Raw genomic sequence first — 227,451 nt, forward strand, 5'->3', positions numbered from 1 at the left:
ATCGCGATGTGGCTCATGGCGGTCACATCGGTCGCGCCGTGCCAGTGCTTGACCTCGGCCGGGATCCAGACGGTGTCTCCGGCCGCGATCTCCTGTCGCGCTTCGCCCTCTCGCTGCACCCACCCCTTGCCGGCCGTCACGATCAGCATCTGGCCCGCAGGGTGCGTATGCCAGGCGGTTCGGGCGGAAGGCGCGAACGATACGAGACCGGACGCCGATGGCGTGTCGACGGTCGATGGCAACAGCGGAGACACGACGACATGGCCGGTGAAGTTCTCCGCGCTCGCGAGCATCGAAGGACCAGATCCCGCCGGATAGACACCGATCTCCTGGGCGTCGACGGACGTAGCGCCGGCGACGGCCAGCGTGGCGGCGATGAGCGTGTTCTTCATAGGGTGCACCTTTCGGTTTCGGTCAGCTCGTGCTGGCTGTTCTGGTCCAGCTGGAAACGATTCATTCTCAGTTCGAACGGCTTTCGACGACGTCCCTGACGACCGGCCCGGCCGAGAAGGCGTTCGGCCAGCCTGCGTAGAAGGCGATCTGAGTCACGACCTCGCCGGCCTCCTCCTTCGTCAGGCCGTTGTCCATGGCCCGGTTCAGATGCCCGGGGAGCTGTGCGACCTGTCCATTGGCCATCAGCGACGTGATCGTCACCAGGCTACGATCACGGAGACCGAGGTCTGGTCGTAGCCAGACGTCCACGAAGAGCGGATCGGTCGTGAATTCGGCAAGGCCCGGCGAGGACGTGCCGAGAAGCCGCTCCACGCTATCCTGCCGGGTCGCCTCTGCCCTTTCGTCGATCGGACGGAGTGTGGGTGACGCCGCGGGCAGTTCCCCGACCTCGATGCCCCGATCGGCGAACACGGTCTTGGCGATCGCGACCGCGGACATGGCGTTCGACCAACCGGCATAGAACGCGAGGTGCGTGATGGTTTCGGACAGTTCGGCCGGGGTCACGCCGTTATCGAGAGCGACGGTCATGTAATGGCCGAGATCGATCGTCTGGCCGCGAGCGATCAGGATCGCTGCCGTCACGAGGCTGCGGTCACGTCGGGAGAGCTGCGGACGCTCCCAAAGGCCGCCGACGACAGCGTCCTGCCCGTATCGGGCCAGCGCGGGCGAGACCGCAACGATGTCGGATCGTGAGAGAACAGATGGGCTCGTCGAAGCGCCGAGGTTCTGCGTTGATTCCTGCGCCAACGCGGTTGTCCCGAGCGAAACGGTGAGGAGCGAGGTGGAGAGAAGCTTCATGGGTTCGTTCCCTCTGAAAGACGATCGGGCGGAGCAGATCCATGCAGGATCCTACGCGGCTGGCTGGGATGACGCCGCAGACAGAAGTGAACCAGAAGGTAGGCCAGGACCCTGCCACGGATTAGACAGCGTAATCCGCACGAGGTTATAGATCGTATCTATGAATACACGAGACGATCTGAGCGATTTGAGAGCTTTCCTGGCCGTCGCGCAGGAACGCAGTTTCACTCGTGCGGCGGCAAAGCTCGGCGTGTCGCAGCCGACGTTGAGCTATACCGTCCGCCAACTGGAGGCGCGGCTCGGTGTCCGCCTGCTCGCTCGCACCACTCGCAGCGTCGCGCCGACCGAAGCCGGGGAACGGCTGCTCCAGACGATCGGCCCACTGTACGATGGGATCGTCACGGGCATGAACGCCCTGAGCGAGTACCGCGACAAGCCTGCCGGAACGATCCGCATCACTGCGGACGAACACGCGGTGACGACAATCCTCGCCCCCGCTCTCGGGCGCATCCTGCTCCGCTATCCCGACATCAAGGTTGAGGTAACCGTCGACTTCGGCCTGACCGACATCGTGGCGGAGCGCTTCGACGCCGGCATCCGTATCGGGGAGCAAGTGGCGAAGGACATGATCGCCGTGCCCGTCGGGCCGGAAATGCGCATGGTCGTCGTGGGCGCGCCGATGTACTTCGCCGGGCGTCACCTACCGAAGAAGCCACAGGACCTCCTCGGTCACAACTGCATCAACCTTCGTCTGCCGACGTATGGCGGCCTGTACGCTTGGGAGTTCGAAGGCGACGGCCGCGAGCTTCGTGTGCGGGTCGATGGTCAACTCGTGTTCAACAGCACCGGGCAGATCCACAGGGCAGTGCTCGCCGGGCTGGGAGTGGCCTACCTTCCCGAGGAGCAGGTGCATGCCGACATCCGCGAAGGTCTGCTCGTTCAAGTTCTCGACGACTGGTGTCCAGCGTTTTCCGGCTACCATCTCTACTATCCGAGCCGCAGGCAGGCTTCGCCCGCGTTCAAGGTTCTAGTCGACAGCCTGCGCTACACCCGCCCTTCGGGATAGCGATCTCGTCGTAGTACCTTCGAAAGATCGAGGACGTCAGTTGGCCGCCGACGCCGACCGTGCATAGCCGCAAGTTCGATTGGTATGCGAACGACCTTCCGCTGGCAGGGACACCATGTGCGCGATTGCCCAGTGCGGAAGCGGATCATCCTGGCGGTGACCGAAGTCTTACCCAACCCAACGGATCGTCCAAGGCTCGACTCATGAGCCGCACTCATCACGGCATGCGCATCGCGGCTTCTTATTCCTCCGACTGCAGATCCTAGCTACCCGTGTGAAGACGAACCGGCCGTCCTCGTGCCGTCGACGTATTTCGCCGACGGACGTCGTCATGGCGGAAGGGTCGACCGATCTGAAACGTCTGCGCGGCCGAGCTGTGCTCGAAGCGGATCGGAGGCTCAGTTCATCCAATTCAGCACATCATCCCTATCCCAATGGAATCCCAATCATGTCCAATACCGCACGATTCATCGGCAAGGTCGTTCTCGTCACCGGAGCCGCAAGCGGTATCGGGCGGGCGACAGCCGTCGCATTCGCTAGGGAAGGCGCGCAGGTTGCAATCCTCGACCGAACTAAGGAATCCCTGAACGATGCGGCCGAAGCGGTCGCCGGCGTAGGAGCCAAGGCCTTGGTCCTGGCGTGCGACGTATCGGAACCGGCTCAGGTCGAGAAATCGATCGGTCGTGTGGTCGAGACCTTCGGTCGGCTGGATATCGCCTTCAACAACGCTGGAGTGGAAAACGAGGCGGCTCCGGTGGCAGAGATCGATCTCGAAGATTGGGACCGGATCCTCGACATCAACCTGCGCGGAACCTTCGTCTGCATGAAGCACGAGCTTGCACAGATGGTGCGCCAGGGCGGTGGCGTCGTTATCAATACGTCGTCCGGTGCCGGCGTCCGAGGCGTCGCGGGAGGCGCGGCCTACGCTGCCTCCAAGCATGCGATCATCGGTCTGACGAAATCGGCCGCCCTGGACTATGCCAAGTCGAACATCCGCGTGAACGCGATCCTTCCTGGCAACATCGAGACCCCTATGATGGACCGGTTCACGGGAGGCGACATCCAGAAGGCGATCGACCTCGAACCCGTGGGTCGGCTCGGCAAGCCGGAGGAGATCGCCGACGCCGTCCTTTGGATGAGCGCAGATCTCGGCGCGTTCGTGACGGGCGCAGCGATCGCCGTAGATGGGGGATGGTCGCTCTGATCAGGCCTCGATCGGAGATCCTAAACGACCCGCGACATGACCCTCATCTCCCTTCTTTGGTCGAGTGAGCGGGATCGGTCACGTGGCGTTCGACGGGGAACTGCTTGCGGACCGGCTCGGCTCTATAGACTGGTAATCCGAACGACGGATCATGGCTAAACAACCGCTCCGAGGCCATGAACGAAGCTTCTTCCCCATGCGACATCGGCATGGGGAAGAGAGCTAGCCGAGAGACGTAGGTTTGCTCGGTCTAGACTTCTAGTGTCGCAATCGACGACTTCAGAGGCCCTGTAGCCTGTCCCTCCCCGGCTGCCTGGCGCAGTCGGGCGTTGCGGGTCTCAGGCACGAACTGAACCGCCACGACGCCCATGATGGCCACGGCGATGACATAGAAGCCGGGTGCGATCGGCGTACCGAAATACCCGACCAGCCACGCCGCGATCAGAGGCGTCGTGCCTCCGAAGATGGCGACCGTCAGCTGATAGGAAACCGCATGCCCGGTTGCACGGAACGACGTCGGGAAGAACTCCACGGCAGCAGCGAAGGAGGCCCCACCGTAAAGCCCGATGCCGATGCCGATCAGCATTTGCCCGACGAGCGCTCCGGTGAAGGTGCCGGCCGACGCGAACTGTAGGGCCGGATAGGCCGCGCACGCGATCCACAGGGCTCCAGCGGTCAGCACCGGCTTGCGCCCGATACGGTCCGCCATGAACCCACCGACCACTAGGAACATCGACAGGACGAAGACGGCGATCGCGTTCGAAGCAAGCGCGGCATTCGCGTCCAGGCCAGCCTGTCGGACGAGGAAGGTGTACATGAACCCCAACAGGAGATACGAGCCGACGGTCTGCACAGGTTGGATCAGGAGAAGGTAGAGCATCGATCGAAGGCTGGCCCGACGATCCTCGCGCAACTGATGCGCGTCGCTCGTCCGCTTGGCCTCGACGTACTCCTTCGGCTCCTCGAGGTTACGGCGCATCCAGAACCCGACGATGCCTATGAGGCCGCCCAGGATGAATGGGAGACGCCAGACCCAGTCCGAGTAGATCTCGGGCCCGGCGGCGAACTGCAGGACGGCGAGCATGATCGCGACGAAGGCGTTCGGCAGGTGACCGAAGAACCACACGACGCCGACCCAGAAGCCGCGCTTGTCGTCCGGCGCGGACTCCAGGATGTAGCTCGTGGCACCGCTCGTCTCGCCGCCCATCGCGAAGCCCTGTAGCAGTCGACAGAAGGCGAGCAGGATAGGTGCCGCGATCCCGATCGTCGCGTAGGTCGGAAGAAAGCCGATCGCAGCGGTCGCGCCGGCCATGAGCCAGATCGTGATCGAAAGGATCCGCACGCGCCCGATCCGGTCGGCAAGATACCCGAAGAACAATCCTCCGAGCGGACGTGCGAAGAAGGCGACCGCATAGACGGTGAAGGTGCTCAGGATTGCGGCCTGAGGACTCGACGAGTGGAAAAAGTGCGTGGCGAGGATCGGGACCGAGAACCCGAACACCGCGAAGTCGAAGATCTCGCCGAATTGGCCGACCGAGGCCGCCCCGATCTTCTTGCGATTACCCGACAGGGTATCTTCAGTATGCGCCATAGTCTCCTCCCAGTGGCGTTGCGATAGGTTCGTGCGATCGCGTCCGCTTCACTCCCGCGGACGGTCGAGCACTAGCGGAAAGGTTCAGAAGACGAAGACGCCCTTCCCGCCCGCCTGGGCATCGAAGTGTCGATAGGCCTCCTCGGCCTGATCAAGCGTCCATCGATCGGTGAAGAGGCGGTCGAGGTCGAGCCCACGCGACCTGACGAAGTCTGCGCAGGCCTTCTGCCCGACGGTCGACATCGTATAGGACGTCATCACCGTGACCTGCCGGTCCAGCAAAGCCCTCGTCTCGACGGTGACCTGACCACCGACACCGACCATGCACATGCGGCCCCAGGTCGCGATCGCCTTGAGAGCGGACATCGCGGCCTGCGGAGAGCCGGAGGTCTCGACGACCAGCGAGACGCCCTTGCCGCCGGTTAGGTCGTGCAGGGCCTCGGTCACGTCGGCGTTCCGAGGGTTGATGGTCTCGTCCGCACCGAAGCTGCGGGCGAGTTCGAGTCTGTTCTCGTCGAGGTCCACGGCGATCACTCTCGCACCTCGGGTCGCGGCGAGCAGCGTCGCGGAGAGGCCGACCGGCCCCTGCCCTAGGACGACGATGGTCTCATCCCCTCGCATCTGGGCTCTGTCGAGGGCGCCCCAGGCCGTGCCGGTACCGCAGGCGATCGCTGCACCCGCTTCGAAGCTGAGGTCGTCGTGCAGGGGCACCAGGGTCGCCGCTGCGACCTTCATGTAGGGAGCGTGTGCACCATGGGCGTTCGCACTGTAGGTGGTCCGCGTCACCGGCTCACAGAGCTGCGGCCAACCCGTGCGGCAGTGATCGCAGACCGTGCAGCCATGGTAGTGGTGCACCATGACCCGATCTCCGACCTTGGCGACGTGCGGAAGCACGCCTTGGCCGACGGCAGCGACGACGCCGGCCGGCTCGTGGCCGGCGATCATCCGAGCCTGCGTGGGAACGCTCGGATCGTGCGGAGCGCGGTACCAGTGCAGATCGCTGCCGCACATACCCGAAGCCTTGATCTCGACGACGACCTCCCCGTGTCCGGGGGTCGGATCCTCGAAATCGGCGATCACGGTGCGACGATCCCCCAGGAAGACCAGGCCCTTCACGAGACGAACTCCACCGGACGAAAGGAGATCGTCCCAAAGGACCCGATTGCGTGCGTGAGAGCTGGGGTGGTCACGATCCAAGACCCTGCTGGATCGGATACGGGGACTCCCCGTCGGGCGACGTCGTCGAATGAAACCACTGATCTGTTCACGGTGCACCTGGATTGCGAATTGGCGCCGCGACGATGTCGTCGTCCAAAGCAGCGTCCTGGGCCAGATACTGACCACCGCCCCCAAGAGCATTCAAGCAACGATGCGGCTCAGAGGCCGCCGGCAATAATATCAGCTTATATCTGATCTCGTCTCGAACCACGATCCGGGTTTCGACTACCGATACCTTCTGGTCCGCGAACGCTGGTCTGCCACGCCGAACCCCGATGCTTCTCGAGCACAGCGCGGCAGACGACATCGTCGCAACCTCACCCTCGTAGGTAGGCCGGCGAGATGACTTGTCCTCATGCGAGGCGGTGCGACACGACGGTCGCCTCGACGGACGCCGAATTAACGGGCGTTCCGTCGAGGCCTGAGCACTCAGGCCAGTTCCGGTAGTTTCTCGATCAACTTGTCCAAGGTGATCGGGTAGTGGCGTACGCGGATGCCCGTAGCGTTGTGGATCGCGTTCGCGACCGCTGCACCGACGCCGCACAGTCCGAGTTCGCCGACACCCTTCGCCTTCATCGGCGAAGAACGCGGGTCGGTCTCGTCCAGAAAGATCACCTCCTGATGTGGGATGTCCGCGTGAACTGGCACCTCGTATCCGGCAAGGTCGTGGTTGACGAAGAACCCGTGGCGCCTGTCGACCGCGAGTTCCTCCATCAGTGCGCCGCCCACCCCCATCGTCATGGCACCGATGACTTGGCTTCGCGCCGTCACCGGGTTCAGGATTCGGCCCGCTGCGCAGACGGAGAGCATACGGCGCACGCGCACTTCCGCCGTGGCGACGTCGACGCCGACCTCCACGAAATGCGCACCGAACGTCGACTGCTGCTCTGCATCCGTGAAGGCCGGATCGAACTCGATCCTGTCCTCCGCCACGATCTCGCCGTCGCTCGCGGCATCCGCGAGTCGGACGGACCGATTGCCGGATCGGACCTCTCCGTCGGCGAACACCAGGTCGTCCGTCGAATTGAAGCCGAGCTTGCTCGCCACGGCCTCGCGCAACTTGACGCAGGCGGCGTAGACGCCAGCCGTCGACGAGTTGGCCCCGAACTGGCCGCCAGAACCTGCGGAGACGGGAAACGCGGAGTCACCTAGGTTCACCGCGACCCGCGAGAGCGGTACGCCCATCATCTCGGCGGCGGTCTGCGCGATGATGGTGTAGGAGCCCGTGCCGATGTCCGTCATGTCGGTCTCGACAGTCACGACGCCATCCGCGCCGAGCCTGACACGAGCGCCCGACGGAAGGGTGATGTTGTTTCGGAAGGCCGCGGCGACGCCGATGCCGACCAGCCACTGTCCATCGCGAACCCGGCCGGGCTTCGGATCACGGGCGGCCCAACCGAAGCGATCGGCCCCCTGTCGAAGGCATTCGACGAGCTGGCGCTGCGAAAAGGGCCGATCGGGCTTCATCGGGTCGACCTGCGTGTCGTTGATCACGCGGAACTCGATCGGGTCGATGCCGAGGCTCTCGGCCATCTCGTCCATGGCGATCTCGAGCGCCATCAGGCCCGGTGCCTCCCCGGGCGCTCGCATGGCGTTGCCTTCCGGGAGATCCATTTCGGCCAGGCGCATGGATGCCAGACGATTGCCACCGGCGTAGAGGAGCTTCGTCTGCGCCACCGCGGTCTCGGGATCGCCTCCGGACAGATTGCCGGAGGTGCTTTCGTGGGCGATGGCGCTGATCCTACCATCCCGGTCCGCGCCGATCCGGATCCGCTGGATGGTGGCAGGACGATGCGTCGTGTTGTTCGGGATCATGGGCCGCGTCAACGCCACCTTGACCGGGCGCCCGACTGCCTTCGCACCCAGGGCCGCCAGAACGGCATCCGTCCGGAGGAAAAGCTTGCCGCCGAATCCACCGCCGACGAAGGGCGAGACGAGCCGTACCTTTTCCTTCGGCACGTTCAGCGTCGCCGCAAGGTCGGTCAGGCCCCAGTCGATCATCTGGTTCGACGTCCAGACCGTCAATTCGTCTCCATCCCACCGCGCCGTCGAAGCATGGGGCTCCATCGCGGAATGACTCTGATCAGGCGTCGTATATTCCTGATCGAGACGAACGGGAGCTTCGGCGAAGGCCGCTTCGAAGTCGCCGAACCTGTCTTCCGGCGGGGACGCGCTGCCCTCCTCGCTGTTGCCTCCGACGATCGGTGCATCCGGCGCAAGCGCGGCCAGGTCGAAGCGCCCGTCCTGCCGCTCGTAGTCCACGCGAACGAGGTTGGCGGCTGCCCGTGCCTCCTCGAACGTACGGGCCACGACGATGGCGACGGCCTGATGGTAATGATCGATCTCGGGGCCGGCGAGCAGCTTGGCGACGTTGAACTTGCCCTTGCCGAGGGGGCCGGCGGATTCCGCAGTGACGATGGCCAGTACTCCCGGTGCGCGTCGCGCCTCATCGAGATGCATGGCGGAGATCCGCCCCTTGGCGATCGCGGAGCCGACGATGGAGCCGTAGGCGACGTCGGTTCCAACGTCGTGGCGCTCGTAGGCATAGGGCGCGGTGCCGGTGACCTTGAACCGTCCGTCAATGCGATCGAAGGGCTGGCCCACGACCTTCATGCGGTCGATCGGGTTCGTACCCGCGGGAGTATCGAACTTCATGGGCTTCAATTCCTCGCTTGCGTCATGACCGCAGCGAGCGTGCGCTCGGTCAGCGGGATCTTGAACGCGTTGTGCTCGGTGGGGCGTGCGCCGTCGAACAACTTCGCCGCGGCTGCGCCGGCCCCGCTTGTCAGGGCCGCATCGGCTTCCGAGACACGCCAAGGCTTGTGGGCGACCCCGCCGACGGCTACACGACCGGAGCCGTCGGGCTGTATCACGGCGGCCACGGAGACCAATGCGAACGCGTAGGACGCACGATCGCGCACCTTGCGATACACGTGGGTCCCTCCAAGAGGACGAGGCAGCGTCACGGCGGTGATGAGTTCACCCGGCTCGAGGACGGTCTCGACATGCGGCGTGTCGCCAGGGAGGCGGTGGAACTCCGCGATCGCAATTGTGCGCGTCGCACCATCCGGCTTGACCGTCTCGATATCGGCATCGAGTACCCGCAGCGCGACGTTCATGTCCGAAGGATTGGTGGCGATGCAGGCGTCGCTGACACCGACCACACCGAGCTGTCGCGAGTACCCTTCGAGCGCCGAGCACCCAGACCCCGGCTGCCGTTTGTTGCAGGCCATGTTGGTGTCGTAGAAGTACGGGCAACGGGTGCGCTGCAGGAGGTTGCCGGCGGTGGTCGCCTTGTTGCGCAGCTGGCCGGAGGCGCCCGCCATGACGGCCCGCGTCAGGACACCGTAGTCGCGACGCACGCGCTCGTCGGCGGCCATGTTGGTGTTGCGCACGAGCGCACCGATCCGCAGGCCGCCCTCCTCCGTCGCCTCGATCCGATCGAGGCCCAGACCGTTGACGTCCACGAGATGCTGCGGCGTTTCGATCTCGAGCTTCATGAGATCGAGAAGGTTGGTGCCCCCGGCGATGAACTTCGCGCCGGGTTTTGCGGCGGCGGCGGCAGCTGCCTCCTGCGGGCTTGCCGCCCGTTCGAACGTGAAGGACTTCATGCGGGCCTCCCGGCGACTTCGGTCATGGCGTCGGCAATGTTGGAGTAGGCGCCACAACGGCAGATGTTGCCGCTCATGCGCTCGCGCATTTCGGCGTTGGACGGCTCGGGGGTAGCGGAGAGATCGGCGGTCACATGACTTGGAATACCCGCCTTCACCTCCTCCAGAACGGCGACGGCCGAGACGATCTGGCCCGGCGTGCAGTAGCCGCACTGATAGCCGTCGTGCTTCACGAAGGCGTCCTGCATCGGGTGAAGTGCATCGGGTGTGCCGAGGCCCTCGATCGTCGTCACCTCGTCGCCCTGGTGCAGGACGGCGAGTGTCAGACAGGAGTTGATCCGGCGCCCGTTGACCATGACGGTGCAGGCACCACACTGACCATGGTCGCAACCCTTCTTGGTTCCGGTCAGCGCGAGATGCTCGCGGAGCGCGTCCAGAAGCGTCGTGCGCAGGTCGAGGTCCATCTCGCGGCGCGTTCCGTTCACGGTCAACGTCACCTGCGAGCGGACGACCGACGCGGTGTCCGTGGTTTGCTGTGCCATCGCCACTCCCGGCAGTGCCGTCGAGGCGACGCAAGCCGATGCGCTCACCATCAGCTCACGGCGATTGAGTTCGAGGTTGGTCGTCTTCATCGTGTTCTCCATCGCCGGAGCCCATGCCGCCCTTGATCCTCCCGCCGCGGCCTCGGTCGGGTTGCGGCGGACGTTTCCATGGAAGGAACGGCAGACTGCGATCTCCGATTATAATTGGTCTAAAGAAGGCTCAGGATTACCCCAGAAATTCGGGATGGTGTCATGAACCCAGCTTCTGAATCGCCCGGTTCCGAGTGATCCTCTGGCCCCCTCCTCTCGAGAACGGGAGAACCCATCTCGATCGGAGGGCGCACGGCAGGGCTCCGACAGTGGCTCAACGAAATCCTTCCAGTTTCACCGGCTGTTCCGCGGCTTTCCACGCCAGGACTGCCATGCCAGCCGAAATGCACAGGAGGCCGGCGCTTAGGACGAAGGTGCTCCGGTACCCGTTCGCGTCGAACAGGAGGCCACCCACCGTCGCGCCCAGCGTGATGGCCAGCTGGATGATGGCGACCATCAGCCCACCGCCCGCATCGGCGTCGTCCGGAACGGTGCGCGTTAGCCAGGTTCCCCACGCCACGGGGGCCGGAACGCTGACGAGGCCCCAAATGCCGAGCAGGGCGGCGGTCGGGAGAGGTGAAGCACCGAAGACGATGAGCGCGACTGCGATGGACGCCATCGCGATCGGAATGGCGATCAGGACCGTGAACAGTCGGCTCTTCAGGATCGTCCCGACGATCGAGGTGCCGACCAGCCCAGCGAGGCCGATGGCCAGAAGGATGAGCGACAGCATCGTGACGTCGACGCCCGTGACGGTCTCGAGAAACGGACGCAGATAGGTGAAGAGAGCGAACTGACCCGTGAAGAACAGGAAGATGGCCGACATCCCATAGGCGACGGTGGAGCGGCGGAGGAGCTGGAACACGTTGCCCGTCCGTCTTTCGTTGGACCGAGGCGGCATTCGGGGCATCGACATGAACTGCCACACCATGGCTGCCGCTGCGAGCGGCACGACCACGCTGAACGTGCCACGCCAGCCGACGATACTACCAAGGAAACTTCCGAGAGGCGCGGCGATGGTCGCTGCCAGCGCGTTCCCACCGTTCAGAAGTGCAAGGGCCTTGGGAACGGCGTCTCTCGGCACGAGGCGCATGACGGTCGCGGTGGACATGGACCAGAAGCCCCCAATCGCCACACCCAACAGGGCACGACCGCCCATCATGATGACGTAGTTCGGGGCGATCGCGACGATCGCGCCCGATACGATCAGGAGCGATGTGAAGAAGAGCGTCACGGTGCGTCGGTCGTGCCGAGCGACGAGGGAAGAGCTGAACAGGCTGGTGAGAACGGCGAACACGCCGGAAATCGAGATGGCCTGACCGGCCTGGCCTTCGGTGATCCGCAGCGTGTCGGCGATCGGCGTCAGAAGGCTGACGGGCATGAACTCGGATGCGATGAGGACGATGACGCCGAGCGTCATCGAGAGGACTGCGCTCCACGCGATCGAGCCGCGGGACGCGGGCGCGTCACTCGAGATGGCGATGGACATGACTTGACCTTTCGGTGTGGCCGTCGCGGCCATCGAAGGCAAGCGACGCAATGGACGCGAGCCTGCCGGATCGGTCGGCTCGGCTCGGCTGCACACGAAGTAGGCCTTCGACAGTCCATCGATTATCCGAGGATATCGGCATGTCGTCATGAACCAGTCTCATCAATCGTTGCGAGAAGGCCATTGCGGGCACCTGCCCTTCGCCTCCGACGTGCGTTCTCCCTGTCAATCGACGTGGATCGAAGGCGGCGCGTCGCTCGTCGACGCACCGCCCTCCGTGACTCGGTCAGAAGCTGTCGGAGCCCGGCACGATGGTGCCGACGCCGGCGGGTCCCGCCGTGTAGCTGGCACCCGGCGTGCCGGTGATCACGCTCATCACGGCGTCGCGCTCCGCCGCGTCGTCCACGGAGCGGGAACCGGGTACCAGGGCACCGTTCGAAGAGGTGGCGTTCGGAAAGCCGTAGATCGCCCGATCCGTGACAGTACCAACGTCGACTCGCGAAGCGGTTCCTTCGATCACGGACATGACGGCCGCGCCGTCACGGGCCCGCTCGTAGGTGTCGGAGCCGGGCACCACGGCTTGGGCGGCGGACATGGTGCCGAAGGAGGCGGCGGCGAGAAGGGCGGAGGCGATGATGCGGGTCTTGGTCATGGTCTTGTCCTCGGTCGGGCCGCATGGGGCCGTTGGTTCAGGGAAGCCCGGAAGGCCTATCGGCTCGGATATGACCGGCTGGGTCGGTCGCTTCCCTGTGTTTGACGAGGATCATGCTAGCCGCGACCTGTCGCAGGGCTGTGCCGCGGTCGTCTGAAATTGTCCCAAAAGTGTATCGGGGACGGCAGTCGATCCAAAGCAACGGCCCGTCTTGCGACAAGTTGATACAGTTTTTGGCAGGCATTCCGAGTGTGGCCACTCTATACTCACTGACATCCCGTTTCGAGGCCACCGGATGGACACCGCATCCCACATCATCGTCGTCGACGATCACCAGGACATCCGAGATCTCGTCGGGACCTATCTCGAACAGCAGGGATATCGGGTGAGCGTCGCTGAGAACGGTGCGGCCCTTCGCCGACTTCTGGAACGCAGCGTTCCGGACCTCATCGTCCTCGACATCATGATGCCGGGTGACGACGGGCTGACGATGTGCCGGGAGATCCGCACGATGGGCGAGACGCCCATCATCTTCCTGACGGCTCGGGCCGAAGAGACCGACAGGGTGATCGGCCTCGAACTCGGCGCCGACGACTACCTGACCAAACCCTTCTCATCGCGTGAACTCCTCGCCCGCATCAAGGCGGTGCTGCGTAGGGCGCGGCCTGGAGGCCCCCAACGGGTCCACCGTCGCCCCTCCATGCTGCGCTTCGACCGTTGGACACTCGACGTCAGCCGCCGCGAACTCCAGGACGAGGACGGCGTCGGCGTTCCCCTGAGCACGGCGGAGTTCCGCCTCCTCAAGGTGTTCGTCGAGCACCCCGGTGCGGTGCTGTCGCGGGACCAGCTGCTCGACCTCACGGTCGGGCGCGAGGCCGAGCCCTTCGACCGCGCCATCGACAACCAGGTCAGCCGACTGCGCAAAAAGGTCGAGAGCGACCCGAAGAACCCGACCATCATCCTGACCCATTGGGGCGGCGGCTATAGCTTCGTCCCGGAGGTGATCGCGCCATGACCATAGCATCGAACCACGCCACGGTATGGAAGCGCGCTCTCCGCTGGCCGACATTCGAAGCCAAGCGATGGAGTCCGGCCTACTGGTGGCGCAAGAGCCTGGCGATCCAGCTTCTCGCCTCCATGCTCCTCGCCCTCTTCGGCAGCCTCGCCTTCGGCCTCTACATCTGCTGGGACGAATACAAGGGCGCCATTCAGAGCGCGGCACGAACGGAGCTGCACAGCCGCTCGGCGGCGGTGGCGCGTCTGATGGAGGTGGCGACGCCCGACCTCAGGGACGAACTCGCTCGGGTCAACAGCACGCAGTACACGCGCTTCTGGGTCTCGGCCGGCGGCACGCCGAACCTAGACGGCTGGGTCGATGCCGCCTTCGTCCAGTTCCAGGTCCCGCTTCGTGACCTTCTCGGCGAAGGAGTCGAGGACACTCCGGTCGGCCACCCCGGTGCCGGCCTAGTCTTCGAAACGGATGCGACGAGCGATCTGTTCCGCCAAGGGGCCCGTTGGGACGGCCCGATCGTCCAAGGCGTCTCCGACGCTCCCCTTCGTGCGCGATACTTGGACTACGCGGAGGGCGACGGGGCCGGCGTCATCATTCCGCTGACCGACGGGCAGGCTCTCAACGTCGCGTTCTACAAGCACATCGTCCCGTCGATCTGGGCGACACCGCTTCCGTTGACCCTCGCGCTTACGGCCGGGTTGGTAGCTCTCGTCGGTGCCTTCACCGCCCGGCGCATCGCACGCCCCCTAAGACAGCTGACCACGGCCGCGGAGTCGCTCGGGCGCGGCGAGGCGGTGCAGCCGTTGTGCGAATGCGGCCCCGACGACATCCGTCGGACGTCGGAGGCCTTCAATCGCATGCAGGAGCGCCTTCACCGCTTCGTGGACGACCGGACGCGGATGCTCGCCGCGATCAGCCACGACCTGCGCACACCCCTCACCACCCTTCGCCTGCGCGCCGAACTCGTCGAGGACGCGAACCTTCAGGGACGTATGCTCTCGACGATCGACGAGATGCAGGCGATGACCGATGCCACCTTGGCCCTCATCCGCCAGGAGACGACGGCCGAGGCGACCCGTACCATCGACCTGTGCGCCCTCGTCGAGAGCACGTGCGAGGATCTCGCCGAACTCGGCCACGACGTGACGTTCGAGACCAGCGAGCGTCTTCCCTACCGTTGCCGGCCGGATGGTCTGCGACGTGTCGTGCGCAACCTCGTCGAGAACGCCGCTCGATACGCTGGCAATGCGAACGTACGCGTCGTCACCACGCGTTCGACCGTCGAGATCGTCGTGGAGGACGACGGTCCCGGCATCCCCGCCGACAAGCTGGACGAAGTGTTCGCGCCCTTCTACCGCCTCGAGGGTTCGCGTTCCCGCCAGACGGGCGGGGCCGGCCTCGGCCTGTCGATCGCCCGAGCCATCGTCCGTCAGCACGGAGGCGACATCGCGCTTCGCCGGCGCTCGCCCGGCTTGAGCGCCGTCGTGAGGCTCCCGGCCTGAGACCAGGCGTTCCCCCATCGTATCGGTGGCAAGCTGCCGCTCGGACGTCGAGATCGTCGAAACGCTGACTGAACTGCGATCGACGACCGTCGCTCCTCACCGTTGCCGCGTCTCGACGCCCCATCGAAAGCCCGGAATGTTCCACCTGAACTTCTCGATCCCGTGCCTCTACGTGCTGGCGCGGTTTCTCCTGCCGCTCCCCTGGCCGACCCGATCGAAGCTGGCCGCCGGCGCCCTTCTCCTTTTCGCCTCGCAGTTCCACCTCTGGAACCGCCTGTCGTCGGGCTCCGTCTTCTCGCCCGAGTTTCCGCAAGGGGTGGTGGTCGCCTTCAACTGGGCGTTCGGCGCGATCCTGTTCCTAGCGATCCTCCAGATCGCGCTCGACGTCGTCGGCCTCGCGACGCTTCCCTTCCGCCGGCCCGCCGCGATCGTCTCGACGAGGGTGCGATACGCGGCGGCCCTGACCGCGATGGGTCTCGCCGCGATCGCCGTCCACCAGGCGACACGGGTGCCCGAGGCGAAGGACGTGGAGGTCGCGATCCGGGACCTACCGCCCGCCTTCGACGGCTACCGACTCGTGCAGCTCACCGACCTACACCTCAGCCGCCTGTTCCAGGCAGACTGGGCACGCGCCGTCGTGGAGCGCGCCAACGCGCTGGACGCCGACCTGATCGTGGTGACGGGCGACCTCATCGACGGCTCGGTCCAGGCGCGCCGCGCCGACGTCGAGCCGCTCCGCGACCTCAGAGCGCCGGACGGCGTCTGGATGATCCCCGGCAACCACGAATACTACTTCGGCTACGACGCCTGGATGCAACGCTTCGGCGAGCTCGGCCTCCGGGGCCTCACCAACCGCCACACGGTCATCCGACGGAACGGGGCGGAGATCGTGCTGGCGGGTCTCGCAGATCTACGAGCGCCGGCGAACGGGCACGAGGGCCCCGACCTCGACGCGGCCCTGGCGGGGGCCCCCACGGGCGCGCCCGTGATCCTCCTCGAACACCAGCCCCGAAACGCCCCGGAGCGGGCCCCGCATGCCGACCTCCAACTGTCCGGCCATACCCATGGCGGCATGATCCGCGGACTGGGTTTCTTCGTCGCCCGCGCCAACAACGGATTTGCGTCGGGCGCCTACCGCATCGGCGACATGACGCTTTACCTCAGCAACGGCACCGGCCTCTGGCCGGGCTTCGCCCTGCGCCTCGGCAAGCCTCCGGAGATCACCCGCATCACGCTCCGTGTTTCAGGCTCGCGATCCGTACTGCCCTACGGCACGACTTCGGTGGCCGCCTTCCCTCTGCAGGGCAAGACCGAGGTCAATTCCACCCCAGGATCCGTTCGGCAGCTACCGTCCTTTCTAGAAAGTTCGTCGGTGAATTCGGCGGACCGCAGAGGATCCTTGCCCGCGATCTAGCTCGTGGCCGCCCGGCCGAACCGCGGTCGCCGATTGCGACGTACATTGGGACCGGTGGTCCTCCACCGACCCCGATCGTCGGGGTAGCGTACCATCAACGAAAATCTCGGGTTCTCACGCGAATCTCGTCGACGACATGACCGTAGGGATCGGCCATCGTCTTGGCGGGCGGCATGCGTGGCGGTGCCTTCGCGATCACGCCTGCAATGTCGGTCATGCCCTCGTCCGCCCGTCCCCGCCGTCCGACGCTCGCGAACTCCCGCGAAAGGTCCGTCAGCGCGTGCGCCACGAGGTGGACGACCTCGCCCTCCCGTTGGATGCGTCCCCGTACGCCCATCATCCCGGCACCGAGCACCGTCCGGCGGTTCGCCTCGAACACCTTCGTCCAGACGACGAGGTTGGCGACGCCTGTTTCGTCCTCGATCGTGATGAACATGACGCCCTTCGCCGACCCGGGCCGCTGGCGAACGAGGACGAGACCGGCCACCTCGACCCACCTTCGGTCACGTGAACTCATAGCCTCGGCACAGGTGATATGGCGCCGCCGGCCCAGCTCGGCCCGGAGGAACGAGACAGGATGCTGGCGCAGCGTCAGCCCGACGTGGCCGTAGTCCTCGACGACCTCGCCACCCTCCGGCATGGCCCGTAGCCGGACGACGGGCTCGACCTGCTCGGACACGGTTGCCGCCTCCCGGTCAGCGGCCGCGGCGAACAATGGGAGCGGCTCGTCGCGCAGCGCCTTGATCGCCCACAGTGCGTCCCGGCGGCTCATTCCCAACGCGGGACGGAAGGCGTCCGCCTCAGCGAGCTCGGTCAGGGTGGCGTGCGGGACTCGCGCCCGGCGCCACAGGTCATCGACGGACGCGAATGGTCTGTCCTCCCTCGACGCGATCAAGCGAGCCGCTTCCGCGTTGCTTAAGCCCCGCACCATCCGCAGCCCGAGCCGGACCGCGTATCGCCCGTCGTCGGCCTCGGAAAACTCTTCCGCTCCGCTTGGCTCCAGCGTGCAGTCCCAGCGGCTGGCGTTGACGCAGACCGGCCGCACCTCGACGCCATGCTCCTGGGCGTCCCGCACGATCTGCGCCGGGGCGTAGAAGCCCATCGGCTGGGCGTTCAAGAGCGCTGCGCAGAACACGTCGGGATGCCAGCACTTCAGCCAGGACGACGCGTAGGCGATCAGCGCGAAGGACGCCGCGTGGCTCTCCGGGAAACCGTAGGATCCGAAGCCCTCGAGCTGGCGGAACGTGCGCTCCGCGAACTCGCGCTCGTAGCCGTTCGCCACCATCCCCTCGACCAGCTTGTCCCGGAAGTGCGAGACGCCGCCTGTGAACTTGAACGTCGCCATGGCACGACGAAGCTGGTCGGCTTCCCCCGGCGTGAACCCTGCGCACTCGATGGCGACGCGCATGGCCTGCTCTTGGAAGAGCGGCACGCCGAGCGTCTTGCCGAGGACGCGCTCGAGCTCGGGCTTCGGGAAGACGACCTTCTCCCTGCCCTCACGGCGGCGGAGGTAGGGGTGCACCATGTCGCCCTGGATCGGCCCCGGGCGGACGATCGCGACCTCGATGACGAGGTCGTAGAAGGTCCGCGGTTTCATCCGCGGCAGCATGGCCATCTGGGCGCGGGATTCGATCTGGAAGGTGCCGAGCGTGTCCGCCCGCCGAATCATGGCGTAGGTCCGCGGATCCTCCGCCGGGATGCTGGCAAGGTCGAGGGCGATCCCCTTATGTTCACGTAGGAGGTCCAGTCCCCGACGCATCGCCGACAGCATGCCGAGCGCCAGCACGTCGACCTTCATGAACTTCAGCGCGTCGATGTCGTCCTTGTCCCACTCGATCACCTGGCGGTCGACCATAGCGGCCGGCTCGATGGGGACGAGCTCGTCGAGGCGGTCGCGCGTCAGGACGAAGCCGCCGGGGTGCTGCGACAGGTGCCGCGGGAAGCCGACGAGCTGTCCCGCGAGCTCGAGAGCCAGCCGGAGCCGGCGGTCCTCGAGGTTCAGGTTGATGCTTTGCGCGTGCTTCTCGTCGATGTCCTCCGACCAGCCCCAGACCTGGGACGAGAGCGTCTTCGTTAGATCCTCCGGCAGGCCGAGCGCTTTGCCGACGTCGCGCAGCGCGCCCTTTGCCCGGTAGCGGATGACGGTCGAGCACAGGGCGGCCCGGTCCCGTCCGTAGGTCTCGTAGACCCACTGGATGACCTCCTCGCGCCGCTCGTGCTCGAAGTCGACGTCGATGTCAGGCGGCTCGCGGCGCTCCTCGGACACGAAGCGCTCGAACAGGAGGTCGTTGCGAGAGGGGTCGATAGACGTCACGCCCAGCACGAAGCAGACGGCGGAGTTCGCCGCCGAGCCGCGGCCCTGGCAGAGGATGCCCTTCGACCGCGCGAACCGGACGATCGAGTTCACCGTCAGGAAGTACGGCGCGTAGTCGAGGCGCTCGATCAGCCGGAGCTCGTGCTCGAGGTTGCGCCGGACGCTGTTCGGCAAGCCCTCGGGGTACCGCTCAGCCGCGCCCTCCCACGTCAGCTTGGCCAGCGCCTCCTGCGGGGTCAGGTCGGGGAACTGCTTCTCCTCCGGGTACTGGTAGGCGAGTTCCGACAGGGAGAAGCGGCAACGGTCGGCGATCTCAACCGTCCGGGCGAGCGCCTCCGGGTACCGGGCGAAGAGGCGGTGCATCTCCTCCGGCGGCTTGAGGTAACGATCGGCATGCCGTTCGCGACGAAACCCAGCCGCATCGATCGTCACGCCGTGCCGGATGCAGGTCACGACGTCCTGGAGGATTCGACGGTCGGGCTCGTGGAAGAGGACGTCGTTCGTCACCACCGTCGGCACGCGCATCGCCTGCGCCATGGTCGAAAGCTCGTGCAGCCGGAACTGGTCGTTCGGCCGGCGGCGCAGGGTCAGCGCGATGTAGGCCCGGGTGCCGAACGCGTCCCGTAGGCGACGGAGCTGGCGACCGAGGTCCTCGTCGGCCTCATCAGGAACGAGGATGGCGACCATGCCCTCGCCATGCGCGACGAGGTCGTCCCAGTGCAGGACGCAGCGTCCCTTCCCGCCCCGCGACTTCCCGAGCGACAGGAGGCGGCAGAGGCGGGCGTAGGCCGGACGGTCCGTCGGGTAGACGAGGACGGGCAGCGCGTCGACGACGTCGAGGCGGCATCCGACGATGGCGCGGACGCCCGTCGTCTTCGCCGCCTCGTGGGCGCGCACGATCCCGGCCACCGAGTTCCGGTCAACGACGGCCAACGCCTCCATGCCCATCAGCGCGGCCGTAGCGAAGAGCTCCTCGCAGGACGAGGCGCCCCGCAGGAACGAAAAGTGCGACGTCACCTGAAGCTCGACGTAGCGAGGTGCGCCGCTCATCCGAAGATGCCGTGGAGATACCACTTGTGGGAGCCGGTCGCAGGATGCTCACCGTCACCGGCACGGTAGAGCCAATACCGCTCGCCGGCGTCGTCCTCGACGCGGAAGTAGTCTCTGACCTCCGCGGCCTCGACTTCCCGCTTCCACCACTCGCCGAACACCCGCTCCGGGCCGTCGGCGCGGCGGATGCGGCGGCGCTGCCCCCGCCATGAGAACCAGACGGGTGGGTTGTCCGGCAGGAGCGCCATCGTCTCGACGGGCTCGGGCCGCGGCAGCAACCGGGACGGCCGCGGCCAGTGGTCGTCCCAGGACGCGCCGTCGTCGATGGACATCGGCTCGACGCGGGCGACGGACCGCTCCGGCACGTCGCTGGCCACCGGGGCGAAGCGATAGAGGCGACGTTCGCCGATGCGGTTCGCTAGCAGGTCAACGAGACCGGAGACGTCCACCTTGGGCTCCTCGACCAGCGAGGACATGACCTGGGCGGCGCCGAGCGGCTCGTGATGCGTTGCCGCGAGCGTCATGACCTCGATTCCGAAGCCGGGATCGACCTTCTCGATCCGGTCGCACAGGAGACGCGTCAGGCGCCGCGTGTCGCGCTCCGCCTTCGCCGTTCCGATGCGGATGGCCTCCGATCGGTTATCAACCCGGCCGAACAGGAGGTCGAGGCGGCGGGCGCCGAGGCCGCGTAGTTCAAGTTCGGCGACAAGGGCGACAACGAGCTTGCCGACATACCGCTTGATCGTCTCCGGCGCGCCGATGGGCTCGCCGAAGACGCGTCGCACCTCGACGAGGTCGGGCGACCGAACGGGCTCGATCGGCTCAGGCACGGTGCCGAACGCCTGGTCGAGGCGCCGGACGAGCTGCGGACCGAAGCGCTGGACGAGCGGCGCCCGAGGCTGGGCCGCGAGATCTCCGACCGTCGCGAAGCCAAGGACTTGGAGGTCGCGGCGCATGCGCTCGGGCAAGCGGAGGGCAGCAAGGGGCAGCCGCGCAAGGGCGTGTTCCGCCCGCCCCGGCTCCACGAGGACCATGGCGGCGCCCGCATGCCGGGCGGCTGCATGCGCGGCGCCCCAAGTGTCCGCGATCGCGACACGTGCCTCCAGCCCGGACGCGGCGAAGCGGTCGACGATCGCGCGGAGCATGGCCTCCTCGCCACCATGCAGGTGATCGGCGCCGGTCGTATCGACGACCAGCCCATCCGGCGGGTCCGCCGCGACGACGGGCGAGAACCGCAGCGCCCAGACAGCAAGGCGGTCCAGCGCGTCCGCGTCCCCGACCGGGTCGGCGTCCAGGATGGCAAGGCCGGGAACCAGCGCCTGAGCTTTCGTAGCGGGCATGCCGACGTGGAGGCCGGCGCTCTCTGCCAGTTCGTCCGCCGCCAGGACGACGCGGCGGCTCCCGTCCCGCCCGACGAGCACCAGCGGGATGTCAGCCGGTGGCGCGCTTCCGGGCGACTTGCGGCGGAGCCGATCGGTCGGCCACCGTGGAAGGAAGAGCGAGACGACCCTGGGCATCACACGCCTCCACTTCGAAGTCGGCACATTCTCCCGCCCGGGACCGCAGGAGTTCGAGGAGCCACCGGGACCGGCCGACGCCGGGAACGGGCAGCGGGCGCGACGGCAGGACGGAGACGCGCCAGCGCGTCACGGACGCGGTCGGCTGGCCGAAGTCCGCGGCCTCGGCCTGTCGTCGCCATCGCCGGACGGCGAGCGCGAGCGTGCCCGACCCCTCGGCGGCGAGCTGGAGGCGGCGCGACGCCGTCATCGACAGCTTGGCGACTTCGGCGACGACGGCACCAAGTCCGCCATGCCGGAGGCCGTCCTCGAAGCAGGCCAGAAGCGTCTTCTCGTCGCCCGCCTCGACGTAGATCACCCTACCTGGAGCGAGGCCGGCCTGGGCGATGGCAGGGGCGAAGAGGTCTGGGCGTGTCATGCACCAGAGAATCTTGCCCTTCGTGCGAGCGGCGACCCCGGCGGTGAACAGGGCGGCCGCGGCTCCGTCGACCGCCCCGTTCCCCCCGCCCGCCACTTCGTGAAGGGCACCCAGCGCCAACCCGCCGCCCGGCAGGCGTCCGTCGATCTCCGGGACGCCGAACGGCAGCGCCTCGCGAACCCGCGCATCCCTACCCTCGAGGCGCTGGACGCGCTCGCGTAGATCGGCCAGGACGGAGTTGTTGGGCATGCGGGGCATCGGTTGGCGACGGACCAGATTCCTACGGACGACTCGGTCGAAGAATATGTTCCCGTTCTGTTCCGTGACTAGCCCGTGAGTCAATCGACCTCTCGGCTATCCACCGATGCGACCCAGACTGTGGACAACTCGGCTAGCGCTGTCGGCGCGGCCGGAGTCCGTCTCGACAGATGTCCTCCCGACGCCGGGATCACGCCTCCGGGAGAAAGCTGGCGGTAGCGGCCGGGCGCCCGAGGTAAGCGGAACATATCGAAAGGCCCGCTCGCATGATCCGCTGGACTCTCTCCACCGCCCTTCTCGGCACCCTCCTGCCCATGACGGCGATCGCCCAGACGAGCGTCGAGCATCCCGTCTACGGTCCGCGGCTCGAGGGTTTCGAGTACCCCCACCCCGTCGCCATGCGCATGGTCCGCTCACAGGGGCAGGCCCTGGAGATGGCCTACATGGACGTCGCCGCCACCGGCGAGGCGAACGGCAGGACCGCCGTCCTCCTCCACGGCAAGAACTTCTGTGGCGCGACCTGGGAGCGGACGATTGCAGTGCTGACGGAGGCCGGGTACCGCGTCATCGCCCCCGACCAGATCGGCTTCTGCAAGTCGTCGAAGCCTGAAGGCTACCAGTTCAGCTTCCCCGACCTCGCCACCCGGACGCACGCCCTCGTCGCCGAACTCGGCATCGAGAAGCCCGTCGTCGTCGGGCACTCCATGGGCGGCATGCTGGCCGCCCGCTACACATTGATGTTCCCGGACGACGTCGGACAGCTCGTCCTGGTGAACCCGATCGGGCTGGAGGACTGGCAGGCGAAGGGCGTGCCGTACCAGCCGCTGGACGATGCCTACGCGGGCGAGCTGAAGACGAGCTTCGACAGCATCAAGGCCTACCAGCAGCGCATCTACTACAACGGCGACTGGAAGCCGGAGTACGACCGCTGGGTCGAGATGTCGGCGGGAATGTATGCCGGAGACGGTCGAGAGATCGTCGCCCGCACCCAGGCGCAGACCTCGGACATGGTGTTCACCCAGCCCGTGGTCCACGAGTTCGGGCGCATCGCGGTTCCCACGGTCCTGATGATCGGCGGGCTCGACCGCACCGCCCCCGGTGGCAACCGGGCAGCCGAGGAAATCGCCGAGACGCTCGGCCAGTACCCGACGCTCGGACGGCAGGCAGCGGAAGCCATTCCCGAGGCCACGCTGATCGAGTTCCCCGAACTCGGGCACTCGCCTCAGGTCGAGGCGCCGGACGTCTTCCACGCCAAGCTGCTGGAGGTACTGGGGTTCCGCGAGAAGTGATGTAGGTTGGGGCCTCCGCAACCAGCCGGTGGAGACATCCATGCCCGAGAAGACGCTGTTCATCGTCCAGCAGTTCGAGCGCATGGGCAAGCGCCTGGTCTCGGGTCGGCAGATGGAGTTCAAGACGGCCGTTGAGGCGAAGGGACGCGCCGAGCGCGACGCCGCCCGGACCGCAGGCGTCGTCGCGCTCCAGCAGACGATCGACACGGATACGGGCGAGGTCGTCGAGGATCCCGTCGTCCTTGCCCGCTACGGCGAACTGCCTTCCGAGTTCGATCAAGGATGATCGGGTGATCTGGGAGGATGTACTCGGCAGCCGTTACGTCGGCTGTATCCACGTCTGATCGGCAGCGACGCACGATACCGTGACGCACGGTCGCCGTGCATCGATGCTCGCTCCAATTGGTGTTCGGGTTCGAACTGTCCTGGGAGACACGATGCGTCGAGTGATCGTCTGCGCGGCATACGCCTGGGCTCTGACGTTCAGCGTAACGCCGTCTGATGCGCAGGAACGCGAAGCTGTCGTCCTCGGTGGAGGCTACGTCATGTCGCTCGATCCGGGCGTCGGAGATCTCAGGCAAGGCGACATCCTGGTGCGGAACGGCGCGATCGCCGAGATCGCGCCGCGGATCGAAGCGCCGGGCGTGACGCGCATCGACCTAGGCGGCAAGCTCGTCCTGCCCGGTCTCGTCGACACGCATACCCACCTCTGGACCAGTTCCATGAAGGGCTGGTTCCAGAACACGCCGCAGACAGCCTACTTCGACGTCAAAGCGCATTTCGGGCGGCACTTCACGCCCGAGGACGTGCGGATCGGCACCTACTACGGCGCCGTGGAAACCCTGGCCTCGGGCGTGACGACGACGGTCGACTTCTTCCACAACAACCGGGGCACCGACTTCTTCGAGGCGAACCGGCAGGCGCTTCTGGAGAGCGGCCTGCGCGCAAGGCTTCTCTTCGGTGCCCACGACGACATGCCGGCGGACGAGACGGTTCATCTCGATCGTCTGGGAACGCTGGCCGCCGGATGGCGCGACGGCCGGGTGACCCTGGGTTTCGGCTGGCGCGGCCCGGGCACGGGTTCGCCGCAACAGCTTGCGACCGGCCGCACGGAACTTACCGCCGTGCGAGCGCTCGGCCTGCCGATCGCCGTGCATGCCTCGGGCAAGACGGTGGCTCCGCTGGCGGCGAGCGGCCTTCTCGGTCCCGACGTCCAGATCATCCATGCGACCGGCGCCTCGCCCGAGGAACTCCGCGTCTTCGAGGAGGCCGGCGCCTCTCTCGCCCTGACACCCGTCACGGAGCAGCGCGTCGGCTACGGCGTGATCGCGCTCCGCGACTTCGAGCCCATGCGCCGCATCGGGCTCGGGATCGACGGGCCGGGCCTTGCGGGCCAAGCCGATCTCTTCGCCAACATGCGTCTTCTCGCCCTCAACGAGGCGGGCCGCAGCGGGGACGAAACCGCACCGTCTCCGCGCCGAGTCCTCGAACTCGCGACACGAGACGCCGCACGATCCATCGGCATAGACGACGAGATCGGCACGCTCACTCCGGGCAAACGGGCCGACATCATCGCCCTCGACCTCCAGGACCTCGGCATGGGCCCCTTGCCGGACGGCGACCCGGCCGCGCTGGTGGTCTATTCGGCGCAGCCCGCCCATGTCGACTTCGTCATGGTCGACGGCGAAATCCGCAAGCGCGACGGGCGGCTCCGCAAGGTAGACGTGCCCCGGCTCCTCGACGACGTGGCGCGCTCGATCCGAAGCGTCGCGAGCCGCGCCGGCGGCTGGCCGCCGGCATCCGACTGACAGGCAACCTAAGTTGAGCCGGAGACTTCCCCCGTCGATTCCATGCAAGCCGGCCCTCCATCGCAAGACCGTTCCCCGATCCCCACCTGCGGTCGATCTTCCAAAAACTTCAGGACGCCTCATGCCCGACGGTGCCTTCCTTCGAGTCGCAGCGATGGCTCTGTCCATGCTCGGCGTCCTCGCAGCAGCCGGCGGCGATGCGCTCGCCCAGTCCGGGGCGACGCCGATCCGGGTCGTCGCCTTCGGCGACAGTCTCGTCGCGGGCTACGGCCTGAAACCCGGCGAGGCGTTCCCGGCCCAGTTGCAGGCTGCGTTGCGGGCGCGAGGCTACGACGTGACCGTCGCCAACGCTGGCGTCTCGGGCGACACATCGGGCAAAGGCTTGGCCCGCGTGGAACGTGCCGTCCCACCGGGCACCGACCTCACCATCGTCGAGTTCGGTGCGAACGACATCTTCCGCGGCGTGCCGCCGCGCACCACCGAGCGCAACCTCGACGCCATCCTCTCGCATGTCGGCAAGGTGTCGAAGGCAACGGTCCTTGCGGGGATGGTGGCTCCTCCCAACCTAGGCAACGATGCCGCACGGGCGTTCGCCCCGATCTATAGGCGGTTGGCGGACCGACGCTCGGCTGCCCTCTATCCATTCTTCCTAAAGGGCGTAGCCGGCCAGACGAGTTTGAACCTCGGGGACGGCATCCATCCGAACGCAGCCGGCGTGAAGCGCATCGTCGACGGCATCATGCCAACCGTGGTGTCTGAGCTTCGCAAGCTCGAAGGGCGGCGCTCGGCCGTCGATTGACGGGATCGGAAGGAGTTCCCTTCCAGCCAGAACATGATTTGGCCGATGATGCCGTGCCCGCATCTCAGATAGATTGTGGGGATGGCCCCGATCGGCGGTATTGCGCGCCCCCGGCACATCCGGCGATGGTGCCAACCATGGTTTCATACCTTACGTTCTCCGATCTCCGCCGCCGCTCGGTGCCGCAGCTCGCCAAGGGATGCTGATGGGACGGCTTCCGCCTACGACGGCTGGGCGGCAGGCCGATCTGTTCGCGGACCTCGCCGCCAACGACGACGCCGCGCCCAGGCCTCTCCCCGAGCCTTCCAATCGCCGTCCTCGCGGCGTCACCGTCCCCGCCCTCCCATCCGACGACGAGATGGCAGAGCACCTCGTGGCGACGGGACGCTACCGTGTCCTGCGACGACTCATGCCGCGGCCCATGGCGTCGATGCCATCTCCTTGGCCGATCGACCTCAAGCGCGGCGTCATCCTCGATACGGAGACGACCGGGCTCGACCACTCGACGCACGAGGTGATCGAGATCGGAATGGTCGCGTTCACCTACGACGATGCGGGAATTCGCGACGTCATCGACGTGTTCTCGGCCCTCCGCGAGCCTAGTCAACCGATCACCGCGGAGATCACCCGGATCACCGGCATCACGGACGAAATGGTCCGAGGCCAGACCATCGACCTCGACGCCGTCGAGCGCTTCATCGAGCCGGCGGATCTGGTCGTCGCGCACAACGCGCGGTTCGACCGACCGTTCTGCGAGAAGCTCGCACGCGGGTTCGACGTGAAGCCTTGGGCCTGTTCGGTGTCCGAGATCGATTGGACATCCCTGGGGTTCGAGGGGACGAAGCTCGGCTATCTCGTCGGGCAGGCTGGCTACTTCCACACCGGCCACCGGGCCGTCGACGACTGTCATGCGTTGCTCGAGGTGTTGTCAGGCTCGTCCCCCAACGTCGACGTGCCGGCCCCCTTCTTCCAGTTGGTCGCCTCTGCCGGAAGGGATCGCCTACGCATCCACGCCATCGGCTCGCCGTTCCATACGAAGGACATCCTGAAGGCACGAGGCTACCGATGGGCGGACGGTTCGGATGGCCGTCCGAAGTGCTGGTGGCGGGAGGTCGATGAAACCGCCTTCGGCGAGGAGGACGCCTTCCTGACGCACGAGATCTACGGCGGGTACCCGGAAGCAATCGTTCACCGCCTGACGGCGTGCGAGCGGTTCAAGTCGTAAGCGGCTTTCGGAGCCTAGCTTTCTGAACGAAGGCTTTGGGACGAAGTGATTAGAATGAACCCGAAGACTGCCAGGTCGCATTTCAGCTGGTGGTGATCTTGACGGCCAGCTCACGAGCAAGCGTGCGAAGGTCCAGCTCGAGACCTCGATTGCGTACGATCCAGAGATGCCGAAGCAGTTCCTCTGGAACGAACCGATCGAACTTGGCCTCACGCAAATTGCCGACCGCGTTGGCGAGTTCCGAGACGGTCAGTTTCGGGTCGTCCGCGATCCGTTGCAGGGCTGCGATCACCATCTCGGGGGTAGCGTTCGTCGCCGTGACCCCCACGTCGTGTCCCGAGCATCTCAGCCCTTGCGAGGTCAGCGCGATGGCGAACAGCGAGGCCATCGCCGTACCTCGCCAGAGGAAGATCTGCGTGTCGCCGCCTGCCGCTAGAACCTGAATACTGGCGAGATCGTGCGCCCGGTAGACCGTGCGGGCCTGCTGAAGCAGCGCCTTCGCATTCCCGTCCAGGTACCCTGGGACGTCGACATCCTCGTAGACGGAGCGCATCTCGGATAGGAGGCGGTCATGCATCGGCTCCGAGACCAGCCCCTCGAACATCGGGAGCTTGCCCGCCCTGTGTATCTCCACCCTCAGGGTCTTCGTCCGGTCATCGACGTCGACGATGCGCCAGCGCCGGCCGGCGAAGGCCAGCAGGCTTCCGACGCCGACCGAGTTCGCGACGGGGATCGTCCCCAGCGTCGACTGCTCCGAGACCAGCTTCCACTCCTGGTCGGTCTCGAAGATCGCGTAGAAATCCCTCCCGGTGGTGATCACCTCTCCCGCCTCGCCGAGCATGATCGTCCCGTCGGGCGCCTGTTCGAGGAGATTCGAGTCGGCACCCGCCATCGCCCGCAGGAGAGCGACGAACTCCCCCTTTCCGAGAGCCGCCAAAGGTCCCTTTCCGCAGATGTCCGCGTAAAGTCGTGAGGCCTTCTCTCCACCCCGCTCGCAGATGATCGAGAGGATCTGATGCAGCACGACGGTAGCGATCGAGGGGTCGGCCCCCGGCGGCTCCACGAACTTCGCGACGAGGAGGCGGATCGCCGCGACGGCCCGCACGACATCCATGTGCAACCGGTCGATGAGGTCGGATGCGGTCGTCGGATCGCGCTCACGGACGTAGATCCGCAGGACGGCCGGCACGCCCTTGCGCCGCCCACTCCGTCCGAGACGCTGCCGGAGGCCTGCCAGGGATCGCGGCGCCCCGATCTGCGCGACCGACTTCACCGAGCCGATGTCGATGCCGAGTTCGAGGGTCGTCGTCGCCACCGCGGTCGTCGGAGGCGTGCCTGCCTTCAGTCGTCCTTCCAGCTCCTCGCGCAGTTCGCGCGACAGACTACCGTGATGCGGGAAGAACTCGTTCGTCGTGCCGGCGTCGTCGCTGCGTTGGCGCAGGCGATCGACCATCGCCTCGACGCGTCGGCGAGAACCGGCGAACAGGAGGTTGTTGTCGCCACGCAGCGTCTGGAAGACGTGATCGGCGACGAGGTCGAGGGCCCGCCGCGCACCGATGTCCTCCAGTGCATCCGGATCGTCGACGTCGTGCGCCTCGAGGACGGCACGAACCTGGAGCAGGATCTCGGGGGAGCCCGCTGCCCCATCGACGCGGACGACGGTCTCCGCCTTCCCGGGCGCCATCCACTCGGCCGCCGCCTGCGGATCCCCGATCGTGGCGGAGAGTCCGACGCGCCGCATCGTCCGACCCGCGACGCCGTCCAGACGGTTCAGCAGGCTATGGAGATGGAGGCCCCGGGGGCCGGACAGGAAGGCATGGAGTTCGTCGACCACGACGAACCGGACGTTGCCGAACAGGCGTCCGAGACCGCCGGACCGCCGGACGAACATCGCCTCCAGGGACTCCGGCGTGATGAGGACCACGCCGCGTGGATTACGCAGCGTCCGCGTCTTGTCGGCCTGCGGCGCGTCGCCGTGCCACCGCACGATCGGCATCTCTAGCCTCTCGCAGAGGGGCAGGAGACGCCGGTACTGGTCGTTGATCAAGGCCTTCAGCGGCGCGACGTAGACGACGGAGAGACCAGCCTCCTCGGCGCCCGCGACCTGCGTCAGGATCGGCAGGAACGCCGCCTCCGTCTTGCCTGCCGCCGTCGAGGCCGAGATCAGCACGTGCCCGCCGCCGTCCAGGATCGGATGGATCGTCCGCTCCTGGATGTCCCGCAGTTCGCTCCACCCCTCCTCGTGGATCCAACGACGGATCTCGACGTGGAGCCGATCGTAGCCGTCCCGCCGCTCAGAGCCTGAGGGTGGCAAGCTCGTCGTCCGTCGCAGGTGCGCCACCGGTGACTGCCTCGGAAGGCCCGTCGACGATGTCTTCGTCCGGTTCGCCGGCGTCCGCGGCGACGGCGACGGACGCGACGAGATCGGTCCAACGCGTTCCGGGATTCTGCTCCAGGACCGCAAGGAACTGCACGAAGGCGCGGATGGTGTTCCGCGGCGTGCGGAAGTAGGCCTCGCCGATGCGCCCGTTGCAGTGGGCCATGAAGGCCGGCAGGGCCTCGTCCGGTACGAGGTTGCGCGACGGGTCGCCACCGGCGAAGACGTTCCTGATGTTGCCGAGGAGGACGTAGAGATCCTCGGGCGTCAGGCTCTGCAGCCGCAGCACCGGACCGGAGAGGTCGACGAGACCGTTGGCCGCGAAGGTGTTCTCGGCGAGCCGGGACTGGAGGGCTGCATAGCTGTAGAGCCCGCGTCGCGTGTCCATTAGGAACTCGGGCGTACCGCCGAGGAGGAAGCCGAGCCCCTGCGCGTTGCCCTGCAGGACGTCGTTGAGCATCCGCAGGATCTGCTCGTAGTTCTGGTTTCGGGCCTGGGCGTTCTGGAGCTTGTAGAGGTTCACCATCTCGTCGAGGACAACAAGAATCCCGGTGTAGCCCGCCAGGCGAACGAAGGCGGCGAGAAGCTTGAACGCGTCGTATACGTCCGCGTCGTCGATGATGTTGCGCACGCCCAGCGCCTGGCGCGCTTCGGTCTTCGTCGAGTACTCGGCACGGAGCCAGCGAAGCGCCGAGGCCTTCAGCCCCTCGTTCTCGGTCTCGCCACCGCGCCAGTAGGCCTTGAGAACGGTCGCATAGTCGTACCCGCCGACATGGTCCTGAAGACTGGCCAACCTAGCGTCGATGGCGGACTCGACCGACGTCCCCCTCGTCTCCGCGTCCTTGACGCATTCGGTCACGAACCGCTCGACGATACTCGCCAGCGCGTTCCCGTCGGGCTTGGTCCGGGTCGCTATGTTGCGGACCGCCTCGGTGTAGAGATTGCGCGCCTGGCCGCCGGACGCATGCAGCCGTCGGTCCGGAGCGAGATCGGCATGCAGCGTGACGCACTTCCGCTCCAGGGCGATCAGGCGAACGAGGTTGAGGAAGAAGGTCTTGCCCGCCCCGTACTCGCCGACCACGACCCGGAACGCCGAACCGCCGTCCGCGATGCGGTCGATGTCGCGCACGAGGGCCCCGACCTCCCCTGCCCGGCCGACCTGCACGTGGCGCAGGCCGACCCTCGGCACGACGCCGGCGGACAGCGCCTGCAGGATCGTATCGCGGTCGCGCGATTTGATGGGTCCCGTGTTCATGCCGTCTCCGATACGTCGCTCAACGCGGCCCTCAGGTGATCGGGGACCGTCAATCCGTCGTCGTCCTCGTCCAGGATCGATTCGTCGAACCGGTCGAAGGCCCATTCGTTGATCGTCTCGATCGCGCCATCGGGAAGCAAGCCGAAGTCCCTGGCCAGCCTGTCGAATTCGCTACGATCCACCGTTCCTCTCGCTTCCACCGAGCGTAGGAGCCGGCCATGCGCCCTGTCGAGACCGATCAGGCCCTCGGCTTCGGTAACGGACGCGGCATCCCGCCGGACGACCGGCGCGGGGTCTTCGGCATCCTCCTCGAAGATGTCGGCGAGGAGCTGCGAGACGGCGGAGGTCTCGGATCGAATGCGATCCAGACGCGCCTGATCGACACGGACCACCGGCGCCGGAGCTGCAACCGACGCATCGGCCGAGGGACCTGTGGGGATCGCGACCCCGACGGCCACCTCCTCGGGTGCGATCGAGACGGGAGCGTCGACCTCGATCGCACCGCGATGGATCGCCGAATAGAGGTCGTCCACGGGAAGGCCCATCGTCTTGTACAGCTTCTCCAGGAAACGGATCTCCGCAGGGGATGCGTGGCCATCGGCGAGCACCGCCGACATGGCGCTCCGAGCGACGCGCTTCCGGTCGAGGTCGGGCATCTTCGCGAGCCGCGACAGAACGTTCCCCTGCTTAGTGCCGGCGGACATGAGATGACGAGCGAAGGCTTGCAGACGGGCACGCTCCGCTGCGCCGAGACCTGCGCTCGCGGCGATGTCTGCCTCGATCGCAGCGAGTTCGGCGAAATCCTTGGAGTCGTCCGCAGCCGCAGCGAGGACCGCGACCTCGATCATCGTGCGCATCGCCTTGTATTCGTCGCGATCGGAATCGACGTTGCCTCCACCGGGCGCCGAGAACAGGATCACGTCGCCTTCCAATCCGGGCGTTCCCGAGCCGTACCGGCGATCGGGCTCGATGCCGAGATCCAGGCGATCGAGGATTGCTCCCAACTGTGTGGCCGTTGCCGCCGGAACCTTACCCTCGGCGGTATCGGGCATGCCGAGGGAGGACATTAGGGTCCGAACTGGAGTCGCGGCCATGCCGGATGTGGTCAGGCGCGCCCGCAGCGCATCGCCGACAGCCTTCGCGGGTGCGCCAAACTCGGTATTCGCGATCGTCTTCGGTACGAGGAATGCCGCCTCGATCGTACCTCGCGCCTCTGGCTTCCGCCCGAGCAGCCGGCTGTACGGCTGTAGCTCCTCGGAACACGCATCGAGCGCCTCCCGCATCCACTTCAAGGGTGCACTTAGTCCGACCACGTCGGGGACCGGGCGCCCTGCAAACGACGGTACGATCTCCGCCTCGAACTCACCCGACGCCGCTCCATAGCGAACGAGCATGGTGCGCTTAGGTGCGGCGACCTTCATGCCGGAGGGGAACCGCTCGGCGAACTTCGCCTCCCAGAGAAGGCGCGCCTCAGGGAAGCATCGTTCAATCGCTGTCCGCGTCCTCGTCTCGGGATGCCCGAGAAGCCAGACGAGGGCGTCGTCGGCGTCGAGCGCCGCCCCTTCGGCGATCCTTCGACCAAGGTGCAGCCGGATCGCTACCGGCAGTTCCTCTCCGGTCCAGAGGGCCGGACTCGGTGTCGGTTTCGGGACGTCGTCGAGCAGCGCGGCTGCGGCGCCAAGGAGCTTCGAGGCATAGGTCCGGAACGAGTAGTCGCGTCCGTAGATCGCCAGAAGCCGTTCGACCTCGGCGACGATCGCGGCCGCATCGCCCGTCTCCCCGTCGTGGAAGAGCCGCCGCTCAAGCCCGTACAGGAAGATGAATGGATAGCAGATCCCGTAGTCCGGATCGCTCCGGCCACCCGCGAGCCACTGTAGGTGAGCAAGACGAGCAGCGGGAGTGATCTCCGAGTACGACGGCCAGTACGGCACGGAGCTGCCCGCGACGTCGGCACCGGACGCCGCGACCCGGGCGGACGGATCGAGGAGGCTCGGATCCTTGCGACCGCTCCGGGGCGCCTGCAGTTCTCGCCCGACGAAGAAGAGGCCACCTCGGATCGTATGGCCGGCGATCTCCATGACCTCATCGCTGCTGACCCATCGATAGGGCAGCCGGGACTGGCGCACGGACTCGGCGAACTTCGAGATCCGCTCGCCGACCGAAGGCGCAGGAGGAATGGGCGCAGCCTTGGCGGTCGGCGCGGCCGTTGGGGCAGGAGCCGATGGTACCGGTGTAGGCTGCGGCTGCGGCTGAACGAGAAGGAGCGACGCATCGATGTTCAAGACATCAGACAGCGCCTCTAGCTCGTCGAGGGTCGGCGTCCGGGTGCGGGTCTCGATCTGGTAGACCGTCGCGACGGCGATCCCCGTACGATCGGAAAGTTGCTTGATCGTGAGTCCTCGAAGCTCGCGTGCACGCGCGACCGGCAGAGGTCCTGCGACGATCCGATCCTGTGACCGAGACGAGGTGTGTACGCTCGATGGAGGATTCGCCGATGATGCGCCTGGCCGAACGGTCGCATCCTCCCTTCCCTGGACCGGGGTGACAGGTCGATCGCTCGACGATATCGCTGCGAGGTTCCTGGCGGACCGCTCACCGAGGATATCCCGCCGAAACTCATCGCTCGATCCGAACGTCGATCGCGCAGGGAACCCGATCCTGTCGGTCGGTATCCCCAAGGTATTCGAGAGTGCGAACGCTTCCAGCTCCGTAGGACTGCGGGTGCCGTTCTCGATCTGATGCACGATGCTAGACTTCAGCCCGCTGGCCAGGGCGAGCGTCCCGCCGGTCAGGCCAGCCGCCTCCCGCCAGTGCCGAAGCGGCATGGGGCCCGGAATCTCGGGAACGACTGCGGTGGCTGGGCGAGCCTGATCGACGGACGAAGACTGCAACGGCTGCGCTGGCAAAGGCGGCTCCATCGGAGCCTCGACTGCGAGTTGGATCTCGCGCTCCAAACCAGCGAAGGCCGGCTCTGGATCGGTGCCGGCGATCGGTGTCTCCGCTACCGTATCCCGCGGAGCCAGGTTCATCGGCTTAGGTTTAGCGGACTTCTCTCGATGCCTGCGCGAGTAATAGCGATGCACGAGGACCGCGCCCCCTGCGAACAGGAGGATGATGAACCACTCCAAGACGCTACCCCCGATTGTTCCCGCCGCCGATTCACACCTTAACCATCGGGCGAGGATGCGGGGAAGATGCGACGTCGTCGTCCGTACATTCGATGGGCGGAATGGTAGCGAGGTCGATCCGCGAGGCCCGCCCCTACCGGAAGCGACCTGCGGACCCTCACATCTCGTCCGCCGACTGATCGGGTGCGGTTCGATAGCGCTCGAGGGTTGCTCGATCTTCGCCGCCGACGAGTTCGTCGTCGAGAAGTTCGGCTACTCGTCGGTCCATCGCATCGACGTCGAGGATTGTACCGAGCGATCGATTGTTCCGATGGAAGCTTCGTCGGGCAACGCGATCGCCCAGGGAGCCGAACATTCCCATGGCATACGACCAAGACTCCTGGACGGCGCCCCGAGCGAGAGACACCACGAAGCCTTCGGCTTCGAGGCGTCGGCTCGTCCAAGCCCGCACCTCGTCGCTGTCGGTGCGGTCGCGCCATCGGTAGAGCAGACTGACGATATTGGGGTGCGCCTCGAGACTGCCGTCGACGGTCGCTCCCCTAAGTCGATCGCGTGAGAGTTCCAACAGCCAATCCGTGGTCTCGTCGTCGACCACGTTCTCTATGCCGCGATCTCGTTCCGTTCCGCGAGCGTTCCTGACGGCACCGTAGCCACTCGACAACGTCGCGAGCCACTCCAACGCCGCCGCCGGCGCGGCATCGCGAACGAGACCGGAGCGCTGCTCGACGGGCATGCGGTCGATAAGTAGCGCTCTCGTCAACCTGTAGAGTCGGATCTCGTTCGTCTCGTGGGATAGGAATCCCCTGGCTACGTTCTGCTCGACGTTCAGATCGTCGGCGGCGGCGAAGATCTCCCGCAGGAGACCGGGAACATCCTCGTCGCGCACGTCGCTGGCTCTGTCGATCAGTTCCGCGATCAGGAGCGCGGTGCGGGTTCCCCCTCGTATGCCTCGTTGATCAAGCCCGGCTCGGAGCCGCGCCGCCGTCGCGCCGGGAGTCCCGACCCCGTCCACGAGCGCCTGGCTCTCCGCCATGGAGATCGCACCGTCGGGGATGGCGAACGTGAAGTAGGTCGAGAAATGCTCCGGCGAGCAGACCAGACGATCTCGCCTGCTCTCGTTCCACCCGTCGTGCCAGAGGTTTCCCCAGACTGCATCCAGGCGTGGAAAGAGGCGACGGAGCGCGTGCTCGACGAACGTGCGGTCGGCCCCGGGAACGATGTCCAGGAAGATGGCATCGTAACGCCGCCTAGTCTCCTCCTGGTTCCGGTCCCTTTCCGAGTGGCGGCCTACGAGCATGGGACCATTCGATCGTATGGTCCGATACACCTCCGGACGAAAGAGGCGCAGGGCTTCCAACGCAAGGAAGTCGGCGCGGTCGACGTCGCTTCCCACCGCTGGCCAGGTGACCTCGATGGCATTGCCGAGTCGCACCGCGTCGCGGGGCGTCCGTAGGACGGGTGATACGATATCGTGGAACAGGTTCACGAACCGCGTGTGCTTGTCGTCGGGCGGCCCGCCCATGACCTTCTCCACGGTGCGGACGATCTGCCGATCCAACGTCTCCGAACTTGGCAGAGGTAGGTCGAACGCGCCCTGTACCACCTTCTCCAGGTAGCTCGCTCCCTCCGAGGGGAACCGCTCGGCGACCATCTTGTCGGCCAAGGTCCTGTCGTAGGCCAGGAGGTAGACGACGTTCGGCAGCCGGCCTGCCGACTTCACGAGCTTGAAGACCTGAAGCGCCTCGTCCGTACCCAACCGATCGATGTCGTCGAGGACGACCAAGTAGCGCGTCCCGGAGTTGCGCAAGGCATCCGACAGCTTCCGATGTTCCTTCTCGACCGTCGTGTCGAGGCGCGACATCCATTCGAGGAGGTTGGCACCGCCGGCGACGGCGGCCCCCGCGGCCGGTGTCGCCGCGATCGACGCGAGTCCGCCCAGGAACGGCCCAGCGGCCGAGAGCCGACTTCCCACTTTGGCCAGTGCCTCCCTCGCCTGACGATCCAGTGATTTCCCCACGGTAACGCCGAGTTCGGCGAAGAAGGCCATCGTCAGGGACTCGGGTGTAGAGAACCACCAGGGATTGAAGGCCGCGACGGATATGCGGCCCTCACGAACGTCGTCGCCTAGATGATGCAGGACCAAGTTGACGGCACTGCTCTTTCCCGCACCCCACACGCCGTTGATCGCATAGACCAGGCCTGCCGATGCATCTGCTCTCGCGATGCTTCTCGCGATCGCCCTCGCGAAGGGATCGATGCCGACCTCGTCCTGCTTGGGATGCAGGATGGGGGAGTCGCTGTTGAAGTTCGTGGGCAGATCGCCCTCGTCGCTCGGGCTGGCGCCCTCCCCGGCGGTTCCCGAATCCTCGCTCGAACTGAAGCCATGGCTTCGAGAAGGGAGACGGGCCAGAAGGCGTCGGATCGTTTCGATCATGCGATGCTCCGCCCAGTCGAGCTTCACCGATAGCCAAGCCATGACGCCCTCCGATCGATCATGACCGCCCGGAACCGGAGGCCGACCCGCGGCAAGCTCTCGCAGTGGTCATCGACCCCAGCATATCGGGGCGACACGCGCCGATGCGACCCTGCCCTGGTGTATGCGGAGCATCCAGTATCCTGACGGGATAGGTGGACTTCAAGCCCTCGACGACGGGATATGCGCGCTCGCAGGTCCGAGATGCACGCTCGATCGCCGGCAGCGTTCAGCTCTTGGCGACGTCGTGCATGACACCTTGTACGGGGAGTAAATATACACATATGCTTTCTCGAAAACGGGTTTCGAGGAAAGCTTGGTTCCATGCCGCGAAGTTCGCCTGCCATCGCTGTGATGCCCGAGGCGGTAATGTCGTCTCTCGTACTTTTCGGCGCGCATCTCAGGACGGCGCGGCAGCGCCGCGACGAAAGTCTCAGGACCATGGCGGCGAGGATCGGTACGTCGATCCCCACCCTCCGTCGGATGGAAGCGGGAGACCCGAAGGTCGCGATCGGGGTGTACGCCACGGCGCTGTGGATCTTCGGCAAGGCGTCCACGCTCGGCGATATCCTCGAACCGGCCTCGGACGAATACGCGACCATGCTGGACGTCGATCGGGCAGATCGAAGGAGGGCTAGGCGGTGAGCGATTTCAGGGGCAGCGAACTGTCGGTCTGGTACCTCGGCGGCGAGAATCGTCGACTGGTCGGCCAGGTGCGCCTCGATGCCGGAAACCGGCGGTGCCTCCTCGACCTTTCGGACGAGTGGCTGCGGACGGGCTTCGAGCTGTCACCTGATCTGACATTGGATCACCGCACGCATGCGCCACGCGGTGACATGGTCGCGCCTGGAGCGATCGAGGACGCCATGCCCGACCGATGGGGCGAGCGGATGATCCGCGTGGTCTCCAGGCCGCCACGCATGACACCGCTCGACAAGCTCTGGTACGCGGGCGATCGCAGGTTCGGCGCCCTGGGCGTATCCATGAGCGCCGACGAGTACGTTCCCTACGAGACGCCGGCGCTGATGACCCTCGAGTCCCTTGCGGTTGCCGAGGCGTTGATCGCTCGCGTGATGGATAGGGAACCGCTGACCGAACGCGAGAGGCAGCTGGTCGCCAGCGCTGGAACCATGGGTGGCGCGCACCCGAAGCTGTTGATCGCGAACGATGACGACGAATGGATCGCCAAGTTTCCACGCGGCAGCAACGTGGATCAGCTCCTGATCGAGCACGCGTGCATGGAACTGGCTCGGCATGCCGGCATCGACGTGGCTGACTCGTTCGTTCTACCCGGAGGAGTCGACCACGTCTTGCTCGTCCGTCGCTTCGACAGAAGAGGTGGACGGCGTGTCCACGGCGTATCGGCCCGGACGATGCTGATCGCGGAAGGCGACGACAGCTACGCCGCCATGGCTGGCGTGATCAGGCGGTTCGCGCCTGCGGATCGCATGGACGGGATGCGACGAGAACTGTTCCGTCGGATGGTCTTCAACGTGCTGATCGACAACACGGACGACCACACCAAGAACCATGCGTTCCTGCGAACCGACTCCGGACATTGGGAGTTGTCGCCCGCGTATGACATCCCCACGCAGATGAACGGCTTGGGTATACAGGCGATCCAGTTCTCGCCCACCCCATCCATGTTGAACCGCTTCGACGTCGACCATGCGGTCGCGGCCTCGCGTCACTTCGGTCTCACGCCGGAGGAAGCAAGGCAGGAATGGAATCACGTAGCTGGCTGGGTGAACCAGTGGCGGCCGGTCTTCGCAGCCTGTGGCGTGCGCGACCACGATCTGAACTACCTCGCCGACTTCCTCGATTCCGGCGAGTTGCTCGATCACCGGCGAGATGCGATCTTGGCAGAGTTCGAACCAGGCATCGAGACCGGACGGACGATCGGAGACAAGGAGCCGGGTCTCGCACCAGGCTAGGGCGGCGCACCTCGGAGGGCGGCCGAGAACGGCCACCACGACCGTTCTCGAGAGGTGGTACCCGCGTTCATCCACGATCCACCCCGTGTCCTCGCTCGGAGCGATCGCGCGTGCGCTGGCTGCGCATCGTACTGTGCCACGGGCTGGCGAGGTCGACGCCTCGGCATCCTCGAGGAGGACCACTCAGCGAGCAGGAGGCACGAACCCCTTGCGATCGCCATCCGCTCCGTTCGGACCGGCGAACCATTCGTAATGCGTGGCGTCCTGCACCGCGACCGGCGGCTCCTTGTTCTCGACGACGATGATCTGGAGGTCCCGGCTCGTCTTCGGTATCGACGACCAGAACCCATCTTCCAGACCGGGGTCCAGACTATCGGATGCCTCCACGTCCCTGCCTCGCTTGTAGGAAGTCAGGGGGGAGTCGATGATCACGAACCCCGGATGCGGGCGCTTGTTCTGCGCGCAATAGCGGAGAAGCCCGACGACGAAGGCCGAGTAGAGAAGCGCTCGAACACCCTTGCCGTGCGACTGACGCGCCTGACCGTCGACGACGATGTCGTATGTCTGCTGATCGAACTCGACACGGGGCTCCTCCGAGGGCCAGCCCCACTCCTTGAGCGTAGCCTCCACCTGGCGGCAGAACGCCAGCAGGGCCGCCGACGGCAGCGGCTCCCATTCCTTGGCCCTAGGTCGTCCGTCCCTTGCGGCGTCCTCGATCTCCTGCCGAAGCTGGACGAGGTTGTCGAACTGGTCCAGGTCGTTGCGCGTCGCCTCGAGCCGCAGCCGTCTCTCGGAGAGCGCGTCGAGCCGGTCGACGTCCCCCTTTAGCCTCGGTGCGAGATCGGATCGGAGCCTGCCCTCGATCTCCTCCAACCTGGTGGCGCACTCGTCGACCGTGGCGACATGTACCGCCCGCCGGCCTTCGAGATCCGAGATCGCGGCCTGGAGGTCGGTCCGCTGTGCCAGGATCTTCGCCGCTTCGGACTTGGCCGCGTCGTAGATTCCCGAGCTCCTCTCCTCGGCGACATGGCGATGGTCGGCCGTCATCGGCTGATCGCAGAGCGGACAGGTCACCTCCTGCAGCTGGTCGAAGTACTGGGCGCCCTCCGCGACGAAATCCAGTCTCTTCAGATCCGAGTCGTACCGCTGCTGGAGGAGACCGTATCGGACCCGCAACTCGTCGATGGCGATGATCTGAGAGTTCGCGTGATCCAGGCTCTCGGCGGCCGTAGACCGTTCCGACTGCAATTCCTCGCGCTCCAGCTCCATGGTCTGGAGCCGCATTCGCGTCGTCTCCATCGCCGCTTCGAGCTTTTCCACGGAGTCCAGCGACTCGTCCCGGCGAACGCCTTCCAACCGCTTCTCCAACGGGGCCATCAGTTCCTCGATGACACCCAGCTTCGCGGCGAGGCGGGCCTTCACGATCTCGCGCTTCTCCTCCGCGACGACCCCCGAATCGTCCTTCCCGGTCAGGAGGAACGAGAACATCCGCTTGCGCATGGTGTCCCCGAACCCGGTCTCTCCGAGCACGGGCGACTGCTCGGCGATGACGGAGATCTCGTCGACGACGAAGATCGGGAACAGGTTTCGGACGGTGAGCCGTTGGACCTTCCCCTGGCTGTTCGTCCTGAGGCGGGCCTCGGGAATACCTGCGAACGGGAAGATCACCGAGGTGACGTCGTCGCTCTGCGACGTGCCACGACGTCTTGGGGCGATCGTCCGGTTCGAACCGGAAGCCCGTTCGATCGGGAGATCGTAGACCTCGAGGTTACCGCCTGAGAGATCCCGCCTCAAGGTCAACGCCTCTCCGGTGCCATTACCGAATTCGACGAAGAGGGTCGAATACGGCTCGGCCTCGGGGACGCGCTTGCGCATGATATCCGAGCCCAGGATGTAGTCGAGGCAGTGAAGTACGAAGCTCTTGCCGGTATCCGATGCGCCGGCGAGGATGTTGCCTCCGACATCGAAGCGAACCTCGGCGTCGTCCACGGAGGATCCGCGAAGCAGGATGCGGCGGACGTGCATCATCGTCAGAGAACCAACTTCTCGAGGGATCCGACACGATTGAACTCGGCGCCCCACTTCCCGATACGCTCCGACATGAAGTCGTCGAGGGCGCGATCGTCGAGCTCCCCGAACGTGGCGATCGTCCACCGTGCCCGTATGGCCAGCTGTCTCGCGTAGTCGCTCGCGAGCAGGGCTAGGAACGCGGCGGTGAGGGCGTTCGAGGCGTAGGTGATGCCGCTGTGGTCGAAGCGCTTGTCGATCAGCTCACGCGAGAACATGCGGTCGAGCCCCATGCTCAGCGCTTCGCGCTTCACAAGCAGCTCCCCCCCGCGGAACGGCACGGCGGGATGCAGGCTCTCGGGGCCATCCGCATCGCCGGAATGAACCAGGAGATAGTCGAACGAGACGAGGCGTTGAAGGTCGGCGCTCCGTCCCTCGTTGGCGTTGAGGATGAACAACATCCTCAGTCCATGCTCGAGCGGGGAGTTGAAGATGCGTCCCTCGCGCCTCGGTGAGGCGGATGCGGGCGTCATCGATCGATCCATTCGACGATACCGTCGTTGGCGAGCTGATGACACATCCCCTCACGGTCGTTGGCCATGACGTGAGGGTTGAGCATGTGCCCGGTCAGCTGCAGGCTCTGCGCCGCCTGTACCGTCGCTCCCAGACGTGCGAGGCCGTTGGCCGCCGGTCCCGTGTAGGTGAAGTAGAGACCGTCGGCGAACTCCTGCAGGAGGGTGTCGAAGAAGGCCTCGTCGAGCATGCTGTCGCGAGCGAGCTCCCGGAGATTCTCCGCGCAGTAGAACGTGAGACGCGATCGCCGGAACAGGGCGGCCTCCTTCGGGAACGGCTGCAGTGCCACCTCGTCTACGACGGGCTCGCCGACGGCCTCTCCGATGGCCTCCAACAGTCGGCCGACGTAGACGGTCTCGGTCGGGGCGACGGCCGATGGCGGAACTTTCGGAACGACGCGCTCGATCAACGGCAGGCCGAACACCGTGTGGTGGTAGTTCGTCTGGGCATGCTCCTGCAGCAGCTCGAGCGGCTGCTTCGCCCTGAAGATCGAGAAGTCGAACTTCCTGACATGCTCCTCGAGCGACGGCTCCAGGATCACCTCGTCCTTCATGATCTCGTACCGACAGCGCTTGTCCCAGTCGGCGACGATCCTCCTCGCCATGCCGGCAGGATCGTCGAGGGTATCCTGGAGGTCCGACGTCACGCCCAAGTGAGTCACGAACCAGTATTCAGACGGCGCTCGGTAATCGCCTCGATAGGTGTAGAACAGGACCTTGGCGATCTCGGCCGCCGCCGAACCCCAGCCGAGCCGAGTCTGGTAGTGCTTGCATTGATAGAGGCTCCAGCGCCGCGGGTCGGCTGCTGTCGGATCGAGCCACACGACGACGTCGCGGCCCTTGTCTCCGGACCCGCCGCGTTGCTGGACCTGATCGACGCCTGGCACCTTCCGTGCCAGGTACCCCGTGGCCCATTCCAGCGTGAAACGCTCGAAGTCGAGCGGGCTGAATTGAGCGAGGCGGTCGAGCGGTTTCACGGGCAACCCGACGCCCAGGCCCAGGAGGCGAGCATTCGCGTTCGGCCAAGGCGACGGACGATCGATATCCGTCGTAGATGCTGGATCGATATTCATGACGACGCTGCACTCGTTGCCTTCGTCGTAGCATCAAACCCGACCTGCCGGAAAGCGATAAGGGCCGTCGCCGCATGACGCCATCTCATTGGGAGAACGGCTGCGGACGCACCTTTTGATCTGCGGTCGGAGCGCCTTTGACCCAAGCACCCGGCCCGTCGTTTAGGTATGGCGTGTCGCGGGCGTCCGAGGCTCGTCGCGACCCGAAAGGTCTTCCGGATCGACCCGCTCATACTCCTGTATCGCCGCGTTCCGCGCGTCGCGCAACTCGTCGAACATGAGTTCCCTATGCTGCGCATAGATCTCAGGCGACGCCTTCTTGGCTCTCACGGCAGTCTCGCCGATGACCTCGATGCATCGTACCGTCGCATCGACAGCCATCGAATTCCGCGAAAGTTCCGCGATATCCTGATCACCGACGTATCTGATCGCACGTTCGGCATAGTGCAGCGCCTCGTGCACCGACCACTGGAACCTGGCTTGATCGGACCTCACGGTAGCGTTCCGAGATCGGATCGGATCTCCCGCTCCACCTGGGGTTTCAGTGCGGTGTCGAAGACAAGGTCGACGCGCCAGCCCAATACTTCCGCGACCTCCCGCCGGAGACGAGCAATCGTTCCGGAGCTCATCGGCGCCGATTTCGTCACGAGCAGATCGATGTCGCTGTCGACGGTATCCTCACCTCTCGACACGGAGCCGAAGAATCACGGGTTCGTTACGCCATATCGAGCGAGGACAGCGAGCAACGCTTGCTTGTTGTCCCGTAGCGCATCCGACGGGTGTATCGGCATGTCGACTATCCTCAACGATGCCTCTCTGTACCAGTGATCGCATACGTAGGCTTCGGCTTGTTCGGAATCAAACGATACGCCGTATCGCCAGCAGTTCCGAAGCCCGCTCCACCCGAGCGGGACACACGATCTGGCATCGATCTTCATGAAGATCGGATCGCGGTTTCGCTGGACACCTAAACCGAAGCCTCCGGGATCGGTGGAGCACGTCAGCCCAACGCAAGGCCCGGAGGAAGTCCTCCGAGAAGCTTTGCCCCGCCGAAGATGACGTATTGTAGAGAAGGTCCGCCTGAGCAGTCGCCGTTCGACGTACATGGGCTTGGCTTCCACGAAGCCTCAAAACCCGAAAGCTTCGTCAAACGTCGCCTTGGATCCGACCCCGAGTCGCCACCGACCCGCTAGAGCCTATGCCTCGACGTCGAGCCGCGCTACCGGGAAGCCGAGTGCACGAGAATTCGGGCGATCTGATCGCGAATGGCGACGGAACCGCTTGCGCTCAAGAGCTGGACCCGGTCGCCCCCCAATCTGCCTAGTCTCTCCCTAGCCGTCTTCGAGAACCCCTTCTTGCTCACCAGGATGATCTCGTCGGCCTTCCTGGCATCGAAGTACCTACGCAGCAGTCTGCGATCTATCGAGTCACCGTCGAGCTTCGCCTCCACGAGGTAGGTTCTGCCGTTCGCCCGCAGCACGAAGTCAGCCTGGTGTGCTCCCTCAAGCTCCTCCACCGTCGTCACCTCGTCGGAAGTCCGTTGCAGATCCCGGATCGCGGCCAGCACTTGCTTCTCGAAGTCCAGGTACTCGGACAACGCCATGCGGAGCTCGGCCTCGTCGCCGCCTCGCAGATATTCGGTCCTACCGTTCGGCAGCTTGATCCTGACTGGCCAACGCCTTCGCAGCCAGCCGTGCCGAAAGAGGTATCCGAGGAGCGGAAACGTCGCGACCGCCAAGGCGCCGGTCGCCAGCGGTACGGCCAAGACCTCCAGGAACGGGCTTCCGACGACGTCGGGGAACGAGAAGCTCATTTCCACTCCTTGGCGTAGGTCAAGGCAACGCTGATGACATATAGCGCAACGCCTATGCAGATGTGGATCGGAATTCCGTGGAACGCGACGGCAGGATTCTTGAGGGAGTAGGACACCGCCACACCCCACGCCGCCATGAAGATCACCAGCATGATGAACACGAAGTAGACTAAACCTTGATCGTCGTAGGTCGCTCCTGGCCCCCCGCCGCCGGACGGCGCGATCGTGCGGGTCCTCACCCTCAGAAGAGGAACTAGAAACGACAATCCTGCAACGCAGAACGTCGGGCCGATGAAGTCGATCAGGTTTTGTCCAAGCAGGTATCTACACACCCTCCATGAGGACAAGCAGCAGAGGGAAGACGCCGACCGTAAGCTTGTACAAGTGAAGGCTCGAACGTTGTGGGACGCAGATCGGACGATCGACGCCGGCCCCCCGGACGGGCGGTTTGGGGTCGTGTCGTGGCGGATAGCATCGATCGTCGCGCTTAAGGTTTCCCTAGCTCGGCGCACGATGTGGATACCGATACGGCACGATATGCGCCGACGAGCGATCGAAGCGCGAGTTCCGACACGATTACTCGGACTTCGCCGTGGGACCGGGGGGGTCTCGGCATGATCCGTGGACGCGGCTCCATCGTCTTCGTGAGCGAAGATCATGCGTACCGTCGGCAGGCCTTGCCGAAGCCCCCCCCCTACGTCCGTTCTCGGACGTCAATATCCTCAGAGGCCGTTCGAACACCATCGGCGAACGTCGGGTCAAATTATTTCATCAACCGAGGGTCATAAATGCAACCCAAGGTTGTCACACTAACAGCGAGCAATCCGATGAAATAAGGATCGGTAGCATTTTAATAAAACAGAAACGTACGGTTAACCATACTTTCCGCCGCAAGGTGACTTGCGGAGTTTTTCCACCGTTATATTATTCGTCCTGAGACATAAGTCTCGGACCATTCATTAGCAAAACGGCGGTCATCGCGGTGCTCGTAACATCGCGACGACCTGGCCACCATCGAGCTGTCTGGAGCATCGACTATGGTTAGCATCAATTATAGTTCCCCGCAGGGGGACCGCAACGTCGTGCGCCCGCATCGCGGGAGCATGGTTAACGTCGCGGACTTCCTGTCGGCCGGTCAGGCCGCCCTGCTCGAGCGCATCCCCGAGACCGGGGACATTCTGGACCTGGACGCGGCCGTCGCGATCCTGGCGCGCACCGAGCCGCACGCCTATGGGGCGCTGGTGACGTTGATGAACAAGGGCATCGTCTCCGCGGACTTCGTCGACACCTCCTACGTCGATCCCGAGATCGTCATCCGCAGGCTCTGAGCCCGACGGAATTGCGCCGGGACCGGTATCTCCGGCCCGTCTGACCCAAGTTCTCGCCGAGCCTCGCGTAGGCCGAAGGATCCTCATGTTTTCCCGTACCACCACCCCGCCGGATGCACTGCATCCCGGCGACCGCCCCCGCACGCCCGCTAACGCCCCGTGCGTCGTCCACCTCGATTCCGCCGTGGCCGTCGGCGCCGCGATCCGGGCGGCCCGTCGCTCCGCCGACGCGCAGACCCGCGCCGCGATCCGTACCTCGCTCGTCGGCTTCGCGACCGCCGGCTGCCCCGCCGCCGCGCTGGTTCTCGCCTGGTTCGATCGCGACGGCGCGATCTGCGACGACGCGTCCACGGGAGGCGTCGATGGCCGCTAGGCGCTCGGCTCCCACCGCCCTCACCTCCTTCGACGATCTGCGCGTCGACTTCGGCCCGGAGGAGTGCCCCCTGACCGTCGAGGAACAGCGCGAGGCGGCCATCGGCTTCCTCGCGCCCAGCCGCTTCGCGATCCACCGCGAGTTCGTCCGCAGCTTCTCCGACGCGCAGATCGACCGCATTCGCCAGGATTCGCCGCTCGTGATCGTCGTGACGACGCCGATCGACGGCGGCCTCCTCGAGCCCCCGTTGCGCTGTTCCATCGACTGGCTGCTGGCGGGCGACGAGGTGGACCGGAAGGTCGTCTTCGTTCACCTCTCCGGTGATCCCTTGATCGACGGACAGCTGAACGCGGAGGCGCTGCTTACGCACATCGCGAAGGGCCGTGTCCTGATCGTCACGACGACCGGAGACGCGGCGTTCTCGTTCCCGCCCTTAGTCGACTTGTCGATTACGCTCTCGTTGCCCGGTTCGGATGCCCTGCGCGACACGTTCACCCGCCGTTACGGCTCGGTCGACATCGGGGGCGATATTCCGTCGTGGCCTCCCACTCTCACCCATGCGACTTTCGACGTAGCCTGCGCCAAGGGCGTTTCTGCCTCGGAAGCCTGGGCGCTCGCGATGGATCTGATGTGCATCGAGAAGCCGGGGCCGGAGGAACCAGGGGCGAAGGCGGCGGCGACGGCGCTGCCCCCTCGACCGCTGGAGGAGCTTCGCGGTTACGGCTCGGCCATGTCATGGGCGACCGATCTCGTCAGAGACGTCGCCGATTTCAGGGCTGGTCGCATCGCCTGGACCGACGTTTCGCCCGGCGCGCTCATGGTCGGCCCGCCCGGTACGGGCAAGTCGACCTTCGCGGGATCGGTCGCGGCGAGCGCTTCCCTTCATCTTGTGTCGACGTCGTTCTCCGCTTGGCAGAGCTCCGGCTCCGGACATCTCGGGGACGTCACCAAGTCCATCCAGTCGGCGTTCGCCGAGGCCCGCCGTTCGGCACCCTCGCTGGTCTTCATCGACGAGTTGGGCAGCCTTCCCGCCCGAGGCACCGAGGGGCGATACGACGCCTACTGGTCGACGGTCGTCGACTGCCTACTGGCGGAGTTGGATGGCGGTGACGCTCGTGCTGGCTTCACCGTGCTCGCGGCGTGCAACGACGCGACCCGCCTCGATCCCGCCTTGCTACGATCCGGACGTCTCGAGCAGCGCCTCGTGATCGGACTCCCCGATGCATCGGATCTCGCCGCGATCCTGGCGCAGCACCTCGGCGGCGCGCTCTCGTCCGCCGAGCTGACGCCGATCGCGCAGATCCTGGCGGGGTCGGCTAGCGGCGCCGATGCGGCCGCCGTCGCTCGCGAGGCGCGTCGCTCGGCCAGACGCCAAGGGCGCGCTGTGACGCTGGCGGACGTCGAGCTGGCCGCCCTTCCCGTCGACGACCTGTCGGATGAGGTACGGCGCCGTATCGCGGTCCACGAGTCCGGACACTTGGTCGTCGCGCTGGCCTGCGGCTCCGTGCCGTCGTCGATGTCGGCCGGGGTGGCGGGAACCGGGCCGAAGGTCCTGCTCGGGCGTCCGGGAGGACCAATCCCGCTCGCATCCGACCTGGACGCGCATATCGTCGTCCTCCTAGCCGGTCGAGCCGCCGAGATGCTTGTCCTCGGCTGTTCGAGCACCGGCTCCGGTGGAGGCGACGACAGCGACCTGGCTGCCGCGACCGATGTGGCTGGACGCATGATCGGCCGCCTCGGCTTCTGCGGCACGCTCGCCTACGAGCCGTCGGTGGAGCGCGCCCGGATCGAACCAATTCTCCAGGCCGCGGCCGGTAGGGCGCACGCGTTGCTCATCCGTCACCGCGACGCGCTCGATGCCTTCGTGACGGCCCTGCTCGCCCGGCGCCACCTCGATCGCGCCGCCATCCTCGAGATCGCGTCGGGCTTCGGGCTGCCGGCCTCCTCCGCGCAGGAGGCCGGCCGATGAGCCGCGACGATTTCGAGCGCGACCTGCCGAGCCCCCGTGCGCTCGACCGCACGCAGGAGGCCGCTGCCTCTTTCGGCATCTCCGGTCCCGGCCCGCACATCGCGGGGCCGTTGATGGTCCTGGGCGGGCCCGGCACCGGAAAGAAGACCGTCCTCGTCGGTCGCATCGAGCGCCTCGTCGTGGCCCGCGCCGACCCCGCCCGCTTCCTCGTGGTCGTGCCCTCGCCGGATGCAGCGCTGCAGCTGACGACGTGGATCCGCGCTGCGGTGCCGGCGATCGCCTCCGATCAGGTCATGACCTTTCACTCGCTCGCCTTGCGGATCCTGCGCTCGCACGCGCGTCGCCTCGGTCTCTCTCCGGATTTCGCGATCCTCGATAGGACGGACGCGATCGCCGTGATGACCCCGGTGCGTGACGGCATGTCAGAGGCCACCTCGGAGCCGCCGCTTCCGCCCGCCGACCTTTGCCTCGACATCTTGTCGGAGGCCACGGCGAGATCGGTAGACCTGGGCGGGCTACTCGCGGCGTATCCGACGGGCCTGCTGCCGACGGAAACTCGCTTCGACGCCCTCTTCGATCGCTATCGTGAGGAGAAGGGGCGCCAACACTCGCTCGATGTCGACGACCTCCTCACCCGCCTCGCGAGTGCACTCACGGATCCGGACTTCGCGGAACTCGTCTCCTCGTGCTGGGATCATGTCCTCGTCTCCGGCTACGAGGACCTGTCCCCTCTTCAGGCCACCATCCTTGACGCATTCCGCCCCCACGGGCGCGGCCTGACCGTCTTCGCCGACGACGCCCAGGCGATCGACGTTCACGCCGGCGGGACGGCGCAGATCGCCGCGTTCGCGGGCCGTTACGACCCCGCCGCTACCGTTATGCGGCTGGAGACCTCCTACCGCTGCTCGCCGCCGATCCTGCGGCTCGCGGCGGCCATACTTCGTGATGGTGCGTGCATGCCGCGGCCGCTGGCCGGCTTCCATGCGTGGCCGGAGCCGCGCATCCTTTTCGTGGACGACGACGCCGCGCAGGCGCGGCTCGTGGCGGGTGAGCTCGAGGCGGCTCGGGCGGCTGGCGAGGACCTTTGCCGTCGAGCGATCCTCTACCGATCGCCGGGCGACTCCGTCCTAGTCGAGGCCGAGTTCATTCGACGCCGCATCCCGTATCTCAGGCTGGATGGATCGCCCTGGACCGCCCGAGCTCACGTCCGCGGCTTTCTGTCGATCCTGCGCTATGCGGTGAGCCCGGCGGCTCGTCTGTCGGGGCTGCGCGCCCTGCAGATGATGCCGGGTATCGACCCGACCGCGGCGAAGCGTATCCTCGAGGCCCTAGCCGGTCGCCCCCTTCACGAACTCGACCCGTCTTCGCCGATACTCGTGGGCGCCGACCTTCCCGACCTCGGCGAGTTCGCCGAGAAGCTGGCGACGATCGCCGCGTCGGCCTCGGCGGTGTGGGCCTGCTATGTGGCGGCCGAGTTGTATCGTCCTCTCGCCGAACGCCGCTACGTCGACGCGGACGATCGAATGGCCGATGTCGAGGCGCTCCTGACCGCTTCCGCGACGGTGCCCGAACTCCGTCCCTGGCTGGACGAGCTCGCGATCGACCCCATCGCTCCCGGCAATCCAGTAATGGCGGCACCGGGGCAGGTCACGCTCTCGACGATCCAAATGGCGAGGGATCGGGCGTGGGAAAGCGTCACGGTGTTGTCGTGCACGGAGGGTTCGATCCCGTCGGTTCATGCCGAAAGCGCGGTAGAGTTGGAGCAGGAGCGCCACGCGTTGTACCTGGCGGTCACGAGGGCAGCCGGAAGACTGACCATCCTCGTCCCGCGGTGGAGCAGTGGATCGGGGCGACGCAGGGCGCGACGTGCATCGCGCTTCCTCGAAGGCCACGTCGCGAAGACGACAGTACAGTCGGCGATCCTCGAGGGGACGGATCCGAAGGACGCCATTTCGTCGATCGTTCGGCAGATCCACGCCGGCCGGCATGAAAAGGATGATGGCGGAGGCGGCATCCCCGACTAGGGCGAGCGAGCGACAAGCTCGATTCCTTCAACCTCTTGTAATCGTTGACCAATCACTTCCGACGCTAACGCAGGTCAAATTTCGCTATCGAAAATCAGTACTTCGTTTACCGAAGTTAGCGGTCGATAAGAAACGTTCCACAGAAAATAAATATGGAGAACGGGATTAGCCGTTCCTTCAGCCTTTGGAGCAAAGGCCGCAGGTATCGATCGCGCCTTCTGATCAGCGATACATGCATAAGCCAAGAGGATCTAACAAATCCTTTCAAGCGGATTCAGGCATAGGAATCAATGGCAGCGGCAAAAACCATAAAATGAATCAAGACTAAGTCGAATCAATAAAATTCGAAGTCGAACATTGCGGATATCGAGTCAACATACGCCTCTTGACTTTCGGCCAAGAAGTCCAGCGGCAAAATCGCGGCAATGATTCGTCAATCACTGCTGCCGAAACTATGAGAACGAAACGAGGAAAGGAGACCTTAGGCTTCCAGGGGAACGAAGGGGGTGTGTCGCCACACCCCCTGAAATTCCCGACGGTCGATGTCGCCAAACACGATCCGTCAAACCTGCGGTAAGCGCCGCAGTAGCCGTTGACCAGTACCAACCAGTCGATCGCGGAGTTCGAGCTCCGCCTACTCACTTCGCCATCGGCCAGGTTCGCATCGCGTCCTGGGCCAATCCATCGAGACCGTGACCCGATCCATCACAGATCGCAGCTCGATCCATCGACCACCCGACACTCGCCGATCGCACGTCGATCGTCAAGCTCGGAGTGGGCGATCGGGGCCGGCTGCGCCAACGAAAGCCGACCATGATTAACGCACCCGAACCGTCGAACCTCGGCTTGGAGCCGAGTTCGAGAACCCGAGCCGCCGCTCCTCCGATGGGGCACCTCCCCGCCGCCAAGGAGGGGGAAGATGCGTAGATACATCCGCGCCCCCCGCACCCACCGCCCGCCGCCCGCCGTCTACGGGCCGCCGGCCATGCCCATGCCCATCGTCGTTCCCGACGAGGCCTCCTTCGTCCCCGTCGAGCCGACCAGAGCGGAGCGCAAGTTCTCGATGACGAGCACCGCCTCCCATCGCGGCTCGATCGTCGACGACCGCACCGGGCGGCAGCACGTCTACGAGAGTCGCTTCGAGGAACTCGTCCTCCTCCTGGCCATGGCATCCGAGGACGTCGTCGCGATCGACGAGCAGGTACGGATTGACTGGGTCGACGACGACGGCGAGATCCACGACTACTTCATCGATCTGCGACTGACGTTGAGGAACGGTCGCCGCGTCGGCGTGGCCGTGAAGCCCGCGGACCGGGTGGAGAGCTCCCGCATCGAGGACGTCCATCGCCGCGTCCTGGCACGACACGGAACGAGCGTCGCGGACGCCTTCGAGGTGCGTACCGAGAGGGACATCCATCCGGACGACGTCGCGGATGCGCGCCTCGTCATCCACGCCCGTCGAATGCCGGACCCGATGGCGGACGATAGGCTCGATCGCCTGATCCCATCGCTCGTCGGCTGGTGCCGTCTCTCGGAGCTCGCCGACGCCATCGCGTCCGACGGCATCGGCTTCTGCTCCGTGGTCCGTGCCATCGCCGCCCGCCGCCTCGAGGTGCGGGATGGCGAGCGCATCGCCTCGACCTGCTTCGTCCGCCTCCGCCACTCCTGATCCCCCTCGCAAAGGAGAACTCTCCATGCCGCCTTTCGCCCATTCGCATTCCCCCCGACCGAGCCCGACGACCTGGTCCTTTCCGCCCGGCCACGTCTTCCGGATCGACGGGCACGACTTCGCCCACGTCGCCAGCGATGCACTGATGCTGCGTATGCGATCGCTCGATACGGGGATCGTGCAGACGCTCCCGCAGACTGCGTTCGACAGGCTGGTCGGCGAGGATCGCGTGGACCCCAGGATCCCCGAGAACGATCCCTCCCGTCAGTCTCTGATCATCGACCTCCCCGATGCGCTGACCCTCTCCGACCTGCCGGAGAAGGAACGCAACACGCTCATCGCCTACACCGAGCTGTGCCGACGGGTCGTCGAGAAGCACAAGAAGAAGGAGCTGCCCTATACCCGGACGGCGTTGCGCAAGGCGCTCCCTGCGATCATGGCGGAGGTCAACGACGAACTCAGCCTCGATGCGTCGGCGCGTGCGTACGGCGGCGCGAACAGGTCCTCGAAGGTCGACAAGACGCGCCGACTGGCCGCACGCACGTCCCGGCAGATCCTGGTCGTCCCCGCGCCGTCGACGGTGCTCGGCTACATCGCGATCCTTGAGGCCACGGGCTGGGACCCGATGCAGCTGCGGGATCGTCGGAGCCGTCGTCGCTCCCCAAGGGGTCCCAACCTCGCCGATCCTCGCGCCCTCGAGATCATGACGGCTTGGCGGGACGCCTACCTGGATAGGAGCCGTCCCACGGCGAAGACGCTCTATCGCCTGATGAAGGGTGGACCCGACTTCGAGGGAGCGACCGACATCGTCGGCGGTACGCGGCCGTCTCGTTCCAGGCGTACGCGTCTTCCCCACGAGCGCGTCGCGAAGCTGCCGACGTTCTTCGCCGAGAACGAGCTCCGAGCGAAGACGGGGCTTCCTCCCCTCACCCCGCCCTCGCTGTCGACGTTCGAACGCGACATCCGCAAGTTGCCCGAGTACGACAAGGTTCTTGCCCGTTACGGACCGAGCAAGGCACGACGGGACTTCAAGGTCGCCGGTCGCCATGAACTCGCCATGCGTCCCGGGGAACTCGTCGGCTACGATTCGTGGCGAATCCAGAGCCTGAGCAAGCTTCTGCCGCGCAAGGCATTCGACGGGTTGTCCGCGGACGTTCGCACGGCCGTCGAGAAATTGCGCCTCAGCCTTACCCTCGGCATCGATGCCGCGACGCGGGTCGTGGTCGGAGTTCGCCTCTCGCTCGATCCCAACGCGGATACGACCGTGCGCGCCCTGCGCATGGCGTTCGTGGACAAGACGGAGATCGCGAGGGCGGCGGGTTGCGTATCGACCTGGGCGCACATGTGTTCGGTTAGCACGTTCGCCATGGACGGCGGGCCCGAGAACATCGCGGGCATCGTCCAGGCGGGCATCCGGGACGTAGGATCTCAGGTCGCCTACGGTAAGGCCGGTGTGCCCGACGAGCGCGGCTGGTTGGAGGCTGTGTTCCGCACGACCGACATCCAGCTCTTGCCGCTCTTTCAGGGCAGAACCTTCTCGGGCGTCAACGCCAAGGGGGAAATCAAGCCCGAGCAAGTCGCGAACTTGGTCATTCCCGTCCTGCAGCCTGCGCTGATCCGCTACCTCGTAGACGTCTACAACAACCAACCCCACTCCGGGCTCGGCGGTCGAACGCCGAACGACGCCTGGATCGAGGCATCCCGCCTGTACGGCGTTCAGCCGCCGCCCTCGCGTGCTCGTCTACGTGCCGCGTTCGGCATGACGTTCGAGCGACGCATCCAGAACACCGGGATCTCCCTGGTCGGTCTCGAATTCGCGAACGACGAAGTCGCCGAGATCCGGAGGCTCGTCGGACAGGAGAAGGTTGAGGTCCGCTTGGACGTCGACAACCTCGATGAGATCTCGGCACGCGCCAAGCGTCCCGGTTCCCCCTGGGTGACCGTTCCTTGCCGGACGGCACTCGGCAAGGTCTCGTTGGAGGATTGGTTCGACGCCGCCACGCATATTCGGCGCCAGCACGCAGACGTCTCCGCCCTGAGGGAGTCGGTCGTCCAGACCGCGCTGGCGGACATCCGGAACCTCGGCATCCGCTCCGCACTGGATGCCGGCATCGGACCGTCGACGATGACCCGTGACCAGATCGAGGAGGAAGCCGCGAAGCTCTTCCGCCAGTTCCGCATCGTCCCGGCGGAGGAGCGTGGGCGGACCCTCGATTTCCGGTCGGACGCCGACTCCGTCGATGACATGGCGTCGATCGATGCTGCCGAGGTGCAGGCGCCGACCTCGACGTCCAAGGACGAACCGATGCCCACGACCCGTCGCGGTCGCCGGACCTTCTCGATCAAGACCGGAGACGACGCGTGAGCGAGACCAACAGCGAGCGGGACCGCTTCGTCGCCCGCATCCTCGCGAACCAGAGCCCGAAGCGCCAGGCGCAGACCGCGGCGATGACGGCGATGCGTAAGGTCTATGTTCCCAACAGCAACGACGCCGAGCTGAACGAAGCGATCGACAAGCTTCTCGACTCCGTAGCCGTGGAGTTGAGCCTTCCGCACGAGCGTCTGTCCGGGGACATGACGGAACGGGGCGGACGCGCGCTCCTGGTCGAGGGTCTTGCCGGAGTGGGAAAGTCGGTGACGTCTCAGAAGGTCCTCGAGGCTAGGCCGGAGTTCGCGCCCGACGAGAATGGGCGGTCGACCCTCCTGAGGTTCGTGGCTCCCAGTCCGTTCACTGTTGCGGCTCTCGGAAACATGTTGACGGACAGGCTCGCCTACCGAAGCACCCGGTTCATCCGCGAGAGCAAGGTCTGGCCGATGGTGCATCGCCTATTACCGGAGCAAGGCGTCCGCATCCTGGCGATGGACGAGGCTCAGCACAGCGATCAGATCGAGAAGGCCGATTCCGTCAAGACGATCGAGAACACGTTTAAACGCCTTATGCAGAATTCCGAGTGGCCGGTGTGGTGGATCTTCGTCGGCCTGCCGGAGATCCGGAGGTTCTTCCGCGACGACGACTCCATGCGGCGGCGCGTGACGGTCGTCGAGTTCCAGACGCTGTCGTTCGAGCAGGATGTCCAGGTCGTGAGGGACACGGTCGCCCTGATCCTGCAGGCGGTACCGGGCATCGATGGTTCGGAGCTCTGCACGGACGAGTTCGTCCACAAGCTCATCCACGCCACCTTCGGCGCCTTCGGCATCCTCATCGAGTTCATCCAGGACGCGGTCTGCGAGTGCATCGGCTCGGGCGAGACCACGCTGACGGCGATGCACTTCGCCGATGTCTACGCGGCGAGAACGGGTGCGCCGGACGAGGATAACGTTTTCCTCGCGACCCGCTTCACGATGATCAACGTCGGCAGCGCGCTCTACGTCGACGACGTTGACGACCGTGGCATTCCCACCGGTAAGCGCAAGCCCAAGGAACGCCGCTGATGCTGCCGTTCGAACTCGACGTCGGAGAAGCCGAGACGCCGTCCGACTACCTCTCGCGTCGCTCGGTCCTCGCCTGCAGGGACGAATCCGCGGAGTTCTGCCTGGACTTCGGGCTGGACTTTCAGGGCATCGTCGATGGCGTTCCCGCGGCGATCGAGACGTTGGCGTCGATGGCGGGGATCGAGGCGGCCACCCTGCACGAGAACGCGTTCGTCCGTGTCGGATCGTCCCGGTCGTTCGTTCATCGCGGCGAGAGACTGGGGCGCCACCACTTGATGCGTGACCGGATCCGCGTGTGTCCGAGATGCATGGCCGAGGACCTGGAGCGTTTGGGGTGCCGGCCGGCGGCCCGTCCCCACCGTAGGGCGGCGTGGATCGTCGAGGCGATCCGTTGCTGCGATCTGCATGGGGTCGGTCTCGTCGCGCTTCCCTTCGATCCGGAAACCGATCGCCGCCACGACACGTCTCCTCGGTTTGCGGAAGCGATCCCCCGGCTCCCTCAGCTGCTGGCCAAGTGCCGCGAGCGACCGGTTCGGGCTCTCGAAGGCTACGTCCGTTCTCGTCTGCGCGGGGTCGCCGCTTCCGGCTGGATCGACGCCCTGCCGTTGTACGTCGTGATCGATCTCTCCTTCCTCGTGGGTATCGTCGAGACTCTCGGGCCCGGTATCGGTGGACGCGAGCTGACGGGCAACGAACGCGTTGGTTGCGAGGAGGTGGGCATGGGGATCATCGAGGGTGGCGAAGCGTCGTTCCGAGAGTTCCTCGAACGCCGCCAGCGGAAGTTCCACGATACGAGAACCGCTTGGGGTCCGAAGTCGATGTTCGGGCGCCTCTATGAACGGCTCGCGCACGAGACGGACGATGACGCCTACGAACCTGTGCGAGAGTTGATGATGGATCACATGAACGCATCGCTACCGGTGGGGCCGGCCGATAGGGCCTTTGGCCGCCCCTTCCCGGAGCGAAAGGTCCAGTCGATCTACGAGGCCGCACGCGAGAACCGCCTCCATCCTAAACGGCTCCGCACCTTCCTCGGCGAGGTTGGTCTCATCGACCGGGGTCAGAAGAAGTCGGACGATCGCACGCTGTTCTCCGCGGATCGAGCTGCGCCTCTACTCCGCGGCTTGCGCGACGCCATGGATCTGCAGGGGGTCGCGAAGTATCTTGGCATCCCTCGGCCACACGTGCGACCGCTCATCGAGATGAAGTACGTGAAGGTGATCCCCGAGTCCGAGAGCGACAAATTCCGGACGTGGTCGATCGAGCGGCGTGAGGCGGATGCGTTCATGACGCGTATGCTGGACCAGGCGGATCGGACCATCGCGCTCGATGGGCTCTATCATCTGCCGGCGGCCGCGAAGAGGACGTGCCGCTCCACCGGTGAGATCCTGCAGCTGCTGTTCGGTGGCAAGCTGACGAGAGTTGGCATCGATCCGGACGTGAGAGGATACCTATCCGTCCTCGTAGATCCCGAGGAGATCAAGACGCTGTTGGCGCCGCGAGCCGAAGGGATCGTCACGTTGAGAGCGGTCGAACAAGAGTTGAGAACCTCGACGGTAGTCGTCAAGAAACTGGTCGATCGCGGGCATCTGAGGGCGAGGACGATCGTCAACCCGGTGATGCGACGCCCTCAGACGATCGTCGATCGAGACGAACTCGACCAGTTCAAGCGGAGCTACGTTTCGCTCAATACCTTGGCCGACGATCGCGGACGACACTTCCGTCGTCTCGCAAGAGAACTAAGAGAGGCGGGAATCGCACCGATCGACGATCCAAAAGTTCTCGAGATAACGCTCTACCGACGCATCGACGTGATCTGAGACCGAGCCTGATCTAGCTTTCCAGAAAGCCCCCGTCCGTATCGGACGGGGGCTTTTTCGTGGTCGGCATCGTTTCGATCCATTCGAACCGAAGTATCCGCGTGGGTAATGATAGCCAGCTTATTCGGCCTAACCCTAAGTCTATGCAGATACTCGGTTTTCTGATGGCCGAGTCCGAGATGCAGTGACGCGCAAGGGATGCCGCCGTTTCGGTGCCTCAGCTGACTATGGCTAACAGGTGCCGGCCAAACTCTCCGACCGCCTCTCACGAGGCGGTCGGAAATCTTGAGTGGACCATTTCGTCCTACTCCGAGGAGGCCGCTTGGGCACTCGGGAGGCACGTCGGTCCGAACCGCGCGAAAATCGGCTGCCGTTACCGTTGGTGAGCGATGTCACCGAGCATCCGAGGACAGGCGCTGAAGCGGTGTGAACACTCTCAGCTTCGGACGCGTCGCGACGATCGCGCCTCCTTCAACCCTGCCATGACCTCCGCGTCAGTCAGTTGGTGAAAGCCCTCGTAGGCGGATCCAACCCCTTCGAAGTCATCCACGGGGTGTAGACAAACGATGGCATCGACCCGTCGAGCGATCAAACCGATCCTGTCACGGGGAGCTACCGGCACGGCAACGTAGATTCCGACTGCGCCGCGTTGCGAGAGCCAGGACACGGCAGCCAGCATCGTCGCCCCTGTCGCGATGCCGTCGTCCACCACGATCGCAACATGCCCCGCCGGATCGATGGGTTTGGAGCCGATGCGGTAGATGGACCGACGACGCTCGTTCTCCTGCACGGCCTCGGCGGCCGCACGTTCGATGTAGGCATCGTCTGCCCCGGATCGAAGCCGAAAATCGTGATCGACGAATATATGCGACTCGGCACCGTCGACGACGGCCCCGAGCGCCACCTCGGGGTCCCCCGGCGTCCCGATCTTGCGAACCGGGATCAGTTCCAGGGGCGCATGCAGATCACGGGCGATCTCAGCGGCGACGGGCACGCCCCCACGTGGCAATGCGTAGACGATCGGCTTCGCGATGTGCATCCGGCTCAGTCTTGCGGCGAGCTTGCGGCCCGCCTCGCCTCTATCGGCGAACATCGCATGGCCGCCAGAAACGGTCATCGTCCTCGCTCCTCCTGATCGTCGGCTCCGTCGACGCTTCCGACGTGTGTTCCTGGCGAGACCTGTCGCTAGCCGTCCTGGATGCCTTCAAGGGAAACACTCGCCTTCTGGGCTCGTCATGCGAAGGGTCTCCTCTGCTATGACCCCCTCCTCGTCCGTCGGCAGAACCCAGACGGTGACAGGACTGGCCAGCGTGCTGATCCGAGTTTCGTTCGCTCGGTTCCAGGCGTCATCGAGATCGACGCCAAGCCAGTCCAATCGCTCGCAGACGCGTTCCCGGACTTCCGGTGCGCTTTCTCCGATCCCCGCCGTGAACACGATGGCATTGAGGCCGCCGAGGGCGGCGGTCAGTCGGCCGATCTCGGTCGAGACCGAATAGACGAAGATCGCGACCGCATCCCTTGCGGCCTGCTCGGAACTGGCGAGCAGGTCCCGCATGTCGGCGCTCGAACCCGACAAGCCCTTCACGCCGCACTCGTGATACAGCACGTTCTCGAGCTCATCGAGCCGCATGGCCTGCTCCCGCAGGAGCCAGATCATCAATCCGGGATCGAGATCGCCGGGCCGGCTGCCCATGACGAGGCCCGACAGCGGGCTGAACCCCATCGTCGTGGCAACGCTTCGTCCCTGTCGGAGCGCGCAGAGGCTCGCTCCGCTGCCGAGGTGACAGACGATCGCGCGCCCTTTCGCGGCGCGCTCGTCGAGTTGGGGGAGACGCCTCGCGATCGCTTCGTAGCTCAATCCGTGGAAGCCGTAGCGACGAGCCCCAGCCTTCCGAAGGGCGGCGGGAAGCGCGTAGGTGGTGGCAACGGCCGGCATCGTTCGATGGAACGCCGTGTCGAAGCAGGCGACCTGCTGGACGGGAGGATAGGAAGCGGCGACCGCCTCGATCAACGCCAAGCTCCGCGGCTGATGCAGCGGAGCCAAGGGGACGAGGGATTTCAGACGCGTCAGGACAGCTGGCGTTACGTTCGCCGATTTGGAATGCTCGAGCCCGCCGATCGCGACCCGATGGCCGACGGCAGCAAATTCCTGGCCCGACATCTGTCCTGCCACCCATGTCAGGAGACGCTGGGCCGGGTCGCGATCGTCGGATGCGCCGACGACGGGCCAGCTTTCGTCCACCCTCCTTCCTCGCACCACGGCCGACAAGCGGGGATCGCCCGTTCCGAGATCGAGCTTCCCGGTGAGGATACGATCGAGACTACGGCCGAACAGAGCGAACCTGATGCTGGACGATCCGGCGTTCAGCGTGAGGATGTTCGATCTCTCAGGCATGGTCGCGTTCCGCGGCACCGGCCGATGGACCGACCGTCGCCCAAGCATGCGAGAGGAGACGTGCGGCCGCACACGACGCCAGTCTCGATCGCGCCTTGTCGGCACGGCTCGTGAGAACGATGGGAACGCGGGCGCCCATGACGATGCCGGCCAGCTGAGCGCCGCCGAGATACTCCAGCTGCTTGACGAGCATATTCCCGGACTCCAGGTCCGGCACCACGAGTATGTCGGCCCTCCCCGCCACGCGGGAGACGATTTCCTTCGCCTTGGCCGCGTCCTCCGACACCGCGTTGTCGAACGCCAGCGGGCCGTCGACGATCCCGCCGGTGATTTGCCGGCGATCCGCCATCTTGCAGAGCGCCGCCGCGTCCAGGGTGGAGCGGAGCCTTTCGCTGACGGTCTCGATGGCCGACAGAATCGCCACTCGCGGCTCGCGAACGCCGAGGACATGCGCAAGATCGATCGCGTTCAGGACGATGTCGCGTTTTTCCTCGAGGGTCGGCGCGATGTTGACGGCAGCGTCCGTCAGGAAGAGCGGACGGGGGTAGCGCGAGACTTCGACGACGAAGACGTGGCTCATGCGCCTTGCCGTTCGCAGCCTGGGCTCCGCGACGATCGCCTCCATGAATTCGTCCGTGTGAAGGCTTCCCTTCATCAAGGCACCGACGCGGCGGTCGCCGGCCAACCGGGCGCTCGTCGCGGCGGCGGCATGGCTGTGTTCGGTCGCGACGATTTCGAAGGGGGTGATGTCGACGCCGGCCGATTGGGCCGCCCGTCGTATCCGCGCTTCCGGCCCCACGAGAACCGGCGCGATGATCCCAGCCTTCGTCGCTTCGACAAGCGCCGTGAGCGTCTCCGGATCGACGGGGTGAACGACGGCCGTCCGCACCGCAGCCAAGCCCTCTGCCAGACGTATCAGACGTTCGCACTGGTTGTCCGGCAGACGTACCTCGATCTCCGGCACGGCAGGGACGGGTCGCGCCACCTTGTGGGCTGGCGCCTCGACGTCGACCGTTCCCTCGGCCACGCGTCGGCCGACCGGATCGGTCAGTGTGCAAGTCAGCAGGAGCTGTCGAGACTCGGCGTGCTTGCGACTGACCGTGACGTTCAGCGTGAGCTCGTCCCCGGAGACGACAGGACGGTCGAAGCGGAACGTCTTCGACCGCGGTACGGTCCCCTATCCCGGGAGCTTCGTGCCAAGAACGAAGCATACGAGTGCATCCGTCCAGAGGACGCCGGCGAGGTGGCCGCGGGGCTCCGGATTCGCCGCCCCGTCGCCGGTCGTCGTCCCCTCTCCGGACAAAGCGGCGAAAAGCTCGACGTCGCGAGGCGTCATCGTTCTCGTGAGACTCGTCGTCTCGCCGAGTTGCAGCTCTTCGAAGGTCCGGTTCCCGTTCGAGAGCGTCCCGCCGGCCGGGACCGAACGTCTGTCGGCGTCCATCGGGATCAACGCTCCAGCACATAGCGGCCGGGCGCCGGGCCGAGCGAGGCGTATCCCTTGGCGGGCGCTCCGACAGCCGGCGGCTCCACCGGCGCGCCGGACAGCTCGTCGAGCCAATCGACCCAAGCCGCCCACCACGACCCCTCACGCGGAGGTGCAGCCGCGGACCAGCTGTCGGGGTCGACATAGCGGGTGCCGGCCGGGCGACGCGTCATGCGGAACGATCTTCCCGCACGGCCGGGCTCGCTGAGGATGCCGGCATTGTGCCCGCCCGTCGTCAGCAGGAACGTGATGTCCGTATCGTTCATCAGGTTGATCTTGAAGACGGACCGCCACGGCGCGACGTGGTCGCGTTCGGCCGCGACGACGAAGAGCGGCGCGTGGATGTCGCGCAGCGCGACGGGGCGCCCATCGACCTCGTAGCGCCCCTCGAAGAGATCGTTCGAGAGGAACAACCGACGTAGATATTCCGAATGCATGCGATAGGGCATTCGGGTCGTATCGGCATTCCAGGCCATGAGGTCGGTCATCGGCGTGCGGCGCCCCAGAAGGTAATGTCGCACGATGCGGGACCAGATGAGGTCGTTGGAGCGGAGCAGCTGGAAAGCGCCCGACATCTGGCGCGTGCCGAGATAGCCCTGCTCCCACATGAGGTCTTCGAGATAGTCGACCTGGCTCTCGTCGATGAAAAGCGACAGCTCACCGGCGTCCGCGAAATCCGTCTGAACTGCCAGCAGCGTGATCGAGTGAAGCTCGTTCCGCTCCTCGCGTGCGAGATAGGCCGCGGCGATGGCCAGCAGCGTGCCGCCGAGGCAGTACCCGAGGGCGTTCACCCGGGCGTCTGGAACGATGGTCCTGACGGCCGCCAGCGCGTCGAGGATGCCGAGGTGCAGATAGTCGTTCAACGCCAGATCGCGGTCCTGACCCGTCGGGTTGTGCCAGGAGATCATGAAAACGCTGTAGCCGGCGTCGACGAGATGCCGGACCAGCGAATTCCGCGGTGACAGGTCGAGAATATAGAACTTCATGATCCATGCGGGCACGATCAGGATCGGCTCCGGGTGGACCCGCCCCGTGGTCGGAGCATACTGGATGAGTTCGATCAGGCGGTTCCGCATGACGACCTCGCCCCTGGTCACGGCGACGGTCTCACCGGGACGGAATGCCTCCGTCCCCGCCGGCGGCTTGCCGCCCGACAGACGTTCCCAGTCGACCCAGGCGTTCGCTCCGCCGTGCAGGAGATTCAGCCCTCCTTCGCGAACCGTCGTCGCGAGCACCTCCGGGTTCATCGCGATGAAATTGCTCGGGGAGAGCATGTCGAGGCCCTGCCGTACCATGAAGGATACGAGCTGCTCGTGATGTCGGGAGACGCCACCGACACCCGTCGTCCCACAGTGCCACCACTGCTGATGCAGGAGAAATCCCTGATGGATCAGATTGAAGGGGGTCTCGCGCCAGAGCGGATCGCGGAAGCGATCGTCCTGCGACAGCGGTTCGATACAACTGGGGCAAGCCGGATCGGACGCCAGCCGAACGGCGTAGTTTCCGAAGCGCACCGCCTTGCGAAAATCCTTCTCGACCAGCTGCTGACATTTTCCCGGCGATTGGCCGAGATGAATGCTCCAGTCCGCGAACGCCAGCCAAAGCGCCGCCGGAGACGGGCCTGCCGTAAGGCGCCCCATCGTGGCATGGAACAGGCGATCCAAGCCGTTGGGAACATCCGGGACGTCGAGCTGCACCGAGGGCTGCCGATCCGCCCTTGGCTCGGGCGTCGGCGCTGAGGCCTGATGCGGTCCTTCCGGAAGCCACCGGGGCATCCACGAGGCTCCCAGCCACGGCCCCCCCAGCCCGCGAGCGTCGACGGAGCCGCACGAACTTCGGTCAGTCATAGCCGCAGGCCTCCGTCGATCTCCAGCACTCGCCCGTTGACGTAGTCGTTCTTCAGGGCGAACACGGCGGCGTCCGCAACCTCATCCGGTCGTGCGAACCGACCCAGCGGGACGCCGGACAGGATGCGTTCCCGGATCTTGCTGGGAATGGCGGCGACCATGCGCGTCTCGATGAAGCCCGGAGCGAGGGCTGCCACGCGGATCCGGTGGCGGGCGAGTTCCTTCGCCCATACGACCGTCATCGCGGCAACGCCGGCCTTGGCCGCCGAGTAGCTTGTCTGCCCGACGTTCCCTGCCCGCGAGATGCTCGAAATGTTGAGGATGACGCCGGCTCGGCCCGCCTCGATCATGTGACATGCGGCGGCCCGACCGCAGAGGAAAACGCCCTGCAGGTCTACGGCGACGACGTTCTGGAAGTCTGCGAGCGACAACGTCTTTTCGATCGTACGATCTTTCGCCTTTACGAGGAGCCCGTCGCGGACGATGCCGGCATTGCTGACGAGCGCGTCGATCGCTCCGAAGTCGGCACGAATCTCGGCGAAGACCCGCTCGACCGCGCTTTCGTCCGCGATATCGGCGACGTAGCGCCGCGATGTCCCGGCGTCCCGCCCGCAGAGCCGCTGCGTCTCCGCCAACTGGATCGTATCGGTGTCGACGAGAGCGACATTCGCGTGGCGCGCCGCGAGGGCCTTCGCGATCTCCCGGCCCAACCCTTGCGCCGCTCCCGTGATCACGATCGACTTTCCTTCCAATTCCACGTTCGACTTCCCCCGCGACGCGTTCGTTCGAACGCATGTCCTCGATCGCTATGCCGGCACGGTCAGGGCATCGGGCAGGACTGCCCGTTCATCTGGCGGACGGGGTCATTCGGCGAACAGGCACGATGGCTGAAAGGGTAGAAGTGCGAGGTCGCGCATGCGCCCAGAACCGAGGGCGCAAGCACCAGTGCGATGACGATGGATCGGGGCACGACAACCTCCTTCGGTCGGAACGCGCTGTTGCGTGGAGGCCTAAAAAGCGCGGTCGATGAATCGAGACTTTGACGCCGCGCAAGGCGAAGGCATTTCTGCGCGCGTTGCCTTGAATGATCGAGATCAAGGCCATGGCCGGAGCGACGTGCAGGCTCATCGCCATGGATGCCGGCGCTTCGCCGTCCGCGGTGACGACGCGCCCCTCGGAACATTGCGATGGCGGCTTCGAAGACAATTTTGCCCGTCGATGCCGGCACGGTCGGCCCCTCATGGAGGCGATCGACACGTCGCATCGGAATGTGGCTCCTGGTGCTTCTCGCGGCAGGCGCCGCCCTGGCCTATGCCGGCCGATCCTTCATCCTCGGTCCGGTCGTATCGACCTCGATCGTCCAGAGGCAGGATATTGTCCTGACGGTGGTTGCGAGCGGTCTCGTCAGGACGCCCTATCGAATCGATGTCGGCTCGAAGATCATCGGCGTCGTGACCGATGTCCCTGTCGAGGAGGGCCAGACGGTCGCGGCCGGCGATCTGCTGATCCGCCTGGACGATACGCAGGCGCGCAAAGCGGTCGAAACCGCGAACGCGTCGGTCGCGCAGGCGCGGGCGAAACTCGACCAGCTGCAGCATGTGGCCGCTCCGGTCGCAGAGGAAATGAGACGGCAGGCGGAGGCGAACCTTGTCGATGCCCAGGCCGCCTACCGCCGGGCTTCCGACCTCGCGCGTCGTGGGTTCGAAACGGGTGCAGCCCTCGACGCCGCCTCGCGCGCGCTCAACATCGCGCTCTCCCAATCTCGTGCGGCCGAGATCCAGGCGGCCAGCAACAAGCCCGGCGGACGCGACTTCATCGTGGCGCAAACGCTCGTGACCCAGACCGAAGCGCAGCGGGACGCGGCCGAAACGGCGCTGGAGGACAGTCGGATCTTCGCAGCGCGGGACGGGACGCTGATCGCGCGCGACGTCGAGCGCGGCGACACCGTGCAGCCCGGCAAGGTGCTGATGGTTCTCGCCCCCCATGGTGTCACGGAGATCGTGGCGCCGATCGATGAACAGAACCTCGGGCTGATCCGCATCGGCGAAACGGCCGCCGTTTCCGCGGACGCCTTCCCGGATCTGACCTTCGCGGCGACCGTGAGCTACATCAATCCTGCGGTTCAGGCGCAGAGCGGATCGGTCGAGGTCAAGCTCACCGTTCCCGATCCTCCCGCTCATCTGCGGCAGGACATGACGGTATCCGTCGAGATCGAGGTCGCCCGGAAGGCCGCGGTCCTCAGCGTCGATGTGGACGACGTCCATGATCCCAGGGGACCGGACCCCTACGTCCTGATCGTGGAGAGCGGCAAGGTGCGCCGACAGCCTGTTCGCATCGGGCTGCTAGGGGACACCGCCGCCGAGATCGTCGATGGTCTTCAACCAGGAACGCGAATCGTCAGCGGGACGGCTCCGCGGATTGCCGACGGTCACCGGGTCAGGATCGAGAGCGGTGCCTAGCCATGTCCCCTTCGAGGTCATCGCAGCCTTGCGCTTTCTGCGCGAAGGCATCGTCCAGACCATCCTGATCGTCATCGGTGTCGCTGTCGGCGTCGGGGTCGTCGTTTTCATGTCGGCCCTTCTCGACGGTGTCCAGGCCAATTTCCTGACGCGCCTTCTGAGCACGCAAGGCCAGGTGGTGATCCTGCCGCAGAGGGATGCCTCGCGCCCGGTCCTGGCGCCGCAATCGGCGCGCTTCATCCGACTTGTCCAGCCTCGGTCCCAGCGACGCCTGACGGTGGACCAGTGGCGAAAGCTGTCGGATATGCTTCGTGCCTCCCCTGAGGTCGCGGTCGTCTCGCCGATGGTGTCGGGGTCGGTCTCGATCATCCGCGGCGCCGCGGCACGCACGGCGACCTTTCAGGGCATCGAGCCGGGGCCGTATTTTCGGATCGTCACAATCCCGAGCGACATCGTGGCGGGGACATCCCGCCTGACGAGCCAGGACCTCCTGATCGGCAAGGAGCTGGCCGAAGAGCTCGGGGTCTCGGTCGGCGAAAAGGTGCTGGTCAGAGCGGCCGGCGGCAGCATCAAGTCCTTCGACGTCGTTGGCATATTCGACCTCGGCAGCCGGATCTTCAACGAACGCACCGTCATCGGCACGCTGAATGCGGCGCAGGGTCTGCTCGGTCTGGTCGGCGAGGTCACCAGCATCGACCTGGCTCTGGTCGACCCCTACGAAGCCGACGCGGTCGCCGATACCCTCGCCGCTGCCGACCGCGTTCGTGCCGAGAGCTGGATCCGGACCAACAGCGAGTTCTTCACCGCCATTCGCAGTCAGAACGTCTCGAGCGGCACGATCCGCGCCTCGGTCACCCTTTCGGTCGCGTTCGGCATGGCAAGCGTCCTGGTCGTATCCGTTGTCCAGCGCTCGCGAGAGATCGGCATCCTTCGCGCCATGGGGGCGTCACGCGGGCAGATGATGCGGGTCTTTCTCGTACAGGGCGGGTTGCTGGGATTCGCCGGATCGCTGTTCGGGTCGGCTCTCGCCAGGGGGCTTCTGGGCCTCTGGATGCTGCTCGCCCGCAAGCCGGACGGGACACAGTTCTTCGATCTCGCCATCTCGCCCCGGCTCTACGTCGTCGCCGGCGTTCTCACCACCGTGTGCGGTGTCCTCGCAGCCGTTGCGCCGGCCATGAGGGCGGCGAGGCTGGACCCCGTGGATGCGATCCGTGCCTGACGACGTGCTCTCGCTGCGCGGCATCCGGAAGGCCTACAACCCCGGTACGCCGCTGGAGACCGAGGTGCTGCACGGCATCGACATGGATGTGAAGAAAGGCGAGTTCTGCGCCGTCATGGGCCCGTCGGGCTCGGGCAAGAGCACCCTGTTGAACATCATCGGGCTCCTGGACCGGCCGACCGGCGGCAGCCTGACGATCGACGGCCATGATACCGGGATGCTCGACGAGAACGGGCTGACCTCGCTGCGCGGTCGCAGCATCGGCTTCGTCTTCCAGTACCATCACCTGATCTCCGCCTTCAGCGCGGTCGAGAACGTCATGATGCCGCTACTCCTGCGTCGCGGTTTCGCCGACGCGGACATGCGCCGCACGGCCGAGCGCCTGTTGGAGCAAGTCGGCCTCCTCGATTGCGCCGATCGCAAGGCGACGCACATGTCGGGTGGTCAGCAACAGCGCGTGGCGATCGCCAGGGCGCTCGCAGGAAATCCGGCGATCGTGCTGGCGGACGAACCCACCGGCAATCTGGACACCAGAAGCGCGGAAGGCGTCTTCGATCTGATGCGCTCGATCGGCCGGACGAAGGGGACGACCTTCCTGCTCGTGACCCACAACCTCGATCTGGCCCGCCGTTGCGACCGGACGATACAGATCGTTGATGGGCATGTGGTGGCCTGATCAGCGACACTGCAGGGCATCGGCCGATGGGGCCGCCGACCGAAGACCCGTTCCGGGCTTGATCCACGTCAACATCGCTTCCGACCGTCGTTCCATAGTTCCGTCACCCGCATCCGAGAAAGGAGAAGGCAGATGAACGAACAGCGATGGCAGGACTGGCTGGTGGCTCTCATCGGAGCCTGGCTCGTCCTATCGAACTGGATCCTCACGTTCCAGGCGTCGGAACCCCTGTCGGCTTTGACCGGTCGACTGATCTTCTGGAACTCGGCGATCGTCGGCGTGGTCGCCCTCGTCCTCGCGGTGATGTCGCTCACCTCCCACAAGGCCTGGGAGGAGTGGGTGAACATCGTGCTGGGGCTCTGGTTGGCGATTTCGCCTTGGGTCCTCGGCTTCACGAACGTGCGGAACGCCGTCCTCAACGTCACCCTATGCGGCCTCGCCATCGTCGGTTCCTCGGCTTGGTCGCTCCGCGACGCCGGACAGGCCGGGCACGCCCGATGAAGGCGTATCCATCGAGTTCCGCCCTGCCCGCCCACCTTGACGAGACAAAGTCATGAACGTCGTCGACAGCGGCACGCTTCCCGATGTCAGGGTCGAACTCGTCGGCACCCGCCGATGGCGCGTATCCCCTGTCTCCGTTCGGGCGAAGGGGTGGATTGCCGATCACTTGCCGGACACGTCCCGCATTGACCGGCCCATCGTGGAGACCGACGTCGTGCGCATCAACCGCCTGGCCGCAATGGCGCGAAGCAACGGGTTGAGGATCGAATTCAACGGTCCCTTGGCCATGATGCGCCTGTAGGCTCGCGACCCGACCAGGATGAAAAAGGCTCGCGCCCGGCCATTCCTCCGGGCGCGAGGCACTCAGGTACGAGGCCTTGCGGTGTCTCAAGCCTGAGCCGCCGGCGAGCGGCGGCGCGTCGACGGATTGTGAGGCGAGGCCACGGCCTGCACGAGTTCCCCGCACCGTTCACGGCTCGCATGCCGCGAGATGTCGGCGAGGCTGAGGATTCCGACCATTCGCTTGTCCGCATCGATCACAGGCAGACGGCGGACCTTCTTTTCCTCCATGAGTTGGATCGCATCCTGCACCGACTGGTCCGTCCGGCAGTAGACGATCCCTTTGGTCATGACGTCGCGGGCCGTCAGCTTGCCTGGATCGGCGCCGTTCGTGAAAGCGCGGGTGACGACATCCCGGTCCGTGACCATGCCGATCAGCCGGTCGTTCTCGCCGACCGGCACGGAGCCGATGTCGTCCTTTTTCATGAGCGCTGCGATCGTTGCGACGGTCGTTTCGGGTGAAACCCATCTTGCACCTTTGTGCATGGCGGCTTCGATCTTCATGTTCTTTTCCCTTCGCGAAGATGACTCCGACATCGTCAAGCTAGGATCGGGCACGCAAATCGATTTGATCCCGATCAAAATCGCCGATGACGCTGCCTCGAGCGGCACACGCGAATGCGTCGTCATCGAAGGAGAAGAGCTCCGACGATCGTCGGCAACGGCGGGCGCCAAAGCCCGGTCAGACAGCCGAGAGCGCTCGCCGTTCGGTGAGAAGCCCGACACGCGCCTCGGTTGCACGACCGACCTCGTCGTGGCACGATCCAGGCGGGATCAAGACGGCATGGGGCGCGGTTTTGAGAGTTCGCATCGTCACCGCAGGAATTCTGCTGGCTGCCGGCACCATGGGCGCGTCGGCCGACGAGGCGCTTTCTCTCCTGCCGGATCTTTCCCAGCTCGATCCAGCCCTCGCAGACGATTTCAACATCGGGGACGGCAATACCGGGCTGTTCAACCGCGGCACCGGAAACACAGGTTATTTCAACGCCGGAACGGGCAACACCGGCGCCTTCAACGGCCTGGGAAACGCCGACGCCTCGAGCGGCAACGGCAACGTCGGTGTGTTCAATGGCAACCGGAACGGCGGTGCGGACAACGGCAACGGGAACCGCGGTGCCTTCAATGGCAACCTCAACGGGTTCGCCAGCCAGGGGACCAACGTCGGAAGCGGGAACGGAAACGTCGGCGCCCTGAACGGCAATCTCAACGGCGCCTTCATCGCGGGACGGGACACGGGGAACGGCAACGGCAACGCCAATCGCGGTCTCCTCAACGGCAATCGCAACGGCAGCGGCGCGCCCTCGGGCGGGTCGCCCGGGGTGTTCGAAAGCGTGGCGGCCGGCAATCTAGCCTCCGCCGGCGGCTTCGCTGCGACGGCTGTCGGCGCGATCTCGTCAGCTCAAGGCTTCGCATCCACCGCGGTCGGCCAGTTCTCGACCGCTGCCGGGTTCGCCACGACCGCGGCGGGACAGTTCGCGACGGCATCCGGCTTCGCGTCCACGGCTGTCGGTCAATTCTCCGCGGGCAGCGGCTTCGCTTCCACGACCGTCGGCCAGTTCTCGACCGCCGCGGGGTCGCTTTCGACCACCGTCGGGCAGTTCGCGACCGCCTCCGGAACAAGCGCCACCGCGATCGGCCAGGCGAGCGACGCATCGGGCAGGAAGAGCGTCGCCATCGGTCAGGGCGCCGTGGCGGGCTTCGAACGTTCCATCGCCATCGGCCAAGGGGTGCGCACGCGGCGGGACGGCGAAGTTCGGATCGGCGACGAAACGCAGATGGTAACGATACCCTCGCTCGCCGCACCGACCGGGTCGGGTCCGAGGTTCGTCACGACCGATTCGACCGGCCTCCTGACACCTACGAGCTTCACGGTGGACGATGTCCTGACGAGGATCGACGAGACGGGCGACAGGGCCGATGAAGGGACCGCACTCGCTCTTGCGGTCGGTGGGCTCGTCCTACCGCCGGACGGCCGCGACTTCGCCTTGAGCGGAAGCGTCGCCGGCTTCGGAGGGCAGTCCCCGGCCGGAATGTCGCTGGCCGGGCGCCTCCTGTCGGAGCCCGCTTACGATCTCTATCTCCAAGCGGGGGCCGGCGTCGGCCTCGACAGCGGCCGGGCCGGCGGACGGGTCGGATTGGCTCTTGCCTGGTAAGGTCCGGCCTATCGGAGCGCTGCTTGCGTTCTGCTTCGCTGCCGCATTGGGGACGGCTCCGGCGGCAGCGGGGGAACCGTGTGGACCGGGGCCGAACTGCACCGGTGAATCCGATACGGCCAGAGACAACTCCCGGCTCGCGCTGGTGCTCGTCCGAACGACGTTCGTGTCCTTCGGCCAGGCGATCGAGACCGGCAACTACTCGATGCTGCGGGATCTCGCCTCGCCGGGGTTTCGGAAACGCTATTCGGAGGCCGGGCTCGAGCAGGCTCTTGCGCCCCTGCGGGAAGCGGCCCTCCAGTTCGGCGATGCCGTCCTCGTCGTCCCGAGGATCAATGCGTTCGAACGCAAGGGCGAAGGTCTGATCGAGATCGCCGGCGTCTGGCCCAGCTCACCACGGGCCTCCCGATACCGTCTCGTTTTCCAGGCTGGTTCGGGGGCCTGGCAACTTTTCGGCTTCGAGGTGTCGGCAGCCGACGATGGCGAACACGCGAAGGCGCCTCGCTGACGAATGGGCTTGGTCAGTTCGCTAGCCATCCTTCCATGACCGCGTGCCGCACGAGTCCGGCCCTGGTGTGCACCCCAAGCTTCTGACACGCTCTCGAACGGTAGGTTTCGACCGTCTTGACGGAAAGACCGAGCTCGCGCGAGATTTCCTTGTTGCTGAGCCCTCGGGCGACGAAGCGGGCGACGCTCTCTTCGCGATCACTGAGCTCTTCGATGGAAGCCGCATCCGAGGAGGCGGCGGCCATGACCTTCGATGCCACGTGCGGATCCACGTAGAAGCCTCCACCGGCGATGGCTCGGATCGCACGCAGAAGATCCTCCGTTGCCGACCTCTTGAGCACGAACCCCTGTGCGCCAGCCTTGAGAAACGCTCTTACGTAGGATCCCTCCTCGTGCAGCGTCAGTCCGAGAATGAGCATCCGGCTCCATCTCGCCCGGATCATCGCTGCGAGCGTTATGCCGTCCATGCCGGGCAACGACCCGTCGACGACGACGAGATCGGGGCGGGTCTTCTCGATGAGATCCATGACCCCTTCCGCTTCTCTGGCAGTTCCCACCACCTCGAGATCGGGGTGCGCCTCGACCATGGCCTTGATCCCCGACAGGACGATCGGATGATCGTCGACGAGGAAGATGCGCACAGGATTTCGGTTGGGCATCTCACCCTATTCCTTCCTCAGCGGCAGGGACACGAACACCGCGGTGCCGATGCCAGGTTCGCTTTCGATATCGAGGCGACCACCGACGGAGCGGACGCGCTCCTCCATGCCGGCCAGCCCGAAGTGTCGGGAGGAGGCGTTCATCGCCGAAGCTCGATCGAATCCTACGCCGTCGTCCTCGATCGCGATACGCAGATGGGCTCCGTCCCTGTGGAGCGTCACGCTGACGTTCGAGGCCGATGCATGGCGAGCGACGTTCGTCAGGCTTTCCTGGATCACGCGATAGGCAACGATGCCGGTATCGGCGGACAGATCCGCGGGAAGCTCATCGATATGCGTATCGATCGCGATGGACATTTGCTCGCCCCACGCGAGAGCGAGATCCTCCGCTGCGATCGCAAGGCCGACCTCGTCGAGGAGCAGTGGTCGCAGGCGCCCGGTGATGTGTCGGACCGACTCGGAGATCTCGTCGACGAGTTGCCGCGACGCGGATAAGCGTCGTGCCTCCGGCTCCGCCGTTTCCCCGCGTGCTTCCAGCGTCTTGAGCCCGATCGACAATGCGGTCAGCTTCTGGCCGAGCTCGTCGTGGAGCTCCCGAGCGATCCGGAGGCGCTCGTTTTCCTGAGCCTCGAGAATGGCTGCCAGAAGCCGGTTTCTTTCCGCCTCGTCCGCCTTCGCCTGGGTGATATCGACCACCGTCACGACCGCAGCGGAAATCTGCCCCTCGTCGTTTCGGATCGGGGCCGCACCGACCGAAAGCCACAGCGTTTTCCCGCCGGACGACTCGACGCGGAATTCTTCGCCGCGCACGGTCTCGCCGGCGTTCATGGCCCGGCCGCTCGGCAGGCAACTCATGGGCAACGCTCGGCCTTCTCGATCGTAGACGCGGAGGGCGGGGATCGGGATACCGGCTCCCGTCTGGCGCGGATCCAGTCGAAGAAGTCGGCGGTATCGTTCGTTGACGAGCGAAAGCGTCGTCTCGTTCTCGACGACGGCGACGCCGATCGGCATCTCCTCGATCACGCTTTCCAAACGCCTGCGATAGGCGCGGGCTTCGGCATCGGCATGATCGACGGTTCGGGCCGCCTTGACGAGGCTGACAGCCATGTATCCGCCCAACCCGGTGACCGCGCCGAGAAGAAGGGCGTCGAACCAGACGACGTCGTCGACGGTATCGGCGAACATCCGCAGCATGATGCTGACCAGGATCGCTCCGGCACAGAGGAGCAGCGAGACCGCCCCAACCCGCAGATGGTCCTGCGCGCCCCCCTTTCCTCCTGGCCTGTCGTCTCGCCCTGCGGACGTCGACATCGAACCCGCTCCAACAACCCCTTCGCCGCGATCGGGAGCCGGCTCGCTCGTGGGAGTTTCTCCCGTACGCCGCGACAAACCCCGACGACTTGATCCGCATCAAACCTGACATCTGCGTCCAAGTCTGCCCCGTTGCCTACGATACTCCACAACCTGAATATTTCGGCGTTCCCCGAAGCTCATGAGAGCCTCGGCAACTTCAAAGCAGAAGCAACGGGAGTACAGAGCCATGAAACGAATCATCATCACCGCCGCGACCGTGCTCGCCCTCACCACGAGCTATGCCGGCGCCTGGTCCGTCGGAAGCGGCAACGGCAACGGCAACGGCAACGTCGGGATCGGGAACGGCAACGGGAACGGCAACACCGGCGCGCTGAACGGCAACTTCAACGGCAACAACAACCACGGCATCGGCAACGGCAACCAGAACGGCAACGGAAACTACGGTCTGGGCAACGGCAACTTCAACGGCAGCGGCAACTGGGGCGGTTTCAACGGCAACCAGAACGGCAACTTCAACGCCGGGGCGCTGAACGGCAACGGCAACGGCAACTCCAACGGCGGGGCCTACAACGGCAACGGCAACGGCAACATGAACCGCTGACCGCGGTCTCGTGCCGTGTCGCGGCCGACGGACGCCGCGACACGGCACATCATCCCACGCAACAAGGAGGTCGTCATGTCGAAGAGGACTATCACGCTCGCCACCATGATGGTCGCCCTACTGGGCGCCGTCCAGGCCCATGCCGTCAGCATCGGGAGTGGCAACGGCAACGGCAACGGCAACATCGGGATTGGCAACGGAAACAGCAACGGAAACGGAAACACCGGCTACGGGAACGGAAACGGCAACGGAAACGGAAACGGGGCGCCCCAGACCAACGGGAACTACGGGGCCTTCAACTCCGGGACGGGCAACTTCGGCGCCTTCAACGGCGGCACCGGAAACGTCGGCGCCTTCAACGGCAACGGCAACGCCAACCACACGAGCGGAAACGGCAACCTCGGATCGTTCAACGGGAACTTCAACGGAGGCAGCTTCAATGGCAACGGCAACGTCGGCGCGGGGAACGGCAACTTCAACGGTCTCGGAAACCGGCGGTGAGACGTCCTGGTCGCGGAACACCACCCACCGCTCGACCTATCTTCTTAGGCCGGCGTGCTGGCGCGCCATCTTCGTCGTCGCCTTCGCGCTGTCGTGCCTCGCCCCGAGCCTCGGCCACGCGGCCATGGGCCAGGGGAACGGCAACGGGAATGGAAATGTCGGGAATGGAAACGGGAACGGAAATTCCGGCAACAACAACGGGAACGGCAACGTCGGGGACAACAACGGAAACAACAACACGACCGATGGAAACGGGAACGGGAACATCGGTAGCGGTTTCGGCAACGGAAATTCCGCGTCCACCGCCGGGAGCGCCTCGAACCACTCCATGGGTCGGGACGGTGGCAGTGACGAGACGCACGGACGCGCGCCGGCAGGGGTACGGAGCCGGGATCGAAACCCGTTCTTTCTCCCCCTCGGTCCAGGGCGTCCTGAAGCTCCGTGGTTCCTACGCGGGGTTTTCCGTGACCTTCCGGTCACGCGGGAAAACTGAGCCGTCCTCGGATTGGCGCGCTTGCGACCCTGTGGAGGAAGAACCCCTCGAGGGGTCAGGCGACGGGGAGGATGCCATAGACCGCGCCTCCCAGGGTCGCCGCGACAAGGTTGATGAGGAGGACGAGGACACCGAAGCGCCAGGATCCTACGATCATCGCCAATCCGAGCCGGAGGATGCCGTTGACCGCGAGCGCGGCTAGGATCGCGTTCGCGGCGATCGCCGCGCTCGTTCCGTCGCCGACCAGCCTCAGCACGCTGATGGCCGCGACGTCCACGTCCACAGCTCCAGAAAGGGCCGTCGATGCGATCAAGCTACGGGGCCCCAAGAAGGATGCGAGCGCCGCATTTCCGGTCGACACGACTGCGAACAGGAGTGCGAACACCAGCAGCGGTGCGAGCTCGAACGGGCTTTTGGACATCTGGTCTATCCGCATCTCGGCGGCCCTTACGAAGAGGAGAGTTCCGCCAACCGCGCAGAACCCCACTGAAGCCGCGACCGCGGGTGCCGCGAGAAGCGGCAGGACGGACGGTTGCACGATCAGCACGATCAGGCACACGCGGCCGAGGGAAACGCCCGCCGCCAATGCCGCGGCGCCCGCAAGGATCCTCGAGTTTCCTCCCGACTTCGCCTGACGTGCGACGGCGAGGGTGACGGCCGTCGACGACACGACAGCTCCCGACAGCGTGCTGAGGATCAGCCCGCGTCGCGGCTCGAACAGTCGCACGGCGACATATCCGACATAGGAGATCGCCGCGGTCAGGACCGTGAAGAACCAGACCTCCCAAGGATCGAAGCCGCCCCAGGGGTCGATGGCGTGGTGCGGCAGCAGCGGCAGTACGATCGCCGTCATCGAGACGAGAAGGATCGCCGACCGCAACTCGATCCAGGAGATGCGCTTCAACAGCGTATGGAGAAGTTCGCGGCTTGCCAGGAGGCCGGTCAGGGCTGCACCGGCGCCGGCTGCCGCCTGCCTGTCGCCGATGACGGCCAGACCGCCGAGCAGAAAGACACAGAAGCCAGCGATCGTCCCGGTCGCGCTGAAATCGGAGTCGTGCCTGGCTTCCTGCAGCTTGAAGGCGGAGAAGACCGCCACGAAGGCGATCAGGGATACGGGCAACACCCATTTCGCATCCGCGGCATCCGCCAGAGCTGCGGACAGGCCGCCGAGAAGTCCCGTGATGGCGTAGGTGCGAATGCCGGCCGTTCGGCTGTGGCCCGGACGGTCGCGCTCCTGCCAACCCCGTTCGAGCCCGACCAGAAGGCCAATGGCCAAGGCGAGGCCCAGTCGGAGCATGAGCACGTCCATTCCCGCTCCCACCGTCCACGATCGTGCGGATGTCGACCGCACGAACCGCTCCGTCGCGTTCCCGCGACGTCGGTCCGCCACCGGGTTCAACGATGCGCCGAGCGACAACGGCTTCCGTTGATGCAGATCAACGCGTGGGAGGCCGCACCGGCGATACTGGACGCGTCGAGGACGGCTCCGCACCACCGGGCCGAATGGAAGCCTTGACGGGATCGGCGAGCCGGATCTCGGCCGGGAGGACTGCATGAAGCTCAGGAAGGTAATGCATCGTGGCGTCAAATGGGTCTCGCCCGATACCTCGGTGCATGAGATCTGCCGGGTGATGACGTCTTCGAATATCGGATCGGTCCCGGTTTACGACGAGGACCACATCGTCGGGATCGTCACCGATCGAGACATCGCCCTGCGCGCGCTTGGCAACGGTGCTGATATACCGGCCCTGAAGGCCCGTGACGTGATGTCCAAGAACGTCGTCTACGCCCACGACGACTTGTCCCTGAGCGCCGCCGTCAAGCTGATGAAGCGCAAGAAGGTCCGACGCCTGCCCGTCGTCGACGACAATCGCAGGATGGTCGGGATCGTCTCCGTCAGCGACATTCTGCAGCACGCCGGTCGAAAGGTATCGCGCAAGCTGGTCGAAGCCGTTGCTGCGGCACATGGATGATCCCGATCGCGTCTGCCCGTCGGCGCTCGCCGGGACGGACCGAAGCTGACCGCGGGCCGCATGCCCTGGAACGGCGCACTCCCCACGGAGCCGAACACGTTCGACGGACCCGCTCGGTCGAGCGAAACCTGTTTCTCCTCATGGCCGCGAACATTGCGCCCCTCATCGTTGCGGCGATGCTGGGGCGACGACTGTCGTCACCGCTTGACGGCGGAGCCGTTGCAAAGGATGGACGTCGCGTCCTGGGAGACTCGAAGACCTGGCGTGGTTGCGCGGCTTCCCTCTTCGGGACGATCGCCGTCGGCGGGCTTCTGAACGTCGCGCCGCCTCTCGCAGCCCGTTTCTCCCTCCTGTCGATGAGCGGCGATGTCTTTTCCAGCTTCTGGAAGCGTCGCATCGGGATCGAGGTCCACGGGCGCTCGGCGCTCCTCGATCAGTTGCCCGAAGCGGTCCTGCCGCTCCTCCTCCTACGCCGCCGGCTGGTCACGTCTCGACGCGACGTTTTCGACGCCATCTTCGTGTTCACGGTGCTGGAAGAGCCGGTTTCGCGCCTCCTCTTCCGGTTCGGTCTTCGGGACCGGCCGTTTTGACGACGTTCGACCGCGAAGCAAGGTATCGACAGGCGTTCCCGCAGTTCCGCGAGACGGGTCTTCCACGAAGATCCGTCTCGCGTCTTGGCGCGCGTTCAAGCCCGTGTTCCGCCGTATTCGCCGAGCATGACGAGAGACGATGCCAAAGCGAGGAGCGCACCCGAGAGGATGCTGTTCCACAGGATGATCGGCTGGTCCACGACGCCGAGAAACCAGGGCGAAGCGATCAGCCATACTCCCATGACCGCGGTGAGCCATTCCTGCCAGACTTGGAACGACATCATGGCCAGTACGCCGAGGGCGACCGCCAGGACGCCGCAGAGGGAGTAGTTCCAGATCGCGGCTGCCTCCCATCCGACGCCCCGCATGTCGTTGATGAGGAACAGAGCGGAGAGCAGAAGCCAGAATCCGACCAGCGTGATGATCCGATCCTGCCAGTGTTGCGCATTCATTCGAACCTCCTTGACGATGTCGCCGCTCGGGCGATCGACGGATGCTCCCTCGACGAAGCCGCCGCGTGTTGATCGCGATCAAGCGTCGGTCGAGCTGCCGTCTTCCGCAGCGCCGACGTCTCGAAGCGATGCACCATCCCGACGCGTCAGGATGAACAGGAAGGTCGACGTGCCGGGGATGCGATGGGTGCGGCGGTCTTCTGCATCGCCGGCGCCACCATCGGCGGAACGGTTTGTCGGCTCGCCGGTCCGCCGACGGGTCACGCCGTCCCGGACGGCCCGGACCAGCGGAATGTCGCGCCGATCCGCAATCATGACGATGCCCGGGACGAGGTGCCTGCGCGACAGTCGCCGCAAGGTCGAGCTGACCTCGTCCGTGAAAACCTTCGCTTGACCATCATGGTGCTCGCCGGGGGCATCCGCATGGATGATCGCCTCGGTCTCGAGGACGAGTTGAGCCAGGCTTCCGTGATTGCGCAGGACCTCGGCCTTCCGGCGATCGAGGACGAGCAACAGGGCGTCGTGCGGGAGGACGAGATCACGAAGCATCGCCCGAACCGCCATCGTGGCCGCGGGATCCCGCCCGGCCGTTCGTCTCGGCGCCGACGGCGACGTCGTCGACCGTCCGACGTGTCGGAGCTGCCCCTCTCGGCCGGGCTCTTGTCGTCGACCGGGCCGTGAAGCGCTGCCCGTCGGCAGCCTCGAGCGAGAAGCTGTCGCCTCCGCCGTCGGTCACGTCGATGGTGAGCAGCGTATCGGCAAGATAGTCGAATTGCGCCGACGCGACATAGAACGGGGTCCCGTCGATGTCGTCGAGCCAGACGTCGAGAGGACCGACGAGGAAGTCTCGGGCGCGGAAGCACATCGGCGCCGTACCCTCGCAGCACCCGCCGGAAAGGTGGAAGATCAGTGGCCCGAAACGCTCGCGGAGGGTCTTTGCCAAGGCGAGCGCCCTGGGCGTGAACTCGACATGCGTCGGCATGATGCGTCCTCCTCCCTGCGCCCGCCGCGACGTCGGTCAGAAGAGCCCGAGCGCGTTCAGGCTGTAGCTGACCAGAAGGTTCTTGGTCTGGCGGTAGTGGTGCATCGCCATGCGATGCGTCTCGCGCCCGAAGCCGGATTGCTTGTACCCGCCGAAGGCCGCGTGCGCCGGATAGGCGTGGTAGCAGTTGGTCCAGACGCGTCCGGCCCGGATGCCGCGGCCGACGTGGTAGAGATCGTTGGCGTTGCGCGCCCAGACGCCGGCGCCCCGCCCGTAGATCGTGTCGTTACCAATGCGGATCGCGTCGTCCCGGTCCTTGAACGTCGTCACGGACACGACCGGTCCGAAAATCTCCTCTTGAAAGATCCGCATGCGGTTCTCGCCGGAGAAGACGGTCGGCTCGACGAAGTAGCCGTCGTTCAGCGGCCCGCCGAGCCGCGCACGCTCTCCGCCGGTGAGACACTTCGCACCCTCTTGCCGGCCGACGTCGATGTAGCCGAGGATCTTCTCCATCTGGCCCTTCGAGCACTGTGCGCCCATTTGGGTCGTCGGATCCAGCGGATCGCCGACCTTGATCCGGGCGACCCGGTCGACCGCCCGTTCCATGAACCTGTCGAAGATCGACTCCTGAACCAACGCCCGCGACGGGCAGGTGCAGACCTCGCCCTTGTTGAAGGTGAACAAGGCAAAGCCTTCCAGCGCCTTGTCGAGGAAGGCGTCGTCCTCGTCCATGACGTCGGCGAAGAAGATGTTGGGCGACTTGCCGCCGAGCTCCATCGTCTGCGGGATGATCGTCTCGGCCGCGAACTGCATGATCTGCCGGCCGGTCGTCGTCTCGCCCGTGAAGGCGACCTTGGCGATGCGCGGACTGCGGGCGAGTGGCGCGCCGACCTCGGATCCATGGCCGAACACGACGTTCAGGACGCCCGGCGGCAGAACGTCGCCGACGAGGTCCATCAGGACGGCGAGGCTCATCGGCGTGTCGGAGGCCGGCTTGATGACGACGCAATTGCCGCAGGCAAGCGCCGGAGCGAGCTTCCACGCCGCCATGAGCAACGGGAAGTTCCAGGGAATGATCTGAGCAACCACGCCGAGCGGCTCGTTGAAGTGATAGGCGACCGTATCGGCATCGATCTCGCCGATGGTCCCCTCCTCTGCCCTGACGCATCCCGCGAGGTAGCGGAAATGGTCGGCCGCCAGCGGAACGTCGGCATGAAGGGTCTCGCGGATCGGCTTGCCGTTGTCTCGCGTCTCGACGTCCGCCAGCAGCGGGATGTTCGCCTCGATCCGATCCGCGACGAGATTGAGGAGCCGTGCGCGTTCGGCGGCTGGCGTCCGGCTCCAGTCGGGAAACGCCCGATGCGCGGCGTCCAGGGCTGTCTCGACGTCGTCGGCGTCGGATCGCGCGACTTCGCACAGAGCAGCTCCGTCGATCGGACTGCGGTCGGTGAAGTAGCGTCCCTTGGCCGGCGGGGTCCACGATCCGCCGATGAAGTTCTCGTAGCGCGTCCGTCGGATGGCGGAAGACGTCGTGGCGGGTTTGGGCTTGTCGAGCATGTTCGCAGCTCCACCGTCTCTGGCTACCCCGGCTGCCGCTCCGACGGTTCGAGGCCAGTTGCCGCCCTTCGCCTTCGAGCGGCCCGAGACCGCCCGGTATCGGGCCAGGAATCGCAGGATCGGTGGAAGCGCCTCGACGTGACTTGATCGCGATCAAGGATCGCTCCGGTTCCGGAGGACGGCTACTCCGTCAGCCTGGCGGCGATGTCCCTGATGGGGAGATGCACGAGATCGCGAGCAACCTCGGCGATCACGATCCGTCGGAGGTGCGGATCGAGGCGATCACGGATTTCGCCCAGAAGATGCGGTGTCGCGACGATCACCATGCCTTCGATACGATCCGTCTTCACGACGTCCCGCAGGACCTCGATGAGGTGGCGGGCAAAGCGCGCGCGGGCCTCACTCCGCATGTTCGCGTCCCGGTAATCGCGAACCAGGGTTCGGCTGCTCTTGTTGAAGCGGCCGAAGGTGACTTCCGACCCTTGGGAGCTTTCACTGTCCGGGAGTTCGACCGTGCGACACTTCCGAAGAGCCGGTCGCATGACCTCCCCTTCGTTGCGCAGGAGGAGCGCCTTGCGGTGGTCGGCCACCACCACGAGCGCTCCATGCGGAATGCGCAGACCCTGGCTCGGCATGCGGACGATCCTCCTCGTCGCCAGTGATGCCTGCAGCGTCGAAATCCGGCCTTGATCCAGATCACGTCATCACGACGCCCTCGATGATTGCTTCGCGTCGCGTCGCGGCCTCGACCACGACCACGACCACGGCGAAACCCTGGAGATCGGTCCATGAAGGCCATGGTTCTCGAGGCGATCGGCCAGCCCCTGCGGCTCCGGCACCTTCCCAATCGTCGTCCCGGCGACGGCGAAATACGGCTCGCCCTGGAAGCCTGTGCGGTCTGCCGCACGGATCTTCACGTGGTGGACGGCGATCTGCCCCAACCACACCTGCCGCTGATCCCAGGCCACGAGATCGTCGGCGTCGTCGACGCACTGGGACCGGGCGTCGACACTTCGCTTCTAGGCCGAAGGGTCGGGGTGCCCTGGCTGGGCGGCGTCTGCGGGCACTGCGACTCCTGCACGTCGGGCCGCGAGAATCTCTGCGATCACGCCGTCTTCACGGGCTACTCCCGAGATGGTGGCTTCGCCACGCAGGTCGTCGCGACGGCCGACTTCGCCTTTCCGCTCGACGGTTTCGAAGACCCCGTCTCGACCGCGCCCCTGCTCTGCGCCGGCCTGATCGGTTGGCGCTCCCTTCGCATGGCGGGAGCCGGACGAGCGATCGGCCTCTTCGGCTTCGGAGCCGCGGCCCACATCCTGACACAGATCTGTCGCTGGCAGGGGCGCGACGCCTTTGCGTTCGTGCGTAAGGGCGACGACGCCGCCGCCGCCCATGCCAAGGCCCTCGGATGCGTCTGGGCGGGTTCCTCCGACGAGGCTCCGCCGCACGAACTGGATGCCGCGATCGTCTTCGCGCCCGTCGGCGAACTCGTGCCCAAGGCGCTCGCCTATGTCAGGAAGGGCGGTACGGTCGTGTGCGGCGGCATTCACATCAGCGATATCCCCGCGTTTCCCTATCGGCTTCTGTGGGGTGAGCGGATCGTGCGGTCGGTCGCCAATCTCACGCGCAAGGACGCGATCGAGTTTCTCGCTGTCGCGGCAGCGGCGAAGGTTCGCACCCGGACCACGGTCTACCCGCTGGAGCACGCCAACGACGCGTTGAGCAATCTAAGGAACGGTCGCTTTCAGGGAGCCGCGGTCCTCGTCCCCTGACGCGTCCGCCCTTTGCGTTCGATCAAGGCGCGAAGCCATCCGACATGGTCCGTGTGGCCTATCGGCCGGCCCTCCGGCCCTGCCTCACGGAGACAAGAGATGTCGAAGACGATGCGTGCCGCGATCGTGGAAGCGTTCGGAGAGCCGCTGGCGATCCGTTCCGTCCCGATCCCCCATCCCGGCCCGGACGAAGTGCTCGTGCGCGTGATGGCCTGCGGCGTGTGCCACACCGATCTGCACGCGGCGGACGGCGACTGGCCGGTCAAGCCGCGGCCGCCTTTCGTCCCCGGACATGAAGTCGCCGGTGTCGTTTCCGACCTCGGGGCCGCCGTCGAGGATCTGCGCGTTGGGGATCGGGTGGGCGTCGCGTGGCTGCACGACGCTTGCCTCAGATGCGAGTATTGCGAAACCGGCTGGGAGACGCTGTGCGAGCATCAGCACAACACGGGCTACAGTTGCGATGGCGGCTTCGCCGAATACGTGATCGCCAGGAAGGATTTCGTGGCGCGGCTTCCCGAGAAGCTGGACTTCGCGCAGGCGGCTCCGATCCTTTGTGCCGGCGTCACCACCTATAAGGGTCTGAAGGAGACGGAAGCTCGACCGGGACAGTGCGTCGCCATCTCCGGAGTGGGCGGGCTCGGCCACGTCGCGATCCAGTATGCCAAGGCGATGGGCCTGAAGGTCGCGGCGATCGACGTCGCGCCCGACAAGCTCGTCCTTGCCAGGAAGGCCGGTGCGGATTTCACGGTCGACGCGCGCGATGCCGACGCCTCCGAGCGCATCATCGCCGCCACGGGCGGTGGAGCCCACGGCGTGCTCGTCACGGCGGTATCGCCACCCGCCTTCGCCGCCGCCCTGCGGATCGTTCGGCGCAAGGGAACCGTCGTGCTCGTCGGTCTGCCGCCGGGCGACTTCCCGACGCCCATCTTCGACGTGGTCCTGAAGCGCATCACCATCCGAGGCTCCATCGTCGGCACGCGCCGGGATCTGGAGGAGGCACTGGCCTTCGCAGCGGACGGGAAGGTCGAGGCGGAGATCCACAAGCGTCCACTGGACGACATCAACCAGGTGTTCTCCGATCTGCGCGCCGGTCGCGTCACGGGGCGCGTCGTCCTCGACCTCGCTTCGGCCCTGCAACCGGCGGCGATGCGCGAACACGCGTTCGCCTGACCCTCCCGAGGAGGACCGACCATGGCGGTCGACCTGTGGATCGGCACCGCCATGATCGCGGCCAGCGTCTGCATTCACACGCTCGGCCTCATCGCCCTGACGCGCGTGCTGTCCCGGCTGATCGCCTGGCTCCGGCTGCACCAGGGTTGGGGTCGCACCGTCGCGATGATGTTCGCCGTCCTCGGCCTCTTCGCCATTCTCACGGTCGAGATCTGGGGCTGGGCAGGCTGCTATGTCGTTCTGGGCGTCGTGCCCGACATCGAGACCGCCCTCTACTTCTCGACCACGACCTTCTCCACCGTCGGCTTCGGGGACATCGTGCCGGGCCAGCGATGGCGCATCCTGGCCGCGCTCGAGGGCGTGGACGGCTTTCTGCTCATCGGCTGGTCGACGGCCTATCTCGTCTCCGCCGGCACGCGCATCGGGCCGTTCCGGATCGGCGAGCATTTCTGACCGGGCCCCGCCACAGGCTTGAGGCAGATCAAGGCCGGGCGGCGGCGCCCCCTCCACCTTCGTGACAACCGGCGGATGCGATCCGTCTTCCACACGAAGGAGACCAGTCATGAGCGCCCTATCGACCACGGACGCCCCGGCAGCCGGCCATGCGTTCGGCGCCGCGACGTCGAAGGCGGCAAGCCGCCGAAGCGTCCGCGACGCACTTCTCCTGATGGACGGTTCCGACGCGGACGAACGCCTGGTGAAGGTGGCGGACTGTGTCGCGGCAACGTTCGACACGCACCTCGAGGCCGCTCTCCTGAACGAGATCCCGATCCCGAACATCTTCGCCAACGACGTGAACGTCGACAGCATCTACAGCTTCCGCGAATTCGATGCCCAGGCCATCGAACGACTGGCCAAGGAGCGGACGGAGCGGCTGGAGCGGACCGGTCAGCGCTTCGAGTTTCGTCGGATCGAGGCCCTGAGCTTCGAGATGGAGATCGTCGTCTCGCATATGGCGCGGACGGTCGATCTCGTCGTCGTCGCACGCCCGTACGACGGGACCGCGAGACGCCCGGAACTTCTGGAGGCGATCCTCTTCGAAGGCGGAACCCCGACATTGGTCGTACCGCCCATGGCGAGCGCGATGGACCCGAAGGCCCCCGTCGTCATCGGCTGGAAGAACACCCTCGAATGCGCCCGTGCGGTGACGGGCGCGCTCCCCTTCCTGCAGCGCGCCGCGAGCGTCCATCTCGTGTCAATCGAGGAACACGACGCGGAGGAATCCTCCGGGCGTGAACCCATGGCGGACATGGCGCGCCATATCGCGCGGCACGGCGTCGACGTGGAGATCCGTCATCTGCCGCGCTGGGATCATCCCGCGCAAGCTCTCCTCCATGAAGCCGGCGTCATCGGGGCCGGTCTCCTCGTGACGGGCGCTTACGGCCGCTCGCGACTGCGCGAGTGGATTCTCGGCGGCGTCACGCGCGAGTTGCTTCAGGAGACGCAGCTGCCGACGCTGCTCGCCCACTAGGAGCGCCCGATGCAGCACTGCGACCTCGTCTACTGCGTCGAGCGGCTTCCGGGATACTGGACCGTGACCTTCTGCGGCAGCGCGAACGGCCGCTTCGGAACCCGCCGGGAAGCGCTGCACTCCGCCGCCTCGGATGCGCGACGGGTGGAGCAGCTCGGCCACACGGTCTGCATCGAGGTGTCCCGTCCGCGCAACCGGTATCGTCTGTCCGAGCGACGCTTCCATCTTCGGTGACCGCCTGCGCGGCTTCGTTTCGGCCGCTCGTCATCGCCACGACGCCGGTTTCAGCATGGCCGCGCGCAACGCGTTCATGACGACCGCCACATCGATCGCCTCCTGAAGCAACGCTCCCTGCAGGGGTGGCAGGTAGCCGAACGTCGCGGCGATCATGCCCGTGGTCGAAAGGCCGATCCCGGCGACGACGCTCTGCACCGCCAGGCGTCTGGCGCCGATCGCGATCTCCATCCCGTCCGCAAGGCGTGCGAGGTCGTCGCCCACGAGCACGACGTCGGCCACCTCGGAACTGGCCGCCGCGCCCCGAGCGCCCATCGCCACCCCGACATCGGCGGCTGCAAGCGCGGGGGCGTCGTTGACGCCGTCGCCGACCATCATCACCGGTCCGTCGCCTCGTGCGGCTTTCACGGCGTCGACCTTCGCGGTGGGGGTGAGATCCGCCTTGACCGCGTCGAGTCCCAGTCTCGAGCCGACCGCTTCCGCAACGGCGCGCCGGTCGCCGGTCGCCAGGACGATGCGCCGGATGCCGAGTGCGCGAAGGCGGGTCAGCAGCGCCCCCGCCGCCGGGCGGACGAGATCCATCATCACCAGGCTGCCCGCGATGCGTCCGTCGATCGCGACGCAGACGTCGACATCCTCGACCGAAGCCGGTTCCGGATCATGGCGGAGCGCGCCGGGCCGATCGTTGAGACAGCCGGCAACGAACCGCCGACTGCCGACGCAGACGGTCCGGCCTTCGACATCGGCGCACAGCCCGTGCCCCGGAACTTCGCTGATGCCGATGGGGGCGACGAGCGGGAGGCCGCGTTCCCTCGCCGCCGCAACGATGGCCGCGGCCATGGGGTGCGTCGATCCCTGCTCGGCGGAGGCCGCCAGACGAAGCAGCTCGGCTTCGGTGACCGACCCCTCCGGTCGGACTTCGAGTAGCCCCGGCCGCCCTTCGGTCAGGGTTCCCGTCTTGTCCATGACGACGGACCGGATCCTCGCCAGCGCCTCGAGCGGTGCGGCACCTTTCACGAGGACGCCGAGGCCGGCACTGCGGGAAACGCCGGCCACCAGGGCGACCGGAACGGCGAGGATCAGGGGACACGGCGTGGCGACCACCAGGACGGCGACGCTCCGCACGACGTCCTGCGACAGCGCATAGGCCGCACCGGCGAAGGTCAGTGTCAGACCCAGGAAGCCGAGGGAATAACGATCGGCCAGTCGCGACATCGGCGCCTTTGAGGCTTCCGCCTGATCCACCAGCCGCACGATGCCGGCATAGGTGCTTTCGGCGGCAGGCAGCCGCGTCCCGAGCACGAAGGCCTCGCCGACGTTCACCGAGCCGCTCATGGCGGCGCCGTCCTTCGGTATGCGGACAGGCAGGGGCTCGCCCGTGAGGCTGGATTGGTCCAGAAGGGCTTCGCCCGCTTCCACGTTCCCGTCGACCGGCACCGCGTCGCCACGCCGGATCATCAGACGGTCTCCCGGCCTGATCGCCTCCACGAGCACCGTTTCCGCCGTCGGACCGACGAGACGCGTAGCGGTCCGCGGCACCCGTCCGAGCAGGCCACGCAGTTCACGGCGGGCCCGCGCCTGGGCGAACGCTTCCAGGAACTGGCCGCCGGCATACATCAAGGCCACGACCGCCGCCGCCAGCGTTTCTCCCACGGCGAGAGCGCTCCCCATGGAAAGTGCCGCGACGATGTCGAGGCCGATCTCCCCGCGTCGAAGCGTCTGCACGATCTGCACGAGCAGGACCGCTTCCACCGGAAGGACGGCAGCCGTCCACATCAGTTGGGCGATGCGCTCCAGCCCCAGCAGCTTCGCGCCCCCGCCGACGACGAGAAGAAGGAGGACGAGCGACAGGAGGAGCCGTGGGCGAAGGTCGAGCCGATCCCGTCGACCCTCTTGCGTCCTTCTGCCCTTCTCGGACGTCGTCTTGCCAACGGCCTCTGCTTCGCTGCTCATCCACGCCTCGCGTCGGTCCGGGAATGTCGAGGATTCCTTGCCGGCGCGGCGGGCCCTCGCCTTGCGGAAGATCAACCGTTCGCGCGAACGGCTCCTCTTTGCGTCACGACTGCACTCCTCGGTCCGTTTGATCCGGATCAAGACGCGCCGCCGCGACGACACCCATCATCGAGACAGCGAAACGGCGCCCATCGGACCCGCACGATCGAAATCGACGGGCGCGCAGGCCAGGAGACGACGATGAGCACGCAGGAAACGCGTCTTCCATTCCCCTTTCCACCGCTCGCGGACGGCGGGTTCCTCCCCATTGTCGCTCTGCCGACGCTGACGAGCGAAGCGGTTCTTCGGGTCGGCGCGGCGTCATTCGAATTCATGGGTCGCCGGCTGCGCAAGGATGCCGCCTTGTCGAGCGAACTCGTGGAAGGGCTTTCGAAGGGCGATGCGGTCGCGGTCCTTGCCGACTATCAACGCGATACGATGGTGGACTACGCGAAGGCCACATCTTCGATGCTGAAGGAGATGGAGACGGCGTTCGAGAGCACGGTCGCCCGGTTCCGCCAGAAGGCCGACGGCGTCGTCGAGGACCTTGCGTCTCAGACGATCTCCCCCTGACGCCGCCTCCAACCTTTCGTCCGATCTGAAACCCCGTCTCGCGACGGCCGACTGGGACTGTTTCCGATGAGCGCGTCGAGCATCGCCGATCCGAGTTTCGGCCTCGTGCCCCGCAATATCCTCGTCAGCGTGGACCTCGATCTCGACATGGACGGGCGCCTCAAGCTCGTCGCGGATCTCGCGGACCGGTTTTCCTGCCACGTGATCGGAGCGGCCGCCCGGGAGGTCGTCATGCCCGTCATGACCGAGGCGGACGTGATCGTTCAGACGGACCTCCTCGAGGAGGAACGGCGGATCGTGCAGCGCGATCTGGACGACGCGGAAGCCGTCTTCCGGCGCACCTTCGATCGATCCACCAGCGCGACATGGTGTTCGGCCACCGAAAGGGCCTCCTACTGGATCTGCGAGCAGGCCCGCTCCGCAGATCTCGTCGTCTGCGGCGCTCGTCTCGGGGAAGGCACCCTCGGAGGCGCGCTTCGCGTCGATCCCGGACATGTTCTCCTCGGCCTCGGCCGCCCGTTGCTGGTGGTCCCGCCGCGAACCGACATGCTGGCGGCCAGACGGATCGTGATCGGATGGAAGAACTCCCGTGAGGCCAGACGCGCCATCCTCGACGCCCTTCCCTTCCTGATGCGTTCGGAGAACGTCCTCGTGGTCTGCGCAGGCCAATATCCCGACATCGACGGCGCGAAAGCCGTCGCCGAGCATCTGCGTCGTTACGGCATCCACTGCGAGGGCGTCGCGGATACGCCGTCCTCCAACCACAGCGTAGCGGAAGATCTCCGCAATGCCGTGACCCGTTCCGGTTCGGACCTTCTGGTCTGCGGGGCCTATGGACATACCCGGCTCAGGGAATGGGTCTTCGGCGGCGTGACCACCGACCTTCTCGACGACACGCGGTCGGTCTGTCTGTTCTCGCATTGACCCGCGCCGGCGCGGCGATGCCGATCCGTTTGATTGGCGTCAAAGGGCGAACGGCGATCCCGAGCCAGTCTCGTTTCATTCCACCGGGATCGAGGTGCAACGTGACGACCGATCTTCTTCCGCCGCTCGGCGATGCGTCCGACCCCCGTTCGGCCGGGGAATTCGGTTCGAACGGACGCCGTCGTCTGGCCGGGATCGCGGACATCGTCGTCCACGTCGACGGCAGCGATGAGGACGAGCCCCGGCTTGCCTGGGCTGAATCGATCGCCGTCGCGGCAGACGCGCATGTGACGGCCTTCATGACCAACGAGGTCCCCATTTCGCCCCTTCTCCTGCACCCGGGCGGCGAGTTCGTGCTGGCGGAAATCTGGAAGCAGGCGCGCAAGACCGGAGATCAGGTCGAGGTTCAACTGACCACCCGGATGACGCTTCTCGAGCCTTTGAATTCGCTCCGCCGAAGCGACGGACGCATGGTCGATCTCTGTACCTTGGCCGCGCGCCAGGCGCGGGCGTGCGATCTCTTCGTGGCCAGCCGACCCTACGGCGCCGAACGCAACTGGCCGGCCCTCGTGGAAACCGTCCTGTTCGAGGGGACGGCCCCGATCCTCTTGGTCCCACCGGGAAACCGGGAACCTGCGAATGTTCCGCGAACGGTCCTCCTCGGTTGGCAGGACACCCGCGAATGCTCGCGGGCGATCATGGCGTCGATGCCCTTTCTGCGGGCCGCCGAGAACGTTCATCTGGTCGCGGTCGCCGAGGACGGCAGCGAGGAGGAATATCGAAGGGATCCGATGGCCGACACCGGCCGGTATCTCGCCCGGCACGGCGTCCGGCTCGAACTGCGGCGCGTGCCCCATTGGGCCCATTACGGCGAAGGCCTTCTGACCGAAGCGAAGGCTCTCGACGCGGACATGGTCGTGGCCGGAGCCTACGGCCACTCGCGCATTCGAGAGCGAATTCTCGGCGGCGCGACGCTGGATCTGCTGACGCAGGCCGAGGTCCCCGTCCTCATGTGTCACTGATGAGGGTCCATCGCGCGCCCTGACGAAGGAGCGAAAGATGAGGAAGCATGTCGCCTTGATCCAGGGGCATCCGGACGTCTCGCCCGATCGCCTGTGCCGAGCCCTCGCCGACGCCTATATCGACGGCGCCAGAACGTCGGGGCATATCGTCGAGGAGATCGACGTGGCCCGCCTCGATTTCCCGCTGCTGCGCCGACAGAAGGAGTTCGAGGATGGCGCGATGCCGGCCGCCCTCGACAAGGCTGCCGAGGCCATTCGGGAAGCCGAGCACGTCGTCTTCGTCTTCCCCCTGTGGCTCGGCACCATGCCGGCGCTTCTGAAGGCCTTTCTCGAACAGGTCATGCGTCCGGGCTTCGCGTTCGACTACGATGGCGGCGGATTTCCCAAGAAGCTTCTGAAGGGTCGATCGGCTCGGATCATCGTCACGATGGGTATGCCGTCGTCCGTTTACCGCTGGGTCTATCTCGATCACTGGCTGGCAGGACTGCGGCGCAGCATCCTCGGCTTCGTCGGTCTTTCGCCGGTGCGCGAGACCCTGTTCGGCCGGGTCAACGACGTGCCCCCGGAAGTGCGCCGCCAGTGGCTGACGACGATGGCCGGGTTGGGCCGGCAGGCGCGATGACGCAGTCTTTTCGCCACGGACCGATCCGGTCCGAGCGAAGCCTCACGGGTTCGAACCATCCTGACGAGCGCGAAGACAGGAGCCACATCACGATGGAACACGCAAAGCCCTCATCCCTTGGCGACGGTGTCGCAGCGATCCGCACGAGCGGGGCCCTGACCCTGTCGGCGCGGCCCATCCGGCCGGAGGACGAACCGCTGCTGCGACGGCTGTTCGAGAGAATTTCACCGGACGACCTGCATTTCCGCTTCTTCGGCGGCATGCGCCACATCGATCATGCCCGGCTCGCCGGAATGATCGATGTGGACTACGAAAGGTCGATCACGTTTCTAGCTTTCGACGAGACGGATCGTCCCGTTGGGACCGTCATGGTCGCCGGCGATCGCAGGGGCCGAGATGCCGAGATCGCGGTCTCCGTCGACAGCGACTTGAAAGGACTCGGCATCGGCTGGAGCCTCCTGCACCATGGCATCGACTGGGCGAGAAAGAAGGGTTTTCGCCGCGTCTTCTCGATCGAGGAGATCGAGAACGTCGGGACCATCGGGCTCGAACGGGAGGCCGGGTTCGTCCAGCGACGCAGCGCGGAGGATCCGACCCAGACGATCATGTCTCTGGATCTGACCTGAGACGTCGCCGATCCCCGCACCGACGACAGGCCGGACTAGCGGCTCGTCATTCGTCCAGCGGCAGGGTCGCGACGTCTTCTTCCTGTCCCCGCCGGACCGCGATGACGATCGCCGGGCGCGCCGCAGCCGCCGCTTCGTCGACGATCTGCGAAAGACGCGCGGTGTTCGCGACGGGCAGCTGATTGATCGACACGATGAGATCGCCCGGAACGATGCCGATGCTCTCGGCCGACCCGCCGGTCACGACGTCGGTCACCTCCACTCCGGTGGGAGAATCTTCGATCGAAAGGCCGAAGCGGGTCAATTCCAGCGCATCGCGGTTGCCTACGCCCGAGGGCGACGCCTGGTCGTCGGACTGCGCGACCGTGACGGAGAGCCGCAGACGACGGCCGGCTCGAAGAACTTCGACCGGCACCACGGTATCGGGCGCCCGAGCTGCGATGTGTCGCGCCAATTCCCTCGCATTGGCGACCGTCGAGCCATCGAGGGAGACGAGAACGTCGGAAGCCCTCAAGCCTGCCTTCGAGGCTGGCGAGTCCCGTCCGACACCGAGAACGAGCGCGCCCTCCGATCGTTCGAGGCCGAGGGCATCGCGCACCTCGTCGGAGACATCCGAGATCCGGATTCCGATGTGGCCGTAACGGGGCGGCTTGCCGCGCAGGATCGCGTCTATGACCTTTCTTGCGTCATCCGACGGGATGGCAAAGCCGACCCCCGCGCTGACGCCTGTGGGGCTGTAGATGGCGGTGTCGATTCCAACGACCCGTCCGTCCCCGTCGATGATAGGCCCACCCGAATCTCCGCTATTCAAGGCGGCATCGATCTGGATGAAGTCGTCGAGCGGTCCCATGCCGAGATCGCGATCGAGGGCCGACACCATTCCCAGGGAGGTCGCGATTCCGAGGCCGAAGGTGTTGCCGAAGACCAGGACCTCGTCGCCGATGCGCAGCGCCTCCGACTTCCCCCATTCGACATGGGGCAGTGGCGGGACCGGGTCGATGCGCAGGACCGCGACGTCGCGGACCGCGTCGGACCCCACCAGCTCCGCGGACATCGATCTGCCGTCGGCTGTCCGGATCGTGATGCGCTCCGCCTGGTGGACGACGTGCTCGCTCGTGACCACGGCGCCGTCCTTCGTCAGGATGAAGCCGGTGCCGATCGACGTTCCCGTATCGTCCTCCATGGGTTGCGTGAGGCTCGAAAGCCTGCGGCGGTCGGAGCTGCCAGCTGCGATCGAGCGAACGCCGTCGAGCGCGTCGGCCGGGGGCGTTCGTGCCGTGACGCCTTCGGCGACCACCGTCACGATGGCCGGCAGCAAGGTCGCGACGACGTCGGACCGCGAGCGAGACGTCACATCGGCATATGCCGCAACGGGCGTGCTCGCTGCCACCACGAGGGAGGCCAGCCCCGCAACCAGAAAGGGAGACACCGGGGGCCGGCGCGGACGTCGCATGGGGTTCGGTCCCTGTCGAAGTGGGCGAAGCCGACACCTGCCCTTGGGAGCCGGCGGTGCAGGATCGTGCACTGCCGGCTCACGTCTCACGCGGCCTTCACCTCGATCTTCTTCTCCGAGGCCAGAGCTTCCGGCGTCTTCGGCAGACGGACGGTCAGGACGCCTTTTGCGAAATCTGCCGAGATCCTGTCCTGGTCGATCCCCGTCGGCAGCGCGAAGCTCCGCGAGAAGCTGCCGTAGTGTCGCTCGGCGAAGTGGAAGTCCTTGCGGTGTTCCTGCCGCTCGTCCCGCTTCTCGCCGGACAGGGTCAGCATGCCGTTCGCGATCTTGACCTCGATGTCGTTCCGGTCGAGTCCCGGCAACTCCGCGCTGACCTCGTATTCGGTCGCACGTTCGACGACATCGACGGCGGGCTGGCCGAACGAGAAGAGATCGTCGAGCGGAAACGACAGATCGAGATCCGGGCCCATCCTGAGCCGGGATACCTCCGAGCGCCCGTTCGACAGTCTTTCGAACAGTCGGTCGATCTCCTGCCGGACCATCTGAATCGGATGCCAGTCGGCGCGACGTTGACTGACGGGAGGCTTGTCCGCTTTCTGAATCGGGAGACTGGATGTGTTGTCCATGAGCTTGCTCCTCGCTGAAGGATGGCGGGGGCTGGACCCCGCCCCGTCCTCCGTCCTGCGATCAGTAGGTGATGGTGATCTGGTCGACGACCTTGGTCACACCGGGTGCCGACCACGCCGCGCGTTCGATCGCCTGTCTTTCGCTCCACGCCCGGACCTTGCCGCCGAGCGTGACCGACCCGTGGTCGACATCGACGCGGATACCCGCGGCATCCACGAGGGCGTCACGCTGCAACGCGTCCTCGATGCGCTTCTTCACATCCGACACTTTCAGGCGCGGCCGGATCTCGATGAGGTTTGCGACGCCGATCACGCCGGTCAACGCCCGGACAGCTTCGGACGCCGCCTCCTTCTGATACTGCCACTCGACCTGGCCGGTCAGCGTGACCCAGCCCTTCTCGACCTTCGCCTGAACGGCGCCGTCGGGAATGCTGGTGTTCCACTGAAGGGTGTTGACCGCGCGGTGCGCGATCTGGTCGTCGGCCATGCGGTGGCTGCCATAGGGCCGGACCTCGATCTCCTCCGCGACCGCCTTGACGCCCTTGACCCGCATCGCGACGCCTTCCGCCGAGGACTTCTGGAGATATGTCGGGACGTGGCCCGACAGGGTGACGACGCCGTCGTGCACGGCGACACCGATGCCTGCGGCATCGATGCTGGGATCGAACTCGAGGGCGTCGACGACGGATTGGCGAATGGTCTTGTCGGTCATGATCTTCTCCTCTGATTCCGGGGCGTCTTCCGCCTCCGTTCAAAGCTAGGTGCGACCGAAGATCGTGGGTTTGATGCGCGTCAAACGGTACCGATCTTGGTCGGCAGTCCCGCTGCCTCGGGCTTTCCGATGTCCGCCACCTCCCCTTCGATCCGGCGAAGCGTGCGACGGATTTCCTCCGGTGCGACGGGGATACCGTCGGCGGCCAGATCCCACGCCAGCGTATGGATCAGTTCCTCGTCGTCGCCGCTCGACACACCCAGCGCGACGATGATGCGGGCATAGCGGTCGGCCTCGTCGGGTCCCAGCGAGCGAAGGGAAGCGACCCAAAGACCGAGGCGCCGATCGCGGATGGCCTTGCGCATGAAGGCCTCCTCTTCCGATCGGGCGAAGAGGCTCTCCGACGCGGTTTCCCGTTCCTTCAGGATCTGGCTCATGTTCGCACCGCTTTCGTCCCCTGGAGGGCCCTCGGCCCGAATTCGGAAGCGGCAGAATTCGACCGGCGCCGGCCATTCTCCTTGATGCAGATCAAGCAGGATGGATCGACGGCATTCCGGCGTCTTGCGCCTCGAACCGATGCCGAACTGCAGACGTCAGGGCTTCTCCACCCGCACGACGCGATAGGTGTGCATCGCTCCCGCACGCTGGAGGGACACGTATTCGCCCGTCACGAAGCGCTCGGTCGCGAAGCGGAAGCCTTTCTCGTCGTCATTTGGGCCCGGCTCGTAGTCGAAGTACCAGATCCCGCCCGGACCATGACGGAGCGTGCCGATCCGATCGGGAATGCCGTGCTGGAAATGTCTGACGCGGCACAGATCGGGGTTGCGCCTCCAAGCCACCGGATCGATGCGGCCATCGGCGTCGAGGGGAGCGAGGATATCGTATCCGTCCTCCACAGGCGCTTCACGCTGCCCCTTCTCGCGACCCGCGAGGAGCCGGATATGCCGGAAACCGGGCCCCAGGTCGCTCGCTCGAATCATCGCAGACCTCCTGTCGCTGCCCCCTCTTCGCCCGCTCGATCGCTCGCGTCCTTGATGTCCATCAAGACGAGCGGAGGCTGCTCCACGCAAAAACGGCGGGCGATCGGGATTTCGTCCGACCCGATCGTCGTGTTCGGGAGATCGACGATGTTCTTTCTCGCTCTGGCCGTCGATTTCGACGGCACGCTCGCAAGCGAAGGCCTCGTCGCTGCCGAAACATTCGCGGCTCTGCGGCGTCTGCGCGAGAGCGGGAGGCGGGTCGTGCTGGTCACCGGCCGTGAACTGCGGGATCTTTGCACCCACCTGTCCGACCTTTCGATCTTCGATCGGGTCGTCGCCGAGAACGGCGGTGTTCTTCTCGATCCTGCGAACGGACGCAGGACCATCCTCGGCGCCCCTCCGCCAGCCGAGTTCGTCGAGCGTCTGCGGCGGCGCGGCGTCGATAGGATTTCGGTCGGAGAGGTCGTCGTGGCCACTTGGGAGCCCGCCGAGCAGGTCGCTCTCGAGGTGATCCGCACGATGGGACTGGAACTGCAGGTCGTCTTCAACAAGGGCGCGGTGATGATCCTGCCGACAGGCATCGGCAAGGCGTCGGGCCTGCAGGCGGCTCTCCACTCGTTGTCGCTCTCCCCCCACAACGTCGCGGCCGTCGGCGACGCGGAAAACGATCACGCGCTTCTTCGGGCTTCCGGGTGCGGGGCTGCCGTTGCGAACGCGACGGAAAGCTTGGCTCTACAGGCCGATCTGCGCCTCCGGGGCCGCAATGGTGCCGGAGTGGTCGAATTGGTGGATCGGCTTCTCGCAGAGGACCATGCCCTCGTTCCGCCCGGCCGGCACGGCATCGCCCTGGGGAAAGACCCAAATGGGCGGGAGATCCTCATCCAGCCCTTCGGCGAGAGCCTGCTGATTTTCGGATCCTCGGGCTGCGGGAAATCGACATTCGCCACCGCGTTGGCGGAAACCTTTGCGGCACGCCGTTACGAGTTCTGCGTGATCGATCCGGAGGGCGACTACGTCGATCTCGAGGAAGCCGTGTCGATCGGCACGCTTCACACCCCCCCGCCGATGCGCGAAGCGCTGCGGCTTCTGCAGGACGACTCGGTGAATCTCGTTCTGGATACGCAGGCCCTCACGCTCGCCGAGCGAAGAGCGACGTGCGCGCCAGTGCTTCAGCACCTGGCGGATCTTCGCGCGTCGACGGGACGACCACACTGGCTGCTCGTCGACGAGGCGCACCAGTTGTTCTCCGAAACGGGCACCCCGATGCCGACCCCGCCGCCTGCGATGATCGCGCTGACGGCATACCCGGAAAGCCTGTCGCTGGACGCGCTGCACCGGTTCGACGCCGTCGTCGCCCTCGGCGTCGACGCCGTCGATCGTCTGTCCGTCATCGGACACCGCTTGGGCCGCTCTTCCATCTTCGAGAACGCGGGCGCGTCGGCGGGAGATGCGTTTTTCTGGCGGCCCCGATCGGACCTCGCGCCCGTGCCGTTCGAGCGAATCCGTCCCGTCCAGGACCACAAGAGGCACCAGGGAAAATACGCGAAGGGCGATGTGGGCTGGGAACACAGTTTCTGGTTCCGGGGACCCGTCAACGCCCTCAACACACCGGCGCGCAACCTCTATCATTTCGTCGATCTGGCCATCGAGATGGACGATGCGGTGTGGGAGCATCATCTCCGGGCCGGCGACTATTCGGCATGGTTCCGGCGGGTGATCGGCGACGAGGATCTCGCTCGCGAGGCCGAACGGATCGAACGGGACCCGGCTGTCCCGCCGCAGCAGAGCCGTCAGCGCATCCGCAAGGCGATCTGGCGTCGATATGCGGCCCCGGCCGGCGACGCCGGTTGAACGTCCTGTGGGTGTCCGCCGCAGCCGCATCGAACTTGCAGTTTCTGTCGTCGATTGATGCCGATCAACGGTTTTGCCTGTCCCTTCTCCAATATGCGCCTTTCCGCCCGCAAGGACGCGCAAGAAGGGAGACCATGCCATGAGCACCATGAAAGCCGCGATCTTCATCGAGAAGAACAGGATCGTGCTCGGAGAGAAACCGATCCCCGACGTCGGCCCCTCGGACGCCCTCGTGCGGATCACCACCACGACGATCTGCGGGACGGACGTCCACATCCTCAAGGGCGAATACCCCGTCGCCTCCGGTCTGACGATCGGGCATGAACCCGTCGGCGTGATCGAAAAGCTGGGACGCGAGGTGAAAAGCTTTCGTGAGGGCCAGCGCGTGATCGCCGGGGCCATCACGCCCGGGTTCACGAGCAACGCATGCCAATGCGGCTTCTGTTCGCAGGACGGGGCGGGCACGGCGCACGGCTGGAAGCCGTTGGGCGGATGGCGCTTCGGCAACACGATCGACGGGTGCCAGGCCGACTACGTCCTCGTCCCGGATGCGGAAGGCAACCTCGCCCTCATCCCGGACGGGCTGACGGACGAGCAGGTGCTGATGTGTCCCGACATCATGTCGACGGGGTTCGGCGGCGCCGAACGCGGCGACATCAGGATCGGGGACGTCGTCGCCGTCTTCGCGCAAGGCCCGATCGGCCTGTGCGCCGCCGTCGGCGCACGTCTCTTGGGCGCCTCCGTCGTCATCGGTGTCGACCGCCTCGAAACGCGTCTGGCCGTATCGCAGAGACTGGGGACCGACATCGTCGTCGATGCGTCCAAGGTCGATGCCGTGAGCGAGATCATGAAGCTGACCGGTGGGCGAGGTGTCGATGTCGCGATCGAAGCACTCGGCACCCAGACGACCTTCGCGCAGGCGCTGCGGGTTCTTCGCCCAGGCGGGACCTTGTCCAGTCTCGGCGTCTATTCCGAGGATCTTTCCATCCCCCACGATGCCTTCGCCGCCGGGCTTGGAGACCACCGGATCGTCACCACGCTCTGCCCCGGCGGAAAGGAACGGATGCGTCGTCTCATGCAGACGGTCCAGAGTGGCCGCGTCGATCTCGGCGCTCTCGTGACCCACCGCTTCCCGTTGGTGCGGATCGAGGATGCGTACGATCTCTTCTCGCACCAGCGGGACGGGGTCCTGAAGGTCGCGCTCAAGCCGTGATAGGCCGCGATCCGCACACGTGCCCGTCGGTCGTACGTGCGCAACCAAGGGTTAAACCCTACATGACGGTTCCGTGACCTGGGATTACTGATTTAGGTTGTTGGCGCGATCTCGCATTTCGCCCGTGTCGCTCGATCCATCGAAGGGAGGACGACGATGCAACCTGCATTGAAACTTTCACTGGATCGGTCCGGACCCATTCCGTCCCCCTGCCTCGGATGCCCTGTTCGCCGGGACGGCATCTGCCGTGTTCTCGGAAACGACGAATTGGGTCGGCTGGCCCTCGTGTCCGTGCGTCGCGTCGTGCCACGCCACGAAGCGGTCTGGCGCGCCGGCGACGGGTCCGGCTCCGTGGCGAGCCTCCTCAGCGGTGTTGTCAGTCTATCCCGCAGCCTGCCGGATGGTCGGCAGCAGATCGTGGCCCTGCAATTCCCGACCAGCGTGATCGGTTCGCTGGCCGGCGGGAGGGAGCTGGAGACCGTCGCGCAGGAGACGACGCGAATCTGCTCGGTCCCGCGTGGACACTTCGAAAACATCCTTTCGCGCAATCCCGAGCTGGAGCGAGAGGTCATACGGCAGATCGGAGCCCAGCTGGACGAGGCCAGGAACTGGCTGGTGGCCATCGGTCGCAAGTCGGCCGCCGAGCGGGTCGCGACCTACCTGCACATGCTGGTCACGAACCACCGCTCGCCCCAGCGTGACGCCGGACCGGTCGAGATCCTTCTGCCGCTGTCTCGCGGCGCCACGGCCGACTTTCTGGGCCTCACCATCGAGACGGTCTCGCGGAAGATGACGGAACTGAAGAGGTCAGGCATCGTCGACTTCGACGATGCGACCCGCATGCACGTGCTCTCGACCGACAGGTTGCGGGCGGCGACAGGCGATGAACCCGTCTTGGATCAACCCGGATCGCTTCGAAACTAGACGGGCCGGACACGTCAAAGCACCGTCTGGTAGGCCCATGTCAGGGCATCGAGATCGCGATCGGAAAGGATGGCAACGGCGAGAGGAAGAACGATTTCCGACTCGTAGGTCGCATGGCGACGCACGCTCCGAAACAACGCCCGGGTCTGATACGCGACCGCGTCGATTGTCCTTGCACTGTCCCTGGCAGACAGCGACCGCAGTTCCTCCGACAAGTCTCCGACGGCATCCTGATCCTCGCCATGTTCGTGCACCAGACGCTGCAGATCGATCCGTAACGGAGCCGCCTTCCAGAGACGGCGCTCGAGAAGGGGGAAGATTCGCTCTTCCTCGAGCTCATGGTGGACCCGGAGGCGGCTTCCAAACGATGTGACGAGGGTGCGGCAGTGCATCGGGTCTTCGGAAGGCAGCCTATCCGCCATCGACTCGAGATCGGCACACATGCCGAGCTGTTCCGCATGATAGGATACCAGCAGATCGAGCCGCAAAACCTCATCACCCCGGTGCGGTCCGCGGCGCCGATTCTTTGTCCAGGTCATGTCGTGTCGTCCTTTTGAGGCAACCTGTCCCTTCAGAAGCCCGGCGGGGAGTCTGTAGCTGGCTTGCAACCCGGCTTTGAGCTTGATCAAACCCGTCGTCGCTCGGTCTGCGACATAATGGCTGGTCGTCTGCGGCGCGGGCTTCCGAACCCTCGAAGGACCGAGGGACGGGAGAGAAGAAGCCTCAGCCCGAAGACATCGAATCGCAGTGTCGGCAAGTCGACGGGTTGCAGTCGCTTGGCCAGCGCGATGCCGAGGAGCTTCAGATCGTTCGGCGCGACAGCATTCCGTCGCGAAAGGCGCGGAAGGAATTCGGCGCGCTGAAGTCGAAACCGCTGACGCGTCTGATGAATCTAGTACGGGAGAAAAAGGAATGGCGTGCGTCATGTCCCGCCGAACCGTACACTGGTCGATCCTGAGTGCGGCGGCTGTCGTGGACGCTGGAGAGCCTTGCCTAAGGCAGTCGTCGAATCGACGCCCCCGGCCAATTTCCACGTCTGGCGGCACTGCAATGCAGCATTCTCGATCGTCGATTGCCCAACTCTATTGCACCGCCGCAATTTGCATTTTTTTTGTATGCAAATGCTTGACTGACTCGGGTGGCTGTATACGATCCCGGTCCGCAAGCTGATCGCAATCGTTTTCCCGTCCCTCACTTTGGAATGTCGATCATGAAAATCGCCGCTCTCCTCGCGGGTACCGTCATGGCCGCAAGCCTCGCGCTGCCGGCCTATGCGGACAAACTCGACGACATCATCGCGTCCGGCACGCTGCGCTGCGCCGTCGTGCTCGACTTCCCGCCGATGGGCTCGCGCGACGCTTCCAACAACCCGGAAGGCTTCGACGTCGACTACTGCAACGACCTCGCCAAGGCGCTCGGCGTCACCGCCGAGATCGTCGAGACCCCCTTCCCCGAGCGCATCCCGGCGCTGATGTCGGGCCGCGTCGACGTCGGTGTCGCCTCGACGTCCGACACGCTGGAGCGCGCCAAGACCGTCGGCTTCTCGGTCCCGTACTTCGCCTTCGAGATCGTCGTCACCGCCAACGAGAAGTCGGGCGTCACGTCCTACGACACGATGAAGGGCAAGACGGTCGGCGCCACCGCCGGCACCTACGAGGCGATCGCCCTCGAGAACCAGGTGAAGGAATGGGGCTCGGGCGAGTTCCGGCCCTACCAGACCCAGGCCGACGTCTTCCTGGCGCTGAGCCAGGGCCAGATCGACGCGACGGTGTCGACCTCGACGGTCGCGCAGGCCAACGTGAAGACCGGCAACTTCCCGGGCATCAAGGTCGTCGGCCCGACGCCGTTCGACATCGACTACGTCTCGCTGTTCACCAACCGCGAGGAGTACGGGCTGATCAACTACCTCAACCTCTTCGTGAACCATCAGGTTCGCAGCGGCCGCTACAAGGAGCTGTTCGAGAAGTGGGTCGGTGGCGAAGCGCCGAACCTGACGGCGCCGGGCGTCTACCGCTAATCTCGTCGTCTCACGACGGCGCGCGGCCCTTTTGGCGGTCGCGCGCCGCCCCCACCCCACCGACGAACGGGCTCGGATGTTCGGCTACACCTTCCGATGGAACCAGGCCTTCCAGGCCCTTCCGCGCATGCTCGACGGGGCGCTGGTCACGCTGGAGATTGCGCTCCTGTCGATGGCGATCGGCGTCGCGGTGGCCGTCGCGCTGACGCTCTTCCGCCGCTCCGAAAGCCGAATCCTGCGCGCCGTCGCGACGACATGGGTCGAGATCGCGCGCAACACGCCGGCCCTCTTCCAGATCTACATGGCCCATTTCGGTCTCGGCGCCTTCGGCATCCACCTCAGCCCCTTCACCTCGCTTCTCGCCGGCATCGCCTTCAACAATGCGGGCTATCTCGCCGAGAACTTCCGCGGCGCGCTGAAGGGCATTCCCGATACGCAGATCCGCGCCGGCCGGTCGCTCGGCATGACCTCGCTGCAGGCGTTCCGGCTGATCGTTCTGCCGCAGATGCTGCGCATCGCCTTCCTGCCGGCCACCAACCAGATGGTGTGGGCGATCCTCATGACCTCGTTGGGCGTCACGGTCGGCATGAACACCGATCTCGCCGGCGTCACGCAGGAGCTCAACGCCCGCTCCTTCCGCACCTTCGAGTTCTTCTCGATCGCGGCCATCATCTACTACGTGATCGCCAAGGTCGTGACGCTCGCCGCCCGGCTTCTGGCCTCGCGCCTGTTCCGCTACTGAGGGCGCGCTCGATGTTCGATACCGCAATGACCGGGGCCGACCTCCTCTTCCTCCTGAAGGGCGCCGGCATGACGCTCGCGGTCACGGCCATCGCCGTCGCCGCCGGCACCGTGATGGGCATCCTCTTCGGCGTCCTGCGTTTCCAGTTCGGGCCCTACTGGTCGGCACCGCTGACCTTCGTGCTCGACGTCTTCCGCTCGGTCCCGCTGCTGATCCAGCTCGTGCTCGGCAACTCGCTGCAGGCGATCCTGAAACTCGGCTGGGCACCGTTCACCACGTCCTGCGTCGTGCTCTCGCTCTACACGGCGGCCTACTGCACGGAGATCGTGCGCGGTTCGATGGAGGCCGTGCCGACGACCACCCGGCGCGCGGCGCGCTCGCTGGGAATGACCTGGGGCCAGGACATGCGCGAGATCGTGGCGCCGCTCGCGACCCGCATCGCGCTTCCGTCCTGGATCGGCCTGACGCTCGGCGTCATGAAGGATTCGGCGCTGGTCCTCTGGCTCGGCCTGATCGAGCTCCTGCGGGCCTCGCAGATCCTCGTGACGCGGCTTCAGGAGCCGCTGTTCATCCTGATCATCTGCGGCGCGATCTACTTCCTCATCAGCTTCCCCATCGCCCGGCTCGGCGGCCACCTCGAAAAACGTTGGTCCCCCCATGATTGAGATCAGACAAGTTCGAAAGTCCTTCGGCCCGCTCGAAGTCCTGAAGGGGATCGACCTCACCGTCGCCAAGGGCGAAGTCCTGACGATCATCGGCGGCTCGGGCTCGGGCAAGTCGACGCTGCTCACCTGCATCAACGGTCTGGAGCCGATCAATTCGGGCCGGATCGTCGTCGACGGCACCGAGGTCCACGCCAAAAGCACCAACCTCGACAAGCTGCGTCGCAAGATCGGCATCGTGTTCCAGCAATGGAACGCCTTCCCGCATCTGACCGTGATCGAGAACGTGATGCTGGCGCCGCGCAAGGTGCTCGGCCAGACCAAGGCCGAAGCCGAGGAGATGTCGGTGAAGCAGCTGACCCATGTCGGTCTCGGCGACAAGCTGAACGTCTATCCAAGCCGCCTGTCGGGCGGACAGCAGCAGCGCATGGCGATCGCCCGCGCGCTCGCCATGAGCCCGGAATACATGCTTTTCGACGAGGTGACCTCGGCGCTCGATCCGATGCTGGTCGGCGAGGTCCTCGATACGCTCCGCATGCTCGCCTCGGAAGGCATGACGATGATCTGCGTCACGCACGAGATGAAGTTCGCGCGCGAAGTCTCCGATCGCGTGGCCTTTTTCCATCAGGGCGTTATGGCCGAGATCGCGCCGCCCGCGCAGATCTTCGATGCTCCGCAGCAGGAGGAGACGCGCCGGTTCCTGTCGGCGACGCACTGAACCGGTCGGGGCGGCTAACCGCGAACGCCGCCAGACGCAGTGCGTCGATGTCGTCCGCGACACCCCTGCCGCCGCTAGAACCGCTCGAGCGCCGACGGCCGGTCTGACGTCCGAAGTCTCGACGGCACCATCCAAGGACGAACCGATGCGCACCTCCAAAGTCATCCATGTCGTGACGTGCCACGCCGAGGGTGAGGTCGGCGACGTGATCGTCGGCGGCGTCGCCCCGCCGCCGGGCGCGACGGTCTGGGAGCAGTCCCGCTTCATCGCGTCCGACGAGACGCTCCGGAATTTCGTCCTCAACGAGCCGCGCGGCGGCGTCTTCCGGCACGTGAACCTTCTGGTGCCGCCGAAGGACCCGCGGGCCCAGATGGGCTGGATCATCATGGAGCCGGCCGACACGCCGCCGATGTCCGGCTCCAACTCGATCTGCGTGGCGACGGTGCTTCTCGACACCGGGATCATCCCGATGGAGGAGCCGATCACCCGCATGGTGCTGGAGCCGCCCGGCGGCCTCGTCGAGGTCGAGGCGGAGTGCCGCAACGGCAAGGCCGAGCGCATCCGCGTGCGCAACGTCGCCTCCTTTGCCGACAAGCTCGACGCCACGCTGGAGGTCGAGGGGATCGGCACGCTCACCGTCGACACGGCTTATGGTGGCGACAGCTTCGTGCTCGTCGACGCTACCGCGCTCGGGCTCGAACTGACGCCCGACCAAGCGCGCGACATCGCGCGGATGGGCGTGCGGATCACCGCCGCCGCCAACGAACAGCTCGGCTTCCGGCATCCGGCGACCGACTGGAACCACATTTCCTTCTGCCAGATTACCAATCCGGTCGAGCGGCGCGACGGGGTTCTCCACGGCAAGAACGCGGTCGCGATCCGCCCCGGCAAGGTCGATCGCTCGCCGACCGGCACAGGATGCTCGGCGCGCATGGCGGTGCTCCACGCGCGCGGCCAGATGAAGGTCGGCGACCGCTTCGTCGGCCGCTCGATCCTCGACACCGAATTCCACTGCTCGATCGATTCCGAGGTCGAGATCAACGGCAAGGCGGCCATCCGCCCGATCATCTCCGGCAGAGCCTGGGTGATCGGCACGCAGCAGCTGATGGTTGATCCCGACGACCCGTTCCCGGCGGGCTACCGGCTGTCCGACACGTGGCCGATGGACCTCTAGGAGCTCGCCCCATGCGCTTGCAATTCGCGCGGTGACAGCGATGTCCGAGGATCTCCTGCATGTCTCGATCGCCGAGCTCGAAAGCCTGCTCCGGCGGATCTTCGAGGCCAACGGCGTATCGGCGAAGAACGCCGCCATCCTCGCGGCCAACTGCGCCGCGTGCGAGCGCGACGGCGCGCACAGCCACGGCATCTTCCGGATGCAAGGCTACGTCGCCTCGCTGCGCAGCGGCTGGGTCGATGGCCGTGCCGTGCCCGAGATCGAGGCGGCGGGCTCGTCGTTCCTGCGCGTCGACGCCCGAAACGGCTTCGCCCAGCCGGCGCTTGCGGCGGCGATGCCGAGCCTTCTGGCTGCGGTCGAAGCCACTGGCGTCGCGGTGCTGGCGATGCGCGGATCGCATCACTTCAGCGCCCTCTGGCCGGATCTCGAACCGCTGGCGGACCGGGGGCTCGTTTCCCTGACCACGGTCGCCGGGCAGGCCTGCGTCGTGCCGCCCGGTGGGCGCGTTCCCGTGTTCGGCACCAATCCCTTCGCCTTCGCGACGCCTGTCGCCGGATCGCCGCCGCTGGTGTTCGATTTCGCCACCAGCACGATGTCGAACGGCGATACGCGGATCGCCGCCCGCGAAGGGCGCAAGGTCCCGCACGGCACCGGGATCGACCGCGACGGGCACCCGACGAGCGACCCGAACGCGATCCTCGACGGCGGCGCCCTCCTGCCCTTCGGCGGACACAAGGGTCTGGCGATGACGCTGATGGTCGAACTGCTCGCGGCGGCACTGACGGGCGGCAGCTTCTCCTCGGACGTCGACTACTCGACGCATCCCGGCGCCGAGACGCCCCGCACCGGCCAGTTGCTGATCGCGATCGATCCCACGCGCGGCGCGACGAGGGTGTATGCCGACCGCGCACGCGACCTCATCGACGCGGTCCGACGCTCGGGCGCGTCGCGCCTGCCGGCAGATCGCCGCTATGCAGCGCGCGCACGAGCGCAGGCCGAGGGCATCCCTATCGCTCGTGCGCAGTTCGAGCAGCTTGCGGCGCTCGCCGGCTGATGCCCGCGGATCGTCGCGCCTGCCGCACGTTTCCCCCCTGTTCGATCGGACCATCACGATGACCCACCGCACGGCGCTTTCGATCCTGGCCGGACGAGCGGCAGGTCCGATCCTTCGCCTCGACGAGCCCTTGAGCTTCTGGGGCGGGGTCGATCCGGCGACGGCGAAGGTGATCGACACGAGGCATCCGCAGCACGGCGCCTGCCTATCCGGCGCAGTGGTGATGATGTCGACGACGCGGGGATCCTGCTCGGGCTCCGGCGTCGTCCTGGAAATGGCGCTGAGCGGCGTCGCGCCGGCCGCCCTCGTCTTCGCCGAGGTCGAGGACGTCGCCACCCTCGGGGCGCTCGTGGCCGCGGAGATGTTCCAAAGACCGATCCCCGTCCTCCGGCTCGATCGCGAAGCCTTCGACGCGCTGGCCATGGCACCTCATGCGACGATCGACGCGGACGCGATCCAGGCGGGCGATCTGGCGATCTCGGTATCCGCAGCCCCGGCGTCGGACCTCGCGCTCGACGAACACGATCGGGCGATGCTCGACGGATCCGAGGGAGAAGCCGCCGCGCAGGCCATGCGCATTCTCGTCGCCATGGCCCGCCAGCAGGGCGCGGCCCGGCTGATCGACGTCACGCGTGCCCATATCGACGGATGCATCTATGCCGGCCCCGCCAATCTGGTGTTCGCCGAGGCGATGGAGGCGATGGGCGGCCGGGTGCGCGTGCCGACCACGATGAACGCGATCTCGGTGGACCGCGAGGGATGGCAACGGCAGGGCGTACCGCGCGATTTCGGCGAACCGGCCGCCCGTCTGGCCGACGCCTATGTCCGCATGGGATGCCGTCCGACCTTCACCTGTGCGCCCTATCTTCTGGACGAGGCACCGCAGGAGGGCGAACCGATCGGATGGTCGGAGTCCAACGCCGTCATCTTCGCCAACAGCGTGCTCGGTGCCCGCACGGCCAAGCACCCGGACTTCCTCGACCTCTGCATCGCGATCACCGGCCGCGCGCCGCTGGCGGGTGCGTTCCTCGACGAGGAGCGGCGTGCCCGCGTGGTGATCGACGTCGATCTCCCGGCCGCGGCCGACGCTTCCATCTGGCCGCTGATCGGCTATCTCGCGGGAACTCTCGCTCCCGACCGTATCCCGCTTTTGCGCAGTCTTGCGGCAGCGGCCCCGACGCAGGACGATCTGAAGGCCCTCTGCGCGGCCTTCGGCACGACCTCGGCGGCTCCCATGCTGCATGTCGAGGGCGTCACGCCGGAAGCCCAAGACGCGGCCGCGCCAGATGCCGCCCATGCCGCAATCGGCCGCGCCGATCTCGTCGCCGGATGGCGCAAGCTCAACGACGGCCCGTCGGCAGTCGACCTCGTGGCCATCGGCAGCCCCCACGCGTCGCTGGCGGAATGCCGCGCGCTGGCGGATGCCTTGGGTGGACGTCGACGGCAGGAGCGCGTCACGGCCATCGTGACCGCCGGTCGCCAGGTGCTGGCGGAGGCCGAGCGCGACGGCACGCGGCAGGCGCTGGCCGCATCGGGCGTCGAGATGATCCCCGACCTCTGCTGGTGTTCGATCTCGCGCCCCGTCTTTCCGGTGGAGGCGAAGACCGTCATCACGACATCCGGCAAATACGCGCACTACGGACCCGGTCTGTCCGGCTGCGCCGTCCGCCTCGGCACGCTGGACGACTGCGTCGAGGCGCTTCTCACCGGCAGCGCCCCCGCGCGCCTGCCGGCCTGGTTGGTGTGACGGCTTGGAAGAAGCGCTCGTTCCGGGCAGTCGGGTCCGCGCCGGAGTTGGCGGGAGCGTCTTCGCAGACGTCTCGTGAATCGGACCGCAGCGGGCACGTCCGGGCGCCGGTCTCCCTTCGTCGCTGACCGGGAGAAGCCTTCGCTGGTCATGCCTCGTGGGATCGGACGCGACACCCGGCCCCAAAACAGGAAGCGTCGAAAAATCCTGTCGATCCGCTCATTTGGACCGATTTCCTCCACGCGTTCGGAAGGTGGCGCTCGCACGATGGCTTGCCTGATCCGAGCACTGCGGAGCGAGCGATGGCCGAAGACGTCAAGGAAGAACCGACGGCGAACCGGACGAGATGGCCCGTTCCCCTCACGTCGGCCGCCGGTCTTTCAGCCCTTGCGGGGGCGATCCTCGTGCTGGTCGGTGGTTTCACCTGGGCCGTGGTCGACAAGGGCGGGTCCGAGCCCGGGAGAGCTGTGGCAGCGCAGGACGACATACCCGTTCCGATGCCGGTGGCGGGCAAGGCGACGGTCGTGCAGGCGTCCGATTATTCCGTCGTCTCGGTGTTCGAGGGCGAAGCGTTTCTGGCGACCGCGAACGATCTCGTGCGCGTGGTCGTCGGGGTCCAGCGGCCGGGGCTCGGGACGATCACCTCCGTCACATCGCTCGATGACGGCGGCGGCCTGATCGTCGGGACAGAAGCGTCGCTGCGGACGCAGTGATCTTGTCGAGGCTCGGCTGCGACGCGACGAGAGGTTTTTCGATAGGGCGAGAGCCTGTGAGCGATCCCCGCTCGAAGTCCGCGTGAGAAGCGTCACGCTTCGCTGATGATGGGCGCGCCATTGCCCCACCGCGAGCGACGCGGATGAAGCCTCGCACCGGGGTCTTCGCATCTTGGCCCCGCGCTTGCCGTTTGGATGGCCGGGACGGTTGCCATCCCACGATGCCGCGTCCTAAGCGTGACTCGTCGCACAGCATCGAACGAAGGGCGGACGCATGGCCGACGAGACGAAGCCAGGTCTGCCGGAACGCCGCCGGGGCTCCGGCGTGCAGATGGTCTACGATGTGCTGCGCGACGAGATCCTCGACCTTGCGATGGCGCCGGGGTCGCCGATCGACGAGGTGCAACTGGCGGAACGCTTCGGCGTCTCGCGCACGCCTGTTCGCGAGGCGATCGTCCGGCTGGCCGGCGAAGGGCTGGTCACGACGCTGCCGAACCGCTCGACCTTCGTCGCGCCGATCGATTACCTGAACCTCGACACGTATTTCGACGCGCTGGTTCTCATGTACCGCGTGACGACACGCCTCGCGGCGGAAAACCATACCGTGGGGGACCTCGAGGAGATCCGCGCGCGACAGTCCGAGTTCGCGGCGGCGGTGGAAGCACAGGATGCGCTGGCGATGATCGCCACCAACGCCGCCTTTCACACGGCGGTGGCGGACGCCGGGCGGAACGCGCACTTCGCCGGCTTCTTCAACCGACTGCTCGACCAGGGGCGCCGCATCTTGCGGATCTACTACAACGCCTTCGAGGACCGTCTGCCCCAGGCGTTCGTCGACGAGCACGAGGCGATGATCGACGCCGTCGAGCGGCGGGATTCAGCCGCCGCCGACGATCTCGCCCGCATTCATGGCGAGCAGATCGCCGAGAAGGTGCATTCGCTGTTCAAGATCGGCGGCCGGCTGGACATCGCGCTCTAACGCGTTCCAGGAGCCCCGCCGCTCGAGCCGCCCGCTTCCACGTCAGGCCATCATCGCCGGTGGAGATGAGACTTCGCCCGGCAGCGACAGTCCGCTGTCCGCCACGCAGTGATAGTTTCGGTACCATTCCACGAAACGCCGCAGCCCTATGGCAATCGGCGTATTGGGCGCATAGTCGACAGTCGCGCGCAGTCGGCTGGTATCGGCATAGGTCACCGGCACGTCGCCGGGCTGCATCGGGAGAAGCTCCTTCACGGCCTTACGGCCGATCTCGGATTCGAGACATTCAACGAAGTCCGCCAGCCGCACCGGGCTGGCGTTGCCGATGTTGAAGATCCGATGCGCCGTTGTGCCATCCACCGTCTCCTGCCCACCCGGCGGGCGTCCGAGCAGCCGGACGACGGCCTCGATGGCGTCGGAGACGAACGTGAAGTCGCGCAGCATGTCGCCGCCGTTGAAGAGGCGGATCGCCCGCCCCTCCGAAATGTCCCGCGTGAAGCTGTAATAGGCCATGTCCGGCCGTCCCCAGGGACCGTACAGGGTGAAGAAACGCAGTCCCGTGCACGGCAGGCCGTGCAGCTTCGCATAGGACTCCGCCATCAGTTCGTTGGACCGCTTGGTGGCGGCATAGAACGACACCGGATGGTCGACCGGGTCCTCTTCGCGGAAGGGAGCGAATCGGTTGGCCCCATAGACCGAGCTCGACGACGCATAGACGAGATGCCCCACGCGCAGTTCGCGGCAGCATTCGAGGACTGACAGGAAGCCGTTGAGGTTCGACCTCGCATAAGGCCAGGGATCGGTGCTGCGTACGCCGGCCTGCGCTGCCAGGTGCACGACGACGTCGGGCGAATAGCCCCTGGCGAGTTCGAGGAAGCGATCGGTCTCGACGATGTCGGCCCGCACGAAGCGGAACCCCTCGCGTCCGTGCAACCGACAGAGGCGATCTTCCTTCAGGCCGACGTCGTAATAGGCGTTGAGATCGTCGACACCCAGAACCTCGACGCCCTCGTGGAGCAGCCGGTCCGACAGGTGATAACCGACGAAGCCTGCGGCGCCCGTCACCAGGACGCGGCGGAAGGGCTGCATCGTCATGACGGCGTCGACGACCTGAGACTGGACTGGAAACCCATGAGCCGGCGACCTCCTCCCCAGATCGATTGACGCGGCATCCCGCCCCGAAGGGACGGTGCGAGACTGGCGACGACCCAGCCCCATGTAGCAAGGCATTCGCGGACCGATCGGAGTCAAGTTCGACCGTCAAAGCTGTCCGAACCGTATAGTTTCGGTCAGGTTCGCCGCCGGGACGTCATGCGAGGAAGGCGTGCACCAACCTGTCATGCGCGCGGCGCGGAAGACGGCGTATCCACCGGCGCGCGGGGCGTGCACGCTTCAGGTACGAGCATCGTCCGGTCTCGTCGCCGGCATGCTTCCTCAGGAAGCGCGTCCACCCCGCCCGAGGCATGCGGCCGGTGGCGCGCCGCATTCGAAGACAGACCACGTCGACAAGCCTTGACGCGAACGAGGAGGAAGGCCGGGGACCATGAACGAACGCGCCAATCGGCTGCAGCCCTATGCGGTCCTCGCGATCTTCTTTCTCGCCGCCCTCGCCTTCCGGCCGCTCCTGCCGGTCGACGAGACGCGTTACCTCACCGTCGCGTGGGAGATGTTCCAGCGCGGGTCCTTCTTCGTCCCGACGCTGAACTTCTTCCCCTATCACCACAAGCCGCCGCTTCTGTTCTGGCTCATCGACGCCAGTTGGGCGCTCTTCGGCCCATCGCGCCCCGCGGCTCTTCTGGTGGTCTTCGCCATCTCGTCGCTGTCACTCCACCTCACCCGCAGGCTCGCCGAAACCCTTCTGCCGAACCGCCCCGACATCGCGTCGAGGGTGGAGTGGGTGATGCTCGGGAACGCGGTCTTCCTTCTCTATTCCAGCCTCATCCTCTTCGATCTCCTCCTGACCTGCTGCGTGCTGGCAGCCTTCCTGTCCCTCCACGCCTTCGCCCGCAGCGGTCGGCGCCGCGATGCCGTGGTCTTCGGCCTGCTGGTGGGTCTCGGCATCCTCGCCAAGGGGCCGGTGGTGCTGGTTCATCTCGTCTGGCCGGTGCTGCTCTACCTTTGGTGGAAGCCTTCGCCGCAGGTCCTGACGAACGGCGCTTTCTATCGCGGCGTCGGGCTGGGCCTGCTGGCCGCCCTCGTCCCGGTCGCGATCTGGCTCGGGCCTGCCCTTCTGCGCACCGACGGCGAGTTCGCTCGCGCCCTCCTCTGGAACCAGTCGGCCGGACGCATCTCGGGGCAGATGGAAGCCTCCCATCCCCGGCCCTTCTACTTCTACGTGGTCCTCCTGCCGGTGATGCTCCTGCCCTGGCTCGCCTCGCCGACGCTCTGGCGGGCGGTCCGGGCCCGCGCGATCCGGTTCGAGACGAGCGAGGGCCGCGCGATCCGCTTCCTGCTCGTCTGGTCCGGCGCGGTGCTGGCGACCTTCAGCCTGATCTCCGGCAAGCAGCCGCATTACCTCGTCCCGATCCTGCCGCTGGTCACGATCGTGCTCACCGTTCTTCTGGCGGACGCGACGCTGCGCTCGATCCGGCGCACCGCGCTGGCGCTCGCTGCCGGGCTCGTCCTGTTCCAGGCCGTCGCTTCGCTCGCGCTGTTCCCGCGATACGATCTCGACCCGATCGCCGCCTTCGTCCGCGACCATCCGGAGGCGCGGTTCGGCTTCGTCGGCGGCTACCAGGGCGAACTCAACTTCCTGGCGCGCCGCACGCAGCCGATCGAACTCGTCGCCCTCGAACACGCCGACGCCTGGTTCAATGCCTATCCCGGCGGCTATCTCATCGACTTCTACAAGGCGACGGACCCGACGCCGGGCCGACCGGTGGTCACGACGAACTATCGTGGCGGCCTCGCCGGCGTCTTCGAGAAATCCGCCGCCCCCTGACCGGACGGCGGCCGACGCAGCGCTGATCATCCAGAGCGCGCTGCCCACGGTCCGCCGACCTATACGAAAGCGTATAGGTCTCGACATGGTGCCGAGACCCTCAGGCGATACGAAGGCATACCCCGTTCGCCCCGGATTCGCCGCGTCATGCCTCGAACCCTCCGCCATGTCGCTTCCATCGTGTCCGCCGCCGGTCGCGGAAACGACGCCCCGTGTCGCCTGTTCGCTCCTCATGCCTCGATGCCCGATCGCGCCCCGCGAGGGAAGCGCGCATGAAGATCCTCATCGTCGAGGACGACACCACCACCGCCGCCTACATTCGCTCCGGCCTTGGCGAGGAGGGGCACGAGGCTGATCACACGCCCACGGGCATCGGCGGTCTGGAACTGGCCTGCACGCGGGACTACGACGTCCTCGTCATCGACCGGATGCTGCCGGGCCTCGACGGGCTGTCGCTCGTGCGCGCCCTTCGCTCGCTGGGCAGGTCGACCCCGGCCATCTTCCTCACGGCTGTCGGCGGCGTCGACGACCGGGTGGAAGGGCTGGAAGCGGGCGCCGACGACTACCTCCTGAAGCCCTTCGCTTTCTCGGAGTTGCTGGCCCGGCTCAACGCCCTGAACCGCCGCACGGCGGTGCATCGCGAGGAAGTCGTCCTCAGGGTGGGCGATCTCGAGATGGACCTGATCGGTCGCCGGGTGACGCGGGCGGGCTGCGAGATCGAGCTTCAGCCGCGCGAGTTCCGGCTTCTCGAATACCTGATGCGCAACCGCGGCCGCGTGTTGACGCGCACCATGCTCCTGGAACGGGTCTGGGAATTCCACTTCGACCCGAAGACGAACGTGGTCGAGACGCATGTCAGCCGCCTTCGCTCGAAGATCGATCGCCCCTTCGACAGCGAGATGATTCACACCGTGCGTGGATCCGGCTACGTCCTCAATGCCGCGGCCTGATCCGCTCGCCGCGCGGCCAGCGTGCGTACCTCTGGCCGACACCGCCCTTCCGACGCCCGTCGGACGCTTCGTCCCGTCCCACGGCCGCCTCATGATGACGGACCCTTCATGACCAGCATCGTCGCCGCGATCTCCGGCACCGTGATCGCCATCATCTCCGCCGGCGGTCTGCCCGGCATCATGCTCCTCATGGCGCTGGAATCGGCCTGCATCCCGATCCCGTCCGAGATCATCATGCCGTTTGCCGGATACCTCGTCTCGCAGGGTCAGTTCAGCCTCCTCGCGGTCGCCACCTTCGGCGCCATCGGCTGCAACCTCGGCTCCGCGGCGGCCTATCTCGTCGGGTCGCGCGGCGGTCGGGCACTGGTCGAGCGCTGGAGCCGCCATTCGCTGTTCGGGATCGCCGAACTGCGGCTCGCCGAGCGGTTCTTCCAGCGTTTCGGGCCGGCCGCGACCTTTCTCGGCCGTCTCCTGCCGGTCGTTCGCACCTTCATCGCCCTGCCGGCCGGCCTCGCCCGCATGAACGTCTGGAGCTTCCACGCCTTCACCTTCGCCGGATCGTGGATCTGGTGCTGGGCGCTCGCCTATCTCGGCATGACCCTCGGCGATCGCTGGCAGGATGACCCGCGCCTCAAGACCGCGTTCCATGTCGCGGACGTCGTGGTCCTCGTCGCGCTCGGCGCGTTGGTGGTCTGGTACGTCGTCCGCCGCAGGCGGGCCGAGCGCGCATGACCGTCCGTCGATGCTCGGTCGATCTGCCGGTCACGTATCGTCGCGCAAGGGGGGGCGCTGCCGGCGGTCCACAGGCGGGCGCGACGCCTCTTCCGCCAGGGCGTCGGCTGTCTGCCGGATGCAACAGGATGCGGAAAACTTCGCGAGTGCGTCTTCGGCACTGCTGGATTTCTCCAGAACTTGGTGACAGCGTCGATCGCCTCCGGACACCCGAGCGAGCGGTGGCATCGGCCGCGACGCGCCCATCGATGCTCGGCCTGAAATGCGTATCAACCCCGTCGTGCCTCCGGCCTTCTCTCCTGTGCAGCGACCAACGATGACGATCGAACTGGACATCCGAGCCGCGCTGCACGCGCCGGCGGCATCGCCGCGCGACGCGGTCGGCGCCGTCGCACGTCCTGCCACGACGATGCCGGGGGGCCTCACGACCAGCATCGTCGTTCCCGCCCGCAACGAGGCGCCGAACCTCGCCGTCCTGGTGCGCGAGATCGCCGCCGCGATGAAGGGGCGGGTCTTCGAGGTGGTCGTGGTGGACGACGGCTCGACGGACGAAACCGCCGACACGCTGGCCGCGCTGCTCGGGGACGGGATCCCCGTGCGGCACCTGCGCCATGATCGCTCGGCGGGCCAGAGCGCGGCGGTGAGGACCGGGGTCTTCGCTGCGCTCGGCCAGTTCGTCGTCACAATCGACGGCGACGGACAGAACGACCCGGCCTTCATCCCGGCCATGATCGACGCACTTGCGGCCGCCGGGCCCCGCGTCGGCATCGTCGCCGGCCAGCGGCGCGCCCGGACCGACACGCTCGTCAAGCGGCTGTCGTCGCGCTTCGCCAACGGCCTGCGCAGCGCCATCCTGAAGGACGGAACGCGCGACACCGGCTGCGGGCTAAAGGCGATCCGCACCGACCTCTTCCGCACGCTTCCCTTCTTCGACGGCTGGCACCGCTACCTGCCGGCGCTGGCGCTGATGGAAGGACACGGCGTCCTCCATATCGACGTCGTCGACCGGCCGCGGCGGTTCGGAACCTCGAACTACGGCGTGCTCGACCGGGCGCGACGCGGGGCGCTCGATCTCGTCGGCGTCTGGTGGCTGCGCCGGAGACGGCGGGTTCGACCGGGCGTGTCCGAACTGACCACGGGGGCCACACGATGACCACGGCATGGACCTGGCTGCACGACGTCTTCGTCGAGCGTTTCGACGTCTGGTTGATGGTCGGCCTCATCGCGCAGGCCTTCTTCACCGGGCGCTTCATCATCCAGTGGATCGCGTCCGAGCGGGCCCGCAAGTCGATCGTGCCGGCGACGTTCTGGACGTTCTCGCTCGGCGGCGGCTTCCTCCTTCTGGTCTACGCGATCCATCGCGAGGACCCGGTGTTCATCATCGGGCAGGCGGCCGGGCTGATCGTCTATATCCGAAACCTGATGCTGATCGGCGGCGAGCGGAAGCGGTCCGGCGCGACAGCCGCCGCACCCGCGAACGGCGCCAGCATGGCCTCACCGGCCGAGGCGGTCTAGGACGAGGTCGACGCGCTCCTCGACCGTGACCTTCGGCAGAACGACGGTCTCGTAGCCGAGTTCGCGATAGGCTTTCAGGAGCCGCTCGTATTCCGCGACCGCCGCGGCGAGGTCGTGTCGCCGCTCGCCGTCCGTCCGGTAGATCTCTGGCCAGGGCGGCACGAGGAACACCAGGTCGTGGTAGCGGTCGAAGCTGGCGAGGAGATCGCGCGCCGCGCGTCCCGTCGCGTGCTCCAGCGCCACCGCCGCATCGACCAGCCCGCGGTCGAAGAACACCCAGCCGTCCACGCCCCTCATATGGCGGCGATCCTCGGCGGCGATCTCGATCGCCCGCATCGCGAAGGCTGCCGGATCGACCCAGGGAAGCGCCCGACCGTCGCCGCGCTGCTCCTCCTCCACGATCCGGCGGCCGGGTTCCGGCACGACGTCCCACCCCCGCCGCCCCAGCGCCCGCAGAAGCGTCGATTTGCCGCCGCCCGAGCAGCCGGACAGGACGACATGTCGCGAGATCATGTATGGCTCGCGTGGCTCGGGGAAGAGACCGGGGCGGACGAATCTCGGACGTCTGGACTGTCGTGCCCGAGCGCCCCGACGACAAGCGAGGCCGCCAGCGCCAGCATCACGACGCCGACGACGGCATCGAGGACGCGCCACGCGGAAGGCCGCGTGAAGACCGGTTGGAGCAACCGCGCGCCGTAGCCGAGACCGGCGAACCACAGGAAGCTCGCGGCCGCTGCCCCGAGGAGGAACAAGGGGCGCGCGGCTTCGGGCTGCGCCGATCCGGCCGTTCCCATGAGGAGAACGGTGTCGAGATAGACATGCGGGTTGAGAAAGGTGAACGCCGCGCCGGTCGCCAGCGCCCGCATGAGCGAGAGGCCCTCGGAGGCTTCGGCCGTCAGGGCACCCGGCGAGGCCATCCGCCGGAACGCTGCGATGCCGTACCAGGCGAGGAACGCCGCGCCGCCGAGGGCCAGCACGAGCGTCAGTTGCGGCGCCGCCGCAAGGAACGCTCCCATCCCGCCGACACCGGCTGCGATCAGCACCGCGTCCGATGCGCCGAAGAAGAGCACGAGCGGACCGACATGCTCGCCACGCAGCCCCTGTCGCAGGACGAAGAGGTTCTGCGCGCCGATCGCGACGATCAGGGCGGCAGACAGGGCGAAACCGGAAAGAAAGGCGGAAAGGGCGGGTGTCATGCGTCCGTGGATGCCCTGCCCGCGCTATGAAGTAAAACTTGTTCCGCTAAGGCTCGTGAAGCATAACTTCATCCGTGCTCGACTATCCCGCTCTGTCCGCTGTGGCCGCCGTCGTCCGCGAGGGGTCGTTCGAACGCGCCGCCGGGGCGCTCGGCATCACGCCGTCCGCTGTCTCGCAGCGCGTGCGGGCGCTGGAGGAGCGGCTCGGCGCCGTTCTCGTGGTACGCGGCCAGCCATGCCGGGCGACGGATCTCGGCCGCACGCTCTGCGCCCATCTCGATCGAGTGCGCCTGCTCGAGGGCGAGGTCGCGCTCCTCCTCCCGCCTTCTGCGGGAAACGCAGACGACCGTCTTCCGCTGAAGGTCGCGGTCAATTCCGACAGTCTCGCGACATGGTTTCCCAGTGCGGCGGCTGCCTTCAGTCAGGCCGCAGACACGCCGCTCGACCTGACGCTGGACGACGAAGCGCACACGGCCGACAGGCTTCGCTCCGGCGAGGTGCTGGCGGCGGTGACGGCCGATCCGCGTCCCGTCCAGGGCTGCCGGACGCTGCGCCTCGGAGCCCTGCGTTATCTCGCCTGCGCGAGCCCCGAATTCGCCGCAAGGTTCTTCCGGGGCGGAGTGACGCGCGAGACACTCTCTTCCGCCCCCTGCCTTCGCTTCGATCGGCGCGATCGGCTGCAGGCGCGCTGGGCCCGGGAAGCCCTCGGCTTCGAGTTCGACGCGCCGGTCTATACCGTCGCCTCGACCCACGCCTTTCTCGACTTCGCGCTGGCCGGGCTGGCCTGGGGAATGCAGCCCGAAGCGCTGGCCGCGCCGCACCTCGCCCATGGTCGCCTCGTCGAGTTGGTGCCGGGCCAACCGCTCGACATCACCCTCTACTGGACCGTCGCCCGCCTGCCGGTTTCCGCGCTGCCGCGCCTGACCGATGCCGTGTGCCAGGCGGCCTCCAAAGGGCTGGTGTAAGTCCGGCTTCGGACGGGACGAACGTAGGCGACGCCCGTCCCGCACCCGGCGTCAGAAGTTCGCGGTCATCGGGTCGGGCCCCATGCGGCCGTCCGCCGCGTCGAGCGAGGCGATCTTCGCCATGTCGTCCTCGTCGAGCCGGAAGTCGAACACATCGACATTGGCCTGGATGCGGCTCGGCGTCACGGACTTCGGGATGACCACGAGACCGTTGTCGATGTGCCAGCGGATGATGACCTGCGCCGGGGTCTTGCCGTGCTTGCGCGCGACCTCGCCGATGGTCGGGTCTTCCAGCTGCTGTCCCTGGCCGAGCGGGCTCCAGGATTCCGTGGCGATCCCGCGCTCCGCGTGGGCGGCGCGCATCTGCCGCTGCTGGAAGCGGAGGTGCAGCTCGATCTGGTTGAGGACCGGCGTCACCCCGGTCTCCGCGATCAGCCGGTCAAGGTGTTCGACCGTGAAGTTGGAGACGCCGATCGACGTCGCACGACCCTCCTCGCGCAGCCGGATCAGCGCCCGCCACGTGTCGACATAGAGATCGCGGTTCGGGGCAGGCCAGTGGATGAGATAGAGGTCGACATGATCGAGGCCGAGCCGCTGCAGGCTGGCGTCGAAGGCCTTCAGCGTCGCGTCGTAGCCTTGGTTGGCGTTCCAGACCTTGGTGGTCAGGAAGATGTCTTGGCGCGCGATGCCGGACTGGCGCAGCCCCTCGCCGACGCCCGCCTCGTTCTCGTAGACGGCCGCCGTGTCGATATGGCGGTAGCCGGCCTCGATGGCCGTGGACACCGCGTCCGCGGCGCCGTCGTTGGGCGTGCGCCACACGCCGAGACCGATCTGGGGAATGGCTTTTCCGTCGTTGAAGGCGACGGTCGGATGCTGGTTCATGATGTCTTCGTTTCCATCGGCTGGAGGCGCAGCCGCGCCTCGATCGCGGCGGTACATAAGCCTGCCTGATCGAAGGAAAACCGGCGCGTCATCCTCGTGAGGAACCGACCCGTCGCGGAACGCCGCCCCCAGCCCGCCGTTTGCGCTGCTGGACGCGGCGATCCGAACGCCCTGCCCTACCGTGCCCCCAGCCCATCGGACCCTGCATGACCCAGGATATCGACTTCCTCATCATCGGAGCGGGTGCCGCCGGCATCGGCGCCGCGCGCCGGCTGCACAGCCTCGGCGCCACGCCCCTCGTTCTGGAGGCGGCGGACCATGTCGGGGGGCGGGCCGAAACGTTCCATGCGGGCGGCCTTGCGCTCGACTTCGGCTGCGGCTGGCTCCATTCGGCCGAGCGCAACGTCTGGACCCGGATCGCCGAGGACGCGGGCTTTGCCGTCGACCGGCGCACCCCGGCTTGGGGACGTCAGTACCGCGACCTCGGCTTTCCGCCCGCCGACCACGCCGCGGCCTCGGCCGCGATGGCGCGATGGGCGGAGCGGCTCGAGGACGTGTCGCCCGATAGCGACCGCGCGAGCGATGCGCTTCGACCGAGCGATCCGTGGAACGACTTTATCGCGGCGCGGACGGGATACATCAGCGGCGTCGGCCCGGAACGGATCTCGGTCGCCGATTATCTCGCCTACGACGAGGCCTCCTCGGACGAGAACTGGCGCCTCCCAGCCGGATACGGGACGCTGGTCTCCGCCAGCCTGCCGACAACCGCGGATCTGCGCACGGGCGTCGCCGTCCAGAAGATCGAACTCGACGGCGAACGGGTCGCGGTGGCGACCGGCGCCGGCACGGTGCGCGCACGCGCCGTCATCCTCACCGTCTCGGCCGCGGTCCTCGCCGGCGGCGCCATCGCGATGCCCGCCGCGCTCAATCCGTGGCGCGATGCGGCGGCCCGCCTGCCGCTCGGTCGCAATGAGAAGGTCTTCCTCGAAATCGTCGGCGACGCGTCGTTCGAGGACGAGACGCATGTGGTCGGCTCACCCCGCAGCCGCGCGACCGGCAGCTACTACATCCGCCCGCTCGGCGCGCCGGTCGTCGAGTGCTTCCTCGGCGGCGACGGGGCGGCGGTCCTCGACGATGGACCGCAGGCGGGGTTCGACTTCGCCCTGGCGGAACTCAGCGGCCTCTTCGGCGCCGACATCCGGCGCTGCCTCAGACCGCTGACGGCGACCCACTGGAGCGGTCTCCCCTTGATCGGGGGCGGATACAGCTGCGCCCTGCCCGGCAAGGCCAGCGCGCGCGAACGGCTCGCCCAACCCTTCGACGACCGGGTGTTCTTCGCGGGCGAAGCGACCAGCCGCACCGACTTCTCCACCGCGCACGGGGCGCACGACACGGGCGTGCGCGCCGCCGACGAGGCCTTTGCCGCGGTCGGGGCGCTTCGGGCACACGCCTGATCTACGGTGCGTTCGGGCGGTTATCTCCACCATCGGAGCGAACGGGGCTCGACATATCCAGTCGATCTGCCCATCACGGGACAGGCTCACAAGCGACGGTTCCCATGGTGAAGACGACAGGTTCCGGTTCGCGGCGTCGCCGCATCGGGCGCGCCCCGATGGTGCGGCGCTCGCGCGCCATGTGGATGTCGAAGCGCCTGTGGCGTCCGCGGCTGGTCTTCTGGCTCGGCGCGCTGGCGGTCGGGCTCGTCAGCGTCGCCTTTGCGGAGATGGCCGACTGGGCGCAGCGTGCCTTTGCGGCCATCAGAACCGGAGGCACCACGGGCGTTCTCGCGGCACTCCTCGTCCCCCCGCTCGGCTTTGCCCTGTCGAGCTATCTCGCGCTTCGATATTTTCCCAATTCGCAGGGCAGCGGTATTCCGCAGGCGATCGCCGCGCGGCATTTCGAGGGCGACGAGGAGCGCGGCATCCTCCTGTCGCTGCGGGTCGCCGCCGGGAAGATTCTCCTCACCCTCCTCGGGCTCCTGTCCGGCGCCTCGATCGGGCGCGAGGGCCCGACGGTGCAGGTCGGCGCCGCCATCATGCTGGCCGCCGGCCGCGTCGGCGGCATGGCCCATGCGCGCGGACTGATCCTCGCGGGCTCGGCCGCCGGCATCGCCGCGGCCTTCAACACGCCGCTCGCCGGCATCGTCTTCGCGATCGAGGAGATGGGCCGGGCCTACGAAGCGCGCACCAACGGCCTCGTCCTGTCCGCGGTGGTCCTCGCCGGCCTCGCCTCGCTCGCGCTCACCGGCAACTACACGTATTTTGGGCGTAGTGACGCCGTGGTCGTATCCGCGAGCGGCTGGGTCCTCACCGTGGCGTGCGGCGTCGTCGGCGGAGCGCTCGGCGCCCTGTTCAGTGTCGCCGCGCTGGGTGCCATGCGCCGCATCCGCGCCTGGACCCGCGGGCGTGCCCGACGGATCGTCGGCATCGCGACCCTCTGCGGCCTGGTCGTCGCGCTGATCGGCCTCGCGTCGAACGGCGCGACCTACGGGACGGGCTACGAGGAGGCTCGCTCGGCCGTCGAGGGCGCGCCGCTTCCGGCCTTCTTCTTCCTCGCCAAGTTCGCGGCCGGTCTGGTCTCGATGATCTCGGGCATTCCGGGCGGCATCTTCGCGCCGTCGCTGTCGGTCGGAGCCGGCCTCGGCTCGACGATCGGTCTCGTGCTCGGCGTCGGCACGGGCCTCGCCGCGACCCTCGGCATGGCCGGATACTTCGCGGGCGTCGTCCAGGCGCCGATGACGGCCTTTGTAATCATCCTCGAAATGACCGGCAATCAGGGCAACGTGGTTCCAATCATGCTGGCCTCGCTGATCGGTTTCGGCACGGCGCGCCTCGTCTCGGGCACGCCCCTCTACCACAGTCTCTCGCGCAACTACGTCGCCGAGGTTCTGCGGCAGTCGCGCAGCGAACGCGAGGGAACCGCGACATGACGGCGACGCGCTGGCAATGGGTCCTGCGCCGCGTCACGCGGCGCATCTGGTTCCGGGCGGGCCTGTTCTCGCTTCTTGCCGTGGCGACGGCGCTCGTCGGCGCCTGGGCCAGCCCCTTCATCTCGTTCGGGCTGTCGGCCTCGATCGGCGCGGATGCGGTCGACAACATCCTCGGCATCCTCGCCTCGTCGATGCTGACGGTCACCACCTTCTCGCTCTCGACCATGGTCTCGGCCTATTCCGCCGCGACCAGCAACGTCACGCCGCGCGCCAACGTCCTTATCATGGAGGACGCGACGACCCAGAACGTTCTGTCGACCTTCATCGGCTCGTTCCTGTTCAGCCTCGTCGGCATCATCGCCCTATCGACCGGCACCTACGGCGAACAGGGCCGCGTCGTCCTCTTCGGCGTGACCATCCTCGTCATCGGCTTCATCATCGTCACGCTGCTTCGCTGGATCGATCACCTGTCGCGGCTCGGCCGGGTGACGGAAACGACGCAGCGCGTCGAGGAGGCCGCCATCGCGGCGATCCGCGAGCGACGGCGCCGGCCGTATCTCGGCGGGCTCCCGCTGCACGACCGCGCGTCCGGCGTTCCCGCGGGTGCCGTGCGGCTGGCCCCACGCGAGATCGGCTATATCCAGCACATCGACGTTGAAGCGCTGGCCGCGCTGGCCCGCAGCGCCGGGGCGCGCGTGTTCGTGCTTCGTCTGCCCGGCGAGATGGCCGACCCGACCGAGGCGATCCTCGCCGTCGATGGCGCGCGGATCGAGGAGGCCTCGCTCCGTCGCTGCGTGACGATCGGCGATCGCCGCTCCTTCGACCAGGATCCGCGCTTCGGCGTCTGCGTGCTGACGGAGGTCGCCAGCCGCGCCCTGTCGCCGGCGACCAACGATCTCGGCACGGCGGTCGACGTCGTCGGCCGCCTCCTGCGGGTGCTGGCCGCCTGGGCCGAGCCGACCGAAGCCGAGGAGCCGGAATTTGCCGAGGTCTACGTCCCTCCGCTTCGGGTCGACGACCTGTTCGACGACGCCTTCCTCGCCGTGGCGCGCGACGGCGCCGGCATCCTCGAGGTCGGAGTGCGTCTCCAGAAAGCGCTGCGCACCCTCTCGCGCCTCGACCATCCCGGCTACGCGCAAGCCGCCCGGCATCATGCACGGCAAGCGCTCACGAGGGCCGAAATCGCCATGACGCTGGAGGCGGACAAGGCGGTTCTGCGCGAGATCGCGGCGCCGGTCTGACCCGTCGGTTGGCGTCCGGCGCGCGTGACGGGTGCCGACGATCGAACGATGGGACCGGCGGGGGCGGACAGCTTGTCGCAAGCCTCGGACGATCCCGGACAAGTCCCTAGCCGGCGAAGCGTTCCCGCCTAAGTGCCCCTTCCCGATCATCCGACGGCTGGAAGCTGCCGCGCGGTCGTCTGAAGGAGCTCGACATGGACACGATGACGCCCGGCGCAGGAACCTGCCCCTTCGGCGGGACCCGGATCAGCGGTGCGGCCGGCAGCGAGCCGCAGATCGACCACTGGTGGCCGAACCGACTGAAGGTCGAGCTTCTTCATCAGGAGCCGCCGGCGGCCAACCCGCTCGGACCCGACTTCGACTATGCCGAGGCCTTCAAGGCGCTCGACCTGCAGGCCGTCAAGTCCGACATCAAGGCGTTCCTGACGACGTCGGTTTCGTGGTGGCCGTCCGACTACGGCAACTACGGGCCGCAGATGATCCGCATGGCCTGGCATTCGGCCGGCACCTACCGCATCGCGGACGGGCGCGGCGGCGCGGGCCAGGGCATGCAGCGCTTTGCGCCGGTCAACTCGTGGTGGGACAACGGCAACACCGACAAGTCCCGCCGCCTCCTCTGGCCGATCAAGCAGAAGTACGGTGCAGCCCTTTCCTGGGCCGACCTGATGGTCCTCACCGGCAACTGCGCGCTGGAGATCATGGGCTTCAAGACCTTCGGCTTCGCCGGCGGGCGCGTCGATGCCTGGGAGCCGGATCGCTCGACCTATTGGGGTCCCGAGGGCTGGACCGGCAAGGCCGCGAAGGACGCGCCGCGCGGGCCGATGGCCGGTCACCCGGAGGAAATGGTCAATCGGGGCCTCCGCTGGCAGGGCGGCCCGAAGGACGCCACCTACGAGCTCGACAGCCCGCTCGCCGCCTCGCACCAGTCCCTGATCTACGTCGACCCGGAAGGCCCGAACGCCAACGGCGATCCGCTGGATTCGGCCCGCGACATCCGCCTCACCTTCGGCCGGATGGCGATGAACGACGAGGAGACGGTCGCGCTGATCGCTGGCGGCCACGCCTTCGGCAAGTCGCACGGCATGGTGAAGGCCGACCGCATCGGCGGCGCGCCGGAAGTCGCGCGCATGCACGAGATGGGTCTCGGCTGGCACAACCCGGAAGGCTCGGGCAATGCCGAGTTCACGATGACCAACGGCATCGAGGGCTCGTGGACGCCGAACCCGACGCAGTGGGACAACGACTACCTCGAGAACCTCTTCCGCTTCGAGTGGCGCAAGACCAAGAGCCCGGCCGGCTCCATCCAGTGGACCCCGGTCGATCCGAATGCGCCCAAGACGCCGGACGCCCACGTCGAGGGCCGGATGAACCCCTTGATGATGATGACCTCGGATATCGCCCTCAAGGAAGATCCCGCTTATCGCGCCGTCTGCGAGAAGTTCCTCGCCGACTTCGATTATTTCTCCGATGCCTTCTCCCGCGCTTGGTTCAAGCTGACCCATCGCGACATGGGCCCGAAGGTGCGCTACCTCGGCCCCGAGGTGCCCGCCGAGGACCTGATCTGGCAGGACCCGATCCCGCCGCTCGACCATGCCGTGATCGACGAGGCGGACATCGCCCGCCTGAAGTCTGACATTCTCGCCAGCGGCCTGTCGGTGACCGACCTCGTCGCGACGGCCTGGGCCGCCGCCTCGACGCACCGCGTCTCCGACAAGCGCGGCGGCGCCAACGGCGGTCGCATCCGCCTGCAGCCGCAGCGCGGCTGGACGGTCAACGAGCCCGACCGGCTGGAGCGTGTCATTCCGAAGCTGGAGGAGATCGCCGATCGCTTCAACGGCTCAGCGTCCGGCGGCAAGCGCGTGTCGTTCGCCGACATGGTGGTGCTCGCCGGCTGTGCGGGCGTCGAGAAGGCGGCGCGCGACGCGGGGTCCGACGTCGAGGTTCCGTTCGTGCCGGGTCGCCGCGACACGACGCAGGAGCTGACCGACGTCGAGCAGTTCGACTGGCTGCAGCCGGTGTCGGACGGGTTCCGCAACTACCACGACACGTCGATCGACTTCACCGTGTCGCCGGAGGAGCTGTTTCTCGACCGCGCCATGCTCCTGTCGCTGACCGCGCCGGAATGGACCGCCCTCACCGGCGGCCTGCGGGTCCTCGGCGTCAATGCCGGCGGCTCTCAGCATGGCGTCTTCACCGATCGCGTCGGCACGCTGACCAACGACATGTTCCGTCACCTCACCTCGATGGACACCGTCTGGTCGCCGCAGGACGCCTCGGAGATGACGTTCGACATCAAGGACCGCGACAGCGGCGAGCGTCGGTTCACCGCCACGCGTTGCGACCTCGTGTTCGGCTCGAACTCGCAGCTTCGCCAGATCGCCGAGGTCTACGCGGCCGACGACGGCAAGGACCGCTTCGTGCGCGAGTTCGTCGACGCCTGGCACAAGGTGATGATGCTCGATCGCTACGAGGTGAAGCCGACGCAGCGCTGATCCGGCACGGTGCGCAACACTCCGGGGTGGTCGGTCGGACCGCTCCGGCACGAAATGCCCTTGCCGATCGATGACGGTTTCGGCGACATGATCATCCGTGTCGCCGAAGTCGGAGCCTGAAATGGACGCGCCCGAACCGCAGCCCGCAACCGCCCCGTCGGGCGCGCCGACCATCCGGACCATCGCCATGCCCGCCGACACCAACCCGGCCGGCGACATCTTCGGCGGCTGGCTGCTCGCGCAGATGGACTTTGCGGCCGGCACCGCGGCCGCACGCGTGGCGCGGGGCCGCTGCGCCACCATCGCGATCGAAGCGATGCGCTTTCTCAAACCCGTCTATGTCGGCGACGAGGTCAGCCTCTACGCGGACATCCTGCATGTCGGCCGCACATCGATGCGCATCAACGTGGAAGCCTGGCGCCGCAGCCGCGAGGGCGAGGAGGTCGAGCAGGTGACGCAGGGCGTCTTCACCTTCGTCGCGATCGACGCCAACCGGAAGCCGCGGCCGATCCCGGTTCAGGGCTGATCGCAGCCGCGACACAACGGGTCATCCGCTTGCAGCGCAGATAGGCTAGTCTGCATGGGGCAAAGCGGGAGAATGCGGATGGACGGCACCTTCAGTGTTCTGGCGACCTCGGCGCTGTTCGTCGGCTCGCACTTCCTTCTGTCCCACCCGTTCCGGGCACCCCTCGTCGCCCAGCTCGGAGAGAAGGGCTTCCAGGGCGTCTACACGCTCGTCGCCTTCGCGACGCTCGGCGCCACGGTCTGGGCCTATCGCGCGGCGCCCGTCACCGAGCCGCTTTGGGAAGTGGGCGACGGCCTGTGGGCGATCGCCACGGTCCTGATGCTCGTCGCCTCGATCCTCTTCATGGGCTCGCTGATCCGCAACCCCACGCTGTCCGGCTCGAAGACCGACCCTGCCCATGCCGAGGCCCGCGGGGTCTTCGCCGTGACCCGGCATCCGATGATGTGGTCCTTCGCGATCTGGGGCCTGTCGCATATCCTCGTCTATCCGATCCCGAAGAACGTCGTCCTCTGTGCGGCGATCATCATCCTGGCGCTGGTCGGGTCGGCGCTGCAGGAGCGCAAGCGCGCGGCGCTCGATCCGGCCGGTTGGCGCTCGTGGAGCGCGCGGACCAGCTTCTGGCCGCTCGCCGCCGTGGCGGCAGGCCGGGCGCGTCTCGGCGGCTTTGGCATGCACGCCCTGGCGGGTGGGACGGTGGTCTGGCTCGTCGCGACATGGGCCCATATTCCGCTCGCCGGCTGGGCGGCCGGTATCTGGCGGTGGATCGTCTGACGGCGCGGCCCCCGCCGCTGTGGATGGCGGCTTATCAGCGCGCGAACCAGCTTGCCAACGCGTTCCCGATCTGTTCTGTCGGCAGATGACGACGGCCGCAGAGAAAGGCGATGGTGGCGCGCGAGACAGAGGTCGAGGCCGACGACGTGGACAATCGCGCGAGCGCCGCGAGACCGGCCTGCCAGCGCAAGATCATCCATGTCGACATGGATGCGTTCTACGCTTCGGTCGAGCAGCGGGACGATCCGTCGCTGCGCGGCAAGCCGCTTGCCGTCGGCGGTTCGGCGCAGCGCGGCGTCGTGGCGGCGGCGAGCTACGAGGCCCGCGCCTTCGGCGTGCGCTCGGCCATGCCGTCGGTCACCGCCAAGCGCCGCTGCCCCGACCTCCTGTTCGTGAAGCCGCGCTTCGACGTCTACAAGGCCGTCTCGCTCCAGATCCGCGAGATCTTCGCCGAACACACTGACATCATCGAACCGCTGTCGCTCGACGAGGCCTATCTCGACGTGACCGAGAACAAGCAGGGGATCGCGTCTGCCACCGCGATCGCCGAGGCGATCCGCCGGCGCATCCGCGAGGTCACCGGCCTCACCGCCTCGGCCGGCGTGTCCTACAACAAGTTCCTCGCCAAGCTCGCCTCCGACCATCGCAAGCCGGACGGGCTCTTCGTGGTGACGCCCGCGATGGGCGCGACCTTCGTCGAGACACTGCCAGTCGGCCGCTTCCACGGCGTCGGCCCGGCGACCGTCGCCAAGATGGAGCGGCTCGGTATCCACACGGGCGCCGACCTCAAGGCGCAGTCCCTCGCCTTCCTGCAGGAGCGCTTCGGCAAGATCGGCCCCTACTACTACGGCATCTCGCGCGGCATCGACGAGCGCCCGGTGCGCGCCAACCGCATCCGCAAGTCGGTCGGGGCCGAGAACACGTTCTCCGCCGATCTCCATACGCTGGACGCGATGCGCGAGGCGCTGGGTCCTATCATCGACAAGGTCTGGCGGCATTGCGAGGGTGCGGGAACGCGGGGGCGAACCGTGACGCTGAAGGTCAAATACGCCGACTTCCGACAGATCACCCGCGCCCTGTCGTCGACCGCCCCGGTCGGCTCGCGGGCCGAGATCGAGCGGGCGGCCTTCCGCCTGATCGACGACCTGCCGCCCGATCCGCGCGGCGTCCGCCTTCTCGGCGTGACGCTCTCGGCGCTGACGAACGAGACCGGCGCGGCACCGCCGCCCGCTCAGTTCGCGCTGCCGCTGTGACCGGCGGCTGACGGTCGCATGTCCTGATCTATCTCTCAGGCGGCAACCAGGGAGCGCGGGCATGGATACGTTCGACACGATCGGCTTTCTCGGCTTCGACGTCTTCGGCACCGTGGTCGACTGGCGCACGAGCGTCGCGCGCAGCGCCGAACCGTTTCTCCGGCGCCATGGGCTCGACATCGATCCCTCGCGCTTCGCCGACGAGTGGCGCGCCGAGTATCAGCCCTCAATGGAACGGGTGCGGTCGGGCGAGCGCCCGTTCGTGCGGCTCGGCACGCTGAACCGCGAAAACCTGGAGCGCATCCTCCTGCGCCATGGGGTCGAACCCGCGTCCCTCCCCGACGCCGAACTCAGCGAGCTCAACCGCGCGTGGGAGCGGCTCGATCCGTGGCCCGACAGCGTCGAGGGGCTGACGCGCCTCAAGCGTCGCTTCGCGATCGGCCCGATCTCGAACGGCCACATCGCGGGCATGATGAACCTCGCGCGCTTCGGCGGCCTGCCGTGGGACGTCATCGTCGGCGCCGAGATCGCGCAGAGCTACAAGCCGAAGCCGGAAACCTACCTGCGGTCGATCGAGGCCGTCGGCCTGCCGCCGGAGCGCGCCGCCATGGTGGCCGCCCACAACGACGACCTCGTGGCCGCCAGCGCCCTTGGCCTTTGCACCGTCTTCATCCGTCGGCCGCGGGAGCACGGGACCCATCAGACCACCGATCTCGAGCCCGCCCGAGACTGGGACGTGGTGGCGGAGGATCTCGTGGATGCCGCCAGGCAACTGGGATGCTAGACCGCCCGCCGCGCCTCCTTCTTCCGACCCGGAACCCACGATGAGCGTCACGATCTACCACAACCCTGCCTGCGGCACGTCCCGCAACGTCCTGGAGATGATCCGCGAGTCGGGTGAGGATCCGACGGTGATCGAGTACCTGAAGACGCCGCCGAGCCGCGAGCGTCTCGTCGAACTGATCGGCGCGATGGGTCTTCGCCCGCGCGAACTCCTGCGCGAGAAGGGCACGCCCTATGCCGAACTCGGCCTCGGCGATCCCGCACTCTCCGACGACGCGATCCTCGACGCCATGATGGCGCATCCGATCCTGATCAACCGTCCGATCGTCGTGACAGCCAAGAGCACGGCCCTCTGCCGCCCGTCCGAACGCGTGCTGGACCTTCTGGACCGTCCCGTCGCCAGCTTCCGCAAGGAGGACGGCGAAATAGTCGGCCCCGCCGCCTGAACCTTTCGGCTTCAGGGAACGATGTTGGAGCCGCGGATCGCTTCGCACACGGCGTCCGTCACCTCCTGCGTCGTGGCGGTGCCGCCGACGTCCGGCGTCGTCACGCCCCTGCCCGTCACGGTTTCGACCGCATGCATGAGGCGCCGGGCCGCCTGCGGCTGCCCGAGATGCTCCAGCATCTGCGCCGCCGTCCAGAAGGTCGCGACGGGATTGGCGATGCCCTTGCCGGCGATGTCGAAGGCCGAGCCGTGAATCGGCTCGAACATGGAGGGAAAGCGCCGCTCGGGATCGATGTTCGCCGTCGGCGCGACCCCGAGACTGCCGGCCAGCGCACCGGCGAGGTCCGAAAGAATATCGGCATGAAGATTGGTCGCGACGATCGTGTCGAGGCTCTGCGGCTTCAGCGTCATGCGCACCGTCATCGCATCGACCAGCATCTTGTCCCAGGTCACGTCGGGGAACTCGGCGGACACCTCCGCCGCGATCTCGTCCCACATCACCATGCCGAAGCGCTGGGCGTTGGACTTCGTCACGACGGTCAGGAGCTTGCGCGGGCGCGACTGCGCGAGGCGGAAGGCATAGCGCATGATCCGGGTGACGCCGACGCGCGTGAAGATCGCGACTTCGGTCGCCACCTCCTCCGGCAGGCCGCGATGGGCTCGGCCGCCGTGGCCGGAATATTCGCCTTCCGAGTTCTCCCGCACGATCACCCAGTCGAGATCGCCCGGCTTCACCCCGGCGAGCGGCGAGACGATGCCGGGCAGGATCTTGGTCGGGCGCACGTTGGCGTACTGGTCGAAGCCCTGGCAGATCGGCAAGCGTAGCCCCCACAGGGTGACGTGATCGGGCACATCGGGCGCGCCGACGGCGCCGAAGAAGATCGCGTCGAAGCCCTTCAGCTGCTCAGTGCCATCCGCCGGCATCATGACGCCATGCTTCCGGTAGTAGTCCGACCCCCAGTCGAACTGCGTGACGTCGAGCCGGAACGTCCCCTCGCGTCGCTCCAGCGCCTCTAGCGCCTGAAGCCCGGCGGCAATGACCTCCGGCCCGATGCCGTCGGCGGGAATGGCGGCGATCCTGTAGGTCTGCATGGCGGCGTCATCCTCCTGGCGTCGCGGACCGGCTTACGGGGTTTCGCCTGCCGGATGAAGTCGCCCCGGCTACGCGGCTCCCGCCCCGCCCTCGACCTTTGCCGGCCGCGCGCCAGTTTCGGCAGCGATCAACTAAGGGTGATGTCGCGTGGCGGACGGTTCGAAGACGGTGGTCTATGCGGCATTGGCGGGCAACGCGCTCATCGCCGCGACGAAGTTCGCCGCTGCCTTCTTCACCGGCTCGTCGGCGATGCTCAGCGAGGGTGTTCACTCCCTCGTCGACACCGGCAACGAGGTGCTGCTCCTTTATGGCATGCGTCGGGCTGGCCGCCCGCCGGACCGCACCCATCCGCTCGGCCACGGGCGGGAGCTCTACTTCTGGAGCTTCATCGTCGCGCTCCTTGTCTTCGCGCTTGGCGCCGGCGTGTCGATCTACCAGGGCATCCATCACATCATGGATCCCGAGCCGATCGAGAATGTCGGCTGGAACTACGGGGTGCTGGTGGCGTCGTTCCTGTTCGAAGGCTTCTCGTGGGTCGTGGCCCTGCGCGAGTTCCGGGAGCAGAAGGGGGCGGCCGGCTATGTCGAGGCGATCACGCGCAGCAAGGACCCGACGACCTTTACCGTCCTTCTCGAGGACAGCGCGGCGCTGATCGGCCTTGCCATCGCGTTTGTCGGCATCTTCCTCGCGCAAGCGCTCGGACGACCGGAGCTCGATGGCGTCGCCTCCGTCGGCATCGGCATCGTCCTGGCGGGCGTCGCGATCTTCCTCGCCCGCGAGAGCAAGGGCCTGCTGATCGGCGAGCCGGCGTTGCCGAGTGTGCAGGCCGCGATCCTCAGGATGGCGGAGGCCGATCCGGCGATCCAGAAGGCGAACGGCGTGATCACCACCCATCTCGGGCCGCGCCAGATCGTGGTTGCCCTCAGCGCCGAATTCGAGGACCACATGACGGCGCCCGACATCGAAGCCTGCGTCCAGCGGCTGGAGGCGCGGGTGAAGGCCGAACTGCCGGATGTGACGACCGTCTTCGTCAAGCCGCAAACGGCCGGCACTTGGGCAAAACGCGCCAGCGCGATCCGCTGACGCAAAGGCGTCCCGTCATTCGAATTCGAGGATGACGAAGTCGGCCGGCAGGCTGTCGCCGACCGCCGCGTGCACCGCGCCGATCGTCGCGGCCTTCGGCGCCCGCAGGTTATTCTCCATCTTCATCGCCTCGATCGTGCCGAGCACCTGCCCAGCTTCCACCCGGTCTCCGGGCTTCACGCTGAGCCGCGTCAGGAGGCCCGGCATCGGGCAGATCAGGAGGCGCGACAGGTCCGGCGGCTCCTTGTGGAGCATGTGGCGGGACAGTTCGAACACCCGCGGCAGCGAGACGCGGACCTCGTGGGTCGCGCCGCGCGTCGTCAGGCGCGCGCCGGTCAGGGCCGGCCGAATGCGCAGCGACAGCTCCTCGCCGGCGAATCGCAGACGCGCCATCGCTTCGCCGAACCACCAGTCGAGCGCGGCCGGCTCGAGTTCGGACCCATCGATCGAGACCCGGCGCTCGCCCCCGTCGCCGGAGACAACGACCTCGAAGCGATGGTCGCCGAGGCCCGCGACGCGCGCCGCATTCGGGCGGATGGCCGGTCCGAGCTGACCATCGATCCGCGCATCGCGCTCGTCCCGGAGCACCGAGACGAGAACGCCGGCCACCGCGAGCTTGCGCGCCAGCGCCGCGTCCGGCGCGGTGCCGGTGAAGCCTTCGGGATATTCCTCGGCGATGAAGCCGGTGGTGAGGTTCCCGTCGCGAAATCGCGGATGCTGCATGATCGCCGAGAGGAAATCGATGTTGTTGCCGAGACCGCTCAATTCGAAGCGGTCGAGCGCCTCGACCTGCCGGTCGATCGCCGCCTCGCGCGTCGACCCGTGGGTCACGAGCTTGGCGATCATCGGGTCGTAGAACATCGAGACCTCGCTGCCCTCGGCGACGCCGTCATCGACGCGAACGCCGTCGCCGGCCTCTGGCGGACAGTAGCGCGTGAGCCGTCCGGTCGACGGCAGGAAGCCGCGATAAGGGTCTTCGGCATAGACGCGGGTCTCGATCGACCAGCCAGCGAGGCGAACGTCGCTTTGGCCGATCCGCAACGGCTCGCCCGCCGCCACGCGGATCATCTCCTCCACGAGATCGAGCCCGGTGACCATCTCGGTCACCGGGTGCTCCACCTGAAGACGCGTGTTCATCTCCAGGAAATAGAAGCTCTTCCCGGTCGGATCGGCGCCGGAGACAATGAGCTCCACCGTGCCCGCCGAATGGTAGCCGACGGCCTTGGCGAGCGCGACAGCCTGTTCGCCCATCGCCTGCCGCATCTCGGGCGTGACGAAAGGAGACGGCGCTTCCTCGACCACCTTCTGGTGCCGCCGCTGGATCGAGCACTCGCGCTCGCCGAGGTAAAGCACGGTGCCGTGCTTGTCGCCCAGCACCTGGATCTCGATGTGGCGGGGGCTCTCGATGAACTTCTCGATGAAGACGCGGTCGTCGCCGAAGCTCGCCAATCCCTCGCGCTTGACCGCTTCGAAGCCCTCGCGCACGTCGCCCTCGCCCCAAGCGAGGCGCATGCCCTTGCCGCCGCCGCCGGCCGACGCCTTCATCATCACGGGAAAGCCGATCTCGGACGCGATGCGCACGGCATCGTCCGTGCTCTCGATCTCGCCGAGAAAGCCGGGAACGACGTTGACGCCGGCCGCCTTCGCCAGCTTCTTCGACTGGATCTTGTCGCCCATCGCCGCGATGGCGTTCGGCGGCGGGCCGACGAAGGCGATGCCGGCTTCCTCGCATGCGCGCGCGAAGCTATCGCGCTCCGACAGGAAGCCGTAGCCGGGATGGATGCAGTCGGCGCCGGTCGCCTTCGCGGCCTCGAGAATGAGGTCGGCGCGCAGGTAGCTGTCCGCCGCGGGCGCCGGCCCGAGTCGCACGGCCTCGTCCGCCATCCGTACGTGCGGGCTCTGCGCGTCGGCATCGGAATGGACGGCGACGGTCGCGATGCCCATCCGCTTGGCGGTGCGCATGACGCGGCAGGCGATCTCGCCTCGATTGGCGATCAGGATCTTACGGAACACGGGGGACGCTTTCATTCTGCGGCGTTGCGATCGCCGGTGTCGCCGACCGGGGGCATGTTGTGGCCGAGGAGGCGCAGCACTTCGGCCGCCGCCTCCACGAGATTGGTGCCGGGTCCGAAGATCGCATGGACACCGGCGCGCCGAAGCGCGTCGTAGTCCTGCGCCGGGATGACGCCGCCGGCCACGACCTTGATGTCGGCGCGGCCGAGTTCGCCGAGGCGCGCGATCAGATCCGGGATCAGCGTCTTGTGGCCGGCCGCGAGCGACGAGGCGCCGACGATATCGACCTCGCGCTCCACCGCCAGCGCCGCCGCCTCGTCCGGCGTCTGGAACAGCGGGCCCGGCACGATCTCGAAGCCGAGATCGCCGAACATCGAGGACACGAGGTTCGCGCCGCGATCGTGCCCGTCCTGCCCCATCTTGGCGACCAGCATGCGCGGCCGGCGCCCGAGGCGCCGCTCCGTCGCCGCCACGGCGTCGGTCAGCCGCGTCCAGCGGGGATCGTCGGCATAGGCTCCGCCATAGACGCCGCTGACCGGCCGGGGCTGCGTGTCGAAGCGGCCGAAGACGTCCTCCATCGCGGCCGAAATCTCGCCGAGCGTCGCACGGGCTCGGGCGCATGCGACGGCCAGCTCGAGAAGGTTGCCGCTTCCCGAAGCCCCCTCGCGCAGGGCATCGAGCGCCGTCCTGACGGCCTCGGCGTCGCGCCCGGCCTTGACCCTTTCGATCCGCGCAACCTGTGCCTCGCGGACGGCATAGTTGTCGACGTCGAGGATCTCGATCGGCGCTTCCGCCTCCAGCCGGTAGCGATTGACGCCGACGATCACATCCTCGCCGCGATCGACCCGAGCGGCCTTGGCCGCCGCCGCTTCCTCGATCATCGCCTTCGGCCAGCCGGCCGCGACGGCCTTCGCCATCCCGCCTTCGCTGCGAATGCGCTCGATGAGTTCCCACGCGCCGTCGACCAGCGCCTTGGTCAGGCTCTCCACGTAGTAGGAGCCGCCGAGCGGATCGACGACCTTCGTCATCCCCGTCTCCTCCTGCAGCACCAGCTGCGTGTTGCGCGCGATGCGGGCGGAGAAGTCGGTCGGCAGCGCGATCGCCTCGTCGAGCGCATTGGTGTGGAGCGACTGCGTGCCGCCGAGCATCGCGGCCATGGCCTCGATCGTGGTGCGAATGACGTTGTTGTACGGGTCCTGCTCGGTCAGCGAGACCCCCGACGTCTGGCAGTGCGTGCGCAGCATCTTGGAGCGCTCGTCCCGCGCTCCGAGCTCGGTCATCGCCCGATGCCAGAGGACGCGCGCGGCGCGCAGCTTGGCGACCTCCATGAAAAAGTTCATCCCGATGGCGAAGAAGAAGCTCAAACGCCCTGCAAATGCATCGATATCGAGCCCGGACGCCACGCCGTAACGCACGTATTCCATGCCGTTGGCGATGGTGAAGGCCAGTTCCTGGAGCTGCGTCGCCCCGGCTTCCTGCATGTGGTAGCCGGAGATCGAGATCGAGTTGAACTTCGGCATCTCGCGGCTCGTGTAGGCGAAGATGTTCGAGACAATCCGCATCGAGGGTTCGGGCGGATAGATATACGTGTTGCGGACCATGAACTCCTTGAGGATGTCGTTCTGGATGGTCCCGTCGAGCCGGTCGCGCGGCACGCCTTGCTCCTCGCCCGCGACGATGAAGAAGGCGAGGATCGGGATCACCGCCCCGTTCATGGTCATCGAGACCGACATCTCGCCCAAGGGGATGCCGTCGAAGAGGATCTTCATGTCCTCGACCGTGTCGATCGCGACGCCCGCCTTGCCGACATCCCCGACGACGCGTGGGTGATCGGAATCGTAGCCGCGATGGGTGGCGAGATCGAAGGCGACCGACAGGCCCTTCTGTCCCGCCGCGAGATTGCGGCGGTAGAAGGCGTTGGACTCTTCGGCGGTCGAAAACCCCGCATACTGCCGGATCGTCCAGGGTCGCCCGGCATACATCGAAGCGCGCACGCCGCGCGTGAAGGGCGCGAAGCCCGGCAGGCCGGGATCCCAGCCGGCCACATCCTCCGCGGTGTAGAGCGGCTTGACCGTGATCCCCTCGGGCGTCTGCCAGTCGAAGTCGCGGCCCTTCACCTCGCGCGCCGCCAGCGCTTTCCAGGCCTCATGCGTCGGGCGTTCAGTGTCCGCCATCGGGCGCCTCCATCAGCTCGACGAGAACGCCGCCCATGTCGCGCGGGTGCAGGAAGACGATCCGCGTTCCGTGCGCGCCGATGCGCGGGGTTCCGAGCGCCCGCGCGCCACGGGCCGTCATGTCCGCGATCGCGGCATCGAGATCGGTGACCTCGAAGCAGAGGTGATGCTGTCCGCCGGCCGGGTTGCGCTGGAGAAAGCCGGCGACCGGCGAGGCGTCGTCGAGCGGCTCGATGAGCTCGACCTGCGTATTTCCCGCATCGACGAAGCAGACCCTGACGCCCCGCTCGGGCAGATCGAAGGGCGCGCCGACCGCCGCCTCGCCGAACAGGGCGGCGTAGTGCTCGCCCGCCCGCGCGATCGAGGGGGTCGCCACCCCGACATGGTTCAAGCGTCCGAACATCGCGGGGCCTCCCGTCCCTTTGCCGTTCATAGCGGAATGTTGTCGTGCTTCTTCCAGGGATTCTGCAACTGCTTGCCCCGCAGCTTCCGCAAGCCGAGCGCCACCCGCCGCCGGGTCGAATGCGGCATGATGACCTCGTCGACGAACCCCTTGGACGCCGCGACGAACGGGTTGGCGAAGCGGCGCTCGTATTCGGCCGTCCGCTCCGCGATCTCCTCGACGCTCCGGCCGCGGAAGATGATCTCGACCGCGCCCTTGGCGCCCATCACCGCGATCTCGGCGGTGGGCCACGCGTAGTTCAGATCGCCGCGCAGATGCTTCGACGCCATCACGTCGTAGGCGCCGCCATAGGCTTTCCGGGTGATGACCGTGATCTTCGGCACCGTCGCCTCGGCATAGGCGAAGAGGAGCTTCGCCCCGTGCTTGATGATGCCGTTGTGCTCCTGCGCGACGCCCGGCAGGAAACCCGGCACGTCGACGAAAGTGACGATCGGGATCTCGAACGCATCGCAGAAGCGCACGAAGCGCGCGGCCTTCTTCGAGGCCGCGATGTCGAGGCAGCCTGCCAGCACCGTCGGCTGGTTGGCGACAAGTCCGACCGTGCGCCCTTCGATGCGCCCGAAGCCGACGATGATGTTGCCCGCGTGGTTCGGCTGGATCTCGAAGAACTCGCCCTCGTCGACGACTTTCGTGATCAGCTCGTGCATGTCGTAGGGCTGGTTGGCGCTCGGCGGGATGAGCGTGTCGAGGCTCGCCTCCAGACGGTCGAACGGGTCCGGGCTCGGGCGCTCGGGCACGCCGGTCCGGTTCGAGGCTGGAAGGAAACCCATGAAGTCACGCGCGGCGAGCAGCGCCTCGATGTCGTTCTCGAAGGCGCAGTCGGCGACCGAGGATTTCGTCGTGTGCGTCACCGCGCCGCCGAGTTCCTCCTGGCTCACCACCTCATTGGTCACCGTCTTCACGACGTCCGGGCCGGTGACGAACATGTAGCTTGAGTCCTTCACCATGAAGATGAAGTCGGTCATCGCCGGTGAATAGACGGCGCCGCCCGCGCACGGGCCCATCACGAGGCTGAGCTGCGGCACGACGCCGGACGCCAGCACGTTGCGCTGGAACACCTCGGCATAGCCGCCGAGCGAAGCCACGCCTTCCTGGATGCGCGCGCCGCCCGAATCGTTCAGCCCAATTACCGGCGCGCCGACCTTCAGCGCCATGTCCATGATCTTGCAGATCTTAGCCGCGTGACGCTCCGACAGCGAGCCGCCGAACACCGTGAAGTCCTGGCTGAAGACGAAGACCAGCCGGCCGTTGATCGTGCCCGATCCCGTGACGACCCCGTCGCCGGGTACGATCTGCGTTTCCATGCCGAAGTCGGTGCAGTTGTGCTCGACGAACATGTCGAGCTCCTCGAACGAACCTTCGTCGAGCAGGACGTCGAGGCGTTCGCGGGCCGTGAGCTTGCCCTTGGCGTGCTGCGCCGCGACGCGGCGTTCGCCGCCGCCTTCGCGTGCGGCGGCGCGGCGGCGTTCGAGTTCCTCAATCGTCGACGACATGCACGGCCTCCCATTGCTCGCGCAGGATGGAGGAAGGGACGGGCCCGCTGCAACCGCCGTCTCGCGACGGACCGGGGCTTTCACATCCCGACAGGCGCGGCATCGACCACGCGAGACGCGACGAAGCGCCACGCCACTTGGGTGCCGTTCGGCCTGTCGAGCACCCGAACCCAGCCCCACAGCGAAGGCTGCCGTCTGCCGGATGGCCCGCATTCGCAGGCGCTTGGCTGCGATCGGACGGGCCGTCGCAGGCACCCGGCGGGGACGTCCGCCTCCCGATATCGTGTGTCGAAGCCCGGTGACGACGCGCGCGCAGCCGGTAGCCGGCGGCGCGATCTGGATTAGTTACAAACTGGAGCGGCGCCAGCGCATCACCGTCCGGGTGGTTGCGCGATGGCATCGAACTTTTGCGTCCAGGGACCCGATCCGCCGTCCGGCAACGGCGAATCGCGTCGGGTCTCCCGTTGCGCCCCACCGAAGAGCCTCGCGAGCCATGTCGAGATTCCCCGACCTTGAACTGAACCGGCGGCAGCTGATGTCCGGCGTGACGGCGACCGCCGCGCTCGGCGCCCTGCCCGCCTCCGCGCTGGCGCAGTCGTCCGGCGCGACGGCCGATGCCACCGAAGCGGCCGTCACGGCGCCCGTCGCCTTCACCGTCAACGGCGAGCGGCGCGAACTGGACCTCGATCTGCGCACCACGCTTCTCGATGCGCTGCGCGAGCACATCAAGCTCACCGGCACCAAGAAGGGCTGCGACCACGGCCAGTGCGGCGCCTGCACGGTGATGGTCAACGGCCGGCGCATCAACGCCTGCCTGACGCTCGCGGTGCTGCACGAGGGGGACGAGATCACGACGATCGAGGGCCTCGGCACGCCCGACAACCTGCACCCGATGCAGGAGGCATTCCTGAAGCACGACGGCTACCAGTGCGGCTACTGCACGCCGGGTCAGATCTGCTCGGCCGTCGGCGTCCTCGAAGAGGTCAAGGCCGGCATCCCGAGCCATGTCACGGCCGACCTCAACGGGGCGATGGAAGCCACGAACGAAGAGATGCGCGAGCGCATGAGCGGCAACATCTGCCGCTGCGGCGCCTATTCCAACATCGCCGACGCCATGGCCGAAGTCGCCGGGAGGCCCGCATGAAGTCCTTCACCTTCGAGCGCGCCAACTCGCCGGCGGAAGCCGCCAAGGCCGCGGCGGCCCGTCCCGACGCCAAGTTCATCGCCGGCGGCACCAACCTCCTCGACCTGATGAAGCTCGAGATCGAGGCGCCGCGCCACCTGATCGACGTCAACCGGCTGGGTCTCGACGCGATCGAGGCGACCGAGAACGGCGGCCTTCGCATCGGCGCGCTGGTGCGCAACACCGACATGGCCGCCGACGAGCGTATCCGCCGCGACTACGGCGTCCTGACGCGGGCGGTCGTGGCGGGCGCGTCCGGCCAGCTCCGCAACAAGGCGACGACGGCCGGCAACCTCCTCCAGCGCACGCGCTGCCCGTACTTCTACGACACCAACATGGCCTGCAACAAACGCACGCCCGGTGCCGGCTGCGCCGCGCTGGAAGGCTATTCGCGCCTTCTCGGCGTCGTCGGCGTGAGCGACAGCTGCATCGCGACGAACCCGTCCGACATGAACGTCGCGCTCAGCGTCCTCGACGCCTCCGTCGAGACCGTGAAGCCGGACGGCGCGACACGCACCATCGCGTTCGCCGATTTCCATCGCCTGCCCGGCGATACGCCGGAGGTGGAGACCGCGCTGGGGGCGGGCGAGTTCGTCACCGCCGTCACCCTGCCCGCGCCGCTCGGCGGCAAGCACATCTACCGCAAGGTTCGCGACCGCGCATCCTACGCCTTCGCCGTCATTTCCGTCGCGGCCGTAATCCAGCCTGACGGCACGGGCCGCGTCGCCATCGGTGGCGTCGCGCCGAAACCCTGGCGTGTCGCCGAGGCCGACGCGCAGCTGCGCGAGGGCGCCAAGCCCGCCGCCGCGCGCCTCTTCGCCGATGCCAGGACCACCGAGCACAACGCCTTCAAGATCCCGCTGACCGAGCGCACGCTCGGCGCCGTGCTGACCGAAGCGAGGAGCTGATCCGATGAAGTTCGACACCCCCGCTGGCACCAATCCGATCGACCGGGAACGCGTCGTCGGCCAGCCGCACGAGCGCATCGATGGTCGCCTGAAGGTGACGGGCACCGCGCCCTACGCCTACGAGCATCACGACGTCGCCGAGAACGTCGCCTACGGCTACGTCGTGGGCTCCGCCATCGCCAAGGGGCGCATCACGCGCATCGACAGCGCGGCCGCCCGCCGCGCGCCGGGCGTCGTCGCGATCGTCACCCACGAGAACGCGGGAGAGCTCGGCAAGGGCGACAAGAACACCGCCAAGCTCCTCGGCGGACCCGAGGTGCAGCACTATCACCAGGCGGTCGCGGTCGTCGTTGCCGACACCTTCGAGCAGGCCCGCGCCGCGGCCATGATGCTCGACATCGCCTATGAGAGCACGGACGGCGCCTTCGACCTTGCGGCCGCCAAGGACACCGCACCGGACGCGCCGGCCAGCGAAGGGTCGCCGACCCAGACCGGCGCGGGCGATTTTGCGAAAGCGTTCGCCGCCGCGCCCGTCAAGTTCGACCAGAGCTACACGACGCCCGACCAGAGCCACGCGATGATGGAGCCGCATGCCTCGCTCGCCGAGTGGGATGGCGACAGTGTCACCGTCTGGACCTCCAACCAGATGATCGCCTGGGGCTCGGCCGATCTCGCCAAGACCCTGAAGATCGCGCCGGAGAAGGTGCGCATCGTCTCGCCTTTCATCGGCGGCGGCTTCGGCGGCAAGCTGTTCCTGCGGGCGGATGCCGTGATGGCGGCGCTCGGCGCGAAGGCGGCGGGGCGCCCGGTCAAGGTCGCGCTGGCCCGGCCGATGATGGCCAACAACACGACGCACCGCCCCGCAACGATCCAGCGCGTGCGCATCGGCGCCGAGCGCGACGGCAAGATCACGGCCATCGCGCACGAAAGCTGGTCGGGCGATCTGGAGGGCGGCCAGCCCGAGGTCGCCACGCAGCAGACGCGGCTTCTCTATGCCGGCGCCAACCGGATGACGTCGCTGAAGCTCGCGGTCCTCGACCTGCCGGAAGGCAACGCCATGCGTGCCCCCGGCGAGGCACCGGGCCTGATGGCGCTGGAGGTCGCGATGGACGAGCTCGCCGATCAGCTCGGCCAGGATCCCGTCCACTTCCGCATCCTGAACGACACGCAGGTCGACCCCGAGGATCCCTCGCGCCCCTTCTCGCAGCGCCGCCTCGCGGACTGCTTCCGGCAGGGCGCCGAGAAGTTCGGGTGGAGCGCGCGTAATGCCCGCCCCGCGCAGGTGCGCGACGGCCGCTGGATGGTCGGCATGGGCGTCGCATCGGCCTTCCGCAACAACATGAACATGGATTCGGGCGCCCGCGCCCGTCTGGGCCGCGACGGCGTGGTGACGATCGAGACCGATATGACCGACATCGGCACCGGCTCCTACACGATCATCGCCCAGACGGCGGCGGAGATGATGGGCCTGCCGCTCGACAAGGTGCAGGTCACGCTCGGCGACTCGATGTTCCCCGTCTCCGCCGGGTCCGGCGGCCAGTGGGGCGCCAACTCCTCGACGGCGGGCGTCTATGCGGCCTGCGTGAAGCTGCGCGAGGCGATCGCCGCCAAGCTCGGCCTCGACCCGTCCGCAGTCGAGTTCGCGGACGGGATGGTGCGCGCGGGCGACCGGCAGGTGCCGCTCGCCGAGGCAGCCACTGAAGGCGAGATCGTCGCCGAGGACAAGATCGAGTTCTCGAAGGAGATGATGAAGGAGAAGCAGCAGTCGACCTTCGGCGCCCATTTCGTGGAGGTCGGCGTCGACATGGCGACCGCCGAAGTGCGCGTTCGCCGCATGCTCGCGGTTTGCGCGGCAGGACGCATCCTCAATCCCCTCACCGCGCGCAGCCAGGTCATCGGCGGCATGACGATGGGCGTCGGCGGCGCGCTGATGGAAGACCTCGTCGTCGACAAGCGGCACGGCCTCTTCATCAACCACGACCTTGCGGGCTACGAGGTGCCGGTCCATGCCGACATCCCGCATCAGGAGGTCGTGTTCCTCGACGAGACCGATCCCGACGTGTCGCCCATGAAGGCGAAAGGCGTCGGCGAGCTCGGCCTGTGCGGCGTTGCGGCGGCGATCGCCAACGCGATCCACAATGCCACCGGCGTGCGGGTGCGCGACTACCCGATCACCCTGGACAAGCTGATCGAGGACCTGCCGGACGTCGCCTGATCGCAGACCGACGGCGGGCGCCGGGACCTCACGGTTCCGCGTCCGCCGTCGCAATCTTTGATCCCGCCGACGCTTTCGGGCGGGACGCGGCGAACGGAGCGCCCTACAACCGGAAGGGACCCAGACGATCCCGATTCCTTCCCGTTCCGCTTCCGTGTCCGATCCCTCTCCGCTCCTCCGCCCGTTCCGCAGCGCCGACTTCCGCCTCCTCTGGTCTGCGGTTCTCGCCTCCAACCTCGGCGGGCTGATCCAGGCAGTCGGCGCCGGGTGGATGATGGCGAGCATCGCGACGTCGGACGACATGGTGGCGCTGGTGCAGACCGCGACCACGCTGCCGATCATGATCTTCTCGCTGGCGGCCGGGGCTCTTGCCGACAGTTACGACCGGCGACGGGTGATGCTTGTTGCGCAAAGCTTGATGATGGCGGCGTCGGTCGCGCTGGCCGCGCTGACCATCCAGGGCTGGATGACGCCCTGGCTGCTCCTCGTGTTCACCTTCCTGATCGGCTGCGGGACCGCGCTCCACAACCCGTCCTGGCAGGCCTCCATCGGCGATCTCGTGAGCCGGTCCGACATCCCGTCGGCGGTGACGCTGAACAGCATGGCCTTCAACCTGATGCGCAGCATCGGTCCGGCCATCGGCGGCCTGATCGTCGCCTCGGTCGGGGCGGCCGGCGCCTTCGCGCTGAACGCGGTCAGCTACATTCCCCTGATCGCGGCGCTCGGCCGGTGGGGCTATCGCCGCCTACCCTCGACGCTGCCGCGCGAGACGTTTCGCCATGCGATGTCGGCGGGCCTCCGCTTCGTGGCGATGTCGCCGAACCTCCTGACGGTGATCGGACGGGCTTTCCTGTTCGGCGTCGGCGCGGTGTCCATCCTGGCGCTGCTGCCGCTCGTCGCGCGCGACCTCGTCGCCGGCAACGCCGCGACCTTCGGCCTCCTCCTCGGCTGCTTCGGCGTCGGCGCGATCGGCGGCGCGCTCCTTTCGACCCGGCTTCGCAGTGCGCTATCGAGCGAGATGATCGCGCGGGTCGGCTTCCTGACATTTGCGCTCAGCGCCGTTCTGGTGGCATCGAGCCGCCAGACGTGGCTGACGGGTCTGGCGCTGATGCCCGCCGGTGCCGCCTGGGTGCTCGCGCTGTCCCTCTTCAACGTGACGGTCCAGCTGTCGACGCCGCGCTGGGTGGTCGGCCGCGCGCTGTCGATCTACCAGACCGCGACCTTCGGCGGCATGGCGCTCGGCAGCTGGATCTGGGGCCTCGTCGCGGATACCTACGACCCTTCGACCGCGCTCTTCGCCTCCGGCGCGGTGCTGGCCGCGGGCGCGGCCATTGGCCTGCGGTTCGGCATCCCCGCGCTCCTCGCGCTCGACCTCGATCCGCTGGACCGGTTCAAGGAGCCGGAACTGCGCCTCGACCTCCGCTCGCGCAGCGGCCCGATCATGGTGCTGGTCGACTACGAGATCGCGGCCGAGGACGTGCAGGCCTTCCTCGCCGTCATGGCGGAGCGGCGGCGCGTGCGCATCCGCGACGGCGCCCGGCAATGGTCGCTGCTGCGCGATCTCGAGAACCCGGAAATCTGGACCGAGACGTACCACGTGCCGACCTGGGTCGAGTACGTGCGCCACAACACGCGCCGCACCAAGGCCGACGCCGACGTCTACGATCGCCTGCTGGCTCTCCACCGGGGCGCGAGCCGGCCGCGCGTCCATCGGATGATCGAGCGTCAGACGGTGCCAGTGATGGACGACACGCCGCTGAAGCCGCACCCGGAGGTGCCGTGAGACGGCGTTCGCCTTCGCGGTCGGACTAGCGCGGCGATCCCTTGCCCGGTGCCGGCCCGGCCAGCACCTTGCGGCGCGCGGCCGCCTTGCGGGTGTCGCGCTCGATCCGGGCGTCGCGATCCCGCTCGGCTTGAAGTCGCGCGGCTTTCAGGCGCTGCGTCTTTTCCTGCGTGGTCTCGGTCTTTTCGTCGCCGCTCATCGCTCGCCTCGCTTCGAACTATCCACCTGTCCCAGACGCTCGCCGCAAACGGCGAACCCGAAGGTCAGTCGGCGAAGCGCTCCGCCATGGTCTCCAGCGTGCGGATGAAGGACGCCGGCGGATAGGGCTTCGGAAAGAAGAGCCCGTCGCGCGGCAGGTCCTCCGGCATCACCCGGATGTGGCCGGAGGCCACGATGATCGACATCGGAGGCCAGCGGTTGCGCACGGCATGGGCGAGCTTCAGACCGTCCATCGAGCCGGGCATGTCGACGTCGGTGAAGAGGATGCGGATGTTGTCGTGCCGCTCCAGAAGGCGGATCGCCTCGTCGGCGCTCGTCGCTCCGTAGGCGGTGAACCCGGCGTCCTCCACCATGTCCATCGCGTCCAGAAGGAGCAGCGGCTCGTCTTCCACGACGAGAATGGCGATGCGGGATCTGTCGAAGGTCTCGGTCATGCGGTGTCAGGCTCAAGAATGGTCGTGACGGTCCGCTGCGAACGAGCCGTCGAGTTGGTACACAAGTCCACCTGGTGCGAATTCTGTCTGTGCATGCCCATGGAAGTAGCCGGGAACGACCCGTTCCGTCAGGCGTGAACCGAAGCCGCGTCGATTCGGTTCCGAAACGGGCGGGCCGCCTTCCTCCTTCCAGGTGAAGGAGAAGCGCTCGCCCTCCCCGAGCTCCCACGTGATGGCGATCGCCCCCGCGTCCGTCGACAGGGCGCCGTACTTCGTCGCATTGGTCGCCAGTTCATGGATCGCCAGCGCGAGCCCCAGCGCATGCCGGGCGTCGAGGTCGACACGCGGACCCGTCAGGCGGAAGCGGCCGGCCGTGTCGACATGCGGCGCGATCGCCGCTTCCACGATCGCCCGGACGTCGGACGCAGCCCAGTCCGTCACGGTCAGCATGTCCTGCGCGCGGGCCAGCGCCTGGATGCGGGCGGACGCCATCGCCGCCGCCTCCTTCGGGTCGGTCGCATTGCGAAGGCTCTGCGAAACCACGGCCTGGACCATCGCCAGCGTGTTCTTCATCCGGTGCGACAGCTCCCGCTGCAGCACGCGCTGCTGGCGCTGCTGCGTCTGGCTTTCCTCCAAATGCTGCTTCTGCTGTGCGAGAAGCTGCTGGTTGATCGCCCGCTCCGCCTCGAGTTTCGCCACTGCCCCGTGCATCGCCTGGATCAGTGCGATGTCGACCCCGACGACGAACACATAGAACGCCAGCGCGATCAGGACCGGAGCGCTAAGGGAAAACGTACCGAACGGCGGAATGAACCAGTACCAGGCGGACAGGCCGCAGGCGACCGCGCACGCGATGCCCGGCCGCGGGCCGGCGAAGAATGCGGTGAGAATGACCGCTGGAAAGAACGTCAGATACGGGAAGCCGGCCGGCAGAGCATGGTCGAAGCCAAAGCGCAGCCCCAGCGCCAGCCCGAAGGCGACCGCCGCCAGGCTCCAGGCGCGCCAGGAAGACGAGCGCACGCGCTTTGCTGCTTCGAAGATCATGCGATGCCGGTCTCCAGCCGTTTCGTCGAGGCCGTCTAACGGGTTGAGACGACGAGTGCCAGAAGAACCCGCGTAGCCGGTGCCAAAGGCGTTACCGAGACGCTTGACCGCGGCATCGCGATTTCATTTTCTACCGACACGGTGGATTGAAGAACGTCGTTCGTCGTCGGGTCCTGTCGCTTCGGTTAGGCTCCTCGATGGTCGGGCGGTGGCTGCCGTCGCCCGCCGTGCACACCGGGGATCGATCATGAGGCCAGAGACGCTTTCATTCACGGCCGAGATCGGCGCGAGCGCGTTGGACGCCGCCGCACGCGCCCGCAAAGCGTGCCTGTCCGCATGACCCATCACGTCGTCATCATCGGGGGCGGCGCGAGCGGCGTTCTGCTGGCGGCGCATCTCCTGCGCCAGCCCTCGGGAAGCATCGAGGTGACCATCGTCGAGCCGCGCGAGGGTCTGGGCGAGGGCATCGCCTACTCCACCGACGATCCGGCGCATCTCCTCAACACGCGCGCCGCCAACATGAGCGCCTTCGACGACGATCCGCAGCATTTCTGGCGCTGGCTCAGCGAGAGCGGTGCGGCCGCGGCCTCCGGTCTCGACGGCTCGTTCAGCTTCGCGCCCCGCTGGCGCTACCGCGACTATCTCCGCGATCTCGTCCGCCACTGGCTTCCCGTCACCGGCGACGGGCGCCTGCGAGTCGTCCGCGAGACCTGCGTCGCCCTCGGCGAAACGCATCGAGGGGTGGTGGCGACGCTGAGCAACGCGATCACGATCACCGCCGATCGGGCGATCCTCGCCGTCGGACATGCCGTCTCGGCCGGTCCTTCGCCCTACGACCCCGCCTGGTCGTCACCCGAAGACCTCGGCATCCGGCCGGACGAGGACATCCTCGTCCTCGGCACCGGCCTGTCGATGATCGACAAGGTCGCCTCGCTGCATCGTCGGGGCCACCGCGGCCGGGTGATCGCCCTCTCCCGCCGCGGCCTGCTGCCGCGCGTCCATGCCGCGACGGCGCCGTTCCTGCTCGATCCCGCCGACATCCCACTCGGCACCGGCCCCGCCTACTTCCTGCGCTGGCTTCGGCGGACGGTCCGCTGGGCGGAAGCCCAGGGTCGCGACTGGCGCGAGGTGATGGACGCGCTGCGGCCGCACGCCAGCGCCATCTGGTCGGCGATGCCCGCCGCCGGCCGCGCGCGTTTCCTGCGCCACGCCCGCACGATGTGGGACGTGCACCGCCACCGCATGCCGCCAGAACTCGCCGCCCTCGTCGGCGAGGCGCAGGCGACGGGTCTCCTGACGTTGATGGCCGGCCGGCTCGTGGCGGATCGCGTCGAGGCCAGCCGCCATCATGTGAGCGTGCGGCGGCGATGCGCCGGCGTCGAGACGCTGGTCGTGGACCGGATCATCGACTGCACCGGCATCCTTCGCTCGCCGGAGGCGGACGGGACAGGCCTTGTCGGCCACCTCCTCGCGTCAGGCGGGGCGCGCATGGATCCGCTCGGCCTCGGGCTCGACGTCGCGACGAATTGCGCGCTGGTCGACCGAAACGGCACGGCATCCGACCGCCTCTTCGCCCTCGGGCCCGTCACCAAGGCGCGCTTCTGGGAGATCACCGCCGTGCCCGACATCCGCGCACAGGCCAAACGGCTCGCCGCTCAACTGACCTGAGCTCCAGACAGGCGATCAGCGGATCACACGGTCTCGTCGATAAGCCGCGGGTCGACCGAGCGAATGTCCTGGAAGGCGAGGCCGACCAGCGTCGCCATGGCCTGGCGCGCCCCGTCCGGGTCGCCCGCGGCGATCGCCGCCAGCACCTTGGCGTGCTCGGGGACCGGATCGCGCGGCATCCGGCCGTCGCGCGCCTTGAAGAGCGTCGTCCAGCGGACAGCCGCGGCGATGCCGCTCGCCAGCGTCCCAAGCGCCTCGTTGCGGGTCGCCCGCAGGATCGTTTCGTGGAACACGCGGTCCGCGTTGCGCCCTTCCTCGACGCCGAGGCCGTGACGCCCCATCAGTTCCAGCGCGGCGCGCAACTCGGCGATATCGGCGCGCGTGTGCCGCTCGGCTGCGAGTGCCGCGGCCGATGGCTCGACGATCTGTCGAAGTTCGAACAGTTCGCGCACGAAGGCGGGCGTCGGCGGCCCGTTCTCGAAGATCCAGCGCAGGATGTCGGGATCGAGGAAGTTCCAGTTACTCCGCGCGTTGACGCGGGTTCCCGCCTTCGGCCGGCTGCTGACGAGGCCCTTGGCGGCCAGGATCCGAACCGCCTCCCGGTACGCCGTGCGCGACACGCTGAGCCGCTCGCTGAAGTCGACCTCGTTGGCCAAGAGGTCACCCGGCGCGTAGGTCCCCGTCAGGATGGCCGTCCCGATCTCCTGGGCGATCGAGCCGTGCAATCGCTGCGAGCGGCCCCTCGGCACGATGCGCTCGGTTCGTTCGATCTCGCTCCCAGGCACTCGCGTTCTGCTCCCCGTCGGGACGATTCGTCCGTCCGCCGTCCGGTCCACCCCGAAATTGCGAGTGGACCGCGAGTTCCCGCACTTGGCAAGCCGAGTGAAGGATAGAAACCCGATCTCATACCATGGAATTCGAAACCTGTTGCCTTGACGGTCCCGGGGGGTCAAAGAAACGGGGCCGTGCTGCGATCGCCGGCCGCGACCAGGAAGTTCCATGACTGCACAGATCCCGGCTGCCGCCGCAACCGACGTTCCGAACGAGGCAAGGCCCGCTCTGTCCGACGGACTGGCGATCCTGATCGTCGGAATGCACCGGAGCGGCACCTCGGCACTGGCCGGCATGATGATGCGTCTGGGCATCGACGTCCCCGGCGACCTGATCCCGCCGGCCTTCGACAACCCCAAGGGCTTCTTCGAAAACCGCCGCTTCGTCGAGTTCGACGACCGGCTGCTCGGCGAACTCGGCTTTCTCTACGACGATGCCGTCCGTATCCCGGACGCGGCCTTCGCAGCCGCCACGGAGGCCGGCGCCGTGGAGCGCCTCCGCCGGTTGGCGGCGCTGGAGCTCGGCGCCGCACCGCGCGTCCTCGTCAAGGACCCGCGCATCTGCCGCCTCATGCCGATCTGGATTCCCGCGCTCGAAGCGACCGGGCGCAAGGTCGCGACCCTGCATCCGCTGCGACATCCGATGGAGGTCGCGCAGTCGCTTCAGAAGCGCAACGAGTTCCCGCTGGAGCAGGGTCTCCTCCTCTGGCTGTCGCATGTGCTGGCGGCCGAGCGCGACTCGCGTGGGCGGCCGCGCTCGTTCCTGATGTTCGACGCCGTGGTGCGGGACTGGCGCGCGGCGGCCGCCCGGATCGCCGCCGATCTGGCGATCGCTTGGCCGCGCTCGTTCGAGGACGCGGGCGCCGACATCGACGACTTCCTGTCCGGCGACATGCGCCATCACACGGCGCCCGAGCGGATCGACGCGCCGCACGGCTCGCTGGAATGGCTGGTCGGCGAAACCTGGGATGCGCTCGCCGCCTTGATCGAGGCGCCGGAGTCGCCCGACGCGATGGCCCGTCTCGACGCCGTGTCGTCGACGCTCGGCGCTGCCGAAGGCCTGTTCCGCGGCTTCGTTCAGAATACCAATCGGCTTCTCGGCGCACGCTACGACCGGATCAACTCGCTCGAGCAGCACGCGGCCCACATGGACCACGTGGTCGAGAGCCGGGCGAGCGAAGCGGCGCACCAGCTTGAGGTCGAACGCGCCGAAACCGATCGCTGGCGCACCCATGCCGGCTTCCTCACCGAGGAGCGCGATGCCCTGGAGGCGATGGGCCAGCAGCTTCGGGAGGAACGCGACCAACTCCATGCCGCGTGGCAGGCGACACAGCAGAGCCTTCAGGCCGTGCTGGTCTCGTTCAGCTGGCGCGCCGGCGCGCCGCTGCGCCGGATGGCGGAGCGCGTGTCGCCCACCGCGCGTGCCCGCATCCGCTCCTCGCTTCGCCCGGCCTTGCGCCTCGTTCGCGGCATGGCCAGCCCGCGGCGCGCCGCCCTGCCCGCGATGGAGGGCCGCGTCGTCACGGCCGAGGCGAGCGCGTCCGGGGCTGTCGACAGGCCCGTCAGGACGTATTCCGAAGATGATCTGCGCACTGCAGAGGCGATCCTGCGCAGCCCCTATTTCGACGCGGCCTACTACGCCAGGGAAGCCGGCATTAGCCTGATCGGCTTCGACGCGGCCGTGCACTACGTCACGGTCGGCGAAGCCGCCCGCCGCCGCCCCTCGCCGCGCTTCGACCCGCGTTTCTACGCGCTGCGCTATCCCGACCTCGCGGAGGCCGTTCCGAACCTCCTGGCGCATTTCGTGCTGCACGGCGCGGCCGAGGGACGCGCGGGCAGCTCCGCTGCCGCCGCGATGGACTATCCCAAGGGCCGCTTCGACCCCGCGCGCCGCACGGTCCTCGTCATCGCGCACGAGGCCTCGCGCACCGGCGCGCCGATCCTCGCCTGGAACATCGCCGACCGCCTGCACCGGACGCACAACGTCGTCACCCTCCTGATGGCCGGCGGCGAGTTCGAGGAGACGTTCGCGCGCGCCTCCGACGTCGCGCTCGGCCCGGTCGGCCGACCCGCCTGCTTCGATCCGTTCGAGGCCGAGGCGGTCGTCGAGGAGATCACCCGGCGCTACCGCATCGACTTTGCGATCGCCAACAGCGTCGAGACCCGCCACTACGCGGTGGCGCTGGAGCGGGCGGGCGTCCCCGTCATCGCCCTCGTCCACGAGTTCTCGACCTACTACCGCCCGCCCGGCATGCTGCACGACCTCTACGAGACGGCGTCGCGGCTGGTGTTCCCGGCCCGCGTCGTCCACGAGGTATCGCGGCTGGAATACGAGGCGGTGCGCAAGCGCTCCTGCGACATCGTTCCTCAGGGTCCCTCGGAGGTGCCGAAGGTCGCGAGCGCCAAGGCGAAGAACGCCGTCAACGATCCAAAGCTTCCCGGCATCCTGCGCCCGCCCGGCTTCGAGGACGCCTTCCTCGTGCTCGGCATGGGCACGGTGCAGCAGCGCAAGGGCGTCGACCTCTTCGTCGCGGCCGCGCTGGCCGCGCGCAATGCCGCGCCTGACCGCAAGTTCCGCTTCCTCTGGATCGGCCACGGCTACAAGCCCGCGGAGGACCTCAACTTCTCGGTCTACGTGCAGGCGCAGATCGAACTGTCGGGCCTCGAGGACTGCCTCGACATCATCGACAACGTCGCCGACCTCGAGCCCGTCTACGAGCGGATGGACGCGCTCCTCCTGCCCTCGCGGCTCGACCCGCTGCCGAACGTCTCGATCGACGCCGCGCTGCGTGGCGTGCCGGTCGTCTGCTTCGACGGCGCGACGGGCATGTCCGATATTCTGGTCGAGGGCGAAGCCGCCCGCTCGCTGGTGGTGCCTCATCTCGACACGCATCTCGCCGGCGTCGAGATCGCGCGTCTGGCGACCGATCGCGCCCATTACGATGCCGTCTCGGCGGACCTTGCCGCCATCGCCCGACGCACGTTCGACATGAACGTCTATGTCGGCAAGCTCGCCGACCTCGGCGAGGCCGCGATCGCCGGCTCGCAGGGCGAGACGCGCGACCGGAAGGCGATCGCCGCCTCGCCCGATCTCTTCGATCGGGACTTCTACACCGGCGAGGTGCATCCCAAGCTCGACCGCGACGAGGCGATCGCCCACTATGTGGCGGCGTCCGCCCGCCGGGCGCGCGGCGCCGCGCCGGACTCCTACGCCTATCCCCGCCGGCCGTTGCCGGGCTTCAACCCGCTGCGGTTCGAGGCGGAGCATCCCGGCCTCGATCGCGATCCGCTGGCCGACTACGCCGCGCGCGGTCGTCCGGCCGGCCCCTGGACGCATCCCGTCATCCGCGCGGACGGGCCGACGGTCGCGCCACCGTCCGGCCTAAAGATCGCCCTCCACGGTCACTTCCACTATCCCGAACTCCTGCCGGAGTTCCTCAAGCGCCTGTCGGCCAACGCGCTCGGCTGCGACCTCTTCCTCACCACCGACACGCCGGAAGCGCTTGCGGCCCTGCGCGGCGCGAGCCACGGCTATGCCAAGGGCCGCGTCGAGCTGCTGGAGGTGCCGAACCGGGGCCGCGACATCGCACCGTTCCTCACCGCGCTCGGCCACAGCACGCTGTCCGGCTACGATCTTGTCGGCCACCTCCACGGCAAGCGGAGCCTCCACACGCAAGGGGTCGACCGCACATACGGCGAGCGCTGGCGCACGTTCCTGTGGGAGCATCTCCTCGGCGGCGCCCATCCGATGGCCGACCGCATCGCCGCGGCCTTCGCCGCCGACGAGCGGATCGGACTAGTGTTCCCGGAGGACCCGAACCTCGTCGGCTGGGACGGCAGCCGCAAGGCCGCCGAGGGCGTCGCGGCGCGCATGGGGATCGCGACGCCGCTGCCCCACGCGTTCGACTTCCCGAACGGCACGATGTTCTGGGCCCGTCCGGCCGCCCTCGAGCCACTCTTCGCCCTGAACCTTGCAGCGGACGACTATCCCGCCGAGCCGCTTCCGAAGGACGGCACGCTCCTGCACGCGCTGGAGCGGCTCCTGCCGTTCGCCGCCGAGAAGGCGGGCTACACGGTCGCCACGACGCTCGTGCCCGGTTCGGTGCGCTGAGAACGACTCGCGTGGTGGGGACGAAGCGATGATCGGCATTTTCGGCGCCAACGGCTTCATCGGCCGGCACCTCGTCCGGCGGCTGGCAGGCGGGCCGGAGCGCGTGCGCGCCGTCTCGCGCCACATCGACCCGGCCTTCGCCGCGTCGCTTCCGGCCGACGTCGAGGTGGTCCAGGCCGATCTCGGCGATGATCTCGCGATGGCCTCGGCGCTGACCGATCTGCGCGTCGTCGTGCAGCTGATCTCGACGTCCTCGCCGGGGTTGCAGAACCGCTATGCCGTCAGCGACATCCGCGACAACGTCGTGCCGCAAGTCTCCTTTCTCGAAGCCTGCGTCGCCGCGAAGGTCGAGCGCTACGTCTTCCTGTCGTCGGGCGGCACGGTCTACGGCCAACCGCAAACGCTGCCCATCCCCGAGACGCATGAAGCGAAGCCACTCTCGTCGCATGGCATGACGAAACTCGTGGTCGAGCAATACATCGGCATGTACGGCCGGCTGCACGATCTCGATTCGGTCATCCTGCGCGTCGCCAACCCGTTCGGCCCGGGTCAGACGTTCCGCAAGGGACAGGGCCTGATCCCCGCGCTTCTCCAGCGCCATGCGCAAGGGCTCCCCGTGCGCGTCATCAACGGCGGTCAGGCGATCCGCGACTTCCTCTACATCGACGATCTGGCGGACGCCGTCGCCTTGAGCCTCACCGTACCCGCCGCCGCGGGCCGCACGATCAACATCGGCTCGGGTGAAGGCCGACGGATCATGGACGTGATCGAGGCGGTGGAAAGCGTGCTCGGCGAGCGCTTCGCGCGCGAGGACGGCGGCACGCGCGATTCGGACGTCGACGCCAACGTCCTCGACATCACGCTCGCGCGCGACCTTCTCGGCTGGTCGCCGAAGACGCCCTTTATGGACGGGCTCCGGCTGACGCTCAAGGACTGATCAGCGGCCGAACCAGCTCCGGCGCTTCTCCGCCGTGCCGGCGAGCTGGGCGCGCAAGTCCTCGTTCTCGGCCCGCAGCCGGTCGATCTCGGCCTGGAGATCCCGCTTTACCGGCGGGCCCTCGAAGGCCGTGTCCTCGTGCAGCGCGCCGGAGGCGGACGCATGCGAGGCGTCGAACGGCTGGAACGACAGGTTCGGGCGCGGGGCGCGCTCGCGCAGCACGTCGACTGATGCGATGGCGCTCATGCCGCGATAGGCCGCGCCCCAGTGCGAGACGTCGACGCCGCTGAGGTCCGCGAAGGCCTCGATCTCGTACTGGAACAGGCGGTACAGGAACTCGCCGTCGCGTTGGTCGAACTCGTAGCCGTAGTCGTGGGCGAAGGCGGTGTTCTCGCGCAGGGGCCTAGGGGCCGCGGCCGGTGCGTCCAGTTCGAGGAAGTTCCAGATGCGGGTGAGGGTTTCCTCGACGCGCTGCTCCAGCGCGCGCGTCTCGAGGACGAGCACCTGCTCGCGCGGGAAATGGGCGAACACGCGGCGCAACTGGTTCGCGTAGAAGCCGCGCTCGACATAGGAGAAGACGCGGTGGAAACCGGGCGCGGTCGGGTCGCTGGCGACGCGCGAGCGGCCGGAGCGGATCGCTTCCGGAAAGGACAGCGTCTCGCGGCCGTGGAAGTATTCCATCTTCCAATGCGAATAGGCGCGCTCGATCGGGTCGCGATAGATGAGGACGAGGCGCGTCGCAGGATTGTAGGCGGCCAGCCGCTCGATGGCGTTCGGCCAGTAGCAGTAGACGGGCGTCGCATCCGCGAGATAGCGCGGCAAGACGCCCTCCATCGCGATGACGTTGGCGAAGCGCTTGGGATAGGCGTCGTTCAGGTCGTAGTCGGGGTCGGCGAAGCGATCCTTGTCGCTCGCGACATGCAGTTCCTTCGTGTCGCCGAAGGCGACCAGCGGATGGTTGCGCAGATGCTGCGAGATCGTCGTCGTCCCACCCTTCTGGACGCCGCCGACGATGAGATTGACCTTGGCCACGATGAAAACCCGCCGTCCGCCTGCAGAAACGAAGAAGGCCGCACAAGGCGGCCTTCCCGATGATCAGTCGATCGAAGCCAATTAGGCGACGATGTTGGCTTCCGAGAACGTGCCGGTCGTGACGCCGGTCAGGATGACCGAGGTGTCCGCAACGTTGTCGCCGTTGGTGTCGACGAAGAGCACGGCGTTGCTCGGTGCACCGCCGATCGCGACATTCGTCAGAAGGACGTAGTCGACCGTCGAGCCGCTGGCGGCCATCGCGTTATTGGCGAAGGACGTAGCGGTCGCGAACGACGTCGAAGAGGCGAAGTTGTTCTCGAAGTAGTTCGAGGTGGAACCAGCCGCGCCACCGAAGCTGATCACGTCAGCGCCCGTGCCGAAGTCGGTGATGACGTCGCCCGTAGCCGAGATCGGAGCATCGCCCACCGCGAAGTTGAAGCGATCAGCGCCGTTACCGCCGGTCAGCGTATCCACACCGGCGCCGCCGTTGAGCGTGTCATCACCAGCGCCACCGCTCAGCGAATCGTTGCCGTTGCCGCCGAGGAGACGGTCAGCACCGGCGCCACCGAAGATGGTGTCGTTGCCGTTGTCGCCCGAAAGCGTGAAGGTCGAGGTCGTCGAGGTCACAGCAGACGCCGTGATGAGGTCACCGCCCTGGCCACCGTTCACAACGACGGTACCGTTCGCGGAAGCCAAGAAGCGGATGACGTCATCACCCTGGTTACCGTTGATCGCAGCCGTGCCGGTGAAGGCAGTACCGGTCTCACCGAGGATGATCGTGTCCACGCCCTCGCCACCCGCGACGGTGTGCGAACCAGTTCCCGAAAGGGTGATGCTGTCATCGCCGAGGTCGCCCGAGATGATCGACTTCGCACCGCCAGAGATGACGACGTCGTTGCCCTGGCCACCGAACACGGTCATCGAGCCAGCACCGCTCAGTTCGAAGCGGTCGTTGCCCATGTCGCCGTAAAGCTGCGCACTGCCACCGCCCGAAACGGTGAATTCGTCAGCGCCCATGCCACCGAACACGGTGCTGGTGCCCGACGTAGCGGTCAAAGCGAACGTGTCATCTCCCATGTCGCCGAACAGCAGATGGCTGCCGCTGGTGACCGTGAAGTCGTCGTTGCCCATACCACCGCGAACTTCGTGCGAAGCGGCACCACTCACAGTGATGTTGTCGTCGCCGTCGTTGCCGTTCACAAACGACTTGACCGAGCTCGACACTTCGATCTCGTCAGCGCCCTGGCCGCCGAAAACGGTGCCCTGACCCGAACCAGTGATCGACAGGATATCGTCGCCCTGGTTGCCCTGGATCAGAACGTTGGTTGCCGACGAGGTCGACAGATCATCGTTGCCGCCGAAGCCGTAGAGAGCGGAACCGTTCAGCGTCGTCGTGAACGTGTCAGCGCCGGTACCACCGATGCGGAGCTCCGAACCGTTCGAGAACAGGAAGTCCGAAGTGTCGAGCGTCTGGGTGCCGAGGATGACGGTCTTGCCTTCGGCGGCGAGGATCGTCTGCGAAACGCCGGCCGAGGACGTGGACTGACCGACGGTCACGGCGCTCGCCGTGATGCCCGTGAAGGTCAGGGTGTCGCGGGCCGAATTGAACGAAGCGGCCTGCTCGGCCGTGATCGTGCTGAAATCGTAAATCGCCAAGGTAGTCTCTCCGTCCAAGCGGTTTGATCAAAGCTCCCAGGTCCCGGTGAGGCCGAGATAGGCCTCTCTCAGGCCGACCAAGCGATGTCGCCACCGCACAGGCCCAGAACCTTGAAACTGCTTAACCGGGTAGCAGACGGTCCTGGGTAAGGCAACGCGCAATGCTTAAACTTTAGAGGACCAAACAGCAGGCGGCTCAAGGCGTGTGGCCGGCCCGCCACAACAGCAAGCTTCACACAATTTTTCTCGTGAGGACGGAACCATTTAAGAGGTTCTTAACAACCCTCCTTGCGAGGCCGGCACGAGGGCTCGGTCAGGGGGAAACGGCAGCTGCGTATCGAGCCGCTCCGTCGTCTGAAGCATCCCGGATGCGCGCCGGGCGAGGCAAGAACGCATCCATGAGCGCGAGATGCTCGCAATTCATTCGGCCGCCGGTTCGCCAGCGCGTCGAGCGGACACAGGAAGACGCATCGTCCCGCCGCCTGCCGCAGACTTCGGACCGCAACCGAAACGCAGGCGGGACGTAGGAAAATCGCGGGTTTGGGTGTAGGGTCCGGCGGTCGGTGCCTGCCCCGGCCGGATTTGCCCTCATGATGCCGCGATTGGCTGATGGGAGCGGGTCTTGGCTTGCGGGCGTCACCCCGTGTTCCGCAGCGTTCCGTCCGCAAAGGCGATCCATGCAGCCCAACGTTACCCTCGCGCCCGAAATGCGCGATGCGCTCCGCGCCGGCAAGAAGCCGATGGCCTTCGCGGCGCTGTTCTCCTTCGGATCGAACCTCCTGTTCCTGGCGATGCCGCTGTACATGACGCAGGTCTACAGCCGCGTCATCACCTCGCATTCGGAAGCGACGCTGATCTACCTGTCGATCGCCGTGATCATGGCCTTCGTCGTGATGATCGCGCTGGAGGAGCTGCGCGGGCGGATCCTCATCGGCATCGGCTCGATGATCGACCGCAAGATGGCGCCGCGCCTGCTCGACGCCGTCGTGAACGCCGGGCTTCGCGCCGGGCGCCCGGCCCGAGCCTCGGCGCTGCGCGACCTCGACACGTTCCGCCAGGGCATCGCCGGCAACGTCACCAACACGATCCTCGACACGCCCTGGGCGCCGATCTTCCTGATCGTCATCACGATGATCGACTGGCGCCTCGGCATGGCCGCGACGGTCGGCGCGATCCTCCTGTTCGGTCTCGCCCTCCTCAACGAGTACGTGACGAAGCCGGCGCTGAAGGAGGCCAACATCGCGGGCCAGCGCTCCTATGCGGCGACCGATTCGGGCCTGCGCAACGCCGAAGTCATCTACGCGATGGGCATGCTGCCCGGCCTGACCAACCGCTGGAACCGCGACCGCCTCGCCATGCTCTCCTCGCAGGAAGAGGCGTCGGAGCGCGGCGGGTCGGTGCAGGCGGCGATCCGCTTCCTCAACAACTTCCTGCAGGTCTCGATGCTCGCCGGCGGCGCGCTGCTGGTGATCGAGGGCCTCGCCGGTCCCGGCATCATGTTCGCGGCCGTGATGCTGGTGTCGAAGGCGCTGGCCCCCGTGCAGCGCGCGGTCGGCTCGTGGGGCACGATCGTCAACACGCGCCAGAGCTTCGAGCGCCTGAACGCCCTCCTCCTGGAGTTCCCCGCCGCCGAGCGCGGCATGGAACTGCCGCGCCCCGCCGGCAAGCTCGCCGTCGAGGGTTGCTTCTACGCCTTCCCTGGCACCAACAAGGCGCTCCTGAAGAACCTCAACTTCGCGCTGGAGCCGGGCGATTGCCTCGGCCTCATCGGCCCGTCCGGCGCCGGCAAGAGCTCGCTCGCCCGCCTCCTGATCGGCGTGCAGCGCCCGACCTCGGGCTCGGTCCGCCTCGACGGCGCCGAGATGCACTCCTGGGGCCGCGATCATATCGGCCGCCACATCGGCTACCTGCCGCAGGACGTGGAGCTCTTCTCGGGCACCGTGCGCGAGAACATCGCCCGCTTCGCGCCCGAGCCGGACGACGCGGCCGTGCTCGCCGCCGCCAAGATGGCCGGCTGCCACGACCTGATCCTGCGCCTGCCCGACGGCTACGACACCGAACTCGGCGAAGGCGGCGCGATGCTCTCGGTCGGCCAGCGCCAGCGCGTCGCGCTCGCCCGCGCCGTCTACGGCAACCCGTCCTTCGTGGTGCTGGACGAGCCGAACGCCTCGCTCGATTCGGACGGCGAACAGGCGCTGCTCGCCGCGATCGTCGCGCTCCGCCGCATCGGCTCGACCGTGGTCGTCATCTCGCACCGCATGTCGGCGCTGAACTACTCCAACAAGATCCTGCTCCTGCGCGACGGCATGGTGGAGCGGTTCGGCCCGCGCGACGAGGTGCTCGCCCGCGTCGTCGCCCCGGCCCCGGCCCCACAGCAGCCCCAGCCGCAACAGGCGGTGGCGGCCGCGCCGGAGCCGAAGGCCATCCCGGCCTCGTCCTGACCCTGAAGATTCGAGAGATAGACCGATGTCCGTGATCGCCTTCAGGAAGAAGCCCGACGACGAGCAGCCCGCACAGCCGGGCGAGGTGCCGAAGCTCGCCAAGCCGGGCGGAGACGACGGCCAGTACGAGTTCAACCTTCGCCGCCCGATCCTTCTCGGCTCGGCGATCGTCGGCATCTTCATCGTCGGCATCGGCACCTGGGCGGCCTTCGCGCCGCTTTCGGGCGCGGTGCTGGCGGGCGGCGTCGTCAAGGTCGAGGACAGCCGCAAGGTCGTGAAGAACCGCGACGGCGGCATCGTGAAGTCGGTCATGGTGCGCGACGGCCAGCACGTGCAGGCCGGCGACGTGCTCCTGCGCATGGACGACGTGCAGGCGCGCTCGGCCTACGAGGTCTACGACAACCAGCTGATGAACCTCCTCGCCCGCCGCGCCCGCTTCACCGCGGAGAGCAAGGGCGACGAGACGATCACCTTCCCGTCCGAGGTGCTGGAGCGGCGCGACGATCCGTCGATCGAGCAGCTGATCACCGACCAGACCACCTTGTTCCAGACCCGCAAGATGGGTCTCGAGACGCAGGTCGAGATCCTGCAGCAGCGCCGCCAGCAGCTCGAGACGCGAATCAACGGCTACCAGATCCAGATCAACTCGATCGACCGCCAGCAGGAGCTGATCGAGGAAGAGAAGAAGGGCGTCGCCTCGCTTCTCGCTAAGGGCCTCGCGCCGAAGACGCAGGTCCTAGCGCTCGAGCGCGCCTCCGTCGATCTCGGCGGCCAGACCGGATCCCTGAAGTCGCAGATCGCCGAGGCCCGCGAGACGCAGGGCGAGGCCGAGATGCAGATGAACCGCCTGAAGCAGGATCGCCTGACGGAAGCCAACGAGGGCATCAGCAACGTCCAGTCGGAGATGGCCAACATCGTGCCGCGCCTGCAGTCGGCCAAGGCGACGCTGGCGCTGACCGAAGTGCGCGCGCCGGCGACCGGCACCGTGCTCGGCCTGACGCAGTTCACCGACGGCGGCGTGCTCGGCCCCGGCGAGCGCATCCTCGACATCGTGCCCGACAACACGCAGCTCATCATCGAGGCGATGATCCAGCCGCAGGACATCGCCAAGGTCGAGCCGAACATGAACGCGATGGTGAAGCTCACGGCCTACAACCAGAGCACCACGCCTTCGGTCAACGGGCGGATCCTGCGCGTGTCGCCGGACCGGCTGACGACCGAGAACGGCACGGCCTACTTCAAGGCCGACGTCGAGGTGGCGCCGAGCGCCCTCGCCCACCTGTCGCACGACATCCGCCTCTATCCGGGCATGCCGGCCGAGGTCATCATCCCGACGGGCGAGCGCACCGCGCTCGACTACATCCTCGCCCCGATCACGCGCTCGATGGACCGCGCCTTCCGCGAGGAATAACAGCCGTCCGGCGGCGCGCTCCGGCGCGCCGCCCCTCGCCGTCCCGATCGTCGCCGCGTGACGGGATGCCGTCCCGTTCCCGTGCCGCGTAGATCATGATCCAGAACAAGACGCTTCTCTTCATCCACCAGAACTTCCCCGGCCAGTTCCTCCACCTGTGCCGGGCGCTCGCCCAGCACAACCGGGTCTTCTTCATCACCAAGCCGACCAAGAACCGCCTCGCGGGCGTGCGGCTGGTGGAATACACGCCGCACCGCGCGCCGAACCCGCAGATCCACAACTACCTGCGCACCACCGAGGACGCGATCCTCCATGGCCAGGCGGTGGCGCGGCTTCTCCTGCAGATGCAGAAGGAGAACGTGCGCCCGGACATCATCATCGGGCACAGCGGGTGGGGCGAGACGCAGTTCGTCAAGGACATCTTCCCCGACGTTCCGCTGCTGAGCTATATCGAGTTCTACTACAGCGCGACGGGCGCCGACGTCGGCTTCGACCCCGAGTTCCCGAGCCAGACGGAGCTGAAGTTTCAGCTGCGCTGCCGCAACCAGGTCATCCTGTCCGCTCTCGAATCGACCGATCTCGGCCTGTCGCCGACCCGCTGGCAGCACAGCCGCATCCCGTCGGTCTTCCAGCCGAAGGTCAAGGTGATCCACGACGGGGTCGATACCGACCAGATCGGCCCGGCCGAGGCTCCGTCCATCACGCTGGAGGGGCGCACCTACGACAGGTCGGCGCCGGTCGTCACCTATGTCGCGCGCAACATCGAGCCCTATCGCGGCTCGCACATCTTCATGCGGGCGATCAACCGCATCCTCGCCAAGGCGCCGGACGCACGGATCGTCATCGTCGGCGGCGACGGCGTATCCTATGGCGCGCGCCTGCCGGACGGCGAAACCTACAAGGCGCGGTTCCTCAAGGAGAACCCGGTCGACGAGGCGCGCGTGCATTTCGTCGGGCGCGTCGAATACGAGGACTTCAAGACCCTGCTGCAGGTGTCGGCGGCGCACGTCTATCTGACGTATCCGTTCGTCCTGTCCTGGTCGATGCTGGAATCGATGGCGACCGAGTGCCTGCTGATCGGCTCGCGCACGGCGCCGGTCGAGGAGGTCGTGCGCCATGGCGAGAACGGACTGCTCGTCGACTTCTTCGATCCGCAGGAACTCGCCGACACGGTGGTCGAAGCGCTGCGCCAGCCGGAGAAGTATCGCGACATGCGCCGCGAGGCGCGCCGGACGATCGTGCGGGACTACGACCTGAAGCGGGGGTGCCTGCCCGCACAGCTCAACCTGATCGGCCGGATGCTCGGCTGATCAACTGGCGAGGGGCACGGGCGCGGGCGCTATCGCCTCGCCGAGGCCGAGCCGGTTGCGGATTGCGCCGCTCGACGAGACGAGGCCCTCGATCGTGTAGTTGCCGAGCGTCGAGAGGAACGCGTCGAGCGCGCTGCGCAGCGCGGCATTCAGCGCGCAGCTGTCGATCAGCGGGCAATCCACCGCGCCGGTCTCGAAGCACTCGGCCATCGCAAAGCTCTCTTCCGTCGTCTCGACCACTTCGCGCAGGGTGATCGCGGCGGCGGGGCGCGCCAGGCGGATGCCGCCGTTGCGGCCGCGCACCGTCTCGACGAAGCTCGCCTCGACCAGCGGCTGGAGAATCTTGAACAGGAAGAGTTCCGACACGTTGTAGGCCGCCGCGACATCGCCGACACGGCTCAGCCGCCCGGTGTTGACCGCGCAATACATCAGAAGTCGGATGGCGTAGTTCGTCTGGCGCGTGAGCCGCATCAAGTCCTCCCTCGGGCGGGCTGCCGAGCAGATGAACACTCCTTAGAACAATTCCAACCGCATGGGAAATGCGGCGGCATCATGCACCGTTGTCGCAGAATTGTCGCTTTTCCACCTCGACGCACGGTGGGCGCGTTGGCGAAACCCTTTCGAGTTGCTAAGAAATTCGCCATGCACGAGGGCTGTGCGACGGGGCGTTGGCGCTCGCCGCCCGAAGCGGGTCGAATCAACGAGGCTCCATGGAATACTTCCTGCAACAATTGATCAACGGCGTGACGCTGGGGTCGATCTACGGATTGATCGCCATCGGCTACACGATGGTCTACGGCATCATCGGCATGATCAACTTCGCTCATGGCGAGGTCTTCATGATCGGCTCGTTCATCGCGCTGACGACGTTCCTCGTCCTCATCTCGATAGGCGTAACGTTCCTGCCGATCGTGCTCCTCCTGATGATCGTCGTGGCGATGCTCTTCACCGCCCTGTGGGGCTGGTCGATCGAGCGGATCGCCTACCGTCCGCTGCGTGGCTCCTTCCGCCTCGCCCCGCTGATCACCGCCATCGGCATGTCGATCTTCCTGCAGAACTTCGTGCAGGTGTCGCAGGGCGCGCGCGTCAAGCCGCTGCCGCCGCAGATCCAGGGCGCGGTGCAGGTCATTCCGGGCGTCCAGATTTCCTACATGCAGATCACCATCATCATCGTGACGCTGGTGCTGATGACGGTGTTCTCGCTCCTCATCGCGCGCACGCCGCTCGGCCGGCAGCAGCGCGCCTGCGAGCAGGACTCCAAGATGGCGGCCCTTCTCGGCGTCAACGTCGACCGGACGATCTCGCTGACCTTCGTCATGGGCGCCTCGCTCGCCGCGGTCGCGGGCACGATGTACCTTCTCTACTACGGAGTGATCGACTTCTATATCGGCTTCCTCGCGGGCGTTAAGGCGTTCACGGCGGCCGTTCTCGGGGGCATCGGCTCGCTGCCGGGCGCCATGCTCGGCGGTCTCGCGATCGGCCTGATCGAGACCTTCTGGTCGGGCTATTTCTCGGTCGAGTATAAGGACGTCGCGGCCTTCTCGATCCTTGCGATCGTGCTGATCTTCCTGCCCTCCGGCCTCCTCGGCCGGCCCGAAGTGGAGAAGGTCTGATCATGGCCGGTCCCCAGACCCCGTCCACCACCACGCCCAAGGGCGCGCAGATCGAAGAGGAGATGCGTCGCGACGCCATGCGCGGCGTGCCGCCCGCCAGCGATGCGCCCGCCTCCGGCCCGAGCCTTGCCGTGGCCCTGCGCGAGGCGCTCGTCACGGCTGCGATCGTCGGCGCGCTGACGCTGTTCTTCCTGCTGATGCGCACGGACATCGCACCGGGCGGCCTCGTCCTGTCGGTGCGCTGGGATCTCTGGTTCATCGCGATCGCGCTCGCCTTCGGCGTGCGCCTCGTCCTCAGCCTCGTGCTCTTCCAGCGCAAGGAGAAGGGCACGGGCTCGGCCAAGGCCGGCAAATCCGTCTCCACCAAGGGCGCCGGCCTCGGCCGCTTCCTCGGCGTCGGGCTTCTCGGGCTTGCGCTGGTGCTGCCGTTCCTGATCCAGGTCGTGGCGCCGTCGAGCGACCGCTACCTAATCGACCTCTCCATCCTGATCCTGACCTATGTCATGCTCGGCTGGGGCCTCAATATCGTGGTCGGTCTCGCGGGCCTTCTCGATCTCGGCTACGTCGCGTTCTACGCGGTCGGTGCCTATTCCTTCGCGCTGCTCGCGATCAACTTCGATCTCGGCTTCTGGGTCTGCCTGCCGATGGCCGGCCTCTTCGCGGCGCTCTGGGGCATCGTGCTCGGCTTCCCGGTGCTGCGCCTGCGGGGCGACTACCTCGCCATCGTGACGCTTGCCTTCGGCGAGATCATCCGCGTGGTGCTCCTCAACTGGTACCAGGTGACGGGCGGCCCGAACGGTCTTCTCGGCATCCCGCGTCCGACCCTCTTCGGCCTCGACTTCGGCCGCGGCGAAGGCTCGTTCTCGGACTATTTCGGGATCCAGTACGACGGCATCCACCGCTTCATCTTCCTCTACTACATCATCCTCGCGCTGGCCCTCCTCACCAACTTCGTGACGCTGCGCATGCGCCGCATGCCGGTCGGCCGCGCATGGGAAGCGCTGCGCGAGGACGAGATCGCCTGCCGGGCGCTCGGCATCAACACGACCAACGTCAAGCTGACGGCGTTTGCGACGGGCGCCATGTTCGGCGGCTTCGCGGGCTCGTTCTTCGCCACGCGCCAGGGCTTCATCTCGCCGGAGAGCTTCACCTTCCTCGAATCGGCGATCATCCTCGCCATCGTGGTGCTCGGCGGCCTCGGCTCGCAGATCGGCGTCGTGATCGCGTCGATCGTGATGATCGGCGGCATCGAACTCCTGCGCAATCTCGGCTTCCTCGAGGTCGTGTTCGGCGCCGGCTTCGATCCCACGCAGTACCGCATGCTGATCTTCGGTGTCGCCATGGTCGCCATCATGGTCTGGAAGCCGCGCGGGCTCGTGTCCTCCCGCCAGCCATCGGCCGTCTACAAGGAACGCAAGGCGATCGGGGCCGACATGGTCGCTCAGGGCGAGGGGCACTGACCATGGCGATGACGACGGAAACGACGGGTCGCTGGATGCGCGACCCGGTGCTGACGGTCGAGCACCTGACCATGCGGTTCGGGGGGCTCGTCGCGATCAACGACCTGTCCTTCGAGGTCGGTCGCGGCGACATCACCGCGCTGATCGGCCCGAACGGCGCCGGCAAGACGACCGTGTTCAACTGCGTGACCGGCTTCTACAAGCCGACCGAGGGCCGCATCGCGCTTCGCCGCGGCACCGGCATCGGCCAGGACGAGGTGGTGGCCCTCACCCGCACGGGCGCCCAGAGCCGCAAGGTTTCGGGCGGCGAGGTGTTCCTGCTCGAGCGCATGAGCGACTTCCGCATCACGGAAGTCGCTGGCGTCGCGCGCACCTTCCAGAACATCCGCCTCTTCGGCGGCATGACGGTGTTCGAGAACCTCCTCGTCGCCCAGCACAACAAGCTGATGGCGGCGTCCGGCTTCACGATCGGCGGCCTTCTCGGCCTGCCGGGCTACCGGCGCGCCAAGGAAGCCGCGCAGGATCGCGCAGTCGACTGGCTGAAGCGCACCGCCCTCCTCCACCGGGCCGACGACCCGGCGGCCGATCTCTCCTACGGCGACCAGCGCCGGCTGGAGATCGCGCGCGCCATGTGCACCGACCCGGTGCTCCTGTGCCTCGATGAGCCAGCCGCCGGCCTCAACCCGCGCGAGTCGGCCGAACTCAACACGCTTCTGCGCTCGCTGCGCGACGACTTCGGCGTGTCGATCCTCCTGATCGAGCACGACATGGGCGTCGTCATGGAGATTTCCGATCACGTCGTGGTGCTCGACTACGGCACCAAGATCTCGGACGGCACCGCGCATGCGGTCCGCAACGATCCGCGCGTCATCGCCGCCTATCTCGGCGTCGACGACGAGGAGGTCGAGGCGGTGGAAGCCAAGCTCGACCAGGGCGACATCGACGGCGCGGTCGCCACGGCCGGACTGCCGGGAGGAGCGGGCGCATGAGCGCGACGATGACTGCAACCCCTGCGGCGACGGCGACGGCCCAACCGCTTCTGTCGATCCGGGGCGTCGAGACCTTTTACGGCAAGATCCAGGCGCTGAAGGGCGTCGACCTCGACGTCGGCGACGGCGAGATCGTGACGTTGATCGGCGCCAACGGCGCCGGCAAGTCGACGCTGATGATGACGATCTGCGGCAACCCGCGCGCGCGTTCGGGCCAGATCCTTTATCGCGGCGAGGACATCTCGCAGCTGCCGACCCACACGATCATGACCCGCCAGATCGCGCAGTCGCCCGAAGGGCGGCGCATCTTCGGCCGCATGACCGTGATGGAGAACCTGCAGATGGGCACGACGCTCGTCGGGCAGGAGCATTTCGACGACGACCTGCGCAAGGTGTTCGAGCTGTTTCCGCGCCTCAAGGAGCGCGCCGGCCAGCGCGGCGGCACGCTGTCGGGCGGCGAGCAACAGATGCTAGCGATCGCTCGCGCGCTGATGAGCCGGCCGAAGCTCCTCCTCCTCGACGAGCCCTCGCTCGGCCTTGCCCCGCTGATCGTTAAGCAGATCTTCGAGGCGGTGCGCGAGCTCAACCGCAACGAGGGCCTGACGGTCTTCCTCGTCGAGCAGAATGCCTTCCACGCGCTCCGCCTCGCCCATCGCGGCTACGTGATGGTCAACGGCCGCATCACCATGAGCGGCACCGGGCGCGAGCTTCTCGCCCGCGAGGAAGTCCGCAGCGCCTATCTCGAAGGAGGGCATCACTAATGCAGAAGGAAATGGCCCTCCTCTGGGAGGTGACGTTCTTCGAGTTCCTCATCGTCACCGTCGTGATCGGCGGCGCGCTGGCCTATGCGATCGGGCGCTCGACCGCCCGCTCGTGGAGCGGTTGGGGCCTGATGATCTTTTACTGCCTGCTGCTCACGGTCGCGATTCGCTTCCTGCATTTCAGCCTGTTCCACGGGACGTTCTTTCTTCCCGCGGCCACGCTGCCGACCGCCCTGCACTACGCCTTGATCGACTTCGCCGTGATTCTCACGCTCGCCTCGTTCGGGCGCGGGCGCACGCGGTCCGCCCAGATGGCGCGGCAGTACCGGTTCGAGAAGGCATAAAACTTGAGCATTCGCCCGATCGCTGAAAAAAAGCGGCAGAAATGGGCGATCGGCTGAAAATGGCTATTCCGCTCGGCAAGGGCTTGGTCTTTACTCCCCCCGGGGACGAAACGCGCGAACCCGCCGGACCGGCCGAGACGGTTCGGGAATCAACAGGGAAAACAGAACGATGATGAAAGCGCTTCTGGCCGGTGTGGCCCTCAACGTCGTGCTGGGCGGCGCCGCCTTCGCCGACATCACGATCGGCGTCGCGGGCCCGATGACGGGCCAGTACGCCACCTTCGGCGAGCAGCTGCGCGTCGGCGCCGAGCAGGCCGTCAAGGACATCAACGCCGCGGGCGGCGTGAACGGCGAGATGCTGAAGCTGTCGGTGGGCGACGACGCCTGCGATCCGAAGCAGGCCGTGGCGGTCGCCAACCAGTTCGCCTCGCAGGGCGTGCCCTTCGTCGCCGGCCACTTCTGCTCGGGCTCGTCGATCCCGGCCAGCCAGGTCTACTCGGAAGAGGGCATCGTCGAGATCTCGCCGGCCTCGACCAACCCGGACTACACCGACAAGCGCCCGTCGGACGGCATCTACCGCGTCTGCGGTCGTGACGACCAGCAGGGCGAGGTCGCCGGCGCCTACATCGCCGAGAACTTCAAGGACCAGAACGTGGCCGTGCTCGACGACAAGTCGGCCTACGGCAAGGGCCTCGCCGAGCAGACCGCCAAGGCGATGGAAGCCAACGGCAAGAAGCCGACGCTGAGCGAATCCTACTCGGCCGGCGAAAAGGACTACACCGCCCTCGTTTCCAAGCTGAAGCAGGCCGACATCAAGCTCGTCTACATCGGCGGCTACCACACCGAGGCCGGCCTCATCGCCCGCCAGATGAAGGAACAGGGCGTTGCCGCCAAGATCATGTCGGGCGACGCGATCGTCACCGACGAGTACTGGGCGATCACTGGCGACGCCGGCGAAGGCACGCTGATGACCTTCTCGCCGGATCCGCGCAAGAACCCCACCGCCGCGCCGGTGGTGAAGGAGATCGAGGGCTCGGGCAAGACTGCCGAAGGCTACGTGCTCTACACCTACGCCGCGATCCAGGCCTGGGCCGAGGCAGCCAAGAAGGCGGGCGGCACCGAGTACGAGGACGTCGTCAAGGCGCTCGACTCCGAGACCTTCCCGACCGTGATCGGCGACCTCAAGTTCGATAGCAAGGGCGACGTCACCCTGCCGGGCTACGTCATCTACGAGTGGAAGAACGGCAAGTACGACTACATCCAGACGGCCGCCGCGAAGTAAGCGACGCCCCATGTGAGACACGAGAGGCCCGGCATGGAGACATGCCGGGCCCCTTTCGTTTTCGCGGCAGCCGGCCCGACACAGGCGGTCGCATTCGTGGAGTCGAGGACGACGTCGGCCCCGCATTCCGCAGTGGGGCGAGAAGCGCATTCAGAAGGCTCCGCCCCACGGCGAGCGTCGCACTCTTTGCGAGCTGGGCGATGCGAAAGGCCATGGCGGCGCCGAGTTAGCCGGAGGTCGGAAGGTCGATCCTGCTCGTGAACTCCTGGGAGCTTTTCCGGCCGGCTCGAACCGTCATCATCGTTCTACGGATGCAGGCTGCGCAGCGGAGCGCTTCCGCTCCGAGCTGGCGTCTGTCGTCGGTCACGACGCAACGGCATCGCGCCCTCTAGCGCGTTGACGCGAGACGAAGTCACCTTCGCGTCGACCATTCAATCCGGTCGGAAACGCTCCGTCGTGGCTCGGTCATTGCGAGGCGTTCACTCAGCTGCCCCGCCTTCGTGAACAAGCACGACGATCCTCTTAGCGGGGCGCCAGATGGCCCTGGCAACGACGCGGCGTCGGACACACGCCTTCGCCGCGCAACCTCCTGGGAAGCCGGCTCTCCGACCCACACGGTCCGCCCGATCTACGATGTTGGCATATGGCCCGGCTTGGTCGCCGGGCGGCCGCAACTCTTCGTTGCGGAGGATGCACCGCGCGTCCTCCGGCAGCGGCCATGCCGGCGAGGGCATCGACAACCAGAGACTCGGCATCGCGACGGGGCGCTCAGCCTTGATCGCCGCCGGTGCGATCCACGACGGTGAGACGACCAGTCTCCTGCGCTCAGCCGCCTCCCCTCCTGCGCGCCCTGACGGTCGCAGGAGGGGAGGCCTCAGGCACGGCCAGCCGCCATCAGCGCGGGATAGAGCGAACGGTAGCGATCGTGGGCGCGGGCGAAGGATTCGACCATCGTCTCGTCCGGCTCGTAGCGGGCCGCGATCGGCGGTTCGGTCATCACCGAGTCCGGGTCCGCGCCGGTGGCCGCGCAGATGCCGAGGCGCGCCGCACCGAAGGCGGCGCCGAAATCGCCGGCGGCCGGCAGCGCGACCGGCGTTTCGAGGACGCTTGCCATGATCTTCAGCCAAAGCTCGGAGCGCGAGCCGGCGCCGACCGCGATCAGCTGGCGCACCCACGAGGCATGCGGGGCGGCATCCAGGCAGTCGCGGATCGAGAAGGCGACGCCTTCCAGTACCGCGCGCACCATGTCGGCGCGGCTCGTATCGGCCTGGAGGCCGATGAAGGCGCCGCGCACGGCGGCGTCGTTGTGGGGCGTGCGCTCGCCCGAGAGATAGGGCAGGAACAGAAGCCGCCCCGGCGCACGCAGGTCGTCCCCCGCCTGCGCGACGAGCGCGCCCGGTTTCTCGGCGAGAACGCCGGACAGCCATTCCAGCGAGCCCGCCGCCGACAGCGTCACGCCCATCTGGTGCCAGAGGCCGGGAAGCGCGTGACAGAAGGTGTGGAGCGCCGTGTCGGGAACCGGGTCGTAACCGGCGCTCGCCGTGAACAGGACGCCGGACGTGCCGAGCGACAGGAAGCCGGTGCCGGGCCGCGTGACGCCGACGCCGCAGGCCGAGGCCGCATTGTCGCCGCCGCCGCCCGCGACCACGACGCCCTGCGGCAGGCCCCAGCGGCTGGCGAGTTCGGGGCGCAGCGTGCCGCTCGCCTCGGTGCCTTCGACGAGGCGCGGCATCTCGGCCTCCGAGAGCTTCGTCCGGCGCAGCATCGTCGACGACCAGCGCCGCTCGCCGGTGCGCAGCCAGGCGGTGCCGGCAGCATCCGACATGTCGGACGCGGCCTCGCCCGTCAGCCAGAGACGCAGGTAGTCCTTCGGCAGGAGCACGCGGCGCACGCGCTCGAAGATTCGCGGCTCGTTGCGCGACACCCAGAGGAGCTTCGGCGCGGTGAAGCCGGGAAACACGATGTTGCCGGTGATCGCGCGCGCTTCCTCGTCGTCGAGTTCCTCGGCCTCCTCGTGGGATCGCGTGTCGTTCCAGAGAATGCAGGGACGCAGCACCTCGTCGGCCCCGTCGAGCAGCGTCGCGCCGTGCATCTGGCCGGACAGGCCGATGCCGCGCATGGACGCCATCGCGGCCGCGTGCTTCGACTGCAACTCCGCGAGCACCGCCTCGCAGGCAGCGATCCAGTCGGCCGGCGCCTGCTCCGACCAGCCGAAGGCGGGTCTCGTGACGTTCAGCGAGGCGCTGGCCGTGGCGACGGGGTTCTGATCCTCGTCGACGATCAGGGCCTTCAGCGACGACGTGCCCAGATCCAGCCCGAGATAATGGCCCATTCGCGTCCCGTCCTCCTCCGGTCGGGAAACCCCGAGCGGCGATGATTCTTTCCTGAGTTTCACAGGTAACGTCGGATGCCGGTCATCATCAACCGCCAACCGTGCATCGGTGAAGCCGGAGCGGCCCCGACCGCTTCTGATCCGGCGCCGAACAGGCTAGAAGCGGCTTGAAGCGCATCAGCACCGGACCATTCCATGACCCGCATCGTCTACGTCAACGGCGCGTATCGCCCGGAAACCGAAGCCAAGGTCTCGGTCTTCGATCGAGGCTTCCTGTTCGCCGATGCGGTCTACGAGGTGACGGCGGTGATCGGTGGCAAGCTGATCGATTTTCCCGGCCATTGCGCACGCCTGCGCCGGTCGCTCGCCGAACTCGGTCTGCCCTCGCCCGCGACCGACGACGAGATTCTCGCCATCCACCGCGAACTCGTCGCGCGCAACGGGCTGGAACTCGGACACGTCTACCTCATGGTGACCCGTGGCGAGGCCGACCGCGACTTCGTCTTCCCCAAGGCCGACACGCCGGCGAGCTTCGTCCTCTTCACGCAGCGACGCGACGCGATCGAGACGCGCGAGGCTGAACACGGCCTCAAGGTCGCCTCGGTGCCCGACCTTCGCTGGGGCCGGCGCGACATCAAGACGGTGCAGCTTCTCTACCCGTCGATGGCCAAGATGGAGGCCAAGCGGAAGGGCAAGGACGACGCCTGGTTCGTCGAGAACGGCACCGTCACCGAGGGCACCAGCAACAACGCCTACATCGTCACCCACGACGGCGCGATCCGAACGCGCGCGCTCGGCCACGACATCCTGCACGGCATCACGCGCGCCGCGCTTCTGAAGGTCGCCGGCGAACTCGGCCTGCACGTCGAGGAACGCCCCTTCACCATCGAGGAGGCGCAGCGCGCGCGCGAGGCCTTCGTGACCTCGGCCGGCGCCTTCGTGACGCCGGTCGTCGAGATCGACGACGTCGCGGTCGGCGACGGGCGGCCGGGCCCGATCGCGCGCCGCCTGCGTGCCGCCTATCTCGACGTGGCGATCGCACAGGCCCTTTGAACCAAGCGGCTCGACGGCGACCGTGCCGTTGCGTAAGAGCCTGCCCCATCGTTTGGCGTCCCGATCGAAAGGGAAAACCGCATGAGCACCCGCGACATCGTCTTCATCGCCCTGTTCGCCGCCCTGATGGCGGTCCTGGGAACCTTTCCGGCGCTTCAGGTGCCGCTGATCAACGTTCCGATCACGGCGCAGTCGTTGGGCGTGATGCTGGCGGGCGGCATCCTCGGCGCCCGCCGCGGGACGCTGGCGATCCTCCTCTTCATCGTGATCGTGCTGGCCGGCCTGCCGCTCCTGTCGGGCGGACGCGGGGGCCTTGCGGTGCTGGCCGGGCCGACGGTCGGGTTCTTCCTCGGCTGGCTGCCGGCGGCCTTCGTCACCGGCGCGCTGACCGAACGCTTCATGCCGAAGCTGAACTTCGTCACCGCCTTCCTCGCGGCCGTGGCCGGCGGCATTGCGGTTCTCTACGCCTGCGGCATACCCGGCATCTCGCTGGTCACCGGCACGCCGCTCCTGACGGCCGCCAAGGGCTCGCTCGCCTTCATCCCCGGCGATCTCGTGAAGGCGGGGCTCGCCGCCGCGATCATCGTGACGGTGTCGAAGGCCTACCCGCTGATCGAGACGCGCACCGCCCGCCGCGCAGGATGATCGAGCTTTCCGGCGTCGCCCTCGATCGCGCGGGGCGGCGCGTCCTGTCCGCGCTCGACCTCCGCCTGACGGAGCGCCGCATCGGCGTGGTCGGTGCCAACGGTTCGGGCAAGTCGAGCTTCGTGCGCCTTCTCAACGGCTTGCTGAAACCGAGCGAAGGCGCGGTCCGCGTCTTCGGCATCGAGACGGCCGCCGATCCGAAGGCGGCGCGACGGGCCGTCGGCTTCCTGTTCCAGAACCCCGATCATCAGATCGTCTATCCCGGCGTCGCGGAGGACCTCGCCTTCGGGCTGAAGAACCGAGATCTGCCGAAGCGCGAGATCGGCCCGCGCGTGGAGGCCGCGCTCGCCCGCTTCGGGCTGGCGGGCTTCGGCGAGCGGCTGGTGCACGAGTTGTCGGGCGGCGAGCGCCAGCTCGTGGCGCTAGCCGGCATCATGGTGCTGGAGCCGCGCCTCCTCGTGCTCGACGAGCCGACGACGCTTCTCGACCTGCGCAACACGCGGCGCGTCATGGCGGCGGTGGACGCCGCCGACACGCCGGTCGTGATGGTGACGCACGACCTGGCGCTGCTCGAGGGGTTCGACCGGGTGCTGGTGTTCGAGGCCGGTCGCCTCGTCTGCGACGCGCCGCCCACGGATGCCCTCGACGCCTATCGCCGGATCGCGGGCGCATGATCGCCGATCTCTACCGGCCGGGCGCGTCGCGGCTGCACCGGGCGCCGGCGGGCGCGAAGCTCGCAGGACTTGCGGCGATCGGCACGGGTCTTTTCATGGTTCCGAGCCTGCCGCTGTCCTGCGCCGCCTTTGCCGCAGCGCTCGGTGCGATCGCCGCGGCCGGCCTCGGCTGGCGCTTTGCCGCGCGCTCGCTGCGCGCCGCCCTGCCCGTGGTGCTTCTCGTTGCCGCCGTGCAGGCCTGGTTCGCGGGCTGGCACGAGGCGGCGCTCTACGGGGTGCGTCTCGCGGCCCTGCTGCTTCTCGCCGGGCTCGTCACCGCGACGACGCGACCCTCGGCCATTGCCGAGACGATCGCATGGCTTCTCCAGCCCTTGCGGATAATCGGCGTCGATCCCACACGTGTCGGGCTCGCCTTCGGCCTCGCCGTCCGCTTCGTGCCGGTGCTGGCCAGCGTCGCGGCCGACATCCGCGAAGCACAGGCCGCACGCGGGCTCGACCGCTCCGTCTTCGCGCTGGCCGTGCCGCTGACGCTGCGCACCCTGAGGATGGCCGACGAGATCGCCGAGGCGATCGACGCGCGTAGCTGACGCGGTGCAGCAAAATCATCGGCCGCCCGCTTGACCCTGCAACCCGTTCGACCGACCTTGGCCTCATGACTTCGATTCGATCTCTCTGCGTCTATTGCGGCTCCTCTGCGGGCCGCGATCCCATCTACCGCGAGTCCGCCGAGGCGCTCGGCACCGCCATAGGCCGCGCCGGCATGCATCTCGTCTACGGCGGCGGCACGCGCGGCATCATGGGCGCGGTGTCGGATGCCGTGATCGCGGCAGGAGGCCGTGTCACCGGCATCATCCCGCGCTTCCTGATCGACATGGAAGCGACGGAGTCCGAACTGAAGCGGCTGGACGAGCTGGTGATCACGCAGGACATGCACGAGCGCAAGCACCTGATGTTCGAGCGCGCCGACGCGTTCGTCGCGCTGCCCGGTGGCATCGGGACGCTCGAGGAACTCGTCGAGATCATGACGTGGAGCCAACTCGGCCGCCACGCCAAGCCGATCGCCATCGCCAACATCAACGGCTTCTGGGATCCGTTCGCCGCCCTCCTCGACCACATGCGCGAGGCGGGCTTCATCCACACGGCCCACATGGTGAAGCCGATCGTGGTGGACCGGATCGAGGACCTCCTGCCCGCCCTGGAAGCGGCGGCTCCCAAGCGCGCGAGCGAAGGCGTCGCCGAAGTGATCGAGAAGCTCTAGCGTTCGTTCAGCGCACGGGTTCCACGGCAACGACTTCCTCGGCCGCTACGCGGCGGCCGCGGACGATCGAGTAGCTGTAGAGCGCGAGCGCGCTCCAGATGCAGCCGAAGGCGACGGCCTGCCAGACGCCGAACGGCTCCCCGAAGATGAAGATCGCGGTCAGAGTGATCAGCGTCGGCGCGATGTACTGGAGAAGGCCGACCGTCGTGTAGCGCAGGAGACGTGCGGCGGCCGAGAACAGGATCATCGGCACGGCGGTGACGACGCCGGTACCGACGAGGAGCGCGGTCTCCGTGGTGCCGATGCCGAAATGGCCGCCCCCGTCCCGCACCAGCCAGATGGCGAGCGCGAGCGCCGGCAGGAACAGGATCGTCACCTCGAGGAAGAAGCCCTCGGTCGCACCGATCTTCACGGTCTTGCGCAGGAGACCGTAGGAGGCGAACGAGAGTGCGAGGGCCAGGGACACCCACGGCAGTCCGCCGCTCTCGATCGTCAGGACGATCACGCCGGTCGCCGCGATGCCGACGGCCACCGTCTGCAGCCGCGTCAGGCGTTCGCGCAGGAAGACGGCGGCCATCACGACGTTGATCAGAGGGTTGATGTAGTAGCCGAGCGCCGCATCGAGGCCATGCCCCGTCGCGATCGCCCAGACATAAACGCCCCAGTTCACCGAAATCAGGAGCGCGGTAAGGACGAGCGTTCCGAACACGCGGGGGCTGCGCGCCGCCCGCAGGCCGGCAAGGCCGGTGCCGAAGGCGAGGATGCCGAGCGTCAGCACCCACGACCACAGCACACGCTGCGCCATGACCTCCATCGAGGGCACGTGCGCCAGCGCCTTCATGTAGAGGGGTAGGACGAGGCCCCAGATCGAATAGGCGGCGATGCCGTAGGCGTAACCGCTGGCGGGCTCGGCGGGGGCGTTGGGCATGGCGCGGCACTCGGGATCCGGAAACGTGCCCCGCTTCTAGCAACCCGCAACCATCACCGCACCTTAGTTTCCCTGATGGCTGGCATTCGTTTGCCTGATGCAACGCTTGGCCCGGTCAGGGGTGCCGTGCGTCTCCCGGCGCCTCGCCCGGCATCTCGCGATCGGGATGCTGAAAGGACACGATGTCGGCGAGATAGTCGTTGTCCGTCGCGTCGTCGGTGCTGGTGTGAGCCGGCAATTGCGAGATCCCGTCGACGTAGGGCAGCTTGCCCTCGATACCGAACTGGATCTGCGGCGCCAGTCGGGACGGGTCGTCGAAGGCGCCGATGGCGAGCGCCATGCCGTCCGGCGCCTCATAGGTCAGCGGCGTTCCGCAGTCCGGACAGAAGCCGCGCGAGACGTGGTTGGAGGAGCGGAAGCGCTTCGGCTCGCGCTTCATCCAGACGATCTCGGCCGTGCCGAGATTGACGAGCGGGGCATAGAGCCCGCCGAACGCCTTCTGGCACATCCGGCAGTGGCAGACGGACGCGCGCCCGAGCGTCCCATGGATGCGAAAGCGGACGGCGCCGCACTGGCAACCGCCGGTGTGCGATGGCTCGGCTTGCAGGGTCATGACCGCGCGCTCCTTCCGGGCAGGACGAGACCCTGATTATGGGGCGCGAACCGGTCGGTGGCGAGGATCAGGCGGTCCAGCGTACCGGGCTCGGAATAGGCGTGGCCCGCGTCCTCGACGATCTGCAGCTCGGAGCCGGGCCAGGCCTTATGAAGATCCCAGGCGGTCTTCGGCGGCGTCACGACGTCGTAGCGGCCCTGCAAGATGACGCCGGGAATGCCTGCCAGACGTCCGGCGTCGCGGATCAACTGGCCTTCCTCCAGCCAGAGGTCGTGGACGAAGAAGTGGTTCTCGATGCGCGCGAAGGCGATGGCGTGGTCGCTGGCGCCGAAGCCTCCGGCGACGTCGTGGAGCGTGCGCATGGAAACGGTGCGCCCCTCCCAGTCGGTCCAGGCGCGCGCGGCCCGCGAGCGCACGTTGCGATCGGGATCGAGGAGCAGCGGCCGGTAGGCGGCGATCGGGTCGCCCCTGCCCGCCTCGTCGAGCGGCGCGAGGAAGCGCTCCCATTCGTCCGGGAACAGACGGCTCGCACCATTGCGATAGTACCAGTCGAGCTCCTCGCGGCGCCCGGTGAAGATGCCGCGCAGGATCATCTCGCTGACATGGGCGGGATAGGCCTGCGCATAGGCCAGCGCCAGCGTCGAGCCCCACGAGCCGCCGAAGAGCATCGCCTTGCCGAAACCTGCCATGCGGCGCAGGCGCTCGACGTCTTCCACGAGGTGCTGCGTCGTGTTGGCGTGCAGCGCGCCGAGCGGCGAGGACCGACCGCAGCCGCGCTGGTCGAAGAGCAGGACGTTGTACTGGTCGGGATCGAACAGGCGGCGGTGCGACGGGTTGCAGCCGCTGCCCGGCCCCCCGTGCAGGAAGATCACCGGCTTGCCGTCGGGGTTTCCGCACAGCTCGAAGTAGAGGATGTGGCCGTCGCCGACGTCGAACTGCCCTGTGCGGTAGGGCTGGATCGTCGGATAGAGTTGCCGCCGCGCTTCGCTCAACGCCGGATCTCCCAGGTGGTGACGCGCTCGCCCGTCGCGGGGTCCTTGCCGTCCTTCAGGAGGACGCCCTCCGTGGCGAGTTCGTCGCGCAGGGCATCCGCAGCGGCGAAGTCGCGCGCCTTCAGGAGGTCGAGGCGGCGCGCGATCCGCGCGGCGACGTCGGCGCCGAGCGCCTGCTCGCGAACCGGGTCGATGCCGACAAGACGCAGCGAGGCGAGTGCCTCGGCTGCCCGGCCGTCGTCGAAGAGCGCGTGAACGCGCGCGATGGCCGCGGCCAACGAAAGATCGTCGCAGGCGGCGTCGAGGAAGGCGTCGTCCACGGCGACCTCGGCCGCCTTGTCCGCGCCGGCCGCGCGGGCCAGCCGCTCCCACTTGTCGAGCTCGCGCACGGCGTCCTCGAGCTTGGCCGCCGTGAAGTCGATCGGCTCGCGGTAGTGCGTCTTCAGCATCAGGAGCCGCACGGCCTCGCCCGGCCAGCGGCGACCGCCGACCTTGTCGGTTTCGAGGACATCGGCGATGGTGACGAAGTTGCCTTCCGACTTCGACATCTTGCGGCCCTCGACCTGCACGAAGCCGTTGTGCATCCACACCTCGGCCATCCGCTCGGTGCCGTGCGCGCAGCAGGACTGGGCGATCTCGTTCTCGTGGTGCGGGAAGATGAGGTCGAGCCCGCCGCCATGGATGTCGAAGGTCTGGCCGAGATATGCTGCCGACATGACCGAGCATTCGATGTGCCAGCCGGGCCGCCCCCGACCCCACGGGCTGTCCCAGCCGGGCTCGCTCGCCGCCGACAGCTTCCACAGCACGAAGTCAGCCGGGTTCTTCTTGTGCGCCTCGACCGCCACGCGCGCACCGGCCTGCTGATCCTCCAGCCGTCGGTGCGACAGCGCGCCGTAGGCCGGCATGGACTGGACGTCGAACAGCACCTCGCCGCCCGCGACATAGGCATGGCCCTTCTCGATCAGCGTCGTGATCATGCCGATCATGTCGGGCAGGCCGTCGGCGCGCGGTGCGACGAAGGCGGTGGCGCGCGGCTCGACCGTCGGCGGCAGGCAGCCGAGCGCCGCGACATCCTTGTGGAACTGCGCGGCCGTCTTCTCCGTCACGCGCGCGATAGCCTCGTTCAGCGGCAGGTCGGGAAAGTCGCGCGCGGCGCGCGCGTTGATCTTGTCGTCGACGTCGGTGATGTTGCGGGCGTAGACGACGCGCGCCTCGACGTAGAGATGGCGCAGCAGCCGGAACAGGACGTCGAACACAATCACCGGCCGCGCGTTGCCGATATGGGCGAAGTCGTAGACCGTCGGCCCGCAGACATACATGCGCACCCGCCGCTCCGCTTCCGCCACGCCGCCCTCGCGCCAGTCGAGCGGGCGAAATGCTTCCTTCCGGCGGGTCAGCGTGTTGGTGAGGTGCAGGCGATGCGTCGCGTCGGTCATGTCGGTCCTCGGTCCGCCGCCATCGTGGCAGCGCAGCAGAGCTACAGCCAAACCCCCGGCCATTCAAACCGGAGTGATCACCGGAGCCACGTTCAGCTTCCGTTAAGTATTGTGCAGAGCGCTCGTCGGATTGCGGCAATGCAGCATGATGCAATCACGCCACATGTCGCCTTGGCAACCATTTGTTAAGTATAGATTCGTCGTCTTTTCAGATTTGCGCCGCTAGAAAGACGCATTCGGTCGGCTTTCTTCGACCCACCCCGTCACCACAGGCATGCAGCAATGAACCCGCAGCAAATCAACTTCCGATCCCGCACCGAACGCGAGCGCGACTCCAAGCTCGTCAGCAATTATCGCGAAATCGGCATCGCGGCGGTGCTCGCGGCGAAGGCCACGCGTCGCAAGGACGAGAGCGGCAAGGCCGCCGCGCAGCGCACCGTCGCGAACGTCAACGCCCGCGACTGACGTCGAGAGCTGGCTCTCCGGTCCCGCCGGATCGAGCCGCACCGAGCCCGCCGATCCGGCGGGCTCCTCTCGTTTGCGGCTTTCTCAGTGCCGGGCGAGGAAGGCGGCGAGAACGTCGCGCGCCGCCAGAAGGTCCCGCCGGTCGATCATCTCGCAGACCGTGTGGATGTAGCGCGTGCCGACCACGATGCCGATCGCGCGCGCGCCCGACGCCGCCTGCTGGAGCGAGGCGCCGTCCATGCCGCCGCCGGCGAGGATCGTTCGCTGGCTGGCGATGCCCTCCTCCTTCGCCACCGCCTCGAACTCGCGCACCAGCGCGCCGTCGGCAATGAAGGAGTTGTCCTTCATGTGCAGGCCGAACCCGGCGCCGAGCTCGGTCGTCTTGTCGCGCTCGGGCACGCCCGGCGTGTCGCAGGCAAGCGTCGTGTCGATGCCGATGCCGATATGGGGCTTCAGATCGTAGGCGACCGTGCGCGCGCCGCGAAGCCCGACCTCCTCCTGCACCGTGAAGGCGACGGTGAGCTGGCACTTGTGGCTGTGTCCGTCCGCCAAGAGCTTGCGCACGACCTCGAGGCCGAGCCAGCAGGCGATGCGGTTGTCGAGCGCCTTGGAGACGATGCGCTCGCCCATCTCGACCAGCGGCTCGTCCATCACCACGAAATCGCCGACGCGGATCTTGTCCTTCGCCGCGGCGCCGAGGCCGAGGTCGATGAAGAAGTCGGTCGGCTCGGGCACCTTCTTGCGGTCCTCGGGCGCCGAGATATGGACCGGCTTGCCCTCGGCCATCATGATCCCGCGATAGTCGCCGTCGTCGGTGCAGACGAGAACGCGGCGCGAGAAGAGATTGCGCGGGTCGAAGCCGCCGACCGGCGAGACATGCACGAAGCCCTTGTCGGACACATGGCTGACGAGAAAGCCGATCTCGTCCATGTGGCAGGCCAGCACGATGCGCTCGGGGTTCTCGCCTTCGCCTTTCCTGGTGCAGACGAGCGAGCCCATCACGTCGGTCTCGATCGTGTCGAAGAGATCGGCGGCTTCCTTCGCGATGAGGTCGCGCACGCGATGCTCGTGGCCCGGCACGCCGGGGGTCTCGCACAGCCGCTTCAGAAGATCGATGTTCATGGGGTCCGTCCGTCGGAAGGTTCTCGAAACAGCGAAAGCTGGTCCGGGCTCTCGGGCGCCGCGGCTTCCGCCACCCTGTCCTGAACCTCCGGTCCCATGTTGGCAACCGCGTTGACGCGGTCCGACACGGGCACGGCCTCCCAGCCGTCCACGTGCTCGGCATGGAGAAGGTCGCGGATGCCGGCGGGGGACTGACCCGACACGTCGAGCCAGCGCTCGAAGTCGTCCGGCGCGATCACGACCGGCGCGCGCTCGTGGATCGCGGACAGGCGCGGGCCCGCGGCGGCGGTCAGGATCGTGACGGTGTCGATCTCGCTGCCGTCCGCGGCGAGGAACGTCTCGTGCAGGCCGGCGAAGGCCGCGACGGCGCCGTCGGCCGGTCGCACGAGGAAGGGCTGCGGCTTCCCGGCGCCCGCCCGGCGCCATTCGTAGAAGGCCGTGGCGGGCACGAGGCAGCGCCGGTGGCGCATCGCGCCGCGAAAAGACTGGCGCTCGGCCGCGGTCTCCGAGCGGGCGTTGAAGAGAAGCGGCAGGTGCGCGGGATCCTTGGCCCAGCCGGGGATCAGTCCCCAGCGCGCGAGACGCGCCTCGCGCCGTGGCCCGCCGCGACCGGGATGGAGTGCCACATGCAGCACCGGCTGCGTCGGGGCGATATTGAAGCGCGGCGGAAACGGGTCCACCGACACGAGATCGAAAGCCGCCGCCACCTCTTGGGGTGACGCGGTCAGGGCAAAGCGTCCGCACATGGCGGCGAGGATGGTCGAGCCGGAGGCGTGGAGCAAGGCTTGCGGGCGGGGGATCGTTCGATCTAACTGCGACCCATGAGCCCCCGGCGCCCCCTCCTCGGTGTTTCCGTCTGCCTGCTGCGTGCGGGCGAGGTCTGTCTCGTGCGCCGGGGCCATGCGCCCTGGGCGGGCGCATGGAGCCTGCCCGGCGGACGCGTCGAGTTCGGCGAGCGGCTCGAGGAGGCCGCGCGCCGCGAGATGCGCGAGGAGACCGGCGTCGCGCTGGAGGCGATCGAGCTTCTGCGCCTGCACGAGTCGATCGATCCGGGCCACGACGCCCATGCCGTGATCGCCGTCTTCCGTTCGCTGGCCGAGTGGAACGGCGCGGCGATCGAGGCCGCGGACGATGCGGACGAGGCGCGGTTCTTCCTCGTCACCGAGGTGCGCGCCATGGAGGCGGACGGGCGCACGACGCCGGGCCTTGCCGCCATCGTGGAAGAGGCGGCCGCGCGCTAACCTTAACATGCACGAGGCGCGGCTGAGCCCTGCGCGCGTCTTGCATTCACCCCAATCGGCCTGCAAACGTGCCGCATGGCCGTTGCGGACAATTTTCTTCGACTTCTCGGGATCGCCGGCTTAACGCTGGCGCTGAGCGTCGTCGCGGCGTCCGCGCAAGGCGGCAAGCCGCCGGCGGAGGAGAAGCCCGCCGCCGAGGAACCCGCCGCCAAGCCGTCCAACGCGCCCTACATGAAGCCGCTGTCGCGCCTCGCCACGGTGCTCGGCTCGCTGCACTTCCTGCGCGGCCTCTGCGGCGATGCGAATGCCGATGTCTGGCGCGAGAAGATGAACGCGATCCTCGAGGCGCAGGCGCCGGGTGAAGCCGACAGGCGAACCCTCGTCGCGCATTTCAACCAGGGGTATCGATCCTTCGAATCCACCTATCGCAAGTGTACCCCGGCTGCGACGGTGGCCGTGGAAAGATATGCCAAGGAAGGCGCCGACCTTTCGCGCGAGATCAGCGCAAGGTACGGAAGTTAACGTTTTGTTCAGAGGGTGGTTTGCGACAGCGACCCGCCTTCCCCGCCCGGAGACCGGCCAGCTCGGGCAGCGGAAGAAGGAGTATCCGGCATGATCGATCTGCACGGTTCCGACCTCGACGACATGATCGTCGCCGAAAAGAAGCAGGTCGCGAGCGAATACCACAACGAGGCTTGGGCCGACGGCATCTCCGACGGCATCGAGGCGGAGATCCTCGCCGAGACCGCGATGGCGACGGCCGTGACCGAACTCGTGCGCCATCACGGCGAGGCCGAGGTTCTGGAGCTCCTCGACGCGCTGCGCCGCCGCGTGGAGTACGGCGAGTTCCGCGCCGTCCGCTCGTTCCAGTAAGGCAGGACGGGCGCGTCCGCCCGAATGGTGTCATGACCCGCTTCCAGCGCGCCCTCCTCGCGTTCTCCATCCTCGCCTGCGGCGGGCTTTCCGCCCTGCCGGCGTCGGCCCTCTCGCAGATCACCGGGGAGGACGGGAACGTTCCGCCGGGCCGCGAGGGCATCGTCGCCGTTCCCCTGCCGCCGGTTCCCGGCCAGCCCGCGACCCCACCCGCCGACGGCCAGCCGACCGCACCGCCTGCGACGCCCGGCAGCGCGCCGATTCCGCCGACCACCACCACCACCACGCCGGCCGAGCCGCCCTCCGGCCCGATCGAGACGGCACCCGGCGACGACGCCGTCGTGCCCGACGAGGGCGCCGAACGCGCGCCGACCGGCGACGTGCCGCCGATCGAGATCGTCTACGGCGACAAGGACCTGCCCCAGCCGGTGCGCGACCTGCGCGCCAAACTGATCGAGGTCGCCCGCAGCGGCGACATCGAGAAGCTGCGCCCCTACTTCCAGACCGGCGCCGACCCGACCGTCGTCTCCGCCACCATGCCCGACCAGGATCCCGTCACGACGCTGAAGGAAGCGTCGGGCGACGGCGAGGGCGTCGAGCTCCTCGCGATCCTGCTCGAGACCCTCGAGGCCGGCCATGTCCGCCTCGATCCGGGCGGTGACAACGAGATCTACGTCTGGCCCTACTTCACGCAGGTCGATCTCGGCGTCCTGACCAAGCCGCAGCTCGTCCAGCTGTTCGAACTGGTGACGGCTGGCGACTACCAGCGCATGGTCGCCAACGGCTCCTACGACTTCTACCGCGTCGGCATCTCGCCCGAAGGCCGCTTCGAGTTCTTCGTCGACGGCGACTGACCGCCTTGTCTTCGCCGCGGCGATTGGCACATAGGGTTCGAAGGCCGATACGGTCGGCCGAAGACCCGGAACGAACGCCATGATGAGTGCCCGCCTTTCGGACCGTGCGACGCTTCACGTCACCGGCGCGGACGCCGAGCCCTTTCTGCAGAACCTCGTCACCGCCGATCTCGACGCGCTCGCCCCCGGCGAGGCGCGGCCGGCCGCACTGCTGACGCCGCAGGGCAAGATCCTCTTCGACTTCCTCCTCAGCCGCATCGACGACGGGCTGCGGCTCGACGTGGCGGCGGGCGCGCGCGGCGATCTCGCCAAACGCCTCGCGCTCTACAAGCTGCGCGCTAAGGTCACGATGACGCCGAGCGACGAAGCCGTGGGCGCCTTCTGGGAAACGAGCGAGGCACCGGCCGGTGCCGTCGCGGATCGACGCTTCCCGTCCAGCGTCTACCGTTCCTATGGCATGGACGTCGACGAGGGCGACCCGGCCGCCTTCGAGGCGCTGCGCCTGTCGCTCGGCATCGCCGAGGCCGAGCGGGACTTCCCGGCCTCCGACGTCTTTCCACACGACGTGCTGCTCGACCAAAACGGCGGCGTGTCCTTCCGCAAGGGCTGCTATGTCGGGCAGGAGGTCGTCTCGCGCATGCAGCATCGGGGCACGGCGCGGCGGCGCGTGATGGTGCTGCGCGCCGAGGGTCACCTGACGCCGGGCGCCAACGTCGAGGCGGGCGGCCGGACGATCGGCACCGTTCTCTCGGCCCATGCGGGGCTCGGTATCGGCATGCTCCGCATCGACCGCCTGGTCGACGCGCTGTCGTCCGGGGCGAGCCTGTCAGCGGACGGCGTTCCGGTCGAGGCCGAAGTCCCGTCCTGGGCCGGCTATGCTCTGCCCGAAGCCGGAAGCGGCGGCGAGGAATGAGCGCGACCGGCGCGGCCCGGACCGCCAAGCCGCCCCGCGTCTGGCAGCGGATGCTGTCGGGGCGGCGGCTCGACCTTCTCGACCCCTCCCCGCTCGATATCGAGATCGAGGACATCGCGCACGGGCTCGCGCGCGTCGCCCGCTGGAACGGGCAGACGACCGGCGACCATGCGTTCTCGGTGGCGCAGCACTCGCTGATCGTCGAGGAGATCGTCGGCGCCAAGGAGCCCGATCCGCGGTGGCGGCTGGCCGCGCTCCTGCATGACGCCCCGGAATACGTCATCGGCGACATGATCTCGCCCTTCAAGAGCGTCCTCGGCGGCGACTACAAGGGCGTCGAAGCGCGACTGCAGGCGGCGGTGCATCGGCGCTTCGGCCTGCCGGCGGAGCTGCCGCCCCCGGTCAAGCGCGCCATCAAGTCGGCGGACCGCGTGTCGGCCTATTTCGAGGCGAAGCTTCTCGCGGGCTTCCAGCCGACGGAAGCGCAGGCGCTGTTCGGGCGGCCGGGCGGCACACTTCCCGCGCCCGAGCGCTTCGCACCCCAGCCGGCGGCCGAGGTCGGCGGGCGCTATCTCGAACGCTTCCGTTTCCTCGAAACCCTCTCCTCCGGCATCAGGGCGATCGCGCCATGACCTACCTCGTCGTCTCTTCGCTCGCCGACCTCCACGCAACGGTGGAGAAACACGGCGCGGGCGACGTCGTCACGCTGATCAACGCCGACACGGTGGTCGAGCGCCCCTCCTCGATCGCGCCGGAACGCCACCTCTTCCTCGGCATGAACGACATCGCCGCGCCGACCGAGGGGCTGACCCACCCGGCCGGGCACCATCTCGACCGCCTCCTCGAATTCGGTCGCCGCTGGGACCGCGAGAAGCCGCTGGCGGTGCATTGCTGGGCCGGCATCAGCCGGTCGACGGCGGCCGCCTACATCCTGGCGATCGCGATCAGCCCGGACCTCGACGAGGAGGCGCTGGCGCAGGAACTGCGACGCCGCGCGCCCTCGGCAACGCCCAACCCGCTCCTCGTGTCGATGGCGGACGAGAAGCTCGGTCGCGGCGGGCGCATGGTGTCGGCGATCGCCGGGATCGGGCGCGGGGCCGACGCCTTTTCCGGCACGCCCTTCATCCTTCCGCTGACACTTTAGCGCGGGCGATCACGCCGAGCGTGCCGACGCGGGAGTCCGGCTCCTTGATCGCGCGCGGCTCCCAGACATGGCGGGCGAGAAAGAAGCCGGTCATCCGGAAGCCCTCGGCCACGTCGGCCGAGCCGGGGGCGACATCGCCCTTCAGGAAAGCCGGCAGCGGCAAGAGTCTGTCGCGCCACGGCTCGCCGGCGTCGCGGCTCACCGCGCGGCCGGACTTCGGCGAGACATAGACGAGATCGTCCCGGCCGCCGGTTGCCGCGCAGGTCTCGAGATCGAGCCCGAAGCCGAGCTCTTCCAGAAGCGCGATCTCGAAGCGCAGGATCAGCGACCCGGCCGCGACCGGATCGTCGAGATGCTCGACGATGAGAGCCAGCGTGTCGAAGAGACGCGGGTGGGCGTCGCGCTCGGGCAGAAGCCGCAGATGCGCGGCGAGGAGCTGGATGCCGTAGAGGCCGACCGCGCTCTCCATCAGCCGCGCGGCGCGAAGCGTCACGGGCTCGACCGTCATGAAGCCAAGATGCTCGTCGAGACGCGCGCGCCATGTCGCGTCCACCGTATTGCCGGGCTGGAGCACGGGCTGGAGCCGCCGCGAGCGGCCACCGCGCACGAGGCCGAGATGGCGTCCGCGCGAGCGCGTCATCACCTCCGCGACGACGCTCGTCTCGCCCTGGCGGCGGACGCCCAGGACGATGCCTTCCTCACGCCATTCCATGCGGCCGCGGCGATCCGTTCCGGTTTCGACAGAGCCTCATATAGGCACGGACGCGCCGGATCGCACGCCCGGTCAGCTGTGGAAGTCGAGCCCCATCTCTCGATAGCGCTCGGGGTCGTCGCCCCAGTTCTCGCGCACCTTCACAAACAGGAAGAGATGCACCTTCTGCTCGGCGGCTTCGGAGATCTCCTTGCGCGCGGCCGAGCCGATCGCCTTGACCGTCTCGCCCTTGTGCCCGAGCACGATCGCCTTCTGGCTGTCGCGCTCGACATAGATCGTCTGCTCGATGCGCACCGAGCCGTCCGGCCGCTGCTCCCAGAGCTCGGTCTCGACGGTCGAGGAATAGGGCAGCTCCTGGTGGAGGCGCAGATAGAGCTTCTCGCGCGTGATCTCGGCCGCGAGCTGGCGCAGCGGCAGATCCGAGATCTGGTCCTCCGGATAGTACCACGGCCCTTCCGGCAGGCGCGCAGCCAGGAAGTTCATCAGGTCGTCGCAGCCGGACCCCGTCAGCGCCGAGATCATGAAGACGCGCTCGAACTCGGCCCTGGCGGTGATCTCCTGCGTCAGCCCCAGCAGGCGGTCGCGCTTGATGCGGTCCACCTTGTTGAGCAGCAGCACCTTCGGCTGCTTCACCTCGGCGAGGCGGTCGAGTATCGCCTGCACCTCGTCGTTGAGGCCGCGATCGGCGTCGATGATCGGCAGGACGATATCGGCGTCCTTGGCGCCGCCCCAGGCGGTCCTCACCATGGCGCGGTCGAGCCGGCGCTTCGGGTTGAAGACGCCGGGCGTGTCGACGAAGACGATCTGCGTGCGGTCGCGCATCGCGATGCCGCGCACCAGGGCGCGGGTCGTCTGCACCTTGTGCGTGACGATCGAGACCTTGGTGCCGACGAGCTGGTTGACGAGCGTCGACTTGCCGGCATTCGGCGCGCCGAGCAGGGCGACGAAGCCCGACCGGGTCGGCCCCTGCGGCTCGGTCGTCTGGGTCTCGGCATCGGGCGTCTGGTCGGTGTCGGTCAAATCATGGCTCGCAGGTCTTGGCGCGAAACGCGCCGATGAAACAGGATCGCCCGGCACACGGCCGGGCGCAAGTCAGGTGGTTTCCGCCGTCCAGACGCCTTCGCGCAGGAGAATGGCCTCCGCGGCGCGCTGTTCGGCGACACGCTTGGAGGGGCCACGCCCTTCGGTCGGCTCGACGCCCTCGACGCTCGCGCGCACCGTGAAGACGGGCTCGTGGTCGGGACCCGAGCGGTCGAGGAGCTCGTAGACGGGCGGCGCGCCGGCGCGCTTGTGCGCCCATTCCTGAAGCTCGGTCTTCGGATCGCGTCGTGCGACCTGAGGCCCTTCCAGATGCGGCGCCCACCGCTTGAGGACGAAGGCGCGGGCCGTTTCCAGCCCGTGCTCGAGATAGATCGCGGCAATCAGCGATTCGACTACGTCGGCGCGGATCGAGCGGTTCTTGCCCGCCGCCGCGCGCTTCAGATCGGATCCGTGGCGGATGAACTCGGCCAGACCGATCTCGTCGGCGATCGCGGCGCAGGTCTGGGCCGAGACCAGCGTGTTCAGACGCAGCGACAGGTCGCCCTCGTCCGATTTGGGATGCGTCTCGAAGAGCTTCTGCGCGATCACGAGGCCGAGCACGCGGTCGCCGAGGAACTCCAGCCGCTCGTAGCTCGCGTCCGTCGGCGAGCGCTTGAGGCTCGAATGGGTCAGCGCACGCTGGAGACGGGAGCGGTCGGAGAACGTGAGGCCGAGCCGGGCCTCCAGCCGGTCGAGGGCGTCGGCGCCGCCCTTCACCCGAGCCATGTCAGGATGCGGCTCGGCCGAAGGCTGGTCGGCCATTCCCAGACCTGGAGCGGCGAGGCGTCGTTCTCCATCGAGAAGAAGATGACCTGCGCCTTGCCGACGAGGTTCTCGAACGGCACGTAGCCGACGTCGAAGCGGCTATCGAGCGAGTTGTCGCGATTGTCGCCCATCATGAAATAGTGGTCGGCCGGCACGACGAACTCGCGCGTGTTGTCGCCGACGGAGTTGGGCTCGGCGTCCAGCGTGTCGTAGGTCACGCCGTTCGGAAGCGTCTCGCGATACTTCGGGATCTGCGCGCCCGATTCGCTGGTGAAGAAGCCGTCCGGCTCCTTCGGCACGGCCTGGCCGTTGATGTAGAGCACGCCGTCGCGCATCTGGACCCGGTCGCCCGGCAGGCCGACGAGGCGCTTGATGTAGTCCGTCTGGACCTCGTTCGGCTTGCGGAACACGATGATGTCGCCGCGCTCCGGGCTGGAACCCAGGATGCGACCGTCGAAGAGGTCGGGCGAGAAGGGCAAGGAATACTTCGAGAAGCCGTAGGACCACTTCGAGACGAAGAGGTAATCCCCGATCAGGAGGGTCGGCATCATCGAGCCGGAGGGAATCGAGAACGGCTGGAACAGGAAGGTGCGGATGACCAGCGCAAGCAGAAGCGCCTGGACGACGACCTTCACCGTCTCCCCGAAGCCACCCTTGTCCTTGCTGACGGCGCGATCGACCATGCGCTTTTCGTTCCCGGTTGCCGTGGGCACCCTCGGCCGCACCCCGGCTCTAGTAATGTCTTGTATACGTTTGGGCAACGGGCTTGCCGACGCTCAAGGCTCGTCCGGCAGCGCCTCGATGATGACGAAGGCCTGGGCGAGCGGAAAGTCGTCGGTGATCGTCACGTGGATGACCGGCCGGTGCCCCGCCGGCATCAGGGAGCGGAGCCGCTCGGCGGCCCCGTTCGTCAGCGCCATGGTCGGTTTGCCGCCGGGCAGGTTGACCACGCCCATGTCGCGCCAGAAGACGCCCTGCGACAGGCCCGTGCCGAGCGCCTTGGCGCAGGCTTCCTTGGCGGCGAAGCGCTTGGCGTAGGAGGCGGCACGCTGGGCCCGCCGGTCGGACTTCGCTTGCTCGACCGGCGTGTAGACGCGGGTCGTGAACCGCGCGCCGTGGCGCTCCAGCGTCTTCTCGATGCGGCGGATGTCGATGAGGTCGCTGCCGATGCCGACGATCATGGGGCCGGCTCCGCGGCCGGCGCGCCGCCCGCCTTGTGGGCGCGCGCCGCCTGGAAGCTGCGAACGCCGACGAGGATCAGCGCGTAGGACACCAGCGCGAAGAACAGGCCGAGCGGGATCGATCCGATCAGCATGGGTTTCAGATACGGCCCCCAGATCGCGGCGATGTCGCCGTGCGCGAGAGCGGCGCCGAGACTCTCGGGCGCCCGCCCGTCCGGGATTTCGGCGGCCGTCAGGAAGCGGCCGGCCTCGTAGGTCGCGCCCCAGATCAGCGGGTAGGTCAATGGATTGCCGATGAGGCATCCGAGCGCCGCCGCCGGCAGGCTGCCGCGAACGACGTAGGCGATCACGAAGGCCATGACGAAATGGAAGCCGAGGAGCGGCGTGAACGTCGCGAAGACGCCGGCCGCGACGCCCGCCGCGATCGCATGCGGCGTCGCGCGCAGCCGCAGCACGCGCTTCTTCATGTAGAGGAGCGAGCGTCGCCACGAGCGGCGCGGCCAGAGGGCGTGGCGCAGCTTCTGCGAGAGGGTTTCCGGCTGGCGGCGCCTGAACAGCATGAGGCGAGGTGTTCCTGAAGCGAGAGGCACCTTGAGCGAGCGATACGGCCGTCGCCCCGCCTGCCGACCCGTGCCTGAGGTCGGGGCTAGAGCGAGCGGCTACCGGGCTTGATGGGCGCAATTGCGGCAAGCTCGGGCGGCAGTTCGTCCGGCGCGTAGCTTGGCACCTCGTACTGGGCGAGCGAGACCAGCGGTACGCCGACGTCGACCTTGCCGGCCGACCGATCGACGACGCACCCGGCCGCCAGAACCTCGGCGCCGAGCTCCCGCAGGCACTCGATCGTCTCGCGGATCGACAGGCCGGTGGTCACGATGTCCTCGACGATCACGACACGCGCCCCGCGCGGGATCTCGAAGCGGCGCAGGCGAAACGTGCCGTTCTCGCGCTCGACATAGATCGCCGGCGCGCCGAGGTGGCGCGAGGTCTCGTAGGACGGGATCAGCCCGCCGACGGCCGGGCCGACGATGAAGTCGATCGGCCCGTCGATCGCGGCGCGCAGCTTCTCGGCGAGCGCCTTGCAGAGCGTCTCGGTATATTGCGGGTGCATGAACACCCGCGCCTTCTGCAGGAAGACCGGGCTGCGGCGTCCCGAGGTCAGGATGAAGTGTCCCTCGAGATAGGCGCCAGCCTTGCGAAAGATCTCGATGACGTCTTCGGTCTGCATGTCCGACGGTTCCTGCCTCAGGGGTATGCCTTCGGAGATCAGCCGTTCACACGAATGGCATCCGTCACGCAAGTCTTCGCGCGCAACTGATTGAGCGTGCGCGTCAGGTGCTGCAGGTCCCAGACCTCCAGATCCAGCACCATGGTCGTTAGGTCCGGGGCCGTCTGCGTCATCGAAAGGTTGTGGATATTGGCGTCGTTGAGCGCGATCGTCTCGGCGATCTCGGCCAGCGTTCCCGGCTCGTTCAGCGCGACGACGCGGATCTTGGCCGGGAAACGCGCGGTCGTCTCGGTATCGAGGTCCCAGCGCACGTCGATCCAGCGGTTCGGCGAATCGTCGAAGTCCATCAGCGCTGGAGACTGGATCGGGTAGATCGTGATCCCCTTGCCCGGCTCGAAGATGCCGACGATCCGGTCGCCCGGCACCGCGCCGTCCGGCCCGAAGCGCACCGGCAGGTCGCCGACGGCGCCGCGGATCGGAAGCTGAACGAGGCTCGCGTCCCCCACCTCCTCCGGCACGCGGAACACGAGGCCGATCGCCGAGCGGATATTGAACCAGCCGTCCTTCTCGGCGTGCAGCACGCCCTTCGCCGCGCGGCTGTCCTGAAAGTCGGGATGCACGGCGCGAAACACGTCGGCCGAGGACAGCTCACCCCGCCCGACCGCGGCGAGCGCGTCGTCGAGTTCGCGAAAGCCGACCTTGGCGAGATAGGGCTTCAGCCCGTCGCGGGTGAAGGTCTTGCCCGCGCGATGGAAGGTCCGCTCCAGGATCTGCTGGCCGAGCCCACAATACTGCTTGCGGATCGCGAGGCGCGCCGCCCGCCGGATCGCCGAGCGCGCCTTGCCGGTCACGGCGACGCTTTCCCAGGCCGGTGGCGGCGTCGCGGCCTTGGAGCGGATGATCTCGACTTCGTCGCCGTTGGTGAGTTCGGTCACCACCGGCATGATGCGGCCATCGATCTTGCAGCCGACGCAGGTGTCGCCGACGTCGGTATGGACGGCATAGGCGAAGTCGATGGGCGTCGCGCCGCGCGGCAGCGCGATCAGGCGGCCCTTCGGCGTGAAGCAGAAGACCTGGTCCTGGAACAGTTCGAGCTTGGTGTTCTCGAGGAATTCCTCCGGCGTGTCACCTTCGGACAGCATCTCGATCGTGCGGCGCAGCCAGGAATAGGCTTCCGACTCGGTCGACAGCGCGACCTGCCCGTCCTTGTAGAGCTCGTGGGCGGCGATACCGTACTCGTTGACGTGATGCATCGATCGCGTGCGGATCTGCAGCTCGACGCGCTGGCGCGACGGTCCGACGATCGTGGTGTGGATCGAACGGTAGCCGTTCTGCTTCGGGATCGAGATGTAGTCCTTGAAGCGGCCGGGCACGAGCGGCCACGTGCGGTGCACGATGCCGAGCGTGCGGTAGCAGTCCTCCTCGTCGGCGACGATGACGCGAAAGCCGAAGATGTCGGACAGCTGCTCGAGCGACAGCGCCTTGCGCTGCATCTTGTTGAAGACCGAATAGGGCTTCTTCTGGCGGCCGGACACGCTGGCGGCGATGCCCTTTTCTTCCAGCCGTGCGGTCAGCGTCTCCTCGATCTGCTCGATCGTGCCGGCATGCCGCTCGCGAAGCTCGGCCAGTCGCTCGGTGACGGTCGCGAAGGCCTCGGCGTTGAGGTACTGGAACGACAACGTCTCCAACTCTTCGCGCATGTCGTGCATGCCCATGCGCCCGGCGAGCGGCGCATAAATCTCCATCGTCTCCTCGGCGATCCGGGCACGCTTTTCCGGCTTCATGTGATGAAGCGTGCGCATGTTGTGCAGCCGGTCGGCGAGCTTGACGAGAAGGACGCGGATGTCGTCGGCGATCGCCAGCAGGAGCTTGCGCAGGTTCTCGGCCTGCGCGGTCTTGCGCGAGACGAGGTCGAGCCGCCGGATCTTCGTCAGCCCCTCGACGAGCGTCCCGATCTTCTGGCCGAAGAGCTGGTCCAGCTCTTTCCGGGTGGCATCCGTGTCCTCGATCGTGTCGTGCAGGAGGGCGGTCGCGATCGTCGCTTCGTCGAGGTGAAGCTCGGTGAGGATCGCGGCGACTTCGAGCGGGTGCGAGAAGTACGGATCGCCGTTCACGCGCTTCTGCGCACCATGCTTCTGCATCGCGTAGACGTAGGCCCGGTTCAGGAGGCCCTCGTCGAGGTTCGGCTTGTAGGCTGCGACACGCTCGACGAGTTCGTACTGCCGCATCATGCCCGAATGCCTGCTCCGTTCGCGGAAAAAAGAAAGGGCGCCCGGCCGGATCGGCGGGCGCCCCTTCAATATAGGTTGCGTTGCGGCAAAACCGGAAGGGCCGAAGCCCTTCTCGGGTCAGAAATCGTCGTTCTTCTCGGGCGGGATCAGGCCCTCGATGCCGGACAGGAGATCGTCCTCCGACATGCGGTCGAAGGCGATGTTGTCGTCGTCGTCCGCCGCCGTGGTCGTGGTGCCCTCCGAACCCGCGTCGGCGATCGCACCGGCGACCGGCGCCTGCGGCTCGGGCTCGTCCACCTCGACATGCTTCTGCAGCGAGTGGATCAGGTCTTCCTTGAGGTCGTCGGGCGAGAGGGTCTCGTCGGCAATCTCGCGGAGGGCGACGACCGGGTTCTTGTCGTTGTCACGGTCCACCGTGATCGGCTGGCCCTGCGCGATCTGGCGCGCGCGATGGCTGGCGAGCAGGACGAGCTCGAACCGGTTCTCGACCTTGTCGACGCAATCTTCTACGGTGACGCGGGCCATGCCTGTCTCCTTGGGAACGGACGCAGTAAGCTGAAGGGCCTCGTGTAGCCTCTTGACTTTGGAAGCACAAGGGGACAGCCGCGCGGTTCGCGACGGCGCGCCTCGCAGACCGTTCGCCTGGCTGGCCTTCGCGCCGTGCGCGTCCTATTCTTTTCATCCCTGCGGGAGCCTTCGCCTCCCCTGCCGCTCCCCACTTCCGAAGGTCGCCATGTTCGAACCCCGCGAGAAGATCGCCCTCTTCATCGACGGCGCCAATCTCTATGCCGCCTCGCGTGCTCTCGCCTTCGACATCGACTACAAGAAGCTGCTCGTCGCCTTCCAAGGGCGCGGCAACCTCCTGCGCGCCTACTACTACACCGCCCTGATCGAGGATCAGGAATACTCCTCGATCCGCCCGCTGGTCGACTGGCTCGACTACAACGGCTATCGCGTGGTGACGAAGCCCGCCAAGGAGTTCACCGACCAGCTCGGGCGTCGCCGCATCAAGGGCAACATGGACATCGAGCTCGCGGTGGACGCGATGGAGCTCGCCGAGGCCGTCGACCATTTCGTGATCTTCTCGGGCGACGGCGACTTCCGCTCGCTGGTGGAAGCGCTACAGCGCAAGGGGCGCAAGGTCTCGGTGGTCTCGACGCTGGCGACACAGCCGCCGATGATCGCCGACGACCTGCGACGCCAGGCCGACACGTTCATCGAACTGCGCACGCTCCAGCCCGAGATCGCCCGCAGCCAGGCCGAGCGCGACGCCCGTCTCGCGCGCCGCACCGAGTGCGAGAACGACCGCCGCGACGACGGCGAGGCATGAGCGTGCCCCCCGTCCACTCCCCGCCCCTGCCCGGCGCGACGCCGCCGGCGGACTGCCCGCTCTGCCCGCGTCTGGCCGCCTTCCGCCACGAATGGCAGGCGCGCGAGCCGGACTGGTACAACGCACCGGTCGACACGTTCCTGCCGCGCGCCGGCGCCGACACGGTCGAGCTTCTGGTCGTCGGCCTCGCGCCCGGCGTTCGTGGCGCCAACCGCACGGGACGCCCGTTCACGGGCGACTATGCGGGCGACCTCCTCTACGCGACGCTGAAGCGGTATGGCTTTGCGACGGGCGAGTTCGAGGCGCGGCCGGACGACAGCCTCGAACTCGTCGGCGCGGCGATCACCAATGCCGTGCGCTGCGTGCCACCGGAGAACAAGCCGACGGGGCCCGAGATCAACACCTGTCGTCGCTTCCTGATACCGACGCTGGACGCCCTGCCGCGCCTTCGCGTCCTCGTCACGCTCGGTCGCATCGCGCACGATTCGACGCTGCGGGCGCTCGGCGTCCGCCTCAAGGATGCGCCCTTCCGGCATGGCGGCGAGCACGAGGCCGGCGGCTACACGATCGTTTCGAGCTACCATTGCTCGCGCTATAACACGAACACTGGCGTCCTCACGCCGGCGATGTTCGAGGCCGTGTTCGAGACGGCGCGGGCCCGGCTCGGCTAGCGGGCGACGGAGGCTGGCGGCAGCGTCAGCCGCTTCCGGCGCTCCACCCGCGCGAGGTGGAACTCGACCCCGGTGCGAACCACGAGCGAGGCGAGCGCGATGAGGATCGCGACCAGCCGCACCCGGTTCTCGTCGCGGTCCACCAAGGCGTCGCGTGTCGCCAGAAGCGCCTTCTCCGTCTCCGTGATGTCGCCGATCACGCGACGGATCTCGTCCATCGTCGCGCGCTCCATCATCGCGACGGACTGCTTCTGGGCGGCGGAGAAACCGTCCCGCTCGAAGAGCGTGACGGATTCGGCAAGTTCGGCGAGCTTGCGGTCGACGAGCAGGCTGAGATGGTCGGTCCGCGCGATCTGCGAGGGATTGTCGGAAATCAGCTGGCGCAGCTGGGTGCGGACCGGCTCCATCCGCTCCAGCGCCTTCTCGTAGGGGTCGAGGAAGCGGCGGTCGCCGCTGATCAGGAACCCGCGCTCGCCCGTCTCGGCATCGTCGAGCGCGATGAGGAGATCCTTGGTGTTGTCGATCACCCGGTAGGTGTGGACCACGAGGTCGCGGTGATCGTTCAGCAGCGAATGGGTCCAGGTCGTCGCGATGACGCCCGCCAGGATCACGACACCCACCGGCACGGACCGCAGGACGAGCGCGCGCGTCAGCCACCGCTTCCTGATCTCAGCCCATCTCGGCAAGGCCATCGTTCCGATCTCCGCGGCGCCCGAGCGCTCGACTTGCTCGTCCACCCCATTTTTGGGCGGCAAGCGGATCGAGCAAGGGTGCGCGGGGCGGGAGACGCCGTGAACGATCTCTCAGGCCGCGATGGCGCGCTTCTCCCGGTACATGGCATGGTCGGCACTCGCGAGCATTCCGGCCGTCGTCATCCCCGGCCGCCACAAGACGGCGCCAAGGCTCATGCCGACATGGAGCGTCTGGCCAGGCAGCCGGATTGGCGGATCGAGCTCGCCTCGCAGGCGCTGCACCGCCTCGCCCGTCGCCTCTTCGCTGTCCACCCAGAGGATCGCGGCGAACTCGTCTCCGCCGATCCGCGCCAGACGGTCGGTGGATCGGATCCCCCTCGCCAATCGACCCGCCAGCTCCTGCAGCACGGCGTCGCCGGCCGCGTGGCCATAGGTGTCGTTGATCGGTTTGAAGCGGTCGACGTCCGCCAGCACCAGGGCGAAGACGCGGCCTGCCTCGAGCGCGCCGGACACCGCCAGATCGAGATCCCGGTCGAAGCGGCGGCGGTTGCAGATGCCGGTCAACGGATCCTTGAACGCCACGCTGCGAAGCTCCAGCTCGTCGCGCTTGCGATCCGTGATGTCGGACGCCATTCCGAACAGCCCGATGGCGTGCCCGGAGGCGGGATCGAGAATGGGCGACAGCGCTGTGCGCCACCATTTCGCACCGCCCGGCAGGTCGAGATGTTCCTCGTATTCGTAGATCGAGCCGAGCTTCAGGCAGTGCCGATACTGCGTCTCGACATGCGATGCGATCTCCGGGGAGAGGCATTCCGATGGGGTCCGCCCGACGAGATCACGGGCATCGAGCCCCGTCAGCTGGCAGAGACTGCCGTTCACCCCGGCATAGCGCAACGTGCCGTCGACTTCGATCGACAGCGAAAAGGCCGGCGCAGCTAACAATCCCACATCGACGACCGGCATGGCCCACTCCCTGACTTGCCCTTCCAGGGTAGCCGGGGAGCGTGAAGGAACCGGTGGATGGTCGCCGCAAAATCTCGCGATCTCGGCAACCGATCCTTGAGACCTCTCGACCCCGTCGGCGCGTCGCAACAGGATCGGAGCTCCAGCGCGTCAGCCGATCAATGCGTCGCGTGCCGCTTCGCGCCGCCGTGGCTGCGCAGCCACGCGATGACGTCGGCCGCGCTGCGGTCGGGCGGGAACACGGGATAGAGCGCCGCCTCGATCTCGCCGTCGCGGGCGATCAGCGTGAGGCGCTTCAGGAGCGTATCCCCGTCGACCTCGAAGGTCGGCAGTTCCAGCATCTCCTGCAGCGAAAGGTCGGCGTCCGACAGGAGCGGGAACGGCAGGTGCAGGCGCTCGGCGGCTTCGCGCTGGTAGGCGGTGGTCTGTGTGGAGACGCCGAAGACGGCCGATACGCCGAGCTCGCGCAGTTCCTGCCAGTGGTCGCGGAACGAGCAGGCCTGCGGCGTGCAGCCCCGCGCGCCCGGAATCTCGTTCCAGCCACCCGGCAGCGGCGCGCCGGGACGCCCGGTCATCGGATAGGCGTAGACGACGACGAGGCCCCGAAGCTCTCCGAGGTCGACGCGTCCGCCCGCGGTGGAAGGGAGCCCGACCGACGGGAGCCTGCGCCCGACGAGATGAGACGCGCCGCCGTCGTCGGTCGGCGGCTCCAGGCCTTCCGGCAGACGATTGAGATCGGTCATCGCGCAGCCCTCCCCGGCATCGTCAGGCAAGGTTATCCCTCGCCGCCGTGAGCGCAAGAGCCGATGTTCAGTCCCTGCCGGCTTCCTTCATCACGCGCTGCTTCTGCCGGTTCCAGTCGCGCTCCTTCATCGACTCGCGCTTGTCGGGCGCGTTCTTGCCCTTGGCGACGGCGAGTTCCAGCTTCGCCCGGCCCTGGTCGTTGAAGTAGATCTTGAGCGGCACGAGCGTCATGCCGTCGCGCTGCACCGCGCCGGCCAGCCGGTTGCGCTGCGTCTTGTGGACGAGCAGCTTCCGCCGGCGCTTCGGCTCGTGGTTGAACCGGTTGGCCTGCAGGTATTCCGGCACGTAGGAGTTGATCAACCAGATCTCGCCGTCCTCCTCCGTGGCATAAGACTCGGCGATCATCGCCTTGCCGAGGCGCAGCGACTTGATCTCGGTCCCCGTCAGCACGAGACCGGCCTCCAGCGTGTCGATGATCTCGTAGTTGAAGCGCGCCTTGCGGTTCTCGGCGGCGATATTGGATTTGGACTTCGGCGGCTTGGCCATGAGGATCGGGGCGCCCGGTAGGGTGGAGGGGGCGCCGGGAGCCGGCGCCGTCCCCTTAGATGGGCCGCAGGGGCCCTCGGATCAATTCAGAAGGCCGGCATGGCGCAGCGCCGCGTCGATCGCGTCCTGCGTGGCGGCCTCCACCGGCACCAGCGGCAGGCGGACCCGGTTGCGCCCCTTGCCGATCCGAGACAGGGCATACTTGGTGCCCGAGACGCCCGGTTCCATGAAGATCGCCTTGTGCAGCGGCATCAGCCGGTCCTGATACTCGAGAGCCTTGGCGAAGTCGCCGGCGAGGCACGCCTCCTGGAACTCCGAGCACAGGCGGGGCGCGACGTTGGCCGTCACCGAGATGCAGCCGCGCCCGCCATGGGCGATGTGGCCGAGCGCGGTCGCGTCCTCGCCCGACAGCTGGATGAAGTCCTTGCCGCAGGTGATGCGCTGCTCGGGAACGCGATCGAGCTTGGCCGTCGCGTCCTTGACGCCGACGATGTTGGAGAAGTCGTGCGCAAGGCGCCCCATCGTCTCCGGCGTCATGTCGACCACCGAGCGCGGCGGAATGTTGTAGATGATAATCGGCGTCGAGACCGCGCGCGCGATCGCGGCGTAGTGCTCGTAGAGCCCGCGCTGGGTCGGCTTGTTGTAGTAGGGCGTGACGACGAGGATGCCGTCGGCGCCCGCCTTCTCGGCGAAGCGCGCGAGGTCGATCGCCTCGACGGTGTTGTTGGAGCCGGCGCCCGCGATGACCGGCACGCGGCCGGCCGCCGTCTCCACGCAGATCTCGACCGCGCGCTTGTGCTCGTCATGCGTCAGGGTCGGGCTCTCGCCCGTGGTGCCGACCGGCACGAGGCCGTGCGTGCCCTCGGCGATCTGCCATTCGACCAGGGCGCGGAACGCGGCTTCATCGAGGCTGCCGTCCTCGGCGAACGGCGTTACCAGGGCCGTCATCGAACCCTTGAAGGTCATGTCGTCACTCCCGTCGACGTGCGGATGATGGTGCCGAAGCGACGTCGGGCGTGCTCGGGTCGGGCGGCGGGCGTCTCCCGCCCGCGCCGCTCGCCGGGCGACCGGCCCCGTGACCGATCGTCCGCGCGGACGGGCGCACCATAAAGAAGCCATGACCGCGAAACAAGCGAAGGGCACGATCGGGGCCGAGAAGGGTTTACGCCTTCTTCACCGCGATCGGGCAAGCTTTGGTCAACCATGCGCACGGTCAGCCGCGCACATGTGGCAGCATTGCAGCAGGAGGCCCCATGACCCATTCGACCCGCGCCAAGGCCCTGATCGTGCCGGTCCTCCTGTCGGTGCTCCTCACCGGCACCGCCCCCGTGAATTCCTTCGAGATGCCGCGGCTGGGTCTTCCCGAGATGAAGATGCCGAAGCTCTTCGGCCGCAAGGAGGCGCAGCCCGACGCCGGCCGCTTCGGCACGCCCGCCGCCGCGCCATCCGCCAATCCGCTCGCGCGCCGCGCCCCGGCGCCGGCCGCGCCGAGCGCCGGCTCGCCCGCCGACGCGATGGCCTTCACCTCCTCGATCGCGGCCATGGGCGCGCGGGCCTCCAGCGTCACGCCGATGCGCGGCGACCTGCAGACCGGCCTCGACGCCACCCACCGCGACATCCAGCGCGCGCTCGCGATCCGCGAAGGCATGGCGCCCGGCTCGCTCGACCGGCACATCATGTCCTGGGCGATCGCGCTGCGCGGCACCAGCGACGTGCCGGCGGCCGAGATCGCCCACACCGCGATCGAGCTGCGCGGCTGGCCCGGCATGGCGACGATCCGCGCCAACCTCGAGCGCGCGCTCCTGCGCGACCCGATGCCGGCGCGCGACGTCGTATCGGCCTTCGCCAGCGACCGCCCGCAGACGCCCGAAGGCGCGATGGCGCTGGCGCAGGCCTATCTGGCGCTCGGCCAGGCCGGCAAGGCGAAGGAGCTGATCGTCCAGTCCTGGCGCAACGACCGCCTCGACAAGTCGCTCGAGCAGCGCATGCTGACGACCTTCGGCACGCTCCTGACCCGCGCCGACCACAAGTATCGCATGGACAAGCTGCTGTATGCCGACCGCGTGGGCGACGCGTCGCGCGTGGCGCCGATGGCGGGCGCCGAATCCCTGTTCAAGGCGCGCGCGGCTTCGATCCAAGGCGCAGGCAATGCCGACCAGCTTCTGGCCGCGGTGCATCCCAGCTTGAAGTCCGACCCGAGCTACCTGTTCACGGCCGCCGAGAACCTTCGCAAGAAGGACCGCATCCTCGAAGCCGCCGCCGTTCTGGAAAAGGCGCCGCGCGACCGCGCTTCGCTGGTCGACGGCGACGCCTGGTGGAACGAGCGCCGCATCATCTCGCGCATGCTGCTGGAGAAGGGCGAGCGCAAGGCCGCCTATCGCCTCGTCGCCGCCCATTCGGCAGAAGGCGTCACGGAAGCGGTCGAGGCGGAGTTCCATTCGGGCTGGTACGCGCTGCGCTATCTCAACGATCCGTCCACGGCGGCCAAGCATTTCGCCCGCATCAGCCAGATCTCCTCCCGGCCGCTCACGCAGTCGCGCGCTTACTACTGGATGGGCCGGGCGGCCGAAGCCGGCGGTGGCGGCAGCGCGCGCGACCTCTACGCCCGGGCCGCGCGCTACGGCGCGACCTATTACGGCCAGCTCGCGGCCGCCAAGCTCGGGCGCTCGCCCGGCGAGATCAGCTACCCCTCGCCCTCGGCCGGCGAGCGGCGCAGCTTCGAGAACCGCGAGGCGGTACAGGCGATCAAGCGCCTGGAATCGATCGGCTCCGCCTGGCGCGCCGACAGCCTCTACAAGGCGCTGGCGGATGAGCTGAACAGCCCCGGCGAACTCGCGATCCTCGCGTCGATGGCCGAAAAGCGCGGCGACCACAGCCTGGCGCTCGGCGTCGGCAAGGCGGCTTATTCGCGCGGCGTCGATGCGCCCGCCCTCGCCTTCCCGGTCGGCGTCATCCCGGCGAGCGCCAACATCTCGGCCTCCGGCAAGGCGCTGGCCTACGCGATCGCGCGGCAGGAAAGCGCCTTCAACCCGACCGCGAAATCGCCGGTCGGCGCGCTCGGCCTCCTGCAGGTCATGCCGGCGACGGGGCGGAGCCTCGCCAAGAACGCGGGCCTGTCCTATTCCGACTCCAAGCTCCAGAACGACGTGTCGTTCAACACGCTGCTCGGTACCCAGTATCTCGGCCAGCAGATCTCGAACTTCGACGGGTCGTATATCCTCACCTTCGCGGCCTACAACGCCGGCCCGCGCCGCGCCCGCGAGTGGATCGACCGCTTCGGCGATCCGCGCCGCAAGTCGATCGACGAGGTGGTGGACTGGGTCGAACTGATCCCCTTCACCGAAACGCGCAACTACGTGCAGCGCGTGATGGAGAACTATCAGGTCTACAAGATGCGGCTCGGCGCCGGCTTCGATATCGAGCGCGACCTGACGCTCGGACGGCGCAGCTAGGCGCCGAGCCACCCCACCCTCCGAACGATCGACGCCCCGGCATTCCGAAGAATGCCGGGGCATTTTTCGCGGGGCTTTCGGCGTCGGCGTAAGAGTACGAGTTCAGGGATCACAGAGGAACGCTGCGGCCCGATCGCCTCGCTGCGGTGCTGGAGCATCGGTTGCCGGATGTTGGGCGGGTTCTCAGCGCCGACCCGGCGTCCGACCGTTCGATCGAAACGGTGCACGACAGCGGGACGAGCGCCTCGCCCTCGCTCCCCGCCAGCGACAGCATCCCGTCCGTCTATTGCCTCAAGCGGGCAATCGACCGACCAGGGATCTGAGGCGCAGTTTTGGATGAACGGAGAACGTCGACGACCCCTTCGCGCGAGGTGACCGGCCTCCGACTATCGCTTCGGCGACCATCGCCCCTCCATCGAAGCGAACGCCGAGAGAATGGACGAGCCAGCACCGGGCGAACCTTCGGTCTGACGAAACGGAAGACAGAGTTCCAAGTCCATCCGCATCGCCTGCGAAGATTGCCAAACCGCCATCGACGATCGCGGGTGTCGCGACCGGTCGGATGCAGCGAACTGGCTGGCCGCGCAGCGAACGTCATTGACGGCCCATGTATGCGCCAGCGCCCGACCCATCACCGAACTCCTGTCCGGCCGCGAAGAGGCCAGAACGCAGAAAGGCCCGGCTTGCGCCGGGCCTTTCCGTTTCCGATCCGAGGGTTCGGATTAGAAGTTGCGCTGGAAGCGCAGGAAGCCGTTGACCTGATCGGTGTCGCCGATCGGGCCACCGAAGTCGACGTTCTTGTACGAGACTTCGGCGAGCGTCGCGAAGTTGTTCGTGATCTGGTAGCCGACGTTGCCGACGAACGAGTAGTACTCGCCCGACAGGTTGATCGGAACCACCGTGCCCAGCGGGCTGAGCGCGAAGAACTGCGTGTCGAAGGTCTCGCCGTACTGACCGGAGACCGCGAGGCCGAGCTTGCCGAACGCCTGGGCGTAACCGGCGCCAGCGGCCCACTCGAGAACGATCGGCAGCGAGCCCGGGGTCGGGTTCAGGATGTTCGGGTTGTTGGCGGCGAAGGTGTTGACCGTGGCCAGACCGTCGATCGCGGCGTAGACCGTCGGGTCGAAGGCGTAGTGACCTTCGATCTTCAGCTGCGACTCAGGCGCGATCAGGTCCTTCAGGAGCACGCCGCCCTTCAGAGCGAAGGCGTCGTTGTTGCCGTCCTGGAGGAGCGTCGGGAAGTTGCCCGAGAGCGTGATGAAGTCGAGGTTGTTGCCGAAGAGGCCAGCCAGGTCTTCCTGGTTGAAGGTCTCGTCGTAGACGGCCGAGAGGTAAGCACCGCCCCAGGCGCCCGAGTAGACGAGCTTGCCGTGGATGTCCGGAACCACGTCGCCGGTGCCGTCGTCCTCGAGGCCGATCGTGGCCGAGAAGCCGCCGGCGGCGAAGGTGTAGGACACCTGGTTGGTGTTGAAGTCGCCGACCACGAGGTCGGTGTCGGTCAGGAGGCCGTCCTCGATGCCGCCGACGTCCGACGACCAGAGCGAGTCACGGTAGCCCATGAGCAGGCCGCCGAGCTGGATGTAGGCCTGATCGATCGCCACGCCGTTGTTGGCGCCCGAGGTGTTGGTCGCCTGGAGACGGGCGAAGGCGCGCAGGGTGCCGAGCTCGGTCTCTTCGCGGGCGTCGAAGTTCAGACGGGCGCGGACGNTTGGCGCCCGAGGTGTTGGTCGCCTGGAGACGGGCGAAGGCGCGCAGGGTGCCGAGCTCGGTCTCTTCGCGGGCGTCGAAGTTCAGACGGGCGCGGACGCGGCTGGCGAGCTGGTAGTCGTCGCCTTCGAGGTTGACGGCCGGGTCACCGGCGACGTTCACCTGGAAGCGGACGTAACCGCCGACCGAAAGGCAGGTCTCGGTGCCCGGGATGTAGTAGAAGCCCTTGCCGTAGACGTCGCAAACGCGGACGTAGTCGACCGGCTCCGGCTCGACGGCCACGATGGCGTCGGCAGCGNTCGGTGCCCGGGATGTAGTAGAAGCCCTTGCCGTAGACGTCGCAAACGCGGACGTAGTCGACCGGCTCCGGCTCGACGGCCACGATGGCGTCGGCAGCGTGGGCGCCGGAAACTGCAACGAGAGCCGCAGCGGAGCCGAGAAGAAGGCTCTTGATGTTCATGTCCTGACCTCCAGTCAAGTTATAGGTTAGGGTTGGGCTTTTGTTTCGAAGGACAGCCTTCCCTGCCCCATCCCCTGTAGAAGTCCGGGTCGTCCCCCGCTCTTCTGACCGTGAGAATATTCAGGCTGGCTTGGGATGCAATCACGGAAACGCCATATCGCCGCCTTGGAGGCGTGTTGGCCACACCGCTGTTGCACGCACGCCACGAATTCGGTGACGCCCGGTTAAGGATTGCGGCGATTTGGGGGGAAAGCCTGCGCGAGGCTGACCGAATCCCTGCATTTCCGGCATTTTCCGGTCGCAGGCAACGCTCGCGCAAGGCGCGAACGACGGCGCGACAAGGCGCAGCAGCTGTCGTCTTCGAAAGTTCGCCGCCGCGCCGGCGCCGCGTCAGAGGCGAAAGATGGGCGCTCCGATGTCGCGGAAGTCGCGTTCGCGGCAGGTCAGGATGATAACCTGCAGTCCTTCCGCCGCCTTGCGAAGCACGTGATGCATCCGCTCCAGCCGCCGCTCGTCGGTGTTGACCAGCGCGTCGTCGAGAATCACGGTCGCGGGGTGACCACCCTTCTTGATGACGTCGGCAAGCGCCAGACGCGTGACCACAGCCACCTGCTCGCGCGCGCCCGCCGACAGGCGCCGGAAATCCTCGTCGACGCCACGGCGGCGAAGGCCCGTCAGTTCCAGCGTCGCATCGTCGAGCGCGATGTCGGCGTCGGGATGGATCAGCCGCAGGTAGGGCGTCACATGCGCCTTGATCGGCGCCAGCCACGATTCGTGCGCCTCGCGCTGCGCCTGAAGGAGGGTCTGGTGCAGGAGGCGCGACGCCTCGGCCTCCAGCGCAAGGCGCGAGCGGAGGCGTTCGGCCGCCTCGATCTCGTCCTCCAGACGCGCGATGTCCTCGTCGAGCGCGCTTGCACCCTGCACCCGCATCTCGCCTTCGAGGCTGGCGATTTCGCCGCGCAAGGCGTTCAGCGTCCGCTCGATCTCGTCGCGCGCCCGGCGCTTCGCCGCGACGGTGCGCTCCACCGTTTCGGGGTCGCCCGCATCGAGCGCGCGGCGCCGCGCGTCGAGAACCGCCTCGCGGGCGGCGCGCTCGAGCTCGGTGGCGGCCAGATCCTCGCGCAACGCGGCCATGGTACGGGCGGCTTCCGACTCGTCGGCCTCTCGCGTCAGCCGCTCGGCCTCGTCGCGGCGATGAGCGGCGCCCGCCTCCCGGCCGACCAGATCGGTTTCCGCGCTTCTCAGATCCCGCCGCGCGGCGTCGAGGACACCCTCCACCTGCGCCATCCGTTCACGCGCGGTCTGCGCCACCGCACGAACCGCATCGAGATCGACGGCGGCGGTCGACAGGTCGGGCGCTTCCGGCAACCGCTCTTGCGCCGCGCGTAGCGCACGGAGTTCGGCGTCCGCCGCCTCCAGCCCCGACGGAAGCCGGGCCGCCAGAAGCTCGCGAAGCCGCTTCGTCTCGGTGGCGCGCTCCTCGGCGTCGCGCAAGGCACGGCGAACCGCCTCGACGCTGGCGAGCCCCAGCGCGGACAAGCGGCTCTCCAGCCGCTGGCGGCTCCGGGCCGCGTCGTCGGCCAGCGCGGCGGATCCGCCGCCCGGCTCGATGGTGACGCGACCGAAGCCGGGGATCTGGAAGCTCGTGGGTGCAGAGACGACGCGAGCCTCGTGGCTCGTCAGCGGCACGCCGTCGATCAGCACGGCGGCATCCGCATTGTCCGGCGCGAAGGTCACGGTCGGCGATGCGGCGGACAGGCGGATTTCCGCCTCCCGGCAAGCCCGTTCGGTCTCTTCCAGCTCGCCGAGGTCGCGGCGCGTTGGGACGCGCCCGTCGCTCGAGTGCGAAGCGGCCTCCAGCTGCGTCGCCAGACGTCGCCCTTCGGCCACCTGCGCGTCGAGCCTTGCGATCTGGTCGCCAAGGCGCGCGCGCTCGTCCGCAAGACGCGCGGCATCGGCCTCGCCCTCGGCCGTCTTCAAGGCCTCGCGCGCCAGAGCGAGCGTGCCCTCGAGCTCGGCGACATGCCGCCGTTCCCGGTCGACCGCGACGCGGTGCTCGGCCAGTCGCGCCTGCTCTTCCTGAGCCTGGCCGGTCGCCTTGGCGAGCGCCGCGAGCAGCGCTTCGCGCCGGCGCAAGCGCTCGCCGGCGTGGTCACGCAGGCTGAGCGCGTGCTTCAGTTCGCGCTCCGCCTCCGAGCAATCGCGGCGGAGGTCGCCGAGCTGACGCTGGTCGGCCTCGGCGCGGGCGAGTGCGCTCGCGGCCTGCGCCAGCGCGTCGTCCTTCTCGTAGGACCGGAGCACCGAGCGGCGATCCGAGAGACGCTGGAGCTTGCCGCGATATTCGGCGAGCGCCGCCCGGCGCTGCGACAGCTCCTCGCGCGACCGCTCCAACCGCTCCTCGGCCTCGCGCAGCGGCGAGCCGGCCTTGGCGCGCAGGGTCTCGGTGAAGAACTGCTCCTGCCGCGCACGGGCGGCGGCCAGAAGCGCGCGACCGCGCTCGCCGCCGAGGACCTGACTGACCTCCCCCTCGAGCGACGCCGTGACGGCATCGCGCCCGGCACCGAGGTCGAGCCCTTCCGTCGAGCGCCCCTGGTCGACCCACAGGAGGCCGAACGTGCCGACGAAATCGCCCTCCTTCGGCTTGCGCGCCCCCGAATGCGTGAAGCGCAGGAGTTCGGCGAGACGCTCTTCCACGGCGTCGCCCTGCAGCTGGCCGCCGGGCCAGGAGAGTTCCGCCTCGGGCTTCTGAAGAAAGGCCTTGCGGAGTTCGTATTCGGTGCCGCCGAGCGAGAAGGCGATCTCGATCTCGGGCCGGACCTGCCGGCCGTAGGGCACCAGCGCGCGCGTCGCCTCGCCGCTCGAGCGGTGCTTCTGGAAGAACGCGGCCCGCAAAGCCGTCAGGACCGTGGACTTGCCGGCTTCGTTGTCGCCGACCACGACGTTGAGGCCGTCCTCGAAGCGATCGAGCGTCAGCTGCGACACGCCCGCGAACTCGCGAAGCGTCAGGGAGCGCAGATACATCGGCTCAGGCCTCCCGGCGCCCGAGCCGGGCGTGCTCGGCAAACATCATACGGAGAGCGAGGGCGGCCGCCGCGCGCTCCGGGTCCTCGCGGCTCGCGGCCTTGGCGCGCAGCCGATCGACAGCCGTGCGCACGAAGCCCGCCGCGTCGATGCGGTCGAGGTCTTCCTCGTCCGGCTCGTCGAGAAGGTCGTCGTCCCTCACCCGCAGGTCGAACAGGCGCCGCTGCCAACCGGCCAGGGTCTCGTCGAGGGCGATCCGCTCGCGCAAGGAGAGCGTGCCGCGCAGGGTGAGGTCCACCAGCGCTTCGCCCGGCGAGGCGATCGCCGCCAGCGCATGATCGAGCGCTGCGGCGTCGCCGTGGACGTCCACCACCATCGCGCGCCAATCGAAGCGCGCGGTGCGCAGCGTCTCGACACGCGGCTCGGCGCCCGGCGCGTCGATCTCGACGAGCGCCACGAAACCCGGTTCGTTGGCGGGATAGCGATCGGCCTCGGGTGTGCCGGAATAAAAGGTGCGCGGCGCGATCTCGAGGAAGCCGTGCCAGTCGCCGAGCGCGAGGTAGTCGAGGCGGGCCCGGTCGGCGCGGTCGTCGGCGATCGGGTTGCCGCTTTCGGCCGCAGCCGGCAGCCGGTTGGCGACCGCGCCATGCGCGAGCCCGACACGGATCACATGCGAGGACGTCTCGGCCATGTCGTACCATTCGGTGAGGTCGGCCCCCTCGCGATGGCGAACGAGCGGGGCGGGCAGCACCACGGCGCGACCATCGCACAGCTCGATCGGCGCTGGCCGGTCCGCGACCACGAGCCGGGCGCGATGCTCGAACCGCTGGAGGCGCGACCAGACCGAGACGCTGACGGCCGGATCGTGGTTGCCGGGCAGGCAGACCCAGGGGCCGGAGAAGGCGGCCATCGCATCGAGGGTGCGCTGGATGTCGCGGTCCGAGATCGTGTTGCCGTCGAACGCGTCGCCCGCCACCACGACGAAATCGGCCGCCCGCTCCTGCGCCAGAACCGCGATGCGGCGCACGGCGTTGAACCGCTCGGCGCGCAGCTCGGCGCGCGTCTCGTCGGGGTAGCCGCCGAACGGCTTGCCGATCTGCCAATCGGCCGTGTGGACGAAGCGGATCACGAAAACGCTCGTTGGCTGCAGGATGTCATGCCCGGAGCGTGGTAAGACGCAGGCGGCGTTTCAAGGAGAAAACGCCGGGCCCTCAAGCTTATCAACGGGTTTGGCGTGGAGCGGACGCGCTCTGGGCAAGCGGTGCGGCAGCGATTAGAACGGCCGGGTTGCCGTTCTGCGAGTGAAGCCATGCCGTTCAACGCCCGCACCCTGGCCCTGCCGGCCACGATCCCCTTCGTCGGCCCGGAAGCGCTGGAACGGCGGCTCGGGCGCCCGTTCCTGGCGCGGCTCGGCGCCAACGAAAGCGTCTTCGGCCCTTCGCCGAAGGTCGTCGAGGCGATGAGCCGGGCGGCGCGCGACAGCTGGGCCTATGGCGATCCGGAGCACCACGCGCTGCGCTCGGCGATCGCCGATCGTCTCGGCATCCGGTTCGAGGAGGTGGTGATCGGCGAGGGCATCGACGGCCTGTTCGGCCTTCTCACACAGATCGTGCTGGAGCCCGGCGACGCGGTGGTGACCTCGCACGGCGCCTATCCGACCTTCAACTATCATGTGACCGGCCACGGCGGCGTGCTCGACTTCGTGCCCTACCGCGACGACCGCGAGGACATCGACGCGCTGATCGAGCGGATGCAGGCGGTCCGGCCGAAGCTCGTCTACTTCGCCAATCCCGACAATCCGACCGGCAGCTGGCACGAGGCGGACGCCGTGCGACGCCTGATGGATGCGGTGCCGGAGGGCACGCTTCTCGTCCTCGACGAGGCCTACAGCGATCTGGCACCGGCTTCGGCCCTGCCGGCGGCGAACGAGTTGCGACCCAACGTCCTGCGGTTCCGGACCTTCTCGAAGGCGTACGGCATGGCGGGCGTGCGGGTGGCCTATGTGTTCGGCGCGGCGGAGACGGTCGCGTACTTCCACAAGGTGCGCAATCATTTCGGCGTGTCGCGCATGGCCCAGGCCGGCGCCGTCGCGGCGCTCGAAGACCAGGCGTATCTGTCGGACGTCGTGACGCGCATCGTTCGGGCGCGCGACCGGCTCGGGCAGATCGCCTCCTCGGCGGGTCTTCGCCCCCTGCCCTCGGCGACCAATTTCGTGGCGATCGACTGCGGCCGAGACGGCCCTCATGCGCGGCGCATCCTCGAAGGCGTTCTCGATCGTCAGGTCTTCATCCGCATGCCGGGTGTCGCTCCGCTCGATCGCATGATCCGCGTGACGGTGGGCCGGGACGACGAACTCGACCGGTTCGCGGCGGCCCTGACGGCCTCGCTGGCGGACGCATCGGACTGAACGGACGGCGTCAGTTGCGGGCGAGCCACTCGCGGGCGAGGCGCAGCGCGCGTCCGATCTCGGTCTTGGTCATCATCGCCGCGACGTCCTGACGGTGCACGCTGGCCTCTTCGGCGCCCATCTGGTCGGCGAGGTTGAAGTACATGTGGGCCGACACGAGATCGGTCTCGCCGTCGCGGCCCGAAGCATAGCGCAGGCCCATCGCGAAGAGCGTCTCGCCGATCGGCGCCGCAAGGCCGAGCGCGGTGCCGAAGTCGCCGTCCAGAAGTTCGAAGCGTGCCATGTCTCTCGTTCCCTGTTCCCGTCGCGCCCCCTCGGGTGCCTTCGTCGAGATTGGCAGCGTCCCTTGAACCGGCGCTTAAAAGGCTTGGCTAATTCAAGTTGAATGCAGGATTCAACCTTTGGAAAGTCTTGGAGGCTCGTCTCCGCAAACCCCTGCATTGCCGGACTTCTCGTGATTCGCTTCACCGTTGCTTCACGATGCCGGGTGGCGATCCGTTCAGCATGATCGCCGATCGTGTTTTGCCCCTGCCTCTTGGCGGTCTCGAGGTTTACATTTACGTTAGCGTCAACCGCCTATCCCGCGCTCAAGACGGGGGCGGCATGGGAGAATGCGATGAGACGTTTGGCGGTGATGATGCTGGCCCTGGCGGCGACCACGGGCGTGGCGATGGCGGACCCGATCGAGGGCACCTGGCGCATGCCGTCCGGCAACGACGCGCGCATCACGTCGTGCGGCGATGGCTTCTGCCTGACCTACGTGAACGGCCCGAACAAGGGCAAGACCTTCGGCAAGATGACCCCGTCCGGCGGCGGCGCCTATCAGGGCACGGTCACCGACTACACCAAGGGCGGCAAGGAATATTCCGGCAAGGGCAAGCTGACGGGCGACACGCTCTCGGTCTCCGGCTGCGTGCTCGGCGGGCTCATCTGCCGCTCGCAGTCGCTGACGCGCCTTTGAGCAGCACGGCGGGAGACGGGCGGCGCTCGATTGCGGTGGCGCACTTGACGGGATGATCCCTTTCGGGGGATCGCTCGCCCCGGTCAATTCCGGAGCCCACCCATGCTGTACCCGCTCGCCCTGGCGGCCGCGATCGCCACCGCCGCGTGGCCCGCCCTTGCGGCCGACGCCATCGTCGGCACCTGGCGCCTGTCGAACGGCGAGACGGTGGACTATCGCCCTTGCGGCGGAAGCTTCTGCTCGACCGTCCGGACGGGCGCCTACAAGGGCAAGACGGCCGGGACCGTCACCGGCAGCGGCGGGCGCTATACCGGCACCGTCGTCGATCCGAGCAGCGACAAGAGCTACGAGGGCCGCGTCGAGATCACCGGCGACAAGCTGACGCTGACCGGGTGTGTGGTCAAGGTCTTCTGCCGGTCGCAGGTCTGGACCCGCGTCGGAGGGGCCGGCTGATGTCCGCCGCCGCGCAGGTTCGCGCCCCGTCGGCCGGCGGCGTCGAGGCCGTCCACGAGCCGGTCTTCCAGCGGCGGTCGCGAAACCGCAATGTCCAGTGGCTGCGCGCAGTCGCGGCGCTCTTCGTGGTCTTCTACCACGCCTCCGGCCACCTCGCCGCCGTGCTCGGCGACGACCGGTTCGCCGACATCTTCAATCATCGCTTCGGCATCCTCGGCGTCGCCATCTTCTTCGCGATCTCCGGCGCCCTCATGGCCGACATCCTGAAGACCACGGCAGCGCCGAACTTCCTGATCCACCGCATCCTGCGGATCTACCCGATTTTCCTGATCGCCTCGGTCGCCCTGCCCTTCGTGTTCTGGAACAATCCGGGTCTCGACATGAGGGCGCTGTCGCTCGTCGCGATCGGGCAGAACGGCAACTACCGGCTGATGGTGGAATGGACGCTCGTGTTCGAGCTGGCCTTCTACGTCGCGCTCTTTCTCGTCGCCGCGGCGGGTCTCGCCCGCCGGCTGGAGGCGATCGCCCTTCTCGCGCTCGTGCTGTCGGTCGGCGGCACGCTGGTCAGCCCCGACAATCAGGCGCGGATTGCCGTCCATGTGACGGAAATCCCGTTCATGTCGGCGACGGCCGCCTTCGCGGGCGGGCTGCTGATACCCTGGCTGGTGCGCCGCAACGTCTTCCATCCCGCGCTCGCCGGCCTTTCCGTCGCGGCCGCCATCGCCATCCCGGGCACGGATTCGGTCGGCATGGGGCGCCTTCTTGCCGGCGTTTCGGCGGTGATCCTCGTCGGGCTTGCGATCTCGTTCGAGGCGCGCAGCGCCGACGACTCGGTTCCCCAGCGCGTGGCGACCAAGCTCGGGGACTGGAGCTACGCGCTCTACCTCTGCCACATGCCGGTGATCTCGTTCACCTACAACCATCTGCCCTTCACCGGGGCGGCGGCGTGGACCGCGGCGGTCGTCGGTGCCCTGCTCCTCGCAATCCCGCTCGGCATGCTGGACCTGCGTCTCTACGCATGGCTGCGCAAGCGGTCGGATCGATCCACGCCCGACAGCTTCCGCCGCTGGGCGTGGATCTATGTCGGCATCTACGCGATCGTCGCCGTGATCTTCCTGTTCAAGACCTGACGAGTCAGCGCGCGCGCTGGCCGAAGAGAACGCTCTGGGCGTTCTTGTCCTGCGCGAGGTTCAGCCGCTCGCGCTCCTCCTTGCCGACGGCCAGCCCCTTCTCGACCGCCGGACGGGCGTTCAGCGTCTCGAACCAGCGCTTCAGGTTGGGGAAGTCGTCAAGGTTCTGCCCCTGGTTCTTGTGCGGGACGATCCAGCCGACGCAGGCCATGTCGGCGATCGAATACTCGTCGGCCAGGAACTCGCGGTCCTGAAGCCGCTTGTTCATGACGCCGTACAAGCGATTGACCTCGTTGGTGTATCGGTCGATGCCGTAGGCGATCTTCTCCGGCGCATACTGACGGAAGTGATGCGCCTGTCCCGCCATCGGCCCGAGACCCCCGACCTGCCAGAACAGCCACTCGTCCACCGCGACGCGCCGGCGCTCGTCGGTCGGATAGTAGCGGCCGAACTTGCGCGCGAGGTACTGGAGAATCGCGCCGGACTCGAAGACCGAGATCGGCTGGCCGCCCGGGCCTTCGGGATCGACGATCGCCGGCATCCGGTTGTTCGGCGCGATCGCCAGGAACTCCGGCTTGAACTGGTCGCCGGCGCCGATGTTCACGAGCTTCAGATCGTAGGGGACGCCGAGTTCCTCCAGAAGGATCGACACCTTCCAGCCGTTCGGCGTCGGCCAGTAGTGCAGTTCGATGGACTTCGTTTGCTCGACCATGCGGCCTCCAGACTGTCTCGTCGACGCCGAACCTCGCGCGTCGTCGCATCAGGTGGGGCGGAAGCGACCGCTTGGCGAGCGAGGACAGGACAGACACTGCGTGAACGCCCGCTGAACGGTGACGCCAGCCCGAATTCAGCTTGGGCACGCAAAGATCGCGCGTCGCAGATTTATGGGAGAGTGCCATGATCGTCCGCCTGTCCGTTGTCACCTCGCTGCTCGCCCTCTTCGCCGTCAGCTTCTCGACGTTGGTGGAGCGCGACCGCGCCGCGCACAGCCCGGTCGCGACCGTCAGCCACGGCTGCTACGACCAGGGTGCCGTCTGCGTTCGCTGACCCATTTCGCCTGTCACGGTCCTCCGCTAGAAAGGGCCATGACCGACCGTTTCGCGCAGCCCGCCCCCGAACCCCTGACGCCTCCGTCGATCGCGGCGAAGGCCTTTCTCGATGCGGAGGCAGCGGTCGAAGCCCTGCGGCGCATCTACGCCGCCTCGGTCGAATTCCTGTGCGAGAGCTTCGACGAGGTGCTGGAGACCAGCGACACGTCGCGCCGCTACCGGGCCTTCTACCCGCAGGTCGCGATCCGCACGGCGGGCCACGCGCGCGTCGATTCGCGCCTGTCCTTCGGCTTCGTCCCCGGCCCCGGCCACTACGCCACCACGATCACCCGTCCGGAGCTCTTCGGCGACTATCTCGTCCAGCAGTTCGAGCAGCTTCTGAAAAACCACGGCCAGCCGATCGAGGTCGGCCTGTCGAAGACCCCGATCCCGCTGCATTTCGCGCTGCCGGAAGGAACCTATGTCGACGGGGCGCGGGCCGAACGCCTCGACAAGCCGCTGCGCGACATCTTCGACGTGCCCGACCTCGAGGCCACCGACGACCGGATCGTCAACGGCAACTTCGTGCCGAAGCCTGGCGAGCCGCTGCCGCTGGCGCCCTTCACGGCGCAGCGTGTGGACTACTCGCTCCTGCGCCTCGCGCACTACACGGCGACCAGCCCGCAGCACTTTCAGAACTTCGTGCTCTTCACGAACTACCAGTTCTATGTCGATGAATTCTGCGCCATGGCGCGCTCGCTGATGGAGGATGGCGGCCACGGCTACGAGAGCTTCGTCGAGCCGGGCAACGTGGTCACCCTGGCGGGCGCCACCGAACCGGAGCGCGGCCTCGCGCCCCAGCGCCTGCCGCAGATGCCCGCCTACCACCTGACGCGGCCGGGCTCGAACGGCATCACCATGATCAACATCGGCGTCGGGCCGTCGAACGCCAAGACGATCACCGACCACGTCGCGGTGCTGCGCCCCCACGCCTGGCTGATGCTCGGGCACTGCGCCGGCCTTCGCAACACGCAGGCGCTCGGTGACTATGTCCTCGCCCACGCCTATGTCCGCGAAGACCATGTGCTGGATGCCGACCTGCCCGCCTGGGTCCCGATCCCGCCGCTCGCCGAGGTGCAGGTCGCGCTGGAACAGGCCGTCGCCGACGTGACAGGGCTCGAGGGCTACGATCTCAAGCGCATCATGCGCACCGGCACGGTGGCCACGATCGATAACCGCAACTGGGAGCTGCGCGACCAGACCGAGCCGGTGGAGCGCCTGTCGAAGTCTCGCGCCGTCGCGCTCGACATGGAATCGGCGACCATCGCGGCCAACGGCTATCGCCTACGCGTGCCCTACGGCACGCTCCTCTGCGTGTCCGACAAGCCGCTGCACGGCGAACTGAAGCTGCCCGGCATGGCGACCGAATTCTACAAGCGGCAGGTGGCGCAGCATCTCCAGATCGGCATCCGCGCGATGCAGAGCCTCGCCGACATGCCGGTCGAGCGCCTTCATTCGCGCAAGCTGCGGTCCTTCTTCGAGTCGGCGTTCCAGTAGGCGCCGGTCGCTCGCATCATGACAAGGGTTCGGTGGCACCGCGTGGTGAACGTCCTTCTTTTCGGCGCCGCGCTGTTTCTGGTGCTTGGCTTCCTCGGCGGCTTCGCGCGTCCGCTCGACACGTTCTCGCACTTCCGCGCCCATGCCGCGGCCGCGCTCCTCGCCCTCTCGATCCTCAGCCTTTTCCTCGGCCACTGGGTCGGCAGCGCGGTCGGCCTCGTCGTGGCGGGTGTTTCGCTATGGAGCGTCGCGCCCTACGTCCTGCCGATGCGGCCCGAGCCGGGGGATGGGAGACCCGTCTACACGCTACTCCAGATGAACCTTCTCTGGAACGCCGGCGACCGGGCGGAAGCGATCCGGCGGATCGCCGAGACGCGGCCCGACATCATCACCCTGCAGGAACTGACCGGCGACTGGCGCGAGGCGCTCGCCCCGCTGGAGGCGAGCTACCCCCATCAGGCCGTGTGTTTGGAGGCCGACGGCTTCCACGGCGATTCCGCCATTCTCTCGCGCCGTCCCTTCGTGGAAGGCTCGACGCCGATCTGCGATGTCGGCGACTCGCTCGCCGCCGCGCGCATCGATCTCAACGGCACCGCCGTCACCATCGCCTCGCACCACCAGCTCTGGCCCTGGCCGCGTAGCCAATGGCGGCGCTTCGACAGCGCGCGCGAGATGCTCGCCGCCCTGCCGGCGCCGCTGATCCTGGCGGGCGACTTCAACGCCGCCGGCTGGAGCGCCTTCCTCGATACGTATGCGAAGACGACGAACACGCGCGTTGTGCAAGGCATCGGGCCGACGTGGATGCTCGAAGGCCTGCCGGCGGAAGCCGCGCGGCTCGTCGGTCTCGGAATCGACAATCTCCTCGCCTCGCCGACGATCACGATCCACAGCGTCGAGCGGCCGGCGGCGACGGCCTCCGACCACCTTCCGGTCCTCGTGCGGTTCTCGGTCGCGCTTGAAGCCGAGACGACCGCGGTCGCCGCCCGCTGAGGCAGGCGGGCGAACCCGCCTCACATCGTGCCGTAGACCGGCCCTTCGGCGCCCTGCGGCGGGACCCAGGTGATGTTGCCGTTCGGATCCTTGATGTCGCACGTCTTGCAGTGGACGCAGTTCTGCGCGTTGATCTGGTAGCGCGGCGCGTCCGCACCCTCCTCGATCCACTCGTAGACGCCGGCCGGGCAGTAGCGCTGCGACAGGCCGGCATAGACGTCGTGCTCGGACGCCTTCTGCAGGTGCATATCCTTCACCTTGAGATGGACCGGCTGGTCCTCCTCGTGGTTGGTGTTGGACAGGAACACCGACGAGGTCTTGTCGAAGGTCAGCACGCCGTCGGGCTTCGGATAGGCGATCGGCTTGTGCTTGGCCACCGGCTCGGTCGCGGCCGCGTCGGTCTTGCCGTGCTTTAGCGTGCCGAACAGCGAGCGGCCAATCAGCTGGTGCGCCCACATGTCGAGGCCACCGGCGACGATGCCGAGCGCGGTGCCGTATTTCGACCAGAGCGGCTTGACGTTGCGCACGCGGAAGAGATCGCGCCCGATCGGCGACGAACGCCAGCCGGCCTCGTAGGGGGCTAGCTCGTCCTGCGCGCGGCCCGACGCGATCGCTTCGGCGGCGGCCTCGGCGGCCTGCATTCCGCTGGAGATCGCGTTGTGCACGCCCTTGATGCGCGGCACGTTGACGAAGCCGGCCGAGCAGCCGAGGAGCGCGCCGCCCGGGAAGACGAGCTTCGGCACCGACTGGTAGCCGCCCTCCGAGATCGCCCGCGCGCCGTAGGACAGGCGCTTACCGCCTTCGAGCAACTCGGCGATGTCCGGATGCGTCTTGAAGCGCTGGAACTCCTCGAACGGATTGAGATAGGGGTTCGCGTAGTTCAGGTGGACTACGAAGCCGACGTAAACCTGATTGTTCTCGAGGTGGTAGAGGAACGAGCCACCGCCGGTCTTCCTATCGAGCGGCCAGCCGAACGAGTGCTGGATCAGCCCGGGCTTCGCCTTGGCCGGGTCGATCTGCCAGAGTTCCTTGATGCCGATGCCGAACTTCGGCGCGTCGGCTTCCCTTGCGAGGTCGAAGCGCGCGATCAGCTGCTTGGCGAGCGAGCCACGCACGCCTTCGCCGATCAGCACGTACTTGCCGATCAGTTCCATGCCCGGCTGGTAGTTCGGGCCCGGCTCGCCCGAACGCTCGATCCCCATGTCGCCGGTGGCGACGCCGCGCACGGCCCCCGCCTCGTCGAACAGGATCTCGCTGGCCGCAAAGCCCGGATAGATCTCGACGCCGAGCGCTTCGGCCTTCTCCGCCAGCCATTTGCAGACGAGACCAAGCGAGACGACGTAGTTGTCGTGGTTGTCCATGAGCTTCGGCAGGCCGAAATTCGGCAGGCGCACCGAGCCGTGGGGGCCGTAGACGTAGAACTTGTCGGCCGTCACGCGCTGGCGGATCGGCGTCTCCTCGGAACGCCACTCCGGCAGGAGCGTGTCGAGCGAGGACGGGTCGAGCACGCAGCCGGACAGGATATGCGCGCCGACCTCGGAGCCCTTCTCCAGGACGACGACGGACAGGTCGGGGTTCACCTGCTTCAGACGGATCGCGGCCGACAGGCCCGCCGGGCCCGCCCCCACGATGACCACGTCGAACTCCATCGACTCGCGCTCGGCGGCTGTCTCTGACACGGGCAACGTCCTCCCTCGGATCGAGTCTGGAATAGGTCCAAATGGTTGAGGCCGCTCATACAGGAGATTTCCCGGAAGCGACACGCGACATTCTTACGTAAACGTCATCGGCGGTGACGAATGCGTGCGTTTCCATTGGATCGCCGGTATGGTGCGGCATGTCTATAACCGACGCGACAGCTCCCTTGGACGAATGGCGTGCCGTGCTGGCCTGGTACGAACAGGCCGGCATCTCCACCTTCGTCGGCGAGACGCCGCGCGATCGTTTCGCCGAGACCGAGGCGGAGGCATCGCGGCGACGGAGCCCCGCGGCGGAAGCAAAACCGAAGCCGGCGCAGCCCCCCGCCCCGGCCACCCGTCCGGCGGTCGCCGCCCGTCCCGCCCCCATCGCGCCCGATGCCGACGCGACGTCGGCGGCGGATGCGCGAGATCAGGCGGTGCGCGCGCAGACCCTTGGTGAGTTGCGCGAGATGCTGGCCGCGTTCACGGGCTGCGGGCTCCGGCAGACGGCCAAGAATCTCGTCTTCGGAAACGGCGCCGAGGATGCCGACGTGATGTTCGTCGGCGAGGCGCCGGGGCGCGACGAGGATCTCGCGGGCGAGCCGTTCGTTGGCAAATCCGGCCAGCTTCTCAACCGGATGCTGGCGACGATCGGGATCGAGCGGGACGCCGTGCGTGTCACCAACACCGTACCGTGGCGGCCGCCCGGCAACCGCGCCCCGACGCCGGCCGAGACGGAAGCGTGCCTCCCCTTCACGCTGCGCCACATCGAGCTCGTCCGCCCGCGCGTCGTCGTGTCGGTCGGCTCGTCGTCCTGCCGCGCGCTGCTTCGCACCGATGAAGGCATCACCCGCCTACGGGGGCGCTGGCTCAGCCTGACGACACCCGGCGGTCTTGAACTGCCGGTCCTGCCGATCCTGCATCCCGCCTTCCTTCTGCGCCAGCCGATGCAGAAGCGCCTCGCATGGCGCGACCTGCAGACGCTACGGGACAAGCTCGCTGAACCGGCGACACCCCATCGAAACAATATGTGACGCTTATCGTTTTTTGTGAAACCCGGACGTGTGCCGTGCGTTAACGGGGCGGACTAACGGTGAAGCCGGCTGCCGAAGGGAGCGACCGGCGCCAGTCAACGATGAGGAGTTTCGATCATGAAGACCAAAGCCATGATCGCAGCCGCCCTGATCGCCACCACGGGCCTTGCAGGCTCGGCGATGGCCCAGCAGACCAAACACGTCATGACGGGTCAGGAGAAGGCCGTTCGTTACCAGCACGACCGGCAGGAGAAGATGTGGGACCAGCAGCGCAAGCAGGGCGTACGCTCGGCCGACAGCGCGACCTACGGTGCCCCGAACCGGCAGAGCTACGGTCGGTCGCAGGCCCAGCAACCGGAGGACGCAGCGCCGTCCAGCTTCGGCATTCCGGGGTCGGGTGCTGCCTTCTACAACTACAACAAGGGCAGCAAGAACTGGTACTTCGGGTACTGAGTTCCTGACGTCTCGAACAGCGACGGGGCGCGAACCTTTGAGGGTTCGTGCCCTTTCTCATGTTTGGGGCGGCGAGGCGCTGCGCGCGCGGCGGCGCTCGAGGCCGAGCCGGTGCTCGCGCAGGATGATGAAGACGCCAGCCGACACGACGATGGTCGCGCCGATCAGCGTCGTCGGGCTCGCGACCTCGCCGAACACCGTCGCTCCGATCGTGACCGCCATCAGCATTGATGTGTATTCGAACGGCGCGATGGTGGAGGCTTCCGCATAGCGGTAGCAGGCCGTCAGCAGGAGTTGTCCGACGCCGCCGAAGATGCCGGCGAGGATCAGGAGCGTCGCCTGCCAGGGGGTCGGCCAGACCCAGCCGAACGGGAGGCTGACGAGCGCGATGACGCTTGAGCACAGCGAAAAATAGACCACGATCGTCGTCGTCGGCTCGGTGCGCACGAGGCGACGGACCTGGATCATCGCGACCGCCGCAAACGCCGCCCCCGCGAGCGAGGCCAGCATGCCGAGCCGCTCCTCGTTCGACAGGGTGCCGAGGTCGAGCGAGAAGTTCGGCGCGATCACCACCACGATCCCGCACAGGCCGACGAGGACCGCGGTCCAGCGGAAGCGCCCAACCTGCTCGCGCAGGATGATCGCCGCGAACACCACGGTCAGGAGCGGCGAGGCGTAGGAGATCGTGATCCATTCGGGATACGGCAGCCGGCCGATCGCATAGAAGCCGAGCGCCATCGACGTGACCCCGATGGCGCCGCGCACGAAATGGCCGCCGATGTCGCGCGTGTGGAAGGCCGTCCGCAGGGTGCCGAGCCAGCAGAGGTAGGCGAGCACCGGCACCATCGCGAAGAAGGAGCGGAAGAAGACGAGCTGCCCGGCCGGAATGTCGGTGCCGAGCGCCTTCAGCGACGTCTGCATGCCCACGAACACAGTGACCGAGACCACTTTCAGGCCGATGCCCAGCATGGGCTTGAGGGCGGGCGCGTGGTGCAGCGGGGCGTTCATGGCGGCGGATCGACTTCGGCTGGAACAGGCGCGACCTTCGCGCCTCGGACGGGGCGATCGCCATCATGCCCGTCATGCAGGATGGCTACGGCGCACTCTTAGGCGCGCCCGTCCTGCGGGTCGAGGCCCCAAACGTTCACCACGCCTCACCTTTCGCGACGAAGGGCGCGGGGGCGTGAACGCGGTTTGCCGTTGGCAAGCGCCGGCATGGCGACTATCCCGGTCGGATCGAGATGGGAAAGGCACGAGCCATGCAGCGCACCGACGACGGACAGGTGATCCGCCTTTCGGACTATCGTCCGCCCGCGTTCCGCATCCGCCACGTCGACATGCGTTTCTCGCTGAACGATGGCCACACCGATGTCGAGACCTCGATCGAGATGGAGCGGGCCGCGGGCACCGACACCGCCGAGCCGCTGGTGCTGGACGGCGACGCGCTGACGCTCACCGCCCTCGAGTGCAACGGGTTGGCGATCGGGGCCGGGCGCTTCGAGGCGACGCCGGACCGGCTGACGATCCGCGACCTGCCGCCCTCCGGACCCTTCACCCTGACGATCGCGACGCGGCTGACGCCGGAGACCAACACCGAGCTGATGGGCCTCTACCGCTCGAACGGCGTGTGGTGCACCCAGTGCGAGGCGGAGGGCTTCCGCCGCATCACCTACTTCCTCGATCGCCCCGACGTTCTCGCCACCTACCGCGTGCGGATCGAGGCGGATCGCGAGGCGGCGCCGATCCTCCTGTCGAACGGCAATCCCGGCGAACACGGCGATCTCGAGGGCGGCCGGCACTATGCAGTCTGGGACGATCCGCACCCCAAGCCCTCCTATCTCTTCGCGCTCGTCGCGGGGCGGCTCGACGTCCTGACCGACACGTTCGAAACGCAGAGCGGGCGCGCGGTGGATCTCGCGATCTACACCGAGCTTGGCCTTGCGGATCGTGCGGCTTACGCGATGGACGCGCTGAAGCGTTCGATGGTCTGGGACGAGCGGCGGTTCGGGCGGGAATACGATCTCGACGTCTTCAACATCGTCGCGATCTCCGACTTCAACATGGGGGCGATGGAGAACAAGGGCCTCAACGTCTTCAACCACAAGTACGTGCTTCTGGCGCCCGATACGGCGACGGACGGCGACTATGCGGGCGTCGAGACCGTGATCGCCCATGAGTACTTCCACAACTGGACGGGCAACCGCATCACCTGCCGCGACTGGTTCCAGCTGTGCCTGAAGGAAGGGCTGACCGTCTATCGCGACCAGGAGTTCAGCGCCGACGAGCGCTCGCGCACCGTCAAGCGCATCGCCTCGGTGCACGGGCTGAAGGCGCAGCAGTTTCCGGAGGATCAGGGTCCTCTCCAGCACCCGGTCCGGCCGCGCCAGTATCGCGAGATCAACAACTTCTACACGGCGACGGTCTATGAGAAGGGCTCGGAACTCGTGCGCATGCTGGCGACCATCCTCGGCGAGGAGGGCTTTCGCGCCGGCATGGACCTCTACTTCGCGCGCCACGACGGCGACGCCGCGACGATCGAGGACTTCCTCGCCTGCTTCGCGGAGGCGACCGGCGCCGACCTGTCGCAGTTCGCGCTCTGGTACGACCAGGCCGGCACGCCGGAACTGCATGTCGCCGAGCACTTCGCCGATGGGCAGCTGACCGTGTCGCTTCGCCAGAACCTTGCCCGCGGGGCGGCCGGCACGGGCACCGAGCCGATGCACATTCCGGTCCGTTTTGGGCTGGTCGGGCGCGACGGCGACGACCTTGCGGCCGAGCCGACGGCGGGCACGGCCGATGTCGAGGGCGACGTGATCCATCTCATCACCGCCGAGGCCGAGGTCGTATTCTCCGACCTTCCCGAGCGCCCGCGCCTATCGATCCTGCGCGACTTTTCCGCGCCGGTCACGCTGCGCCACGAACAGGCCTACGAGGACCGTCTCGCCCTTGCCCGCCTCGATCCGAACGGCTTCGGACGCTGGCGCGCGCTCACCGATCTCATGGGCGAGGCCCTGCGGGCAGCCTCGACGGCTGGCGCGGGCCGCGCGGCGCTCGATCCGAGCCTGATCGAGGCCGTCGTCGCGTGCGCCGCCGAGGAGCGGCTCGAGCCGGCGCTGCGGGCGCTGATGATCGCGCTTCCCGGCGAGGCGGAGATCGCGCGACTGGTCGGCTCGAACGTCGACCCGGAGGCGATCCATCAGGCGCGCGAGGCGGCGATCCGCGCGGTCGCGACGGCCGGCGCCGAGACCTTCCGCCGGGTGCGCGACGGGTTGGTGCGTTCGGGCGAGGGCTTCAGTCCCGACGCGGCGAGCGCCGGACGCCGGGCGCTGTCCAACGCGCTCCTGATGTACCTGAGCGCGGCCGACGGCACGCCGGCCTTGGCCGCCGCAGCGTTCGAGGGCGCCGACAACATGACCGATCGGATGGCGGCCGCCACGATCCTCGCCCACCGCTTCGCCGAGACGCCGGAAGCGAGCCGGGCGCTCGACCGCTTCTATGCCGACTTTGCGAACGACCCGCTCGTCCTCGACAAGTGGTTCACCCTGCGCGCGACGGTGCCGTCCGACGCGACGCTCGATACCGTCCGGGAACTCGCCGCGCATCCCAAGTTCTCGATGGCCAATCCCAACCGCGCGCGGGCCCTCATCGGCGGGTTCGCGACCGGCAATCCGCGCGTCTTCCATCGTGCCGACGGCGCCGGTTATCGCTGGACGGCGGAGCGGCTCGGCGAACTCGACCGGCTCAATCCGCAGACCGCCGCCCGGCTGGCCACGGCCTTCCGGTCCTGGCGCGCCTTCGAGCCGGTTCGGCAGGAGGAGGCGCGGGCCGCGCTGTCGGCGCTTGCGAGCCGGCCGGAACTCTCGCGGGATCTGCGCGACATTCTCGACCGCACGTTGACATGACATGCCGATGAAAATTTTCGCAGGAAATGGTTCGTTAACCAAGTCCTGCGAAAGGTGCGGATAACCCCTGTTGATCCCGTGCAACAATCAGAAATCAGGATTGCATCGCACCCCCTCGCTCGTCCCGCGCTTCTGGACAAGCGAGTCCTCGTCTGATTCATTAACCCTCGGATTCGGGCTTGCGGCGCCCGGGTCGCATGCGGCGACGAGGGATGGGATTGATGGGTTCGGACGCGACAAGCGCTCCGGCACGGGATGACTCATCCCTGGCCACGGAGAGATTGACGACCCTCCTGCAGCGCGTCCGCCGCCGCATTCCCCAGCCGGGGCTGGACCGGATCGCCGAACTCGAACCCATCCTGCGGCGGGCCATCCCGGTCTTCGTGATCGGCTTCCTCATGGTAATCGCCGTCGTTCTCCTCGCGGCGCTGATCGAAGAGCGCGACGCCATGGAGCAGCGCGCCACCGAGGATCTCCAGATCACCGCCAGCCTGCTGCGGGCCGAGGACGCGGCACTCGATTCGCGCACCGACGATGCGGCGACCCGCGCGCAGATCCTCGTCAACAGCGCCCTGCCCGTGTCCTCGAAGGCCAAGGGCCTGATCGCGATGATCGCCGACAAGGACGGCCGCGTCGTCGCCACCACGCCCGGCCACGAAGCCGCTCTCGGCGCGGACGTCGGCACGCTGGTGGACGGCGGCCAGCCGCTTTTCGTGTTCGGCGAGCGCGCAGGCGTCATGGAGGTCTCGTGGGCCGGCGAGGACGCGATGGCCTCGGCCGCGCTCCTGTCCGGGCCGCTCGGCAGCGTCGTCCTCATCCGCGAGGAAGCCCATATCTTCGCCGACTGGCGCAAATCCGTCTCGCTCAACGTGACGCTGTTCTGTGTCACGGCCCTCGTGCTCCTTGCGATCCTCGTCGCCTACTTCCGGCAGGCGACGCGCGCGGTCGCCGCGGACCGCCTGCTCGGCGAGCAGCATCACCGCGTCGAGACCGCGCTGTCGCGCGGGCGTTGCGGCCTGTGGGACTGGGACCTGTCGCGCGGACGCATGTTCTGGTCGCGCTCGATGTACGAGATGCTCGGCCTGCCGCCGCGCGACGGCGTCCTCTCCTTCGCGGAGGTCTCGAACCTCCTGCATCCCGACGACGGCTCCTTCTTCGAGTTCGCCCGCCAGATCGCCTCGGGCAGCGTCGGCAACATCGAACGCTCGTTCCGCATGCGCCATGTCGACGGGCAGTATCTCTGGCTGCGCGCCCGCGCCGAGATCGTCCGCAATCCCGACAACGACATCCACCTGATCGGCGTCGCGGTCGACATCAGCGAGAACCACATCCTCGCCCGCATGACCGACGAGGCGAACATTCGCCTTCAGAACGCGGTCGAGAACATTTCCGAGACCTTCGTGCTCTGGGACGCCGACCACCGGCTCGTCCTGTGCAACACCAAGTACCAAGAGGTCTTCGGCCTGACGGACCAGGACGTGCGCCCGGGCACCCCGTTCGAGGCGGTGCGCGCCAAGGCGCGCCGGCCGATCGAGGAGCGCAAGCTGACCAGCCCGAGCTTCGTTTATGGCGAGCGGGCGACCGAGACGCTCTTGGCCGACGGGCGCTGGCTGCAAGTGTCCGAGCGCGTCACCGGCGACGGCAGTCACGTGTCGATCGGCACCGACGTGACGCAGCTGAAGGTGCACCAGGAACGCCTGTCGGACTCCGAGCGACGCCTCATGGCCACCATCAACGACTTGTCGACGGCCCGCCGCGACGCCGAGGCCAAGGCGCGGCAGCTCGCCGAACTCAACCGCAACTACATGATCGAGAAGGAGCGCGCCGAGAGCGCGAACCAGGCGAAGACGACGTTCCTCGCCAATATGAGCCATGAGCTGCGCACGCCGCTGAACGCCATCATCGGTTTCTCGGAGATCATGCGCGAGGAGAGCTTCGGTCCGATCGGCAACGGCAAGTACACCGAATACGCGGCCGACATTCACCAGAGCGGCCACTATCTCCTGAAGCTGATTAACGACATCCTCGACATGTCGAAGATCGAGGCGGGCCGGCTGGCCCTCGCCAACGAGGCGATCGACCTGCCAGCGATCCTCGCCGAGGCGGTGCGGATCGTCGGGGTGGCTGCCAACGCCAAGGCGCTCACGATCGGCGTCGAGATGCCGGACGTCCTGCCGCTGAGAGGCGACCGCCGGGCGACGAAGCAGATTCTCCTCAATCTCCTTGCCAACGCGGTGAAGTTCACCGCGCCCGGCGGCGACGTGCGCGTGCGCACCCGCCTGCGGGGGGCTCACGCCATCATCACCATCGTCGACAACGGCATCGGCATTCCGCGCGAGTCGCTCAAAAGCCTCGGCAAGCCGTTCGAGCAGGTCGAGAACGAACTGACCCGCACCCACAAGGGCACCGGCCTCGGCCTTGCCATCGCGCGCTCGCTGATCGAATTGCAGGGCGGCACCATGTCGATCACCTCCCGCCCCGGACGCGGGACGGCCGTGAGCTTCCGCCTGCCCTGCCCCGAGTGCGCGAGCGCTTTGGCCGAGCAGGCGGCGCTTCTGTCCCGCGCCGCCTGAGCTCGATCAGGCGCCGATCTCGCCTCGGTAAGGGATGGTCCTCGCAAACACCTCCCGGACATCGGCCGCTCGCCGTACGATCTCGGGCTCGATGCCGGCGCTGTCGGCAAGATCGAGCGCGGCGGCGATCCGGTCGGCCAGCGGTCCCGGCAGGTCCGTCACGCGCAACGCCTTGTCGCCGCCGAGACGCAGGATCTGCATGACCCGCGTCATCTCCAGCATGATGCCGGGCAGGTCGTCGAAACCGGTCTCACCGTCCGTTGCGGCGTTGCGCAACGCCGCCAGGACGCTCGCCGTCGGCGCCCCCACGAGATCGAGCGGCACCCTCCCCGTCAGGATGCCCCACTGGGCCAGGAATTCGAGATCGGTGAGCCCGCCGGGGATGCGCTTCAGGTCGAGGGCCCCGCGCGGCGGTTTCTGGACGTCGAGGCGCGCGCGCATGTCGGCGACGTCGTCCGTCAGAAGCGGATCGGAGCAATGGGCGACGATCGCCTCGCGCACCGCCTCCCCGATTTCGGCACAGAGTGCGGCATCGCCGGCGATCGGGCGCGAGCGCGTGAGCGCCATGCGCTCCCAGGTCCACGCCTCCGCCTGATACTTGCGGAAGGCTTCGATGGGCGTTGCCAGCGGCCCCTTGTTGCCGGATGGGCGGAGACGGAAATCGACCTCGTAGAGAACGCCCTCGGCGGTGGGCGAGGTCAGGGCCGAGATCAGTCGCTGCGTCAGCCGGGCGTAGTAGGTCGACACGGGAAGCGGGCGCGGACCATCCGAGATTTCCGCTCCCGGATCGTGGTCGTAGAGCAGCATCAGGTCGATGTCGGAGTTGGCCGTCAGTTCGCGCGAGCCGAGGCGACCGAGGCCGAGCACCGCGATGCGCCCGCTGGTGATGCGTCCGTGCGCGCGGGTGAATTCGGCCGCGACCGCCGTCAGTACCTCGCCGAGCACCGCCTCCGCCAGATCGGAAAAGGCCGTGCCTGCGACCTCGCCCTCCAGCACCCCCGACAAGAGCCGGACGCCGACGAGGAAGCGCTGTTCGGCGGCGAAGATGCGCAGCCGGTCGAGCCGCTCCTCGAAGAAGCGCGCGTCCCCGAGGAAGGCCGACAGCCGCTCCCGGATCAGTTCGCGCGTCGGAAGCTCGCGGAAGAAGGCCGGATCGAGAAGCGCGTCGAACACATGCGGCCGTCGCGCGATCGTCTCGGCGAGCCGGGGCGACGAGGTGATGATCTCGGCGAGGAGTTCGAGCAGCTTGGGGTTGGAGGCGATCAGCGCGAAGAACTGCAGGCCGGACGGCAGGCCTTCCAGGAACCGGTCGAAGGCGGCCAGCGCCGCGTCGGGATCGCTGCCGCCCGAGAAGGCCTGAAGCAGCGACGGCAGGACGGCGACGAACTGGTCGCGCGCCGCCTCCGAGCGCATCGCCCGGTAACGCCCCGAGCCCCATCGATGGACGATCCGCCCGATATCGGCCGGCCGGTTATAGCCGAGTTCGCTGAGGCGTTTCAGCGCCGCCTCGTCCGCGCCGTCCTCCAGGAGGCCGTCGAGCACGCCTTCGTCGTCGCCCGCGGCACGCCCTTCGGAAAAGAGCGCCGCGAACCGCGCCTGCACGCGTTCCAGGCGGTCGCGGAGAGCGTCCTCGAAATCGTTGAGTTCGCCGAAGTTGCAGAGGCGCGCGATGCGCAGGAGATCGCCCGGCGCGGTCGGGAGTGTGTGGCTCTGCTCGTCCGCCACCATCTGGATCGCATGCTCGACGCGGCGCAGGAACCAGTAGGCTTCGGTCAGCTCGCTCGCGACCGCGGGCGCCACCCAGCCCTCCGACGCCAGCCGCGCCAGCGCTTCGTCGGTGCGGCGGGTTCGAAGCGACGGCAGCCGTCCGCCCGCGATCAGCTGCTGCGCCTGCGCGAAGAACTCGACCTCGCGGATGCCGCCCTGCCCGAGCTTGACGTTGTGCCCCGCCGTCGCGACGCCCTCGAAGCCGCGGTGCCGGTCGATCTTGGCCTTCATCGCCTGAATGTCGGCGATGGCGACGAAGTCGAGATAGCGGCGCCAGACGAAGGGCGTGATCTCGCGCAGGAACGCCTCGCCGACGGCCGGATCGCCGGTCACCGGGCGCGCCTTGATCATCGCCGCCCGCTCCCAGTCGCGCCCCGCCCCTTCGTAGTAGATGAGGGCGGAGGGGATCGGGATCGCCAGCGGCATCGCGGACGGATCGGGCCGCAGGCGCAGGTCGGTGCGGAACACGTAGCCGTCGCGGGTGCGCTCGCCGATCATCCGCACGAGCTTGCGCCCGAGGCGCGAGAACATCTCGACGCTTTCCATCGGGTCGCGAATCGCGGGCGTTTCGGGTTCGAAGAAAAGGATGATGTCGATGTCGCTGGAATAGTTCAGCTCGCGTCCGCCGAGCTTGCCCATGCCGAGGATCGTCAGCCCGCAGCCGGTCTCGGGATGCGCCGGATCGGGCAGGTCGAGCTGCCCGCGGCGGTGAAGATCGGCGAGGACAAAGCGAAGCGCGCGCCGGATCGCCGCCTCCGCGAGATCCGATAGATCGGCAGTGGTCGTATCCGGGCCGGCGGCGCCGAAGAGGTCGCGCAGCGCGATCAGCAGCGAGGCTTCCGCCTTGGCCTCGCGAAGGCGCGTCATCTCCGCAGCTTCCGATGCGCCCTCGGGAACGGGCTGCCCCAGTGCATCGATGATCGCGCGGACGCGGTCGCCCGCCCCGGCGTCGAAGAGCTGGTCGATCCAGTCGGGACGGCGTTCGGCAATCGAGGCGAGGTGCGGCGAGAGCGAGAGGGCGGCGACGAGCCGATCGCGGTCGCCCGCGCCGTCGTCATCGTCGAGCCATGCGGCCAGCCGGCCGAGGTCCGCGGCACGCGCGCTCGACGCCAGATCGACGCGGCGGCGGGTCGCCTCCGCGTCGCTCAGCGCATGCAGGGCGGCCGACCCTCCGATTCGCAACTCAAGGCCCGCGAACTCCGTCATGCGCCGGGACCACCCTCTCCATCGGTATCTCCAGCGTGACTTTGAGACCCGGCTCCGCGTCGTCAAGCGCCAACGTTCCGCCGTGGATCGAAGCGATCGCCTGGACAAGTGAGAGACCCAGCCCCGAACCCGGCTTCGTGCGGCTTTCGTCCAGCCGGTAGAAGCGTTCGAGAACGCGCTCGCGCTTGTCGGCCGGAATGCCCTGCCCGTTGTCGGCGACCGAGATCAGGCATTCTTCGCCCCGGCGGGCGACCGCAATGCGAATTTCGAGCGGCCGGGCGGAAAGCCCGTACTTCAACGCGTTGTCGAGAAGGTTGGAGACCGCCTGCGAGATCAGCTCCCGGCTGACCGGCGCGACGATCGGCTCCGGGGCGTCGACGACGAGCCGCCCGCCGACGTCCTCGGCCAAGGGCTCGTAGAGCTCGGCCACATCGGCGACGATCGAGGACAGGTCGACCTCGCTCTTCAATGCGGGATGCGACCCCGCCTCGACGCGACTGATCATCAGGAGGGCGTCGAAGGTGCGGATCATCCCGTCCGCTTCGGCGAGCACCGCCTCCATCGCCTGTCGACCGCTTCGCTCGGGCGTCTCGTCGCCGAGCGCCGCCTCGACCCGGTTGCGAAGGCGCGTCAGCGGTGTCTTCAGGTCGTGGGCGATGTTGTCGGAGACCTGCCGCAGCCCTTCCTGCAAAAGCGCGATCCGCGCCAGGAGCACGTTGAGCTTTTCCGACAGGCGATCGAACTCGTCCCCGGTTCCGGTCACGGGAAGCCGCTCGGTCAGGTCGCCCGCCATGATCCGCGCGGTGGCCGCCGACATGCGGTCCAGCCGGTGAAGCGCGGTGCGCCCGACCAGGAACCAGGCGAGCAGCGCGCCGAAGCTCATCAGGAGAAGCGCGAGGATCAGGGCGTTGCGCACGACCAGCCGGATCCGTTCCTGGTCGGTCTGGTCGCGGCCGACCAGAAGCCGCATCCCGTTCGGCAGCTGCACGACCTCGGCGACCGCCATGTGGTAGCGGTCCTTCTCCGATTCGGTGAAGCGCGCGTAACGGAACGGCGTCGTCTTGAACCCCGCGTCGTCGAGGACGCCGGCCTCGAGGCTCTGGACGTTGCCGGCGAGGATCAGGCCCGTGCCGTCGGTGACGAGATAGAGGGGAGCCCCCGGCTGTCGGGCGCGTCGGTCGATCGCGCGCACGATCCCCGAGATGCCGGTGTTCTGGTAGATCCGGTCGAGCGTCTCGATCTCATCCGCGATCGCCTCCTGGCTCTGCGTCTGAAGGATCGAGGACGCCGTCTCCGTCACGTAGACGAGAAGAATCGCCGCAAACAGCGCGAAGAGGGCGAGATAGACGGCCGACAGACGAACGGCGGTGACGCGCATCAGCTCGCGGATGCGCAGGATGGTCGGTCGGCGCAAGGCGCGTCAGTCCCCGGCGCGGATGATGTATCCGGACCCGCGGACCGTATGGAGCAGCGGCTCGCCGAACTCGCGTTCGATCTTGGAGCGCAGCCGCGAGATATGCACGTCGATGACGTTGGTCTGGGGGTCGAAGTGATAGTCCCAGACGTTCTCGAGCAGCATGGTTCGGGTCACCACCTGGCCGGCATGCTTCATCAGGTATTCGAGGAGCCGGAACTCGCGCGGCTGCAGCGTGATCGGCTTGCCGCCGCGGCGCACCTCGTGCGACAGGCGGTCGAGCTCGAGATCGCCCACGCGATAGACCGTCTCGACGTCCTTGGCGCCACGGCGCCGGCCGAGGATCTCGATCCGGGCGAGGAGTTCGGAAAAGGCGTAGGGCTTCGGCAGGTAGTCGTCGCCGCCGGCCCGCAGACCCGTCACCCGGTCGTCGACCTGCCCCATCGCCGACAGGATCAGGATCGGGGTCTCGTTGCCCTTCTCGCGCAGACTGGAGACGACGGACAGGCCATCGCGTTTCGGCAGCATCCGGTCGACGACGAGAACGTCGTAGGCCTGCGTCAGGGCCATGTGCAGGCCCGTTTCGCCATCCGCCGCATGGTCGGGCACATGTCCCGACTCCTTCAGGGCCTTGATGAGGTAGGACGCGGCTTCCCGGTCGTCTTCGATGATGAGGATGCGCATGTGATCCGATCTAGGGGACGGCGCGGACATCGTCATCGTCAGTATCCTTCCAGACTTCGAGCGGAAAGGGGGCGGCATCCGCCGCCCCCCGTTTGTTTTCCGTCCGTCGCGGTTCAGCTTCCGCTGATCGGCAGGGCGACGAAACGGTTCTGGTCGCCGCTGCGCAGCTGGAACAGCGCCGCCTTGCGGCCGGACGTGGAGGCCTTCTTGATGGCGTCCTCGACCTCGCGCTGCGACTTCACCGAGGTCCCGTTCACCGCCACGATCGTGTCGCCGGCCGAGACGCCGCGGTTGGCCGCCTCCGAGTCGGGGTCGACCTCGGTGATGACGACGCCGTCGCCCTGGTCGGACGGCGTCAGCGTCAGGCCGTAGCCCCGAAGCGACGACGGATTGACCGGCACGTTGCGGTCGCCGCTGGTGTTCGACGCCTCGTCGAGGCTGGACAGGTTGCCGAGCTCGACCTTGATGTCGCGGGCCTCGCCGTTGCGCCAGACCTTCACGTCGATCGTCGTGCCCGGACGGTACTCGGCGACCTTGCGGGCCAGTTCGCGCGGGCCCTTGACGGTCTGCCCGTTGACGGCCGTGATGACGTCGCCCGTCTGGATGCCCGCCTTGACCGCCGGGGTGTCGGTGTCGGGCAGCGTGACGATCGCCCCCTCCTCCGCATTGAGGCCCAGCGCCTCAGCAATGTCCTGCGTGACCGGCGCGATCTGGACACCGAGCCAGCCACGCTGGACGTTGCCGTTCTCGCGGAGCGACTGGATGACGGTCTTGGCGGTCGAGGCGGGGATGGCGAAGGCGATGCCGACGCTGCCGCCGGACGGCGAGAAGATCGCCGTGTTGACGCCGATCACCTGACCCTCGAGGTTGAAGGCCGGACCGCCCGAGTTGCCGCGGTTCACCGCCGCGTCGATCTGGATGAAGTCGTCGTAGGGGCCGGCGCCGATATCGCGGCCGCGGGCCGAGACGATGCCGGCCGTCACCGAGCCGCCGAGGCCGAACGGATTGCCGACGGCGACGACCCATTCGCCGACCCGGACCTTCGCGTCATCGGCGAAGTCCACGTAGGTGAACTTGCGATTGCCGCCCTCGACCTTGAGGAGCGCAAGATCCGTGCGCGAGTCGGTGCCGATCAGCTCGGCCTTCAGCTCCGTGCCGTCGTTGAGCACGACCGTGTAGTCGCTGCCGCCCTCGACCACGTGGTTGTTGGTCACGAGGTAGCCGTCATCCGAGATGAAGAAGCCGGAGCCCTGCGCCATGCCCTGGCGGGGAGTGCGGCGAGGCGTCTGCCGGCCGTCGGGCGAGCCCTGCATGCCGGGGTTGCCGAACTCGAAGAAGCGGCGAAGCGGATGATTCGGCGGCAGGTTGTCGAACGGCGACTCGGCATCGCTGCCATCGTCGCTCGCCGGCTTGATCTGCTCCTTGACGCGCACCGAGACGACGGCAGGCGAGACCTTCTCGACCACATCGGCAAAACCCGGATTGACGCCCGTCGGCTGGACCGAAACCGGCTCGGCGAAGCTCGGCACGACGCTGGTGACGACGCCACCGGCCAGCACCATGCCCGCGACGCCCGCCGCCAGAACCGCCGTGGAGAAACGACGCGTTGTCTTGTTGGGATTCTTGTTCATGCGAAGCACCCTCGTTTCCATTCCCGATCCGCTGGGACGGATCCTGTGATCCATCCGATGGTCGGAAGGTAGGGGTCGCAACGTTACGGCAAGTTTTCGTCGGGATGAAAGCTTCGTAAGGTCTAGGCCCGGCGGCCCTCGGGGCCGCCGGCTTCCTCGCCGGTGATCTCGGACAGGCGTGCCTCCTCGCCCGGCGTCAGCCCGGCGATGCCGGGTCGCTCGCTCGACCGCCGGCCCGACGAGCGGAGCGCGAGCATCCCGATAGCGAGAAGGAGAACGGGCGTCCCCCAGAGTAGCGCAGTGTCCCACCGCACACGCGGCCGCAGAAGCACGAAGTCGCCGTAACGCGAGACGAGGTAGTCGACGACATCCTCGTCGCTGTCGCCCTTCGTGATGCGTTCGCGAACCAGCAGCCGGAGATCGCGGGCGAGCGGCGCGTCGGAATCGTC

The 227,451-nt window shown here is 67.3% G+C and carries 202 protein-coding genes and 2 pseudogenes (2 of these 204 running past the window's edge); 112 read left to right on the forward strand and 92 right to left on the reverse strand.

Translation table 11 applies throughout. The annotated features are described in order from the left end of the window. On the reverse strand, positions 1–392 hold the 5' portion of the coding sequence (locus ASF65_RS08140; protein ID WP_055887719.1) for a cupin domain-containing protein. Its footprint begins 73 nt before the window's first position; 392 of the gene's 465 nt are visible here — the first part of the coding sequence; its start codon is at positions 390–392; its stop codon lies off the left edge, out of view. Between the two features lie 67 nt (positions 393–459). Then, complete coding sequence (locus ASF65_RS08145; protein ID WP_055887721.1) at positions 460–1,251, reverse strand: carboxymuconolactone decarboxylase family protein; 792 nt, start codon at positions 1,249–1,251, stop codon at positions 460–462. A 160-nt stretch (positions 1,252–1,411) separates the two neighbouring features. Here ASF65_RS08145 and ASF65_RS08150 point away from each other — a divergent pair, with 160 nt between their 5' ends. Then, on the forward strand, positions 1,412–2,317 hold the full coding sequence (locus ASF65_RS08150) for a LysR family transcriptional regulator (protein WP_055887723.1): 906 nt from the start codon (positions 1,412–1,414) through the stop codon (positions 2,315–2,317). A gap of 448 nt (positions 2,318–2,765) precedes the next feature. Next, positions 2,766–3,521 (forward strand): glucose 1-dehydrogenase, encoded by a 756-nt coding sequence (locus tag ASF65_RS08155; RefSeq protein WP_055887725.1) that lies wholly within the window; start codon positions 2,766–2,768, stop codon positions 3,519–3,521. 250 nt (positions 3,522–3,771) lie between these two features. Here ASF65_RS08155 and ASF65_RS08160 read toward each other — a convergent pair whose 3' ends face one another. The 7 genes from ASF65_RS08160 to ASF65_RS08190 all read right to left on the reverse strand — a co-directional run bounded on the left by ASF65_RS08160 (position 3,772) and on the right by ASF65_RS08190 (position 12,714). After that, a complete protein-coding gene (locus ASF65_RS08160) occupies positions 3,772–5,112 on the reverse strand; it encodes an MFS transporter (RefSeq protein ID WP_055887726.1) in 1,341 nt (446 codons plus the stop codon). Positions 5,113–5,196: 84 nt separating this feature from the next. Beyond that, on the reverse strand, positions 5,197–6,228 hold the full coding sequence (locus tag ASF65_RS08165) for a zinc-binding dehydrogenase (protein ID WP_055887728.1): 1,032 nt from the start codon (positions 6,226–6,228) through the stop codon (positions 5,197–5,199). Positions 6,229–6,759: 531 nt separating this feature from the next. Then, positions 6,760–8,985 carry an aldehyde oxidoreductase molybdenum-binding subunit PaoC gene (gene paoC / locus ASF65_RS08170; protein WP_055887729.1) on the reverse strand — a complete coding sequence of 742 codons (2,226 nt, stop codon included), beginning with the start codon at positions 8,983–8,985 and terminating at the stop codon, positions 6,760–6,762. Positions 8,986–8,990: 5 nt separating this feature from the next. Next, positions 8,991–9,941: a xanthine dehydrogenase family protein subunit M gene (locus ASF65_RS08175; protein ID WP_055887731.1), complete on the reverse strand. Its 951-nt coding sequence runs from the start codon at positions 9,939–9,941 to the stop codon at positions 8,991–8,993. Continuing rightward, on the reverse strand, positions 9,938–10,573 hold the full coding sequence (gene paoA / locus ASF65_RS08180; protein ID WP_082505429.1) for an aldehyde dehydrogenase iron-sulfur subunit PaoA: 636 nt from the start codon (positions 10,571–10,573) through the stop codon (positions 9,938–9,940). Before paoA (ASF65_RS08180) ends, ASF65_RS08175 begins: the two co-directional genes overlap by 4 nt. A 274-nt stretch (positions 10,574–10,847) precedes the next feature. After that, a complete protein-coding gene (locus tag ASF65_RS08185; RefSeq protein WP_082505276.1) occupies positions 10,848–12,062 on the reverse strand; it encodes an MFS transporter in 1,215 nt (404 codons plus the stop codon). A 286-nt stretch (positions 12,063–12,348) separates the two neighbouring features. Next, a complete protein-coding gene (locus ASF65_RS08190) occupies positions 12,349–12,714 on the reverse strand; it encodes a hypothetical protein (protein ID WP_055887736.1) in 366 nt (121 codons plus the stop codon). 295 nt (positions 12,715–13,009) lie between these two features. On the opposite strand from ASF65_RS08190, the gene ASF65_RS08195 reads away from it, so the two are divergent. From ASF65_RS08195 to ASF65_RS08205, 3 genes are all read left to right on the forward strand, one after another. Continuing rightward, entirely contained in the window at positions 13,010–13,729 is a 720-nt protein-coding gene (locus tag ASF65_RS08195; RefSeq protein WP_055887739.1) for a response regulator, read from the forward strand. After that, on the forward strand, positions 13,726–15,228 hold the full coding sequence (locus tag ASF65_RS08200; RefSeq protein ID WP_082505278.1) for an ATP-binding protein: 1,503 nt from the start codon (positions 13,726–13,728) through the stop codon (positions 15,226–15,228). Before ASF65_RS08195 ends, ASF65_RS08200 begins: the two co-directional genes overlap by 4 nt. 136 nt (positions 15,229–15,364) lie before the next feature. Next, positions 15,365–16,642, forward strand: coding sequence for a metallophosphoesterase (locus ASF65_RS08205; RefSeq protein WP_082505280.1), 1,278 nt, complete (start codon positions 15,365–15,367; stop codon positions 16,640–16,642). A 94-nt stretch (positions 16,643–16,736) separates the two neighbouring features. Here the strand turns inward: ASF65_RS08205 and ASF65_RS08210 are convergent, their stop codons facing one another. Genes ASF65_RS08210 through ASF65_RS08220 form a run of 3 tightly spaced genes read right to left on the reverse strand, consistent with a single transcriptional unit; the run spans position 16,737 to position 22,199 of the window. Next, positions 16,737–20,006: an error-prone DNA polymerase gene (locus ASF65_RS08210; RefSeq protein WP_055887742.1), complete on the reverse strand. Its 3,270-nt coding sequence runs from the start codon at positions 20,004–20,006 to the stop codon at positions 16,737–16,739. After that, on the reverse strand, positions 20,003–21,523 hold the full coding sequence (locus ASF65_RS08215) for a DNA polymerase Y family protein (protein ID WP_055887744.1): 1,521 nt from the start codon (positions 21,521–21,523) through the stop codon (positions 20,003–20,005). The genes ASF65_RS08210 and ASF65_RS08215 overlap by 4 nt, the downstream gene beginning before the upstream one ends. Further along, the gene (locus tag ASF65_RS08220) at positions 21,438–22,199 is read right to left on the reverse strand and encodes an ImuA family protein (protein ID WP_055887747.1); all 762 of its coding nucleotides are present in this window, start codon (positions 22,197–22,199) and stop codon (positions 21,438–21,440) included. The genes ASF65_RS08215 and ASF65_RS08220 overlap by 86 nt, the downstream gene beginning before the upstream one ends. Before the next feature lie 266 nt (positions 22,200–22,465). On the opposite strand from ASF65_RS08220, the gene ASF65_RS08225 reads away from it, so the two are divergent. The 5 genes from ASF65_RS08225 (at position 22,466) to ASF65_RS08245 (ending at position 27,320) form a co-directional block, all read left to right on the forward strand. Further along, on the forward strand, positions 22,466–23,488 hold the full coding sequence (locus tag ASF65_RS08225) for an alpha/beta hydrolase (RefSeq protein ID WP_055887750.1): 1,023 nt from the start codon (positions 22,466–22,468) through the stop codon (positions 23,486–23,488). 40 nt (positions 23,489–23,528) lie between these two features. After that, entirely contained in the window at positions 23,529–23,774 is a 246-nt protein-coding gene (locus tag ASF65_RS08230) for a hypothetical protein (RefSeq protein ID WP_055887752.1), read from the forward strand. A gap of 259 nt (positions 23,775–24,033) precedes the next feature. Next, the gene (locus tag ASF65_RS08235) at positions 24,034–25,296 is read left to right on the forward strand and encodes an amidohydrolase family protein (protein ID WP_210166638.1); all 1,263 of its coding nucleotides are present in this window, start codon (positions 24,034–24,036) and stop codon (positions 25,294–25,296) included. 154 nt (positions 25,297–25,450) lie between these two features. Next, entirely contained in the window at positions 25,451–26,095 is a 645-nt protein-coding gene (locus tag ASF65_RS08240; protein WP_244486596.1) for an arylesterase, read from the forward strand. 205 nt (positions 26,096–26,300) lie between these two features. Next, positions 26,301–27,320, forward strand: coding sequence for a 3'-5' exonuclease (locus ASF65_RS08245; RefSeq protein ID WP_055889003.1), 1,020 nt, complete (start codon positions 26,301–26,303; stop codon positions 27,318–27,320). An 82-nt stretch (positions 27,321–27,402) separates the two neighbouring features. On the opposite strand, the gene ASF65_RS08250 is transcribed toward ASF65_RS08245, so the two are convergent. The 4 genes from ASF65_RS08250 to ASF65_RS08265 form a co-directional block, all read right to left on the reverse strand. Next, the gene (locus tag ASF65_RS08250) at positions 27,403–29,634 is read right to left on the reverse strand and encodes a DEAD/DEAH box helicase (protein ID WP_055889006.1); all 2,232 of its coding nucleotides are present in this window, start codon (positions 29,632–29,634) and stop codon (positions 27,403–27,405) included. Further along, positions 29,615–30,952, reverse strand: a complete 1,338-nt coding sequence (locus ASF65_RS08255; RefSeq protein WP_055887759.1) for an ATP-binding protein — start codon at positions 30,950–30,952, stop codon at positions 29,615–29,617. Before ASF65_RS08255 ends, ASF65_RS08250 begins: the two co-directional genes overlap by 20 nt. After that, complete coding sequence (locus ASF65_RS08260) at positions 30,949–34,080, reverse strand: TerB N-terminal domain-containing protein (protein ID WP_082505284.1); 3,132 nt, start codon at positions 34,078–34,080, stop codon at positions 30,949–30,951. Before ASF65_RS08260 ends, ASF65_RS08255 begins: the two co-directional genes overlap by 4 nt. Before the next feature lie 157 nt (positions 34,081–34,237). Beyond that, positions 34,238–36,514: a P-loop NTPase fold protein gene (locus ASF65_RS08265; protein ID WP_162239467.1), complete on the reverse strand. Its 2,277-nt coding sequence runs from the start codon at positions 36,512–36,514 to the stop codon at positions 34,238–34,240. 363 nt (positions 36,515–36,877) lie between these two features. Between ASF65_RS08265 and ASF65_RS08270 the strand changes: the two genes are divergently transcribed. Both ASF65_RS08270 and ASF65_RS08275 read left to right on the forward strand, forming a co-directional pair. Continuing rightward, positions 36,878–37,198 (forward strand): helix-turn-helix transcriptional regulator, encoded by a 321-nt coding sequence (locus ASF65_RS08270; protein ID WP_055887768.1) that lies wholly within the window; start codon positions 36,878–36,880, stop codon positions 37,196–37,198. Then, positions 37,195–38,487, forward strand: a complete 1,293-nt coding sequence (locus ASF65_RS08275) for a type II toxin-antitoxin system HipA family toxin (RefSeq protein ID WP_055887771.1) — start codon at positions 37,195–37,197, stop codon at positions 38,485–38,487. The genes ASF65_RS08270 and ASF65_RS08275 overlap by 4 nt, the downstream gene beginning before the upstream one ends. Before the next feature lie 183 nt (positions 38,488–38,670). Here the strand turns inward: ASF65_RS08275 and ASF65_RS08280 are convergent, their stop codons facing one another. From ASF65_RS08280 to ASF65_RS08310, 6 genes are all read right to left on the reverse strand, one after another. After that, positions 38,671–40,476, reverse strand: a complete 1,806-nt coding sequence (locus tag ASF65_RS08280; RefSeq protein WP_156369217.1) for a hypothetical protein — start codon at positions 40,474–40,476, stop codon at positions 38,671–38,673. 41 nt (positions 40,477–40,517) lie between these two features. Then, positions 40,518–41,039 carry an ABC-three component system middle component 2 gene (locus ASF65_RS08285; RefSeq protein ID WP_348271172.1) on the reverse strand — a complete coding sequence of 174 codons (522 nt, stop codon included), beginning with the start codon at positions 41,037–41,039 and terminating at the stop codon, positions 40,518–40,520. After that, positions 41,024–42,139, reverse strand: coding sequence for an ABC-three component system protein (locus tag ASF65_RS08290; RefSeq protein ID WP_055887779.1), 1,116 nt, complete (start codon positions 42,137–42,139; stop codon positions 41,024–41,026). Before ASF65_RS08290 ends, ASF65_RS08285 begins: the two co-directional genes overlap by 16 nt. Before the next feature lie 162 nt (positions 42,140–42,301). Then, the gene (locus tag ASF65_RS08295) at positions 42,302–42,634 is read right to left on the reverse strand and encodes a HepT-like ribonuclease domain-containing protein (protein ID WP_055887782.1); all 333 of its coding nucleotides are present in this window, start codon (positions 42,632–42,634) and stop codon (positions 42,302–42,304) included. 724 nt (positions 42,635–43,358) lie between these two features. Beyond that, complete coding sequence (locus ASF65_RS08305; RefSeq protein WP_055887788.1) at positions 43,359–43,952, reverse strand: restriction endonuclease; 594 nt, start codon at positions 43,950–43,952, stop codon at positions 43,359–43,361. Then, entirely contained in the window at positions 43,949–44,284 is a 336-nt protein-coding gene (locus ASF65_RS08310; RefSeq protein ID WP_055887791.1) for a hypothetical protein, read from the reverse strand. Before ASF65_RS08310 ends, ASF65_RS08305 begins: the two co-directional genes overlap by 4 nt. A 750-nt stretch (positions 44,285–45,034) precedes the next feature. Between ASF65_RS08310 and ASF65_RS08315 the strand changes: the two genes are divergently transcribed. The 8 genes from ASF65_RS08315 (at position 45,035) to ASF65_RS08350 (ending at position 56,567) form a co-directional block, all read left to right on the forward strand. Beyond that, entirely contained in the window at positions 45,035–45,280 is a 246-nt protein-coding gene (locus ASF65_RS08315; RefSeq protein WP_156369220.1) for a hypothetical protein, read from the forward strand. Between the two features lie 85 nt (positions 45,281–45,365). Further along, positions 45,366–45,653 (forward strand): hypothetical protein, encoded by a 288-nt coding sequence (locus tag ASF65_RS21320; protein ID WP_055887794.1) that lies wholly within the window; start codon positions 45,366–45,368, stop codon positions 45,651–45,653. Further along, positions 45,643–47,622, forward strand: coding sequence for an AAA family ATPase (locus ASF65_RS08325; RefSeq protein WP_055887796.1), 1,980 nt, complete (start codon positions 45,643–45,645; stop codon positions 47,620–47,622). Before ASF65_RS21320 ends, ASF65_RS08325 begins: the two co-directional genes overlap by 11 nt. Further along, positions 47,619–49,646, forward strand: coding sequence for an ATP-dependent helicase (locus tag ASF65_RS08330; protein WP_055887797.1), 2,028 nt, complete (start codon positions 47,619–47,621; stop codon positions 49,644–49,646). Before ASF65_RS08325 ends, ASF65_RS08330 begins: the two co-directional genes overlap by 4 nt. A 919-nt stretch (positions 49,647–50,565) precedes the next feature. Continuing rightward, positions 50,566–51,315 (forward strand): hypothetical protein, encoded by a 750-nt coding sequence (locus ASF65_RS08335; protein WP_055887799.1) that lies wholly within the window; start codon positions 50,566–50,568, stop codon positions 51,313–51,315. Next, on the forward strand, positions 51,266–53,680 hold the full coding sequence (locus ASF65_RS08340) for a hypothetical protein (RefSeq protein ID WP_156369221.1): 2,415 nt from the start codon (positions 51,266–51,268) through the stop codon (positions 53,678–53,680). Before ASF65_RS08335 ends, ASF65_RS08340 begins: the two co-directional genes overlap by 50 nt. Further along, complete coding sequence (locus tag ASF65_RS08345) at positions 53,677–54,747, forward strand: ATP-binding protein (RefSeq protein ID WP_055887805.1); 1,071 nt, start codon at positions 53,677–53,679, stop codon at positions 54,745–54,747. Before ASF65_RS08340 ends, ASF65_RS08345 begins: the two co-directional genes overlap by 4 nt. Then, positions 54,747–56,567: a TniQ family protein gene (locus ASF65_RS08350; protein ID WP_055887808.1), complete on the forward strand. Its 1,821-nt coding sequence runs from the start codon at positions 54,747–54,749 to the stop codon at positions 56,565–56,567. The genes ASF65_RS08345 and ASF65_RS08350 overlap by 1 nt, the downstream gene beginning before the upstream one ends. Before the next feature lie 436 nt (positions 56,568–57,003). Here ASF65_RS08350 and ASF65_RS08355 read toward each other — a convergent pair whose 3' ends face one another. The 5 genes and pseudogenes from ASF65_RS08355 to ASF65_RS08375 all read right to left on the reverse strand — a co-directional run bounded on the left by ASF65_RS08355 (position 57,004) and on the right by ASF65_RS08375 (position 63,050). Then, positions 57,004–57,684 carry a phosphoribosyltransferase family protein gene (locus ASF65_RS08355; protein WP_055887812.1) on the reverse strand — a complete coding sequence of 227 codons (681 nt, stop codon included), beginning with the start codon at positions 57,682–57,684 and terminating at the stop codon, positions 57,004–57,006. Positions 57,685–57,771: 87 nt separating this feature from the next. After that, a complete protein-coding gene (locus ASF65_RS08360; protein WP_055887817.1) occupies positions 57,772–58,962 on the reverse strand; it encodes an acetate/propionate family kinase in 1,191 nt (396 codons plus the stop codon). Beyond that, positions 58,955–60,403: pseudogene (locus ASF65_RS08365) on the reverse strand (bifunctional enoyl-CoA hydratase/phosphate acetyltransferase). Before ASF65_RS08365 ends, ASF65_RS08360 begins: the two are co-directional and overlap by 8 nt. 5 nt (positions 60,404–60,408) lie before the next feature. Further along, positions 60,409–62,142 (reverse strand): alpha/beta fold hydrolase, encoded by a 1,734-nt coding sequence (locus tag ASF65_RS08370; RefSeq protein ID WP_280137621.1) that lies wholly within the window; start codon positions 62,140–62,142, stop codon positions 60,409–60,411. Positions 62,143–62,288: 146 nt separating this feature from the next. Further along, positions 62,289–63,050, reverse strand: a complete 762-nt coding sequence (locus tag ASF65_RS08375) for an SDR family oxidoreductase (RefSeq protein WP_055887823.1) — start codon at positions 63,048–63,050, stop codon at positions 62,289–62,291. Between the two features lie 510 nt (positions 63,051–63,560). Between ASF65_RS08375 and ASF65_RS08380 the strand changes: the two genes are divergently transcribed. From ASF65_RS08380 to ASF65_RS08400, 5 genes are all read left to right on the forward strand, one after another. Further along, complete coding sequence (locus ASF65_RS08380; RefSeq protein ID WP_055887826.1) at positions 63,561–64,751, forward strand: efflux RND transporter periplasmic adaptor subunit; 1,191 nt, start codon at positions 63,561–63,563, stop codon at positions 64,749–64,751. Continuing rightward, positions 64,744–65,970, forward strand: coding sequence for an FtsX-like permease family protein (locus ASF65_RS08385; protein WP_055887828.1), 1,227 nt, complete (start codon positions 64,744–64,746; stop codon positions 65,968–65,970). The genes ASF65_RS08380 and ASF65_RS08385 overlap by 8 nt, the downstream gene beginning before the upstream one ends. Next, complete coding sequence (locus ASF65_RS08390; RefSeq protein WP_055887830.1) at positions 65,954–66,646, forward strand: ABC transporter ATP-binding protein; 693 nt, start codon at positions 65,954–65,956, stop codon at positions 66,644–66,646. Before ASF65_RS08385 ends, ASF65_RS08390 begins: the two co-directional genes overlap by 17 nt. Before the next feature lie 132 nt (positions 66,647–66,778). Next, on the forward strand, positions 66,779–67,147 hold the full coding sequence (locus ASF65_RS08395) for an SPW repeat protein (protein WP_055887833.1): 369 nt from the start codon (positions 66,779–66,781) through the stop codon (positions 67,145–67,147). A 52-nt stretch (positions 67,148–67,199) separates the two neighbouring features. Next, a complete protein-coding gene (locus ASF65_RS08400) occupies positions 67,200–67,448 on the forward strand; it encodes a hypothetical protein (protein WP_055887836.1) in 249 nt (82 codons plus the stop codon). 86 nt (positions 67,449–67,534) lie between these two features. Here ASF65_RS08400 and ASF65_RS08405 read toward each other — a convergent pair whose 3' ends face one another. Further along, positions 67,535–67,990, reverse strand: coding sequence for a CBS domain-containing protein (locus ASF65_RS08405; RefSeq protein ID WP_055887840.1), 456 nt, complete (start codon positions 67,988–67,990; stop codon positions 67,535–67,537). A gap of 293 nt (positions 67,991–68,283) precedes the next feature. Here ASF65_RS08405 and ASF65_RS08410 point away from each other — a divergent pair, with 293 nt between their 5' ends. Both ASF65_RS08410 and ASF65_RS08415 read left to right on the forward strand, forming a co-directional pair. Next, positions 68,284–69,639, forward strand: coding sequence for a hypothetical protein (locus tag ASF65_RS08410; protein WP_162239468.1), 1,356 nt, complete (start codon positions 68,284–68,286; stop codon positions 69,637–69,639). Between the two features lie 166 nt (positions 69,640–69,805). Next, positions 69,806–70,147 (forward strand): hypothetical protein, encoded by a 342-nt coding sequence (locus ASF65_RS08415; RefSeq protein ID WP_156369222.1) that lies wholly within the window; start codon positions 69,806–69,808, stop codon positions 70,145–70,147. A gap of 13 nt (positions 70,148–70,160) precedes the next feature. Here the strand turns inward: ASF65_RS08415 and ASF65_RS08420 are convergent, their stop codons facing one another. Both ASF65_RS08420 and ASF65_RS08425 read right to left on the reverse strand, forming a co-directional pair. Beyond that, positions 70,161–70,787: a response regulator transcription factor gene (locus ASF65_RS08420; RefSeq protein WP_244486598.1), complete on the reverse strand. Its 627-nt coding sequence runs from the start codon at positions 70,785–70,787 to the stop codon at positions 70,161–70,163. A 24-nt stretch (positions 70,788–70,811) separates the two neighbouring features. After that, positions 70,812–72,116 carry an ATP-binding protein gene (locus ASF65_RS08425; RefSeq protein WP_082505298.1) on the reverse strand — a complete coding sequence of 435 codons (1,305 nt, stop codon included), beginning with the start codon at positions 72,114–72,116 and terminating at the stop codon, positions 70,812–70,814. A gap of 229 nt (positions 72,117–72,345) precedes the next feature. Here ASF65_RS08425 and ASF65_RS08430 point away from each other — a divergent pair, with 229 nt between their 5' ends. Together ASF65_RS08430 and ASF65_RS21795 are read left to right on the forward strand one after the other, a co-directional pair. Then, entirely contained in the window at positions 72,346–72,720 is a 375-nt protein-coding gene (locus ASF65_RS08430; RefSeq protein WP_055887850.1) for a hypothetical protein, read from the forward strand. Positions 72,721–72,795: 75 nt separating this feature from the next. Then, positions 72,796–73,221 carry a hypothetical protein gene (locus tag ASF65_RS21795; protein ID WP_200940013.1) on the forward strand — a complete coding sequence of 142 codons (426 nt, stop codon included), beginning with the start codon at positions 72,796–72,798 and terminating at the stop codon, positions 73,219–73,221. 548 nt (positions 73,222–73,769) lie between these two features. On the opposite strand, the gene ASF65_RS08445 is transcribed toward ASF65_RS21795, so the two are convergent. Beyond that, the gene (locus ASF65_RS08445; RefSeq protein WP_348271173.1) at positions 73,770–75,011 is read right to left on the reverse strand and encodes an MgtC/SapB family protein; all 1,242 of its coding nucleotides are present in this window, start codon (positions 75,009–75,011) and stop codon (positions 73,770–73,772) included. Positions 75,012–75,267: 256 nt separating this feature from the next. Between ASF65_RS08445 and ASF65_RS08450 the strand changes: the two genes are divergently transcribed. Together ASF65_RS08450 and ASF65_RS08455 are read left to right on the forward strand one after the other, a co-directional pair. After that, complete coding sequence (locus tag ASF65_RS08450; RefSeq protein ID WP_082505302.1) at positions 75,268–75,687, forward strand: CBS domain-containing protein; 420 nt, start codon at positions 75,268–75,270, stop codon at positions 75,685–75,687. A 140-nt stretch (positions 75,688–75,827) separates the two neighbouring features. Further along, the gene (locus tag ASF65_RS08455) at positions 75,828–76,277 is read left to right on the forward strand and encodes a CDP-archaeol synthase (protein ID WP_055887866.1); all 450 of its coding nucleotides are present in this window, start codon (positions 75,828–75,830) and stop codon (positions 76,275–76,277) included. 95 nt (positions 76,278–76,372) lie between these two features. Here ASF65_RS08455 and ASF65_RS08460 read toward each other — a convergent pair whose 3' ends face one another. The 5 genes from ASF65_RS08460 to ASF65_RS08480 form a co-directional block, all read right to left on the reverse strand. Beyond that, complete coding sequence (locus tag ASF65_RS08460; protein WP_055887869.1) at positions 76,373–76,729, reverse strand: SPW repeat protein; 357 nt, start codon at positions 76,727–76,729, stop codon at positions 76,373–76,375. A gap of 78 nt (positions 76,730–76,807) precedes the next feature. Next, a complete protein-coding gene (locus ASF65_RS08465) occupies positions 76,808–77,278 on the reverse strand; it encodes a hypothetical protein (RefSeq protein WP_156369223.1) in 471 nt (156 codons plus the stop codon). Beyond that, entirely contained in the window at positions 77,268–77,711 is a 444-nt protein-coding gene (locus tag ASF65_RS08470) for a DUF779 domain-containing protein (RefSeq protein ID WP_082505306.1), read from the reverse strand. Before ASF65_RS08470 ends, ASF65_RS08465 begins: the two co-directional genes overlap by 11 nt. A 36-nt stretch (positions 77,712–77,747) precedes the next feature. Next, positions 77,748–79,268, reverse strand: coding sequence for an aldehyde dehydrogenase family protein (locus ASF65_RS08475; RefSeq protein ID WP_055887875.1), 1,521 nt, complete (start codon positions 79,266–79,268; stop codon positions 77,748–77,750). A 182-nt stretch (positions 79,269–79,450) separates the two neighbouring features. Further along, entirely contained in the window at positions 79,451–79,864 is a 414-nt protein-coding gene (locus tag ASF65_RS08480; protein ID WP_162239469.1) for a host attachment protein, read from the reverse strand. Positions 79,865–80,056: 192 nt separating this feature from the next. On the opposite strand from ASF65_RS08480, the gene ASF65_RS08485 reads away from it, so the two are divergent. From ASF65_RS08485 to ASF65_RS08505, 5 genes are all read left to right on the forward strand, one after another. Continuing rightward, positions 80,057–81,040 carry a zinc-dependent alcohol dehydrogenase family protein gene (locus tag ASF65_RS08485; protein WP_055887881.1) on the forward strand — a complete coding sequence of 328 codons (984 nt, stop codon included), beginning with the start codon at positions 80,057–80,059 and terminating at the stop codon, positions 81,038–81,040. 99 nt (positions 81,041–81,139) lie between these two features. Beyond that, positions 81,140–82,210 (forward strand): alcohol dehydrogenase AdhP, encoded by a 1,071-nt coding sequence (gene adhP, locus ASF65_RS08490; protein WP_055887884.1) that lies wholly within the window; start codon positions 81,140–81,142, stop codon positions 82,208–82,210. Positions 82,211–82,231: 21 nt separating this feature from the next. Continuing rightward, on the forward strand, positions 82,232–82,663 hold the full coding sequence (locus ASF65_RS08495; protein WP_055887886.1) for a potassium channel family protein: 432 nt from the start codon (positions 82,232–82,234) through the stop codon (positions 82,661–82,663). A 109-nt stretch (positions 82,664–82,772) separates the two neighbouring features. After that, positions 82,773–83,681, forward strand: coding sequence for a universal stress protein (locus ASF65_RS08500; RefSeq protein WP_055887889.1), 909 nt, complete (start codon positions 82,773–82,775; stop codon positions 83,679–83,681). 9 nt (positions 83,682–83,690) lie between these two features. Further along, positions 83,691–83,915 carry a hypothetical protein gene (locus tag ASF65_RS08505; RefSeq protein WP_055887893.1) on the forward strand — a complete coding sequence of 75 codons (225 nt, stop codon included), beginning with the start codon at positions 83,691–83,693 and terminating at the stop codon, positions 83,913–83,915. Between the two features lie 30 nt (positions 83,916–83,945). On the opposite strand, the gene ASF65_RS08510 is transcribed toward ASF65_RS08505, so the two are convergent. Next, on the reverse strand, positions 83,946–85,667 hold the full coding sequence (locus ASF65_RS08510) for a heavy metal translocating P-type ATPase (RefSeq protein ID WP_244486599.1): 1,722 nt from the start codon (positions 85,665–85,667) through the stop codon (positions 83,946–83,948). A 441-nt stretch (positions 85,668–86,108) separates the two neighbouring features. On the opposite strand from ASF65_RS08510, the gene ASF65_RS08515 reads away from it, so the two are divergent. The 5 genes from ASF65_RS08515 to ASF65_RS08535 all read left to right on the forward strand — a co-directional run bounded on the left by ASF65_RS08515 (position 86,109) and on the right by ASF65_RS08535 (position 89,674). Further along, positions 86,109–86,480 carry a hypothetical protein gene (locus ASF65_RS08515; RefSeq protein WP_055887897.1) on the forward strand — a complete coding sequence of 124 codons (372 nt, stop codon included), beginning with the start codon at positions 86,109–86,111 and terminating at the stop codon, positions 86,478–86,480. A 66-nt stretch (positions 86,481–86,546) separates the two neighbouring features. Further along, positions 86,547–87,404: a universal stress protein gene (locus tag ASF65_RS08520; RefSeq protein WP_055887900.1), complete on the forward strand. Its 858-nt coding sequence runs from the start codon at positions 86,547–86,549 to the stop codon at positions 87,402–87,404. A gap of 101 nt (positions 87,405–87,505) precedes the next feature. Then, the gene (locus ASF65_RS08525) at positions 87,506–88,426 is read left to right on the forward strand and encodes a universal stress protein (RefSeq protein ID WP_055887902.1); all 921 of its coding nucleotides are present in this window, start codon (positions 87,506–87,508) and stop codon (positions 88,424–88,426) included. 37 nt (positions 88,427–88,463) lie between these two features. Beyond that, entirely contained in the window at positions 88,464–89,048 is a 585-nt protein-coding gene (locus tag ASF65_RS08530) for an NAD(P)H-dependent oxidoreductase (RefSeq protein ID WP_055887905.1), read from the forward strand. A 92-nt stretch (positions 89,049–89,140) separates the two neighbouring features. After that, positions 89,141–89,674, forward strand: a complete 534-nt coding sequence (locus ASF65_RS08535) for a GNAT family N-acetyltransferase (RefSeq protein ID WP_162239470.1) — start codon at positions 89,141–89,143, stop codon at positions 89,672–89,674. A gap of 46 nt (positions 89,675–89,720) precedes the next feature. Here ASF65_RS08535 and ASF65_RS08540 read toward each other — a convergent pair whose 3' ends face one another. From ASF65_RS08540 to ASF65_RS08555, 4 genes are all read right to left on the reverse strand, one after another. Beyond that, on the reverse strand, positions 89,721–91,127 hold the full coding sequence (locus tag ASF65_RS08540; RefSeq protein WP_082505308.1) for a trypsin-like peptidase domain-containing protein: 1,407 nt from the start codon (positions 91,125–91,127) through the stop codon (positions 89,721–89,723). 86 nt (positions 91,128–91,213) lie between these two features. Next, positions 91,214–91,597, reverse strand: coding sequence for an Hsp20/alpha crystallin family protein (locus tag ASF65_RS08545; RefSeq protein ID WP_244486601.1), 384 nt, complete (start codon positions 91,595–91,597; stop codon positions 91,214–91,216). Positions 91,598–91,814: 217 nt separating this feature from the next. Beyond that, complete coding sequence (locus ASF65_RS08550) at positions 91,815–92,465, reverse strand: BON domain-containing protein (RefSeq protein ID WP_055887919.1); 651 nt, start codon at positions 92,463–92,465, stop codon at positions 91,815–91,817. 80 nt (positions 92,466–92,545) lie between these two features. Next, positions 92,546–92,902 (reverse strand): ATPase inhibitor subunit zeta, encoded by a 357-nt coding sequence (locus ASF65_RS08555; protein WP_055887922.1) that lies wholly within the window; start codon positions 92,900–92,902, stop codon positions 92,546–92,548. 84 nt (positions 92,903–92,986) lie between these two features. Between ASF65_RS08555 and ASF65_RS08565 the strand changes: the two genes are divergently transcribed. The 3 genes from ASF65_RS08565 to ASF65_RS08575 all read left to right on the forward strand — a co-directional run bounded on the left by ASF65_RS08565 (position 92,987) and on the right by ASF65_RS08575 (position 97,433). Next, positions 92,987–95,296, forward strand: a complete 2,310-nt coding sequence (locus ASF65_RS08565) for an HAD-IIB family hydrolase (protein ID WP_244486623.1) — start codon at positions 92,987–92,989, stop codon at positions 95,294–95,296. Positions 95,297–95,435: 139 nt separating this feature from the next. Next, a complete protein-coding gene (locus ASF65_RS08570) occupies positions 95,436–96,509 on the forward strand; it encodes an NAD(P)-dependent alcohol dehydrogenase (RefSeq protein ID WP_055887930.1) in 1,074 nt (357 codons plus the stop codon). Positions 96,510–96,665: 156 nt separating this feature from the next. Further along, positions 96,666–97,433: a Crp/Fnr family transcriptional regulator gene (locus tag ASF65_RS08575; RefSeq protein ID WP_082505312.1), complete on the forward strand. Its 768-nt coding sequence runs from the start codon at positions 96,666–96,668 to the stop codon at positions 97,431–97,433. A 14-nt stretch (positions 97,434–97,447) separates the two neighbouring features. Here the strand turns inward: ASF65_RS08575 and ASF65_RS21660 are convergent, their stop codons facing one another. Further along, complete coding sequence (locus ASF65_RS21660; RefSeq protein WP_162239471.1) at positions 97,448–97,972, reverse strand: hemerythrin domain-containing protein; 525 nt, start codon at positions 97,970–97,972, stop codon at positions 97,448–97,450. A gap of 671 nt (positions 97,973–98,643) precedes the next feature. Here ASF65_RS21660 and ASF65_RS08585 point away from each other — a divergent pair. The 9 genes from ASF65_RS08585 (at position 98,644) to ASF65_RS08625 (ending at position 107,239) form a co-directional block, all read left to right on the forward strand. Then, complete coding sequence (locus tag ASF65_RS08585) at positions 98,644–99,450, forward strand: transporter substrate-binding domain-containing protein (protein ID WP_055889016.1); 807 nt, start codon at positions 98,644–98,646, stop codon at positions 99,448–99,450. 76 nt (positions 99,451–99,526) lie between these two features. Continuing rightward, positions 99,527–100,192 carry an amino acid ABC transporter permease gene (locus ASF65_RS08590; protein ID WP_055887939.1) on the forward strand — a complete coding sequence of 222 codons (666 nt, stop codon included), beginning with the start codon at positions 99,527–99,529 and terminating at the stop codon, positions 100,190–100,192. 11 nt (positions 100,193–100,203) lie between these two features. Continuing rightward, positions 100,204–100,857, forward strand: coding sequence for an amino acid ABC transporter permease (locus tag ASF65_RS08595; protein ID WP_055887942.1), 654 nt, complete (start codon positions 100,204–100,206; stop codon positions 100,855–100,857). Beyond that, on the forward strand, positions 100,850–101,572 hold the full coding sequence (locus tag ASF65_RS08600) for an amino acid ABC transporter ATP-binding protein (protein ID WP_055887944.1): 723 nt from the start codon (positions 100,850–100,852) through the stop codon (positions 101,570–101,572). Before ASF65_RS08595 ends, ASF65_RS08600 begins: the two co-directional genes overlap by 8 nt. 145 nt (positions 101,573–101,717) lie before the next feature. After that, positions 101,718–102,746 carry a proline racemase family protein gene (locus tag ASF65_RS08605; protein ID WP_055887947.1) on the forward strand — a complete coding sequence of 343 codons (1,029 nt, stop codon included), beginning with the start codon at positions 101,718–101,720 and terminating at the stop codon, positions 102,744–102,746. Positions 102,747–102,786: 40 nt separating this feature from the next. Beyond that, positions 102,787–103,800 (forward strand): Ldh family oxidoreductase, encoded by a 1,014-nt coding sequence (locus ASF65_RS08610; protein ID WP_055887950.1) that lies wholly within the window; start codon positions 102,787–102,789, stop codon positions 103,798–103,800. A 58-nt stretch (positions 103,801–103,858) separates the two neighbouring features. Continuing rightward, complete coding sequence (locus ASF65_RS08615) at positions 103,859–105,547, forward strand: aconitase family protein (RefSeq protein ID WP_055889018.1); 1,689 nt, start codon at positions 103,859–103,861, stop codon at positions 105,545–105,547. 302 nt (positions 105,548–105,849) lie between these two features. Further along, the gene (locus ASF65_RS08620) at positions 105,850–106,260 is read left to right on the forward strand and encodes a hypothetical protein (RefSeq protein WP_055887952.1); all 411 of its coding nucleotides are present in this window, start codon (positions 105,850–105,852) and stop codon (positions 106,258–106,260) included. 274 nt (positions 106,261–106,534) lie between these two features. Beyond that, positions 106,535–107,239 (forward strand): GntR family transcriptional regulator, encoded by a 705-nt coding sequence (locus ASF65_RS08625; RefSeq protein WP_055887955.1) that lies wholly within the window; start codon positions 106,535–106,537, stop codon positions 107,237–107,239. Between the two features lie 42 nt (positions 107,240–107,281). Here the strand turns inward: ASF65_RS08625 and ASF65_RS08630 are convergent, their stop codons facing one another. Next, positions 107,282–108,334, reverse strand: coding sequence for an NAD-dependent epimerase/dehydratase family protein (locus tag ASF65_RS08630; RefSeq protein ID WP_055887958.1), 1,053 nt, complete (start codon positions 108,332–108,334; stop codon positions 107,282–107,284). A gap of 448 nt (positions 108,335–108,782) precedes the next feature. Between ASF65_RS08630 and ASF65_RS08635 the strand changes: the two genes are divergently transcribed. From ASF65_RS08635 to ASF65_RS08655, 5 genes are all read left to right on the forward strand, one after another. Continuing rightward, positions 108,783–110,180, forward strand: a complete 1,398-nt coding sequence (locus tag ASF65_RS08635; RefSeq protein WP_055887961.1) for a glycosyltransferase family 39 protein — start codon at positions 108,783–108,785, stop codon at positions 110,178–110,180. Positions 110,181–110,452: 272 nt separating this feature from the next. Next, on the forward strand, positions 110,453–111,130 hold the full coding sequence (locus ASF65_RS08640; protein ID WP_055887963.1) for a response regulator transcription factor: 678 nt from the start codon (positions 110,453–110,455) through the stop codon (positions 111,128–111,130). A gap of 108 nt (positions 111,131–111,238) precedes the next feature. Beyond that, positions 111,239–111,862 (forward strand): DedA family protein, encoded by a 624-nt coding sequence (locus ASF65_RS08645; protein ID WP_055887966.1) that lies wholly within the window; start codon positions 111,239–111,241, stop codon positions 111,860–111,862. A 409-nt stretch (positions 111,863–112,271) separates the two neighbouring features. After that, entirely contained in the window at positions 112,272–113,015 is a 744-nt protein-coding gene (locus ASF65_RS08650) for a glycosyltransferase family 2 protein (RefSeq protein ID WP_055889021.1), read from the forward strand. Then, on the forward strand, positions 113,012–113,377 hold the full coding sequence (locus tag ASF65_RS08655) for a lipid-A-disaccharide synthase N-terminal domain-containing protein (RefSeq protein WP_055887969.1): 366 nt from the start codon (positions 113,012–113,014) through the stop codon (positions 113,375–113,377). Before ASF65_RS08650 ends, ASF65_RS08655 begins: the two co-directional genes overlap by 4 nt. Here the strand turns inward: ASF65_RS08655 and ASF65_RS08660 are convergent. Both ASF65_RS08660 and ASF65_RS08665 read right to left on the reverse strand, forming a co-directional pair. Continuing rightward, positions 113,357–113,887: an AAA family ATPase gene (locus ASF65_RS08660; RefSeq protein WP_055889024.1), complete on the reverse strand. Its 531-nt coding sequence runs from the start codon at positions 113,885–113,887 to the stop codon at positions 113,357–113,359. The two genes, ASF65_RS08655 and ASF65_RS08660, sit on opposite strands and share 21 nt — an antisense overlap. Further along, complete coding sequence (locus tag ASF65_RS08665; RefSeq protein ID WP_082505316.1) at positions 113,887–114,573, reverse strand: LysE/ArgO family amino acid transporter; 687 nt, start codon at positions 114,571–114,573, stop codon at positions 113,887–113,889. Before ASF65_RS08665 ends, ASF65_RS08660 begins: the two co-directional genes overlap by 1 nt. A 74-nt stretch (positions 114,574–114,647) precedes the next feature. Here ASF65_RS08665 and ASF65_RS08670 point away from each other — a divergent pair, with 74 nt between their 5' ends. Further along, positions 114,648–115,538: a LysR family transcriptional regulator ArgP gene (locus tag ASF65_RS08670; RefSeq protein ID WP_055887971.1), complete on the forward strand. Its 891-nt coding sequence runs from the start codon at positions 114,648–114,650 to the stop codon at positions 115,536–115,538. A gap of 51 nt (positions 115,539–115,589) precedes the next feature. On the opposite strand, the gene ASF65_RS08675 is transcribed toward ASF65_RS08670, so the two are convergent. After that, positions 115,590–116,420, reverse strand: coding sequence for an aldo/keto reductase (locus tag ASF65_RS08675; protein WP_055887973.1), 831 nt, complete (start codon positions 116,418–116,420; stop codon positions 115,590–115,592). Positions 116,421–116,626: 206 nt separating this feature from the next. Here ASF65_RS08675 and ASF65_RS08680 point away from each other — a divergent pair, with 206 nt between their 5' ends. From ASF65_RS08680 to arsC, 9 genes are all read left to right on the forward strand, one after another. Continuing rightward, a complete protein-coding gene (locus tag ASF65_RS08680; protein WP_055887976.1) occupies positions 116,627–117,874 on the forward strand; it encodes an FAD-dependent oxidoreductase in 1,248 nt (415 codons plus the stop codon). A gap of 104 nt (positions 117,875–117,978) precedes the next feature. Beyond that, complete coding sequence (locus ASF65_RS08685; protein ID WP_055887979.1) at positions 117,979–119,349, forward strand: chloride channel protein; 1,371 nt, start codon at positions 117,979–117,981, stop codon at positions 119,347–119,349. Then, entirely contained in the window at positions 119,346–120,590 is a 1,245-nt protein-coding gene (locus ASF65_RS08690) for a DUF2254 domain-containing protein (protein WP_055887981.1), read from the forward strand. Before ASF65_RS08685 ends, ASF65_RS08690 begins: the two co-directional genes overlap by 4 nt. A gap of 194 nt (positions 120,591–120,784) precedes the next feature. Next, positions 120,785–123,082, forward strand: coding sequence for a catalase/peroxidase HPI (gene katG, locus ASF65_RS08695; RefSeq protein WP_055887984.1), 2,298 nt, complete (start codon positions 120,785–120,787; stop codon positions 123,080–123,082). Between the two features lie 121 nt (positions 123,083–123,203). Then, entirely contained in the window at positions 123,204–123,608 is a 405-nt protein-coding gene (locus ASF65_RS08700) for an acyl-CoA thioesterase (protein ID WP_055887988.1), read from the forward strand. A 78-nt stretch (positions 123,609–123,686) separates the two neighbouring features. After that, a complete protein-coding gene (locus tag ASF65_RS08705) occupies positions 123,687–124,379 on the forward strand; it encodes an NnrU family protein (protein WP_055887991.1) in 693 nt (230 codons plus the stop codon). A gap of 110 nt (positions 124,380–124,489) precedes the next feature. Next, on the forward strand, positions 124,490–125,632 hold the full coding sequence (gene dinB / locus ASF65_RS08710; RefSeq protein WP_082505318.1) for a DNA polymerase IV: 1,143 nt from the start codon (positions 124,490–124,492) through the stop codon (positions 125,630–125,632). Between the two features lie 61 nt (positions 125,633–125,693). Next, positions 125,694–126,416, forward strand: coding sequence for a haloacid dehalogenase type II (locus tag ASF65_RS08715; protein ID WP_055887993.1), 723 nt, complete (start codon positions 125,694–125,696; stop codon positions 126,414–126,416). Positions 126,417–126,456: 40 nt separating this feature from the next. After that, a complete protein-coding gene (arsC, locus tag ASF65_RS08720; RefSeq protein WP_055887996.1) occupies positions 126,457–126,861 on the forward strand; it encodes an arsenate reductase (glutaredoxin) in 405 nt (134 codons plus the stop codon). A gap of 11 nt (positions 126,862–126,872) precedes the next feature. Here arsC and ASF65_RS08725 read toward each other — a convergent pair whose 3' ends face one another. Continuing rightward, on the reverse strand, positions 126,873–127,952 hold the full coding sequence (locus tag ASF65_RS08725) for a tartrate dehydrogenase (RefSeq protein ID WP_055887998.1): 1,080 nt from the start codon (positions 127,950–127,952) through the stop codon (positions 126,873–126,875). Positions 127,953–128,100: 148 nt separating this feature from the next. On the opposite strand from ASF65_RS08725, the gene ASF65_RS08730 reads away from it, so the two are divergent. Next, the gene (locus ASF65_RS08730; RefSeq protein ID WP_055888001.1) at positions 128,101–129,036 is read left to right on the forward strand and encodes a cation diffusion facilitator family transporter; all 936 of its coding nucleotides are present in this window, start codon (positions 128,101–128,103) and stop codon (positions 129,034–129,036) included. A 15-nt stretch (positions 129,037–129,051) separates the two neighbouring features. On the opposite strand, the gene ASF65_RS08735 is transcribed toward ASF65_RS08730, so the two are convergent. From ASF65_RS08735 to ASF65_RS08750, 4 genes are read right to left on the reverse strand one after another with little or no spacing between them, the layout of a single operon-like run. Continuing rightward, positions 129,052–131,049, reverse strand: coding sequence for an acetyl/propionyl/methylcrotonyl-CoA carboxylase subunit alpha (locus ASF65_RS08735; protein ID WP_082505320.1), 1,998 nt, complete (start codon positions 131,047–131,049; stop codon positions 129,052–129,054). An 11-nt stretch (positions 131,050–131,060) separates the two neighbouring features. Beyond that, a complete protein-coding gene (gene scpA / locus ASF65_RS08740; RefSeq protein WP_055888007.1) occupies positions 131,061–133,223 on the reverse strand; it encodes a methylmalonyl-CoA mutase in 2,163 nt (720 codons plus the stop codon). Then, positions 133,210–133,626 (reverse strand): methylmalonyl-CoA epimerase, encoded by a 417-nt coding sequence (gene mce / locus ASF65_RS08745; protein ID WP_055888010.1) that lies wholly within the window; start codon positions 133,624–133,626, stop codon positions 133,210–133,212. Before mce ends, scpA begins: the two co-directional genes overlap by 14 nt. A gap of 26 nt (positions 133,627–133,652) precedes the next feature. After that, entirely contained in the window at positions 133,653–135,179 is a 1,527-nt protein-coding gene (locus ASF65_RS08750; RefSeq protein WP_055888012.1) for an acyl-CoA carboxylase subunit beta, read from the reverse strand. Between the two features lie 493 nt (positions 135,180–135,672). Between ASF65_RS08750 and paoA (ASF65_RS08755) the strand changes: the two genes are divergently transcribed. From paoA (ASF65_RS08755) to ASF65_RS08770, 4 genes are all read left to right on the forward strand, one after another. After that, the gene (gene paoA / locus ASF65_RS08755; RefSeq protein WP_055888014.1) at positions 135,673–136,323 is read left to right on the forward strand and encodes an aldehyde dehydrogenase iron-sulfur subunit PaoA; all 651 of its coding nucleotides are present in this window, start codon (positions 135,673–135,675) and stop codon (positions 136,321–136,323) included. After that, a complete protein-coding gene (locus ASF65_RS08760) occupies positions 136,320–137,270 on the forward strand; it encodes a xanthine dehydrogenase family protein subunit M (protein WP_055888016.1) in 951 nt (316 codons plus the stop codon). Before paoA (ASF65_RS08755) ends, ASF65_RS08760 begins: the two co-directional genes overlap by 4 nt. A 4-nt stretch (positions 137,271–137,274) precedes the next feature. Then, positions 137,275–139,485, forward strand: a complete 2,211-nt coding sequence (paoC, locus tag ASF65_RS08765) for an aldehyde oxidoreductase molybdenum-binding subunit PaoC (protein ID WP_055888017.1) — start codon at positions 137,275–137,277, stop codon at positions 139,483–139,485. Positions 139,486–139,639: 154 nt separating this feature from the next. Beyond that, positions 139,640–141,268 carry an MFS transporter gene (locus ASF65_RS08770; protein ID WP_055888019.1) on the forward strand — a complete coding sequence of 543 codons (1,629 nt, stop codon included), beginning with the start codon at positions 139,640–139,642 and terminating at the stop codon, positions 141,266–141,268. Positions 141,269–141,293: 25 nt separating this feature from the next. Here ASF65_RS08770 and ASF65_RS21330 read toward each other — a convergent pair whose 3' ends face one another. The 3 genes from ASF65_RS21330 to ASF65_RS08780 form a co-directional block, all read right to left on the reverse strand. After that, positions 141,294–141,467, reverse strand: a complete 174-nt coding sequence (locus tag ASF65_RS21330; RefSeq protein WP_156369226.1) for a hypothetical protein — start codon at positions 141,465–141,467, stop codon at positions 141,294–141,296. A 64-nt stretch (positions 141,468–141,531) separates the two neighbouring features. After that, a complete protein-coding gene (locus ASF65_RS08775; RefSeq protein WP_055888022.1) occupies positions 141,532–141,921 on the reverse strand; it encodes a response regulator in 390 nt (129 codons plus the stop codon). 12 nt (positions 141,922–141,933) lie between these two features. Further along, on the reverse strand, positions 141,934–142,965 hold the full coding sequence (locus tag ASF65_RS08780) for an HWE histidine kinase domain-containing protein (RefSeq protein WP_055888024.1): 1,032 nt from the start codon (positions 142,963–142,965) through the stop codon (positions 141,934–141,936). A gap of 336 nt (positions 142,966–143,301) precedes the next feature. Here ASF65_RS08780 and ASF65_RS08785 point away from each other — a divergent pair, with 336 nt between their 5' ends. After that, positions 143,302–144,633, forward strand: a complete 1,332-nt coding sequence (locus ASF65_RS08785; protein WP_082505324.1) for an FAD/NAD(P)-binding protein — start codon at positions 143,302–143,304, stop codon at positions 144,631–144,633. A gap of 23 nt (positions 144,634–144,656) precedes the next feature. On the opposite strand, the gene ASF65_RS08790 is transcribed toward ASF65_RS08785, so the two are convergent. Further along, complete coding sequence (locus tag ASF65_RS08790; protein WP_244486602.1) at positions 144,657–145,382, reverse strand: FadR/GntR family transcriptional regulator; 726 nt, start codon at positions 145,380–145,382, stop codon at positions 144,657–144,659. Between the two features lie 250 nt (positions 145,383–145,632). Here ASF65_RS08790 and ASF65_RS08795 point away from each other — a divergent pair, with 250 nt between their 5' ends. Next, positions 145,633–149,574 (forward strand): rhamnan synthesis F family protein, encoded by a 3,942-nt coding sequence (locus tag ASF65_RS08795; RefSeq protein WP_055888029.1) that lies wholly within the window; start codon positions 145,633–145,635, stop codon positions 149,572–149,574. Between the two features lie 28 nt (positions 149,575–149,602). Continuing rightward, entirely contained in the window at positions 149,603–150,511 is a 909-nt protein-coding gene (locus ASF65_RS08800) for an NAD-dependent epimerase/dehydratase family protein (protein WP_055888033.1), read from the forward strand. On the opposite strand, the gene ASF65_RS08805 is transcribed toward ASF65_RS08800, so the two are convergent. Together ASF65_RS08805 and ASF65_RS08810 are read right to left on the reverse strand one after the other, a co-directional pair. Continuing rightward, positions 150,512–151,543 (reverse strand): sulfotransferase, encoded by a 1,032-nt coding sequence (locus ASF65_RS08805; protein ID WP_055888035.1) that lies wholly within the window; start codon positions 151,541–151,543, stop codon positions 150,512–150,514. 81 nt (positions 151,544–151,624) lie between these two features. After that, positions 151,625–153,199 (reverse strand): calcium-binding protein, encoded by a 1,575-nt coding sequence (locus ASF65_RS08810; RefSeq protein WP_055888037.1) that lies wholly within the window; start codon positions 153,197–153,199, stop codon positions 151,625–151,627. 677 nt (positions 153,200–153,876) lie between these two features. Between ASF65_RS08810 and ASF65_RS08815 the strand changes: the two genes are divergently transcribed. The 3 genes from ASF65_RS08815 (at position 153,877) to ASF65_RS08825 (ending at position 158,361) form a co-directional block, all read left to right on the forward strand. Beyond that, the gene (locus tag ASF65_RS08815; RefSeq protein ID WP_082505331.1) at positions 153,877–155,640 is read left to right on the forward strand and encodes a type I secretion system permease/ATPase; all 1,764 of its coding nucleotides are present in this window, start codon (positions 153,877–153,879) and stop codon (positions 155,638–155,640) included. 25 nt (positions 155,641–155,665) lie between these two features. Further along, positions 155,666–157,051 carry an HlyD family type I secretion periplasmic adaptor subunit gene (locus ASF65_RS08820; protein ID WP_055888039.1) on the forward strand — a complete coding sequence of 462 codons (1,386 nt, stop codon included), beginning with the start codon at positions 155,666–155,668 and terminating at the stop codon, positions 157,049–157,051. 95 nt (positions 157,052–157,146) lie between these two features. Then, positions 157,147–158,361: a glycosyltransferase family 4 protein gene (locus ASF65_RS08825; protein ID WP_055888041.1), complete on the forward strand. Its 1,215-nt coding sequence runs from the start codon at positions 157,147–157,149 to the stop codon at positions 158,359–158,361. Here the strand turns inward: ASF65_RS08825 and rirA are convergent, their stop codons facing one another. After that, a complete protein-coding gene (gene rirA, locus ASF65_RS08830; protein WP_055888042.1) occupies positions 158,362–158,832 on the reverse strand; it encodes an iron-responsive transcriptional regulator RirA in 471 nt (156 codons plus the stop codon). It abuts the gene before it with no gap. Between the two features lie 239 nt (positions 158,833–159,071). Between rirA and ASF65_RS08835 the strand changes: the two genes are divergently transcribed. The 6 genes from ASF65_RS08835 to ASF65_RS08860 all read left to right on the forward strand — a co-directional run bounded on the left by ASF65_RS08835 (position 159,072) and on the right by ASF65_RS08860 (position 164,810). Then, positions 159,072–159,974: a branched-chain amino acid ABC transporter permease gene (locus ASF65_RS08835; RefSeq protein ID WP_055888044.1), complete on the forward strand. Its 903-nt coding sequence runs from the start codon at positions 159,072–159,074 to the stop codon at positions 159,972–159,974. A gap of 77 nt (positions 159,975–160,051) precedes the next feature. After that, positions 160,052–161,434 carry a high-affinity branched-chain amino acid ABC transporter permease LivM gene (livM, locus tag ASF65_RS08840; RefSeq protein ID WP_055889029.1) on the forward strand — a complete coding sequence of 461 codons (1,383 nt, stop codon included), beginning with the start codon at positions 160,052–160,054 and terminating at the stop codon, positions 161,432–161,434. 2 nt (positions 161,435–161,436) lie between these two features. Next, on the forward strand, positions 161,437–162,423 hold the full coding sequence (locus ASF65_RS08845) for an ABC transporter ATP-binding protein (protein WP_055888046.1): 987 nt from the start codon (positions 161,437–161,439) through the stop codon (positions 162,421–162,423). After that, a complete protein-coding gene (locus ASF65_RS08850) occupies positions 162,420–163,184 on the forward strand; it encodes an ABC transporter ATP-binding protein (RefSeq protein WP_055888048.1) in 765 nt (254 codons plus the stop codon). The genes ASF65_RS08845 and ASF65_RS08850 overlap by 4 nt, the downstream gene beginning before the upstream one ends. Beyond that, positions 163,184–163,528 carry a DUF6867 family protein gene (locus ASF65_RS08855; protein ID WP_055888050.1) on the forward strand — a complete coding sequence of 115 codons (345 nt, stop codon included), beginning with the start codon at positions 163,184–163,186 and terminating at the stop codon, positions 163,526–163,528. Before ASF65_RS08850 ends, ASF65_RS08855 begins: the two co-directional genes overlap by 1 nt. A gap of 169 nt (positions 163,529–163,697) precedes the next feature. Then, a complete protein-coding gene (locus ASF65_RS08860) occupies positions 163,698–164,810 on the forward strand; it encodes a branched-chain amino acid ABC transporter substrate-binding protein (protein ID WP_055888051.1) in 1,113 nt (370 codons plus the stop codon). Positions 164,811–165,684: 874 nt separating this feature from the next. Here the strand turns inward: ASF65_RS08860 and xylB are convergent. Then, positions 165,685–167,142 (reverse strand): xylulokinase, encoded by a 1,458-nt coding sequence (gene xylB, locus ASF65_RS08865; protein ID WP_055888053.1) that lies wholly within the window; start codon positions 167,140–167,142, stop codon positions 165,685–165,687. Positions 167,143–167,337: 195 nt separating this feature from the next. Here xylB and ASF65_RS08870 point away from each other — a divergent pair, with 195 nt between their 5' ends. From ASF65_RS08870 to ASF65_RS08890, 5 genes are all read left to right on the forward strand, one after another. Then, the gene (locus tag ASF65_RS08870; RefSeq protein WP_055888056.1) at positions 167,338–168,195 is read left to right on the forward strand and encodes a D-amino-acid transaminase; all 858 of its coding nucleotides are present in this window, start codon (positions 167,338–167,340) and stop codon (positions 168,193–168,195) included. A gap of 81 nt (positions 168,196–168,276) precedes the next feature. Then, positions 168,277–168,840: a biotin transporter BioY gene (locus ASF65_RS08875; RefSeq protein ID WP_055888058.1), complete on the forward strand. Its 564-nt coding sequence runs from the start codon at positions 168,277–168,279 to the stop codon at positions 168,838–168,840. Further along, positions 168,837–169,514 (forward strand): ABC transporter ATP-binding protein, encoded by a 678-nt coding sequence (locus ASF65_RS08880; RefSeq protein ID WP_055888060.1) that lies wholly within the window; start codon positions 168,837–168,839, stop codon positions 169,512–169,514. Before ASF65_RS08875 ends, ASF65_RS08880 begins: the two co-directional genes overlap by 4 nt. Further along, positions 169,511–170,101, forward strand: a complete 591-nt coding sequence (locus tag ASF65_RS08885) for an energy-coupling factor transporter transmembrane protein EcfT (RefSeq protein WP_055888062.1) — start codon at positions 169,511–169,513, stop codon at positions 170,099–170,101. The genes ASF65_RS08880 and ASF65_RS08885 overlap by 4 nt, the downstream gene beginning before the upstream one ends. A gap of 65 nt (positions 170,102–170,166) precedes the next feature. Further along, on the forward strand, positions 170,167–170,772 hold the full coding sequence (locus ASF65_RS08890) for a TIGR00730 family Rossman fold protein (RefSeq protein ID WP_055888064.1): 606 nt from the start codon (positions 170,167–170,169) through the stop codon (positions 170,770–170,772). A gap of 7 nt (positions 170,773–170,779) precedes the next feature. On the opposite strand, the gene rarD is transcribed toward ASF65_RS08890, so the two are convergent. From rarD to cysS, 4 genes are all read right to left on the reverse strand, one after another. After that, positions 170,780–171,700 (reverse strand): EamA family transporter RarD, encoded by a 921-nt coding sequence (gene rarD / locus ASF65_RS08895; protein WP_055888066.1) that lies wholly within the window; start codon positions 171,698–171,700, stop codon positions 170,780–170,782. A 115-nt stretch (positions 171,701–171,815) separates the two neighbouring features. Next, complete coding sequence (locus tag ASF65_RS08900; RefSeq protein WP_055888068.1) at positions 171,816–172,313, reverse strand: GFA family protein; 498 nt, start codon at positions 172,311–172,313, stop codon at positions 171,816–171,818. Further along, positions 172,310–173,305, reverse strand: a complete 996-nt coding sequence (pip, locus tag ASF65_RS08905; RefSeq protein ID WP_055888070.1) for a prolyl aminopeptidase — start codon at positions 173,303–173,305, stop codon at positions 172,310–172,312. The genes ASF65_RS08900 and pip overlap by 4 nt, the downstream gene beginning before the upstream one ends. Then, complete coding sequence (gene cysS / locus ASF65_RS08910; RefSeq protein WP_055888072.1) at positions 173,302–174,741, reverse strand: cysteine--tRNA ligase; 1,440 nt, start codon at positions 174,739–174,741, stop codon at positions 173,302–173,304. The genes pip and cysS overlap by 4 nt, the downstream gene beginning before the upstream one ends. Before the next feature lie 282 nt (positions 174,742–175,023). On the opposite strand from cysS, the gene ASF65_RS08915 reads away from it, so the two are divergent. Next, the gene (locus ASF65_RS08915) at positions 175,024–175,206 is read left to right on the forward strand and encodes a hypothetical protein (protein ID WP_055888074.1); all 183 of its coding nucleotides are present in this window, start codon (positions 175,024–175,026) and stop codon (positions 175,204–175,206) included. Positions 175,207–175,290: 84 nt separating this feature from the next. On the opposite strand, the gene ASF65_RS08920 is transcribed toward ASF65_RS08915, so the two are convergent. After that, a complete protein-coding gene (locus ASF65_RS08920; RefSeq protein WP_055888076.1) occupies positions 175,291–176,328 on the reverse strand; it encodes a M20/M25/M40 family metallo-hydrolase in 1,038 nt (345 codons plus the stop codon). Further along, the gene (locus ASF65_RS08925; protein WP_055889030.1) at positions 176,325–177,074 is read right to left on the reverse strand and encodes an SOS response-associated peptidase; all 750 of its coding nucleotides are present in this window, start codon (positions 177,072–177,074) and stop codon (positions 176,325–176,327) included. The genes ASF65_RS08920 and ASF65_RS08925 overlap by 4 nt, the downstream gene beginning before the upstream one ends. A 75-nt stretch (positions 177,075–177,149) precedes the next feature. Between ASF65_RS08925 and ASF65_RS08930 the strand changes: the two genes are divergently transcribed. From ASF65_RS08930 to ASF65_RS08960, 7 genes are all read left to right on the forward strand, one after another. Further along, positions 177,150–177,569: an NUDIX hydrolase gene (locus tag ASF65_RS08930; RefSeq protein WP_055888079.1), complete on the forward strand. Its 420-nt coding sequence runs from the start codon at positions 177,150–177,152 to the stop codon at positions 177,567–177,569. 75 nt (positions 177,570–177,644) lie between these two features. After that, positions 177,645–178,091 (forward strand): TIGR02301 family protein, encoded by a 447-nt coding sequence (locus ASF65_RS08935; protein ID WP_082505335.1) that lies wholly within the window; start codon positions 177,645–177,647, stop codon positions 178,089–178,091. Positions 178,092–178,181: 90 nt separating this feature from the next. Beyond that, positions 178,182–178,442, forward strand: a complete 261-nt coding sequence (locus ASF65_RS08940) for a hypothetical protein (protein ID WP_156369229.1) — start codon at positions 178,182–178,184, stop codon at positions 178,440–178,442. 32 nt (positions 178,443–178,474) lie between these two features. Continuing rightward, on the forward strand, positions 178,475–179,296 hold the full coding sequence (locus ASF65_RS08945) for a hypothetical protein (RefSeq protein ID WP_055888080.1): 822 nt from the start codon (positions 178,475–178,477) through the stop codon (positions 179,294–179,296). A 79-nt stretch (positions 179,297–179,375) separates the two neighbouring features. After that, positions 179,376–180,209 (forward strand): folate-binding protein YgfZ, encoded by an 834-nt coding sequence (locus ASF65_RS08950; protein WP_055888082.1) that lies wholly within the window; start codon positions 179,376–179,378, stop codon positions 180,207–180,209. Next, positions 180,206–180,841: an HD family hydrolase gene (locus tag ASF65_RS08955; protein ID WP_055888085.1), complete on the forward strand. Its 636-nt coding sequence runs from the start codon at positions 180,206–180,208 to the stop codon at positions 180,839–180,841. Before ASF65_RS08950 ends, ASF65_RS08955 begins: the two co-directional genes overlap by 4 nt. Beyond that, positions 180,838–181,353, forward strand: a complete 516-nt coding sequence (locus ASF65_RS08960; RefSeq protein WP_055888087.1) for a hypothetical protein — start codon at positions 180,838–180,840, stop codon at positions 181,351–181,353. Before ASF65_RS08955 ends, ASF65_RS08960 begins: the two co-directional genes overlap by 4 nt. Here the strand turns inward: ASF65_RS08960 and recO are convergent. The 9 genes from recO to rpoZ all read right to left on the reverse strand — a co-directional run bounded on the left by recO (position 181,331) and on the right by rpoZ (position 189,072). After that, positions 181,331–182,065, reverse strand: coding sequence for a DNA repair protein RecO (recO, locus tag ASF65_RS08965; protein WP_055888090.1), 735 nt, complete (start codon positions 182,063–182,065; stop codon positions 181,331–181,333). The genes ASF65_RS08960 and recO overlap by 23 nt on opposite strands. Positions 182,066–182,137: 72 nt before the next feature. Beyond that, positions 182,138–183,085 carry a GTPase Era gene (era, locus tag ASF65_RS08970; RefSeq protein ID WP_055888092.1) on the reverse strand — a complete coding sequence of 316 codons (948 nt, stop codon included), beginning with the start codon at positions 183,083–183,085 and terminating at the stop codon, positions 182,138–182,140. 72 nt (positions 183,086–183,157) lie between these two features. Then, positions 183,158–183,871, reverse strand: coding sequence for a ribonuclease III (gene rnc / locus ASF65_RS08975; RefSeq protein ID WP_055889039.1), 714 nt, complete (start codon positions 183,869–183,871; stop codon positions 183,158–183,160). Continuing rightward, entirely contained in the window at positions 183,859–184,593 is a 735-nt protein-coding gene (gene lepB / locus ASF65_RS08980) for a signal peptidase I (RefSeq protein ID WP_055888094.1), read from the reverse strand. Before lepB ends, rnc begins: the two co-directional genes overlap by 13 nt. A 93-nt stretch (positions 184,594–184,686) precedes the next feature. Beyond that, positions 184,687–185,091, reverse strand: a complete 405-nt coding sequence (gene acpS, locus ASF65_RS08985; protein WP_055888095.1) for a holo-ACP synthase — start codon at positions 185,089–185,091, stop codon at positions 184,687–184,689. Continuing rightward, complete coding sequence (locus ASF65_RS08990; protein WP_055888097.1) at positions 185,088–185,651, reverse strand: DUF2062 domain-containing protein; 564 nt, start codon at positions 185,649–185,651, stop codon at positions 185,088–185,090. The genes acpS and ASF65_RS08990 overlap by 4 nt, the downstream gene beginning before the upstream one ends. An 86-nt stretch (positions 185,652–185,737) precedes the next feature. Then, entirely contained in the window at positions 185,738–186,316 is a 579-nt protein-coding gene (gene pyrE / locus ASF65_RS08995) for an orotate phosphoribosyltransferase (RefSeq protein ID WP_055888100.1), read from the reverse strand. Positions 186,317–186,354: 38 nt separating this feature from the next. Next, positions 186,355–188,547, reverse strand: a complete 2,193-nt coding sequence (locus ASF65_RS09000; RefSeq protein ID WP_055888102.1) for a bifunctional (p)ppGpp synthetase/guanosine-3',5'-bis(diphosphate) 3'-pyrophosphohydrolase — start codon at positions 188,545–188,547, stop codon at positions 186,355–186,357. Between the two features lie 117 nt (positions 188,548–188,664). Then, positions 188,665–189,072 (reverse strand): DNA-directed RNA polymerase subunit omega, encoded by a 408-nt coding sequence (rpoZ, locus tag ASF65_RS09005; protein WP_055888105.1) that lies wholly within the window; start codon positions 189,070–189,072, stop codon positions 188,665–188,667. Between the two features lie 208 nt (positions 189,073–189,280). Between rpoZ and ASF65_RS09010 the strand changes: the two genes are divergently transcribed. Together ASF65_RS09010 and ASF65_RS09015 are read left to right on the forward strand one after the other, a co-directional pair. Continuing rightward, positions 189,281–189,877, forward strand: coding sequence for an NYN domain-containing protein (locus tag ASF65_RS09010; RefSeq protein WP_055888107.1), 597 nt, complete (start codon positions 189,281–189,283; stop codon positions 189,875–189,877). Then, positions 189,874–190,548 carry a uracil-DNA glycosylase gene (locus ASF65_RS09015; RefSeq protein WP_055888109.1) on the forward strand — a complete coding sequence of 225 codons (675 nt, stop codon included), beginning with the start codon at positions 189,874–189,876 and terminating at the stop codon, positions 190,546–190,548. Before ASF65_RS09010 ends, ASF65_RS09015 begins: the two co-directional genes overlap by 4 nt. Here ASF65_RS09015 and ASF65_RS09020 read toward each other — a convergent pair. The 5 genes from ASF65_RS09020 to dapA form a co-directional block, all read right to left on the reverse strand. After that, entirely contained in the window at positions 190,545–191,240 is a 696-nt protein-coding gene (locus ASF65_RS09020) for a CHASE3 domain-containing protein (RefSeq protein ID WP_156369230.1), read from the reverse strand. The two genes, ASF65_RS09015 and ASF65_RS09020, sit on opposite strands and share 4 nt — an antisense overlap. 111 nt (positions 191,241–191,351) lie before the next feature. Further along, entirely contained in the window at positions 191,352–192,203 is an 852-nt protein-coding gene (locus tag ASF65_RS09025) for a GGDEF domain-containing protein (protein WP_055888112.1), read from the reverse strand. A gap of 158 nt (positions 192,204–192,361) precedes the next feature. Then, positions 192,362–192,946 carry a peroxiredoxin gene (locus tag ASF65_RS09030; RefSeq protein WP_055888114.1) on the reverse strand — a complete coding sequence of 195 codons (585 nt, stop codon included), beginning with the start codon at positions 192,944–192,946 and terminating at the stop codon, positions 192,362–192,364. Positions 192,947–193,013: 67 nt separating this feature from the next. Further along, positions 193,014–193,493 (reverse strand): SsrA-binding protein SmpB, encoded by a 480-nt coding sequence (gene smpB, locus ASF65_RS09035; protein ID WP_055888116.1) that lies wholly within the window; start codon positions 193,491–193,493, stop codon positions 193,014–193,016. 81 nt (positions 193,494–193,574) lie between these two features. After that, positions 193,575–194,459 carry a 4-hydroxy-tetrahydrodipicolinate synthase gene (gene dapA / locus ASF65_RS09040; protein ID WP_055888119.1) on the reverse strand — a complete coding sequence of 295 codons (885 nt, stop codon included), beginning with the start codon at positions 194,457–194,459 and terminating at the stop codon, positions 193,575–193,577. Positions 194,460–194,746: 287 nt separating this feature from the next. Between dapA and ASF65_RS09045 the strand changes: the two genes are divergently transcribed. Further along, positions 194,747–196,945: a lytic transglycosylase domain-containing protein gene (locus ASF65_RS09045; RefSeq protein ID WP_055888121.1), complete on the forward strand. Its 2,199-nt coding sequence runs from the start codon at positions 194,747–194,749 to the stop codon at positions 196,943–196,945. A 722-nt stretch (positions 196,946–197,667) separates the two neighbouring features. On the opposite strand, the gene ASF65_RS21335 is transcribed toward ASF65_RS09045, so the two are convergent. From ASF65_RS21335 to ASF65_RS09060, 4 genes and pseudogenes are all read right to left on the reverse strand, one after another. Beyond that, positions 197,668–198,639: a porin gene (locus ASF65_RS21335; protein ID WP_348271176.1), complete on the reverse strand. Its 972-nt coding sequence runs from the start codon at positions 198,637–198,639 to the stop codon at positions 197,668–197,670. A 14-nt stretch (positions 198,640–198,653) separates the two neighbouring features. After that, positions 198,654–198,950 (reverse strand): annotated as a pseudogene (locus ASF65_RS22015) (porin); the annotation flags it as partial. Between the two features lie 552 nt (positions 198,951–199,502). Further along, a complete protein-coding gene (locus tag ASF65_RS20800) occupies positions 199,503–202,133 on the reverse strand; it encodes an AAA family ATPase (RefSeq protein WP_082505337.1) in 2,631 nt (876 codons plus the stop codon). Positions 202,134–202,137: 4 nt separating this feature from the next. Continuing rightward, a complete protein-coding gene (locus ASF65_RS09060) occupies positions 202,138–203,262 on the reverse strand; it encodes a DNA repair exonuclease (protein ID WP_055888124.1) in 1,125 nt (374 codons plus the stop codon). A gap of 180 nt (positions 203,263–203,442) precedes the next feature. Here ASF65_RS09060 and ASF65_RS09065 point away from each other — a divergent pair, with 180 nt between their 5' ends. Continuing rightward, positions 203,443–204,540 (forward strand): pyridoxal phosphate-dependent aminotransferase, encoded by a 1,098-nt coding sequence (locus tag ASF65_RS09065; protein WP_055888126.1) that lies wholly within the window; start codon positions 203,443–203,445, stop codon positions 204,538–204,540. Positions 204,541–204,550: 10 nt separating this feature from the next. Here ASF65_RS09065 and ASF65_RS09070 read toward each other — a convergent pair whose 3' ends face one another. Further along, entirely contained in the window at positions 204,551–204,823 is a 273-nt protein-coding gene (locus ASF65_RS09070; RefSeq protein WP_055888128.1) for a hypothetical protein, read from the reverse strand. 333 nt (positions 204,824–205,156) lie between these two features. Between ASF65_RS09070 and ASF65_RS09075 the strand changes: the two genes are divergently transcribed. The 3 genes from ASF65_RS09075 (at position 205,157) to ASF65_RS09085 (ending at position 207,084) form a co-directional block, all read left to right on the forward strand. After that, complete coding sequence (locus ASF65_RS09075; RefSeq protein ID WP_055888129.1) at positions 205,157–205,501, forward strand: DUF2147 domain-containing protein; 345 nt, start codon at positions 205,157–205,159, stop codon at positions 205,499–205,501. Positions 205,502–205,603: 102 nt separating this feature from the next. Next, the gene (locus ASF65_RS09080; protein WP_055888131.1) at positions 205,604–205,954 is read left to right on the forward strand and encodes a DUF2147 domain-containing protein; all 351 of its coding nucleotides are present in this window, start codon (positions 205,604–205,606) and stop codon (positions 205,952–205,954) included. After that, positions 205,954–207,084: an acyltransferase gene (locus ASF65_RS09085; protein WP_055888134.1), complete on the forward strand. Its 1,131-nt coding sequence runs from the start codon at positions 205,954–205,956 to the stop codon at positions 207,082–207,084. Before ASF65_RS09080 ends, ASF65_RS09085 begins: the two co-directional genes overlap by 1 nt. Before the next feature lie 4 nt (positions 207,085–207,088). Here ASF65_RS09085 and ASF65_RS09090 read toward each other — a convergent pair whose 3' ends face one another. Next, positions 207,089–207,796 (reverse strand): glutathione S-transferase family protein, encoded by a 708-nt coding sequence (locus ASF65_RS09090; protein WP_055888136.1) that lies wholly within the window; start codon positions 207,794–207,796, stop codon positions 207,089–207,091. Positions 207,797–207,981: 185 nt separating this feature from the next. Here ASF65_RS09090 and ASF65_RS21345 point away from each other — a divergent pair, with 185 nt between their 5' ends. The 3 genes from ASF65_RS21345 to ASF65_RS09100 are packed head-to-tail and all read left to right on the forward strand — an operon-like array spanning position 207,982 to position 210,659. Further along, a complete protein-coding gene (locus ASF65_RS21345) occupies positions 207,982–208,131 on the forward strand; it encodes a hypothetical protein (protein ID WP_156369231.1) in 150 nt (49 codons plus the stop codon). Positions 208,132–208,169: 38 nt separating this feature from the next. Next, positions 208,170–209,669, forward strand: coding sequence for an AMP nucleosidase (locus tag ASF65_RS09095; protein ID WP_055888138.1), 1,500 nt, complete (start codon positions 208,170–208,172; stop codon positions 209,667–209,669). Between the two features lie 45 nt (positions 209,670–209,714). Next, complete coding sequence (locus ASF65_RS09100) at positions 209,715–210,659, forward strand: endonuclease/exonuclease/phosphatase family protein (protein WP_162239472.1); 945 nt, start codon at positions 209,715–209,717, stop codon at positions 210,657–210,659. A 20-nt stretch (positions 210,660–210,679) separates the two neighbouring features. Here the strand turns inward: ASF65_RS09100 and ASF65_RS09105 are convergent, their stop codons facing one another. After that, the gene (locus tag ASF65_RS09105; protein WP_055889045.1) at positions 210,680–212,338 is read right to left on the reverse strand and encodes an electron transfer flavoprotein-ubiquinone oxidoreductase; all 1,659 of its coding nucleotides are present in this window, start codon (positions 212,336–212,338) and stop codon (positions 210,680–210,682) included. A gap of 158 nt (positions 212,339–212,496) precedes the next feature. Between ASF65_RS09105 and ASF65_RS09110 the strand changes: the two genes are divergently transcribed. Next, positions 212,497–213,372, forward strand: coding sequence for a uracil-DNA glycosylase (locus ASF65_RS09110; RefSeq protein ID WP_055888142.1), 876 nt, complete (start codon positions 212,497–212,499; stop codon positions 213,370–213,372). 117 nt (positions 213,373–213,489) lie between these two features. After that, positions 213,490–213,825, forward strand: a complete 336-nt coding sequence (locus tag ASF65_RS09115) for a hypothetical protein (RefSeq protein ID WP_055888144.1) — start codon at positions 213,490–213,492, stop codon at positions 213,823–213,825. A gap of 57 nt (positions 213,826–213,882) precedes the next feature. On the opposite strand, the gene ASF65_RS09120 is transcribed toward ASF65_RS09115, so the two are convergent. After that, entirely contained in the window at positions 213,883–214,833 is a 951-nt protein-coding gene (locus tag ASF65_RS09120; RefSeq protein ID WP_055888146.1) for a DMT family transporter, read from the reverse strand. A 251-nt stretch (positions 214,834–215,084) separates the two neighbouring features. Between ASF65_RS09120 and pepN the strand changes: the two genes are divergently transcribed. Continuing rightward, a complete protein-coding gene (gene pepN / locus ASF65_RS09125) occupies positions 215,085–217,727 on the forward strand; it encodes an aminopeptidase N (RefSeq protein WP_055888148.1) in 2,643 nt (880 codons plus the stop codon). Between the two features lie 281 nt (positions 217,728–218,008). Then, a complete protein-coding gene (locus tag ASF65_RS09130) occupies positions 218,009–220,300 on the forward strand; it encodes an ATP-binding protein (RefSeq protein WP_244486603.1) in 2,292 nt (763 codons plus the stop codon). Between the two features lie 6 nt (positions 220,301–220,306). Here ASF65_RS09130 and ASF65_RS09135 read toward each other — a convergent pair whose 3' ends face one another. From ASF65_RS09135 to ASF65_RS09155, 5 genes are all read right to left on the reverse strand, one after another. Next, on the reverse strand, positions 220,307–223,273 hold the full coding sequence (locus ASF65_RS09135; protein WP_055888150.1) for a bifunctional [glutamine synthetase] adenylyltransferase/[glutamine synthetase]-adenylyl-L-tyrosine phosphorylase: 2,967 nt from the start codon (positions 223,271–223,273) through the stop codon (positions 220,307–220,309). Then, positions 223,251–224,687 (reverse strand): ATP-binding protein, encoded by a 1,437-nt coding sequence (locus ASF65_RS09140; RefSeq protein ID WP_244486604.1) that lies wholly within the window; start codon positions 224,685–224,687, stop codon positions 223,251–223,253. Before ASF65_RS09140 ends, ASF65_RS09135 begins: the two co-directional genes overlap by 23 nt. A gap of 6 nt (positions 224,688–224,693) precedes the next feature. Next, positions 224,694–225,407: a response regulator transcription factor gene (locus ASF65_RS09145; protein ID WP_162239473.1), complete on the reverse strand. Its 714-nt coding sequence runs from the start codon at positions 225,405–225,407 to the stop codon at positions 224,694–224,696. A gap of 77 nt (positions 225,408–225,484) precedes the next feature. Next, on the reverse strand, positions 225,485–227,002 hold the full coding sequence (locus ASF65_RS09150) for a Do family serine endopeptidase (protein WP_055888151.1): 1,518 nt from the start codon (positions 227,000–227,002) through the stop codon (positions 225,485–225,487). Positions 227,003–227,124: 122 nt separating this feature from the next. Then, positions 227,125–227,451, reverse strand: partial view of a cytochrome c-type biogenesis protein gene (locus tag ASF65_RS09155; RefSeq protein WP_055888153.1) — the 3' portion only. 171 nt of this gene lie beyond the right edge of the window; only the last 327 of its 498 coding nucleotides appear in the window; the start codon falls outside the window, past its right edge; it ends in the stop codon at positions 227,125–227,127.

This window comes from Aureimonas sp. Leaf324 (assembly GCF_001423245.1).
Lineage (GTDB): Bacteria > Pseudomonadota > Alphaproteobacteria > Rhizobiales > Rhizobiaceae > Aureimonas.

What these genes read in the sequence shown, in the direction of transcription:
- ASF65_RS08875 (WP_055888058.1), top strand. Translation starts at nt 168,277, where the DNA reads ATGAGCACCCGCGACATCGTCTTCATCGCCCTGTTCGCCGCCCTGATG.
- paoC (WP_055887729.1), bottom strand. Translation starts at nt 8,985, where the DNA reads ATGAAGTTCGATACTCCCGCGGGTACGAACCCGATCGACCGCATGAAG.
- ASF65_RS08835 (WP_055888044.1), top strand. Translation starts at nt 159,072, where the DNA reads ATGGAATACTTCCTGCAACAATTGATCAACGGCGTGACGCTGGGGTCG.
- ASF65_RS08785 (WP_082505324.1), top strand. Translation starts at nt 143,302, where the DNA reads ATGACCCATCACGTCGTCATCATCGGGGGCGGCGCGAGCGGCGTTCTG.
- ASF65_RS08390 (WP_055887830.1), top strand. Translation starts at nt 65,954, where the DNA reads ATGCGATCCGTGCCTGACGACGTGCTCTCGCTGCGCGGCATCCGGAAG.
- ASF65_RS08380 (WP_055887826.1), top strand. Translation starts at nt 63,561, where the DNA reads ATGTGGCTCCTGGTGCTTCTCGCGGCAGGCGCCGCCCTGGCCTATGCC.
- ASF65_RS08360 (WP_055887817.1), bottom strand. Translation starts at nt 58,962, where the DNA reads ATGCCTGAGAGATCGAACATCCTCACGCTGAACGCCGGATCGTCCAGC.
- arsC (WP_055887996.1), top strand. Translation starts at nt 126,457, where the DNA reads ATGAGCGTCACGATCTACCACAACCCTGCCTGCGGCACGTCCCGCAAC.
- ASF65_RS08705 (WP_055887991.1), top strand. Translation starts at nt 123,687, where the DNA reads ATGGACGGCACCTTCAGTGTTCTGGCGACCTCGGCGCTGTTCGTCGGC.
- ASF65_RS08885 (WP_055888062.1), top strand. Translation starts at nt 169,511, where the DNA reads ATGATCGCCGATCTCTACCGGCCGGGCGCGTCGCGGCTGCACCGGGCG.
- ASF65_RS08340 (WP_156369221.1), top strand. Translation starts at nt 51,266, where the DNA reads ATGGCGAGCGCATCGCCTCGACCTGCTTCGTCCGCCTCCGCCACTCCT.
- ASF65_RS08475 (WP_055887875.1), bottom strand. Translation starts at nt 79,268, where the DNA reads ATGCTCGACAAGCCCAAACCCGCCACGACGTCTTCCGCCATCCGACGG.
- ASF65_RS08625 (WP_055887955.1), top strand. Translation starts at nt 106,535, where the DNA reads ATGGCCGACGAGACGAAGCCAGGTCTGCCGGAACGCCGCCGGGGCTCC.
- paoA (WP_055888014.1), top strand. Translation starts at nt 135,673, where the DNA reads ATGTCGAGATTCCCCGACCTTGAACTGAACCGGCGGCAGCTGATGTCC.
- rarD (WP_055888066.1), bottom strand. Translation starts at nt 171,700, where the DNA reads ATGCCCAACGCCCCCGCCGAGCCCGCCAGCGGTTACGCCTACGGCATC.
- ASF65_RS08645 (WP_055887966.1), top strand. Translation starts at nt 111,239, where the DNA reads ATGACCAGCATCGTCGCCGCGATCTCCGGCACCGTGATCGCCATCATC.
- ASF65_RS08945 (WP_055888080.1), top strand. Translation starts at nt 178,475, where the DNA reads ATGACCCGCTTCCAGCGCGCCCTCCTCGCGTTCTCCATCCTCGCCTGC.
- ASF65_RS09085 (WP_055888134.1), top strand. Translation starts at nt 205,954, where the DNA reads ATGTCCGCCGCCGCGCAGGTTCGCGCCCCGTCGGCCGGCGGCGTCGAG.
- rnc (WP_055889039.1), bottom strand. Translation starts at nt 183,871, where the DNA reads ATGGCTCGGGTGAAGGGCGGCGCCGACGCCCTCGACCGGCTGGAGGCC.
- ASF65_RS08145 (WP_055887721.1), bottom strand. Translation starts at nt 1,251, where the DNA reads ATGAAGCTTCTCTCCACCTCGCTCCTCACCGTTTCGCTCGGGACAACC.
- pyrE (WP_055888100.1), bottom strand. Translation starts at nt 186,316, where the DNA reads ATGCAGACCGAAGACGTCATCGAGATCTTTCGCAAGGCTGGCGCCTAT.
- ASF65_RS08715 (WP_055887993.1), top strand. Translation starts at nt 125,694, where the DNA reads ATGGATACGTTCGACACGATCGGCTTTCTCGGCTTCGACGTCTTCGGC.
- rpoZ (WP_055888105.1), bottom strand. Translation starts at nt 189,072, where the DNA reads ATGGCCCGCGTCACCGTAGAAGATTGCGTCGACAAGGTCGAGAACCGG.
- ASF65_RS08870 (WP_055888056.1), top strand. Translation starts at nt 167,338, where the DNA reads ATGACCCGCATCGTCTACGTCAACGGCGCGTATCGCCCGGAAACCGAA.
- ASF65_RS08935 (WP_082505335.1), top strand. Translation starts at nt 177,645, where the DNA reads ATGGCCGTTGCGGACAATTTTCTTCGACTTCTCGGGATCGCCGGCTTA.
- ASF65_RS08815 (WP_082505331.1), top strand. Translation starts at nt 153,877, where the DNA reads ATGCAGCCCAACGTTACCCTCGCGCCCGAAATGCGCGATGCGCTCCGC.
- ASF65_RS08845 (WP_055888046.1), top strand. Translation starts at nt 161,437, where the DNA reads ATGGCGATGACGACGGAAACGACGGGTCGCTGGATGCGCGACCCGGTG.
- ASF65_RS09080 (WP_055888131.1), top strand. Translation starts at nt 205,604, where the DNA reads ATGCTGTACCCGCTCGCCCTGGCGGCCGCGATCGCCACCGCCGCGTGG.
- ASF65_RS08860 (WP_055888051.1), top strand. Translation starts at nt 163,698, where the DNA reads ATGATGAAAGCGCTTCTGGCCGGTGTGGCCCTCAACGTCGTGCTGGGC.
- ASF65_RS09010 (WP_055888107.1), top strand. Translation starts at nt 189,281, where the DNA reads ATGTTCGAACCCCGCGAGAAGATCGCCCTCTTCATCGACGGCGCCAAT.
- ASF65_RS08255 (WP_055887759.1), bottom strand. Translation starts at nt 30,952, where the DNA reads ATGAACACGGGACCCATCAAATCGCGCGACCGCGATACGATCCTGCAG.
- ASF65_RS08855 (WP_055888050.1), top strand. Translation starts at nt 163,184, where the DNA reads ATGCAGAAGGAAATGGCCCTCCTCTGGGAGGTGACGTTCTTCGAGTTC.
- ASF65_RS08290 (WP_055887779.1), bottom strand. Translation starts at nt 42,139, where the DNA reads ATGAATATCGATCCAGCATCTACGACGGATATCGATCGTCCGTCGCCT.
- ASF65_RS21345 (WP_156369231.1), top strand. Translation starts at nt 207,982, where the DNA reads ATGATCGTCCGCCTGTCCGTTGTCACCTCGCTGCTCGCCCTCTTCGCC.
- ASF65_RS08495 (WP_055887886.1), top strand. Translation starts at nt 82,232, where the DNA reads ATGGCGGTCGACCTGTGGATCGGCACCGCCATGATCGCGGCCAGCGTC.
- smpB (WP_055888116.1), bottom strand. Translation starts at nt 193,493, where the DNA reads ATGGCCAAGCCGCCGAAGTCCAAATCCAATATCGCCGCCGAGAACCGC.
- ASF65_RS08960 (WP_055888087.1), top strand. Translation starts at nt 180,838, where the DNA reads ATGACCTACCTCGTCGTCTCTTCGCTCGCCGACCTCCACGCAACGGTG.
- ASF65_RS08595 (WP_055887942.1), top strand. Translation starts at nt 100,204, where the DNA reads ATGTTCGATACCGCAATGACCGGGGCCGACCTCCTCTTCCTCCTGAAG.
- adhP (WP_055887884.1), top strand. Translation starts at nt 81,140, where the DNA reads ATGTCGAAGACGATGCGTGCCGCGATCGTGGAAGCGTTCGGAGAGCCG.
- ASF65_RS08325 (WP_055887796.1), top strand. Translation starts at nt 45,643, where the DNA reads ATGGCCGCTAGGCGCTCGGCTCCCACCGCCCTCACCTCCTTCGACGAT.
- ASF65_RS08605 (WP_055887947.1), top strand. Translation starts at nt 101,718, where the DNA reads ATGCGCACCTCCAAAGTCATCCATGTCGTGACGTGCCACGCCGAGGGT.
- ASF65_RS08150 (WP_055887723.1), top strand. Translation starts at nt 1,412, where the DNA reads ATGAATACACGAGACGATCTGAGCGATTTGAGAGCTTTCCTGGCCGTC.
- rirA (WP_055888042.1), bottom strand. Translation starts at nt 158,832, where the DNA reads ATGCGGCTCACGCGCCAGACGAACTACGCCATCCGACTTCTGATGTAT.
- ASF65_RS09145 (WP_162239473.1), bottom strand. Translation starts at nt 225,407, where the DNA reads ATGACGATGTCCGCGCCGTCCCCTAGATCGGATCACATGCGCATCCTC.
- ASF65_RS08795 (WP_055888029.1), top strand. Translation starts at nt 145,633, where the DNA reads ATGACTGCACAGATCCCGGCTGCCGCCGCAACCGACGTTCCGAACGAG.
- ASF65_RS08915 (WP_055888074.1), top strand. Translation starts at nt 175,024, where the DNA reads ATGAACCCGCAGCAAATCAACTTCCGATCCCGCACCGAACGCGAGCGC.
- ASF65_RS08355 (WP_055887812.1), bottom strand. Translation starts at nt 57,684, where the DNA reads ATGACCGTTTCTGGCGGCCATGCGATGTTCGCCGATAGAGGCGAGGCG.
- ASF65_RS21320 (WP_055887794.1), top strand. Translation starts at nt 45,366, where the DNA reads ATGTTTTCCCGTACCACCACCCCGCCGGATGCACTGCATCCCGGCGAC.
- ASF65_RS08540 (WP_082505308.1), bottom strand. Translation starts at nt 91,127, where the DNA reads ATGCGACGTCCGCGCCGGCCCCCGGTGTCTCCCTTTCTGGTTGCGGGG.
- ASF65_RS08175 (WP_055887731.1), bottom strand. Translation starts at nt 9,941, where the DNA reads ATGAAGTCCTTCACGTTCGAACGGGCGGCAAGCCCGCAGGAGGCAGCT.
- paoA (WP_082505429.1), bottom strand. Translation starts at nt 10,573, where the DNA reads ATGAAGACGACCAACCTCGAACTCAATCGCCGTGAGCTGATGGTGAGC.
- ASF65_RS08350 (WP_055887808.1), top strand. Translation starts at nt 54,747, where the DNA reads ATGCTGCCGTTCGAACTCGACGTCGGAGAAGCCGAGACGCCGTCCGAC.
- dapA (WP_055888119.1), bottom strand. Translation starts at nt 194,459, where the DNA reads ATGACCTTCAAGGGTTCGATGACGGCCCTGGTAACGCCGTTCGCCGAG.
- ASF65_RS08555 (WP_055887922.1), bottom strand. Translation starts at nt 92,902, where the DNA reads ATGAGCCAGATCCTGAAGGAACGGGAAACCGCGTCGGAGAGCCTCTTC.
- ASF65_RS09065 (WP_055888126.1), top strand. Translation starts at nt 203,443, where the DNA reads ATGCCGTTCAACGCCCGCACCCTGGCCCTGCCGGCCACGATCCCCTTC.
- ASF65_RS08775 (WP_055888022.1), bottom strand. Translation starts at nt 141,921, where the DNA reads ATGACCGAGACCTTCGACAGATCCCGCATCGCCATTCTCGTCGTGGAA.
- ASF65_RS09020 (WP_156369230.1), bottom strand. Translation starts at nt 191,240, where the DNA reads ATGGCCTTGCCGAGATGGGCTGAGATCAGGAAGCGGTGGCTGACGCGC.
- ASF65_RS08430 (WP_055887850.1), top strand. Translation starts at nt 72,346, where the DNA reads ATGAAACGAATCATCATCACCGCCGCGACCGTGCTCGCCCTCACCACG.
- ASF65_RS08500 (WP_055887889.1), top strand. Translation starts at nt 82,773, where the DNA reads ATGAGCGCCCTATCGACCACGGACGCCCCGGCAGCCGGCCATGCGTTC.
- lepB (WP_055888094.1), bottom strand. Translation starts at nt 184,593, where the DNA reads ATGGTCGATCGCGCCGTCAGCAAGGACAAGGGTGGCTTCGGGGAGACG.
- ASF65_RS08195 (WP_055887739.1), top strand. Translation starts at nt 13,010, where the DNA reads ATGGACACCGCATCCCACATCATCGTCGTCGACGATCACCAGGACATC.
- ASF65_RS08955 (WP_055888085.1), top strand. Translation starts at nt 180,206, where the DNA reads ATGAGCGCGACCGGCGCGGCCCGGACCGCCAAGCCGCCCCGCGTCTGG.
- ASF65_RS09045 (WP_055888121.1), top strand. Translation starts at nt 194,747, where the DNA reads ATGACCCATTCGACCCGCGCCAAGGCCCTGATCGTGCCGGTCCTCCTG.
- ASF65_RS08240 (WP_244486596.1), top strand. Translation starts at nt 25,451, where the DNA reads ATGGCTCTGTCCATGCTCGGCGTCCTCGCAGCAGCCGGCGGCGATGCG.
- cysS (WP_055888072.1), bottom strand. Translation starts at nt 174,741, where the DNA reads ATGACCGACGCGACGCATCGCCTGCACCTCACCAACACGCTGACCCGC.
- ASF65_RS08185 (WP_082505276.1), bottom strand. Translation starts at nt 12,062, where the DNA reads ATGTCCATCGCCATCTCGAGTGACGCGCCCGCGTCCCGCGGCTCGATC.
- ASF65_RS08640 (WP_055887963.1), top strand. Translation starts at nt 110,453, where the DNA reads ATGAAGATCCTCATCGTCGAGGACGACACCACCACCGCCGCCTACATT.
- ASF65_RS08725 (WP_055887998.1), bottom strand. Translation starts at nt 127,952, where the DNA reads ATGCAGACCTACAGGATCGCCGCCATTCCCGCCGACGGCATCGGGCCG.
- paoC (WP_055888017.1), top strand. Translation starts at nt 137,275, where the DNA reads ATGAAGTTCGACACCCCCGCTGGCACCAATCCGATCGACCGGGAACGC.
- ASF65_RS08450 (WP_082505302.1), top strand. Translation starts at nt 75,268, where the DNA reads ATGAAGCTCAGGAAGGTAATGCATCGTGGCGTCAAATGGGTCTCGCCC.
- ASF65_RS08160 (WP_055887726.1), bottom strand. Translation starts at nt 5,112, where the DNA reads ATGGCGCATACTGAAGATACCCTGTCGGGTAATCGCAAGAAGATCGGG.
- ASF65_RS08655 (WP_055887969.1), top strand. Translation starts at nt 113,012, where the DNA reads ATGACCACGGCATGGACCTGGCTGCACGACGTCTTCGTCGAGCGTTTC.
- ASF65_RS08570 (WP_055887930.1), top strand. Translation starts at nt 95,436, where the DNA reads ATGAGCACCATGAAAGCCGCGATCTTCATCGAGAAGAACAGGATCGTG.
- ASF65_RS08245 (WP_055889003.1), top strand. Translation starts at nt 26,301, where the DNA reads ATGGGACGGCTTCCGCCTACGACGGCTGGGCGGCAGGCCGATCTGTTC.
- ASF65_RS21795 (WP_200940013.1), top strand. Translation starts at nt 72,796, where the DNA reads ATGTCGAAGAGGACTATCACGCTCGCCACCATGATGGTCGCCCTACTG.
- ASF65_RS08215 (WP_055887744.1), bottom strand. Translation starts at nt 21,523, where the DNA reads ATGCCCAGGGTCGTCTCGCTCTTCCTTCCACGGTGGCCGACCGATCGG.
- ASF65_RS09030 (WP_055888114.1), bottom strand. Translation starts at nt 192,946, where the DNA reads ATGACCGATCTCAATCGTCTGCCGGAAGGCCTGGAGCCGCCGACCGAC.
- ASF65_RS08650 (WP_055889021.1), top strand. Translation starts at nt 112,272, where the DNA reads ATGCCGGGGGGCCTCACGACCAGCATCGTCGTTCCCGCCCGCAACGAG.
- ASF65_RS08940 (WP_156369229.1), top strand. Translation starts at nt 178,182, where the DNA reads ATGATCGATCTGCACGGTTCCGACCTCGACGACATGATCGTCGCCGAA.
- ASF65_RS08225 (WP_055887750.1), top strand. Translation starts at nt 22,466, where the DNA reads ATGATCCGCTGGACTCTCTCCACCGCCCTTCTCGGCACCCTCCTGCCC.
- ASF65_RS08610 (WP_055887950.1), top strand. Translation starts at nt 102,787, where the DNA reads ATGTCCGAGGATCTCCTGCATGTCTCGATCGCCGAGCTCGAAAGCCTG.
- ASF65_RS08665 (WP_082505316.1), bottom strand. Translation starts at nt 114,573, where the DNA reads ATGACACCCGCCCTTTCCGCCTTTCTTTCCGGTTTCGCCCTGTCTGCC.
- pepN (WP_055888148.1), top strand. Translation starts at nt 215,085, where the DNA reads ATGCAGCGCACCGACGACGGACAGGTGATCCGCCTTTCGGACTATCGT.
- ASF65_RS08455 (WP_055887866.1), top strand. Translation starts at nt 75,828, where the DNA reads ATGGCCGCGAACATTGCGCCCCTCATCGTTGCGGCGATGCTGGGGCGA.
- ASF65_RS08425 (WP_082505298.1), bottom strand. Translation starts at nt 72,116, where the DNA reads ATGTCGACGTCCGCAGGGCGAGACGACAGGCCAGGAGGAAAGGGGGGC.
- ASF65_RS08265 (WP_162239467.1), bottom strand. Translation starts at nt 36,514, where the DNA reads ATGATCGAAACGATCCGACGCCTTCTGGCCCGTCTCCCTTCTCGAAGC.
- ASF65_RS08190 (WP_055887736.1), bottom strand. Translation starts at nt 12,714, where the DNA reads ATGACCAAGACCCGCATCATCGCCTCCGCCCTTCTCGCCGCCGCCTCC.
- livM (WP_055889029.1), top strand. Translation starts at nt 160,052, where the DNA reads ATGCGCGGCGTGCCGCCCGCCAGCGATGCGCCCGCCTCCGGCCCGAGC.
- ASF65_RS09070 (WP_055888128.1), bottom strand. Translation starts at nt 204,823, where the DNA reads ATGGCACGCTTCGAACTTCTGGACGGCGACTTCGGCACCGCGCTCGGC.
- ASF65_RS08950 (WP_055888082.1), top strand. Translation starts at nt 179,376, where the DNA reads ATGATGAGTGCCCGCCTTTCGGACCGTGCGACGCTTCACGTCACCGGC.
- ASF65_RS08235 (WP_210166638.1), top strand. Translation starts at nt 24,034, where the DNA reads ATGTCGCTCGATCCGGGCGTCGGAGATCTCAGGCAAGGCGACATCCTG.
- ASF65_RS08520 (WP_055887900.1), top strand. Translation starts at nt 86,547, where the DNA reads ATGAGCGCGTCGAGCATCGCCGATCCGAGTTTCGGCCTCGTGCCCCGC.
- ASF65_RS08335 (WP_055887799.1), top strand. Translation starts at nt 50,566, where the DNA reads ATGCGTAGATACATCCGCGCCCCCCGCACCCACCGCCCGCCGCCCGCC.
- ASF65_RS08685 (WP_055887979.1), top strand. Translation starts at nt 117,979, where the DNA reads ATGGTGAAGACGACAGGTTCCGGTTCGCGGCGTCGCCGCATCGGGCGC.
- xylB (WP_055888053.1), bottom strand. Translation starts at nt 167,142, where the DNA reads ATGGGCCATTATCTCGGGCTGGATCTGGGCACGTCGTCGCTGAAGGCC.
- ASF65_RS08780 (WP_055888024.1), bottom strand. Translation starts at nt 142,965, where the DNA reads ATGATCTTCGAAGCAGCAAAGCGCGTGCGCTCGTCTTCCTGGCGCGCC.
- dinB (WP_082505318.1), top strand. Translation starts at nt 124,490, where the DNA reads ATGGTGGCGCGCGAGACAGAGGTCGAGGCCGACGACGTGGACAATCGC.
- ASF65_RS09150 (WP_055888151.1), bottom strand. Translation starts at nt 227,002, where the DNA reads ATGAACAAGAATCCCAACAAGACAACGCGTCGTTTCTCCACGGCGGTT.
- scpA (WP_055888007.1), bottom strand. Translation starts at nt 133,223, where the DNA reads ATGGCGGACACTGAACGCCCGACGCATGAGGCCTGGAAAGCGCTGGCG.
- ASF65_RS08405 (WP_055887840.1), bottom strand. Translation starts at nt 67,990, where the DNA reads ATGAAGATCGAAGCCGCCATGCACAAAGGTGCAAGATGGGTTTCACCC.
- ASF65_RS08220 (WP_055887747.1), bottom strand. Translation starts at nt 22,199, where the DNA reads ATGCCCCGCATGCCCAACAACTCCGTCCTGGCCGATCTACGCGAGCGC.
- ASF65_RS08600 (WP_055887944.1), top strand. Translation starts at nt 100,850, where the DNA reads ATGATTGAGATCAGACAAGTTCGAAAGTCCTTCGGCCCGCTCGAAGTC.
- ASF65_RS08465 (WP_156369223.1), bottom strand. Translation starts at nt 77,278, where the DNA reads ATGCTTCGTGATCTCGTCCTCCCGCACGACGCCCTGTTGCTCGTCCTC.
- ASF65_RS08575 (WP_082505312.1), top strand. Translation starts at nt 96,666, where the DNA reads ATGCAACCTGCATTGAAACTTTCACTGGATCGGTCCGGACCCATTCCG.
- ASF65_RS08850 (WP_055888048.1), top strand. Translation starts at nt 162,420, where the DNA reads ATGAGCGCGACGATGACTGCAACCCCTGCGGCGACGGCGACGGCCCAA.
- ASF65_RS08635 (WP_055887961.1), top strand. Translation starts at nt 108,783, where the DNA reads ATGAACGAACGCGCCAATCGGCTGCAGCCCTATGCGGTCCTCGCGATC.
- ASF65_RS08880 (WP_055888060.1), top strand. Translation starts at nt 168,837, where the DNA reads ATGATCGAGCTTTCCGGCGTCGCCCTCGATCGCGCGGGGCGGCGCGTC.
- ASF65_RS08820 (WP_055888039.1), top strand. Translation starts at nt 155,666, where the DNA reads ATGTCCGTGATCGCCTTCAGGAAGAAGCCCGACGACGAGCAGCCCGCA.
- ASF65_RS09075 (WP_055888129.1), top strand. Translation starts at nt 205,157, where the DNA reads ATGAGACGTTTGGCGGTGATGATGCTGGCCCTGGCGGCGACCACGGGC.
- katG (WP_055887984.1), top strand. Translation starts at nt 120,785, where the DNA reads ATGGACACGATGACGCCCGGCGCAGGAACCTGCCCCTTCGGCGGGACC.
- ASF65_RS21660 (WP_162239471.1), bottom strand. Translation starts at nt 97,972, where the DNA reads ATGACCTGGACAAAGAATCGGCGCCGCGGACCGCACCGGGGTGATGAG.
- ASF65_RS08615 (WP_055889018.1), top strand. Translation starts at nt 103,859, where the DNA reads ATGACCCACCGCACGGCGCTTTCGATCCTGGCCGGACGAGCGGCAGGT.
- ASF65_RS08205 (WP_082505280.1), top strand. Translation starts at nt 15,365, where the DNA reads ATGTTCCACCTGAACTTCTCGATCCCGTGCCTCTACGTGCTGGCGCGG.
- ASF65_RS08230 (WP_055887752.1), top strand. Translation starts at nt 23,529, where the DNA reads ATGCCCGAGAAGACGCTGTTCATCGTCCAGCAGTTCGAGCGCATGGGC.
- ASF65_RS08550 (WP_055887919.1), bottom strand. Translation starts at nt 92,465, where the DNA reads ATGACCGACAAGACCATTCGCCAATCCGTCGTCGACGCCCTCGAGTTC.
- ASF65_RS08530 (WP_055887905.1), top strand. Translation starts at nt 88,464, where the DNA reads ATGAGGAAGCATGTCGCCTTGATCCAGGGGCATCCGGACGTCTCGCCC.
- ASF65_RS08930 (WP_055888079.1), top strand. Translation starts at nt 177,150, where the DNA reads ATGAGCCCCCGGCGCCCCCTCCTCGGTGTTTCCGTCTGCCTGCTGCGT.
- ASF65_RS08620 (WP_055887952.1), top strand. Translation starts at nt 105,850, where the DNA reads ATGGCCGAAGACGTCAAGGAAGAACCGACGGCGAACCGGACGAGATGG.
- ASF65_RS08630 (WP_055887958.1), bottom strand. Translation starts at nt 108,334, where the DNA reads ATGACGATGCAGCCCTTCCGCCGCGTCCTGGTGACGGGCGCCGCAGGC.
- ASF65_RS08545 (WP_244486601.1), bottom strand. Translation starts at nt 91,597, where the DNA reads ATGGGCCCGGATCTCGATCTGTCGTTTCCGCTCGACGATCTCTTCTCG.
- ASF65_RS09090 (WP_055888136.1), bottom strand. Translation starts at nt 207,796, where the DNA reads ATGGTCGAGCAAACGAAGTCCATCGAACTGCACTACTGGCCGACGCCG.
- ASF65_RS08210 (WP_055887742.1), bottom strand. Translation starts at nt 20,006, where the DNA reads ATGAGCGGCGCACCTCGCTACGTCGAGCTTCAGGTGACGTCGCACTTT.
- ASF65_RS08925 (WP_055889030.1), bottom strand. Translation starts at nt 177,074, where the DNA reads ATGTGCGGACGCTTTGCCCTGACCGCGTCACCCCAAGAGGTGGCGGCG.
- ASF65_RS09110 (WP_055888142.1), top strand. Translation starts at nt 212,497, where the DNA reads ATGTCTATAACCGACGCGACAGCTCCCTTGGACGAATGGCGTGCCGTG.
- ASF65_RS09015 (WP_055888109.1), top strand. Translation starts at nt 189,874, where the DNA reads ATGAGCGTGCCCCCCGTCCACTCCCCGCCCCTGCCCGGCGCGACGCCG.
- ASF65_RS08590 (WP_055887939.1), top strand. Translation starts at nt 99,527, where the DNA reads ATGTTCGGCTACACCTTCCGATGGAACCAGGCCTTCCAGGCCCTTCCG.
- ASF65_RS08990 (WP_055888097.1), bottom strand. Translation starts at nt 185,651, where the DNA reads ATGCTGTTCAGGCGCCGCCAGCCGGAAACCCTCTCGCAGAAGCTGCGC.
- ASF65_RS08270 (WP_055887768.1), top strand. Translation starts at nt 36,878, where the DNA reads ATGCCGCGAAGTTCGCCTGCCATCGCTGTGATGCCCGAGGCGGTAATG.
- ASF65_RS08920 (WP_055888076.1), bottom strand. Translation starts at nt 176,328, where the DNA reads ATGAACATCGATCTTCTGAAGCGGCTGTGCGAGACCCCCGGCGTGCCG.
- acpS (WP_055888095.1), bottom strand. Translation starts at nt 185,091, where the DNA reads ATGATCGTCGGCATCGGCAGCGACCTCATCGACATCCGCCGCATCGAG.
- ASF65_RS09000 (WP_055888102.1), bottom strand. Translation starts at nt 188,547, where the DNA reads ATGATGCGGCAGTACGAACTCGTCGAGCGTGTCGCAGCCTACAAGCCG.
- ASF65_RS08565 (WP_244486623.1), top strand. Translation starts at nt 92,987, where the DNA reads ATGCAGATCAAGCAGGATGGATCGACGGCATTCCGGCGTCTTGCGCCT.
- mce (WP_055888010.1), bottom strand. Translation starts at nt 133,626, where the DNA reads ATGTTCGGACGCTTGAACCATGTCGGGGTGGCGACCCCCTCGATCGCG.
- ASF65_RS20800 (WP_082505337.1), bottom strand. Translation starts at nt 202,133, where the DNA reads ATGTATCTGCGCTCCCTGACGCTTCGCGAGTTCGCGGGCGTGTCGCAG.
- ASF65_RS09135 (WP_055888150.1), bottom strand. Translation starts at nt 223,273, where the DNA reads ATGACGGAGTTCGCGGGCCTTGAGTTGCGAATCGGAGGGTCGGCCGCC.
- recO (WP_055888090.1), bottom strand. Translation starts at nt 182,065, where the DNA reads ATGGAATGGCGTGAGGAAGGCATCGTCCTGGGCGTCCGCCGCCAGGGC.
- ASF65_RS09120 (WP_055888146.1), bottom strand. Translation starts at nt 214,833, where the DNA reads ATGAACGCCCCGCTGCACCACGCGCCCGCCCTCAAGCCCATGCTGGGC.
- ASF65_RS08515 (WP_055887897.1), top strand. Translation starts at nt 86,109, where the DNA reads ATGAGCACGCAGGAAACGCGTCTTCCATTCCCCTTTCCACCGCTCGCG.
- ASF65_RS09115 (WP_055888144.1), top strand. Translation starts at nt 213,490, where the DNA reads ATGAAGACCAAAGCCATGATCGCAGCCGCCCTGATCGCCACCACGGGC.
- ASF65_RS08330 (WP_055887797.1), top strand. Translation starts at nt 47,619, where the DNA reads ATGAGCCGCGACGATTTCGAGCGCGACCTGCCGAGCCCCCGTGCGCTC.
- ASF65_RS08445 (WP_348271173.1), bottom strand. Translation starts at nt 75,011, where the DNA reads ATGCTCCGACTGGGCCTCGCCTTGGCCATTGGCCTTCTGGTCGGGCTC.
- ASF65_RS08890 (WP_055888064.1), top strand. Translation starts at nt 170,167, where the DNA reads ATGACTTCGATTCGATCTCTCTGCGTCTATTGCGGCTCCTCTGCGGGC.
- ASF65_RS08680 (WP_055887976.1), top strand. Translation starts at nt 116,627, where the DNA reads ATGACCCAGGATATCGACTTCCTCATCATCGGAGCGGGTGCCGCCGGC.
- ASF65_RS08535 (WP_162239470.1), top strand. Translation starts at nt 89,141, where the DNA reads ATGGAACACGCAAAGCCCTCATCCCTTGGCGACGGTGTCGCAGCGATC.
- ASF65_RS08760 (WP_055888016.1), top strand. Translation starts at nt 136,320, where the DNA reads ATGAAGTCCTTCACCTTCGAGCGCGCCAACTCGCCGGCGGAAGCCGCC.
- ASF65_RS08395 (WP_055887833.1), top strand. Translation starts at nt 66,779, where the DNA reads ATGAACGAACAGCGATGGCAGGACTGGCTGGTGGCTCTCATCGGAGCC.
- ASF65_RS21330 (WP_156369226.1), bottom strand. Translation starts at nt 141,467, where the DNA reads ATGAGCGGCGACGAAAAGACCGAGACCACGCAGGAAAAGACGCAGCGC.
- ASF65_RS08485 (WP_055887881.1), top strand. Translation starts at nt 80,057, where the DNA reads ATGAAGGCCATGGTTCTCGAGGCGATCGGCCAGCCCCTGCGGCTCCGG.
- ASF65_RS09095 (WP_055888138.1), top strand. Translation starts at nt 208,170, where the DNA reads ATGACCGACCGTTTCGCGCAGCCCGCCCCCGAACCCCTGACGCCTCCG.
- ASF65_RS08505 (WP_055887893.1), top strand. Translation starts at nt 83,691, where the DNA reads ATGCAGCACTGCGACCTCGTCTACTGCGTCGAGCGGCTTCCGGGATAC.
- ASF65_RS08700 (WP_055887988.1), top strand. Translation starts at nt 123,204, where the DNA reads ATGGACGCGCCCGAACCGCAGCCCGCAACCGCCCCGTCGGGCGCGCCG.
- ASF65_RS08155 (WP_055887725.1), top strand. Translation starts at nt 2,766, where the DNA reads ATGTCCAATACCGCACGATTCATCGGCAAGGTCGTTCTCGTCACCGGA.
- ASF65_RS08690 (WP_055887981.1), top strand. Translation starts at nt 119,346, where the DNA reads ATGACGGCGACGCGCTGGCAATGGGTCCTGCGCCGCGTCACGCGGCGC.
- ASF65_RS08305 (WP_055887788.1), bottom strand. Translation starts at nt 43,952, where the DNA reads ATGAGCTTCTCGTTCCCCGACGTCGTCGGAAGCCCGTTCCTGGAGGTC.
- ASF65_RS08800 (WP_055888033.1), top strand. Translation starts at nt 149,603, where the DNA reads ATGATCGGCATTTTCGGCGCCAACGGCTTCATCGGCCGGCACCTCGTC.
- ASF65_RS09025 (WP_055888112.1), bottom strand. Translation starts at nt 192,203, where the DNA reads ATGCCGGTCGTCGATGTGGGATTGTTAGCTGCGCCGGCCTTTTCGCTG.
- ASF65_RS08470 (WP_082505306.1), bottom strand. Translation starts at nt 77,711, where the DNA reads ATGCCGACGCATGTCGAGTTCACGCCCAGGGCGCTCGCCTTGGCAAAG.
- ASF65_RS08900 (WP_055888068.1), bottom strand. Translation starts at nt 172,313, where the DNA reads ATGACCCTGCAAGCCGAGCCATCGCACACCGGCGGTTGCCAGTGCGGC.
- ASF65_RS08200 (WP_082505278.1), top strand. Translation starts at nt 13,726, where the DNA reads ATGACCATAGCATCGAACCACGCCACGGTATGGAAGCGCGCTCTCCGC.
- ASF65_RS08825 (WP_055888041.1), top strand. Translation starts at nt 157,147, where the DNA reads ATGATCCAGAACAAGACGCTTCTCTTCATCCACCAGAACTTCCCCGGC.
- ASF65_RS08460 (WP_055887869.1), bottom strand. Translation starts at nt 76,729, where the DNA reads ATGAATGCGCAACACTGGCAGGATCGGATCATCACGCTGGTCGGATTC.
- ASF65_RS08675 (WP_055887973.1), bottom strand. Translation starts at nt 116,420, where the DNA reads ATGAACCAGCATCCGACCGTCGCCTTCAACGACGGAAAAGCCATTCCC.
- ASF65_RS08285 (WP_348271172.1), bottom strand. Translation starts at nt 41,039, where the DNA reads ATGGATCGATCGATGACGCCCGCATCCGCCTCACCGAGGCGCGAGGGA.
- ASF65_RS08750 (WP_055888012.1), bottom strand. Translation starts at nt 135,179, where the DNA reads ATGTCGTCGACGATTGAGGAACTCGAACGCCGCCGCGCCGCCGCACGC.
- ASF65_RS08400 (WP_055887836.1), top strand. Translation starts at nt 67,200, where the DNA reads ATGAACGTCGTCGACAGCGGCACGCTTCCCGATGTCAGGGTCGAACTC.
- ASF65_RS08585 (WP_055889016.1), top strand. Translation starts at nt 98,644, where the DNA reads ATGAAAATCGCCGCTCTCCTCGCGGGTACCGTCATGGCCGCAAGCCTC.